This is a genomic window from Burkholderia sp. RF7-non_BP4 (genome assembly GCF_001521935.1).
GTDB lineage: Bacteria > Pseudomonadota > Gammaproteobacteria > Burkholderiales > Burkholderiaceae > Burkholderia > Burkholderia diffusa.
In genome coordinates this window covers 112988-340694 of record NZ_LOTA01000053.1, presented here as the reverse complement: position 1 = coordinate 340694, position 227707 = coordinate 112988, and the positions used below count along the sequence as shown (strand labels likewise).

Sequence of the window (227707 nt, the reverse complement as noted above, 5' to 3'; positions counted from 1 at the left end):
AGCCGTATTGAAGAAGGTTTGCCGTCGTCATTTCGTTCATTTCCCTCGTATAGAAGGATTTTTCATCATGTCTCAAGCTGGAATTCTGGGTGGTCTGTTCGGCCGCAAGAAGGCGGTGGCCGCCGATATCGGCCCCCTCACCGAAGCGTCGATTCGAAGCTGGCTGATCGACCGGCTCGCCAGGCAGTTGAAGGTCGACCGGGCTGCCATCGACCCCGCGAAGCGCTTCGACGAATACGGCCTCGATTCGATCGTCGCGGTGCAGGTGTCGGGCGATCTGGAGAAGGTCGTCGAGCAGCGGCTGTCGCCGGCGCTGCTGTTCGAACACAACAGCATCGACGAACTGGCGCGCCACCTGTCGACCGAGCTCGGCTTGCAGGCTGCATAAGCGGGAGATCGACATGACAAGCAAATACACCTTCCCGAGCGCGCCGCCCGCGCGTTTCGACGAATTCCTGCAGAAGTCGAAAGCGCTCGAGGGCGTGCGGCTCACCGACGCGATTCCAAAGTCGTTGTACGAGCCGCGTGCGTGGCGCGGCGTTCTCGGTTTCGTGGTGAGCTATGCCGCGTACATCGGTGCGCTGGTCGGCATCGCGTACGCACCGCATTGGCTGTTCTACGTTCCGCTGTGGCTGCTCGCAGGTCTGGGCGGCTGGGGGCTGCACTGCATCGCGCACGATTGCGGGCACAACTCGTTCTCCCGCTCTCGATGGTTCAACCTGGCGATCGGTCATTTGTCGCTTCTGCCGCTGCTGTATCCGTTCCATGCGTGGCGCCATACGCACAACCTGCATCACGCGAACACCAACAACCTCGAACTCGACACGGACTGGCGGCCCATTCCCGCGCCGCTTTACGATCGCATGTCGTTCCTGAAGCGTCTCGAGTACGCCGGTACGCGCAAGTGGCTGTTCTGGGCGGGCACGGTCAGCTACTGGAAGGAGTCGGGATTCCGTCCGGGCTTCTATCCGAAGCGCGAGATGCGGCGCGACGTGAAACGCTCGATTGCGTTCGTGCTGATCGCATCGGCGCTTTACTTCCCGACGCTGATCTACTTCACGGGCATCACGGGCCTGTTCCTGTACTTCGTCGTGCCGTGGCTCATGATTCACGCGTGGTTCAGCGCGACGACGCTGATGCACCACACGTCGGACGACATCCCGTTCCTGCCGTCGCAGCACTGGACGCCGAACGCCAGTCGCCTGCTCGTGACGACCGACTACCGGTATCCGAAGTGGCTGCATTTCATGACGCACAACATTTCGGTGCATACGGCGCACCACGTCGCGCCGATCGTGCCGTTCTACAACTTGCCGAAGGCCCAGGCGGCGCTCAAGGAGGCGTTCCCCGGCATGATCCGCGAAAAGGATTTCACGTTCGGCGATCTTTGGCACGTCATTCGTCATTGCCATTTCTACGACACCGAGTCGGGCTACTACCGGAGCCTGTCCCGGGAAGCCGTGCCCGTCGGCGCGCGCACGGCGGCGGAGGGCCGGTGATGGTGTCCGTGAACCATACGGAAGTCTCGCCGATCGCTCGGCGGAAGCCGAATGCGCCATCGTTGCGCGTGCGGCTCCGCCGTCGCGCGTTCGGGATGCTGAATGCCGTCGCGCCGCGCCTCGCCGGAAGGCGGGCGGCCGACGCGTTCGGCTTCACGCGCGGCTACGGGCTCCCTGTCAGCGATCGGGTGCCGCTCGGCGCCACCGAGACGCCGATCGAGGGCAATGCGGATATCGACCACGCCTATTACTGGGAGGGCGGGGCGTCGCGCGTGCTGCTCGTGCACGGCTGGGGCACCGACAGCAGCAGCATGCTGAGCTTCGTGAAGCCGATGCAGAACCTGGGCTTCTCGGTGGCGTCATTCGACGCGCCTGCTCACGGTCGTTCGCCGGGCAAGCATACGACGATGACGCAGTTCACCCGCGCGACCGGCGCGGTGCTCGATGCGATCGAAGGCGCGCACGTGGTGATCGCGCATTCGCTCGGTTCGATCGCGGCGGTTTCCGCGCTGGCGGAACGCTCGCGCCGCGCATCGTTGCGCTGCATCGTGCTGATCGCCCCGACGTGCGGGTTGACCGAGGTGCTGGAGCGCTGGGCGAGCCGCGACATGGCGTTCCAGCGCCCGGTGGTCGAGCGCATTTTTGCGGAGCTGCATCGACGCAACGGCGTACCGGTCAGCCACTGGGACATTCTCGCGCGCGGCGCGTCGCTCGACGTTCCGGTGCTGGTCGTGCACGATCCGGCCGATTCGGTGGTGCCGTACTGCGAGGCGCAGCGGGTAGTGGCCGGCCTGCAGGATGCGACGCTGTGGCCGGCCCCGGGCGCGGGGCATGGGCGAATCCTGTCGGACGCGAGGGTACGCGAGCAGGTGCGCGAGTTTGTGATGCGACAGACGTCGAATTTGGGAGAGTTGGCGAGATGAGCACGACTGCGGTGGAGATGCGCACGTTGATGTGTCTGGTGTGCGGCTGGATCTATTCGGAAGAACGGGGCGCGCCGGACGACGGCATCGCGCCGGGAACGCGCTGGGAAGACATTCCGGCCAAATGGAAATGTCCGGAGTGCGGCGTCGGCAAGGAAGATTTCGAAATGGTGTCGATCTGACGTGATGGAGAGGCGCGCGTCGCCTTTCCTCGTGTCCGACGGCACAATCGCAGTGGTTACGCGTGCCGGGCAGGCGAAGCGGCATCCCTTCCCGGCAGGCGACTCGTGCGGCGGCGGTGCCATCCGTTCCGCCGGAACCCACCTTTGAATGGAGTGTGGAAATGGTTGCACGACAGGTAGTGATCTGCAGTCCCGTCAGAACGCCCATCGGCGCGTTCGGCGGCACGTTGAAGGACGTTGCTGCGACGGCGCTCGGCGCAGTCGCGGTCCGCGAGGCGGTACGTCGCAGCAACGTCGATCCGGCGGAATTGGCGGCGGTCGTGATGGGCAACGTCATTCAGGCAGGAAACAGGATGAACCCCGCGCGTCAAGCAGCCATCGGGGGCGGCGTGCCGGTGGCCGTGCCTGCGCTTACGGTGAATCGCGTGTGTGGCTCGGGTGCCCAGGCCATCGTGAATGCGGCGCAGGAGATCTGGCTTGGATTCGGCTCGGTCGCGGTGGCGGGCGGCATGGAAAACATGGACCGCGCGCCGTATCTGCTGGAAAGCGGGCGATGGGGCCACCGGATGGGGAATGCCGGGATCGTCGACAGCATGCTCGGGGACGGCCTCGTCGACGCGTTTTCCAACCAGCATTCCGGATGGCACACGGAGGACCTCGTTGCAGCGATGGGGATCACGCGCGCGCAGCAGGACCGGTGGGCGGAGCGTTCGCAGCAGCGCTTCGCGCAGGCGCAAGGACGCGGGGCATTCGACCCGGAGCTTGTCGCGGTCGAAATCGAGGGGCGGAAACAGACTGTCAAATTCGAGCGCGACGAGCAGCCGCGGCCTGACACGACGGTCGATTCGCTCTCCAGACTGAAGCCCGCGTTTCGCTCCGACGGCACCATCACTGCGGGCAACGCGCCCGGATTGAACAGCGGTGCGGCGGCAATGATCGTGGCGGATCGGCAGTATGCCGACGCGCGTGGAATCGAGCCGCTCGCAACGCTCGTTTCCTATGGGGTGGGGGCGGTGGAGCCGGGCATGTTCGGACTCGGGCCGGTACCGGCCGTCAAGATGGCGCTCGCCCGCGCCGGGTGGTCGTTGAAGGACGTCGAGCGTTTCGAGATCAATGAGGCGTTTGCCGCCGTGCCGATCGCGGTCATGCGGGAACTCGGCATCGACGAGGAGCTGGTGAATGTCGAAGGCGGCGCGATTGCGCACGGTCATGCGATCGGCGCAACCGGTGCCGTTTTGACGACCCGCCTTGCGCACTCGATGCGCCGCGATGGCGTGAAACGCGGGATGGTGACGTTGTGCATCGGCGGCGGCCAGGGTATCGCCATCGCCCTGGAATCCGTCTAACGGCGTTCTGATGCCGGGGCGGCGGCAACCGCCCCGGCTCGCGTCAATCAAGGAGAAGATATGGACCAGCGTTCAGCACTGGAAGATACGAACCCTCGTGCGGCGACCGGATATACGGCAGCCGAGACTGCGCTTTGGCGCAAGTGGCTGTCCCATTTCGGCGCCGAGCGCGTGCAAGACCTGGACCTCGGCGTGCTGGAGGCGATCGCGGGTTATGTCGGGAAGGGCGTATCGCCTCCGAATGAATAGAGCGCGATTCGGAGCCGCCGAGGAAGCGGCTCGCCTTTCCGGCAACACGTCGACGCTCGGCTAAGCGGTGACGCCGTCGTTCAGGCACACGAGCGCGATCGACCTGACGCCAGCCGGACAATCGGTCCGCCCCGGAACTGGCTTCGGTACCATCCTCTCTCATTCAACGAACCGTCGCCTCGACACAAGCGTCCCCGCCAGCTTCCCGGCGCCCGGTCGCCGGAATCGCGGCCGGCGCGCGCGCCCCCGGCACCCTGAATACGGCGCCCCTGCGGACCAGGTACAGCGTGACGAAGCTGACCATCACCGCGAGCCATTTCGCGGCAATATTGCCGACCAGTCCCGCCGCCAGATGCACGATGCCCGCGGTCAGCAGCGAGCCGAACCCGCAACTCGCCGCGAACAGCAGCGCTTCGCGGACCTGCCGGCGGCCGATCGTGGTCGAGCGGAACACGAAGCGGCGCGAAAGCACGTAATTCACGCCACCCCCGACCAGGTACGCGACCGACGCCGATATCCCGGCATCGATCTGCATGGCCGAGGCCAGCGCGAGGAACAGTGCCCAGTCGACGACGAGCGACACGGCGCTCACGACGAAGTAGCCGGAAAACATCATGTCCGCCCCCACTGAACGGTGCGGGTGGGGACCGCGCGCAACCCCGATGCGCCGGCTTGCGGTTCGGTGCCGCTCTCGTGATACTCCGCGTCCTCGTTGACGGCCCAGACGTCGCGAAGCTTGTGCCCGGCGACGATGTTCTCGACGGTCAGCATGGCGGTCATCATTGCATGGTCCTGATTGTTGTACTTGTGCATGCCGTTGCGACCGACGAGATGCAGGTTCGGATAGTGCTCGGCCAGATCCGAACGGATCTCGTCGACGATGTCGCGGTAATCGTCGTCGTACACGGGGTACGCTTTCGGTTGACGAACGACGCGCGAACCGCGAATCTGGTCGCGCGTCGCCAGGCCGATCTTCTCGAGTTCACCGATCGCGAGTTCGGTCATGTCGGCATCGCTGCTTTCCCACATCGAATCGCCGTCGAAGCAGAAGTATTCGAGTCCCAGGCAGCCACCCGTCGCCGCGTCGGGCACCATCTCGGGCGACCACGATGCGAAATTCTGGATTCGCCCGACCTTGACGGACGGGTCGTGGATGTAGATCCAGTTGTCCGTGAAGGTGGCGGGCCGGTCGAGTATCAGCGCGACCGTGATGAAGTCCCGATACTGCAGTCTCGACGCGGCAGCCGCGGATGACGGACGGGGCGAAATCGCGCGAAGCGTTTCGCGCAGCGGCGCGGTGCACACCACATCGCGAGCGCTGATGCGATTCGTCTGTCCGTCCTGGCCGACGGTTTCGACGAGCCAGCGCCGCGTGAGGCCGTCGTACTGCATTGCGCCGGCCGCCTGTCCCATCATCAGCTGTCCGCCCTGATCCTGGAATTTCCGGGCGGCGGCTTCCCACAACATGCCGGGGCCGCGGCGCGGGTAATGGAAGGATTCGATCAGTGTCTTGACGCTGGACTTGCCCGAGCGGATGCCGAGCGAGCGCTTTACCGCGCTCACGATGGCGGTGGACAGGCTCAGGCCCTTGATGCGCTGCGCGGCCCAGTCGGCCGATATCTCGTCGCACGACATGCCCCAGACCTTTTCGGTGTACGTCTTGAAGAAGATGGAAAACAGTCGTTCTCCGAATTGATTGGCGACCCATTGATGAAAGGACTTCGGGTTTGGACAGGGCTTGACGCGGGCTGCGAGGTACGAAAGCACGCAGCGCGTGCTTTCGATGATGCCGAGATTCAGCAAGGCCTCGATGCCGTCGAGCGGGTATCGATAGAATTTGTTCCGGTAGAAGATGCGCGAGCTGCGCGGTCGCTCGATGAAGTCGTCCGGGAGCAGTTCGTGCCACAGTGCGACAACGTCCGCCGACTTGGAGAAGAAGCGGTGTCCTCCGATGTCGAAGCAGTGGCCGTCGAACTGTTCGGTGCGACTGATGCCGCCGACATACCGAGGATCTTTCTCGATGACTGCGACCGACAGGTCGGTCTGCCTGGTCAGCAGATAGGCGGCGGTGAGGCCGCCGGGTCCGGCGCCGATGATGAGTACGTCGACTGATTGATCCATGTTGTCACCCCGAGTTTCAAGTCGCTGGTCCATTGACTGTCGTATCGGCCGCTCCAGCCGGGCGGCAAACTGCCATGTCGAATCGATGATTCGGATATCCCGTTCAGACGTCGCGCACTTGCGCGTGGCGAGGCGGGGAAGCGCCGCCTCGGGTGGTCGATCGTGCGGGTATCGCGTTCGTCCGGTCGAGTGGTTGAATGCGCACGGACGATGCATCCGGAGTTGCGGCAGTCGTCCTGATGCTGCGGCAGTCGTACAGCCAGACCGTGTTTTCGGGTTCGGGCGACCACGCGTAGCCCGTTGCCAACTCCGGGTAGTGCCGATGCGACACGATGAAATCCAGCACGGGGTCTGCACAGATGTGCCGGATGCCCGCTCGGTCGAGCGGTACGTATTCGTACCTGGACACGAACACGGTCGACTTTCTGTCGGTGTCGTGCCCGTCGCGCGGTCGTGCGGCGCGCGGGTCTTGCTTGATCAGTTCGACCCGTCGCACCGCCTCGAAGGTAGTCCGGCGATGGAAGATCAGACCCGCGGCCTGCGTCGACGAGTAGTAGCTCGACGTCTTCATCATCAGCCACGGATAGACGACTTCGTCCGCCGGTCCGTCCCAATAGACGATGGCGCCGCGCGCGACCGTACCTTCGAACGGCGTGAAGTCGACGCGATCGGCGCCGGCTTCCAGGATCCTGGCTGCTTCCGACCGCTGGTCGATATTGACGAGTCCGTATGCGGCGAATGCGGCCAATATCACCGGCAAGCCGATGGCCGCGATTCGTTTGCGCGACAGATTGAGCACGGCGAGCACCGCGGCCAGCGTGATGACCAGGTGTGTGTGAATCAGCGTTTCGAGCCACGGAATGTCGAACATCACGCTGCCGGTCGGATACGCGACGCGACCGACCTGATACGCGCACTGGTATATGACCCAGATCGTCGCGGCAGCGAGGGTCGTCCCGATCCACATCCGGCGAAGCGCAGGAGTGAGGTCGGCAAGCCGCGCGCCGGGAGCGGCGGGCGCCCGGCGACGGGCTGCCGCGTGGAGCGTCGCGGCAACCGCCAGTGCGATGAATCCGCCGCCGACGTCGAGCAGGAGCCAGCAGATCGCGAGCAGCCAGATCAGGGTCGGCCGTGTGTGGCGTTCGCGTCGCACGAGCAAAATGGCCGCGGGCCATTGCATCAACGTCAGCAGCCACAGCGTGCGCCACGGCTGCATCTGTATCCAGATCGCGTCCTGTCCGGCCAGGTCCGCGATCGTGGTCAGCGCGATGCCGGCAATGCCGATCAGCGTGAGATTCGACCACAGCGCACGGTGATCCTGCGCCTGATTCGCGCATAGTGCCGCGGGAAGTGCGATAGCCCAGCACACCTTGTTCCATTCAGTGAGCGACCACAACGTCGGGAACAGGAATGGCACGTTGTATCGCGCGATCGACCGCCATTCCGGATCGAACGGATAGAGGTGGAACACCTTGAGCGGCGGCATCTCGACGACGGCGAAAGTCATGAGCGCGAGCGGCAATAGCCGCCACCACTTCACGCGTGGCGTCCGGCCGAGGACGACGAAGACGAGCGACGCGCCGCCGATCAGCGGGTGAATGGCGGTTGCGACGATCGTCAGCACGATGGCAATGCGATGACGGCCTTCGAGCATCGACGCAATCGCCCACAGGCCGAGTGCTTCGGCGGGAAGCCGGGCGGTGAGAAATCCTTCGTCATACGAAAAGACCAGGCCGGCGCCGTAATCGGACGGCATGCAGGCGACCAGGAACATCGCAAGCCAGTGCCACGGGGCGGGCAGCAGTTTCTTCGCCAGGCGCCACATGCCGCTCCACCAGAGCGCCTGGATCGCGATCAGGCACGCGAGATTGCTGGCGCGGAGCCCGAATGCCGAGATCAGCGTCGCGAAGATCCGACCGTAAATCGTCCAGTTGTCCTGAGAACCGAATTCAAAGAACAGATCGTGCGAGAAATGCTCGGGATGCGCGTTATACAGCGCCTGCGCGGTGTACAGGATCGCGTCGTGCCGAATGCCTGTATAAGGATGCGTTATCAGGAACAGAACGGCCAACGAAAGCGCAAGTGCGATGACCGAACAAGGGCTTTTCTCAGTCCGATTCATGATCGAGTGGAAGACTTTTATCGACGACATTTCGTGAGCCGGCGCTTCGTATGCGACGAAACGGACCATGAGGTCCCGGCTTCGCGGGCGGCGGCGCGGCGTACCCTGACGGCCCGAGAGCCTTCAGGCGAGATGCAGAGGGCCGCTCAGGGCGCGCGTTTCGCCATGCCGCCCATCGTCGGCGGTACGCAGACGCGCATGCCGGTGAAGAGAGAGGCGGTATGGGGCGGTCGTGCGTGTGCAGGCGTCCGCGGGTTCCGAGCGGGCGCGGATGCTTGCGGGAATGCCCGGCTTGCGCAGCGGATCGGCCGCGGTGCGATCGTTGCCGCGTCGCTGTTCATCCCCGGCGACGCCGCGATCGAGATCGTGGTGCTTGTTTTCATTGTGTCCCCCGATGCGTCCTGCACCGAAAAAGCGTCTTACCGGTGTGCCGGACGCGGACTTTTCGAAATATTTGATTGAGCGCCGGGACGGCTGTCCGGCGCCTTCGGCGTGAACGCACGGAGCGTGCCACGCCCGCCGGCGCGTGCGTTCGGACCGATGAGGCGACGTCGATGCAGGCCGGGATACCGGTCGTCGCGGGAAATGTGTCGGTCTTGAAACGGTCGGGAACCGTCGGATCGGGTCGATCGTCCATCGCGACGCGACTGATCACCGGCCGCGAAGACCGGATGATCGGTTTCAGCCGTGAAGCAGCGGCAGGCGAGCGGATGGCGGGATCGTTGCTGCGCAAGGGGCGCATGCGTGCCGGACAGCTCGTCACGCTGCGCCGGCGACGCCCATGGCGGGAATCGGCGGTCTAGTCGAACCGTGTGCGCATCGGGTGCGACCCGGGCATCCGGAACGCACATCAGGTTGCAGATCTGAAACGTCGCGGCAACTCGCCGGGCGCCATCAGGGTTGCGGTCGGCGTCACGTGCCCGACGCGTCCGCCGGAACGGATCGAGAACAGTTCAGGTATCCCCCGCGCGTTCGATGCGGCCGCATGCATTCGCCCGGGACAGTCGGCATCTGCCTCTCCCAATTGATGACCAAACCGCAAGACCTAGTGCATAGATATCGTTTGCCGCGGCGTTAATGACTATCGACAATCGTGGCTCGAATTCCCGCCGTTGCGCCAGAAGCGCCTTGGCGGGCGGCCCTGTCGGCTATCCCGGCCGTCGCCGCCACCCAGCTCACGACGACATGTACGCGTTCACGCCCTCATTCCAGAATCCCGCCGGTTCGCCGATCCGCGAGCTGTTCAAGTACCTCTCCGAACCGGGGATGATTTCGTTCGCCGGCGGCTACCCGGCCAGCGACCTGTTCGACGTCGACGGCCTGAACACGGCTGCCGAACGCGCGTACGCGCAGCCGGTCCGCTGCCTGCAATACGGCCCGACCGACGGCCTGGCCGAACTGAAGCAGCAACTGATCGCGTTGATGGCGCGCCGCAACGTGACGTGCACGCCGGCCGAACTGCTCGTCACGACCGGCTCGCAACAGGGCCTCGATCTACTGCTGCGCGTGATGGTCGCCCCGGGCGACGTCGTGCTGACCGAACAACCGGCGTATCCGGCGACGCTGTCGGCGATGCGTCTGCAACAGGCGCGCATCGTGACGATTCCCGTCGACGGCGATGGCCTCGACGTCGACCGCCTCGCCTCGCAACTTGCATCCGGCGCGATCGTGCAGCCGAAGCTGCTCTATACGGTGCCGACCTTCGCGAATCCGACCGGTGCGACGCTCGCGCGCGAACGCCGCCTGAAGCTGCTGCGTCTCGCGGTGCAATACCGTTTCTTGATCGTCGAGGACGATCCCTACGGCGATCTGCGTTTCGCGGGCGAACCGGTGCCGTCGATGCTCGCGCTCGCGAACGAAGTCGAAGGCGCACGCGACTGGATCGTGCACTTCGCGAGCCTGTCGAAAATCGTCGCGCCGGGGCTGCGCGTGGGATGGACGATCGCGCCGGCCGAAATCGCGCGGCGCTGCGTGATCGCGAAGCAGACGGTCGACCTGTGCAGCGCGCCGTGGACGCAAGCCACCGCCGCCGAGTATCTCGCCGACGGCGCGCTCGAGCGTCATCTGCCGCGCATCACGGCGGCCTACCAGCGCAAGTGCGATGCGATGTGCGACGCGCTGCGCGATGGCTTCGGCGATGCGATCGCGTTCCATCGTCCCGAAGGCGGGATGTTCGTGTGGGCGCGGATCGGCGCGGTGTCGTCGGACGTGCTGCTGCAACAGGCGATCGCGAACAAGGTCGTCTTCGTGCCGGGCAAGGCGTTCTTTGCCGACAACGTCGACGCCGCTTCGCTGCGGCTGTCGTTCGCCGCGCCCGACGTCGACGCGATCCGGGAAGGCGTGGCGCGCCTCGTGCGCGCGTATGGTGCGGCGCTGGCCGCGTGAGGAGGAGAGACACATGAGCATCGTCGTCAACGACACCGCATGGATGGACGAAGCGCCGCGCATGGCCGCTATCCGTCCCGTCGAACACAAGTCGTCGCAGATCAGCGCGGGGCCGCAATACGTCGCCGACGTGCTCGGCCGCTTCGGCGCGGATTCGACCGACACGCGCGACGCCGCACCGGTCGTCCTCGGCTACAACTGAACCGCACGGCGGGGGCCCGCAACGGGATCCCGCCGCCGAAACGGTTAAGCTGGCGCGATCGAACCACGCAGGATCGCCGGGGCATCATGTCCGACATCGAATCGCTCACGCAAACGTACGACCGCCTCTGGTCGTGCCTGGAATCCGGCGTCGGCGCACAGCGCTCGCCGTTCACCATGGTGCAGGCCGCGACGCTCGGCCTCGACGGCGCGCCCAAGGTGCGCACGATCGTGCTGCGGCAGGCGAGCCGCGCCGATCGTCGGCTGTCGTTCCACACCGATGCGCGCTCGGAGAAGGTCGTGGAGCTGCGCCGCGATCCGCGTATCGCGATCGTCGCGAGCGATCTCGATTCGCTCGTGCAGATTCGCGCGGAAGGCGTTGCGACGATTTGCGACGACGAAGCGCAACGTCGCGCGGTCTGGCAATCGAACCGTCCGCATACGCTGCTGCTGTATCGCGCACCGCTGCGCCCCGGCACGCCGATCGAATCGCCGAAAGACGCGCATGTCACCGCAAGCCCGGGCACGGCGACCACCGACGACGGTTACCGGAACTTCTGCCTGCTCCACGTCGCGGTGACGCGCATCGACTGGCTCGACCTCGCCCGCGACGGCCATCGTCGCGCGGTGTTCGACATGAACGACGACGGCTACGAGGGGCGCTGGATCGCACCCTGACGGCGTCGGTCGCGCCCCCGCTACAAACGCGTACAAACCAGACACATCCGGGATACGTCAGACCTTTCAAATAGGCAACGCCGCGCAACCGGCGCACGCCCGGATGAAAGCGAAAGCGCGCTCCGCCGCGCGGCATGTTCACTTTCCATTTCACGAAAGGAGATGCCGAACGATGTCTTCCACACAGTTTTCCCCGATGCGTCGCCACCTGCTGGCCACTTCCGTGGCCGCCGGCGTATCCGCGATGCTGCCCACCGCGCTGCATGCGGCCACCGGCGGCGACGGCATACGTCCGTTCACCGCCCATATCCCCGATGAAGCGCTGGCCGATCTGCGCCGCCGCATTGCCGCGACGCGCTGGCCGGGCCGCGAGACCGTCGCCGACGAATCGCAGGGCGTGCGGCTCGCGCGCATGCAGGCGCTGCTGCGCTATTGGGGCACCGACTACGACTGGCGCAAGGGCGAGGCGCGCCTGAACGGTTTCCCGATGTTCATCACCGAAATCGACGGGCTCGACATTCACTTCATCCACGTGCGCTCGCGGCACGCGAACGCGATGCCGATGATCATGACGCACGGCTGGCCGGGTTCGATCTTCGAGCTGCTGAAGGCGATCGGCCCGCTGACGGATCCGACCGCACACGGTGCGAGTGCCGACGATGCGTTCCACGTCGTCGTGCCGTCGCTGCCGGGTTTCGGTTTTTCGGGCCGTCCGACGAAGACGGGCTGGGGCTCCGACCACATCGCGCGCGCATGGGGCGAGCTGATGGCGCGCCTCGGCTATACGCGCTTCGTGTCGCAGGGCGGCGACTGCGGCTCGGTGATCTCGCACCGGATGGCGATGCAGCGCGTGCAGGGCCTGGCCGGGATTCACGTGAACATGCCGGCGACGGTGCCGCCCGACATCGCGACGCTGCTCCAGACCGACGCGCCGGCACCGGCGTCGCTGTCGCCGAAGGAGAAGGCCGCGTACGAGAAGCTCGCGACGTTCTATCGCGACAACTGCGGCTACTCGGCGATGATGGTCACGCGCCCGCAGACGGTCGGCTATGCGCTCGCCGATTCGCCGTCGGGTCAGGCCGCGTGGATGTACGACAAGATCTCGCAGTGGACCTACAGCGGCGGCGTGCCCGAACGCTCGATCCCGCGCGACGAGATTCTCGACGATATTTCGTTGTACTGGCTGACCGACACGGCGACGTCCGCCGCGCAGATCTACTGGGAGGATCACTCGAACAACTTCAACGCGGTGGACATCTCGCTGCCGGCGGCGATCACGGTGTTCCCCGGCGAGATCTACCAGGCGCCGCGCAGCTGGGCCGAGCGCAGCTATCACAACCTGATCTACTTCAACGAAGTCGACAAGGGCGGGCATTTCGCGGCATGGGAGGAGCCGGAACTGTTTGCTCGCGAAGTGCGTGCCGGGTTCCGGCCGTTGCGTCGCGCGTAAGCGGGACTTGACGGAAGAACGCGGGCCGGTCGCGATGCCGGCCCGCGTGACGCGTTGCGCACGGCCGACCGCGAACGCCCGTTTACGCCGCCAATTTTGAATCGCTGTATGTCGTGCCCGAACCTGGATACGTTGGGATACAAAGCATCCGGATGGTTCGGATATAAAACCGGTGAAGCGATTCACACGGGCGGCGCGATGTCAGGCGCCGCCGCCGTGAACAGCGATTCCAGAGCGCCCGCACGTGCCGCGGGCCACTTCGTTAGTGATCGACAATGGAGAACGCGTCATGCCTGATACCGTGAACACCCGCCGCCGCCTGATTCTGGGCACGACACTCGCAAGCCTGAGCCTCGCCGACCTCGGGTTCGGTTCGCTGGCACGCGCGCAGTCGGCGCCCGATGCGTCGACGCCGAAGCGCACGGCCGGCGCGGCCTCGCTCGGCAAGATCCACCAGATCGACGCCGGTGTGCTGAACGTCGGGTATGCGGATATCGGACCGAAGAACGGCCCCGTCGTGTTCCTGCTGCATGGCTGGCCGTACGACATCTACAGCTACGCGGAAGTCGCGCCGCTGCTCACGGCGGCCGGCTATCGCGTGATCGTGCCGTACCTGCGCGGCTACGGATCGACGACGTTCCGCTCGGCCGACACCGTGCGGAACGGCCAGCAGGCGGTGACGGCCGTCGACATCGTCGCGCTGATGGATGCGCTGAAGATCGATCGCGCGGTGTTCGGCGGCTACGACTGGGGCGCGCGCACGGCCGACATCATCGCGGCACTGTGGCCGCAGCGCGTGAAGGCGCTGGTCTCGGTGAGCGGCTACCTGATCGGCAGCCAGGAGGCGAACCGCAAGCCGCTGCCGCCGCAGGCGGAATTCCAGTGGTGGTATCAGTTCTACTTCACGACCGAGCGCGGCGCGCTCGGCTACGCGGCGAATCGCGACGCGTTCAACAAGCTGATCTGGCGGCTCGCGTCGCCGAAGTGGCAGTTCTCCGACGAGACCTACGCGCGCAGCGCCGCATCGTTCCAGAACCCCGACCACGTGGCCGTCGTGATCCACAACTATCGCTGGCGCCTCGGGCTCGCGCAGGGCGAAGCCCAATACGACGACATCGAGCGGCGGCTCGCCGCCGGCCCGGCCATCACCGTGCCGACGATCACGATGGAGGGCGACGCGAACGGCGCGCCGCATCCGGAGCCTGCCGCGTATGCGAAGAAGTTCACGGGCAAGTATCAGCACCGGACCATCACGGGCGGCATCGGCCACAACCTGCCGCAGGAAGCGCCGCAGGCATTCGCCGATGCGATCCTGCAAGTGGAGCACCTGTGATGCGGGCCGGCACGATCGTATCGCGCCGCGGCGCGCGCCGTGCGCTGGTCGCGGGCGCGCTGCTGGCGGGCGCGTGGTTGGCGAGCGGTCCGGCCGCGTTCGCGGAGCAGCCGAAGCCGGCGGCGTCGCCGATCTACGGCGTGACGATCCCGCCCGGCTACCGGAAGTGGGAAATGGTCGCGCCGGCCGAGGAGGCTGCGCCGCTCGACGAACTGCGCGTGGTCCTCGGCAATCCCGTCGCGATCCGCGCGCTCGAACAGTCGACGCTGCCGTTTCCGGACGGCACGATCCTCGTGAAGCTCGCGTACAAACGCAAGCAGTCCGACGAATTCGCGCCGGCGACGGTGCCCGGCCAGGCGACGACCGTGCAGGTGATGGTCAAGGATTCGCGCCGTTATGCGTCGACGGGCGGCTGGGGTTTCGGGCGCTTCATCAACGGCGTGCCCGCCGATATCGGTCAGCACCAGACCTGCTTCGCGTGTCATCAGGCGCGCGTGAAGAATCACGATTTCGTGTTCACGCGGCTTGCGCCCTGATGTGAGCTGACGGGACCGGTTTGACGGAAAGGCGTGCCGCGCGAGGCACGCCTTTTTTCACGTTGGGATGCGGGCGCAGGCGCGCGGTGTGCGGGTTACCGGATTTGTATCGCACTGTATCGGGAACTGCTGCGGAAACATCGGATTGCAGAACGCCCCTGTTTCGGAAACATGCCGGATACGTGAGCGGGTTCTACTGTCGACATGCAGCAAACGTTCGGTGCGAGACGGTCGCAACGGACGCCGAGTGATCGATACCCCCAACTTCCGCCAAGGAGAAATCTCATGAAAGCCGCTCGAATCCTCGCAGTCGCCGTGCTCGCTTCGATCCCCGCATTGTCGTTCGCCGATACCGGCCACGGCCTCACGCGTGCCGACGTGCGCGCCGACCTCATCCGGCTCGAGAAGGCCGGCTACAACCCGGCCGGCAGTGACGCGCGTTACCCGGACGATATCGCCGCCGCGCAGAACGCCGTGGCCGCCGCGCAGCGGGTCGCGCGCTCCGACCAGAACGGCCCGTCGAAGTCGCAGGACGACAACGTGGCTGCCGCGTCCGCGCCTGCCGCCGCGCGCTACGCCGCGGCCGACCAGCGCGCCGCGCGCAACGCGCGGACGGACGCCGACGACCTGTACGCACATTCGTGATGCATTGCCGCGCCTGCCGCACGCGGGCGCGGCCGCATCGGCAACACTTCAGATGAACGACACGACGGAAAGGAGCATGAAGATGATCGGTTTGACGAAACGGGTTCTGGTGTCCGCGGCGGTGCTCGGCGGGCTGTTCGGTGCGGTCGCGGCGCAGGCCGCGCCGAAGGAAGACCTGAAAGGCACGAACGTCGTGCTGGTGCACGGCGCATTCGCCGACGGGTCGAGCTGGAACCGCGTGATTCCGCTGCTCGAAGCGCGCGGCCTGCACGTGGTGTCGGTGCAGAACCCGCTGAGCTCGCTCGCCGACGACGCGGCCGCGACGAAGCGCGCGATCGACGAACAGAAGGGCCCCGTCGTGCTGGTCGGCCATTCGTGGGCGGGTGTCGTGATCAGCGACGCCGGCAACGACGACAAGGTGAAGTCGCTCGTCTACGTCGCTGCATTCGCGCCGGACAACGGCCAGTCGATCGCCGACGCCACGCAGGGGTTGCCGGCACCGTCGTGGGCCGGCGAGCTGCGCAAGGACGGCGGCGGCTTCGCGACGCTGTCGGACAAGGCGATCGCGCAGGATTTCGCGCCGGATCTGCCGCCCGCGCAGCAGCGCGTCGTCGCGGCGACGCAAGGGCCGTGGTACGGTGGCTGCATTTCGGAGAAGGTCGCGCAGGCCGCGTGGCATGCGAAGCCGTCGTCGTTCGTCGTCGCGACGCAGGACCGCATGATCGATCCGAAGTTGCAGGAGGCGATGGCGAAGCGGATCGGCGCGACGGTCACGCGCGTGAACGGCAGCCACGTCGCGATGCTGAGCCAGCCGAAGGCCGTGGCCGACGCGATCATCGCGGCCGCGGAACGTGCGAAGCAGGATGCGCAGTGAGTGAATGCGGCGCCGCGTGGCGGATGACGTGGCGCCGTCGGTGATTGTGATGTCCTTTCACGAGGAGAAGTCATGACGCAGCAACTCTGGCAACTGTCGGCGACTGAAATTGCGAAGCGTGTGCGGCAGCGTGAAGTCTCCGCGCGGGAAGTGGCGGATGCCACACTGGCGCGCCTCGAAGCGGTGAACCCGGCGATCAATGCGGTGGTCGAGCATCGTCCCGACGAGGTGCGGCGGCAGGCCGACGACGTCGATCGCGCGATCGCCCGCGGCGACGATCCGGGCCCGCTCGCCGGCGTGCCCGTGACGGTGAAGATCAACGTCGACGTCGCGACGTTCGCGACGACCAACGGCACGCGGTTGCAGGAAAACCTGATCGCGAGCGCCGACAGCCCGTCGGTGTCGAACCTGAGAAAGGCCGGCGCCGTGCTGCTCGGCCGCACCAATTCGCCGACGTTCGCGCTGCGCTGGTTCACGTCGAACCTCGTGCACGGCCATACGTACAATCCGCGCAACCGTTCGCTGACGCCGGGTGGTTCGAGCGGCGGCGCGGCGGCTGCCGTGGCCGCCGGGATCGGCCCGATCGCGCTCGGCACCGACATCGGCGGCTCGGTGCGCTATCCGGCCTATGCGTGCGGCGTGCATGGCATCCGGCCGTCGCTCGGGCGCGTGCCGGCATTCAATGCGTCAGGGCCGGAGCGTGCGATCGGCGCGCAACTGATGTCGACGACGGGGCCGATCGCACGCACGATCGACGATCTCGCGTTGGCGCTGCGTGCATTCGCCGCGCCGGACCCGCGCGACCCGTGGTACGTGCCGGTGCCGATCGACGGCCGCGCGGTGCCGAAGCGCGCGGCGCTATGCGTGCGTCCGCGCGGTCTGGAGGTCGTGCCCGAGGTCGAGGCCGCGCTGCGCGATGCCGCGCGACGGCTCGTCGACGCGGGCTGGACCGTCGACGAAATCGACGATACGCCGCCGATGCGCGAGGCCGCGCTGTTGCAGGAGCAGCTCTGGCTCGGCGACGGATTCGATGCGCTGGCGAACGCGGTGGCGAGCGACGGCGACCCGGGCGCGGCCGCGGTGATCGCCGCCGTGCGCGGCAAGGTGCGCGATCTGCCGGCCGACGTGATCAGCCGCGCGCTCGTGCGGCGTACGACGCTGACGCGGCAATGGCGGCTCTTTCTCGACGAATATGCGGTGTTGTTGTTGCCGGTGTCGTCCGAGCTGCCGTTTCCCGACGATCTCGATCGGCAAGGGCCGGAAGGGTTCGAGCGCGTCTGGGAAGCGCAGCTCACGCTGCGGGCGCTGCCGGCGATGGGGCTGCCGGGGCTCGCGGTGACGACCGGGATCGTCAACGACGTGCCGGTGGGCGTGCAAGTGGTCGCCACGCATCATCGCGAGGATCTGTGTCTGCTCGCGGGGCGCGACATCGAGGCGCGCGGCGCGCCGATCGTGCCGGTCGATCCGGTACGTTGATGCGGCGACGGGTGGCGTGCATCGACGATGCGCCACGCCCGTCGGCTGTCGTTCATCGATCCATCGTTCCATCGAAGCGCGCCATTCGACCCGGCGCGCGATTCCATTTCGGATTCCGTCACAACGACAACGCGCGGCGCGCGTCGCATGCTGCATCGTTCCCGACCTCGCAGTCGCCGATCCTTTCAAGAACCTTCGATGCACGACATCGAACGGCCATCGCTCCACATCCTCCGCACGAAGCCGCACGAACCCTCGCCGATAGCGCGCGTCTGCTATTGCATTTCACGCGCCGCTGATTAGGAAATGAATTTTTATTGGTTCTGCTTCCCCGACCGCGCTCGCATAGTGGGGCTGACGGCTATAGACAGCAGGCAAGCTGCACCGGCCGCATTCCCGGCGTTTTTGATCATACGAATCTGCGAGAACAAGGAAGCGTGATGACGTTTGCATTGGAAGAACGAACCGCCGCCCAGCAGGCGCTCGAAGACGCCCGCGCGGCGGCCGCATCGGCGGGCACGCCGTACGCCGGTGGCGTGGCGCCGGAAGTCGCGTGGGCGCTGTTTTCCGTCGGCGACGCGTTGCTGGTCGACGTGCGCACCGCGGAAGAACGGAAATTCGTCGGCCACGTGCCGGAGTCGCTGCACGTGCCGTGGGCGACCGGCACGAGCCTGACGCGCAACCCGCGCTTCGTGCGCGAACTCGAGGCGAAGACCGGCAAGGATGCGGTGGTGCTGTTGCTCTGCCGCAGCGGCAACCGGTCCGCGCAGGCGGCCGAAGCGGCGGCCAAGGGCGGCTTCACGCAGGTATTCAACGTGCTCGAGGGGTTCGAGGGCGACCTCGACGAACAGCAGCATCGCGGCGGCCGCAACGGCTGGCGCCATCGCGGCCTGCCGTGGGCGCAGGACTGAGTCACGGCCGATACGGGGAGAAGTCAGCATGGCCGCATTCGATATCGACGGCATCGTCCAGTCGCTCCAGACCGTGCGCCGCGCGTGGCGCGAGAAGCAGCGGCGCTCGCTCGAACCGGGCGGGCGCGACCTGCCGGCGCGCGAGGCGCTTGCGCAGATCATCGGCGCGCTGAAGGGCGTGCTGTTCCCGATGCGGCTCGGGCCGCCCGACCTGCGGCAGGAGAGCGAAAACCTCCATGTGGCCCACGCGCTCGACGCGGCGCTGAATGCGCTGCTCGCGCAGGTGACGCTCGAGCTGCGCTACGCGGCGCGGCAACGCAACGCCGACGCGCAGATCGACGAGGCGGCCGCCACCGCCGTTCAGGCCTTCGCGGCACGGCTGCCCGACATCCGTCGGCTGCTCGACAGCGACGTGCTGGCCGCATTTCATGGCGATCCGGCGGCGGGCAGTGTCGACGAAGTGCTGCTGTGCTACCCCGGCATCCTCGCGATGATCCACCACCGGCTCGCGCACGAGCTGTACCGGCTCGGGCTGCCGCTGCTCGCGCGCATCATCGCCGAGCAGGCGCATGCGGAAACCGGCATCGACATTCATCCGGGCGCCCGGATCGGCGCCGGCTTCTTCATCGACCACGGCACGGGCGTCGTGATCGGCGAGACCGCGATCATCGGCGAGCGCGTGCGCGTGTATCAGGCCGTCACGCTCGGCGCGAAGCGCTTCCCGCGCGATGCGGCCGGCCATCTGGAGAAAGGGCTCGCGCGTCATCCGATCGTCGAGGACGACGTCGTGATCTATGCGGGCGCAACGATCCTCGGCCGCGTGACGATCGGCCGCGGCGCGGTGATCGGCGGCAACGTGTGGCTCACGCAGGACGTGCCGGCGGGCGCGAACATCACGCAGGCCGTGCTGCGCAGCGAGGCGAATGCCGCGCCGCACGCGCGAATCGAGCCGGCCGAGCCGGTATCCGACGCGCAGGTGACGACATGAGCGACCTGATCCAGCACTTCGGGGCCAACGTGCGCAAGCTGCGCGAAGCGCGTACGTGGTCGCAGGAGCAGCTCGCCGAACACGCGGGGCTGAACCGTTCGTACGTCGGCGAGATCGAGCGCGGCGAGGCCATTGCATCGATCGTCACCGCCGACAAGATCGCGCGCGCGTTCGAGGTGTCGATCTCGACGCTGCTGCCCGGCGTGTACGTCACCTGACGCATCCCGCCTCCCTTCCCGTTCGGTTGTGCCGTGTGACGGCTATAGCATGTTGAGCCGGCAGGTGCGTGCTTCCGATAATCACCAAGCGTCATAAGCAATCCCGTTTTTCATCTTAAGAACCCGGAGCCACACATGTCGACCGTTGCAAGCGGCACGGCCGCGCTGAGCGATCACGCCGCCCGCCAACTAGCGAACGCTACCAAGACCGTCCCGCAGCTTTCCACGATTACGCCGCGCTGGCTGACCCATCTGCTGCAGTGGGTGCCGGTCGAGGCCGGCATCTATCGCCTGAACCAGGTGAAGAACCCGGAAGCCGTGCGCGCCGCGTGCACGCAGCTCGAGGACGAAAGCGTGCTGCCGCAGACTTTCGTGCCGTACGAGGAACAGCCGCGCGAGTATTTCCTGAACGCGGTGAGCACGGTGCTCGACGTGCATACGCGGATCTCCGATCTCTACAGCAGTCCTCATGACCAGATCAAGGAACAGCTGCGCCTGACGATCGAGACGATCAAGGAGCTGCAGGAAAGCCAGCTGATCAACAACCCGGACTACGGGCTGCTCGCGAACGTGACCGACGAACAGCGGATTTTCCCGCTGACGGGCGCGCCGACGCCGGACGACCTCGACGAACTGCTGACCAAGGTATGGAAGGAACCGGCGTTCTTCCTCACGCACCCGCTCGCGATCGCCGCGTTCGGCCGCGAATGCACGCGGCGAGGCGTGCCGCCGCCGACGGTCAGCCTGTTCGGCTCGCAGTTCCTCACGTGGCGCGGCATTCCGCTGATCCCGTCGGACAAGGTGCCCGTCGCGGACGGCAAGACCAAGATCCTGCTGCTGCGCGTCGGCGACAAGCGCCAGGGTGTCGTCGGCCTCTATCAGCCGGGCGTCGCAGGCGAGCAGGGGCCGGGCCTGTCGGTGCGCTTCATGGGGATCAACAACCAGGCGATCGCGTCGTACCTGATCTCGCTGTACTGCTCGCTCGCGGTCCATTCGCCGGATGCGCTGGCTGTCCTCGATGACGTCGAAATCGCCAAGTACCATGACTATCCCGACACCTACCGTTAATCCCGGCTCGGCCGGCAGCGACGCGCTCGCGTTGCCGCACGCGCCGCTGCCGGCCGGCCTGCCCGACCCGGCGGCGCTCGCGCGGCTCGCGTCCGAGTTCTTCGCGACGCCGCCCGGGCAGGCCACCGCGCCCGGGCTGTCGGCGGGCAGCGGGGCGGTCGGCGGTGTGCCGTCGGCGTTGCCGGCGGCCGCGCCGATCCTCGCGTCGGCGAGCAATCCCGCGCCGGGCGGCTCGCCGCTCGCGGGGCCGGGCGGCACGGGCACCGGCGTGCCGGGCTTCGCGCTGCCGCAAGGCAAGGCGCCCGGCGCGAACCTCGCGCCGTCCGCGCCGACGCACGTGCTGTCGCTCGGCAATCGCGTGCCCGCGCTCGCGCCGCATGCGGCCGCGCAGAACGGGCTGCCCGACAACGCGGTGTCGATCGCGCCCGCGTTCGAACCGCGCGTCGGCGGCGCGGCGCTCGGCGTGCCGCAGGCGAATGCGGCGGTATCGGAGGGCGCGGTGAAGGCTGCGCCGGCCGCGTCGCCGTATTACTTCACCGACGGCTCGCTGCAGGGCTGGCAGGCGACGCCGCAGGACATCGTCGTGCCGTCGAACGGCCTCGCCTCGCCGGAAGCGTTCGGCCTGCCGGGCGACGATGCGCTGCGTGACCTGCTCGCCGTGCAGCGCGACGTGCCGGTGTCGCGTGCATCGGGCGCGGACGTGCCGCGTTACTTCATCGACGATGCGCATGCCGCCGAGCCGCAGGGCAACCTGCATCGCGGCGCGCACCCGCCGTTCGACGTGAACGCGATCCGCCGCGATTTCCCGATCCTGCAGGAACGCGTGAACGGCAAGCAGCTGGTCTGGTTCGACAATGCCGCGACGACGCACAAGCCGCAGGCCGTGATCGATCGTCTTGCCTATTTCTATGCGCACGAAAACTCGAACATCCACCGCGCCGCGCATGCACTGGCGGGCCGCGCGACGGATGCATACGAGCATGCGCGGGACACCGTGCGGCGCTTCATCGGCGCCGCTTCGCCGGACGAGATCGTGTTCGTGCGCGGCACCACCGAGGCGATCAACCTGATCGCGAAGACATGGGGCGTGCAGAACGTCGGCGAAGGCGACGAGATCGTCGTGTCGCATCTCGAGCATCACGCGAACATCGTGCCGTGGCAGCAGCTCGCGGCGCTCAAGGGCGCGAAGCTGCGCGTGATTCCGGTCGACGATTCGGGGCAGGTGCTGCTCGACGAATACCGGAAGCTGCTCAACGACCGCACGAAGATCGTGTCCGTCACGCAGGTGTCGAATGCGCTCGGCACGGTCGTGCCGGTGAAGGAGATCGTCGAGCTCGCGCATCGCGCGGGCGCGAAGGCGCTCGTCGACGGTGCGCAGTCGATCTCGCACATGCGCGTCGACGTGCAGGCGCTGGATGCGGATTTCTTCGTGTTCTCCGGACACAAGATCTACGGTCCGACCGGCATCGGCGTCGTGTACGGCAAGCGCGCGATCCTCGACGACATGCCGCCGTGGCAGGGCGGCGGCAACATGATCGCGGACGTGACGTTCGAGCGCACGGTATTCCAGCCGCCGCCGAACCGGTTCGAAGCCGGCACCGGCAACATCGCGGACGCGGTGGGGCTGGGGGCCGCGCTCGACTACGTGAGCCGCGTGGGCATCGAGAACATCGCGCGCTACGAGCACGACCTGCTCGCGTATGCGACGAGCGTGCTCGCGCCGGTGCCGGGCGTGCGGCTCGTGGGCACCGCGCGCGACAAGGCGAGCGTGCTGTCGTTCGTGCTGAAGGGCTATGAGACCGAGGAGGTCGGGCAGGCGCTGAACGAAGAGGGCATTGCGGTGCGCTCCGGCCATCATTGCGCGCAGCCGATCCTGCGACGCTTCGGGCTCGAGGCGACGGTACGGCCGTCGCTCGCGTTCTACAACACGTGCGATGAAGTCGACGCGCTCGTGAGCGTCGTGAGAAGGCTGGCGGCGCGGCGCTGAGACACGCGGCATGCGAAAAGGCCGCTTGCGACTCCCGGCAACGGGGTGTCGCAAGCGGCTTTTTTGTGGCGATGCCGGCGCGTGACGGCGCTCAGCGCCCGGCCAGCATCCGCCCGCCGAGCCCCATCAGCAGCAGCCCGGCCGTCGTGTCGAGCACGGCCTTGCGCCGGATCAGCAGCCGGCGCACCGACGGGTGCGACGCGAGCAGCGCCATGGTGCAGTACCACGCGCCCGAAATTCCGATCGACAACACGACGACCGCGAGATCGAGCCACGCAGGCGCATGGGCCGGCACCATCAACGCGAAGATACTGCCGTAGAACGCGACGGATTTCGGGTTCGTCATGCTGACCACGTAGCCCTTCTTCGCGGCATGCCAGTCGGAGGACGCGGCCGGCGCGGAAACCGCGGGCGGCTTGCGCGCGGTCAGCACCATTTTCAGGCCGAGCCAGATCAGGTACGTGGCGCCGGCGAGCCGCAGCGCGGTGTGCACCCAGGCGACGTGGGTCACGAGCAGGCTGAGGCCGGCGATCGCGATCGCCGCCCAGGTGCCCGATGCGGCGGCGAGGCCGAGCCCGGTCATCACGCCGGCGCGGCGTTGCGCGACCGCGGTCGACGTGACGATCACGAAGTTCGGGCCCGGGCTGGCCACGCTCAGGAACAGGACGCCGGCGAGCGGCAAAAGGGTGGCGAGGGTGGTCGACATGGCTTGGGCGGCAAAGCGACGGAAGGGGCGTTCATCTTACCGCGGGCGCGACTTACCGGTCGCCGCACGGCTGCTTCCGCGATTGTTGAGCGTATTGGAAAGGTCCAATCCGGAAGCAGCAATAGGTGCCGCGAATATGACCGATTATTCTCCCGAGCGCTATACCGGCAAGCCGACACGAATGCTGTCGGACTGCTTACAAAATCAATCGCTCAGGGAGGCCTTTCATGAAACGCATCGTCGTATCCGGTGGTGTCGGCGCGGTATTCGTCTTGACAGCGGCGTCGTCCGCATTTGCGCAGAGTTCCGTCACGTTGTATGGCCTCGTCGATACGGCGATCCGTTATCAGACGAACGCCGGCCCCGACGGCAAGGACCTGATCGGAATGACGGTCGGCCCCGAAACGCACAGCCGTTGGGGCTTGCGCGGCAGCGAGGACCTCGGCGGCGGCCTGTCGGCGATCTTTCGTCTCGAGAACGGCTTCGAGCTCGGCGACGGCAAGCTGCACGTCGCGAACACGCTGTTCAGCCGGCAGGCATACGTCGGCCTGTCGAGCGACCGGTACGGCTCGCTGACCTTCGGCAACCAGTACGCCCCGCTGTACGACACGATGGGCGACGTGTTCGATCCGATGACCGTCGGCGACTACTGGCAGGACAGCTGGGCGTACAACGGCATCGGCAATTACCTGACCGTGCCGAACTCGGTGAAGTACAAGTTCTCGTACAACGGCTTCAGCATCGATGCGATCTACGGGCTCGGCAATCATGCCGGCGCGATGGGCCTCGACAGCACGTACGGTGTCGAGCTGACCTATGCGCAAGGACCCGCGTCGATCAACGCCGGCTACCAGCAGACCTCGGTGTCGTCCGTGAACGGCAGTGCGGTCAACGGCGCGAAGGTGAACTTCCTGCACGTGAGCGGCGCATATCAGGTCACGCCGACCGTGCGCCTGCTGGCCGGCTGGCTGCACGGTCAGGACAAGACGGGCACGACGGACTTCAACATGCAGCAGGCCGGTGCGCCCACGCTCGCCGGCGGCAGCCCGAATCGTATCGACGATACGTTCTACGTCGGTGCGAACTGGCAGGCCACCGCGCCGCTGCTGATCACGGTGGCCGGCTATTACGGCCACGCGCGCAACGCGGAGCGGCTCGACGGCACGCTCGGCTCCGGGATCAATTACTCGGCGACCATGCTGGCCGAATATGCGCTGTCGAAGCACACGGAGGTATACGGCACGGTCGATTTCGCACGCGGCAACGGCGCGTTCGGGGCCGACTACCCGGGCGCCACCAACCGGCTCACCGGCAAGGTCGACCAGATCGGCAGGACCAACAACGTCGGGGCCGCGATCGGCCTGCGCCAGATGTTCTGACGACGGCGCGCGGGGCGGACGCGTACGAAAAAACGCGTGGCGACCGGTGCCGCCACGCGTCGTGGATCGAAGCGCGCGGTCGCCCGGCTTGGGCGTGCGCGCTTGCCGGCGTCAGAAATCGAACCCCGGACCGCCTGCGCCCGGACCACCCGGCACCGCAGTCGGCGCCGCATCCTTCGGCGCTTCGAACACGGTCGCATCGGTCGTCAGCAACAGCCCCGCGACCGACGCCGCGTTCTGCAGCGCGGTGCGCGTGACCTTGGTCGGATCGAGCACGCCCGATTCGACGAGGTCGCCGTATTCACCGGTCTGCGCGTTGTAGCCGAAGTTGCCCGAGCCCTCCGCGACTTTCGCGACGACCACGCTCGCTTCCTCGCCCGCGTTCGTGACGATCTGGCGCAGCGGTTCCTCGAGCGCGCGCAGCACGATCTTGATGCCCGCGTCCTGGTCGGCGTTCGCGCCCTTGAGTGCGCGGATCGCCTGCCGCACGCGAATCAGCGCGACGCCGCCGCCCGGCACGATGCCTTCCTCGACAGCCGCGCGCGTCGCGTGCAGCGCATCGTCGACACGATCCTTCTTCTCCTTCACCTCGATCTCGGTCGCGCCGCCGACCTTGATCACCGCGACGCCGCCCGCGAGCTTGGCCACGCGTTCCTGCAGCTTTTCACGGTCGTAGTCGGAGGTCGCTTCCTCGATCTGCACGCGGATCTGCCTCACGCGCGCCTCGATGTTCTTCGCATCGCCCGCGCCGTCGATCACGGTCGTGTTTTCCTTGCCGACCTCGATGCGCTTCGCCTGGCCGAGCTCGGCGAGCGTCGCCTTCTCGAGCGTGAGGCCCGTCTCCTCGGCGACGACCTGGCCGCCGGTCAGGATCGCGATGTCTTCCAGCAGCGCCTTGCGACGATCTCCGAAGCCCGGCGCCTTGACCGCGACCGTCTTCAGGATGCCGCGGATGTTGTTCACGACCAGCGTCGCGAGCGCTTCGCCTTCGACGTCTTCCGCGATGATCAGCAGCGGCCGGCCCGACTTCGCGACCTGTTCGAGCACCGGCAGCAGGTCGCGGATGTTCGAGATCTTCTTGTCGTGCAGCAGGATGTACGGGTTCTCGATTTCGGCGATCTGCTTGTCGGCGTTGTTGATGAAATACGGCGACAGGTAGCCGCGATCGAACTGCAATCCTTCGACGACGTCGAGCTCGTCGGCGAGCGACTTGCCGTCCTCCACGGTGATCACGCCTTCCTTGCCGACACGGTCGATCGCCTCGGCGATGCGCTGGCCGATCGATTCCTCGCCGTTCGCGGAGATCGTCGCGACCTGCGCGATTTCCTTGCTGGTGGTGGTCGGCTTGCTGATCTTCTTCAGCTCGTCGACGGCCGATGCCACCGCCTTGTCGATCCCACGCTTCAGGTCGAGCGGATTGAGCCCGGCCGCGACGTATTTCTGGCCTTCGCGCACGATCGCCTGCGCGAGCACGGTGGCCGTCGTCGTGCCGTCGCCGGCCGCGTCGCTGGTGCGCGACGCGACTTCCTTCACGAGCTGCGCGCCGACGTTCTGCAGCTTGTCCGCGAGTTCGATTTCCTTTGCGACCGACACGCCGTCCTTCGTGACGACGGGTGCGCCGAAGCTGCGTTCGAGCACGACGTTGCGGCCTTTCGGCCCGAGCGTGACCTTCACCGCATTGGCGAGGATGTTGACGCCTTCGGTCAGCTTCGCACGGGCGACGTCGCTGAAAATGATTTCCTTCGCTGCCATGATTGCACTCCGTTATTGACTGACGACCGCGACGATGTCTTCCTCGCGCAGTACGAGGAATTCGTTGCCGTCCACCTTGACGGCCTGGCCTGCGTACTTGCCGAACAGCACGCGTTCGCCGACCTGCAGGTCGGGCACGATGCGCTGGCCGTCCGCGTCCTTGCGGCCGGGGCCGACGGCGATCACTTCGCCCTGGTCGGGCTTTTCCGCGGCGCTGTCGGGGATCACGATGCCCGAGGCGGTGGTGGTTTCCTGGTCGAGTCGCTTCACGATGACCCGGTCGTGCAAGGGGCGTAGGCTCATCTGTCCGTCCTGTTCTGTTACGTCGAAATTGGCTGGCACTCTTTGATGGAGAGTGCTGACGAGTATAAAAACGCGGGACGGCGCGATCCAATAACGGATTCCGAAATGTATTTGCGTGGATGCGCTATGGGAGCGTCGACGACGCGGAGGAGTGCGGTACGCGGATGCGGGTACCGGCGCGGAAGAGTGCGATGTAGAGACGGCAGCGAGGAGACGGCGGCGTGCGCCGCCTTCATCCGTTACGACGCGACGCGAATCACGACCTTGCCGAAATGCTGGCCCGACTGCAGGTATGCATACGCTTGCGGCGCCTCGTCGAAACCGAACACGCGATCGACCACCGGCTTGATCCGTTTCGCATCGACGAGCCGCACGACGTCGTCGAGCATCGCGCGGCTGCCGACCATGAGGCCATGCAGTTTCCGAATGCCGCCGATCAGCGACAGCAGCCCGAGTTCGGGGCCGCCGAAGCTGCTGAGGCCGCCGATGACCGATACGATGCCGCCCAGCTTCGTCGCGGCGACCGAGCGCGCGAGCGTATCGCGTCCGCCGACTTCGATGACGAGGTCCGCGCCCGCACCGTCGGTGAGCCGCAGCACTTCATGCTGCCATTCGGGCGTCGTGCGGTAGTTGATCGTTGCGTCCGCACCGAGTGCGCGGGCGCGTTCGAGCTTGGCATCGCTCGACGAGGTCACGATCGTGCGCAGTCCGGCCGCATGCGCAAGCTGCAGCGCGATGATCGATACACCGCCCGTGCCGAGCAGCACGACCGTCGCGCCCGGTCTCAGCCCGCCGTCGACGAACAGCGCATTCCACGCGGTGATGCCCGCGCACGACAGCGTTGCCGCTTCGTCGTAGTCGAGATGCGCAGGAATCCCGACGAGCGCGGTTTCGTCGGAGACGAAGCGTTCGGCGAGCACGCCGTCGAAATGCGAGCCGGGCGACCCCGAGACTTTCTGCGGCGTGGGCGGCCCGTCGATCCAGTGCGGGAAATACGTGTTGATCACGCGATCGCCCGGCTTGAACCGCGTGACGTCGCGGCCGGTTTCGACGACTTCGCCGGCGCCGTCGGCGACAGGAATCAGCGCGTCCTTGCCGATGCCGAGATAGTCGCCGCGCGCGAACATCAGGTCGCGGTAGTTCAGTCCTGCCGAGTGGATTTTCACGACGACGTCGGTCGGCCCGACCGGGCGAAGCGTCGCATCGATGCGCCGGAGCCCGGCAATGCCGTCCCCCGGTTTGATTTGCCATGCGTGCATGTCGGCTCCTTTTTCGAGATGGACCGGACTATCATAGTGTTGCGCAACGGGACACATTGGCGAGAATTCGGCCAACGATTGTCGCCGGCACGGACGCAAACCTGTCATTCCATCGGAGCGGAACTGCATGGACGAGCGATTGAGAGGCATCGTCGAATTCGTCGACGTCGTGGAGTCGGGCAGCTTCGCGGCGGCGGCGCTGCGCCTCGGCATGACGCGCTCGGCCGTGGCGAAGATCGTCGCGCGGCTCGAACAGCGGCTCGGCGCGCGGCTCTTGCAGCGCACGACGCGCCAGCTCGGCCTGACCGACGAAGGGCTCGTCTATTACGAGCAGTGCCGGCGGTTGCTGGCCGAACTCGGCGAGACGGAGGCCGCGCTCGACGCGGGCCGGCGCGAGCCGACCGGGCGCGTGCGGATCAGCGTGCCCGTGCTGTTCGGCCGGCAATGCGTGGCGCCCGTCGTGCGGCGCCTCGTCGAGCGTCATCCGCGGCTTGAAATCGACGTGTCGTTCAGCGATCGCCTGGCCGACCTGGTCAACGACGGCTTCGACATCGCGGTGCGCATCGGCGAGCTTGCGGATACGAGCACGCTCGTCGGGCGGCGGCTTGGCGTACAGAGGATGGGCATTTGCGCATCGCCGGCGTATCTCGAACGTCATGGCCGGCCGACGGGATCCGACGAGCTCGCGTCGCACGTCGGCATCGCGTATTCGCGCGGCGGGCAGCCGACGCCGTGGCGGATCATCGGCGCGGACGGCGCGGTGCACGACCATCGCCCGGCCGGCCGCCTGCGATTCGACGACCTGCAGGCGATCGCCGACGCGGCGGCAGCCGGCGCGGGCCTCGCGTGGCTGCCGTGCTGGCTGATGGCGCCGTACGTGCGCGATGGCCGCCTCACGCTCGTGATGGACAGCGACAGCGTGTCGGGCGCCGAAGTGTTCGCGGTGCGCCCGGCGTCGCGCAACGTGCCGATGAAGGTGCGCGTCGTCGTCGATGCGCTCGTTGACGAGATTCCGCGCATGCTGGCGTCGGACGACGCGGACGACGCGGACGACGCGGACGGCGAGCGCGTGCCGCCGCGCAGCGTTCACGTTACGTAGCCACGCCGCACGACATGGCCGCCGCCATCGCGTTCCTGCTGTTCGACGATGCGGCGGTCGTCATGGGGCAGGTGCTCGCGGTGGACGGCGGCGGCAGCCTCGGCGGACGCGGCTGATGCAACGCAAGCATTGCGACGCGAGCCGTAAAACAAGGACCGGCGTGCATATTCCCCCTTCCCGTTAGCATGTGACGAATCCGACTTTGGGCGCCGCGCGGGCGCCGCTAAGATCGCCGATCCGTAATCGAGCGTTCGACAAAATGAAAAAGTCCGCGTCGCCGTTGCATGCCTTCCGTTTCCGTGTCGTCTGCGCCGCGATTGCCGGCGCGTTGTCGCTCGCGTCGTGCGGGGGCGTCGACAGCGATGCGCCGTCGCAGTCCGCCGCGACACCACCGCAGGCCGCGAAACGCCCGAACATCCTGTACATCATGGCCGACGATCTCGGCTATTCCGACATTCACGCATTCGGCGGCGAGATCAGTACACCGAACCTCGACGCGCTCGTCGCGTCGGGCCGCATCCTGTCGAACCACCACACGGGCACCGTATGCGCGATCACGCGCGCGATGCTGATTTCCGGAACCGATCACCACCTCGTCGGCGAAGGCACGATGGGCGTGCCGACCGACGAGCGGCGCGGGTTGCCGGGCTACGAGGGCTACCTGAACGATCGCGCGCTATCGTTCGCACAACTGCTGAAGGACGCCGGCTATCACACTTATATCGCGGGCAAGTGGCACATCGGTTCGGGGGTCGTCGGCAGTGCGACGGGCAGCGGACAGACACCGGACCAGTGGGGCTTCGAGCGCAGCTACGTGCTGCTCGCCGGCGCGGCGACGAACCACTTCGCGCACGAACCGGCCGGCTCGTCGAACTACACGGAGGACGGCAGCTACGTGCAGCCGGGCCAGCCCGGACAACCGGGCGGCGCGGGCGGCAATCCGGCCGTGTTCTATTCGACCGACTTCTATACGCAGAAGCTGATCTCGTACATCGATTCGAACAAGCGGGACGGCAAGCCGTTCTTCGCGTACGCGGCCTACACGTCGCCGCACTGGCCGCTGCAGGTGCCGGACCCGTGGCTGCACAAATATGCGGGCGTATACGACGCCGGCTACGACGCGATCCGCAACGCGCGGATCGCGCGACAGAAGGCGCTCGGCCTGATCCCGACCGACTTCAAGCCATTTGACGGCCTTCCGGAAACGACGTCGGCATCGCCGGCCACGGCGAACAACGGCACCGCGAAGGCGAAGTACATCAGCGCCGTGCATTCGGCCGCCGACGGCTACAGCGACTACGGCACCGGCAAGGTCGACAAGCTGTGGTCGAGCCTGAGCCCGGCCGAGCGCCGTGCGCAGGCGCGCTACATGGAGATCTATGCGGGGATGGTCGAGAACCTCGACTACAACATCGGCCTCTTGATCCAGCACTTGAAGGATATCGGCGAATACGACAACACGTTCATCATGTTCCAGTCGGACAACGGCGCGGAAGGCTGGCCGATCGACTCCGGCGCGGACCCGACGGCGACCGACACCGCGAACGGGCAGGACCCGGTCTATTCGACGCTCGGCACCGACAACGGCAAGCAGAACGCGCAACGGCTGCAATACGGGCTGCGCTGGGCCGAAGTGAGCGCGACGCCGTTCCGGCTCACGAAGGGCTATTCGGCCGAAGGCGGCGTGTCGACGCCGACGATCGTGCGGCTGCCGGGGCAGACGCGGCAGTTGCCGACGCTGCGTGCGTTCACGCACGTGACCGACAACACGGCGACGTTCCTCGCGGTCGCGGGCGTCACGCCGCCGTCGCAGCCGGCGCCGCCGCTCGTGAACACGTTGACGGGCGTCGATCAGAACAAGGGCAAGGTCGTCTACAACAACCGCTACGTCTATCCGGTGACGGGGCAGTCGCTGCTGCCGGTGCTCACCGGCTCGGCGACGGGCGAAGTGCATACGACGCCGTTCGGCGACGAAGCGTACGGCCGAGCGTACCTGCGCAGCGCCGACGGCCGCTGGAAGGCGTTGTGGACCGAGCCGCCGCTCGGGCCGCTCGATGGTCACTGGCAGCTGTACGACCTCGCGGCGGACCGCGGCGAGACGACTGACGTGTCCGCGCAAAACCCGTCGGTGATCGGCACGCTCGTCGACCAATGGAAGACCTACATGAGCAACGTCGGCGGGGTGGAACCGCTGCGTCCGCGCGGCTACTACTGAGGACGGCACGATGCAGTTCCGCTTCCGGACACTCGCCGCGGCGCTCGCGGCCACGCTGTTCGCGGCTGCGTTCGCCGTCGGCTATGCGAGCCCGTCGGCGTTACCCGGCGGCGCCTTCGACGACGCGAATCGCGGCCGCACGCTCGCGCCGCTCGGCTCGGAACGGCAGTGCGAGCGCTACTCGGGGTTGCCGGCGAAGTGGCGCGACGACCCGAAGGCCGGGATGGTGCACCTGAGCGGCGGCGCGTTCGTGTTCGGCAGCACGCGCGGCTATGCGGACGAGCGTCCGGCCGGTGACGGCAAGACCCGTGTCGGCGGATTCTGGATCGACCAGACCGACGTGACGATCGCGCAGTTCGCCGCGTTCGTGCAGGCGACCGGTTACGTGACCGAGGCCGAGCAGCAAGGCGGCGCGGCGGTGTTTCATGTGCCGACGCGCGACGAGTTGAACGCGCGTGATCTTGCGTGGTGGACGTGGGTGAAGGGCGCATCGTGGCGGCAGCCGCGCGGCCCCGGCAGCAGCGTCGACGGGCTCGGCAACCTGCCCGTCACGCTCGTCACGCAGCGCGACGCGCTCGCGTATGCGCGCTGGCTCGGGCGCGACCTGCCGACCGAAGCCGAATGGGAATACGCGGGCAAGGCCGGTCGCGACGACGCATCGCTCGACGCGGCGCCGCGCGACGCGCAGGGCAAGCCGACCGCGAACTACTGGCAGGGCGCGTTCCCGGTGCTCGATACGGCCGAGGACGGCCACGCGGGGCTGGCGCCGGTCGGCTGCTACGCGGCGAACGGCTTCCGCCTGTACGACATGATCGGCAACGCATGGGAATGGACCAAGGACGCATACACGGGCCCGCATCAGTCGCACACGAACGGCGACACGGCGGCTGTCGCACCGCCGACGCGCCGGCACGACACGCCGATGGTGATCAAGGGTGGCTCGTTCCTGTGCTCGCGCGATTACTGCGTGCGCTATCGCGCGTCGTCGCGCGAACAGCAGGAAGCGGATCTCGGTGCATCGCATATCGGGTTCCGCACGATTCTGAGGGATGCGTCATGAAGCGGGTGATGTATCGCGTTGCCGCGTCGCTGATCGTTGTATGCGGTGTCGCCCATTCGGGCTGGATTGTTGCGGCCGAAACCGTCACGTCGACGATCCGCGTCGGCGTGACGCGCGGCGTGCACGCGGACATCCTCGACGAGGTGAAACGCGTCGCGGCCAGGCGCGGGCTGGGTGTCGACGTCGTCGAATTCGACGACGCGTCGCGCATCGATTCCGCGCTCGCGGACGGCAAGATCGATGCGGCGAGCTTCGAGGACGCGCAGCGCCTTGCCTCGACGCGCACGGCGAAAGGCTATGCACTGACCGCTGTCGCGCCGACCGTCACGTTGCCGATGGCGCTCTATTCGCGCAAGCTAAGGAGTCTGAATGATTTGCAACGCGGTGCGACGGTCGCGATCCCGGCCGATCCGCGCGGAATGACACGTGCGCTCGTGCTGCTGCAGAACGACACGCTCGTGACGCTGCGCGAAAAGGCCGGCCTGCATGCGACGCTGCGCGACGTGACGGGCAACCGGCTTGCGCTGAAATTCGTGGCCCTGCACCGTGACCGGCTGCATGCGGCGCTCGACTCGGCCGCGTTCGTCGCGATGGACAGCGAGGACGCCGCGCGCGCGGGGCTGCAGCCGGCGCGCGACAGCATCAATCTCGAGGATGCACGCTCGCCGTATGCGAACGTGCTGACCGTGCGCGACGCCGACCGCACGAAGCCGTGGGTCGCTCAACTCGTCGCCGCGTATCACTCGGACGACGTCGCACATTTCATCCTGACGCGCTACCAGGACTCGGTGCGACGGCCGTGGTAGACGACTATCGTCTCGCGTGCAATGCGTGCGGACGCTGCTGCAACGGCGCGCGCCGCGTGCCTTACACTTGCCGCTCTTTCAACCGTCTCCGATGGAGCGCGCATGTACGCCTCGACCTTCATTTTCCGCGCAGGGCAATTCGACGACGAGTTTCACCGGCTCGACCGCCAGATCGCCGACATGGCGCGCGCGACGCCCGGCTACCTCGGCGAGGAGACGTGGGAGAACACCGAGGCGGGGCTGATCCAGAACGTTTACTACTGGGAATCGGAGGCGGCGCTGCAGCAGTTGATTCGGCATCCCGCGCATCTGGAAGCGAAGGCGAAGCAGGCGCGCTGGCTGGACGGCTATCGCGTGGTGATCTCGCAGGTGTTGCGCGAGTATGGCGACGGCAAGCTCGCGCAGCCGCGTGCGGGGCAGCCGGCGTAAGCCGATCGCCGAACGGGCGCTTCAGGCGCCGTGCGTGATCCGCCCGGCATTCCCACACCACCTCAAAGCGCCTCGACCAGCAACCGGTTGCTCTTCTCGCAATACTCGTGACACGCAGCCCGCGCCGCGATCGACGCGCCGTGCACGAACTTCGGCGCATCCGCCCGCCGCGACATCGACACGACGATCGACGGCGGCGACGGCTGCAGCGGTAGCTCGACGACCTCGCCGCTGGCGATCAACGCATCGACGAACAGCACCGGAATCGCCGCCACGCCGAAGCCGTCGCGCACGAGCTGCACGATCACCGAGATCGACGGCGAGCCGGTGATGCGCGTCTCCGACAGCGGCACGCCATGCGCGTGCGCGAGCGTGCGCACGATGTCCTCGAGCGCACGGTGGGGCGCGGTGCCGCGCCCGTAAGTCAGGATCGGCTGGCGCAGCACCTGCCGCGCCAGCCCCGTGCGCGCGGTCGGGAGCAGCCCGGCACGCGCGATCCAGCGCACCGGATAGTTCGCGAGCGCGTCGCAGACGACCGATGCCTCGTCGCTGCCCTCCACGCGAATGATCAGATCAAGCTCGCCGGCCATCAGCCGGCGCTGCAGCACGACGCTGACGTCGACGGTCAGGTCGATCTCCAGTTGCGGATAGTCGGCGGCGAGGCGCCGCAGGTAATGCGGCAGCCAGCTGTGCACGACCGTCTCGATCACGCCGAGCCGCAGCTTGCCGCGCAGCGCGCTTTCGCCGGCTGCGGCGGCCTGCAGTTCGTGCGTCGCCTCGACGACGGCCTTCGCATAGCCGAGCAGATATTCGCCGTTCGGCGTGAGCCGGAACTCGCGGCTGTCGCGATCGACGAGCACGGTCTGCAATTCATCCTCGAGCGCCTTCAGGCGCTGCGAGATCGCGGCCGGCGTCGCGTGCAGCGCGGCGGCCGTCGTGCGGAAGTTGCGCAGCTTCGCGAGCGTGACGAAGGTTTCGAGGAAACGCGTGTTCATGGCGGTCGGCAAGTCGTTGGGCGCGCAGCTTGCCCCGCTGAAAAAATGAACGGGACCGGGGAAAACCCCGAGATCCGTTAAGGAATTCTATACACACGGCGCAAAAAAACTCGTTGGCGACAAAATTTTTTCTTTTCTATTCTTCGCCGTATCCGCTGACGCAACCGTCATCCAACGACAGACCGATCCGCCAACGACCATCATGACACCTTCCGAATTCCGCCAGTCCGTACGCAACGGCGCGTTCCGCAGCCCGACGGCCGGCCAGTGCGGCCCGTTCGCGCAAGCGAACCTCGCGATCCTGCCGAACGCGTACGCGCACGATTTCCTGCGCTTCTGCCAGGCGAATCCGAAGGCGTGCCCGCTGCTGGGCGTCGGCGAACCGGGCGCGTTCCGGCTCGACGTGCTCGGCGAGGATCTCGACATCCGCACCGACGTGCCGAGCTACAACGTATACCGCGACGGCCGCCTGACCGAGCGGGTCGAATCGCTCGAGGCGCTGTGGCGCGACGATTTCGTCGTATTCGCGATCGGCTGCTCGTTCTCGTTCGAGGACATGCTGGCGCGTGAAGGGATCGGGCTGCGCCACATCGAGGAGGGTCGCAACGTGCCGATGTATCGCACGTCGATTCCGAATCGCCGCGCGGGGATCTTCGGCGGGCAACTGGTCGTGTCGATGCGGCCGCTGCGCGGCGCCGACGCGATCCGCGCGGTGCAGATCACGAGCCGGTTTCCGGGCGTGCATGGCGCGCCGGTCCATATCGGCCATCCGCGTGAACTCGGCATCGCCGATCTCGGCGCCCCCGATTTCGGCGACGCCGTGACGGTGCGCGACGACGAGCTGCCGGTGTTCTGGGCGTGCGGCGTGACGCCGCAAACCGCGCTGATGGAAGCGAAGCTGCCGCTCGCGATCGCGCATACGCCCGGCTACATGCTGATGACCGACATCACGAACGCGTCGCTGGCCGTGTTCTGACCCGGTCGGAGCGGCGGCCCGCGCGGTCGCTGATCCGGCCCCGACGCGGCGGCGCGCCGCCGCCGCAGACGATCCGCCCGCCCGGAGGGCGGCGCGCAGCCGCGGCCCGACGATCGCGAGCACGACGCACTACGCACCACACACCACACGCACGGTTTCGACCGCACATTTCGACAGGAGCTTCACCATGGAAAGCAAGACCCTCGCGGCGCCCGCCGCCGACCCCGCGGGCCCCGCGCGCAACGGCCTGTTCGGATGGTATGCGGACGCGCAACCGCGCGAGCGCCGCGCGTTCTGGAGCTGCAAGGTCGGCTACATGCTCGACGGGATGGACACGCAGATGCTGTCGTTCGTGATCCCGACGCTCGTCGCGACCTGGGGCATCTCGCTCGCGGACGCCGGCTTCATCGGCACGATGACGCTGCTCGCGTCGGCGCTCGGCGGCTGGATCGCCGGGATCCTGTCCGACCGGATCGGCCGCGTGCGCACGCTGCAACTGACCGTGCTGTGGTTCGCGGTGTTCACCGCGCTGTGCGGGCTCGCGCAGAACTACCACCAGCTGCTCGCGGCGCGCGCGCTGATGGGCTTCGGCTTCGGCGGCGAATGGACGGCCGGCGCGGTGCTGATCGGCGAAGTGATCCGCGCGCGCGATCGCGGCAAGGCCGTCGGCCTCGTGCAGTCGGGCTGGGCGATCGGCTGGGGGCTGTCGGCGCTGCTGTATGCGCTGCTGTTCTCGGTGCTGCCGGCCGAGCAGGCATGGCGCGCGCTGTTCCTCGTCGGCCTCGCGCCCGCGCTGCTGGTGGTCGTGATCCGCCGCTACGTGAAGGAGCCCGACGTCTACGAGAAGGAGAAGGCCTCGCAGGCGAAGGTGGCCGACGCGCCGCGTCTCACCGAAATCTTCGCGCCGAAGCTGCTGTCGACGACGCTGCGCGCGGCGCTGCTGACGACCGGCGCGCAAGGCGGCTACTACGCGATCACGACCTGGCTGCCGACGTTCCTGAAGACCGAGCGGCACCTGACCGTAATGGGCACCGGCGGCTATCTCGCGATGATCATCTTCGGCTCGTGGGTTGGCTACCTGACGAGCGCATACCTGACCGACCGCCTCGGCCGCAAGCCGAACTTCATCCTGTTCGCGCTCGGCTCGATGGTGATCGCATTTTCGTACACGTCGCTGAACCTGACCAACGCGTCGATGCTGTGGCTCGGTTTCCCGCTCGGTTTCTTCGCGTCGGGCATCTTCTCCGGGATGGGCGCGTTCCTCACCGAACTGTTCCCGACCCGCGTGCGCGGCTCGGGGCAAGGCTTCTGCTACAACGTCGGCCGCGCGATCGGCGCACTGTTTCCGTTCCTGATCGGCGCGCTGTCGAAGCAGTACGGGCTCGGCATGAGCATCGGCATCTTCGCGGTCGCCGCGTACGGCGTGGTGATCGTCGCCGCGCTGACGCTGCCCGAAACGCGCGGCCGCGAACTCGACGCCGCCTGAGCGTGCATCCGCCCGCCGCCTTTTTACCGCTCCCCTTTCATCGAAGCCCTCACGCGGCGCGCGACGCGCGCCGTGCGGCGGCGCTCGTCCTTCGCTTCAACGACGCATCGAGTTCATCGCCATGACTGACCGACAACCTTCCCCCGTTTCCTCCGACGCCGCGCGCTGGCAATTCTGGATCGACCGCGGCGGCACCTTCACCGACATCGTCGCGCGCCGGCCCGACGGCTCGCTCGTCACGCACAAGCTGCTGTCTGAGAATCCCGAGCAGTATCGCGATGCGGCCGTGGCCGGCATCCGCCATCTGCTCGGCCTCGCCGACGGCGAGCCGATCACGCCCGAACGCGTCGACATGGTGAAGATGGGCACGACGGTCGCGACCAACGCGTTGCTCGAACGCAAGGGCGAACGCACCGCGCTCGCGACGACGCGCGGCTTTCGCGACGTGCTGCGCATCGCGTACCAGAACCGCCCGCGCCTGTTCGATCTCGACATCGTGTTGCCCGATGCGCTGTACGAGACCGTCGTCGAAATCGACGAGCGGGTCGGTGCGCACGGCGACATCGTCGTGCCGCTCGACGTGCAACGCGCGGAAGCAGCGTTGCGCCGCGTATTCGACTCGGGTGTGCAGGCGCTGGCCATCGTGCTGATCCACGGCTATCGCTACACCGCGCACGAACGCGCGCTGGCGGACCTCGCGCGCCGGATCGGCTTCACGCAGGTGTCGGTGTCGCACGAGGTGTCGCCGCTGATGAAGATGGTGTCGCGCGGCGACACGACCGTGGTCGACGCGTACCTGTCGCCGATCCTGCGCCGCTACGTCGAGCAGGTCGCGCACGAGATGCCCGGCGTGAACCTGCAGTTCATGCAGAGCAGCGGCGGCCTGACGCGCGCCGATGCGTTCCAGGGCAAGGACGCGATCCTGTCCGGCCCGGCCGGCGGCATCGTCGGAATGGTGCGCGCCGCGCGCGCGGCCGGCTTCGAGCGCGTGATCGGCTTCGACATGGGCGGCACCTCGACCGACGTATCGCACTACAACGGCGAATTCGAGCGCGTGTTCGAGACGCAGGTGGCCGGCGTGCGGATGCGCGCGCCGATGATGAGCATCCACACGGTCGCGGCCGGCGGCGGCTCGGTGCTCGGCTTCGACGGCGCGCGGCTGCGCGTCGGGCCCGAATCGGCCGGCGCGAACCCGGGGCCGGCCGCATATCGGCGCGGCGGCCCGCTGACGGTGACCGACTGCAACGTGATGCTCGGCAAGATCCAGCCCGATCACTTCCCGCGCGTATTCGGCCCGCACGCGGACGAACCGCTCGACCGCGACGGCGTGGCCGCGAAGTTCGCGGCGCTCGCCGACGAGATCCAGGCGGCGACCGGGCGGCGCGACACGCCCGAGGCGCTGGCCGAAGGGTTCCTGGAAATCGCGATCGGCAGCATGGCGAACGCGATCAAGAAGATCTCGGTGCAGCGCGGCCACGACGTGTCGCGCTACGTGCTGACGACGTTCGGCGGCGCGGGCGGCCAGCACGCGTGCGGCGTGGCCGACGCGCTCGGGATGACGCAGGTGTTCGCGCATCCGCTCGCGGGCGTGCTGTCCGCCTACGGGATGGGGCTTGCCGACCAGACCGCGATGCGCGAGCGCGCGGTGGAGGCCGTGTTGTCCGACGAATCGTTGCCGGCGCTGAATGCCGCGCTCGACCGGCTGACCGACGAGGCGGTCGGCGCGCTGCTCGAACAGGGCGTGCCGCCGGCGCGCATCGCGACCGAGCGCCGCGTGCACCTGCGCTACCAGGGCACGGATTCCGCGCTCGACGTGCCGGCCGGCAGCGTCGCGGCGATGCAGCAGGCGTTCGAAACCGCGTACCGGCAACGCTACGCGTTCCTGATGCCCGGCACGCCGCTGGTCGCCGAACTCGCATCGGTCGAGGCGATCGGCCGCTCCGATGCACCGGTCGAAATCGCACCGCTCGAGCCGCGCGACGAGGGCGCGGCGCCGCACGCGCACAGCGCCGTGCGTTTCTATTCGGGTGGCGAATGGCACGACGCGGCGCTGTACGTGCGCGACACGCTGCTCGCCGGCGACGCGATCGACGGCCCCGCGATCGTCGCGGAGAAGAACGGCACGACCGTCGTCGAACCCGGCTGGCGCGCGCGGATGACCGCGCAGGGCAACCTCGTGCTGACGCGCACCACGCCGCTGCCGACGCGCCGCTCGCTCGGCACCGACGCCGACCCGGTACGGCTCGAGATCTTCAACAACCTGTTCATGTCGATCGCCGAGCAGATGGGGCTGCGGCTGCAGAACACCGCGTATTCGGTCAACATCAAGGAGCGGCTCGACTTCTCGTGCGCGATCTTCGACGGCGACGGCAACCTGATCGCGAACGCGCCGCACATGCCCGTGCACCTGGGCTCGATGGGCGAGAGCATCCGCACGGTGATCGAGCGCAACCGCGGCCGCATGCGCGACGGCGACGTGTTCATGCTGAACGATCCGTATCACGGCGGCACGCACCTGCCGGACGTGACCGTCATCACGCCGGTGTTCGCGGACGGCTCGGACGCGCCGCTGTTCTACGTCGGCTCGCGCGGCCACCACGCGGACATCGGCGGCACCACGCCGGGCTCGATGCCGCCCGATTCGACGCACATCGACGAGGAAGGCGTGCTGATCGACAACTGGCAGCTCGTGTCGGCGGGCGTGCTGCGCGATGCCGACACGCGCGCGCTGCTCGCATCGGGCCGCTATCCGGCGCGCAACGTCGAGCAGAACATGGCCGACCTGCGCGCGCAGATCGCGGCGAACCAGAAGGGCGTCGACGAACTGCGGCGCATGGTCGAGCAGTTCGGCCGCGACGTCGTGCTCGCGTTCATGCGACACGTGCAGGACAACGCGGAAGAGGCGGTGCGGCGCGTGATCGGTGCGCTGCAGGACGGCGCGTACCGCTATCCGCTCGACAACGGCGCGCAGATTCGCGTCGCGATCCGCGTCGACCGCGCGGCGCGCCGTGCGGAGATCGACTTCACCGGCACGTCCGCGCAGCTCGACAACAACTTCAACGCGCCGAAGGCCGTCTGCATGGCCGCGGTGCTGTACGTGTTCCGTACGCTGGTCGGCGACGACATCCCGTTGAACGCCGGCTGCCTGAAGCCGCTGACGGTGATCGTGCCGGCGCGCTCGATGCTGAACCCGGAGTATCCGGCGGCGGTCGTGTCGGGCAACGTCGAGACGTCGTCGGCGATCACCAACGCGCTGTACGGCGCGCTCGGCTGCGTCGCATCGAGCCAGGGAACGATGAACAACTTCACGTTCGGCAACGATCGCTACCAGTACTACGAGACCATCGCCGGCGGCAGCGGCGCGGGCGACGGTTTCGCGGGCGTCGGCGCGGTGCAGACGCACATGACGAACTCGCGGCTGACCGATCCGGAGGTGCTCGAATGGCGCTACCCGGTGCGGCTCGACTCGCATCGGCTGCGCGCGGGTTCAGGCGGCGGCGGGCGCTGGCGCGGCGGCGACGGCGCGGTGCGGCGGATCCGCTTCCTCGAGCCGATGACCGCGTCGATCCTGTCGAACAATCGGATCCATGCGCCGTTCGGCGCGGCGGGCGGCGAGGCCGGCGCGCTCGGCCGCAACACGATCGAGCGGGCGGACGGCACGGTCGAGACGCTCGAGCACGTCGGCCGCGCGCAGATGGCGCCGGGCGACGTGTTCGTCGTCGAAACGCCGGGCGGCGGCGGTTACGGCGCGGCGGGCTGAGCGGCTCGACGCTACGCAATGCAACGCGCGGAAGCCGGACGGCTTTCGCGCGTCGCGGCCGGATCATCGCACCGGTTCCATCAGATGCCGCCGCAATGCCTGCGCGACGCAGCGATATATTCGCGTGCATTAATTAGCCCGATATTGCGGCGAGTATGGGAATAAAGTCGTGCATTCCGGCGTGAATGGAAATGGAAATTCCCCATTCCGTGTGTTGCCCAATACGATCCGACCCCGCGATAAATCCGACGGGGGCAGATCGCTGCCGGGTGCCGTCGATTCCCGCAAACGCCCGCCTGGCAAGGCACACCGCCGAATCCGCGGGCCCCGCTCAGGGCCGCTGCGCGCGCCCACGTGCGCGCCGCCAATCACGAAAAATCCTCCGTGCCAATCGAGTTGCGATTCCTTGACACTCCGTTCTAAATGTGAGTGCCAATCCGCTTCGTCATTTGATAAGATGGCTTCCATCATTCGCTTGGAAACCTGCGCGCGACATGCGCGAACGCCGGTTCGCATTGGTTGGAAACAAGTACGGAACGAGGGCCGCTGGCACAGTCATCGCGACTGCCCCGCCGGGTACGCGCGCAGCGCGCCCGGGGATCGGCGGCGGCCCGCTCGGCTCCGTCTACACTGTGCGTTTTTTCTGGATCGGGGCGTGTCCATGGATGACGAAAACGATAGCGCCGTGCTCGAAGCGCATCTCGGTACGCGTAGCCCATGCTGGCGTCTCGGCAGCGACAGCAATGCACTCGAACTGGCCGCCGTTCGCGGCCTGACCAATGTCGCGGTGGCACTGACCAGCGAGCAGGCCGCGCGGATCCGCGCGCTCACCGGCGTCACGTCGCACCTCGTGCTCGAACTCTCGCTGTTCGGCGATCCGGTCAGCCTCCATCTGGTCGGCAGGAAGGTCGATACCGCCAATTGGGCCGGCACGGCCTCCGCCTATTCCGATGCCGCCTCCGTCGCGAGCGACCTCGCGCACGGGCTCGCATTCGCCGAGCAGGTCGTGTCCGAAGTGAATTCGCTCGTCGTGATCCTCGACCGCAACGGCATGGTGCAGCGCTTCAACCGTCTGTGCGAGGAAGTGACGGGCAAGCGCGAGGTCGACGTGATCGGCCGCAGCGCGTTCGAGCTGTTCATGAGCCCCGAGCAGGGCGCGCAGTCGCGCACCAACATCACCGGCTTTTTCGCGAGCAACCGTTCGTTCGCGGTCGAGCGCTACATCAACACGGTCAACGGCCCGCGCCTGTTCCAGTTCCGCAACAAGTTCGTGCAGAGCGGCAGCGGCGTCGACGAGCAGTTCCTGATCTGCTCGGGCATCGACGTCACCGAGGAGCGCAACGCGCAGCAGCGGCTCACCGAGCTCGCGAATACCGACGTGCTGACCGGCTTGCCGAACCGTCATGCCATCAGCGAGCGCATCCGTGTCGCGCTGGCCGCGGACCGCACCGACGTGCGCGGCCAGGTCGGCATCCTGTTCCTCGATCTCGACAACTTCAAGCGCGTCAACGACCACTACGGGCACATCACCGGCGACCGCCTGTTGCAGGACGTGTCCGCGGTCATCGGCGGCTGCCTGCCGTCCGGCGCGACGCTCGCGCGGCTCGGCGGCGACGAATTCCTGGTGCTGTTCGAGCACGGCACGCGGCCGCTGCTCGAGGCGACCGCGCAGATCATCCTCGAGCGGCTGCGTACGCCGATCCACCTCGGGCTGGTGGAGGTCTACACGAGCTGCTCGATCGGCATCGCGATGTATCCGCAGCATGGCGATTCGCTCGAAACGCTGATCCGCAGCGCCGACACCGCGATGTACGTCGCGAAGGAAGAGGGCAAGCATACGTACCGCGTGTTCTCGCTGGAGATGAACCAGAAGGTCGCGAAGTACATGTGGCTCGACACGAACCTGCGCAAGGCGCTCGAGGACGAGCAGTTCGTGCTGCATTACCAGCCGGTCATCGACATCGCGACCGGCGACGTGCACAGCGTCGAGGCGCTGATCCGCTGGCAGTCGCCGGATCGCGGAATCGTCGCGCCGATCGAGTTCATCCGTTTCGCGGAGGAGTCGGGGCTGATCGCGCCGCTCGGCCGCTGGGTGATGCGCACCGCGGCCGCACAGGCCGCCGCGTGGAAGGCGAAGGGGCTCGGCGTGCGGATCGCGGTGAACGTGTCGGCGCGGCAGTTGCAGGACATGAACATCGTCGACCAGTTCGCGACGATTCTCGACGGCGCGGGGCTGAAGCCGAGCCTCGTCGACATCGAGCTCACCGAAAGCAGCTTCATCGAGGACGAGGAATCGGCGCACGAGCTGATGAAGCAGTTCCGCCAGCTCGGCGCGGAGATTCACCTCGACGATTTCGGCACCGGCTATTCGTCGCTGTCGCAACTGTCGCGGCTGCCGCTCGATTCGATCAAGCTCGATCGCACCTTCATCACGGGCATCGACCGCAACCCGCGCTCGCAGGCGCTGGTGCGCTCGGTCGTGTCGCTCGCGAAGGCGCTGAGTTTCTCGGTGGTCGCCGAAGGCGTCGAGACGCACGCGGAAGCCGAATTCCTGAAGCAGATCAACGTCGATCACGCGCAAGGGTTCTACTTCGCACGGCCGATGCCCGCCCAGGCGTTCGAGGCCTGGCTCGCGGAAACGAGAAAGCTCAGGCTGATCGCCTGAGCCCCACCGCATGACGGGCGCCGCCGGTTTCGCGGCGGCGCTTCGCTCACATCACACCGTGCGCAGCTTCGACACGCGCCGGTTCTGCAGCATCACCAGACGTTCCATGTACGCGAGATCCTTCGGCTCGATCGTGAACGCCGCGTGAACCCATTGTTCGGTGATGTCCATCAGCTCGGAGCGCGTGAGATGGAACACGCGTTCGCGTGCGCGCAGCATCGCGCGGATGCCGTTCAGCTTCGGCTTCATCACGTCGATGAAGGTGCGCGTCGCGAGATACGCGTCGCCCGCGTCGAACGTCTGGTCGACCAGACCGCGATCCTCGTACCACTCGGCCGCATGCGGCTCGCCGGACGAGATCAGCGATTCCGCGAGCCCTCGGTCCGCCTTGCGCGCGACCAGCGAATAGCCGCCCATGCCCGGGAACAGGTTGAACGCGATCTCGGGAAAGCCGAGTTTCACGCCCTTCTGCGCGAGCATGTAGTGGTGCGCGAGGGCGGCCTCGAAGCCGCCGCCCAGCGCGCTGCCCTCGACCATCGCGATCGAGATCGCCCCGGTGCCGAAGCCGGTGTAGATCTCGAACACGCCGTCGATGCACGAGCGCGCGTAGGCCATCAGCTGGTCGCGGCGGCCGCTGCGGATCGCGTCGACGAAGAAGCTCAGGTCGCCGCCGACGTTGAACAGCTCGGGGACGAGCGAGCCCGTCACCCAGAAGTCGAACGGCAGGCCCGAGTCGCGTGCGACACGCGCGAGATGGATGATGTCGGTGACGAGTTGCTGGTTGAAGCACGGCCGCGGCTCCGATCGCAGCATCATCCACATGACGTTGCGGCCTTCTTCGTAGAACGCGGTCAGTTGCGTGAGTTCGCCTGCTTCGTAAAACGGACGGCACGCCGGATGGGATTGGAGTTGCATGGTATGTCCTCGTGAGATGTGGTTTTCAAGAACCGCCGCGGCCGGCGTCGTGGAAACCTGCCCCCGGACGGCGCCGGCCGCGAGGCACCGCCATTGTTGCGCGCGCATAGAAGCCGAATTGCGCGGAACAACGCATGAACGGGACGCGAGCGGGCAGCGCGTTCGGTGCGGATCGGGCTGACCATGCGAACGATGCGAATGACGCGATCGAGGTGATCGCTCGGCGGGAGGACGGCGATGAGGAAGGCGGGGAAGGGGCCCGCGTCCGGGTGTGCGGAGGCGGTGAGGGCGGTCGGCGCGCGTACGCGGCCCGTGGGGCGGTGCGACATGCCGGTCGCTTACGCGTTGAAAGCGGCGCGGTGCCGTCGGTCGCGTCTCATGGAATGTGCGGACTGGTGCGGCGGCCGGGCGTCGGCTAGCTTTAGAGGATGACGCCGCTGCGCCGGGGCTTCCGGGAGGGGACCATGACCGCATTCCAGAAGATGTGGCAGCTAATGATCGGAAAGCCGCTGGACCCGCTCGATCCGCGCACGCGCCATGCGATCGCCGTGACGCCGTTGCTGGCCTGGGTCGGGCTCGGCGCCGACGGGTTGTCGTCGTCGTGCTACGGCCCGGAAGAGGCGTTCCTCGCGCTCGCGCACCACACGCCGCTCGCGCTGTTTCTTGCGCTCGCGACCGCGGCGACCGTGTTCATCATCGCGCTCGGCTACAACCAGGTGATCGAGCTGTTCCCGACCGGCGGCGGCGGCTATCGCGTCGCGACGTCGCTGCTCGGGTCGAAGCCGGGGCTCGTCTCGGGTGCCGCGCTGCTGGTCGACTACGTGCTGACCGTCGCGACGTCGCTCGCGAGCGGCGTCGACGCGTTCTTCAGCCTGCTGCCGGTCAGTGCGCAGGTGTTCAAGCTCACGACCGAGATCGTGCTGATCCTGCTGATGACGGGGCTCAATTTCCGCGGGATGCGCGAATCGATCATGGTGCTGCTGCCGATCTTCATCGGCTTCGTTGTCCTGCATTTCGGGCTGATCGTGTATGGCGTCGCCGTGCATGGCAGCAACCTTGCGACGATCGTGCCCGATGCGGTGCACGAGGCGCACGGGATGTCGCAGTCGCTCGGCGTGTTCGTGATGCTCGCGTTGCTGATGCGCGCGTTCTCGCTCGGCGGCGGCACCTATACGGGCCTCGAGGCCGTGTCGAACAACGTGAACATGCTCGCCGATCCGCGCGTGCCGAACGGCAAGGTGACGATGTGGTACATGTCGACGTCGCTCGCGTTCACGGCTGGCGGCATCATCCTGCTGTACATGTTGTGGCACGCGCGGCCCGTCGAAGGCGAGACGCTCAACGCGGTCGTGTTCGGCCGCGTGATCGACCATCTCGGGCTCGGCTCGGCGCTCGCGCGGCATGCGCTGCTCGCGGCCGTGCTCGCGTTCGAGGCCGGGCTGCTGATGGTCGGCGCGCAGACGGGCTTTCTCGACGGCCCGGCCGTGCTGTCGAACATGGCGTCGGATTCCTGGGTGCCGCGCCATTTCCGCGACCTGTCGACGCGCCTCGTGCGGCAGAACGGCATCATCGTGGTCGGCCTGTCGAGTCTGCTGATCCTGCTGTGGACGCACGGCAGCGTCGACGTGCTCGTCGTGCTGTACAGCATCAACGTGTTCCTCACGTTCAGCATGTCGCTGCTCGGGCTATGCACGTATTGGTGGCGCCATCGCAGCGACCGCGGCTGGTTCAAGCATTTCTTCCTGTCCGCGCTCGGGTTGACCGTGACGGCGACCGTGCTCGTCATTACGCTGGTCGAGAAGTTCACGGCCGGCGGCTGGCTCACGGTGCTCGTGACGAGCGCGGTGATCGCGCTGTGCTTCATGATCAACCGCCACTACGCGTACACGCGCGCGCAGCTCGCGAAGGAGGACGCGCTGTTCTCGGGGGCGCCGCCGGAAGTCGACGAAGCTACCGCGCCCGGCAAGCCCGATCCATCGCAACCGACGGCCGTGCTGCTGGTCGGCAAGCATCGCGGCGCGAGCATGCACGCGCTGCTGTGGGTCAACCGGCTGTTTCCCGGGCATTTCCGCAACGTGATCTTCCTCGCGGTCGGTGAGGTCGATGCGAAGGCGTACGACGGGCACGAACATCTCGAACGGCTGCGTCACTCGATCACCGAAGCGCTCGAATACTACGTCGCGCACTGTCGCCGCAACGGCATCGCCGCCGACTATCGGATCGCGTTCGGCACGAATCCCGTCGTGGAATTCATGAACCTCGCGTCGTCGACGCTCGATGACTATCCGAACGCCGTGTGCTTCGCGAGCAAGCTGATCTTCCGACGCGTGAATTTCCTGACCGCGTGGTTGCACAACCAGACGCCGGTCGAGTTGCAGGCGCGCCTGCATGTCGAGGGCAAGCAGATGGTGCTGCTGCCGATGAACGTCGGGTAGCGGCGGAGCGGAAAGCGCGTGCGCGACTGCCGGCGGCAGCCGTCAGGGTTGATGATGCCGATGCGGTCGGTTGGGCCGCCGCAGCGGCGGATGATGGAATTTGGCCCTCAGCCGGTCGCGCCCCGGACGCTTGATGAAGAACAGCACGGCGAGCGCGACGAACGCCAGCAGCACGACGACTTCCACGATCCCGGTTTCCATGGTGCCTCCTCGTCGCGAGCGGGCGATCCATCGCCGTCGTTCGGCGATCGGGCGGGTGCCGGCGGCCGCACGCGATGACGCTTCCATGTCTCATTGTAGGTCGGCGCGCACCGGCTTGACGCGTGCGGATGCGACGCCCACACTGGCTCGACACGAGCGTGGCGCGGTCGCGCGTATGCGCTGCGCGACCGTGCTGTCCGTGAACCGCGACGAGGTGCGATGTGGTGCGCTTTTCTGCCGGCCTGGCCGGCTGGATGCTGGCATGTGCCGCCGCGTTCGGCGCATCGAACGCCGTCGGCGCGACGCCGGGCGCGGGGCCAACCGTGGACGGAGCGAACGACGTGGCCGACGAAGCGCCCGTCACGCTCGTCAGCGATGTCCACGAATTCGTGATCCAGCACGACGGTTCGCTCGACGAGCACGACGATTCGACATTGCGCGCGAACAACGGGAACGGCATCGACGAGATCGCGCAGCGCTACGTGTGGTTCGACAAGAATCTGGAGAAGGTCGACCTGCTCGCGGCCGAGACGATCGATCGCGACGGCGTCGCGCATCCGGTCGGCCCCGACGGCATCCGCGACGTCCAGGAGCCGCGCTCGGCCGGTGCGCCGACGTTTCAGGACGGGTTGCTGCGCACCGTCGTGTTTCCGGGCGTCGAGGCCGGCTCGGGCACGCGCATCGCGTTCCGCAAGTCGCGCACGAGGCCGGTCAACGCGGGTTACTTCGGCTACTACGTCGAGCCGTCGCGCGAGCCGGTGGAGCACCAGCGGCTGATCTTCGACGTGCCGGCCGACATGACGCTGCACGCGGACGCGCGCGGCTACGTCGCGCTGCCGCCGGTGACCGCGAACGGCCGCACGCGCTACGAATTCGACTACCGGCACGGCCCGTACGAGCGCATCGAGAGCGGCGCGGTCGGTTACCCGACCTACGGCGACCGGCTCGTGGTGTCCACGCTGCCCGACTACGCGGCGTTCGCCGCGCGCTACCGCAACGCGGCCGTCGATCCGGGCGCGAACGACCCGGCCGTCGTGCAGCTCGCACGCGCGCTCACCGCCGACGCCGCCGATCCGCGCGACAAGGCGCGCATCCTGTACGACTGGGTGCAGGCGAACGTGCGCTACGTCGCGCTCTTTCTCGGCGAGACGGCCGCCGCGCCGCATCGCGTGACCGACATCCTGCGCAACCGCTACGGCGACTGCAAGGACCACGTCGCGCTGTTCGGCGCGTTGCTCGCGGCGGTCGGCATCCGCAGCGAACCGGTGCTGATCAATCTCGGCTCCGTGTACACGCTGCCGTCGGTGCCCGGTTACGGCGGCGGCGCGATCAATCACGCGATCACGTGGCTGCCCGATCTCGGCCTCTACGCCGACACCACGACGGCCGGCATTGCGTTCGGCTACCTGCCGCCGATCGTGATGGATCGGCCGGCTTTGCTCGTCGACACCGGCGTGCTGTCGCGCACGCCCGCCATGCAGCCGAAGCGTCGCACCGCGCGCGTGGCGATCGATGCCGCCCAACCGGGCGCTGCCGGGTTTCACGCGCTCGTCGAGGACGACGGCTGGACCGCCGAGCTCGAACGCACGCTGTTTCGCCGCGCGGCGCCCGACCGCATCCGGCAGCTCGCGAACGAACGCCTGCGGCAAAGCGGGCTGCGCGGTCACGCGCGGATCACGACGAGCGATCGCCGCGCGACCGGCGGCCCGTTCGACGTGACGTATGCCGGCACGCTCGATCACGTCGTGTGGCCCGACGGCACGACCGCCGTGCCCGTGCTGTCGAGCCTTACGGGCGGCATCGCGACACAGGTCGAAGGCTGGCTGGCCGAACCCGTGCGCACGCAGCCGTGGACGTGCATCGGCGGCAGTTTCGAGGAGACCGGCCAGATCACGCTGCCGGCCGACGTCGCGGTGACCGACCTGCCCGCCGATGCGGCCGTGCACGACCGCTTCGTCGACTTCGCGTCGCATTACGTATTCGATGCGGCCACGCGGGTCGTGCAGGTCACGCGGCGGATGAAGGCCGAATTCGGCCGCCAGGTCTGCACGCCCGACGAGTTCACGGCGCTGCGTGCGTCGCTCGAACGCATCGAACGCGACACGCAGGCGCAGATCGTCGTGCGGGCGAAAGGGCATTGAGCGGGGAGGGGGATTGAGCGCGTCGCCGCCATCTGCCGACGCACGGGAGGAACATCATGACGGAACGGGAACACGAGATCGCCGACCTGGCGAAGGAATTGCTGGGCCGGATCGTGCAGGGCGCGATGACGAACGGCGCGCCGGTGGATGCGCAACAGTGCGCGGCACTGGCCGTGGAGTGCGCGACGGCGCTGGTGGACAAGCTCGACGCGCACAGCGGTTGAGCTCGAGCGTCACGGGCGACGGCGGATCGAGCGATGCCGGCGTGACTCGGCAGGCGTTCGCCTGGCCCCGCGCTGCACGCGAAGCGTTACACGTCACACGTTGGCGTGCGTGTCGCCTTCGGCACGCACCGCGCCCGGCGGCCTGCCGACCACGCGCTTGAACGCGCGGCTGAACGCCGCGAGCGACCCGTAGCCGAGCCGGTATGCCACCGCTTCGATCGTCTCGCCCTCGCGTGCGATCCACTGCGCGGCGAGCCGCATCCGCAGCTCGGTCAGGTAACGCACCGGCGTCATCCCGGTGGCCGCGAGAAAGCGTTCGGCGAATACCGAGCGCGACACGCCCGCTTCGGCGGCGAGTTCCGCGACGCTCCAGTTGCGCCCCGGATCGCGATGCAGCGCGACGATCGCACGGCCGAGCTTCGGCTCGCGCAGCGCCTGCACCCAGCCCGTCGCGTCGCCGCATCCGCATTCGACCCAGCCGCGCACGATGAACGCGGCGACCACGTCCGCGAGCCGCGCGAGGATGCCCGCGAAGCCCGCGCGCTCGGAGCACGATTCGCGTTCCATCGCGTCGAGCATCGGACGGATTTCCGGGTAGCGCGCGAGCAGCGTGCCGACGTGCATGAATTCCGGCATCGTCCCGACGAGCGGCTGCATGCCGCCGAGATCGAGCTCCATGCACGCGCTGAAGATCAGCGCGTCGCCGGCGGCCGGCTCCGTCGCGGCGCACGACGTCGCGCCCACCGACGCGACCGTGTCGCAGATCTTCGCGACCTCGAACCCGCCGATCTCGCGGCACGGCGCATCCGGATCGGACACCAGCGCGTGCGTGCGGCCGTGCGGCAGCAGGATCGCGTCGCCCGCTTCGAGGCGCATCGTCGTGCCGTCCGCGTCGCGCAGCAGCACGGGCCCGCGCCCGACGAAATGGAACTGCGCGCGGCCCGGCGCATGGCCGAAACTCAGCCCGAACGGCCGCGGCACCTGGATGCGGCGATACTGCACGCCGCTCAGGCGCATCCCCAGCAGCAGCTCGCTGACGAGGTCGTGCACGTCGGGGACGGGAGGAAGCAGGGGCTCGGACATCGCGAAATTCGGACGATCGATCAACAAGAACGGATTGTATGTCATAGACCGTCCTGCCGCCGTTCCTTAGGATACGTCGTCATCAGTATTTTCCCTATACGACCCGGAACGACGCATGAATCCAGGAATCTCCTCTGCCGCCACCACGGCGGCCCCCCGCGAGCCGGCCTGGGGCGCCGTCTTCGCGATGACGCTGGGCGTGTTCGGTCTCGTCACCGCCGAATTCCTGCCCGCGAGCCTGCTCACGCCGATGGCCGACAGCCTCGGCGTGACCGAAGGCGTGGCCGGCCAGGCCGTCACGGCCACCGCGACGGTCGCGCTCGTCACGAGTCTGCTGATCTCGGCGCTGACGCGCACGATCGACCGCCGGCGCGTGCTGCTCGCGTTTTCGGTGCTGCTCGTCGCGTCCAATCTCGCGGTTGCGTTCGCGCCCAACCTGACGACGCTGCTGATCGGCCGCGTCGTGCTCGGCGTCGCGCTCGGCGGTTTCTGGACGATGGCGACCGCCACCGCGATGCGGCTCGTGCCGACGGCGATGGTGCCGCGCGCGCTGTCGATCATCTTCAGCGGCGTGGCGGTCGCGACGATCGCGTCCGCGCCGATGGGCAGTTATTTCGGGCACCTGATCGGCTGGCGCAACGTGTTCCTGGTCGCGGCCGGGCTCGGCGGTCTCGCGTTCGCGTCGCAGGTGATGACGCTGCCGTCGATGCCGCCGAGCGGCACGACGCGGCTGCGCACGCTCGTCGACGTGCTGCGCCGGCCGACCGTCGGCCTCGGGATGTTCGCGACGACCCTCGTGTTCACCGGGCATTTCGCGTTCTTCACGTATCTGCGGCCGTTCCTCGAACAGGTCGCGGGCGTCGGCGTGAACGGGCTGTCGGCGATCCTGCTCGGCTACGGGATCGCGAACTTCGTCGGCACGTCGCTCGCGGGCCGCGTGCTCGAGCATCGACTGCGGCCGATGCTGATCGGGATGCCCGCGCTGATGGTCGTGCTCGGCGTCGCGCTCGTCGCGCTCGGCCGCGCACCGATGATCGACGCGGTGCTCGTCGCGTTGTGGGGGATGGCGTTCGGCGGCGTGCCGGTCGCATGGTCGACATGGGTCACGCGCACCGTGCCCGACGAGGCCGAAAGCGCGGGCGGGCTGATCGTCGCGGCGATCCAGCTCGCGATCGCGACGGGCGCGGCGGCAGGCGGCGTCGTGTTCGACGCGAACGGTGCGGGCGGCGTGTTCCTGGGCGCGGCCGCGGTGTTGGCCGTGGCGGTCGCGACGATCGTGACCGGCGTGCCGAAGCGGGTGGGCGTGGCGCCGGCGCTGGCCGAGTGAGGTGCATGCGGGCCGATCGACGCGAGCGTGGATCGGCCTGCTGTTCGGGCCGTCGAGAAACCGGCGTGTCCGGATGAAGCGACCGGCGCGGGCACGCTGCTTGTTGCGGCGCGCCCGCTGTTTGCTTCATGCGATGTTCAGCGGTCGATCAGCCGCCTTGCCTGACCACCGCCGCAAGCGCCTTCATCGCCTGCAGGTAAGGGTACGGCCCGTGGCTGATGCGCGCGACGCCGTATGACGCGAGTTCGGCCAGCGTCGGCGTTTGCGCGACGCGCATGATGTTCACGGGCAGCGGCGACGCGGCCGTCAGCGCGCGAATCAGCGCCGGCGACTGCAGCCCCGGCACGAACAGGCCGTCGGCGCCGGCCTCCGCGTACGCACGCGCGCGCGTCAGCACATCGTCGAGCAAACGCTCGTCGTGCGTGTCGGCCGCGGCCTTGAAGAACACGTCGGTGCGCGCGTTGATGAAGTAGCCGATCTCCGCGCGGTCGGCCGCCTGCCGCGCCGCCGCGAGACGCGCCGCCGCAGCGTCGACGGTGCGCAGCTCGCCCGTCGCCGGAAAACTGTCCTCGAGATTGCAGCCGATCGCGCCGGCCTCGATGCTGCGCGCGATCGTGTCCGCGACATCCTCCAGCCGCTCGCCATACCCGCTTTCGAGATCGACGGTGACGGGCAGGTCGGTCGCCTGCGCGATCCGCGCGAGCACTTCCATCACGAGCGCTTTCGGCATCTGCTCGCCGTCGACGAAACCGTTGGCCGCCGCGACCGACCAGCTGCCGGTCGCCAGCGCGACGCCGCCCGCGTCGGCCACCGTGCGCGCGCTGCCGGCGTCCCACACGTTGAACAACGCGAGCGGCTGGCCCGCGCGATGAAGCGAACGGAAATACGCGGCTTTCTCCTTGTTATTGCGGCTCATGCTCGTTCCTCCGGTTGAAATTTCGATCGGTGTTCTTATCGAACGATACGGCGACCGTGTCGAGCGCCGCGAGGAAATCGCGTGCATCGAACAGTTCGCCGAGGCTGCGCACGCCGCCCGACGTCAACGCGTTGCCGCTCAGCAAGCGGACCGTCGCCTCGACGATGATCGGTGCGCTGACCGCATAGATGTCGCGTCCGGACGCGGTCGCGCGATGCGTGCTGCCGTTCTGCACGACGACCACGTCCATCGCGAATTGCTGCGCGGAGCGGCCGAGCGTGTCGACCGGCCGCGGCGGCGGCGTGCCGGCATCGCGCACGTCGCGCAGCGCGCGCGTCGCGAGCCAGGACTCGATCGTATCGATGCGCAGATGACGCGCGAGTGTCATCACTTCCGAAAACGGCAGCAGCGTGACGTCGACGTCGCCGAGCGGCGACGGGAACGGCCACCTGCGTTCACGTGGCGTCGACGGCACCGCGGTCGGCTTGCCGTCCTTCCGGATCAGCCGGATCGCATGATTGCGCTCGCCGGTCACGCGCGTGCCGCGCGTCGGATGCCAGCTGTCGAGGCCGGTCGCGACGTCGACGCGCTCGATCGGCTCGCGCGGCTCGACGATCGCCGTGACGAGCAGGTCGGCCAGGCCGCCGTAGAACGCGGCGGCCGGCACGAGCGTCACGCCGGCGGCGCGTGCGCGGGCGTCGCGCTGGTCGGTCAGCGCCTGGACCGACGGCTGTTCTGCCGTCAGGTCGAGATACGGGATGCCTGCCCGCAACGCCGCATCGGCGAGCGGCAGCGCGGTATCGAGGTACGGGCCCGCGCAGTTGATCACCGCGTGCGCGCCGCGCAACGCGGCGTCGAGCGCGGCCGGATCATCGATCGGGGCGACGCGCCACGGCGGCGCGTCGGGGCCGCCTTGCGCGAGGCGCGCGGCATCGCGCCCGATGCGGATCGCGCCGAGGCCGCGCCGTTCCAGCTCGGCCACGACGAACCGCCCCGTGTGACCCGTGGCGCCATACACCGCAACCGTCATTCGATCGTCCATGATCAGCTCCGATACAGATCGGTCTGTTTTATAGTACAGACCTGTAGCGCCGTCAACTTCCGGGTGCTATCATCGGACGCACTTTCGCGGGACAGGCGGCCTCGGCGGCCGGGCTTGGATGAAAAAGGGAACGGACACGAACGGGAGCGCGCCCGATACGCGCGAACGCATTCTGCAAACGGCGAGCGCGCTGTTCTACCAGGAAGGGACGCGGGCGGTCGGCGTGGACCTGATCGTCGCGCGGGCGGGCGTCGCGAAGACGAGCCTGTATCGGCACTTCGCGACGAAGGACGACCTGATCGAGGCGTTCCTGCTGCGCGAGGATGCGGATTTCTGGGCGCACTGGGACGCGGTGGCCGCGCAGTACCGGCGCACGCCGCGCGAGGAACTGGATGCGCAGCTGCAGTGGATCGGCGAGCGCATCGAGCGCCCCGGTTATCGCGGCTGTCCGCAGATCAACATCGCCGCCGAGTACGCGGACGGCAATCATCCGGCCCGCAAGGTCGCCGTCGCGCACAAGCAGGAATTGCGGCGCCGGCTGACGGAGCTGGCCAGCGCGATGCGGATCGACGAACCGGAAACCTACGCGCTGCGGCTCGCGACCGTCATCGACGGCGCGCTCAGCAGCGGGCAGGCGCTGCACGCGCACGGGCCCGTGCGTTTCCTGCAGGAGTTCGCGCAACTGCTGATGCCGAAGAAGGGGCGGAAGTGACGCGCATGGCGCGCCGCGTCAGCCGCGCGTAGCCGGATCCTCCGACAGCGCGCGCAACTGCCCGCGCAACACATCGACTTCGCCTGCCGCGAACGGCCGTTCGATGTCGGCGTGCGTTTGCTGCCACAGCGGGAACGCTTCGGCCAGCAACCGATGGCCGGCCGGCGTGAGTTGGAGCAGGCGGCTGCGCTTGTCGTCCGGATCCTGCGTGATCGTGAGCAGCCCGCGCCGCTCGAGCGGCTTGAGCGCGGCGGTCAGCGTGGTGCGGTCCATCGCGAGCAATGACGCGACCGATTTCATCGCGGCCGGCTGCGGCCGGTTCAGCGACATCAACAGCGAAAACTGGCCGTTGGTGAGATCCAGCGGACGCAGCACATCGTCGAAGATGCGCGCGAGATTGCGCGCCGCGCGCTGCATGTGCAGGCACAGACAGCAATCGCGCACCATCAGCGTCGTTTCGAAAGGGAGCTCTTCTTTGCGTGCCATGTTGCAATTGTGTTGATATCAACCTATTGTGTCAAGGACGAGGAGCGGCAGCCCGTCGTTCCCGCCATCGGACGGAGGAAGCATGGGTGCGCAACAGCAGTTGTATCTCGCGGTATTCCTCGGCAGCAAGGAGAGCCCGGCCATGAAGGCGTGGATGGCGCTGCCCGAGGACGAGCGGCGTGCGCGGGAGCGCGAGGGGATCGCCGCATGGCACGCGTGGGTCGACCGGCATCGCGACGCGATCGTCGAGCTCGGCGGGCCGCTCGGCAAGACCAAGACCATCGGCAAGGGCGGCGTGACGGACACCGCCAATGCGATGAGCGGCTTCACGGTCGTGCGCGCCGAATCGCACGACGCGGCCGCCGCGCTGTTCGAAGGCCATCCGCATTTCACGCTGTTCCCGGGCGACGCGATCGACGTGATGCCCGTGCTCGCGGTGCCGGGCATGTGAGCGGCGCTGCGTGCGCGGTCGTCGCGGCCGATGGGCCGTCGCCCGTGCGCGGCGATTTTTCCCCGACATTATCGAAGGAGACATTGCGATGAAGCTTTACGGATTCGCCGGCACGCGCTCGCAACGCGCGCTCTGGGGGCTCAAGGAACTGGACGCGGATTTCGAGTTCGTGTCGGTCAACCTGCTCGAGGGCGAGCACAAACGGCCCGAATTCCTGCGCCTCAATCCGGCCGGCAAGGTGCCCGTGCTCGTGGACGGCGACCTCGTGATTCCCGAGTCGGCCGCGATCGTGCTGTATCTCGCGGACAAGGATCCAGAGAAGGCGCTGCTGCCCGTCGATCTGGCGCTGCGCGCGCAGGCGTATCGGTGGGTGATGTTCGCGGTGACGGAGCTCGAACAGCCGCTGTGGCGGATTACGCGCCATTCGTTCATCTATCCGCCGGAAAAGCGCTCGCCGGCCGATATCGAGCTGGCTCGCGAGGATTTCGCGACGATGGCCGCGATCCTCGAAAAGCATCTCGAAGGGCGCGAATTCATCGTCGGCGACTCGTTGACGGTGGCCGATTGCGTGACGGTCTACCTGATCGACTGGGCGAGCGAATGCCACCTGATCGAACCGTTCCCGCAATTGCGCGCGTATCTCGAGCGGCTGTATGCGCGGCCCAAGGCACCGCAACGGATCGCGGACGCGCGCAAGGCGGCGTGAAGCAGTGGTCGGACCTGCCGACGGGGGTGATCAAATTCGGCCGCGATCTAGCGGGCTTGCGGTTATGACGCTTCGACGGGGCCGCCGAGCGCACGACACAGCGCTGACAAGTCGCGAACGGTCAGATGCGGGGACGGAGCACGATGCGCGGCGTGCTCCGCTTCCGGCCCTTCGTGACGCACCACCCAGGCCGCTTGAAGCCCCGCATTCAACGCGCCGACGACATCGAGGTGAAAGTCGTCGCCGACGTGGAGCAGCTCCGCCGCGGGCACGCCGAGCTTCGCGGCGGCCGCATGGAAGATTTCCGGCTCGGGTTTCGCGAATCCGAACGCGCGCGCGCTGAGCGTTTCGCGGAAGAACTCGCCGCCGCCGGTCAGTTGAAGGTCCGCATTGCCGTTCGTCACCGCGATCAGCGGAAATCGCGCGCTCAACCACGCGAGCGCCGGCAACGCATCGTCGAAGAACTCGACCCGGTTTCGCGCGGAATAGAACACGTCGTATGCGCGGTCGGTCAGCGTGACGTCTTCGTTCGCGCGTTCGAGCGCAAGCCGGATCGAGCCGATGCGCAACGCACGGAAGTCGCTGACGAGGTCCGGCCGCGAGCGTTCGTATTCGTTGCGCAACTGGCCCAGTGCCTGCGACGTGGGCACGACGCTCGCGGTATCGGGCGCGTGCGCGATCAGCCACGCATGCAGCGACGCCTCGGCCCGTTCGACGGCGGGGCCGAACGGCCACAGCGTGTCGTCGAGATCGAACGAGATGGCGGAAATTCTGGATAGACGCATGACGATGGAAGATACCACGCCGGTGCCGTTCAACACGGCCACGGGATCGAACGTCCCGCGCCGTTTTCGACGGCCTGCCGGTACAGGAAACACGCAACGGTCAGGTCCTGCAGCGCGAGTCCCGTCATGTCGAACACGGCGATCTCGCCCGGCGATCGATCAACGAACACGGTGCCGGCAAGCATGTCGCCGATTTCAGCGCACTGCTCGGGCGTGTCTCTTGAATCTGTCGGCCACGCTGAAGGAGGCCGAAGCGGTGCTGCTTGCGCGTTTCGGCGAGGTCACGCCCGGCATGCTGTCGCGCGATTTCGAGGCGAAGGCGGCGCGCCCCCGCAAGCCGCGCTGACGCGCCGCAACATCGCAACCATCACCCGATAACCGGCAGTCCGATGCAATCCGGCGCCGCGCGAAACCCGCGCTCCGCCGTGTTCTGTCCCCCAACTTCTGCCCGGTTCGCCCGCCACAGGGCAAAATACGGGTTTTCCGCACCCGAGAGGGCGCGCCCGAATCACGCGCCGGGCGGCGGCAGTGCGCCATCGCACGCCGCCGCCCGGCGCCCAGGCAAGATGCTCGCCGTGTCGCGAGTCCACAGGAGTCCAGACCCCATGCCCGAATCCAACCTGTCCTTCTTCGGCCGGCTGTCGCTGGCCGTCGGCACGTTCTTTTCCGTGATCGGCAACCGCGAGTTCGCGGCCGGCGTGCTGCGCGTGCGCGACGGCGCGCCGGCACCGGTCGCCCCGGCGCCGGTTGCGCCGGCCCCCGCCGCGGCTCCGGCGCCCGCGAAGGCCCCGGCCCCCGAGCTGCGCGAAGCGAGCCCGCAAGCCGCGCTGCAACTGCTCGGCCTGCTGCAGCGCGATGCGCGCTTCATCGATTTCGTCGAGGAAGACATCGCCGGCTATGCGGACGCCGACATCGGCGCCGCCGCACGTCTCGTGCACGACGGCTGCCGCGCCGCGCTGCGCGAGCATTTCACGATCGTGCCGGTGCGCGACGAAGCCGAAGGCAGCCGCGTGACGCTGCCGGCCGGCTTCGACGCGACGGCCGTGCGCGTGACGGGCAACGTCGTCGGCTCGGCGCCGTTCACGGGTACGGTCAGCCATCGCGGCTGGCGCGTGGCCGATGTGCGCCTGCCGAAGCTGACGGGCAGCCACGACGCATCGGTGGTCGCACCGGCGGAGGTGGAACTGTGAGCGATCCGCGCTATTCGATCGGTATCGACCTCGGGACGACCCATTGCGCGCTGTCGTACGTCGACAGCGCCGCGAGCGACGGCGAAAAGATCACGCAGCAGGTGCTGCCGATCGCGCAGCTGACCGCGCCGGGCGCGCTGGAGTCGCGCGACCTGCTGCCGTCGTTCCTCTATCTTCCGCATGAAAGCGAGCTGACGCAGGGCGACCTGACGCTGCCGTGGACGGCCTCGCGCGGCTTCGCGGTCGGCGAAATGGCGCGCACCCGCGGCGCGGGCACGCCGATCCGGCTCGTGTCGAGCGCGAAGAGCTGGCTGTGCCACCCGGGCGTCGATCGCCGCGCGGCGATCCTGCCGAGCGATGCGCCGCCCGAAGTGTCGCGCGTGTCGCCGCTGGAAAGCTCGATCCGCTACCTGACCCACCTGCGCGAAGCGTGGGACCACGCGCATCCCGACGCGCCGTTCGCCGACCAGGACGTAACGGTCACGATCCCCGCGTCGTTCGACCCGGCCGCGCGCGAACTGACGGCGGAAGCCGCGCGTGCCGCCGGCTATTCGCGGATGACGCTGCTCGAGGAGCCGCAGGCGGCGCTCTACAGCTGGATCCAGAAAAGCGAAGGCGGCTGGCGCAAGCAGGTGCGGGTCGGCGACCTGATCCTGTGCGTGGACGTCGGCGGCGGCACCACCGACCTGTCGCTGATCGCGGTGGTCGAGCGCGAAGGCAACCTGGAACTGCATCGCGTGGCGGTCGGCGAGCACATCCTGCTCGGCGGCGACAACATGGACCTCGCGCTCGCGCACGTGGTCGCGCGCAAGCTCGCGCAGCAGGGCACGCAGGCCGATCCGTGGCAACTGCGCGCGCTGACCTACGCGTGCCGCGCCGCGAAGGAAACCCTGCTGTCCGACCCGACGACCGACGCGGTGCCGCTCGTCGTGCCGAGCCGCGGCTCGAAGCTGATCGGCGGCTCGATCCGCACGGAGCTGACGCGCGCGGAACTCACGCAGACGATCCTCGAAGGCTTCTTCCCGCAAGTCGATGCGGCGGCGCGTCCGGTGAGCCGCGCGCGCGTCGGCCTGACGCAACTCGGCCTGCCGTATGCGCAGGACGCGGGCATCACGCGCCATCTCGCGGCGTTCCTCGGCCGTCAGGTCGCGGCGCTCGACGCGCTCGACGGCGTGCAGCGCACGCTGCCGCAAGGCGCGACCTTCCTGCATCCGACCGCGGTGCTGTTCAACGGCGGCGTGTTCAAGTCGACGCTGCTCACGCAGCGCGTGCTCGACACGCTCAACGGCTGGCTGGCCGCCGAAGGCGCGCCGTCCGCGCGCCTGCTCGAAGGCGCGGATCTCGATCTGGCGGTCGCGCGCGGCGCGGCTTATTACGGTTACGTGAAGCGCGGCCGCGGTGTGCGTATTCGCGGCGGCACGGCGCGTGCGTACTACGTCGCGATCGAATCGGCGATGCCTGCCGTGCCGGGGCTGGAGCCGCCGGTGCAGGCGCTGTGCGTCGCGCCGTTCGGGATGGAGGAAGGCTCGGATGCGGCGCTGCCGCCGCAGGAGTTCGGCCTCGTCGTCGGCGAACCGGTGCAGTTCCGTTTCTTCGGATCGTCGGTGCGCCGCCAGGACCAGGTCGGCACGTTGCTCGACTACTGGTCGCCCGAAGAGCTGCAGGAGCTCGAGGAAATCCAGGCGACGCTGCCTGCCGAAGGGCGCACGGTCGGCGAGGTCGTGCCGGTGAAGCTGCACGCGCGCGTGACCGAAGCAGGCACGCTCGAACTCGAGGCGATCCCGAGCGGCACGAACGAGCGCTGGAAGGTCGAGTTCGACGTGCGCGGCGCCGCCTGAGCGCGATGAAGCGCTATACGGTCGGCATCGACCTCGGCACGAGCAACACGGTCGTCGCATACGTCGAGGCCGGCTCCGACGCGATCCGCGTGTTCGACGTCGAGCAACTGGTCGGCCCCGGCGCTGTGGCCGCGCAGCCGCTGCTGCCGTCGGTGCGCTATCACCCGGCGGCGGGCGAACTCCCGCCGGACGCGCTGCGCTTGCCCTGGGCGTCCGATGCGACGGCCGGCGCAGCCGCGGCCGGTGCGCCGCCGGCCGTGATCGGCCGCTATGCGCGCACGCTCGGCGCGCAGGTGCCGGGGCGGCTCGTCACCAGCGCGAAAAGCTGGCTGTCGCACGCATCGGTCGACCGGCTCGCGGCGATCCTGCCGTGGGGCGCGGCCGAAGGCGTCGACAAGGTGTCGCCGGTCGACGCGAGCGCGAGCTATCTCGCGCACGTGCGTGCCGCGTGGGATGCACGCTTTCCCGACGCGCCGCTCGCGAAGCAGGACGTCATCCTGACGGTCCCGGCATCGTTCGACGACGGCGCGCGCGCGTTGACGGTCGAGGCCGCCAAACGCGCGAAACTGCCGGCGTTGCGGTTGCTGGAAGAGCCGCAGGCCGCGTTCTACGACTGGTTGTACGGCCAGCGCGAGACGTTGCGCGACACGTTTGCCGCCGCGCGCCGCGTGCTGATCTGCGACGTCGGCGGCGGCACGACCGATCTCACGCTCGTCGACGTTGCGCCGGGCGACGACGGCGAACCGGCCTTCACGCGCGTCGGCGTCGGCAATCACCTGATGCTCGGCGGCGACAACATGGACCTCGCGCTCGCGCGCCTGGTCGAGACGCGGCTGACCGAGCCCGGCACGCGGCTGTCCGCCGCGAGCCTGTCGCAGCTCGTCGAACGCTGCCGCGCGGCGAAGGAGCGGCTGCTCGGCGACGATGCGCCGGCGTCCGTCACCGTGACGCTGCTCGGCGCGGGCAGCAAGCTCGTCGGCGGCGCGCGTTCGGCCGAGCTGACGCGGCAGGAAGTCGAGCAGATCGTCGTCGACGGCTTCTTTCCGCAGGTCGACGCCGGCGAGCTGCCGCGCCGCGCGCGGGCCGCGATCGTCGAATTCGGCTTGCCGTATGCGAGCGACCCGGCCGTCACGCGCCACGTCGCCGCGTTCCTGAATCGTCATGCGGAAGGCCCGCTGCCCGACACGCTGCTGCTCAACGGCGGCGTGTTTCGCGCGGGCGCGCTCGCCGGCCGCCTCGCGCAGACGCTCGGCGCATGGCGCGGCGCGCCGCTCGACGTGCTGCACAACGCGCATCCGGACGTGGCGGTCGCGCGCGGCGCGGTGGCCTACGGCCTTGCGCGGGCGGGGCATGCGCCGCGCATCGGCGGCGGCTCCGCGCGCAGCTATTTCCTCGTGCTCGACGATGGTGACGGCGACGCGGCCCCGCGTGGCGTCTGCCTGCTGCCGCGCGGGTCGGAAGAGGGCCGCGAGATTCGGCTCGAGGAGCGCACGTTCGCGCTCCAGCTCGGGCAGCCGGTGCGTTTCCATCTCGTGTCGACGGTGGCCGAGACGGCATACCGGCCCGGCGACCTCGTCGAACTGGCCGGCGGCGATTTCGTGCGGTTGCCGCCGATCGCGACGGTCGTCGACCGGCAAGCCGGCAGCGACGCACGCGAAACGCCGGTGAAACTCACGGCATCGCTGACCGAAGTCGGCACGCTCGAAATGCACTGCATCGCGACCGACGACGCGTCGCGGCGTTGGCGGCTCGAATTCCAGTTGCGCGGCGACGCGCCCGCGCAGGGCGACGACACCGCGCTCGCGCGCCATCCGCGTCTCGATCATGCGATCGAGCTGATCGACCGCTCGTTCGGCAGCAAGGCCGCGAACGTCACGCCGAAGGACACGCGACGGTTGCGTGCGCAACTTGAACAGGTGCTCGGCCCGCGCGACGAGTGGGACGTCGCGCTCGCGCGCGAACTGTTCGACGCGTTGCTCGCGCGGGCGCGTCGCCGCCGGCGCTCGGCCGATCACGAACGCGCGTGGCTGAACCTCGCCGGCTATTGCCTGCGCCCCGGTTTCGGCCATCCGCTCGATGCGTGGCGCATCGAACAGCTGTGGCCGCTGTTCGACGACGGGATCCAGTACGTGAACGACGCGCAGGTGTGGTCCGAGTGGTGGACGCTGTGGCGGCGCGTGGCCGGCGGCCTCGACGACGACGCGCAGACGCAGGTGCGCGACGCCATCGCGTTCCTCGAACCGTCCGACGACAAGCGCCGCAAGCTGCCGTTCGACCCGGCCAAGGTCGGCCCGGCCGACATGACGCGCTTGTCCGCGTCGCTCGAACGATTGCCGGTCGAGCGCAAGGTGGAACTGGCCGAGCGTTTGATCGTGCAATTGCAGAAGCCGGCCGAGCGCACGCTGTGCGCGTGGGCGCTCGGGCGGATCGGTGCGCGGCGGCCGTTCTACGGCAGCGCGCACAGTGTCGTGCCGGCCGACGTCGCGAATCGCTGGCTCGACGCGCTGTTCGCGCTGGACTGGAAGCAGGTCGAACCCGCGGCATTCGCGGTCGCGCAAATCGCGCGGATGACGGGCGACCGCGAACGCGATTTGCCGGACGAGACACGTGAGGCCGTGATCCGGCGTCTGTCGGCCGCGAATGCGTCGGCCGCGTGGATCGACATGGTGCGCGAGGCGATCGCGTTCGACGAAGCCGACACGGCGCGCGTGTTCGGCGAAACGCTGCCGGCCGGGTTGAAGCTGCTGGCGGGGTGAGCGGCGCAGCGGGCTCCGGTATCGTTCGGATACCGGAGCATTCTGCTGCGTTGTCGATGTGGGCCGACGCCCGCCGATTCGATACGCTTTGAACAAGAAACGGCTGCCGTTGCATCGCATCGGCAGCCGTTCGTGCTTCGTGAGTTTGCCGGTCAGGTTTGCGGCGTCGTCTCGCGTGGCGACGCGGCCGATTCCACGGCGATCACATCCGGCGCGGTTACCCGCCGCGCGAGGTGTATGCCCGCGAGCATGCAGCGCACCGAGCCGCCGGCCAGTTCGATCGTCGGCACGTCGAGCGGCAGCAGCTGCGCGGAGCGCTCGATCGTCGCGCGCTGGTCGCGCGTGAGGCAGTCGAACGCGCGCCGCGACAGCGCGAGCACGCGCCCGTCCTTGCCCGACAATTCCAGCGTATTGCCCGCGAAATTCGCGATCTGCGCGTGATCGAGCGCGATCACCGTGCGGCCCGTTTCGGTCAGGCGTTGCGCGATTTCGTCGCGGCGCCGGCGGTCGGCGATCAGGTCGAGGCCGACCATCGCGAACTCCGTTGCGACGCTCATCATCACGTTCGTGTGATAGATCGGGTTCCCGTTCGCGTCGGCCGTGTCGAAGCAGATCGGCTCGAAGTTGAAGTGCGTGCAGAAGCGTTCGAGCGCGACCGGATCGGCGCGGCGCGAACGCGCGGTGTACGCGATCCGCGCGACGTGGTCGAGCACCATCGCGCCGGTGCCTTCGAGGAACACGTCGTCGTATTCGAGCCCCGAGTAGTCGATCACGTCCTGCACGCGGTATTCCGCCTTCAGCATCTCGACGATGTCCGCGCGTCGCTCGCGGCGGCGGTTCGGGCTATACATCGGAAACAGCGCGACATGCCCGCCCGGATGCGTCGAGAACCAGTTGTTCGGGAACACGGAGTCGGGCGTGTCGCGCTCGCCGTGGTCGTCGAACACGTGCACGCGCACGCCTGCGTCGGCGAGCGTCCGCGCCGCGGCCGTGACTTCGTCGCGCGCGGCGGCCGACACCGACGGCGCGTCGTTCGCCCCGGCGGCGGCCGTGCGCTGGAAGGCGTTGTCGGCCGCGGTCTGCGGGTTCGGCAGGAAGCGGTGCGGCCGGATCATCACGACGGCGGCCGGCGCCTGGATCGATACGAGATTCATGAACGGTGAGGGCGAGAAGCGGGAAGCAGGGCGGCGCGCACGCCGCCCGGGATGACGATCAGCGCGCGAATGCGGCGACGGCTTCGGTCACGAAGGCCGCGTGACCCTGCGCGATCGCGGCCGGATCGTCGATCAGCGCGAACAGGTTCTTCGGATCGACGGCCGGCGGAATCAGCGCGATCTCGACGCCCGCGTTGTGCTGCTGCGCGAGCGCGTACAGGTAGCGCAGCGCCGAGTAGTCCTCGAGCGCGAAGCCGACCGAGTCGAACACCGTGATTTCGCCCGCGTGTTCGCGGCCGGCCGTCTCGCCCTGCAGCACGCGCCACAGCTCGGTCACCGGAAAGTCGGCCGGCATCTGCTGGATTTCGCCCTCGATGCGCGACTGTGGCTCGAATTCGACGAACACGCGGCCCGCTTGCAGCACGCCCGCTTCGAGCTCGGTCTTGCCCGGGCAATCGCCGCCGACCGCGTTCAGGTGCATGCCGGGCTCGATCATGTCGGCGGTGACGATCGTCGCGTACGCCTTGTCGGCGGTGACGGTCGTCACGATGTCGGCGCCGCGCACGGCGTCGGCGGTCGACGCGGCGCGCACGACGCGCAAGTCGGGGTAGGCGGCGAGGTTCTTCACGAGCTTGTCGGTCGCGAGCGGGTCGACGTCGAACACGCGGATTTCCTCGATGCCGAGCAGCGTATGGAACGCGATCGCCTGGAATTCGCTCTGCGCGCCGTTGCCGATCAGCGCCATCGTGCGCGAGTCCGGGCGGGCGAGCGCCTGCGCGGCGAGCACCGACGTCGCGGCAGTGCGCAGCGCGGTGGTCAGCGTGAGTTCGGCGAGCAGCAGCGGATAGCCGGTGTCGACTTCGGCCAGCGCGCCGAACGCCATCACCGTGTGCATGCCGCGCGCGGCGTTGACGGGGTGGCCGTTCACGTACTTGAACGCGAACAGCGATGCGTTCGCGACGGGCATCAGCTCGATCACGCCGTCGCGCGAGTGGCACGCGACGCGCGGCGACTTGTCGAAATCGGCCCAGTGCAGGTAATCGGCGCGCAGCGTGTCGACGAGTTCGCGCAGGAACGGCGTGACGCCCGTCCTGGCGATCAGTCGGGCGGTGGCGGGAACGTCGAGGAAGCGGGTCATCGGTCTGTCTCCAATTTTTGCCGGTACGGGTGTCCAGGCGTCCTGGTCGAGCGGGGCAGGCGCGTCGGCCCGGGCCCCGGCTCCATCAAAAGCGGTGTCGCGGCGTGTGCGGCCAGGCGATGGAGTCATTATTTCCGTGAGTCGAGCCAACAAAAAGACGGCAAAAGTGGCAGATTTATCGATAGACTTGGCAGATTGCTGGCCATATCCGGCGGTTTGTGCAATCCACGCTGGTCGAAATGCGCGCCGTCCGGCACGCTGGCGGCCGTCTCACGTTCAACAGGAAGGTCCGTTCATGATCACGCTCGACGACGTCGACCGGCAGCTCATCGCGCTGCTGCGCGACAACGCGCGGATGCCCGTGGTTGCCCTCGCGAAGGCGTTGCGCGTCGCGCGCGCGACCGTGCAGAACCGGCTGACGCGGCTGGAGAAGAACGGCGTGATCGTCGGCTACACGGTGCGGCTCAAGCCGGCGGCCGAGCGGCACCGGATCCGCGCGCTGATGTCGATCGCGGTGCAGGGCAATCGCGGCGCGGAAGTGGTGAAGGTGCTGCGCGGGCATCCGAACGTCGCGTCGATTCACAGCACCAACGGGCGCTGGGATCTGGTCGCCGAACTGCACGCGGATTCGCTCGAGCATTTCGATCGCGTGCTCGGCGCGATCCGGTTGATCGACGGGATCGCGAATACGGAGACGAGCATTTTGTTGTCGACGCACAAGGCGTGACGCACGGCGGCGCGTCAGCCCGTGTGCTTGCCTGCGCCAGCGTATCAGCTGCCGGTTGCCGGCTCCGGAAACACCGGCTCGCCCAGCGTCAGCATCAACCGGTTCGCCCACGCGAAGATCGCGATCGCGTGCGACAGGTCGAGAATTTCCTCGTGCGTAAGCCCTTCCGCCTCGAGCGCGGCGATGTCGTTTTCATCCAGCGTGTCGGGCCGTTCTGTCAGCGCGATCGCGTAGCGGACGATCGCGCGTTCGCGCGCGGTCGTGCCGGCTGTCGACGGATCGTCGAACACCTGGTCGATCGCATCGGTGCGCTTCGCAAGTTGCGTGAAGCGCTGCGCATGCACCGATGCGCAATATACGCAGCCGTTCACGCGTGACACGGCAGTGCTCGCCAGCTCGCGTTCCGCGCGCGACAGTCCGCCGGGGCCGTACATGATCGCGTTGAATACGCCCGAACGCTGCCGCAGGATCTCGGGCAGGTGCACGAGCAGCAGGTAATAGTCGGATGTCTTCGCTTGAGGATGGCTCGTTTCGAGCACCGCGAGCTGCTCTGCCGTTGCGCTCTCGAGCGGCACCGTGTCGAGCCATGCACGCCAGCCGAGCGTGTCGGACGTGAAACCGTGAGTCGCCGTAGTCATGCTGCCTCCCGGGCGGCGCGCGCCTGCAACGCTCGCGCGGCCGCCGCGACACGCAGCTGATACGCGACGAACGCGACGAGCTGCGAGAGCGCGACGATCGCGGGCGTCGTGAACCCGGCCGACTTCAGCGCATCGAGATCGGACGGACGCGCGTCGACGGGCGAGAGCGTCAGGCGTCGCGCATGCGCGAGGAGCGCGCCGAGGCGTCGAGGCAGCGCGTCGAACGCATCGGCATCCGAACGGGCGATGTCGTCCGGCGTGCCGCCCGCGTCGATCAGCCGTGCGCGGTAGGTCGCGGCCAGCGCGTGCGCATTCGATCGCTGCGCGACATACCGTGCCGCATGCAATCGTTCGATCAACGAAAGATCGGGCAGCGCGGCGTCGAGCAGCGCGGCTTCGGCGAGCCGCGTATGGAGCAGAACCTTGTCGCGTGCGCGACGCAGCATGGCCACTGCGTCGCTTTCGCGCAGGCCGGCGATGGCGTCGATCGTATCCGGCGCGGCGGCCGGCGGGAGGGGGGCGGTCATCGTGGTGGTTTCCAGTCGTCGTGAGTGTCGTGGATCGCGGCGGCGTTCATGCGTCGGCGTCGCGCCATTCGTCGCCTTGCAGCTCCGCGGTCGCGAACGTGACGAGCGCGTCATAGTGGCGGTCGCGATCGGCGTCGAACAGCCGGCTCGCGATGCCGCGTGCGAGCCGCTCGGCGCCCGCGCTGATCGCGGGGATGTCGCCGGACAGCTTGCCGTGGCTCAGGCTTGCCGCATGGTTGAAGCAGTGGATGTGCGTGACGGCCGGGCAGGCACCGCGCTCGCGTTCCTGGAACGCGAACGCGGGACCGAGATCGGGCGACTCGGCGAGCTCGTCGAGCCACGTGCCCGGTTCCGGTTGATAGCGATCCTTCCAGCGCCGCACATGCGGCCCGAACGACGCGAATTCGGTGCGCGTCGTCCAGTCGGAATGAAAGCCCGTCGCGAAGATCAGGAAGTCGACCGTGGTGCGGACGCGCGGCGTGACGACGTCGAGGCCGTCCGCGTGTTCGACCAGCGCGTCGATCGGGCTGCCTGCGTGGAAATGCGCGCCGGCGTGCCGCGACACGCGCAGCACGCTGTCGCGCGGCGGGGGCGTTTGCGATGTCAGCGCGTAGTGCATGAAGCGCCACTTCGTTGCATCGTCGAGATCGGCATAGCCGTGCACGAGGCCGGGGCTGCCGATACCCGTCAGCTTGTTGATGCGCGGAATGTCCGCGCGACGGAAGAACAGGTCGACGCGCGCGGCGCCCGCTTCGAGCGCGGTGCCTGCATTGTCGAACGCCGACGCGCCCGCGCCGACCACGCCGACGCGCTTGCCGGCGAGCGAATTGAAATCGATCGGCTCGGACGAATGGGCCCAGCGCGTGCGCGGCGCGCGTTGCGCGACGGGCGGCACGTACGGGCCGCCGAGCCCGTCGCGGCCGGTCGCCAGCACGACGTGCCGTGCGAGCACGGTCTGCGCCTGGCCGTTCGCGCGCAGGTCGAGCGCGAGCAGGCCGTCGTCGCGCGGACGCAGCGCCATGAGCGCGGTGTCGTTGCGCACCGGCAGGTCGAGCACGCGGCGATACCAGCGCAGGTATTCCATCCATTGCGTGCGCGGAATCTTGTAGAGCGCGTCCCACGCGTCGCGGCCGTATTGCGCTTCGAACCACGCGCGGAACGTCAGCGCGGGCAGGCCGAGCGCGGGGCCGGTGAGCTGTTTCGGCGAGCGCAGCGTCTCCATCCGCGCGAACGTGACCCACGGGCCTTCGTAGCCGGCCGGCGCGCGGTCGATCACGCATTGGTTGTCGATGCCGAGCAGGCGCAGTTCGGCGGAGGCCGCGAGCCCCGCCATCCCGCCGCCGACGATCGCGACGTCGAGCACGCGCGTGCCGTCGACGTCACGTGGCGGCACCCAGGATGGTGCCGGCAGATCGAGCCAGCGCAGGTCCTGGGCGAGGCGGGCTTCGAGTCTGTCGAGTGCCTCGTGCGTGTCGGGCGTCGCCGTCATGCGGCCTCCGGGCGGGTACGGCGTGCGCGTGGGGCGCGTGCCGTGCGTGTCGCGCGAGGCGGGCGATCGGTGCGCAACCGGTCGCCTCGCAACAACGCGTCATGTACGGATGCGTCGTGAAAGATCACGTCGTCGAGCAGCGTGCGCGTCGTGCGGTGCAGCGCGTCGAGCAGCGCATCGACGGCGGCCGTGCGCGGCTTGCCGGTCGGCGTCGCGACACCGAACGCGAACGGGATGTCCACATCGAGCGGACGTGCGACGACGCCGTCCACCGGCAGCGCCACGCCGATCGCCGGGTCGACGATGCCGATTCCGACGCCCGCGCGCGCGGCCATCACCGCATTCAGCGACGCATTGGTTTCGATGAACACGCGCGCATCGACGCGTGCGGCCGCGAATGCCGCATCGATCCGCTGGCGCAGTCGGTGCCGGTTCGCGACCGTCACGATGCGGCGGCGTGCGAGATCGCGCAGCGCGATGCGCGGCTTGTCCGCGAGCGGATCGCCGGCCGGCAACACGGCGACGCAGGGCGTCTGTGCGATCCAGTGCACGTCGAGCCCCGCATGCGCCATCGGCAGCGTGACGACGCCGATATCGGCCGTGCCGGCGAGCACTTCGTGCACGACGTGCTCGGCCGACTCGCTGCGCAGCTGGTAGTGCGGCGCGTGCGCGTCGTCGGGCAACGCGGCGAGCGCGGCCGGCACGAGGGTGGCCGCGAGCGAGGGCGTCGCCGCGAGGCGAACGGGTTCGGCCGTGTCGTCGCCGAGCGCGCGCGCACGCGCTTCGATTGCACGCAGGCCGACAAGCGAGCGTTCGACTTCCTCGTACAGCAGGAACGCGCGGCCAGTCGGCGTGACGCGGGGGCCGTGGCGGTCGAACAGCGTATAGCCGAGATCGGCTTCGAGTTCCTGGATCTGCCGCGTGACGGCCGGCTGCGAACGGCCGAGCAGTTCACCCGCGCCGGTCACGCTGCCGGTCGACATGACCGCGGAAAAGGCTTCGAGTTGATGCAACTCCATGACGCGTTCCGATGATGCGATTTGCGCATTGTAGGAGTGCCATCATGCGAGATTCATATAATGATTTTTCGTATCGACAGCGCGAAAAATGCGAAGCGCGCACCCGTGTCGACGACAGGCCATGCGGGCCTGCGGATCGACCGGAAGCGGCGCCGCGCGGCAAACATCAATCGAATCAATGCGCTGCGGTGCACGCCGATGCGTCGCGCGACACGCGATATGCGGGAGACCACGGCAAGTGCATGTTGCTTCGCGCCGCACGCGATATCGATATGCGCAAAACTTCGTTTGAGCGCCCTGAACCGGATGGTTACATGCCCTCACTCTTTTCGACTGACCGATGGTGGGGGACGCATGAACGTTTCGGGGAACGACGCACGCGGCGCATGGCGGCGCGTGCTGGGCACGGTGGCGGCACTGGCTGCTGCATGGGGCTTGTCGACGGGCGGCGCGCTCGCGGCGGGCGTATCGGGCGAGCCCGTGGTGATCGGCGTGAGTGGGCCGCTCACCGGGCAGGACGCGCAATACGGCGAGCAGTGGAAGCGCGGCTTCGACCTCGCGCTCGACGAGATCAACGGCAGCGGCGGCATCCACGGCCGGCCGCTCGCGGTCGACTTCCAGGACAGCCGCAGCGACCCGCGTCAGGCGGTGGCGATCGCGCAGAAATTCGTCGCGGATCCGCGCATCGTGATCGAGCTCGGCGACTTCTCCAGCGCGACGTCGATGGCCGCGTCGCCGATCTACCAGCGCGGACAACTGATTCAATTCGGCTTCACGAACTCGCATCCGGATTTCACCAAGGGCGGCGACTATCTGTGGAGCACCGCACTGAGCCAGGCCGAGGAGCAGCCGCTGCTCGCGCGCTACGCGGTGAAGGAACTCGGCTTCAAGCGGGTCGCGGTGCTGTACCTGAACACCGACTGGGGCCGCACCAGCAAGGACATCTTCGCGAAGGCGGTGACGGGGCTCGGCGCACAGGTCGTCGCGGCCGAAGGCTACCAGCCGACGGAAAAGGATTTCCGCTCGACGCTCGTACGGATCGGCGCGTCGAAGCCCGATTCGATCGTGCTGATCTCCTACTACGCGGACGGTGCGCAGATCGTGCGGCAGGCCCGCACGTCGGGCGTCACGCTGCCGATCGCAGCGGTTGGCTCCGTGTATTCGCCGAAGTTCCTGGAACTCGGTGGCACGGCCGTCGACGGCGTCTATACGGAATCGAACTTCTTCCCGGCCGAGCCGCGCCCGGAGGTGCAGGCGTTCGTGCAGCGCTATCGCGCGAAATTTCATGCCGATCCCGATTCGTTCGTTGCGCGCGCATACGATGCGCTGATCCTGTCGGCCGAGGTGCTGCGCCGCTACGGCGCGACGCGGCAGGCCGCGCACGACGGTTTCGCGAAAGTGAGCGACGTGCCGAGCGTGATCTTCGGCAAGGTGCGCTTCGATTCGCAGACGCGCCGTGTCGCGGGCGCACGCACCGTGTATCTCGTCGTGAAGCAGGGGCAGTGGGCGCTGTGGGACGGCGCGAAGCCGCAGCTCGCGGCGCGTTGAGCCCGCCCCCGAACCGCATGCTAATGACGGACGCATCGTGATGGCTTCCTGGCTCGACTACACGCTCAACGGCCTCATCGTCGGCAACATCTACGCGCTGCTCGCGGTCGGGCTCGCGCTGATCTTCGGCGTGTCGCATCTGATCAACTTCGCGCACGGCTCGGTCTATATGGTCGGCGCCTTCATCGGCTGGCTGTGCCTGACGCGCTTCGGATTGCCGCTGCCGGTCGCGCTCGCGGCGGTGGTCCTGGGCTGCGGCGCGCTCGGCATCGGGATCGAGCGGATCGGGTTGCGGCCGTTGCGCCACGTGGCGCGCATCGTGCCGCTGCTCGCGACGATCGGCATCAGCTTCATTCTCGACCAGCTCGCGCAACTCGCGTTCGGCGCGGACCCGCGCGCGGTGCCGACGCCGCTGCCCGACTGGCACCTGAGAATCGCCGGCGCGACGCTCGGCTCGCTCGACCTGCTGATCGCCGGCATCGGCATCGCGGCGGCTGCGCTGCTATACGGCTTCCTGCGCTTCACGCGCCTCGGCTGGGCCGTGCGCGCGACCGCGCAGGATCGTGACGCCGCGCTGCAGATGGGCGTCGATGTCGACCGCGTGAACCAGACGGTATTCGCGATCGCATGTGCGCTCGGCGGCGTCAGCGGCCTGCTGGTCGGCATGTACTACAACAGCATCGATCCGGCGATGGGCTTCCAGGCGACGCTGAAGGGCGTGGTCGCGCTGCTGATCGGCGGGCTCGGCAACGTGCCGGGCGCGATCGCGGGCAGCCTGCTGCTCGGTCTCGTCGAAAGTTACGGCGTTGCGCTGTTCGGCACGAGCTATCGCGACCTGTTCGCGTTCGGGCTGCTGATCCTGTTTCTCGTATGGCGGCCGAACGGCTTGTTCAGCAGGAATCGCGCGCTGCCGCCAGAACCGATGACCGGCACCTTCCTCGCGGCCGCGCAGGCCGCGCGTGTGCCGCGTCCGGTCGTCGTCGTGCTGATTGCGCTGGCGGCCGTGCTGCCGTGGCTCGGCGCGTCGCCGTACGTGCTGCAGACGTTGACCAACGCCTGGCTGTATGGCTTGCTCGCGCTGAGCCTCACGCTCGTCGCGGGCACGGTCGGGCAGATCTCGCTCGGGCATGCGGCGCTGCTCGTGATCGGCGCGTATGCGTCGGCACTGCTGTCGTCGGATCTCGGCTGGTCGCCGGCTGTGACGATACCGTGCGCGGGCGCGATCACCGCCGTGCTCGGTACGCTGCTCGTCTACCCGGCATTCCGGCTGCGCGGGCACTATGTGTCCATCGCGACGCTCGGCATCGGCGAAGTGGTGAGCCTCGTGATCCTGAACTGGGACGGCCTCACGCGCGGCCCGCTCGGCGTCACCGGCATCGCGCCGCTGCCATGGGCGGGCACCGCGCGCGCCGCATACTGGTTCACCCTCGCGGTGCTGGTCGTGTTCGCGCTCGTGCAGGTGCGGCTGCTTCGCTCGCATCTCGGCCGCACGTTGCGCGCGGTGCGCGAGGACGACGTCGCCGCACGCGCGCACGGCGTCGCGCCGAATCGCTACAAGGCGATCGCGTTCGCGGTTGGCGGCGTCGCGGCCGGCGTGAGCGGTGGCATCGCCGCGCACCTGTACAGCTATATCAATCACCAGACCTTCGATTCGCAGGTGTCGATTCTCGCGCTGACGATGGTGATCCTCGGCGGGCTCGGCAACGTGCTCGGCGGTGTCGTCGGCGCGATCGCGCTGATCGGGCTGCCGGAACTGTTCCGCTGGGCGGCGGACTACCGGATGCTGATCTATGGCCTCGTGCTGCTGCTGCTCGTCCGATTTCGGCCGCAAGGCCTGCTCGGCACGGTATGAGGAACAATGCGATGACCACCAACCGACCCTTGCTCGACGTGCAGGGCCTGACGCGCCGCTTCGACGGCGTGACCGCGCTCGACGCCGCGAGCCTGACGCTCGCCGACGGCGAGTTGCTGAGCGTGATCGGCCCGAACGGCGCGGGCAAGTCGACGCTGTTCAACCTGATCGCGGGCGCCGACCGGCCCGATGCCGGCCATGTGACGTTCGACGGCCGAGACATCACGGGCACGGCGCCGGAACGGCTCGCCGCGCTCGGAATCGCACGCACGTTCCAGCACGGCCGCGTGTTCGGCAACCTGAGCGTGCTCGACAACGTGCTGATCGGCGCGCACGGGCGGTTGCGCGCGACGCGGCCCGGCTGGCCGGGACTCGGCGCGGCGGCCGAGGTGTGGCGCGCGCTAGTGCGGCCCGCGTCGGTGCGGCGCGAGGAAGCGGCGCTGCGCGACGAGGCGCGTGACATCATCGCCGGGTTCGGCGAGCGCCTCACGCCGCGCATCGATCATCCGGCGCACAGCCTGTCGTATGCGAACCGGCGACGCGTGGAGATCGCCCGCGCGCTCGCGCTGCATCCGCGCTTGCTGCTGCTCGACGAGCCGACCGCGGGGATGAACGAGACCGAGACCGCCGAGATGCTGCAACTGATCCAGTCGCTGAAGGCGCGCGGCCTGACGATCCTGCTGATCGAGCACAAGCTCGAACTCGTAATGCGCGTGTCCGACCGCGTGATCGTGCTCGACAACGGCGCGAAGATCGCCGAAGGCGCGCCGCGCGACGTACGCCGCGATTCACGCGTGATCGAAGCCTATCTCGGACGTCGCCATGCGGGTGGCGCGGCCGCCGGGCGCACCGTGCAGGCGGCTGCATGAGCGCACCTTCTTCCGGACTCGACACGACCATGACCGATGCGCTGCTGAAACTGGAACACCTCGACACCTTTTACGGGCCTGTGCAGGTGCATTTCGACGTGAATGTCGAAGTCGGCCGCGGGCAGATCGTCAGCCTGCTCGGCGGCAACGCCAGCGGCAAGTCGACGACGATGAAGCTGATTCTCGGGCTGATGCGGCCGCGTCGCGGCGTCGTGCACTTCGATGGCGACGACGTGACCGCGCTCGCGACACCGCAGCGCGTGCGGCGCGGGATCGCGGCCGTGCCCGAGGCGCGGCGGTTGTTCGGCGACATGAGCGTGCGCGAGAACCTGCTGATGGGAGCCTATACGCGCGGCGATCGCACGGCGGTGGCCGACGACTACGAGCGCGTGCTCGAATTGTTTCCGCGCATGCGCGAGCGGCTCGTGCAACGTGCGGGCACGCTGTCCGGCGGCGAGCAGCAGATGCTCGCGATGGCGCGCGCGTTGATGGCGCGGCCGAAACTGATCTGCATGGACGAGCCGACGATGGGATTGTCGCCGCTCTACGTCGACAAGGTGCTCGAGCTGATCGACGTGATCAACCGGCAGGGCGTGACGGTGTTCATGGTCGAGCAGAACGCGAGCCTTGCGCTGGAGATCGCGCACTACGGCTACGTGCTGCAGACGGGGCGCGTCGTGCTTCAAGGCCCCGCGAAAACGCTGCTCGATGACGAGCGCGTACGCGATGCGTATCTGGGCGGGGAGGCGGCGTAGACGTTTGTCCGCCGTCGGTCACGTTCGACCGGGTCAGGTTTCGCCGGCGTGCGCCGTCACCGCCCGCGGAAACGTCAGCACCACCGCGAACCCGCCCGCATCGGGAAACGCGAACCCGACACGCCCGCCGTGCGCCTTCATCACTTCCTGCACGATCGCGAGCCCGAGCCCCGACCCGGTTCGACGCTCGCTGCCGTCCGGCGCGATCCGGACGAACGGCTGCAACGCCGCGTCCCAATGCTCGCGCGGAATCCCCCGCCCGTTGTCGGTGACGGTCAGCGTCACCGCTCGATCCGCATTGCCCTCGCTGGCGACCGACACGACGATGTCGTCCGCATGCCCATGCAGCAGCGCATTGTGCAGCACGTTCGACAGCGCTTCCTGCAGACTGATCGCATCGCCGTCGATCCACGCATGCGGCGTGTCGCTCGCGAACGCGACGGCCACGTCGCGCGCGTCCGCGAGCGGAATCGTGCGGCCGAGCACGTCCTTCGCGAGCGCGACGAGGTCGACGGGTTGCAGCGGCACGACCTCGGTGCGATGAATCACCATCGCATGATTGAGCAACTGCCCCGTCAGGCGGCCGACGTCCGAGCAGGTCGCGCGCAGCGCATCGAGCCGCGCCGCATGGCGCGCGGGATCGACTTCCCCGTCGAGCAATTCGATCTGTGCGTCGAGGCGCGCGAGCGGCGTGCGCATCTGGTGCGCGGCATCGGCGATGAAGCGCTGCATCGCGTTGATCCGCTCGGCGAGGCGGTGCATCAGTCCGTTGATCGACCCGATGATCGCGTCGATCTCGCTCGGCGTATCGACGGCCACCGGCCGCAGATCGGCCGGATCGCGCGCGGCGATGATCGTGCCGATCTGCGCGAGCGGGCGCAGCCCGCGCCGGATCGCGAGGCCGCTCGCGCCGATCGCGAGCACGCTCATCAGCAGGATCAGCGTCCACACCTTGATGCTCATGTCGTTCGTCAACTGCTGCCGCGCGTTGGTTGTCTGCGCAACGGTGACGAGCGCCCAGCCCGGCGTGCTTTCCTCGGGCATGTAGCGCGCGATGGTCGCGGTGCGGATCCGGTGCCCCTGGTAGACGGCGTTCGCGAACGCCGGGCCCTGCTTCGCGGCGGCGAGCGTCGCGGGGCTCGCGAGGTCGTTGTAGCCGGCCACGACGACCCCGCGCGAATCGACGACCTTGTAGTAGACGAGGTCGTAGCGCGACAGCGTCGACAGCGCGGCGACGGGCGGGTTCAGCGCGAGCACGCCGCCCTGCACGTACAGGTTCTCCGCGACCTGGATCGACGCGCCGGCGAGCAACTGGTCGTACGCGCGTTCGGCCGCGACGCCCGCGTAGTAGCGTGCGATCGCGGCAAGCGCGAGCGCGCCGGTCGCGACGACGAGCGCGATGAACAGCAGCGTGCGCCCGAACAGCGTCTTCGGGAACCAGTCAATGCGCGGCAATCTGATACCCCATCCCGCGCGCGGTGCGAATCTCGACCGAGCTGCCCTGCAGCTTCCTGCGCACGCGTGTCACGTATTGCTCGACCGCGTTCGCGGTCGGCTCGTTGCCGAAGCTGAACAGCTGATTCAGCAGTTCGTCCTTGGAGAAGATCCGCTGCGGGCGGCTCGCGAGAATCTCGAGCAGCGCGAACTCCTGGCGCGACAGCGACAGCGGCTGGCCGTCGAGTTCGGCAAGCCGGCTGCTGCGGTCGATCACGAGGCCGCCGAGCGTCAGCACGTCGTTCGCATGGCCGCTGTTGCGGCGCAGCAGCGCCTGCACGCGCGCATCGAGCTCGCGGTAGTCGAACGGCTTCACGAGATAGTCGTCGGCGCCGAGGCCGAGGCCGCTCACGCGGTCGTCGATCGCGGAGCGCGCGGTAACGAGCAGCACCGGCGTCGTGCTGCCCGACGCGCGCAGGTTGCGCAGCACCGCGAATCCGTCGAGGCCGGGCAGGTTCGCATCGAGCACGACGAGGTCGAAGCGCTCGACGCGCAGCAAGCCGTTCGCGGTCGAGCCGTCGGTTTCGAGATCGACGGCATGGCCGAGCCGCGTGAGGCGGCTGCGGATCGCCGCGCCGATTTCGGCATCGTCCTCCACGACGAGAATGCGCATGGTGCCGTTTGCAGGTAGATGAGTTAGGGGTTTTCCCGAGGCCGGGATGTCAGCATTTTCTCAGACTCGCTCGATAACCTGTGTTCAGCCGGAACGAGCGATGACGGCATTAATACCAGAGGAGACGGCAACATGCAGCATGTCACGGGCACGACGAAGGCGCGGCCGAATGCACGGCGAAGCCTGACGCGGGCTGCCGCGTCGTCGCTTGCCGCTCACCGTCCGCAGGCATGCGCATGATCGCGTCGCCACGCCGCCGCGCGTTGCTCGCCGCCGGCCTCGGCATGCTTGCCGCACCGTCGCTGGTGCGCGCGAAGCCGCGCACGGTGCGGATCTCGAAAGGCTATGGCGTGCTGTACCTGCCGCTGCTCGTGATGGAAAAGCAGCGCCTGTTCGAGCGTCACGCGGCGCGGCACGGCCTGCGCGAGGTCGCGGTCGACTGGGTGCTGCTCGACGGCGGCAATTCCGTCAACGACGCGATGATGGCCGGCACGCTCGATTTCGCGGGCGCCGGCGCGCCGGGCTTCATCGAGCTATGGGCGCGGGCGCGCGGAATTCCGAACGTCGAGGTGATCGGCATCAGCGGCTTGTCCACGACGTCGCTGTCGCTCAATGCGAATCGGCCGGGCCTCGCGTCGCTGCGCGACTTCACGCCGTCGGACCGGATCGCCGTACCGGGCATCCGCACGTCGCTGTCGGCGGTCGTGCTGCAGATGGTCGCGAGCCGGCAGCTCGGCGCGAAGCATTTCGCGCAGCTCGATTCGATCACCGTGAACCTGCCGCATCCGCAGGCGATGCAGGCGCTGATCCGCCGAGAGAACGGCGTCACCGCGCACTTCACGTCACCGCCGTTCTCGACGCTCGAGCTGCGCCAGCCGGGCATTCATCGCGTCGTGAATTCGGTCGACGTGCTCGGCCCGCTGACGCTCGACGTCGTGTTCGCGCCGAAGCGGCTCGTCGACACGGAGCCCGCGCTGGCCTCGGCATTTCTCGGTGCACTCGACGAAGCGAACCGCCTGATCGCGCAGGACCCGCGCGCGGCGGCCGCGCTGTATGCGGCCTCGTCGGGCGTCGGCGTGTCGCACGACGACGTGATGCAGATGCTCGCCGCGCCGGACACGCGTTTCTCGGTGCGGCCGAACCAGCTGATGGACTACGTCGAATTCCTGTATCTCGCCGGCACGATCAAGGCGAAGCCGCGCGCGTGGCACGAGATGTTCGCGCCGATGCTCGACGACTACCGGACCGGCTGACCGTCGCCGTCCGCCGCCGAACCCCGATTTCATCGAACACCGCTGCGCCCGCACGTGCATCGCGCGCGGCGCCGATTCAACCGACAAGCAACCGATTCACGGAGGAGCCCGCAGTGAATACCACCGAAACCCTGGACCCCGCGTCCGCCGAAGAGCAGCGCGTCATGTCGAAGATGGCGCGGCGCCTGATGCCCATTCTCGTCGTGATGTTCCTGATCGCGTTCATCGACCGGCAGAACGTCGGCTTCGCGAAACTGCAGATGGTGCACAGCCTCGGGATGACGGAGGCCGCGTTCGGTCTCGCGTCGTCGCTGTTCTTCATCGGCTACCTGCTGTTCGAGGTGCCGAGCACGCTCGCGCTGCATCGCTACGGCGCACGCGTGTGGCTCGCGCGGATCATGCTGACGTGGGGCCTCATCACCGTGCTGATGGGCTTCACGACGTCGATGCCCGCGTTCTGTTCGCTGCGCTTCCTGCTCGGGATCGCGGAGGCAGGCTTCTATCCGGGCGTGATCTATTACCTGACGCTGTGGTTTCCGCAAAGCTACCGCGCGAAGGTGCTCGGCATCTTCACGCTCGGCAGCGCGCTCGCGAACATGCTCGGCTCGCTGGTCGGCGGCGTGCTGCTGAGCCTGAACGGCGTGTGGGGCCTCGCGGGCTGGCAGTGGGTGTTCGTGGCGACGGGCATCCCGGCCGTGATCGTCGCGATCGTCGTGTTCCGCGTGCTGCCGGCGTCGTTCCGCGATGCGCCGTTCCTCGACGAACGCGAGAAGCAGATCGTCGCGGCCGCGCTGGAGCGCGAGAAGCCGGCGAAGGCCGAGCATGCGCAGCCGTGGAAGGCGCTGCTCGATCCGCGCGTGATGCTGTTCGCGGCGACCTACATGCTGATGTCGACGTCGTTGTACGGCGTTACGTACTGGCTGCCGACGCTCGTGAAATCGTTCGGCGTGTCGAGCAGTACGAACGGTTTGCTGAGCATGCTGCCGTGGGCGCTCGCGGTCGTGCTGCTGCTGTGGCTGCCGTCGAAGCTGCGCCGCGCGAAGAGCATCCTGCGCACGATCGCGATCGTCGCGGCGCTCGGTGCGCTCGGCTTCCTGCTGAGCCTCGTGCTGCCGTCGACGCCGCTGCGCTTCGTCGCGCTCGTGCTCGGCGGCGCGTGCATTCCGCTGCTGTATCCGTGCTTCTGGTCGATGCCGCCGCGCTACTTCACCGGCGCGCGTGCGGCGGCGAGCGTCGCGGCGATCAATTCGATCGGCAACCTCGGCGGTTTCTTCAGCCAGAACCTGATGCCGTTCGCGGGCAAGGTGACGGGCACTGCGTTCGGTCCGATGATCGTGCCGATCGTATGCCTCGCGCTGCTCGGGATCGGCGCGCTGGTCGCGTGGACGCGTTCGGAGCGGGGGATGGTGGCGGTGCGGGCGTGAGCGGCGCGGGAAGCATCGGGGCCGCGGTTCCGCGCGGTCCCGGCTTCCGTTCCGATCCCCGAAGCGGTATTCCGCCGTTGCTGCTTCGCCCTTATCCCTCCGTCGGCGACGCCCCCCGTTCCTCATGCGCGATCGCCACATGCGCAGCCGCGACCGGAATGTCGACCTCCACCGTCGTCCCTTCACCGAGCGTCGTATCGATCCGCAGCGTGCCGCCGACGAGATACGCACGCTCGCGCAAACCGACCAGCCCGAACGATCCCGACTTGCGCGGCGCGCCGGGATCGAATCCCGCACCGTCGTCGCGAATCGTCAGCGCGATCGTCTCGTCACGATAAACGAGCGCCACGGTCGCGCTCGACGCGGCCGCGTGCCGCGCGACGTTCGCGAGCGCTTCCTGCGCGATGCGGAACACGGCCGTCGCATACGGTTCGTCGAGCTGCAATTCGCCCGGCTCGACGTGCAGCGCGCACGCCATGCCGTGACGGTGCCGGAAATCCTCCACGAGCCATTGCATCGCGGCCGCGAACCCGAGGTCGTCGAGCATCAGCGGGCGCAGGTCCGACGCGATGCGCCGCGTGGCCGTCACCGCGCCGCGCGCGAGCGCATGCATTGCCGCGATCTTGCGCGCCAGCGGCGCATCGTCCTGCGGCACGTGATCGAGCAGCCATTCGAGATCGTTCTTCAGCGTCGCGAGCGTTTGCGCGAGTTCGTCGTGCAGTTCGCGCGCGATGCGGCGCTGTTCGGCCTCGCGTGCGCTCGCGCTGATCGCCGCGATCTCGCGCAGCTCTTCGCGCGATGCCTGCAGCGCGCGCTCCGCACGCACGCGCTCCTCGACTTCGCGCCGCAGGTCGCGGTTCGACGCGCTCAACTGCGCGGTGCGCGCCGCGACGCGCTGCTCGAGCCGTTCGTTCGCCTCGTTGAGCTGCGCGCTCTTCTGCACGACGAGCAGGTGCTGGTAGCGCGCGCCGGCCAGCGCGCGCACCGTCTGCGCATGCAGCCGGCCGTTCTCGAACAGCAGCGCGAACAGCACGACGCCCGACGCGACGAGGCCGTAGGTCCGCCCCGCGTAGAAGCCCAGGTCGAAGCGTCCGTGATTCAGCATCGACGACAGCGCGATGTCGAACAGCCAGGCGACGAGCACGATCATCACCCACAGGTCCAGCACGGAATGACGGCGCCGCTGCCGCCACATCAGCACGAGCGCGGCAAGGTTCAGCGCCCAGACGACCGCGATCGCGTTCGTCATCGTCGAGGCCATCCGGTTGCCGTGCATGATGCGCGGCAGCAGGTCGTGGCCCGCGGTCGCGAGCAGCGCGAGCGCGGCGGTCGCGCCGGCCGTCAGGACGATGCAGAGCAGGAGCGGAATCGTGGCGCGCCGCTGCTCGAGCGATGGCGGATGCGCGCGCGGCGCCGCGCGCAGCAGCGCGTAAGCGACGACCGCCAGCGGAAAGCCGCCGTGCCAGAACAGATAAAGCCATGCGGTGGTCTGTTCGCCCGCGCCGAGCAGGCCCGTCGGCGTGAACAGCCCCGGAAAGGTCAGCATGTGCGTGCCGGCCATGAAGCCCGTGAACAGGTAGCCGACGGCGAGCGCGAGCAGCGATTTCTCGCGCAGGATCGCGTACTGGCCGAGCAGCAGGCCGGCCGTCACCATGTCGTTGACGACGATCGCCGACTGGTACACGGGGATGAAGCCCCACACGCGGGCAAGCGGCATGCCCGCGAACGGCGCGAGGGCGACGAAGATCAGGGCCGACACGACGACCGTCGCGATCGCGAGCCGCCGCTCGCGCCGCTCGGGCGGCAGCGACGACATGAACAGGCGCGACGGCTCCGACGCGTCGTCGTCGTCATCGGCCGCGGCCGGGCGGAAGCGGAATGCGGGCATCATGCGTCGTCGACGCCGAGGTCGAGATCGTGGCGCATCGCGTAGCGCACCAGCGCGGCTTCGTGCGGCAGCTCCATCTTCTCGAGGATGCGCGTCTTGTAGGTGCTGACCGTTTTCGCGCTCAGCGTGAGGTCCGCCGCGATCCGCGTGACCGTCTGGCCCGCGACGATGCGGCGCATCACGTCGAGTTCGCGCTCGGACAACCGCTCGTGCGGCAGCATTTCGGACGGCGCGCGCATCGTGCGCGCGAGGCTTTCGGCCGCCGACGCGCTCACGTACACGCCGCCGGCCGCGACCTTGGTGACGGCCTGGACGAGCTCGGCGGTCGCGCTGTCCTTCGTCAGGTAGCCGGTCGCGCCGGCCTTGAACGTGCGCGCCGCGTACTGCGTTTCCGCGTGCATCGTCAGCACCAGCATGCGCAGCGATGGCGCCTGTGTCTTGACCAGCCGGATCAACTCGATACCGGTCGGCGCGGGCATCGACAGGTCGAGCAGCAGCACGTCGGCGGCGCGACGCTCGGCCAGCGCGAGCGTGGCCGCGCCGTCGCTCGCCTCGCCGACGATCTCGAAACCGCCGGCCGTTTCCAGGATGTGACGCAGTCCGTCTCGCATGACTGCGTGATCGTCAGCCAGAATTACCCTGATCATCTAGCGGTCCTCTTCGGGATGACGCCGCGGGCTGCTCTGCCGGTTGTCGCCGCGGCGGTTCTTCTGACCAATATATGCCGCCGAAACGGGAAATGGTGCACCTCCGGAACATTTTTGAGACATCTGGGTATCGAATGTGTCTTGAAGCGAAATAATCGTCGTGAAATGGGACGGGCGGTAGGGGCAGGCGGGGAGGGTATTCCCGAGGAATCGTCGCGATCCGGCGGACGGCGTGTCTCGCGGACCACCCTGATTCAGAGATAAACTGGTGCCTGATTGCACCGTCCAGACCCGAGGAGCCGCCGCGATGATCGATCTTGCCGACATCCTGCCGTCCGCGTTGCCCGACGCCGTCGCGTGGGCCGACGCGCAGGCGGCCCACGGGCTCGCGCGGGGCGTGCCGCTGACGCCCGCGCAGGCCGACGACGCGCGTGTCGTGGGCGTCGCGCAACCGGAGCGGATCCGCGTCGTGGTCGCCGACCGGCTGCCGTTCCCCGACACGCCGGCGCTGGGCGCCATCGCGCGCGACACCGGTCTGCTGGCGCCGGGGACGATCGGCCTCACGCTCGGCCATGCGGTGTTCGTGCTGCGCGGCCACGACACGCGACGCCTGCTCACGCACGAATTCCGCCATGTGCATCAGTACGAGGAAGCCGGGTCGATCGGCGCGTTTCTCGCGCGCTATCTGCACGAGATCGCGACCGTCGGCTACCACGACGCGCCGCTCGAGGCCGACGCGCGGCAGCACGAATTCGACTGACGCCGCCGGCCGACGCGAACGCGCACACACTCCGATGAACCTTCCTCACGCCATCGCCGGCCCGGTGCGGACCCGTCGCGCCGCCACGCCGCGCCGCCCGCGATGAGCGGCACGATCCACACGTGGCTCGGTGCGATCGGCGCACACCCGGCGCTGGTGCTGGCGATCGTGTTCGCCACCGCCTGTGCCGAGGCGATCGCGTTGATCGGCACGGTCGTGCCGGCCGGCGCCGTGATGTTCGCGGCCGGCACGCTGATCGGCGCGGGTGCGCTCGACGGCTGGACGGCCATCGGCGTCGCGGCCGCCGGCGCGATCGTCGGCGACGGGATCAGCTACGAACTCGGACGCCACTACCGCGGCGCGATCCGAAATGGATGGGTCCGGCTGGGCTACGCGGATGCCTACGCGCGCGGCGAGCAGTTCGTGCTGCGCCACGGCATGAAGAGCATCGTGCTCGCGCGCTTCCTCGCGCCGGTGCGCGCGGTCGTGCCGGTGGTGGTGGGGTGCGCGACGCTGCCGCGCCGGTCGTTCTATCCGGTCAACGTCGTGTCGGCGCTGATCTGGGCGCCGGTGCACGTCGCGCCGGGCATCCTGTTCGGCGCGTCGGCGGTGCTGGCCGCCGCGATCAGCGTGCGGGTCGCCGCGATTCTGCTGGTGATCGCCGCGCTCGTCGCGCTCGTGTGGATCGGCGTGCGCGTCGCGCTGCGGCGCGGCTGGCCGCTGCTGCACCGCGCGCTCGTCGCGGTCATGTACGCGTGCATCCGCCGCTGGCCGCGGTTCGGCGCGCGGGTGCACGACACGTTCGTGCACGTGCGCCGCCTGCCGGGCGCGGTGCCCGTGTTCGCGCTGCTGTTCGTCGGCTGCGTGTGGCTGTTTGCCGGCATCGTGCAGGACGTCGTCGCGAACGATCCGCTGATGCACGCCGACATCGCGCTGTACGCGTTCCTGCAGAACCTGCGCACGCCGCCCGTGGACGCCGCGATGCGCGCGCTCGCGGTGCTGCACGGACACGATACCGGGCTGATCGTCGCGGCCGCGTTTCTCGTCTGGCTGATGATCCATCGCTGCTGGGTGACGTCCGCATGGTGGCTCGCGACGGTCGGCATCGCGGTCGTGCTCGTGCCGGCGTTCGGCGCCGGCTCGCCCGGCACGATGCCCGCGAGCCTGCCGCCCGGCGCGCTGCACGTGCCGCTGCCCGACGCCGATGCGGCGTTCGCGATGCTCGCGAGCAGCGGCATCGGCTGGGTGCTGACGCGCGACCGGCCCGCGCTGTGGCGCATCCCGGTCGTGACGGCGGTCGTGCTGTGGATCGTGCTCGGTGGCTTCGCGCGGCTGTACGTCGGCGATACGTGGCTGTCGGGTCTGCTCGGCGGCTGGAGCCTCGGGCTCGCGTGGTTCGCGATGCTGGCGGGCGCCTATGCGTACTGGCGCGTGCGCGAGCATGTGCAGCCGCGGGGCGCGCTGGTCGCGGTGCTCGTCGTGCTCGCGACGACCGGCGTTTGGACCGTGCCCGCGCAATGGCAGCTCGATCGCGCGGCGCGTCCGCACGTGGGCGACGTCGTCGCGATGACCGTCGATCAGTGGATGCACGGCGGGTGGCAGCGCGTGCCGACGCGGCGCACCGAGATCGGCGGCGATCGCGAGGAATATCTGCCGCTGCAATGGTGCGCGACGTCGGACACGCTCGATCGCCATCTTTCGCTGGCCGGCTGGCAGCGCGCGACGCCGTGGTCGCCCGCCACGGCACTGCGCTGGCTGCTGCCGCAGGCGCCGGCCGATGCGCTGCCCGTGCTGCCGCGCTACACGCATGGCGAAAGTACGCGCCGGGTGTTCGTGCGTGTCGATCCGGCCCGTCCGGACAGCCGCCTCGTACTGCGGATGTGGCGTTATCCGTACGTGCTGCAGGATGCGCTCGGCACGCGGCCGCTGTGGTACGGCGCGCTGTATCGCGAGACGCTGCATCGGCCCGCGCGACTGATGACGATCGTGCGCACGACGACCGTCGACGATACGGCGACGATCACGCAGGCGCTGCAGGTCGAGCCGACGGTCGAGCGGCCGCCGGCGGGGACGAGCACGGCGCCGGCCGAGGTGCTGCTCGTGTGGATGGTGCAGCCTTGAAATGCGTGCGGCGCGTCAGGCGTGCGCCGGTTGCGCGGGGACGACGGACAGGCGCAGGCCGACGGTCTTGAGTACCGCGAGCAGGGTTTTCAGCGTCGGGTTGCCGTTGGGCGACAGCGTGCGATACAGCGATTCGCGGCTGATGCCGGCTTCGGCCGCGACCGCGCCGAGCCCGCCGTAGGCTTCCGCGACGGTGCGCAGCGCGAGCAGTGCGGCAGCGCGATTGTCGGGATCGTCGAGCGATTCCATCGCGACGCGCAGATAGGCCACCGCGAGCTCGCGATCGGCGCCGAGTTCGGCGACTTCCGCGTCGTGGTGCGATACCGAGCCTTTGAGCTTGTTCATGCTTGCCTCCGTTTCCAGTTCAACCAGTGTTCCTTCGCATGCCTGATGTCGTCGGGTTGGCTGTGCTTGTCGCCGCCGCACAACAGCAGCACCAGCGCGCTGCCGTACCGGCCGAAGTACACGCGATAGCCGGCACCGACGTGGATGCGCAGTTCGATCACACCTTCGCCGACGGGCTCGCAATCGCCGAAATTTCCGGTCTGTATGCGGCGCAGGCGCTCGCGAATCCGCGCCTGGACGACCTTGTCGCGCACGGCGTTCAGCCATTCGGTGAAAGGCTCGCGACCGTCGTCGCGCTGATAGCGAAGCAGTTCGAACTTGGAGAGCATTGTAACTTATAAGCTACATGAGGGGTATGAATATCGAGGTGATTGCGCTGTTTGTCCGATGAGGCGGATGAAGTGAAACGCGCGCGGGTCGATTGCCGAATCGAGACGAAGCATGACGCGAAGGCGGTGCGCAGGATTGCCTGCGGTGCCTTCGTGCCCGGGGTTTCAGGCGGTGAGACCGGCTTCCCGAACGAGGATCATTCTTTCATTCGGGGCGTGCGATGGCGATTCGGCCGAACGGCCGATTTCACCGGCGCGTACGGAAAACGCGCCGTGCGGGGAGAAGCCGAGCGGCTCGGCTTCAGCGACCTGCCGAGTTTCTCGCAGGCGTTCGAGCGATGGTATGGTGTGCCGTCGGGCACTTGTCGCAGCGGCCTGCTGCGCGACGGCGGCCCGCACTGACGCCGTGTCGCGCCACGCGCGCCGATCCGCACGCGCGCACTCCAAAATCCCTTCACGAGAGAATCCGCATGATCACGCTTCGCCCGATGACCGAAGACGATTTCCCCCGCTTCTGGCCCACGTACCATGCGATCGTCGCCGCGCAGGAGACCTATGCATTCGATCCGGCGGCGACGCAGGAGGCCGCTCGCGCGCTGTGGCTCGCCGCGCCGCTTTGCACGTGGGTCGCCGAGGAGGATGGCGTGCTGCTCGGCTCGTACTACCTGAAGGCGAACGCGGCCGGGCCCGGCAATCACGTGTGCAACTGCGGGTATATGGTCAGCGAGGCCGCGCGCGGCAAGGGCGTCGCGCGCCTGATGTGCGAGCACTCGCAGCAGGTGGCGCGCGAACGCGGCTTTCTCGCGATGCAGTTCAATTCGGTGGTCGCGACGAACGAGGTGGCGGTCGCGCTGTGGCAGAAGCTCGGCTTCGAGATCGTCGGCCGCTTGCCGCGCGCGTATCGCCACGCGCGGCTCGGCTTCGTCGACTGCCTGGTGATGTTCAAGTGGCTCGGCGACACCGCCGCCGCCGAAGCCTGATTCTCGACGGTCAGACGGCGAACGCGCCGTCGAACACGATCCGCTCGTCGAACGCGAGCGTGCCGCGCGCGAAGATCAGGTCGAGGTGGTGGCTGCCGTTCGCGCCGCCGCCGAGGCCGAGATGCAGCCCCGGATGGCGCTCCTCGAACCCGGCGTTGCGGCCGTACAGCGCGCGGATGCCCAGGTTCGTGCCGATGCCGAATTCCTCGATGCGCCGGTGATTGTCATGCCGGTCGAGGTACGACGCGAAGTCGCGCCGGAAGCCCGCGTCGTCGCTGTCGAAATCGACGATCAGGCTGTCTTCGACGTGCAGCGTCGCGAGCCGTTCCGTCACGCGGTACTTGATCGCGAACGGCACGGTGCCGAGGAACGTGCCGCTGAATACGATCGAGCCGTGCAGGTCGGTGACGTGCGTCGCGATCTCGCCGGGCACGACGTCGAGATTGCCCATCCCGTCCACGCTCGTCCATTTCTGGTCCGGTGAAAGCGAGCCGGTCAGCGTGTTGCCGGCTTCGTCGATGAAGTGGATCCGCGATGCGCGCGCGGCCGCTTCGATCAGCCGGCCGTTGCGCGCGGCGATGTCGTCGAGCGATTCGGCGAACGCCTCGTCGAGATGCGGGCCGTAATCCTTGAACAGTACCGACTTGCTCCAGTGCTCGACGATCGCGGGACGGATCGCGGCCAGGAACGGCGGGCCGCTCGGCGACGGTGTCGGCAGGCATGACGAGTCGTACAGCAGTACGAACAGATCCGCGTGCGCGAGCGCGCTGGCGATGTCGGCGGGCGGGGTGGTTTCGAGGCAGAGGGTCGTCGCGTCGAGCGAGTCGGGCAGGGCGGAAAACGCGCGCAGCGCGATATCGCGATTGCGGGTGTCGTAGCCGACCAGCAGTTTGCCCGTTTCGCCACGTGCGAGCTTGTCGCGCAGCGCCGGGTGACAGCCGAGCGCGCGGTGCAGGTTCAGCATGCGTGTCTCCGGAAGCGGCGGAAGGGCCGTGGCCCTTCCGCGAGAACGGGCTGGCCGCTCAGACCGGCCAGAGCGCGGTGCCGAACGGCACCACGGCATCCTCGACCATCATGTCGACGGCCTCGGGGTGCGTGTCTTCCTGCATCCAGTCAAGCAATTCGATCTGCCGGGTTTCCTGCATGTCAATTCTCCTGTGATGAACATGAGCGATTCAACATGAAAGCGCGGTAAATGGATGACCGCCACTCGTCCGGAATTTTTTGAATACCGGACGAGTGGCGTCGATATTAGTCTGACGATTTCGCGAATGCAATGCGTTGCGATGTTTTTAGCTGTGGCGTGCTAAACAAGCGGGTTTTATGCATATCTTGCGATCAAGACGAATGAATCGGATCGTGAAGGCCATCCATTATTTTTTTAATATCGCGTCCGTTAATGGCGAATTGACTTTTGTGCTTTATTTAAATTTGAAGCGCAATCGCGTCGATCGTTTCGATTTTCGCCATTCACGAACGATGCGCGCACGGCCAACGTCCATGCGAGCTGTCCGCCAGCCGCCGACGAGCCGGCTCCGGCGGTTGCACCGATTTTCTGGCACCATCTGACGACTTCGCGCGCGGGCCGCCGCCGCGCGCGCACCGCCATCCCGGCGGCACGATTCGAACCACGATGGAGACACCGCGATGCGCGCAGCGCCGCAACCGGAGCACGCCGGCCGAGCACGGCCGGATGCAGGCGCCACCGAACCCGACAGGATGGCCGCATGGCGGCTCGCGATCTGCCTGTCGCTCGGCAGCGCGATCGCGCTCGGCCTCGCGCGCTTCTCGTATGCACTGCTGCTTCCGCCGATGAAATCCGATCTCGGCTGGAGCTTCGCGCAGGCCGGCGCGTTGAACACGGCGAACGCGGCCGGCTACCTGGTCGGCGCGCTCATCTTCCCGTTGCTGTCGCGGCGTTGGCGCGCCGGCACGCTGCTGGCGGCCGGCTGCGCGCAGACCGCGGTGCTGATGGCCGCATGCGGGTTCACGTCCGGCATGAACGCGCTGCTCGTCGAGCGGCTCGCGACGGGCGTCGGCAGCGCGCTGATCTTCATCAGCGGCGGCGTGCTGGCGGCGCGGCTCGCGTCCGCGTCGCCGCGCGATGCGGGGCTGCTGCTCGGGCTCTATTACGGCGGCACGGGATGGGGCATCGTCGCGTCGTCGTTGCTCGTGCCCGCGACGCTCGTGCATCGCGCGCATGGCTGGCAACCGGCGTGGTTCGCGCTCGCGGTCGCGTGCGTGCTGTTCTCGGCTGTCGCCGTGGCGGCGGCGCGTCGCATCGAGCAGGCGCACGCGGCACCGGCCGTGCGGCGCGACGGCGCCGCGCCGGCGGCCACCGCGAGCCCCGCGCGCTTCGCGCTCGCGCTCGCGGGCTACGGACTGTTCGGCGTCGGCTACATCGGCTACATGACGTTCATCGTCGCGCTGCTGCGCGGCGCGGGGATGAGCGGCGCGGTCGTGTCCGCGTTCTACGTGATACTCGGCGTCGCGACCGTCGTGTCGGCGCGGTTGTGGTCGGGACTGCTCGACCGGATGCGCGGCGGCCAGGCGCTGGCCGCGCTCAATGCGTTGCTCGGCGTCGCGACGCTGATGCCGGCGCTGTTCGTGCATCCGGCGGCCGCGTTCGCGTCGGGCGTGCTGTTCGGCGCGACGTTCCTGTCGGCGGTCGCGTCGACGACCGCGTTCGTGCGTCACAACCTGCCGCCGGAAGGCTGGGCGAAGGGCATCAGCGCGTTCACGACGATCTTCGCGTTCGGGCAGATCGCCGGGCCTGTCGCGATCGGCTGGGTATCCGACAGCGCCGGGCTCGCGCGCGGGCTCGTGTATTCGGCGCTGACGCTGTTCGCGGGCGCGGCGCTCGCGGCCGGGCAGCGCGCGTTGCGGGGGGCTACGTAACGCGCACCGCCGCCCCGGTCACATCCGCAGAAAATGGGGAGTGTCGTCACTCCCGCACATGATGGTCGAGGCGCGCGCGGCCGCCCCGTTACCGCTCGATCTGCCGGTTCCAGCGCGTGTCCCACTGCGCGCGGCGCGCGTTGATCGCCGTCCAGTCGACCACCGTCACCTTGCGCACCAGGTCGTCGACGCTGCCGAGGCTTTGCTGCATCGCGGCGGGCATCTTCGCGAGACGGTTGGTCGGGATCTGCTTGCCGGCCTCGGCCGCCTTCGTCTGCGCGGGCGCGGACAGCAGGAACTGCGCGAGCTTCTGGGCCAGTTGCGGATCCGGGTTGTTCGCGACCACGCACAGGTCGACGAGCAGCAGCACCGGGCCTTCCTTCGGGTTCGCATACGCGACCGGAATGCCCTTGTCCTGCAGGTCGCCGACGCCGGTCGGCGTCAGCGGGAACAGGCCGGCTTCGCCGGTCTGCACCATCTCGGAGATCTTCGCCGAGTTCGGGATGTACTCGACGACGTTCGGCCCGACCGTGCTCGCCCACTTGCTGAAGCCGGGCTCGACGTTCTGTTCGCTGCCGCCGAGCAGCCGGTTGATCGCGAGAAATCCATGCAGCCCGAACGTGCTGCTCGACGCGGACTGAAACACGACCTTGCCCTTGTATTTCGGATCGGCGAAATCCATCCACGACGTCGGCGGTGCCCAGCCTTTTTCCGCGAACAGTTTCTTGTTGTACGCGATGCCGGTCATCCCGAGCTGCACGCCCGCGCCGACGTCGTCCTTCATCCGCGCGAACGGATACAGCTCCTTCAGCACCGGCGAATCGTCGAGCTTCTGGCATACGCCGAGGCTGACCGCGCGCGCCATCACGCCGTCGTCGAGAAAGGCGACGTGGATCTGCGGCTTGTTGCGGTTCGCGAGCAGCTTCGCGAGCACGTCCGACGACGTGCCGGGCACGACGACGACCTTCACGTTGTTCGCCTTCTCGAAGTCGGGCAGCACCTGGCTCGTATAGGCCTTTTCCATCGGGCCGCCGTTCATGCCGACGTAGATCGTCTTCGTTTGCGCGAACGCGGGCGCGCCGGCGCCGGCGATGCAGAGGGCGGCAGCCGCCGCGATCGTTCCGAGCAGTTTCATCGTTGGGTCTCCTCTTGACGGAAAGGGGCGGTCGGCGCGGCTTGGCGGAAGAAGCGGCCGATCGAGAATGCATCGAGTGGCGTGGCGGTTTCGCCCGTCGTGACGAGATCGGCGAGCACCTCGCCGACGCCCGGCGCGAGCAGGAAACCGCCGCCGGAAAAACCGAACGCATGCAGCAGGTTCGGCGTGGTGCGGCTCGCGCCGATGATCGGGTTGTGGTCGGGCGTGCAGCCTTCGACGCCGCTCCACGTGCGGATCAGCAGCGCGTCGCGCAATGCGGGCAGCAGCGCGCACGCATCGCGCATCACCGCGCGTGTCGTATCGACCGACGGCTGGCCGAATTCGCCGTCGCCGCGACCGCGCCCGCCGCCGATCACGCAGTTGCCGCGCGCGACCTGCCGCGCGTACACGCCGCCGCCGTACACGCCGAGGTTGTGCGTGATGAACGGCGGCAGCGGTTCGGTCACCCACATGTTCGGGTAGATCGGCTCCATCGGCACGGCTTCGCCGAAGCGTTCGGCGATCGTGTTCGCCCATGCGCCGGCCGAGTTGATCAGCCACGTTGCGGCGCATGCGCGGTCGCCGGCATGAAGGTGAAAGCGCGTGCCGTCGTGCCGGACCTCGTCGACCGGCGTGTGCTCGAATACGTCGGCGCCTGCCGCGCGGGCTGCGCGCGCGAACGCGGGCGACACGACGCGCGGGTTCGCATGCCCGTCGGTCGCGCACAGCGAGCCGCCGACCGCCGCGTGGCCGAGCCACGGATAGCGGCGACGGAACGCGTCGCCGCGCATCACCTGCAGCGGCAGGCCGTGCTCGCCGGCGAGCGCCGCGTAGGCGTCGAGTGCATCGAGATCGGCGTCGCTGCGCGCGAGCCGCAAGTGGCCCGACACGACGAATTCGCCGTCGATGCCGATCAGCTCGGGCAGGCGGTCCCAGATGCGCCGCGCGCGCAGCGCGAGCGGCAGCTGTTCGGCCGGGCGGCCCTGGCAGCGCACGCCGCCGTAGTTCACGCCGCTCGCCTGTGCGCCGCAGTCGCGGCGTTCGAACAGCGCGACGCGCAAGCCGCGCCGCGTCAGCGCCAGCGCGGCCGATGCCCCGACGAGCCCGCCGCCGACGATCGCGACGTCGTAGTGGCGAAGGTCACTCATCGCGCGCCTCGTCGGGAATCGCCGCGACTTCGTCGCCCGCGAGCGCGGCGGAAATCGGAAACGGCTTAACGGGTGGTTGCGCGCGCAACCTTCCGACATCCGCGAGCGGGCGGCCGGTTTCGGCGGCGAGCACGAGCGCGGTCGCGTCGCCGCACATGCGGCCCTGGCAGCGGCCCATCCCGGCGCGTGTCAGCGCCTTCAACCGGTTCATCTCGGTCGCTTCGCCGCCGCGAATGCAGCGTCGCAGCGTACCCGCGTCGATTTCCTCGCAGCGGCATACGATCGTGTCGTCCGGGCACCGCGCGGCAAGTGCGGCGGGCGGCGCGAATGCGGCTTCGAGGCCCGCGCGGAACGCGCCGAGCCGGGCGAGCCTGCGTTCCAGCATCGCCGCATCGGGTTTGCCGGAACGCGCACGCGACGGCGTTTCGATGCCCGCATCGTCGAGTAGCGCCAGCGCCGCGCGTCGCCCGGACGCCTCGGCCGCGTCCGCGCCTGCGATGCCGGCACCGTCGCCCGCGACGTAGATACCGCGCACCGACGTGCGGCCGGCCGCGTCGCGTTCGGGCAGCCATGCGCGGTTGAGCGGATCGAAACGGAACCGGCAGCCGGCGAGATCCGCGAGCTGCGTCTCCGAACGCAGCCCGAAGCCGAGGCCGAGCGCATCGCAGTCGAGCCGCCGCGGCGGCGCGTCGCCGCCGGCCGCGCGCCATGCGATTCCCGTCACGTGTTGCTCGCCGAGCACGCGCTCGAGCGTGACGCCCGTTTCGATCGCGACGCCGTGCGCGCGCAGCCAGCCGATGTAGTACAGCCCCTTCGCGAAGGTCGACGGCATGCGCAGCAGGGCCGGTGTCGCGGCGGCCTGCTGGCGCAGCGGGCTCGTGTCGAGCACCGCCGCGACCTGCGCGCCGGCTTTCGCGTATTGATAGGCGACGAGATACAGCAAGGGTCCCGTGCCCGCGAACACGATGCGGCTGCCGATCGCGCAGCCCTGCGCCTTCAGCGCGACCTGCGCGCCGCCGAGCGTGTAGACGCCGGCGAGCGTCCACCCCGGCACCGGCAGCATGCGATCGGTCGCACCGCTCGCGACGATCAGGTGCGAAAACGGCACGGTCGTCTCGCGGCCGTCCTGCAGCGTGTCGACGCGGCCCGCGCCGCACGCCCACGCGAGCGTGTTCGGCCGGTAATCGACGTGCGGTAGCAGCGCGGCCATGGTCCGATGCACGGCATCGGCCTTCGCGGCCTCGAAGCCGTACAGCACGCGCTTGCCGCGCGCGAACGCGCCGTCGGCCGGCGGCTGACGATAGATCTGCCCGCCCCAGCGCGCGTTCTCGTCGATCACGACGGGGCGCAGCCCCGCGTCGACCAGCGCCTCGGCCGCGCGTACGCCGGCCGGCCCCGCGCCGACGATCACCGGTCGCAACGCGTCGTTCATGATGCCTCTCCGGCTGCGGCGGGCTGCGCGCCGGTGAGAATCCGCATGCCGTCGACGATCGGCGTCGAGCATGCGCGCACGCGTGCGCCGGCCTCGGTGCGCACCCAGCAGTCCTGGCACGCGCCGATCAGGCAGAAGCCCGCGCGCGGCTTGCCGCTGAATTCGCTCACGCGCACGCGGCGCTGCGCGACGAGGATCGCGGTGAGCACGGTGTCGCCGGCGAGCGCGTGCGCGGGGCGACCGTCGAGCGTGAACGCGACGGCGGCGCGCTCGCGTTCGGCGACGCGCACGAACTGCGCGCCGTCGTCCGCGACGCCGGTGGAACGGGAAACGGAAGTCGTCATCAGTGTTGGCCGATCAGGATGCGGTTCAGGCCGTATACGCGATCGAGCAGCAGCATCGCGCCGGCGGTGATGAAGATGACGAGCGCCGATACCGACGCCATCATCGGATCGATCGATTCGGTCGCGTACATGTACATGCGTACCGGCAGCGTGACCGTCTGCGGCGACGTGACGAAGATCGACATCGTCAGTTCGTCGAAGCTGTTGATGAACGCGAGCAGCCAGCCGCCGGTGATGCCGGGCACGATCATCGGCAGCGTGATGCGGCGGAACGTCGTCCACGGATCGGCGCCGAGCGAGCATGCGGCCTGTTCGATGCTGCGGTCGAGGCCGGCGACGGACGCGAGCACGAGCCGCATCACGAACGGCGTGATGACGATCACGTGCGCGAGCACCAGCCAAGCGAACGAGCCGGTCGCGCCGATCAGCGCGAAGAACCGCAGCAGCGCGATGCCGAGCACGAGGCCGGGGATCACGAGCGGCGACAGCAGCAGGCCATTCAGGAACGCGCGGCCGGGAAACGACGCGCGGCCGATCGCGAGCCCGGCGGGCAACGCGATCGCGAGCGACAGCGTCGCCGACGCGAATGCGAGCTTCACGCTGTTGGCGAATGCGGTGACGAAGTCCGGATAGTCGAGGATCGCGCGGAACCAGCGCAGCGACAGGCCATGCGTCGGCAGCGTCAGCGTTTCGTCGGGCGTGAACGCGACGAGCACGACGATCACGAGCGGTGCGAGCACGAACAGGATCACGAGCGTGTGGAACGCCAGGGCGAAGGGGCCGTTCTTTCTCATCGGGAAGCGCCTCCGAGGCTGCGCGCATAGCGGCGTTCGAGCACGCGGTAGTAGGTGAGCATCACGACGAGGTTCGCGACCAGCAGCAGCACCGCGATCGTCGCGCCGAGCGGCCAGTTCAGCGAGCCGAGGAATTCGTCGTAGACGGCGGTCGCCGCGACCTTCAACCGGCGTCCGCCGAGCAGGCCCGGAATCGCGAACGCGCTCGCCGACAGCCCGAACACCATCAGGCTGCCGGACAGCACGCCCGGCATCAGCTGCGGCACGACGATGCGGCGCAGCGTCGTGAACGGCGACGCGCCGAGCGACAGCGCCGCGTGCTCGGTCTGCGGATCGAGCCGCTGCAGTGCGGTCCACACGGGGATCACCATGAACGGCAGCATCACGTGCACCAGCGCGATCACGATCGCGAACGTCGTGTATTCGAGCTTGTACGGCCCGAGACCGACGAGCCCGAGCGCCTGGTTCACGAGCCCGCTCGTGTTGAGCAGCATGCTCCAGCCGAACGCGCGCACGACGACCGACACGAGCAGCGGCGCAAGGATGACGAGCAGGAACAGCGAGCGCCACGGGTCGCGCATTTTCGACAGCACGTACGCTTCCGGCGTGCCGATCGCGACGCAGATCGCGGTGGTCAGCGCGGCGATGCCGAACGTGCGCGCGAAGATCGTGTGGAAGTACGGCGAGCCGAGCACTTCCGCGTAGTTGCCGAACTGGAACGCGGCGATCGGGCCCGTGGCCGGATCGTAGCGGTAGAACGTGAGCGCGAAGGTCATCGCGAGCGGCACGAGCACGAGCGCGGCGAAGAGCAGGAACGCGGGCGTGCACATCAGCCACAGCGGCGCATGGGCGCGCCACGACGCGCGCAACGTGCGGCCGCCGGCGGCGCGTGGCGACATGGCATCGGCGGCGGATGCGGGCACGGCCGATTGCGCGCGCGCGGCCGGCGCGCCGTCGGTCGGGAGCGGTCGGGCAGGCTGTCCCATTCAGGCCTCCCGCCGCATCACGCGCACCGCGTCGCTGTGCCAGTCGACGCCGACCGGCGCACCTTCCGCGAGCGGCTCCGCCCCTTCGTTCTGACAGCAGACGAGCACTTCGCCGAGCGCGCTGTCGACGCGGTACAGCCACTGGCTGCCGAGGAAGAAGCGGCTCGTGACGGTCGCGGCGAAGCGGCCCGCGCCCGGCGCGCACAGGCGCAGTTTTTCAGGACGGATGCACACGGATACGGCGTCGCCGATGCGCACGTCGCGCTCGCGCGCCGGCAGGTGCGCGGTGCGGCCCGTCTCCGCGAGATCGTGGCCGAGGTCGATGCGGATCGCGTCGCCGTCGTGCGCGACGATGGTGCCGGGCAGCAGGTTCGCCTTGCCGATGAACTGCGACACGAAGTGGTTCTCCGGGCGTTCGTACGCGCGGTACGGCGTGTCGGTCTGCGTGATGCGGCCGGCCTCCATCACGACCACGCGATCGCTGATCGACAGCGCTTCCGATTGATCGTGCGTGACCATGATCGTCGTCGTGCCGATCTTGCGCTGGATCGCGCGCAGTTCGAACTGCATCTCCTCGCGCAGCTTCGCGTCGAGGTTCGACATCGGCTCGTCGAGCAGCAGCACCGGCGGTTCGATCACGACCGCACGCGCGATCGCGACACGCTGGCGCTGGCCGCCGGACAGCTCGCGCGGAAAGCGGTGCGCGAGCGCATCGAGACGCACGAGCGCGAGCGCCGCGCGGATGCGCTCGGCGCGCTCCGCCTTGTCGACGCCGCGCATGTCGAGGCCGAAGCCGACGTTCTCCGCGACGCTCATGTGCGGAAACAGCGCATAGCTCTGGAACACGATGCCGAGCCCGCGGCGGTTCGGCTTCATGTGCGTGATGTCCTGACCGTCGAGCGCGATGCGGCCGCGCGTGACGTCGACGAAGCCGGCGATCATCTGCAGCGTCGTGGTCTTGCCGCAGCCCGACGGCCCGAGCAGCGACACGAATTCGCCTTGTTCGACCGACAGGTTGACGTCGGCGACGGCCGTGAGCTCGCCGAACGATTTCGTCAGATCCGTAAGCGTGAGAAACGACATGGGGAACTCCGGGTTCGCACACCGGATGGCCGGTGCGTCATTGACGCGGACTCTAGCCAGCCATATTTGGGAGCGTCAATTTCGAATTCTGCTCAGCGGGATGAATTTCTGAAAAATTCCATTGATCGGAATGGTTTGGGGCATCCCCGGAAAATCGTTCCGTTGAGTGAAGGCGGGTGGGGCGATGAAAGGCGCGCGTCAATCCCGTGCACACCCGGATGCCCGACGCATTTCGGCGGCACGACAATGGCGGCTGGCGTATTCCGTTCACTGAAATCATCGAGGAGAACTCGCATGCAGGAACCTCATTCGCGCGGAACGTCGCGTGCTGCAAGCGTGCCGGCCCCGGACGAGGACGCCGCCGCCGATGCGGCCGATGCCGCCGGCGCGCCGGGCACCGGCATGCTGCAGCGCGCGTTCGCGATCCTGCGCGCGCTGGCCGGCATGCAGCAGGACGGCGTGCGCGTCACGCATCTCGCGAAGGCCGTCGGCCTGACGCAGGGCACCGCGCACCGGATCCTGCAATCGCTGATCGCCGAAGGGATGGTCGAGCAGGACGAGCAGTCGAAGCTGTACCGGTTGAGCGTCGACTTCTTCGCGCTCGCGGCGCTGGCCGGCAACCCGAGCAGCATGCGTACGCTGTGCCGGCCCGCGCTGCTGCGCCTGTGCGCGAGTCTCGGCGAGACGATCTTCCTGCTCGTGAAGAGCGGCTTCGACGCGGTGTGTCTCGATCTGTGCGAAGGGCCATTCCCGATCCGCTCGTTTACCGGCGACATCGGCGGGCGCATCGCGCTCGGCGTCGGGCAGGGCAGCCTCGCGATCCTCGCGTTCCTGCCGGAAGCCGAGCGCGAAGAGGTGATCCGCTTCAACGTGCCGCGCATTCGCGGCTACGGCGTGCTCGACGAGGTGTATCTGCGCACCGAGATCGAACGCGTGCGCCAACTCGGCTACGCGGGGCGCAACAGCGGCGTGCTCGACGGGATGGCCGGCGTCGCGGTGCCGATCCTCGACCGCACCGGTTATCCGGTCGGTGCACTGAGCGTCGGCACGCTGGCGTCGCGTCTCGGCGACGACCGGATGCCGATGGTCGTCGAACTGCTCAGGCGCCAGGCCGATGCGATCGGCCCGCGCACGAACCCGTTCGACGCCGCACTGCGGCGGCCGATGCACGGGCTATCCGGGAAAACCGCATAGCCGCATCGCGCGTCGCCGTTTCGTCAGCTTGCTTACGCGCGCCATTCACGTCTGAGCAAAGTGCGTCGCGTCACGCGGGCCTCGAGGCTTTCCGTTTGCTTGCGGATGGCCGCTTTCCCCGCCCGTCCCCGCTTCACTCGTCTCCATTCGATTTTCAACTGCCGGCCAGTTGAACATTTCATTTCTTGATGCGATTGCGGCTGGATACCATCCAGCCACTGTCTATACAAGCCGACCGGCGCGTATGGCCAGCATCGAGAAAACACAACACAACATCGACAAGACGGTTTGGAGAGGAGATGACGGAGATGGTGCGAACGATGGGCAGGAACACGGGCGTCGCGTGCATGAGCGCGGCCATTGCGATGATGTTCGCCGGCGCCGCGCACGCGCAGTCGACGGTGACGCTGTACGGGATCGTCGACGCGGGCGTGACCTATACGAACAACGCGAAGGGCCATGCGCTGTGGCAGTTCACGGGCGGCAACGAATCGGGCCCGCGCTGGGGCTTGATCGGCACCGAGGATCTCGGCGGTGGCCTGAAGGCGAACTTCCGGCTCGAGAACGGCTTCAACGTCGCGAACGGCGCGCTCGGGCAGGGCGGCCGGATGTTCGGCCGCTCGGCATGGGTCGGCCTGAGCGGCGCGAGCTGGGGTGCGGTGACGCTCGGCCGCCAGTACAACTCGACGCAGGACATCCTCGGCTCGCTGCAGATGAGCAGTTTCCTCGCGCAGTACTCGACACATCCGTTCGACAACGACGACATCAACAACACGTTCCGCACCAACAACGCGGTCAAGTACGTGTCGCCGACGATCGCGGGCCTGCAGGCGAACCTCGTGTACGGCTTCTCGAACTCGACCGGCTTCTCGAACGACAACACGTGGAGCGCGGGCGTCACGTATGCGAACGGGCCGCTCAACGCGGGCGCCGCGTATGCGCGCGTGAACCATCCGGCGGTCAGCACGAGCGGTGCAGTTGCTTCGGATAACTACTATTCGTCGTCGGCATCCGTGTTCGGTGCGAGCCTCGGGAACGCGGTGCGCCAGCAGATCTGGGGCGCGGGCGGCAGCTATGCGATCGGGCAGGCGACGCTCGGGCTGCTGTACACGGGCTCGAACTTCGGCCAGGCAACGGGCGGCGCGCTGCGTTTCAGCAATTACGAAGGCAGCGTGCGCTACCTGATCACGCCCGCGTTGATGGCCGCGGCCGGCTACACGTATACGAAGGTCGCGCGCGGCGGCGACGGCGGTCACTACCAACAGGTGTCGGCCGGCGTTCAGTACCTGCTGTCGAAGCGCACCGACGTGTACGTGAATGGCTTCTACCAGAAGGCGTCGTCGGGTGTCGGACACGCGTGGATCGACGGCACCGACGGCCCGTCGTCGACGACGTCGCAGGTGGCGGCGGTGGTCGGTATTCGCCAGAAGTTCTGACGCCCTGACGCGTTCGCGCGTCTTCCGGAGGAGACATCAATGAAAATCAAATTGTTGCTGGCGGCGTTGCCGTTCGTCGGAATGTACACCGGCGGCGCGATCGCCGAGGTACGGCCGCTGCTGTTCGGCCTGCCGTTCCTGCTCGTATGGAACCTGATCTGGATGGCCGCGACCGCCGCGATCCTCGCGATCCTGTTCCACCTCGACGAGCGCGACTCGGCCCGCGACGGCCGCACGGGAGACGCGCGATGAACGCACCGATCCTCATCATCGCGGCGTTCGCCGTGTTCGCGCTCGCGATCGGCGTGATGGCACGGCGCGGCCGCAAGCTCACGCTCGAACAGTGGGCGGTCGGCGGGCGCGGCTTCGGCTCGCTGCTCACGTTCCTGCTGATGGCGGGCGAGGCGTTCTCGACGTTCTCGTTTCTCGGCGCGAGCGGCTGGACCTACAGCAAGGGCGTGCCCGCGTTCTACATCCTGTCGTACGGCTGCCTCGCGTTCGTGATCGGCTACTGGATGCTGCCCGCGGTGTGGCGCTACGCGAAGGAACGCGGGCTCGTGTCGTTCGCCGATTACTTCGCGGCGAAGTACGACAGCCGCGCGATCGGCGTGCTGGTGTCGGTGGTGGCCGTGTTCGCGATGGTGTCGCTGCTGATGATCCAGCTGCGCGGCCTCGGCGTGATCGTGTCGGAGATGTCGTACGGACTGATTCCGCAATCGGCCGCGATCTGGATCGCCGCGTCGCTGATGGCGGTCTACATGGTCGTGTCGGGCATTCACGGCTCCGCGAGCATCGCGATCTTCAAGGACGTGCTGATCCTCGCGATCGCGATCTTCCTCGGCCTGTACCTGCCGATGCACTATTACGGCGGCCTCGGCGAGATGTTCGCGAAGATCGACGCCGCGCATCCCGAACTGCTGCGCATGCCCGAGCACGGCTTCAACCTGAGCTGGTACAACTCGACGATCCTGCTCACGTCGCTCGGCTATTACCTGTATCCGCATGGCTTCACCGCGATCTACGTCGCGAAGGACGAACGCGCGCTGCGCCGCAACGTGATCCTGATGCCGCTGTACCAGGTGCTGATCGCGTTCCTGTTCCTCGTCGGCTTCGCGGCCGTGATGACCGTGCACGGGCTCGAAGGCGCGCAGACCGACCTCGCGCTGCTGCGCCTCGTGAAGCAGACGTTCCCCGCGTGGTTCGTCGGCATCGTCGGCGGCACGGGCCTGCTGACCGCGCTGGTGCCGGGCTCGCTGATCATGCTGAACGCATCGACGACGATCGCGCGCAACATCTATCGCGAAGGCTTCGCGCCGAATGCGACCGATCGCGAGGTGACGCGCGTCGCGCGGAACGCATTGCCGATCTTCACGCTGATCGTCGTCTACTTCGTGTTGCGCGGCGGCGCCACCTTCGTCACGCTCGCGATCTTCTCGTCGAGCCTGCTCACGCAGCTCGTGCCGATGCTTGCGTCGAGCTTCCTGAAGCGGCCGTTCGGCACGCGGGAAGGCGCGTTCGCGGGCATCGTCGCCGGCGCGATCGTGATCGCGATGACGAACTACTACGGCGTGACGCTCGCGTCGCTGTTCCCCGGCGCATCGAGCACGCTGACGTCGATCAACCCCGGGCTGGTCGCGCTCGCCGCGAACGCCGTCGTGTTCATCGCGATCAGCGCGGCGCAGCGCAAGCTGAAGGCGCGCGTGACGGCGCCGGTCCGCTCCGCGTGACGTCACGACCGACATGCCGCCGTCGAGCCGCCGGGCAGCCGCCCGGCGGTTGTTCCGCTCGGCGGCCCTTTGACTATTTCGCGTTCCAACAGGACACCAGGCGATGAAGACCGAGGACAAGGCCGACGACCGGCGCGAAGCAATCGATACGCTGATCGCGAACGGCTGCGTGATCACGATGGACCCGCAGCGGCGCGTGATCGAGAACGGCGCGGTTGCCGTGAAGGGCGATCGCATCGTCGCCGTTGGCGACACCGTCGAGTTGCACGCGCGATTCCGTGCCGCGCGCACGATCGACGCGCGCCGCAAGGCCGTGCTGCCGGGCCTGATCGATTCGCATGCGCACGCCGGCCACGCGATGCTGCGCACGATCGGCGGTGCGGACGGCGATGCGTGGTCGGCCGCGGCCGAGACGATCTACACGCGCGCGTCGGACGAGACGTTCTGGGAAACCGAATCGCACCTCGCGGCGCTCGAGCGGCTGAAGGCCGGCGTGACGACGGGCGTGTCGCTGCTCGGCGGCGGCAACTCGATCATGCGCGTCGACGATCCCGTCTACGCGCGGCGCCACTGCGATGCGGTCGTGCGTACCGGCACGCGCTCGATCGTGGCCGTCGGTCCGTCGCGCCCGCCCGCGCCGCGCGCATACACGCGCCATACGCCGGACGGCAGCGAGACGCGCGACGTCGATTTCGACACGATGTACGACGTGTGCGAGCGCATCGTCGACGCATGCCACGGCGATGCGGACGGCCGGATCCGGATCGCGCTGACGCTGCCGGTGTACGGTCCCGAGCACGACCCGGAACTCGCGCGGTACGAGCGCGACTTCCGCGACCAGGCGGCGCGCTACGGCGCATTGGCGCGCGAACGCGGCCTGACGTTCACGCAGGACGGGCATCGCGCCGGCACGCTCGCGTTCGCGCATCGCGAACTCGGGCTGCTCGGCCCGACGTCGTTCATGTCGCACAGCATCGACCTGACCGACGACGACATCGCCGCGTGCGTGGAAACCGGCACCGCGATCGTCCACAACCCGAGCGCGATCATGTCGATCGTCGGCCGCTGCCCGGTGCCCGAGCTGATCGATGCGGGCGTGACCGTCGCGATCGCGTCGGACGGCGCGGCGCCCGATCGCGGCTACGACATGTTCCGTCACATGTGGCAGTGCATGCACTACCATCGCCGCCACTTCCGCGACCCGGATGTGCTGCCGCACGGCAAGGTGCTGGAGATGGTGACGATCGACGCGGCGAAGGCGCTGTCGCTCGATCGCGAGATCGGCTCGCTCGAAGCCGGCAAGCTCGCCGATGTCATCCTCGTCGACCTGTTCCGCCCGCACATGATGCCGATGAACATGCCCGTATATCGCGTGACGTGTTTCGCGAATGCGGCCGACGTGTGCATGACGATGGTCGGCGGCCGCGTGCTGATGGAGGATCGTCGAGTGTTGTCGGTCGACGAGCACGAGATTCTCGAGCGCGTGACGACGGTGGCGGAGACGATGATCGCGCGCAGCGGGTTGCGGCACCTGCTCGACGAGCCGACGACGCTCTGGGGGCGCAGTCGCTACTGAACGACGCAGCTGCCGCAGCGGTTTGCGCGGTGCAAGGACGGCGAGGCGGGGCCGGCTCGGGCCGGGTTTTTTTCTGGTTTCGTCGCCGACGGACATGCTAGGATTTCCGTCAAACAACTCCGGAGACTGCTATGCCGTTCATCTGCGAAAACGTTGAATGCCGCGCCGTGCTGGCTCGTGGTCAGGTCAAGCCCGAGCACGAGGATGCGGGGTGGTGTTTCTACTGCCCGGACTGCAAGGCCAGGAACGAGTTGACGAGTGCCGGCGTGCCGGGCGGTCCGGTCGAGTTGAATCAGCCGGAGCGAGCCAGCCCCCCGCACAAGGTCGTCGCGACGGCGCGCGCTTTGGAGGACGGCGGGTTCGCCGCGCAGTTGCGCGTGCAGCGGGCGCTCGCCGTGAAAGGAACCTACGCGGCCGAAGAGCGCTGGGAGCAGCTCGGCGTATTCCCCGACGCGCAGGAGGCCGTCGCGCACGCGAGGTCCTTCGCGATGGACCTGCTGGCACGGGCGGCCTAGGCGCGAGCGCCCCGCGACACGATCCACATTTTTGCCGGCAACGACACCGGGCCGCGGCTCGGGTGTCGTACCGTGCCGGGCGGCCCGACGCCGGTCGGGCCGGTCACATCACGCCACCGCCGCCTCTCGAAGACGGAATTGCGCGACGGCATCGCTCAGCCGCGTGCTCTGATCCTCGAGCGACAGCGCAGCGGCGGCCGCCTCTTCCACCAGCGCCGCATTGCGCTGCATCGTCTGCTCCATCTGGATGACCGCGGCATTCACCTGCTCGATGCCGGCCGACTGCTCGTCGAATGCGATGCTCGTCTCGCCCATGATCGCGTTCACGCGCCCGACCGCGGCGACGAGTTCGGTCATCGCCGAGCCGGCGAGCGCGACGAGGCCGCTGCCGTCTTCGACGCGCTGCGCCGAATGGCCGATGAGTTCGCGAATCTCCTTCGCCGCCGACGCGCAGCGCTGCGCGAGCCCGCGCACCTCGGTCGCCACCACGGCGAAGCCACGCCCCTGTTCGCCCGCGCGCGCCGCTTCGACCGCGGCATTCAACGCGAGGATGTTCGTCTGGAATGCGATGCTTTCGATCACGCCGACGATGCCGGAGATCCGCGTGGAGCTGTGCGAGATCGCCGACATCGTTTCGATGACGCGCTGCATCGCGTCGCCGCCTTTGGACGCGATCCCGGCCGCGCCTTCCGCGTAAGTGCGCGCATCGCGCGCGTTGTCCGCGTTCTGGCGCACGGTCGCCGTCAGCTGCTCCACGCTCGCCGCCGCCTGCTGCAGCGACACGGCCTGCTGCTCCGTGCGCGCGGACAGGTCGACGTTGCCGCTCGCGATCGTGCGGACGTCGCCGACGATCGTCTCCGTGCTCGAGCGCACCTGGTTCACGGTTTCGACGAGGCCGTCCTGCATCCGCTTCAACGCATTCAGCAGATACGCCATTTCGTTTTCGCCGGGAATGACGACCGTGCCGGTCAGGTCGCCTTTCGAAATCCTGTCGAAATGCGCGACGGCGAGATGGATCGGCGCGATGATCGCCTTCGCGAGCACGCGCTGCGCCAGGAAGCCGACGATCAACGCGAACAGCGCGACCGCCACCATGGCCCACACGATCCGGTGGAAGCGCTCGCCGGCCGCGTCGTAGCGCGCCTTCTGGCGGGCGACCTGGAACGATTCGAGCGCGTCGATCGCTTCCTGGTAGGCGGTGAAGAGCGCCGGCGGCGCGGTGCGGTGCGTGTCGAGGAAGTCGAATGCGTTGTCGTGATCGAGTTGCGACATCGCCTTCAGGAACACCTGGTCGAGCAGCGCACGACGGCGATTGCGCAGCGTGTCGAACAGCGTTTGCTCGTCGGCGTCGCGCGCGTGCAGGCGCGTGTACGCGTCCAGTTCGTCGTCGCTCTGCTTGAGGAGCGTGTGGAGTTGCGCGATTTCCGCCTTCGCGGGCTGGCCGGCGCTGATGATCTGCGCGACGTCGCTCACGCGCTCGCGCAGCACGAGCATGCGCTCCGAGCTGGTTTTCAGGTGCAGCAGCGACGCGGTGTCGTCGCGGTACATCGCTTCGAGCGAGCCGTTGCCCGCGTAGAGGGCGGCGATGCACGCGCCGACGACCAGCACGAGCAGCGCCGTATAGCCGGCGATGGTCGCGACGAGTCCGCCGCGGATGGTGAGTTTTCGCATGACGTTCCCTTGCCGGCGGCCCGACGGGCGGCCAACGGCGGATGTGGATTCCGGATCACGAACGACCACGGGGCGCCGCGTCGAAATGCGGGGCGCCGGGGTTGCGAACGGGTTAACGGCAGGCGCGGCGCGGCGGTTTTATCCGCACGCGACGCGAATCTGAACGAATGCGACAGAAGGGCGGTGGTGGAAGGCGGATACGTTGCCGAGGTGAACGGCGTGCCGACGGCCGAGGCGCGCTTCGCATGCACGGGGTGCGATGCGCCCGGATCGCCGACGGTCCCGGCTGTCGATTATTCGCCGTCCGCCAGCCGAGACCGGATCTCGTCAACCGACGGATCGCGCTGATGCGTGGCGATCTGCCAGGTGTTTCCCCACGGGTCCCTGACCATCGCGCGCCGGTCGCCGTACGGCATGTCGGCCGGCATTTCGAGCGAAGTCGCGTTTGCGGCCATCGCCCGGCGATAGGTCGAGTCGGTGTTCTCGACGTAGACGTAGAGAAACGCCGGCGTCGGATCGCGCAGGCCGTCCCCGCCGCTCACCATCACGACGGAATCGCCGATCCTGATTTCGGCTGGCAGTCCTGAACGGAATTCGCCCCGCGCGTGAAAAACTGCCTTGATGAACGCGATCAGGTGCTCGGGATCGGGAACGACGATGCGAGGCGTGACGGTATGCCACCCGTCGGGCTGGAATCGGGCCATGTCGAGCAATCTCGGGAGGGATTCACCGCGCATTGTCCTCCGGGCGCGGTGTGTGCGCAAAGGGGCGGCGGCACCGATTTCGATCGGTGCCGCCGCCTCCGCGCCATCGTCAGGCGCCCGTCCGGAACCCGAGCGTCGTTGCCTTCGCGCGCAATTCGGCGAAACGATCGACCGCCGGACTGGATGACGGACTGGCCGCCATTTGCGACGGATCGATGCCGGACACCGAGCCGGACGGCGCAGGTGCGGTTTCCCCGGGACACGTTCCGCCGAACGGCCCTTGCGCGACCGTGAACGCCGGTGCATCCGTGCGCGGCGCGTCGGTGAAATCGAGCGCGTAAGCGAGATTGAACGTCGCCGGGTCGCTGCCGCGTACGCCGAGCGGCTTCAATCCGAAACGCCACTGCAGCAGCGCATGAATCGAGCTCGGGTCGAACGGATAGCGCGTCACCGTGCCCGCGCGAACGCGCGGACCGAGCAGCGCAAGCGGCACGCGAAAGCCGAGCTTGCCGTCGTTGCCGATTGCGTGCTCGCTGTTGCTGATCGGCCGGATCGGCGGCACCACGTGCTCGAGAAAACCGCCCCACTCGTCGTACACCACGATCATCAGCGTGCGGCTCCAGCTGGGGCTCGTACGCAACGCGTCATAAACCTGGTTGAGAAACGCCTGCCCGTCGCGAATATCCGCATGCGGATGATCGTCCGCGGAAGCGCCTTGCTGCTCGCCCGTGAAAGCCGGGTCGACCATGCAGAACGGCGGCAGCGTTCCCGCCGCCGCATTCGACAGGAAATCCGAAAACGTATGCGAGATGCCGATATAGCGCGTGCCGTACAGCGCGGTGAACGGCACGTCGTGATAGTAGTAGCTGCAACCGACGTTGGCGTCGCTCAGGTTGTCCCAGATCGTGCGCAGCGACGAGTTGTCGGGGGTGTCGGTGAGGCGGTCGGTGGCGCCGCTGTGCAGGTAGAGGCGATTCGGAAACGTGTTGGTCAGGATGCCGGTGAAGTAGAAGTCGCCGATCGTGTAGCTGCTCGCCACGGCGCTGAAGAACGGCAGGTCGGCCGACGTGTAAAAGCCGATCGGCAGCAGGTCGCCGCGCGTCAGGCTCGTTCCCGGCGTCAGGAGCCAGCCGTTCATCGCGCCCGAAGCCAGTTGCGTGCGCGCGCCCTCGTAGCTGTGATTCGGGTCGTGGTATGCGCATGCCTGATAGCCGTAAGCGGGATTGGCCGACAGCGGGAACGGCGAGTCGATCCCGCCGAACGCGTCCTTGAATTGCTGATTGGCGGGCATGCCCTCGGCGCCGGGCACCCAGCTCAGGTAGTGGTCGAATGAACGATTTTCCATCGTGACCAGCACGATGTGATCGATGCCGGAACTCGCGGGATCGGGCAACGCCGGCCGCGGAAGGTTGTAGCGATCGCGTCCGTTCGGCGACGGCGTGTCGCCGATCGAAGGCGCGGGCGCGTTGCCGTCCGAACTGGGTCCATTGCCGTCTCCGCCGCAACCCTGCAGCGCAACGCTGCCGGCCATCGCTGCAACACCGGCGAGAAAGCGCCGGCGATTGTAGCGCCGATATGCATTCGTCTCGTCCATGACGACGTCTCCTTCGTGATGGGATGCGGCGTTGACCGGCCGGTCACGCATCGCCGCCGCGAAGCGACGCGCACTCGCCGTTGGAGATCGCGAGCGGGCGCAAGGCGCAAGCTTCATGCCCGTTGCGGAGGGCTCGGCGTGTCGTGCACGCTGTCGGGTCGCCCGCTTCGTGCGAACGCGGCCGCCACGCGCTGCGCACGGCCGTCGCGCGTTCGCCGTCGACCGAGATGTTCATCGCGGCGCATCGTTCGGTCACCTGTCGATCCCGCGGCTGTCGTCAGACGATTGCGCGGCGCAATTGCACAGGCCGTTGGTCAAAAGGAACTCGGCGAACCGGATGCCGAAAGCAGGAAAGGGGCATCGCGCCCGCGCGCGACGCCCCTTCGCATCGGCCGGCGGCCGTAGCCGCTCGCATCCGTCAGTTGTAGATATCGAACGAGAAATACTTCTTCGCGATCCGCTGATACGTGCCGTCCTGAATCAGGCTCGCGAGCGCCTGATTGATCTGCGTGCGCAGCGCGTCGTCATCCTTGCGCACGCCGATCGCGGAGCCGACGCCGAGCGTCTTCGGATCGTGCAGCGGCGGCCCCGCGAATTCGAAGTTCGCGCCCTTCGCGGTCTTCAGGAAGCCGAGATCGGCCTGCACCGACGATTGCAGCGACGCGTCGAGGCGCCCCGCAATCAAATCCTGATAGACGAGATCCTGCGTCTGGTACGTGCGCACGATCACGCCCTTCGGTTCCCAGTACGTGCGTGCATAGGTTTCCTGCGTCGACCCCTGCTCGACGCCGACGCTCTTGCCCGCGAGCGACCCGGCCGTCGGTTGCAGATTCGAGCCGCGTCGTGCGACGAGGCGCGGCGGCACATTGTTGATCTTGTCGGTGAACGCGATCTGTGCGAGGCGCTTCTCGGTCACGCTCATCGACGACGGCACGCCGTCGAACTTGCGCGCCTTCAGCGCGGGGATCATCCCGTCGAAGGCGTTCTCGACCCACACGCAGCGCACCTTCATGCGTTCGCAGATCGCATTGCCGAGATCGATGTCGAAGCCGACGAGCTTGCCGTCCGGCGCGAGCGATTCGAACGGCGCGTAGCTGGGATCGACGCCGAGGCGCAGGACGGCCGGGTCTTTCGCGGCGGCGGCGCCTGCCGTCAGCGCAAGCGCGACGGCGATGACGAGTTTTTTCATGATTGTCTCCAAGATCGATTGATGTCGTGTGCGGTGAAGCGAATGCGGCCGGTGGGCGTGACGGCCCGCGCCCGGCCATGCGCGGGCGGCTGGACGAGCGCCGGAAGATGCCGGCGTTCGTCCGGATCAGGGAATCCGGTGGTTCGGTGTCAGCGCGCGGCGCCGGCGATGCGCGCCATGTTGCGGCGGTAGCCGGCGGGCGAGAACGCGGCATTCAACGCGGCCATCGACGCGATCACGCCGACATGCAGCCACCACGCGATCGCGAAGCTGCCGCCCGCGTCGCGCAGCCAGCCGATCAGCCAGGGGCTCGCGGCGACGATGAGGAAGCCGATGCCCTGCACGAACGCGGCGAGCGCGCCCGCGAGCCGCGCATCGGGCACGTGGTCGAGCGTGACGATCAGACTCATCGAGAAGAAGCCGACGAAGCCGATCGTCTGCAACGCGAGCGTGAGCCACAGCACGGGGCGGCGATCATGCGAGCGTTTCGCGAGCAGCGGCATCGCGAGCGCGCCGGCGGCCTGGAACAGCGCCATCCACGCGAGCAGGTTGCCGCTCGCTTGCGCGCTCAGGCCGACGCTGCGATAGAACGCGGGCAGCCACGCGACGAGGCTCGCGTAGCCGCTGTTGCTGAGGCCGAAGAACAGCGCGAGTTGCCATGCGCGCGGAATCCGGACGAACGCGGCGACGGGCGCCGAAACCGTCGCGGCATGCACCGCGTCGCGCGGCGCCTTCGCGCGCCACAGCGCGAGCGTGACGAGCGCGGGCACGGCCCAGACGGCGAGCGACAGATGCCAGCCGCCGTGCGCGGCGAGCCACGGGCTCGCGACCGCGCCGAATGCACCGCCGCCGACCAGCGCGGCCGAATAGAGGCCCATCGCGAGCGGCAGCCGGTCGACGAACCAGCGCTTGGCGAGGCCCGGCGCGAGCGACTGGACCACCGCGACGCCCGCGCCCGCGACGATCGCCGTGACGACCAGCCCGATGCTGCTGCCGGTCCACAGCCGCGCGGCGCAGCCCGCGGCGATCAGCGCCAGCGCGGTGGCGAGCGCGCGCTGCTCGCCGACGCGTCGTGCGAGCCCGACGCCGACGCCGGCGACGACGCCCATCAGCACGAACGGCAGCGTGGTCAGCAGCGCGGCCGCGCGGAAGCCGAGGCCCGTGTCGGCACGCACGATGTCGAGCACGGGGCCGAACGCGGTCAGGAACGGACGCAGGTTGAGGCCGGCGAGCACCAGCAACGCGAGTGCGCCGCAGGATACGGAAGCCGCGTGCGGGCGGGAGACGGCTTGCGCGGTGCCGGGGTCGGTCATCGAAATGCTCCAGGGGGCCGGTGGCCCTGTGATGCGATGCCGAAAGGGTAAAGGCGCGCTTGCCCAGGTGAAAATTAAATATTCGACTGGGTGTCAGTGCGGATTGCGATGGCGCGGCGCCGGGCGCAACTTCGACGCGCTACGCGGCCGGCACGTGCGGTTCGCCGGCCCGTTCGCGGGCCTTTTCACGCGCGGCGACGAGCGTCCGGATGCGCGCACGATCGGCCGGCGTCGCCGGCGTGAAGATCACGAGGCTCAGGTCCGGGCGGCCGGTCACCGAGAACGCCGAGTATTCGAGCGCGATCCGGCCGGCCTGCGGATGACGAATCTCCTTCGTTCCTTCGTCGTGCGAATGGATGTCGTGGTCGCGCCACATCGCGTCGAACTCGGCGCTCGTCGCGCGCATCTCGTCGACGAACGTCTGCACGGCCTGCGTCGCCCCGCCGCGCGCGACGTCGGCGCGAAACGCGCCCACCGCGAACCGCGCGACGCGTTCCCAGTTCTGCTGCGCGTAGCGCACCCCGGCATCGACGAAGATCAGCCGCAGGATATTGCGCGCGGGCGGCGGCAGCGTTGCATAGTCGGTCAGCGTCGCGGCGGCCGCGTCGTTCCACGCGACGACGTCCCACGTCGCCGTGCGCACGATCGCGGGGCTGGCGTCGAGCGAATCGAGCACGTGCTGCAGGCGCGGCGTGACGTCGCTGCTCGCGTGATAGCGCACCTCGGGCGGATGGCCGAGGCCGATCAGGAACAGATGCTCGCGTTCGGCGTCGTTGAGCAGCAGCGCGCGCGCGAGCCGGTCGAGCACGTCGGCCGACGGCGCGCCGCCGCGGCCCTGTTCGAGCCACGTGTACCACGCGGCGCTCACGTGCGCGCGCTGCGCGACTTCCTCGCGCCGCAGTCCCGGCGTGCGGCGGCGCGCGACGGGCAGCCCGAGCGCGACCGGATCGAGTTTCTCGCGGCGGTCCCGAAGGTACGCGCCGAGCAGGTTGTCGGATGCGTCAGCCATAGCCTGTTAGTTCGTTTACCGGTAAACCGTCACGTCTTCACCGCGCGCGACGGTCGACAGATAGTAAGCCTCTCATTCATTCGGAGGTGTCGAAATGCGTGTCTTTGTAACGGGAGCGTCGGGTTTCGTCGGCTCCGCGGTCGTTGCGGAACTCGTGGGCGCCGGGCATGCGGTGCTCGGTCTCGCGCGTTCCGACGCGGCCGCCGAGGCGGTCGCGGCAGCGGGTGCCGAGGTCCATCGCGGGTCGCTGGAGGATCTCGACAGCCTGACGCGCGGCGCCGAAGCCGTCGACGCGGTGATCCACACGGGGTTCAATCACGACTTCTCGCGCTTCGCGGAAAACTGCGAGCTCGACCGCCGCGCGATCGAGACGATCGGTGCGGCGCTCGCGGGGTCGGCGCGGCCGCTGATCGTCACGTCGGGCCTCGCGCTCGTCGCGCCCGGCCGCGCGGCGACGGAGGACGATCCGCACGTGCCGGTGTCGGCGACTTATCCGCGCGCGTCGGAAGCGACGGCGGCCGCGCTGGCCGCGCGCGGCGTGTGCGCGTCGGTCGTGCGCCTGCCGCCGTCCGTGCACGGCGACGGCGATCACGCCTTCGTGCCGCGCCTGATCGCGCTCGCGAGGGAGAAGGGCGCGTCGGCGTATCTCGGCGACGGCGGCAACCGCTGGCCGGCCGTGCACCGGCTCGATGCGGCGCGCGTGTACCGGCTCGCGGTCGAACGCGGCGCGTCCGGCGCACGCTATCACGCGGTCGACGATACGGGCGTGCCGTTTCGCGCGATCGCGGACGTGATCGGTCGCCGGCTGAACGTGCCGGTCGTGTCGAAATCGGCCGCGCAAGCGGGCGAGCATTTCGGCTGGTTCGCGATGTTCGCGGGAATGGATGCGCCCGCAACGAGCGAGCGCACGCGCGCGCTGCTCGACTGGGCGCCGGTGCAGCCGGGACTGCTGGCCGACATCGACCGGCCGCGGTACTTCGAGACCTGATGCGCGAATGCGCGGGGCGTGCCGTCGTTGTCGGCCGGCACGCCCGTCGCGCGTCATTCGACCGGATGCAGGTCCTGCAGCAGCGTCGGCACGAGCTCCGACACGGTCGGGTGGATGTGCATCGCGCGGCTGATCGTCGTGTACGGCGCGCCGGCGGCCATCACGTCGAGCAACCCGTGCACGACCTCGTCGCCCGTCACGCCGAGGATCGACGCGCCGAGGATCGCATGGTTGTCCGCGTCGACGATCACCTTCATGAAACCCTGGCTCTCGCCTTTTTCGACCGCGCGACCGACCCGCGTCATCGGCCGCGTGCCGACCAGCAGCCGGCGGCCGGTCTGCCTCGCTTCCGCGAGCGTCATGCCGACGCGGCCGAGCGGCGGATCGATGTACATCGCGTACGCGGCGATGCGGTCGGTCACCTTGCGCGGATCGTCGTCGAGCAGGTTGGCCGCGACGATCTCGTAGTCGTTGTACGCGGTGTGCGTGAATGCGCCGCGCCCGTTGCAGTCGCCGAGCGCCCAGATGCCGGGCACGTTGGTGCGCAGCTGGTCGTCGACGGTGATGTAGCCGCGCGCGTCGACCGCGACGCCGGCCTGCTCGAGTCCCAGATCGTCGGTGTTCGGCACGCGGCCGACCGCGAGCAGCAGGTGCGAGCCCGCGACCTCGCGGCGGCCGCCGGTGCAGTCGAGACCGACCACGACGCCGTCGCCGTCGCGTCGCGCGGTCAGGCAGTTCGCATCGAGCTGCACGTCGATGCCTTCGTTCGCGAGAATCTCGTGCACGGCCTGCGAGACGTCCTCGTCCTCGCGCCGGATCAGACGCGATCCTTTCTCGACGATCGTCACCTGCGAGCCGAAGCGTCGGTACATCTGACCGAATTCGAGCCCCACGTAGCTGCCGCCGACGATCACGAGATGCTCGGGCAGGAAGTCGACGTCCATCATCGTCGAGTTGGTCAGGTACGGGACCGAGTCGAGGCCCGGCATCGGCGGAATTTGCGCGCGCCCGCCGACGTTGATGAAGATGCGGTCGGCTTCGAGCACGTCGTCCCCGACGCGCACCGCATTCGCCCGCTCGAATCGGGCATGACCCTGAAACACGGTCGTGTTCTCGAGCCCGCGCACCCATTGTTCGACGCCGTGGTTCGAGCGCCCGGAAATCCGGTCCTTGCGCGCCTTCACGGCCTTCATGTCGACGCTGACGGGGCCGACCGACACGCCGTATTCGGCCGCGCGACGTGCAAGCTGCGCCGCGTACGCGCTCGCGATCAGCGTCTTGGTCGGAATGCAGCCGGTGTTCACGCAGGTGCCGCCGAAGCGGCCGCGCTCGACGATCGCCACTTTCATGCCGGCGCCCGCGAGCCGCGCGGCGAGCGGCGGACCGGCCTGGCCCGTGCCGATGACGATCGCGTCGAAGTGTTGCGTCATGACGTCCTCCTGCGCTGGTTCAACGTGGGAAGGGTAGCGCGCAAGACGCATGCCGCGTCGGCGCGCGTCCGAACGGCGACGAGCGCCTATGGTAGACCGGTTGGCGGGGGGAGGCGAGTTGCGCCGATGCAAGCGGCGGAACATGGTCCGCCGACGGTTTTTCAGTCCTTGCGCCGCCATTGGCCGAACGTCACCGGCCGGTGCGCATCGGCGCGCGTGACGGTGACTTCGTCGGGCTTGTCGTCGAGCGGAAACGACTCGGTGTAGATCTCGCTGGCGAACAGCCAGCCGTGCGTGCGCGGGTCGTAGCGGAACGTCACGTAGTCGCTCCAGTGCTGGCCGCACGCGACGAAGTTCTGCACGGTGAAATAGCGGCCTTTCACCGAGAGGCCGCTGTCGGCGGCGTCTTCGGGATCGAACGGATCGCACTGGGCGCCTTCGTTCGCGCGCAGGACCACGTGGTCGTTGCGCGCGGCGAGCCGGTACGCGCGATCGGGCCGCTCCTCGAAGATCAGCAGCGGGCGGGGCGACGGCTGCCCGCGCGAATCGGCCGCGCGATGCACGACGACGAGAAAGCTGCGCCGTCCGTCGCCGAGGTCCGGCCCCGCTTGCGCGACGAGCGGCTGGTAGCCGGACGGCAGTTGCGTCGCGATGGATTGCGGCAGGCCGTCGGCCCATGCGCCGGACGACAGCGCGGCGAGCAGCGCGAGGAGGGCGCGACGCGCGGTCGTGCCCATCACAGATCCCGCCCGAGAAACGCGGTGCCGGGCACCGGATTGAACGCCACGGGCGGCGCGGGCGTGAAGCCGAGCGAATCATACAGTTGCCTTGCGGCGACGAATTCGGGCAGCACGTCGAGACACATCCGCGCATAACCGGCCGCCTTCGCGTCGCGCAGCAGCCGTTCGACGAGCTGGCGGCCGACGTTCAGCCCGCGCGCTTCGGGGCGCACGTATACGCGCTTCATCTCGCACGTCGTCGCGTCGATTTCGCGAAACGCCGCGCAGCCGACCGCGCGCTCGCCGCGCCACGCGAGCAGCAATTGCCCGCGCGGCGCCGCGTATTTTCCCGGCAGCGCGGCGAGCTCGGGCTCATAGTCCTGGAACGCGAGGCTGACCGTGGGGCTCGCGATGTACTCGCGGAAAATCGCTTCGACGACGGCGGCATCGTCGGGATAGCGGGCGGCGCGGATCTCGATCATGGGGGCGTGGCGCGATGGCGGAAACGGCACCCAGCATAGCAGCGCGCGGGTGCTTCCGGCGGCCCGCGAAGCGTGCCAGAATCGTCGACTTCACCGTCGGGATTCGACACGCCGGCGCCGGCGCTTCGGCGTCGCTGATCAAGGAGACTTCGATGACTGCATCGGCTGCCGTACTCGCCATTCTGGCCGCGCTGTGGCTTGGCGCGATGATTCCGGGCCCGAGTTTCGTGCTGGTCGCCCGCAATTCGATCGGGCTGTCGCGCCGCGACGGGCTCGCGACCGCGCTCGGCATGGGCGTTGGCGGGATCGCGTTCGGCGGCGTCGCGCTGGCCGGGCTCTACACGCTGCTGCAGGCGGTCGAATGGCTGTACGTGGGCCTCAAGCTCGCGGGCGGCGCATACCTGATCTACATGGCGTCGAAGATCTGGCGCGGCGCCGACCGGCCGATCGCGATGGACGATTCGCAGGCCGTCGTCGCCGGCAGCGCGCGCAAGTCGTTCTGGACCGGCCTCACGACCCAGCTCAGCAACCCGAAGACGGCGATCTGGTACGGCAGCATCTTCGCTGCGCTGTTGCCGCAGCATCCGCCGCTCTGGTGCTACCTGGCGCTGCCGCCGCTCGTGTTCGGCGTCGAATTCGGCTGGTACACGCTCGTCGCGCTGTGCTTCTCGACCCGCCGGCCGCGCGAACTCTACCTGCGCGCGAAGAAGTGGGTCGACCGCGTCGCGGCCGGCGCGATCACGCTGCTCGGCCTGCGGCTGATCCTGAACGCGCCGAAGGCGGGGATCTGACGGCAGGCAGTCTCGCCGTTGCATTCCCGACCGGCATGCCGCCACGGCCGGTCATTCCGGCACATGGCGTGACCGGTGGAGCCACGGCCCCGAGTCACCGCCCCCTTGCCCGCGCACGCGCGCGTCACGCCGCCGGAAACCGTTCGAGCAGGGCCGCGAACCGCGCGTCATCCGGAAACGCCGTCACTTCATACCGCACCGGCCGGTGCGCGGTGGCCGTCATCAGGTCGCCGCAGGCGTCCCGCAGCGCGGCCATCGGCACGTGGGCCGACTGCCGCGTCGCTTCCCGATAGAGCACGACGATGTCCGTCTCGGGCAGCAGCGTCGGCACGCCGTCGCTCCACACGCCGACGCTGAACAGCTCGCCGTTCTGCCGCCGGTACACGGTGTACGACGCCACGAAGACGTCGATGCCGTCCCGCTTGTGGAGGTCGTCCAGTAGCGTCCGCTGATCCTGGTAGTCGCCCGCGAGCTCGTCCACGCGCAACGCGTGCAGCTTCGCTTCCAGCCCTGCCGGGACGAAATTCCGCCACGCGGCGCCGTCCCAGCGCAGCATCAGCGGCGGCAGCGGACGCGGCTGCGCGCGCGCCTGTTCCGCGAGTTCGACCATCGTCGCGAGCCCGGCCGCGTTGCGGTCGCCGGTGAGCAGCAGCACGGCCCGGTTCGGCGCCATCACCACCGGCGCGCCGGAGATCGGCTGGCGGTGCAGCAGGTCGGTCAGCAATAGCCGCGCCGCGTCGTAGTAGTCGCCGAACTGCGACAGGAACACGCCGTCGCGCAACGCGGCCCACGGCGTCGACGACGCACCGCGCAGGTTGTCGATCGCGATGTCGCATGCATCGTCGAAGCTGACGCCCCATTCGGCGAGCCGCGCGCTCGTCAGCCGCGCGACGCTGAATTCGCCGTCGTACGCGATGCCGATCTCGAGGTTCTCGCACAGCGTCCGGAACGCGACTTCCGACGCGGCCGGCTGCCCGGCGAGCTGCAGCGCGACCGTGCCGCGCTCGGTCGCGCTGCGGATCACGGGGCGCAGCCGCGCGCGGACGTCCGCGAAGTTCGCCGGAATCTCGTGCTGCATCATCGCGCTCGCCTGGCGCTGCAGCGTCGCTTCGCGCTCGGCCGGCTTCGCGTCCGCGTAGTCGCGGAACAGGTTGTGCAGGTTGATGATGTTCGACGGGACATCCGCTTGCACGAGACGGCCCTTGTCGTCCTCGTGAAGCCACTCGCGCGTGTCGCCGGTCGCGCGCAGCGCGGCGATCAGGCGGGCGGCGAAATCCTGCCGGGTTGGCGGTTTGCTGAAGCGCTCGCGCAGGCGCGCGACGAAGTCGGAAAGCATCGTGAGCGGTCGGGCAGGCCCGTCTGTTATCAGTCGTTGTCATGGGCGGCGGCGCCCGTCTCCCGGGGCGCCGCCTGCGTCCCGCGGATATCGGCCGGATATCCATGTGCGTCCGGCGGCCCGCGCGCCGGCTGCAAATCGACGCGGGCCCGCATCGGGCGCGAATCGCGCGGCGGGTGTCGCGATGGTACCGCACGTCAGTGACGGAAACGCATGCGCGCGAACATTATGGTCCGGCGTGAATCGGCACCCGCCGGGGCGGCTTCGGAGACCGTCCGGATGCGTGGCCGGCGCCGCGCCGGCGCACCGGGAATCCCCGGCGATCGGCCCGCGAGCCTTGTGCTGCGGGCGTTCGGGCCGGTTGCGCGGCATGCCGGGGCGGGCCGCTTCCCCGATTCTGGCGGTCGACCTCCCGACGACGTGTAAACTGCTGCCTTTTTTGACGGTTTGCAGCATGGTGCAAGCAACCTCGCGCCCGGCACTGAGCGGCCCGACGCTCGTCCGGCTGCTCGCGCGCCTGACCGATGCCGACGTCGCGGAATCCCGGCAGACGCTGTCGGACCGCCTGAGCCAGTGGCTCGGCTGGACCGACGCGATCACGCTGTCGTCCGCGCTGAATGCGAGCCCGCCCGGCGTCGCGGCCGGCGTGCGTGGTTACGACGCGGAGCGTGACTGCGCGCGCGTGCGTCACGACCTCGCGCAGGCGATCACGGCCGCCCACCGCCCGCGCACGCGGCGGCGCCCCGGCGAGTTGCCGCCGCCGCCCGCCGACACGGCCGACTTCGCCGATTTCCGCCAGAGCTGTCTGTCGCTCCAGCAGGAAATGGAGACCGCGATCGGCCAGTTGCGCGGCCGCCTGCGGGTCGCGGTCGCCGCGCGCTCGTCCGGGATGGCGCGGCTCGCGACGCTCGACGCGATCATGGAGCGCGTGCTCGGCGCGCGCGAGCGCAGCCTGCTGTCCGCCGTGCCCGCGCTGCTCGGCACGCGCTTCGAGCGGCTGCGCGACGCGGAACGGCAGGCGCTCGCCGACGCGCAAGCGGCGGCCGACGCCGATGCCGACGGCGACGCACCGTCCGTCGCGGCGATCGTGCCCGGCACGTGGCTCGACACGTTCCGCAACGAGATGCAAAGCATCCTGCTCGCCGAACTCGAAGTCCGGTTTCAAACGGTAGACGGGCTGCTCGCGGCCCTTCGTACCTGCTAATCCCTACGCTATGTCCAGAATTCGTCTTGATCTCGTTGTCTTCATCGCCGGTCTGCTCGCAGTGTGCTGGATCGGCGTCGGCTATATCGCGTCGAACCCGCTCGCGACGGCCGTCACGCTGCTGATCGGCGCGTGCTACGTCGCCGGTGCGTGGGAACTGCGGCGCTACCGGCAGGCCACCGCCGCGCTGTCGCGCGCGGTGGCCGGCCTGACCGAACCGCCGGCGAAGCTCGACACGTGGCTCGATACGCTGCCGCCGGGCCTGCGCGGGGCCGTGCGGGCGCGTGTCGAAGGCGCGCGCGTCGCGCTGCCGGGGCCGTCGCTCACGCCGTATCTGGTCGGCCTGCTCGTGCTGCTCGGCATGCTCGGCACGCTGCTCGGGATGGTCGTGACGCTGAAGGGCACGGGCGCCGCGCTCGAAAGCGCGACCGACCTCGACGCGATCCGCGCGTCGCTGATCGCGCCGGTGAAGGGTCTCGGTTTCGCGTTCGGCACGTCGATCGCGGGTGTCGCGACGTCCGCGATGCTCGGCCTTCTGTCCGCGCTCGTGCGCCGCGAACGGCTCGACGCGGGCCAGCAGCTCGACGCGAAGATCGCGACGACGCTGCGCGTGCATTCGTCCGCGCACCAGCGCGACGAATCGTTCCGGCTGCTGCAGCGCCAGGCCGACGTGATGCCGGCGCTGGTCGACCGGCTCCAGACGATGATGACGACGCTCGAGGCGCGCAGCGTCGCGCTGCACGATCGCCAGATCGAAAGCCAGCAGGCGTTCTTCGATCGGACCGAGCGCGCGTATGCGGGCCTGGCATCGAACGTCGGCGACGCGCTGAAGGAAAGCGCCGCCGAGAGCGCGCGCGTGGCCGGTGCCGCGTTGCAGCCGGTCGTCGCGGCGACGATGGCGGGGCTCGCGCAGGAGATGGCCGCGCTGCGCGACACCGTGACGGGCGCCGTGCAGCGTCAGCTCGACGGGCTGACCGACGGTTTCGAGAAGACCACCGGGAACGTGACGGCCGTCTGGAATCGCGCGCTCGACGAGCAGCGCCGCGCGGGCGATGCCGTCGCGCAGCAGCTGCAAACGACGCTCGGCCAGTTCACCGACACCTTCGCGCAGCGTTCGACGGACCTGCTCGACGGCGTCGCGACGCGCCTCGAATCGACCGAAAGCCGGCTGTCCGATGCGTGGCGCGATGCGCTCGCGCGCCAGGAGCAGGTCGGCGAGACGCTGGCCGGCCAGCATGCGCAGGCGCTCGGCGAAGCCGCCGCGACGTTCGAGCGGCATTCGGGCGCGGCGCTTGCCGCGATGCGCGAGTCGCATGCGGCGCTGCAAACGCAATTGGCCGCGCGCGACGAGGAACGCCTGACGGCGTGGAATGCGTCGCTGACCGCGATGGCCGCGAAGCTCGGCGACGAATGGCAGCGCGCGGGCGCGCATAGCGCGGGCCGTCAGCAGGAAATCTGCGATGCGCTGGCGCAGACGACGCGCGATCTGACCGCGCAAGCGTCCACGTTCGAACAACGCTCGAACGATCTGCTGTCGACGATTCGCGAATCGCACACGGGCCTGCAAGCGCAACTGGCCGCGCGTGACGAAGAACGTCTGGCGGCGTGGAACGATTCGCTGGCCGCGATGGCTGCGAAGCTCGGCGACGAATGGCAGCGCGCGGGTGTGCACAGCGCGGGCCGTCAGCAGGAAATCTGCGATGCGCTGGCGCAGACGACGCGCGATTTGACCGCGCAAGCGTCCACGTTTGAACAACGCTCGACCGATCTGCTTGCGACGATTCGCGAATCGCACACGGGCCTGCAAACGCAACTGGCCGCGCGTGACGAAGAACGTCTGGCGGCGTGGAATGCGTCGCTGACCGCGATGGCCGCGAAGCTCGGCGACGAATGGCAGCGAGCGGGCGTGCACAGCGCGGGCCGTCAGCAGGAAATCTGCGACGCGCTCGCGCAAACGACACGCGATCTGACCGCACAAGCGTCCACGTTCGAACAACGCTCGACCGATCTGCTTGCGACGATTCGCGAATCGCACACGGGCCTGCAAACGCAACTGGCCGCGCGTGACGAAGAACGTCTGGCGGCATGGAACGATTCGCTGGCCGCGATGGCCGCGAAGCTCGGCGACGAATGGCAGCGCGCGGGCGTGCACAGCGCGGGCCGTCAGCAGGAAATCTGCGACGCACTCGCGCAAACGACGCGCGATCTCACGGCACAGGCGTCCACGTTCGAACAACGTTCGAACGACCTGCTTGCGACGATTCGCGAATCGCACGCGAGCCTGCAAACGCAACTGGCCGCACGCGACGAAGCACGCCTGTCCGCATGGAACGACTCGCTCGCTGCCATGGCCGCCGCGCTGCGCGACGAATGGGCGCGGACGAGCGCACAGGCCGCGACGCGCCAGCAGGACATCTGCGACACGCTGACCCGCACCGCGAACGACATCACGGCCCAGGCGCAGGTGCACGCGAGCGACACGATCAACGAAATCTCGCGCCTCGTGCAAGCCGCATCCGAAGCGCCGAAGGCCGCGGCCGACGTCGTCGCCGAACTGCGCCAGCGTCTGTCCGACAGCATGGTGCGCGACACCGCGATGCTCGAGGAGCGCAGCCGCCTCCTCGCGACGCTCGAGACGCTGCTCGGCGCGGTCAACCACGCGTCGACCGAGCAGCGCACCGCGATCGACGCGCTCGTCAGCACGTCGGCCGACCTGCTCGACCGCGTCGGCGCGCGCTTCAACGACACCGTCGATGCCGAAACGCGCAAGCTCGATTCGGTGGCCGCGCAGGTCACGGCGGGGGCGGTCGAGGTCGCGAGCCTCGGCGATGCATTCGGTGCGGCCGTGCAGGTGTTCGGCGAATCGAACGACAAGCTGCTGAACCACCTGCAGCGTATCGAGGCGGCGCTCGAGAAATCGCTCGCGCGCAGCGACGAGCAGCTCGAGTACTACGTCGCGCAGGCGCGCGAGGTGATCGATCTGAGCATGATGTCGCAGAAGCAGATCGTCGAGGACCTGCAGCAGATCGCCGGTCGGCGGGCATCGGTCGGAGCGTAACGCATGCACGACGAAATCGACGACGGCGCGCCTTCCGCGCCGGTGTGGCCCGCGTTCGCCGACCTGATGTCGGTGCTGCTCGGTGCATTCGTGCTGATCCTCGTCGGCGTGATCGGCATGCAGCTGCAGCTCACGTCGAAGCTCGAGGAAGCCGTGCGCGCGCGCCAGCAGGAAGCGCAGCAGCGCAAGTCGCTCGAAGAAGCGCTCGCCGGGCCGCTCGCGGCCGGCCGCGTGACGCTCGTAAACGGACGCATCGGCATCAGCGGCAACGTGCTGTTCGCGCTGAACTCCGACCAGCTGCAGCCCGAGGGCCGCGATCTGCTGAAGACGCTCGCCGCGCCGCTGGCCGCGTACCTGAAGACGCGCGACGAGATCCTGATGATCAGCGGCTTCGCCGACGACCAGCAGGTGCGCGCCGGCAACCGCCAGTTCGCGGACAACTGGGAACTGTCGGCCAAGCGCGCGCTGACGGTCACGCGTGCGCTGATCGACGCCGGCGTGCCGGCGCCGTCGGTGTTCGCGGCCGCGTTCGGCTCCGAGCAGCCGGTCAGCTCGAATGCGGACGATGAAGGCCGCGCGAAGAACCGCCGCGTGGAGATCGCGCCGGTGCCGCGCAAGACCGCATCGAGCGGAGGGAAGGCGAAGTGACGGACGACGCGACGCACCTGCGCGCGACGCTCGACGCGTGGCGCGAGCAGGGCGCCGACCGGCTGGATCCGGTGCGCTTCCATCGGCTCGACGCGCTCGAAAAGCGCGCGGCCGCGCTCGACGGCGACGCGCGCGCGTTGCTCGATGCGCGGCTCGCGACGCTGCTGGAAGGGTTTGCGGAGATCGTCTCGCGAGCCGGTGAGACGGCAGCCGCGAGCGAGACGGCGCAAGCCGCCGCCCGGGCGCCCGCGCGCGGCCTGCTCGGCGGGCTCGTCGAGCAGCTCGCGCGCGATGCACAGGCCGATCGAAGCGGGATCGATCCCGAACTGATCGACTACTTCCGCACGACGTGGTCGAAGGTCCGCACCGAACAGCAGTATCGCCAGTCGCTCGACCAGGTGCCGCGCAACGCGGGGCCGCTCAATTCGAACAGTCTCGTGCATCGGTCGCTCGCGACGATGCGCGAATTGTCGCCGGAATACCTGCAGCAATTCATGTCGTACATCGATGCGCTGGCGTGGCTCGAGGATCTCGCCGGCGGCGGCGCTCAGCCCGAGAAGGAAGCGCCGCGCGCGAAGGTCGCGAAGCCGACGAAACCCGCGAGGAAGACCACGCGCGCCAAGGCGCGATAACGCACGACCTCGGCCGGCCGCCGCGCGGGTTGTCGTCTAGCGACCCGGCGCCTGTGCGTCGATCGCCGCGCGCAGCGCGTGCAGCGCGTCGGTCAGCGCCGACGCGAACGTCGGATGCGCGGCGATGCCCGCCGCGTCGAGCCGGCTGCCGAGGATCGGCAACGTGATCGACGCGCGCTCGACGATGCACGCGGACATCACCGACAGCGTTTCGCGCAGCGCCGCGTCCGCATGCGTCGCGCGCGGCGACGCGTTCAATACCGCGACCGGCTTGTACACCACGGCCTCGCATCCCACGACCCAGTCCAGCGCATTCTTCATCACGCCCGTCACGCCGTGCGCGTATTCCGGGCTGGCGATCAGCACGCCGTCCGCCGCGTTCAGCCGCTCGATCAGGTCGCGCACCGCGGCCGGCGACGGATATTCGGTATCGGGATTGAACAGCGGAAACTCGCCGAGACGATCGAAACGCGTGATGCGCATCCCGCGCGGCGCGACGCGTGCGGCGGCGTCCAGCAGCGCCGCGTTGTACGACTGCGCGCGAAGGCTGCCGCACAGCGCGACGATGTCGATGCGGCGTTCGGAATCGGTTCGGAGTTCGGTAGCCATCGGGGAGCGTCGGGAAGGGTGGCTTGCGCGGCGACGCCGCGCGAATCCGACGGATTATCGCATCGGTGCGTGAGCGACGTGGCGCGCGTTCGCGACGCGGTGCAGGCGATGCCAGTCGCGTCCTTCCCGCGGAAAATTCGCGTCCTGACGTCCCACGGCGCGCGTATCGATCATCCCGGTTACGCGCGCCAGGTCGCCGAGTGTCCATCCGTTGCCGAGCAACAGCCGGCGCGTATGCAGCGCACCGTACACGTCGTCCGCGACGGCCTCGCCGAGATAGCGCAGCGCGCGGCCTTCGACGTCGACGAAGCCGTGCCGGTAGTCGTGCGCGAGCGCGGTCCAGAGCTGCGCCGCGCCGATCGACTGACGTGCGCCGCTGATCAGGCACAGGCCCGCGTCGAGGCCCCATCGATACAGCGTCGTCGCGAGCCCCTTGCGTTGCGCGGACCCGCGCAGCCGCGTGTGCGGCGCGCGCAGGTAGCGGTCCGCGCGGCGCGGCAGTTCGGGAAGCCGGTTGAAGATCGTGTAGCCGGCGAGCTGCCGGGCCGACGGATCCTCGACGTAAAGGAAGTATTCGCCGTCGGCCTCGCGGTGGCGGACGATCAGGCCCGAGTCGCCGAGCGCGACGGCCGGCAGGCCGTGCAGGCGATGGCCCGGCTGGTGCAGACGCGCGTAGAGCGTGTCGAGTTCATCGTCGATGTCGTGCTGGGAATGCTGTACGTCGATACGCATGGCAAAAGGCGCCCGTCCCGGGCGCATCGAGAAAGGGGTTCATCGCAAACGGGGAAAGGAAATGGCAGCGGCCCCCGGGCTCGGCGAGCGAGCCGGGGCCGCGAATCAGCTGGGGATGTGCTGGAAACCGGCGGCGATCGCGGCGAGGCCCGCGATGCAGAGTGCGAACAGGATCAGGACTTTGTGGATCACGCCTCTCTCCTCATGAACGCGCGGCGCCGAAGGCGGCGCCGCGGAGACGGTGATGGCGGGCACGGCCCGCGCGGCCGTCGTGCGGGACGACGGTCGGAGGTCCGGGCGGCAGGCGCGCGGACGGTCAGCACCATACGCGACGAGCACGGGGCGGGCAATCGGACTGCGGGAGAAAAGCGACGAAACGCGGCGAATCGGGGTGTTTCGCGACAATTGGTCGCAAGGGGCGCGCGTGTCGATGCCGTTTGCCGGCGGTTGTCTCGAAATCACATACTGCCCGGCTGCCCGTCGCCGCCTCACACCGCCTGCCGCACCCCGAACGCCTGCCTGATTCGCGCGAACAACCCATGCTGCGCGATCCACTCGGCATACGCGCGATAGTCAGGATCACGCATCAAATGACGTTCCTCCGTCTTCGCCCGCGTGTAGTAAATCAGATTGACCGCGACGAGCCCCGCGCAGTGCATGAGCCCGACCTGCCAGCCGAGCGGTTCGACGAACGGCACCGACACCATCCAGTACGACAGATTCTTCGTGATGTACGCCGGATGCTTCGTGAAACGATACGGGCCCGACGTGATGATCCCGCGGTTCGTGAGGTTCGAGAAACGCAGCCCGAACGAGATCGTCGACAGCGCGTAGGTCATCAGCAGCAGGATGATCGCCGCACCCCAGATCACGCGCAGCGTCGGCGCGGACAGCAGCCAGTTGTCCCAGAACAGCGAGCCTTCGTAGCGGATGTAGTTGTTCGAGATCAGCGACCAGAACGGCTGGTAGCACATCAGCGCGGCGACCCAGCCGAGCGTGGTCGGCTCGACGGTGCGCACGTGGCTGTCGAGGATGCGGAACGTGCACAGATAGCCGACGGTGCCGAACATCAGGTCCATCGTGAACGACAGGTCGTACAGGAATACGAACGTCGCGAGCGTCATCGGCGCGTGCAGCGCGTTCGCAAGCGACGCACTCAGGTGATCGGCATCCTTCGACAGGTAGACGGTCATCAGCGGCAGGAAGAACGCCTTCACGCCCCAGCCGGCGAGCATCTCGCGCACGGGCTGCCAGCTCGCGGGCTTCTCGCGGCGAAACAGGTAGCGGCCCCACAGCAGGTACGCGTCGTCGGTTTCGCGCTGGTGGCGATCCATCCACGCGAAGTAGAACGGCGCGGCGACGATCACGTACGGCGCGAGCGAGCGCAGCAGCGACCAGAACGGCAGGTAGAACGCGCCGTGATATTCGGGCAGCAGCCAGTAGATCATGCCGATGCCGGCGTAGATCGACGTCAGCGCGCCGAGCCGCGTCGCGACGCGAGCGAGCCCGAGCGGGCGCACGGCCTGCCGCGACAGTCCCGCGCTCGGGCGCAGGTAGACGCGCGAGATGAAGATTTCGTGCAGCGCGATCGTGCCGATGATCGCGAGGCTGGCGATGACCGCGCGCGTGGCCGCGTCGAGGTTCGGCTGGTCGCGCGTGATCCACAGCGCGAAGAGGCCGGCCGCGATGCCGAGCAGGCCCGCGCGGAATGGCGTGGCGGAACGGGGCGGGCGGTCCTGGACCGCGGCGATGCCGTCGAGCGTGGAGTTCATGATCGGATCCTCGTCGGGATGAGGGCCGGCGCCCCCGCCTGGCGGGTGGCGCCGGCCATCGGCCGGGCTTTGGATTGGTATGTGCCCGGCCACTGGCCTGTGGTTCTGATAGGTGAAGCGTTACTTCTTCGGGACGGCGCCGAGCAGACCGCCGAGCAGGTTCGTCACCGGTGCCAGCAGGTTGGTCGCGCCAGCCGTGGTGGTGCCGTTCGAACTGCCGGTGAGGCCGGCTGTGACGGTGCCGCTGCCGGACGGCGTCGTCACCGTGCCGGCCGCGCCGCCCGGGCTGGCCGTGCCGAGCGCACCGAGCGCGCCGGCCGGCGAGGTCAGCGAGCCCGTCAGCGTGCCGACCGGGCCGCTCGTCAGCGCACCGCCGAGGTTGCCGGTCAAGTTGCCGCCCGGTGTCGTGACCGTGCCGGTGAGGCTTGCGCCAAGCGGCGTCAGCGAGTTGACGAGGCCGGTGACCGGTGCAAGCAGGCCGCCGATGCCCGAGCCGCTGGTACCGCTCGTGCCGCTGGTGCCGCCCGTACCGCTCGAACCGAGACCGCCGAGCGCGCCCGTCACCGTGCCGAGGAGGCCCGTGATCGGCGCGAGCGGGCCGCCGCTGGTGCCGCTCGTCCCGCTGGTGCCGCTGGTGCCTCCGGAGCCACTCGAGCTGCTGCCGCCGCCGAGCCCGCCCGTCAGCGTACCGAGCAGGCCGGTGATCGGCGCGAGCGGGTTGGTGCCGCTGCTGGAGCTGCCGCCGGACAGCAGGCCGCCGGCCGACGACACCGTGTTGCCGAGCTGGGACACGCTGCTGCCTGCGCTCGTGCCGACCGGGTTGCCGGTCGCGTTGCCGACCTGCGTACCGGCGAGGCCGAGGCCGCTGCCGAGCGTGTTCAGCAGACCGCTGAGCGGGGCGCCGAGCAGGGTCGCGCCGCCGAGCATCTGGGTGGCGCCAGGCGTCGTGACGCCGCCGGTCAGCGTGTTCGTGATCGGGTTGATCACGCTGCCGAGCTGCGTCTCGAGTTGCTGGACCGGCGCGCTGTTCAGCGCGGTGTTCAGCGCCGATGCGGTCGAGTTGACCGCGGTGCCGACCGTGTTGACCAGACTGCCGACCAGGGTCGTCGCCGGCGCGAGCGGCGACAGCGGACCGGTGCCGAGGCTCGTCACCGCGTTGCCGAGGTTGTTGACCGCGCTGCCGGCGCCGGTCAGCAGGCCGGTGGTCGACGTGAGCGTCGGGCCGAGCGGGTTCGGCGACACGCCGATCGAGCCGAGGCCGGCCGCGACGCCGTTGCCGAGCGACTGCACGCCGTTGCCGAGGCTGGTGACCGCGTTGCCGATGCTGGTGGCCGTCGTCGGGTTCGTGCCCGGAACTTGCACGCCGCCGATCTGCGAACCGCCGTTCGCGACCGTCGTGCCGAGTGCCGTGACGAGCGTGCCGGTTTGCTGGACGACGTTGCCGAGCGGGGTGACGTTGGTGCCGGAGGTGCCCGAGGTGCCGGAAGTGCCCGACGTACCGGAAGTGCCCGAGGTGCCGGAGGTGCCCGAGGTACCGGAAGTGCCCGAGGTGCCGGAAGTGCCCGACGTGCCGGAAGTGCCCGACGTGCCGGAAGTGCCCGACGTGCCGGAAGTGCCCGATGTACCGGAAGTGCCCGAGGTACCGGAGGTGCCCGAGGTGCCGGAGGTACCCGACGTGCCGGAGGTGCCCGAGGTGCCGGAAGTGCCCGACGTGCCGGAGGTGCCCGAGGTGCCGGAGGTACCCGACGTGCCGGAGGTGCCCGAGGTGCCGGAAGTGCCCGAGGTGCCGGAGGTGCCCGAGGTGCCGGAAGTGCCCGACGTACCGGAGGTGCCCGAGGTGCCGGAGGTACCCGAGGTACCGGAAGTGCCCGAGGTACCGGAAGTACCCGAGGTACCGGAAGTACCCGACGTGCCGGAAGTGCCCGACGTGCCAGAGGTACCCGACGTACCGGAGGTGCCCGAAGTGCCCGAAGTGCCGGAGGAGCCCGAAGTGCCGGAAGTACCCGACGTACCGGAGGAGCCCGAAGTGCCGGAGGTCCCCGACGTCCCCGAAGTCCCCGACGAGCTCGGTTTGATCGACGGCGTGACCGGTCCGTCGACCGAGCCGCAGCCGTACAGTGAGAGCATCGACAGGACGGCCAGCGATACCGCCGACTTCTTTAAGTAATGGTGCATGGAGGCCTCGACATTGGAAGTTGTGTCCGGGCCATTACTGCAAATTCCGCGCCATGACACCTTTCGCGAAACGCGCCAGCGCTTTGTTGCGGGAATCGGGAATATCGACGCGAATTAAACGGAGGAATGGCGCTTTCGCGAGACGGAGACGCCGGCCGTGCCGGCGCCCTCGCCGTGATGTTCCCGTAAGGAACCGTAACGCCGGGCCGGATGTTACGTAGCGTTCGACCCGACGTTCCGCGTGTGACGTGGCCGGCCACGACCCGAGGACACGGTCTTTGACGAAACGTCCGCGTGCCGCGAACATGAAGCGCACCCACCCGGCCGCGGGCAACGCCGAAGCGGCCACGACTTCAGACAGGACACGATATGAGCGAACAGGACAGGGAACAGGGCAAGGCGCGCCGCACCGAGGTGATGGGCGAGGCGTTCGTCGAGCGTGCGATGCGCGACCTCGACGGTTTTTCGCGTCCGTTGCAGAACTGGCTGAACGAGCACGCGTGGGGCAGCACTTGGCAGCGCGGCGGGATCGACCTGAAGACGCGCAGCCTCTGTACCTGCGCGATGCTGGCCGCGCTCGGCCGCGGCACGGAACTGAAGGGCCACGTGCGGGGCGCCCTCAACAACGGCGCGAGCCTCGTCGAGATCCGCGAGGTGCTGCTGCACAGCGCGCTGTACGCGGGCGCGCCGGCGGCGGTCGAGGCGTTCCGCAGCGCGCGCGAGGTAATGACGGAACTCGGGCTGTCGCTGCCCGACGACGAGGCCTGACCGGCACGCGGTGCGTCGCGGCCGGCAGGCCCGCGGCGGATCAATGCGCGACGTGCGCGCTCTGCGTTGGCGTCTCGACCGGCGCGGCGGCGACTTCGAGCAGCCAGTCCGCCGTTGCGTCCGGAATCGTGACCGGCAGCATGTGCCCGCCTTCGACGACTTTCAGCCGCACGCGCGCCGACTTCTGCGCGAGCGCCTCGCCGTGCGTACGCCAGTTCAGGATCGGATCGGCGCGACCGTACAGCACGTCGACCGGCAACGCGAGGTCCGCGTAGCGGCGCTCCATCGCGGGGAGGTCGACGGGCGCCGACAGCAGGTCCGTCGCCGTTGCGTAGAACACGTGCGGCCGCATCCCGAGCAGCCCGCCGCCCTTCACCGGGAAGTCGCGCGGCACGGCTTCCGGCGCGAACACCTGGCTCACGGCCTTGCGGCCGGTCAGGATCGTCAGCGGGATCGCGAAGGTCCACGACACGAAGCGGCGCACCAGTGGCGACGGCAGCATCAGCGGCTTGAACGGCGCCGGCGGCTCGGTCTGCTCGTGCGACAGCGGCGCGATCAGCGCAAGCCGGCTCACGCGCTCCGGATGGTTGAGGCCGACCGCGAGCGCGATCGCGCCGCCGAGCGAGTGGCCGACGAGCACGGGCCGATCGAGCTTCAGCGCATCGATGAACGCGGCGATCGTGCGGGCCTGCGCGAACACGTTCGCCTGCGAACCGGCGCCGCGCAGCGAGCGGCCGGCGCCGGGCCGGTCGACGAGGATCACGCGATGATGCTGCGCGAGCCGCGTGAGCGGCAGGTACGCGAAGTTTCGCCACTGCCCGGCGAGCCCGTGCACGAACACGAGCGGCGGGCCGCTGCCGTATTCGACGTAATGGATGTGGTCGCCGCCGATGTCGACGAAGCGGCCTTCGGGCGGAAACGCGCGCGTCACGCGGCGCGCGACGTAGCCGGAAAACAGCGCAAGCGCGGCGAGCACCGCGACGACGCCGAGCAGCACGTTCTGGATCAGGTGGAGCGTATGGCTCATGTCGGCCTCAACGGGTTTCGAGTATGGGGTCGGCAACCGGCGCGGCGGCCGGGCCGGCTTTCGCGCGGCGTTCGAACTGCATCGCCGAATCGGCGAGCCCGCTGAACTTCAGCGACGCGAGATCGAGCACGTAGTTCTGATGGAATTTCCAGGGCTTGCGGTGCCCCTGCTTCGGCAGGATGCCGGCCGCGCGCTGGATGTAGCCCGAGCTCAGGTTCACCGCCGGCACGTCGCCGAGATCACCCGCGCCGAGCCGCGGCACGCAGGTGTCGTAGCCGTTCGCGCGCATGTGGTTGAGCAGCCGGCACACGTAGCGCGCGATCAGCTCGGCCTTCAGCGTCCACGACGCGTTCGTGTAACCGAACGACGATGCGAGGTTCGGCACGTCGCTGTACATCATTCCCTTGTAAGACACGGTCTGCGGCAGATCGACCGCGCGGCCGTCGACCGTGACGCGCGCGCCGCCGAGCATCTTCACCTTCAGTCCCGTCGCGGTGACGATCACGTCCGCGTCGAGCTGCTGGCCGCTCTTCAGCTTCAGGCCGGTCGGCGTGAAGCGCTCGATCTCGTCGGTGACGATCGAGGCGCGGCCCGCGCGGATCGACTTGAACAGGTCGCCGTTCGGCACGAGACACACGCGCTGGTCCCACGGCATGTAGCGCGGCGTCAGATGCTTCGCGACGTCGAAGTCGGGGCCGAGCTGCTTGCCGGCCGCGCGGATGATGAACCGTTTCGTCTGCTCGGGCTTGCGGCGCGACACGTTGTACAGGTACATCGTCAGCAGTACGTTCTTCATGCGCACGATCCGGTGCGCGAGGCTCGACGGCAGCACGCGGCGCAACGCATTCGCGATCTTGTCGCGTGCGGGAAGCGACAAGATGTAGGTCGGCGAGCGCTGCAGCATCGTCACGTGTTTCGCGTCGGCCGCCATCGACGGCACCAGCGTGACCGCCGTCGCGCCGCTGCCGATCACGACGACGCGCCGGTTCGCGTACGACAGGTCCTTCGGCCATTGCTGCGGATGAACGATTCGGCCTTCGAACGATTCCATGCCGGCCCAGTCGGGCAGGTAGCCGCCGTCGTAGTCGTAATAGCCGCTGCACATGTAGAGGAAGCGGCACGTGTAGACCAGCGTGTCGACCGCGCCGTCCCGCGTGCGCTCGATGTGCACCGTCCAGCGCGCACGGTTCGAATCCCAGTCTGCCGCGACCACTTTCTGGCCGTAGCGGATCGTCTGGTCGATGCCGTACGCGCGCGCGGTGTCGCGGATGTAGTCGAGGATCGTCTGGCCGTCCGAGATCGCCTTGTCGCTGTGCCACGGGCGGAAGCTGTAGCCGAGCGTGAACATGTCGGAATCCGAACGGACGCCGGGATAGCGGAACAGGTCCCAGGTGCCGCCGATCGCGTCGCGCGCCTCGACGATCGCCACGCTCGCATACGGGCAGCGCCGCTTCAGGTGATAGGCGGCGCCGATGCCGGACAGGCCGGCGCCGACGATCAGCACGTCGAGGTCGCGGTTGTCGCCGCGGGCGGACGGCACGTCGCGCCGGTCGGTCGTCGTCGAGGTCATGCGGGATCCTTGGTCGGGGTGGTCGGGAGCGCGGCCGGCGCATGGATGCGCTCGAGATTGCGCGCACGGGCGCGGCGCACGTGGCGCAGCACCAGCCGCTGGTAGCCGGCGCCGAGCAGGCGCGCGAGCTTGTCGAGGCGGCGGGCATCGGCGCCGACCAGCACGCGGCGCGCGTTGCGCTCGACGCCGGCGAGGATCTGCCGCGCGGCATCGTCGGCCGTCGTCGCGTTGATCAGGCGGTTCGCCTGACGGCGGTGGGTCGCTTCGTCCTGGCCCGTGAGCGCGTGGATGCTGGTGTCGACGCGGCTCGCGTCGACGATGTTGGTCGCGACGCCGCCCGGATGCACGCAGGTCGCGCTGACGGGCGCGCCGTCGAGTTCGAGCTCCATCCGCAGCGCCTCGGTGAAGCCGCGCACGGCGAATTTGGTCGCGTTGTACGCGCTCTGCGTCGGCATCGCGACGAGCCCGAACAGGCTCGACGTGTTGATCACGTGCCCGTCGCCCGACGCGCGCAGATGCGGCAGGAACGCCTGCGTGCCGTGTACGACACCCCAGAAATTGATGCCCACGATCCATTCGAGATCGGCGATGCGCGCGGTCTCGGCGCTCGCGGCCAGCGACACGCCCGCGTTGTTGAAGACCAGGTTGACCTTGCCGTGTTCGGCGCGCACGTAATCGGCCCACGCGAACACCGCATCGCGGTCGGCGACGTCGAGCCGCCGCGTGCTCGTGCGCACGCCGTGCTTCGCGCACGCGGCCGCCGTGCCGGCGAGCCCGACTTCGTCGACGTCGGCGAGCGCGACCTCGCAGCCGCGCCGCGCGAGCTCGACCGCGAGGCTGCGGCCCATGCCCGAGCCGGCGCCCGTGATCGCGGCGACCTTGCCGGAAAAACCCTTCATTCGTCGTTCCTCCCGTTCCGCTTGCGCTGCGTCGGCGGCGCGCCTATTGTGGTGTTATTCGTCACCACTTTAGTTTTCGGGTGTCCTGATGTCAAATAGCGAAATGGAGAAAGCACTCGAAACGGAAAAACGGGGCCGGGCGTACGGCGGCGTGGCGCCCGAGGTGCGGGCCGCCGAGCGGCGCGATGCGCTGATCCGCGCGGCGACGCGCGTGTTCGGCACGGTCGGCTTCCGCAAGGCGACCGTGCGGTCGATCTGCCAGGAAGCAAAGCTCAACGATCGCTATTTCTATGCGGCGTTCGACAGTACCGAGGATCTGCTGCGTTGCACCTACCTGCATCACGCGCAGCAGCTGCACGACGCGGTCGCGCGGGCGGTGGCGGAGCGCGGCGGCGATCTGCGCGAGCGCATCGACGCGGGGCTCGCCGCGTTCTTCGGATTCCTGCGCGATCCGTGCGCGGCGCGCGTGCTGCTGCTCGAGGTGATGGGCGTAAGCGCGGATACCGACATGACGTACCAGCGGATACTGATCGACTTCGGCAAGCTGATCATGGCGATCGGCACGGCGCGCGAGGCCGTGACGCCTGCCGAGCGCACCGAGCAGCGGCTCGTCGGGCTCGCGCTGGTCGGCGCGATGACGAACGTCGGCGCGGCGTGGCTGCTTACCGGGTATCGCGACCCGGAGGTGCAGATGGTCGCGAGTTGCAGGAAGGTGCTGCTGGGGACGTTGCGCGAAGCGGGCTAGGATGCGGCGACGATCGGACCTGCGCGATTCGCATCCGGTTGCGTCGCGGAGCCATCCGACGCTTCAACCCCTCGAGCGTTTCGTTCGCGCCGGCGTCGCTGATCGCGCTTCTCCGATCCTCGCCTTCATCGCATCGATGAACGCACGCACCTTCGGCGAAGGCAGCCGCGTCGACGGATACACCGCGTGAATCCCGGCCCGCGCCGAGCGCCATGCGGGTAGCAGCCGGACGAGCCGGCCGGCCGCGACGTCCTCCGCGATCGAGAAATCCGTCAGGAGCCCGAAGCCGCCGCCCGCGAGCGCGATCGCACGACAGGCCGTCGCCGTGTTCGACACGACGGGCGCGACGCAGCGCACCGACGCATGGCCGCCGCTCGCGTCGAGAAGTTCGAGCGTATGCGGGCGCGACAGCGTCGACAGCATCACGAATGGCAGCGCGGCGAGCGCATCCGGGGCGCGCGGCAGCCCGTGCCGCGCGACGAACGCCGGGCTCGCGACCAGCCATTTCTCGTACTCGCCGAGTTGCACCGCGCGATAGTTCGAATCCGCGAGGCGGCCGATGCGGATCGCGACGTCGAGATTGTCCGCGACGAGATCGACGACGCGATCGTTCGCGATCAGCTCGACGTCGAGCCCCGGATGCGCGTCGCGCAGCGCGACGACGGCCGGTGCGACGACGAGCGCGCCGTAGTCGATCGGCACGCTCACGCGCAGCGTGCCGCGCAGCGGCCCCGCGTCCGACGACACCGCGTCGAGCGCGCTTTCGGTCGCGCGCACGATGTCGCGGCACGCGTCGTAGAACGCGCGCCCCGCATCGGTCACGCTCAGCCGCCGCGTGGTGCGCACCAGCAGGTTCGCGCCGACCTCGGATTCGAGCCGCTGCATGTGCGTGCTGACGACAGTCTTCGCGAGGCCGAGCCGCTCGGCCGCGGCCGTCAGCGAGCCGGCATCGACCACCGCGACGAAGATCGCCAGCCGGTTCAGGTTCACGTCGCGAAGATCGGCCATCGTCGATTGTCCTATGAAAGAGGATAATGTTTCAGCGATTATCCGTCTTCTGGACGCGAACGGCGAGCGCTACGCTGGGGCCGTTCGTCGCCGATTCCCGGCGGCGCGAGATCCAGGAGACTCTCCATGCCAGCCGCCAGCAAGCCCGCCCGTCCGGTTCGTGTCTATTCGTTCCCGCTGTCCGGGCATGCGCATCGCGTGCGGCTGTTCCTGTCGCTGCTGGGGCTGCCGTTCGACACCGTCGACGTCGATCTCGCGGCCGGCGCGCAGCGCGAACCCGCATTCCTCGCGCTCAATCCGCTCGGCCAGGTGCCGGTGATCGACGACGACGGCACCGTGCTCGCCGATTCGAACGCGATCCTCGTGTATCTCGCGAAGCGCTACGGCGACGCGCACTGGCTGCCCGACGATGCCGCCGGCGCGGCGACCGTGCAGCGCTGGCTGTCGTACGCGGCCGGGCCGATCGCATCGGGGCCGGCGGCCGCGCGGCTTGTTACCGTGTTCAGCGCGCCGCTCGATCACGACGCGGCCAAGCGCACGGCCGCGAAGGTGCTGGCCGTGATCGACCGGGAACTCGCCGGCAAGCCGTTCGCCGCGGGTGCGCAGCCGACGATCGCCGACGTCGCCGCCTACACGTACATCGCGCACGCGCCGGAAGGCGGCGTGTCGCTCGAACCGTATCCGCACGTGCGCGCGTGGCTCGCGCGCGTCGAGGCGCTGCCGGGCTTCGTCGCGATGCCGCCGACCCGCGCCGGCCTGCTTGCCGCCTGACGCGAAGCCGCGCCTTGACCGGGAGAACGCGATGACCACGCCGACCGCCGCCGTACCGGGCTGGGAACTCGACGTCGCGCCGTTTCACGCGGGCGAGCTTGCCGTGCAGCAGCGCGCGGGCGTGACGGAGGCCGCGGGCACGGCCGGCCGGCGCGGGATTCGCCGCTTCATGCCGGACCAGCACCGGACGTTCTTTGCGCAGTTGCCGTTCTTCGTGCTCGGCGGCGTCGATGCGCACGGCCAGCCGTGGGCGACGCTGCGGGTCGGGACGCCCGGCTTCGTGACGGCGCCGGACGCGCGCACGCTGCGCATCGACGGCGATGCGCTGCCCGGCGATCCGCTGGCCGGCGCGTGGCAGCGGGGTGCGCCGCTCGGCGGGCTCGGGATCGAGTTCGATACGCGCAGGCGCAATCGCGTGAACGGCGTCGTGCGCGCGACCGACGGCGGCGCGTTGACGATCGCGGTCGAGCAGAGCTTCGGCAACTGTGCGAAGTACATCCAGGGCCGCAAACCCACCTTCGTCGCGCGTGAAGCCGGGGCGTCCATTGCGTCCGACGTGTCGGACCGGCTGAGCGACGCGGATCGCGCGCTGCTCGCGCAGGCCGATACGTTCTTCGTCGCGAGTGCGAACACGTCGGCCGACGCGGGCGCCGCGCGCGGCGCGGACGTGTCGCATCGCGGCGGCATGCCGGGCTTCGTGCGCGTCGACGACGCACACACGCTGACGACGCCGGATTTCAGCGGCAACCGCTTCTTCAACACGCTCGGCAACCTGCAGCACGATCCGCGCGCGGGGCTGCTGTTCGTCGATTTCGACAGCGGCGATCTGCTGTATGTCGCCGCGCGGGCGGAGATCGTGTGGGACGGGCCGCTCGTCGCGTCGTTCGATGGCGCGCAGCGGGTCGTGCGGTTTCATGTGCGGGAAGTGCGGCGCATGCGCGCGGTGTTGCCGTTCAGGTGGTCGGCGGTCGAACGCGCGCCGCAGTTCGCGGCGATGGCGGCGGGCGCGGTTGCGGCGGGCGGGCCGGTGCCGTCCGCACTCGCATCGGCAACGGCACGCACGTCCGCGCCTTCATCAGCAATCGCATCGGCTCCCGCATGGCGCCCGCTGCGCATCGCGAAGATCGTCGACGAAGCGCGCGCGATCCGCTCGTTTCATTTCGAAGCAGCCGATGGCGACGCGTTGCCGACGTACGAAGCCGGGCAGCACCTGACGCTGCGCGTCGCGCTGCCGGGCAGCGACGCGCCGACGATCCGCAGCTACACGTTGTCCGATGCGCCGGGCGCACCGCGTTACCGGATCACCGTGAAGCGCGAAGGACGCGTGTCGGCGTGGCTGCACGATCATGCTCGGGCAGGCATGACGCTCGACGCGCAGATGCCGCGCGGCCGCTTCACGTTCGACGTCGCGAGCCCGCGCCCGGCCGTGCTGGTGTCGGCCGGCATCGGCATCACGCCGATGATCGCGATGCTGCGCCGCGCGTTGGCCGACGACAAGGCGTCGAGTCGCATCGTGTTCGTGCACGGCGCGCGCGACACGGCCGACCGGCCGTTTGCGGCGGAACTGACGCGCATCGCCGACGCGGACCCGCGCGTATCGCTGCACTGGTTCGACAGCCGGCCGCAGCGCGACGGCGCGGCGCGACCGGGCCGCATCGACATCGCGCAACTGAAGCGCATCCTGCCGTTCGACGACTACGATTTCTACGTGTGCGGGCCGTCCGCGTTCATGCGCGACTTGTACGACGGGTTGCGCGCGCTGAACGTGCCGGATGAGCGTATCCGTTTCGAGGCGTTCGGGCCGTCGAGCGTCGTGCGCAGTGCGACGCGCGCGGCAGCTGCGCTCCCAGTGGCGAGCGTGCCCGTCGTATTCCGGCGCACGGGCCGCGAAGCTGCATGGACACCCGCCGACGGCACATTGCTCGAATTTGCCGAAGGCCAGGGCGTGGCGGTGCCGTCCGAGTGCCGTTCCGGGTCGTGCGGCACGTGCGCGACGCGCATGCTGTCCGGTGCGGTCGATTACGTGCAGTCGCACGATGCGCCGGTCGAACCCGGCTGCGTGCTGCTGTGCGTCGCGCAGCCTATCGAAGGGGCCGTGACGCCGCTCGTGCTCGAGCGCTGAACGCCCCATGCGACATGCCGCCGCAGATGGCCTGCTGCGCGAAAAGCGCGCGCAACTGCTGCTTTTTTCGGATGCCGGTCGGGTCGACGATAGCGTCAACCGATTCGATGAAAGGAGCACAACCATGAAACTGCTCGGCATGATCAAGCTGGTCCTGTGGAGTTTCTTCGGCGTACGCAACAGCAAGGCGCACGCCGCCGATCTCGCGAACGTCAACTACACGTTGCTGCCTTTCGTGGCGATCGTGCTCGCGGTGCTGGTCGGCGCGGTGATCTATGGCGTGGTGCACCTGGTCGTCGATCCGACCGCGACGATGCAGGGGTTCTGACCGACCGCCGAATCGCGAGCGGGCGAACGTTCCCGCTCCGGTTTCCGGCCGCGTGACCGTGCCGGCCATCGAGGTGCCCGCGCACGACGCCAGTCACGCGCACCTCGGCGCCGTCGCCGTGCCGCATGAATCGCGCGGTGTCCGTTCCCGCCTTCCTCGCCCCCGATTTGCCCGATTCCAGGGCGGTCGGCCCCGCCCGGGGTAAAATGCGCGCCGCGCCGCGATGTCGCGCGCGACGGGCATGCCGCCGTTCCAGCGAACGGCGCGCGCAAGTACGTCGCGCCCGTAACGGGGCGTTCGAAGCGTCCCCCCGCATGACAAGCCGCGCGCGATGCAGCCGGCCGCCCGACACGCTCCCGGCGAACCGGTCGGCGGCTGCGTCGGTGCCCGGCGCGTCTCCGTCATCCGATGTCCCATCCAGCGCTTTCCCGATCGATCGGCACGCATGCTGCCCGATCGTCCGATTCGTCTGATGAATGTCGTGTCGACGTTCGTGCCCGGCGTCCGCTGGGCCGCCGCGGGTTCTTGCGCGAGGTCGCGCTTCGCGGCTGCATAACGCGTTTCGAGTGTTTCGACAGGGTCGAGTGGCGAGTTTTCCATCCAGAACAATGACGGTGAATAGAACAACAGCGGCGCCCGCACGGCGGCGGCGCGCGAAGGTCGGGCTTGGCGTCGGTCTCGGCATCACGCTTTTCGCGGCGCAGGCCGCCGCGGCACAGGGCGACGCGCCGGCATCCGATGCCGATGCGCCCCGGGCCGCGACACTGCCGACGATCACGGTCAGCGGCGAGCGCGGCGGCTCGTTTCGCGTGCGCGAGGCGTCGGTCGCGGGGCTCGACGATGCGCCGCTGCGCGACACGCCGGCCTCCGTCAACGTCGTCACGCGGGCGCTGATCGACGACCAGCAGGCCAAGCGCCTGAGCGACGTGGTGCGCAACGATGCGTCGGTCGTCAACGACTATGCGCCGGTCGGCTATTTCGAAGGCTTCGCGATCCGCGGCTTTCCGGTCGATCTCGCGAGCGCGATCCGGATCGACGGGCTGACGGTGTCCGGTGAGCAGAACGTGCCGCTCGAGAACAAGGAGCGTGTCGAGATCCTGAAGGGACTGGCCGGCATCGACAGCGGCGTGGTCGCGCCGGGCGGCGTGATCAACTTCGTGACGAAGCGCTCGGCGAACGTCGCGAGCGTGATGACCGGCGTCGACAGCCGCGGCTCGACGTCGGCGGCCGTCGATCTCGGCCGCCGCTTCGGCCCCGACAATCAGTTCGGCTTCCGGATCAATGCCGCGAAGGAGAACATGCATTCGTACATCGACGGCACCAACGGGCGACGCACGTTCGGCTCGATCGCCGCCGACTGGGACATCAGCACGCGCGCGAGCCTGCAGTTCAACGCGGAATTCCAGCAGTGGATCCAGCGCTCCGCGCCCGGCTACCAGCTGCTCGGCGGCACCGTCGTGCCGTCCGTCAACACGACGTCGAAGGCGCTCGGCACGCAGCCGTGGGCGAAGCCGGTGACGACCGATGCGCTGAACCTGAACGCGCGCTTCGACTACCAGTTCAACGACGACTGGAAGGCCTACATCGCCGCCGGCCGCAGCCGCACGATGATCGACGACAACAGCGCGTTCGCGTACGGCTGTTCGTATGCGCCGAGCTGCGCGGCCGGCACGACGTCGCCGTTCTTCTTCGGCGCGAACGGCGACTACGACGTGTACGACTTCCGCAGCCCGGGCGAATACCGCCGCAACGACGACCTGCGCGCGGTCACGACCGGCAAGTTCGCGACAGGCCCGCTGCGGCACGAGCTGACGCTCGGCGTGAGCGTGCAGCGCCGCGTCGTGCACATGGCGAACGCCGTGTACGACTACGTGGGCAGCGAGAACATCTACGGGCCCGACGTCGCGTTCGCGCCGTCGCCGAACACGGCCGGGCCGTCGTATCCGCAGCTCGACGCGTGGCAGTACGGCGTGTTCGGGCTCGACCGCATCAGCATCGGCGAGCACTGGCAGGTGCTCGCGGGCGGCAGGGAAGTGCTGTTGCGCCAGCGCAGCTGGAACAGCCTCGACGGCGACGCGACGCACACCGACCGCTCGGTGTTCCTGCCGCAGGTCGCGCTCGTCTACAAGCCGGTGAACGTGCTGTCGCTGTATGCGTCGTACAGCAAGGCGCTGTCGCTCGGCGACCAGGCGCCGGTGCGCGCGACCAACGCGTATGCGTTCCTGCCGCCGGTCGAATCGCATCAGTTCGAACTCGGCGCGAAATACGACTGGCTCGACCGGCTGAGCCTCACGGCCGCCGTGTTCTCGATCAGCAAGCCGTTCCAGTTCGCCGATCCCGATGCGTCGGGCACGAGCTATACGTTCGTGCAGCGCGGCACGCAGCGCCACCAGGGGATCGAACTCGGCGCGGCCGGGCGCGTGACCGAGCGGCTCGGACTGACGGCCAGCGTCGCGGCGATTCGCGCGCGCGCGTACGATTCGGGTTCGCCGGCGTACGAGGGGCATCAGATCATCAACGTGCCGGCGCTGCGCGCATCGCTGTATGCGGACTACGCGGTGCCGGGCGTCGCCGGTCTGAACGTGCTCGGCGGCGTCGAGTACAGCGCCGCGCGCAATGCGAACGAGGAAGGCACCGCGCGCGTGCCGTCGTGGTTCGTGTTCAATCTCGGCGCGCGCTATACGACGAAGATCGCGGGTCATCGCACGGTGCTGCGCGTGTCGGTGGACAACCTGTTCAACAAGTTCTACTGGCGCGACGCGGGCGAGCAGCAGGGCGACGCGTACCTGTTCCCGGGCGCGCCGCGCACCGCGCGCGTATCGTTGACCTATGATTTCTGATCGTCCGGATCCGGCCGCGTGATGCGCGGCCCCGGCAGCCAACCAGGAGAGCACAGACGATGTCCCCACTCGAAATCGCCGGCGTGATCGTCAGCGCGCTCGCGATCTGGCTGACCGCGAAACGACGCATGCTGTGCTGGCCGGTCGGGCTCGCGTCGGTCGCGCTGTACGGCTGGATCTTCTTCGACGCGAAGCTGTATTCCGACATGCTGCTGCAGGGCGCGTTCGCGGTGCTGCAGGTGTACGGCTGGCGCCGCTGGATCGCGCAGCGTACGCTGGAGGCGAGCGGCGGCGCGGCGCCGGCCGGCGACGTCGCGCCCGTCACCGGCGTGCGGCCGCGGCAGATGCTGCCCGACCTGATCGCGGCCGTCGTCGGCAGCGCGCTGCTCGGCGGGATGATGGCGCGCTGGACCGACGCGGCGCTGCCGTTCGTCGATGCGTCGCTGACCGCGTTCAGCCTCGTCGCGCAATACTGGACCGCGCGGCGCTACATCGCGTCGTGGGGGTTGTGGATCGTCGTGAACGTCGTATACGTCGGGATGTTCGTGTTCAAGGAACTGTATCTGACGGCCGGACTCTATGCGCTGTTCATCGCGCTCGCCGTCATCGGCTGGCGCGACTGGAGCCGGACGGCCGACGCGCTGCGCGCGACGGCGAGCCCGGCGGGCTGATTCACGGGCCGATTCAACTACGGAGCTGCGTCGTTCATGACATTTCCTCTCGAGCCGAACGCGCCTGCGTCGCGTGACGCCGCCGACGCGCGGGACGTCGCACCGCCGCAATTCGGCGTCGACGGCGAGCAGGCCGAACGCGACTGGCCGCTGATGACGCACGACGAAGTCGCGCGCGTGCTCGCGCGGATCGATGGCGTCGGCGCGCCGGCGCGGCTCACGTGGCACAGCCCGCGGCCGTTCTCGGCGGCCGTGCTGGTGCACACGACGGACGAGCGCACGCTGTTCGTCAAGCGTCATCACGTGAGCCTGCGTGATGTCGCCGGACTCGAGGAAGAGCATCGCTTCATCGCGCATCTGCGTGCACGCGACGTTCCGGTCGCCGATGTGCTCGCCGGTCGCGACGGCGCGACCGCGTTCGCATCCGGCGACTGGACCTATGAAGTGCACGTGGTCGCGCCGGGTGTCGATGCGTATCGCGGCGTGATGTCGTGGCAGCCGTTCACGGATCCTTCGCATGCATACGCGGCCGGCCGCGCGCTGGCCGAACTGCATCGCGCATCGGCCGGCTACGATGCGCCGGCGCGGCCCGTGCGCACGCTGTTGTCGAGTTTTCGCGTACTGTCGTCCACCGATCTGGCGGGTGCGCTCGAACGCTGGGTCGATGCGCAGCCGCTGCTGGTGCGCGCGCTCGGCACGCGCGACTGGCGCGGCGACGTAGCGGACGCGATCGGCCCGTATCATGCGCGCCTCGTGCAGCTGCTTCCCGCGCTGCCGCCGCTGTGGACGCACGGCGACTGGCATGCGTCGAACCTGCTGTGGACCGATGCCGGCCCCGGCGCACAGGTGCGCACCGTGCTCGACTTCGGCCTGTCCGATCGCACCTGCGCGGTGATGGACGTCGCGCTGGCGATCGAGCGCAATACGATCGACTGGATGGCGCCGGCCGATGCGCGCCGCATCGAATACGCGCACATCGATGCGCTGCTCGACGGCTATGAATCGCTCGAACCGTTGAGCGACGATGCGTATGCGGCGCTGGTCGCGATGCTGCCGATCGTGCATACGGAGTTCGCGCTGTCGGAAGTCGCGTATTTCGGGTGCATCATCGAGGCCCCGGCGATCGTCGACGTCGCATACGACGGCTACCTGCTCGGGCACGCACGCTGGTTCGGCGAACGCGACGGACGACAACTGCTCGACTGGCTGGTGCAACGCCGGCGCGCGAAGCGGGGCGGCGTGTAAAGCTGCGCGCCGGCCGTCGTCGAGCCGGCAATGTTGTTTTCCTTCCGTGCGGCGATCGCACCGCACATTCACTGAAATCATCCGATCCACGAAGCGGACCCTGCTTCCGCAGGACGCCGCACGTCCGCACGCCGTCGCATCCAACATGACGGAAATGTCATCTTCGGCTCATGTTCGCACTGCACCCGATCCGTAGCATCGGTGCGAACCGTTATCGCAGAACCGAACATGCTCAAGCTCACCCTCGCCGTGGCCGTCGTCTTCGCGACGGCCGCGACGGCCCATGCGCAATCGCTGCAGGTCGCGGCCCCGGCCTTGGCCTCGACGGCTTCCGCTGTTGCACCGCCGTCCGACGCCGCTTCTTCCCCATCGCTGACGTTGTCCGACGCGCTCGCGGCAGCGGCCCGCAACAACCCGGCGTTGCGCGGCGCGCGCGCGGACGTCGACGCATCGGCCGGCGCGCTGATGCAGGCCGGCGCGCGTCCCAATCCGGAAGTGTCGTTCCTGCAGGAAGGCTTCAGCCGTGCGGAGCGCACGTCGACCGCGCTGATCAACCAGACCATCGAACTCGGTGGCAAGCGCCGCGCACGGCTCGATGTCGCGTCGTACGGCCGCGAGGCCGCGAATGCGTCGCTCGACGAGCAGGGCGCCGCCGTGCGCGCCGATGTGATCGCGGCGTTCTACGGATTGCTTGCCGCGCAGCGGCAACTTCAGGTCACCGAAGAGTCGGCCGCGATCGCCGCGCGCTCGGCGGACCTCGCGGGCCGCCGCGCGCAGGCCGGCAAGGTGTCGCCGGTCGAGGCGACCAAGGCGCAGGTGGCGGCGGCCGGCGTCCAGATCGAGGTGGCGACCACGCGCGGCCGTGTCGACGTCGCGCGCGAGAAGCTGAATGCGGTGATGGGTGAAGCGCGCAGCGACCGGCGCGTCGCGCTCGGCGATCTGGAAGTGGTGCCGGCGGTCGAGCCGCTGTCCGCGCTGACCGCGCAGCTCGACGATGCGCCGCTCGCCCGCGTCGCGCGTGCGCAGATGCTGCGCTCGAACGCGGCCGTGTCGCTCGAACGCGCGCGGCGCATTCCCGACGTGACGGTCAGCGCGGGCATGAAGCGGGTGACGACCGGCGGCGTGCCCGACAACCAAGCGGTGGTCGGCGTGTCGATTCCGATTCCGCTGTTCGACACGAACCGCGGCGCGCTACTCGAAGCGACGCACAAGGCCGAGCGCGCGAATGCCGATCTCGACCGCGAGCGCACGCGGCTGCGGCTCGAACTCACGCAGGCGTACGCGAATTTCGACGCGGCCGCGCAGGAAGCGCGGCGGCTGAAGACCGACATCCTGCCCGGCGCGCGGCTCGCGCTCGATGCGATGTCGCGCGGCTACGAGCTCGGCAAGTTCAGCTTCCTCGACGTGCTCGACGCGCAGCGCACGCTGTTCCAGGGGCAATCGCAATACGTGCGCGCACTCGCCGACGCACATGCGGCCCGCGCCGATATCGGCCGGCTCGTCGGCACGCCGCTCGCGGCCGTTGCGCAATAGCCGCGCTTCTTACCTGAAGGATCATCATGTCACGCAGCAGAATCTTCATCATTGCGGCGGCCGTGCTCGGCGGCGTCGGGATCGTGCTCGGCGCGCTCGCCGTCACGCGAGGCGGCGCGTCAGTGCCCGCGGGTACCGAAGCCGCGCAGGCGGCCGACGGCGTCGGCACCGGCTCGCACGGCGGCGTCGTGCTCACGCGCGGCAAGTTGTCCGTCGAGATCGTGATGACGGAAAAGCCCGGCGACGCGCGGCTCGTCGTCTATCCGTTCGTCGACGGCAAGCCTGCGACCACGGGCGTTGCCGTGTCCGGCACGCTGGTGCGGTACGACCGCTCGCACGAACCGATGCGCTTCGACGCGGCGGGCCAGAAGTTCGTGTCGGCGCAATCGATCGCGAAGCCGCACGTGTTCGACGCGACGATCGACGTCAAGGCGGGCAACGAGGCCGCGTCGTTTCCGTTCGCCCGTGCGGACGGCGCGATCGCGCTGACCGACGCACAACTGCAGACGTCGAAGATCGCGCTCGCGAAGGCCGGCCCCGCGCAGATCGCCACGCCGTTCCAGCTGCCGGGCGAGATCAAATTCAACGAGGATCGCACCGCGCACGTCGTGCCGCGCGTGGCCGGCATCGTCGAACAGGTGTCGGTGTCGCTCGGGCAGAACATCGCGAAGGGGCAGGTGCTGGCCGTGATCGCGAGCACCGATCTCGCGGACCGTCGCAGCGAACTGCTGACCGCCGAACGCCGGTTGTCGGGCGCGCGCGCGACCTATGAACGCGAACGCACGCTGTGGCAGGAGCGCATCTCGGCGGAACAGGACTACCAGCAGGCGCAGGTTCAGTTGCGCGAGGCCGAGATCGCCGTGCAGAACGCGCGGCAGAAACTGGCCGCGCTGAACGCGCCGGCCGGCGCGGGCGCGCTGAACCGCTACGAGTTGCGCGCGCCGTTCGCGGGCACGATCGTCGAGAAGCATGCGACGCCCGGCGAAGCGATCGCCGCAGACGCGAGCATGTTCGTGATCTCCGACCTGTCGACGGTGTGGGCCGAGATGGCCGTGCCCGCGCAGCGGCTGAACGACGTGCGCGTCGGCCGCGACGCGACGGTCAGCGCGACCGCGTTCGAATCGCGCTCGAGCGGCCCGATCGCTTACGTCGGCTCGCTGCTCGGCGAACAGACGCGCACCGCGCCCGCGCGCGTCGTGCTGCCGAATCCGGACGGCGTGTGGCGGCCGGGGATGTTCGTGAACGTGTCGGTCGACGCGGGCAAGCAGGCCGTGCCGCTCGCCGTCGCGAGCGACGCGCTGCAGGACGTCGACGGCGTGCCGTCGGTATTCGTGCGCTCGCCGAAGGGCTTCGTCGCACAGGCCGTCGAGACGGGGCGGCGCGACGACCGTGCGACCGAAGTGCTGAAGGGGCTCAAGCCGGGCCAGGACTATGTGGCCGCGAACAGCTTCGTGCTGAAGGCCGAGCTCGGCAAGGGGAGCGCGGAACATGAATGAGCGTCACGCATCGAAGGCCCACGCAGTGGACGTTCCCCGCTTCGAGGAATCCCGCCATGTTTGAGCGCCTGATCCGCTTTGCGATCGCGCACCGCTGGCTCGTGATGCTGGCGATCGCGGCCGTGGCCGCGCTGGGCGTGTTCAGCTACCAGAAGCTGCCGATCGACGCGGTGCCCGACATCACGAACGTGCAGGTCCAGATCAACACGGCCGCGCCCGGTTACTCGCCGCTGGAGGCGGAGCAGCGCATCACGTATCCGGTCGAGACCGTGATGGCCGGCCTGCCGGGCCTCGAGCAGACGCGTTCGATTTCGCGCTACGGTCTGTCGCAGGTCACCGTGATCTTCAAGGACGGCACCGACATCTACTTTGCGCGGCAGCTCGTCAACGAACGTATCCAGGAAGCGAAGGACAAGTTGCCGGCGGGCATCGCGCCCGCGATGGGGCCGACGTCGACCGGCCTCGGCGAGATCTACCTGTGGACCGTCGAGGCCGACGCGGCCGCGCGCAAGCCCGACGGCACGCGCTACACGGCGGCCGACCTGCGCGAGCTGCAGGACTGGGTCGTCCGGCCGCAACTGCGAAACGTGCGCGGCGTGACCGAGGTGAATTCGATCGGCGGCTACGTGAAGGAATACCGCGTCGCGCCGAACCCGGCGAAGCTGATGTCGTACGGGCTGACGCTCGCCGACGTCGTGCGCGCGCTCGAACGCAACAACGACAACGTCGGCGCGGGCTACATCGAGAAGCGCGGCGAGCAGTACCTGGTGCGTGTGCCGGGCCAGGCGCGCACCGTCGACGACATCGCGAACATCGTGCTGACCAACGTCGGCGGCGTCCCGGTGCGGATGAAGGAGGTCGGCCAGGTCGACATCGGCCGCGAGCTGCGCACCGGCGCGGCGACGTCGAACGGCGAGGAGGTCGTGCTCGGCACGGTGTTCATGCTGATGGGCGAGAACAGCCGCTCGGTCGCGAAAGCCGTCGCCGCGAAGATGGCGGACGTGAACCGCACGCTGCCGGCCGGTGTGAAGGCGATTCCCGTCTACGACCGCACCGTGCTCGTCGAGAAGGCCGTCGCGACGGTGAAGAAAAACCTGCTCGAGGGCGCGATCCTCGTGATCGCGGTGCTGTTCCTGTTTCTCGGTAACATCCGCGCGGCGCTGATCACCGCGCTCGTGATCCCGCTGTCGATGTTGATGACGTTCACTGGGATGGTCAACGCGAAGGTCAGCGCGAACCTGATGAGCCTCGGCGCGCTCGACTTCGGGATCATCGTCGACGGCGCGGTCGTGATCGTCGAGAACTGCGTGCGACGGCTCGCGCATGCGCAGGCCGTCGCCGGCCGGCCGCTGACGCGCGACGAGCGCTTCGCGGAAGTATTCGGCGCATCGCAGGAGGCGCGCCGCGCGCTGATCTTCGGGCAACTGATCATCATGGTCGTGTACCTGCCGATCTTCGCGCTCACGGGCGTCGAAGGGAAGATGTTCCATCCGATGGCCGTCACCGTGGTGATGGCGCTCGCGGCGGCGATGGTTTTGACCGTCACGTTCATTCCGGCAGCGGTGGCGCTGTTCATCGGCGAGCGCGTCGAGGAAAAGGAAAACCGGCTGATGGGCTGGGCGCGGCGTGCATACGAACCCGTGCTCGCCGCGTTCATGACGCGCCCCGCGCGCGTGATGCTCGGCGCCAGCGCGATCGTGCTGGCCACGCTCGGGCTCGCGACGCGGCTCGGCAGCGAGTTCATCCCGAGCCTGAACGAAGGCGATCTCGCGGTCGCCGCGCTGCGCATTCCCGGCACGAGCCTGTCGCAATCGGTCGAGATGCAGAAGTCGATCGAGAAGACGCTGAAGGCGCGCTTTCCGGAAATCGAGCGCGTGTTCGCGCGCACCGGCACGGCCGAGATCGCGGCCGATCCGATGCCGCCGAACCTGTCGGACGGCTACATCATGCTGAAGCCGACCGACAAGTGGCCCGACCCGAACAAGCCGCGCGACCAGCTCGTGCGCGAGATCGAAGAGGCGCTCGCGGAACTGCCGGGCAACGCGTACGAGTTCTCGCAGCCGATCCAGTTGCGCTTCAACGAACTGATCTCGGGCGTGCGCAGCGACGTCGCGGTGAAGATCTTCGGCGACGACATGACCGTGCTGAACCAGACCGGCGAGCAGATCGCGGCCGCGTTGCAGAAGGTGCCGGGCGCATCCGAAGTGAAGGTCGAGCAGACCACCGGCCTGCCCGTGCTGACCGTCAACCTCGACCGCGACAAGCTCGCGCGCTACGGCGTGACGGTCGCCGACCTGCAGGATACGGTGGCCGCGGCCGTCGGCGGGCAGAAGGCGGGGACGCTGTTCCAGGGCGATCGCCGCTTCGACATCGTCGTGCGGCTGCCGGACGAGCTGCGCTCCGACATCGAGGCGATCAAGCGTCTGCCGATCGCGCTGCCGGCGCCGGCAGCGGGTGCCAGCGCGCCGCTCGCGCAGGCGCCGTACGTGCCGCTCGCGGAACTCGCGACGATCGAGGTCGCGCCGGGCCCGAACCAGATCAGCCGCGAGGACGGCAAGCGGCGCGTCGTCGTCAGCGCGAACGTGCGCGGCCGCGACGTCGGCTCGTTCGTCGCCGATGCGCGCGAGCAATTGCAACAGGACGTGCGCGTGCCGGCCGGCTACTGGGTGTCGTGGGGCGGCCAGTTCGAGCAGTTGCAGAGCGCGAGCGAGCGGCTGAAGCTCGTCGTGCCGCTCGCGCTGTTCATGGTGTTCGTGCTGCTGTTCGTGATGTTCAACAACGTGAAGGACGGGCTGCTGGTCTTCACCGGCATTCCGTTCGCGCTGAGCGGCGGCGTGGTGTCGTTGTGGCTGCGCGGGATTCCGCTGTCGATCACTGCGGCGGTCGGCTTCATCGCGCTGTCCGGCGTCGCGGTGCTCAACGGTCTCGTGATGATCTCGTTCATCCGCAACCTGCGCGACGACGGGATGCCGCTCGACGCGGCCGTGCGCGAAGGCGCGCTCACGCGGCTGCGGCCCGTGCTGATGACCGCGCTCGTCGCGTCGCTGGGCTTCCTGCCGATGGCATTCGCGACCGGCACCGGCGCCGAGGTGCAGCGCCCGCTCGCGACGGTCGTGATCGGCGGTATCCTGTCGTCCACGGCGCTGACGCTGCTGGTGCTGCCGGTGCTGTACCGCGTGAGCCACGCGGTGTCGTGGCGCGCGGTATTGCGCGGCGGGTTCGGCGCGGGCGTGCTGCGCCGGCTGGGTTTCTTCAAGGGTAATGCGTGATGCGAATTCTGATTGTCGAGGATGAACCGAAAACCGGCGCCTATCTGCGCAAGGGCCTGACCGAAGCCGGCTATGTCGTCGACTGGGTGGAGGACGGCATCACGGGCCAGCATCAGGCCGAGACCGAGGAGTACGATCTGCTCGTGCTCGACGTGATGCTGCCGGGGCAGGACGGCTGGACGTTGCTGCAGAACCTGCGTCGCAGCAAGTCGACGCCCGTGCTGTTCCTCACCGCGCGCGACGACGTCGGCGACCGCGTGAAGGGGCTCGAACTCGGCGCCGACGATTATCTGGCCAAACCGTTCGACTTCGTCGAACTCACCGCGCGCATCAAGTCGATTTTGCGGCGCGGCCAGCCGCGCGATTCGAACACGCTGCGCGTGGCCGATCTCGAACTCGACCTGACGCGCCGCAAGGCCACGCGGCAGCGCGACACGATCCTGCTGACCGCGAAGGAATTCGCGCTGCTGTGGCTGCTGATGCGTCGCGAAGGCGAGATCCTGCCGCGCGCGACGATCGCGTCGCAGGTGTGGGACATGAACTTCAACAGCGATACGAACGTCGTGGATTCCGCGATCCGGCGACTGCGCTCGAAGATCGACGACGCCTACGAACCGAAGCTGATCCACACCGTGCGCGGGATGGGCTACGTGCTCGAAGTGCGCGACGGCGCGGCCAAATGATCGCGCGCCTGCTGCCGCGCACGCTGCGCGGACGCCTGACCGCGCTGATCATCCTGTCGACGTCGGTGATCCTCGCCTCGAGCGGCGTCGCGCTGTACGAGGCGTTGAGCAATCGCATCGAGACGACGGCGGCCGAGCAGATGGCCGGTATTTCGACCGCGCTGGGCACGCACCTGGCGGAAGCGCGTTCGACGGCCGACGTCGCGCGCAACCCCGATATCTGGATCGACCAGTTGCATGGGCATCCGAACATGGACCTGGCGATCTACGATGCGGCCGGCACGCGCATCGTCGGCACGCCGGGATTCCGGACCTACGCGCCGCTGCTGTCGACGGCCGCGGGCCGTATTCCGGTATTCGTCGCGCCGCCCGGCGTGCGGCATCAGTATCTGGTGATGACCGTGCCGCTCGCCGGCGCGGGCGCGCCCGTCGTGCGCGTCGCGGTGCAGTACGACCGCAGCGCCGACGTGCTGCTGCTGCGCACGCACGCTTATACGATCGTCGTGATCGAGGTGTTCGGCGTCGTGCTGGCGGCCGCGATCGCATACGGCATCGCGGCGCTCGGGCTGAGCCCGCTGCGGCGCTTCGCGGCGCGGGCCGAGCAGATGTCGACGAGCCGGCTGGCCCATCCGCTGCCGGAGCTCGAAACGTCAGGCGAACTGAAGGAACTGGAGCATGCGTTCAACGGGATGCTCGCGCGCCTGAACGAATCGTTTACGCGGTTGAGCCAGTTCTCGTCGAATCTCGCGCACGACATGCGCACGCCGCTCACGAACCTGCAGGCGGCCGCGCAGGTCGTGCTGTCGCAGCCGCGCGGCGCGGACGAATATCGCAGCGTGATCGAGTCGAGCATCGACGAGTATCAGCGGCTGTCGAGGATGATCGAGGACATGCTGTTCCTCGCGCGCTCGGAGCAGGCCGGCACGTCGATCGACGTGCGGCGGCTCGATGCGGCCGAGGAGGCTTCGCGAGTCGCCGGCTACTACGAGCCGCTCGCGGAGGACGCGGGTGTGTCGGTGAAGGTCGACGGCTACGCATGGGTCGATGCGGATCTCACGCTGTATCAGCGCGCGTTGAGCAACCTGCTGTCCAATGCGCTGGCGTATGCGCCGCGCGGCAGTGTCGTGACGATCGATTGTTCGGAACAGGCCGGCGCGACGACGATCGCCGTATCGGATACGGGGCCGGGCATCGATGCGCAGCACGTCGCGCGGATTTTCGAGCGCTTCTATCGCGTCGATCCGTCGCGGCACAATTCGGCGTCGGGGACGGGCCTCGGCCTCGCGATCGTCCGGTCGATCATGGACAACCATGGCGGCGAATGCGGGGTCGACAGCGTTCCCGGCCGGCGCACGACATTCTGGCTGCGCTTTCCGCAGCGGCCGCCGGGTGCGCCGAAGACGATGCCGGCGACCCATGCTTGAGATCGCACGCCGGCACGGCCGCGCGTTCGCCGCGATACGGCGGCGCGCGGCACGCTGCCCGCGATCGCGCGGCAGCGCCCGCGCCTGACCGGCATCAGCGGGTCGCGAGGCTGTCGTGATTGTCGGCCTGCGGCGCCTTCTCGCCGGCATGCACCGAAATCCCGTGAAGCTCCTTGTTGCGCGCGACGATCTCGCCGGTCGGCGGGTACTGCGTCTTGCTCGTCGGCACCACGCCGTCATGCTGCGCCTGCTTCAGTTCGTTGATGACTTCCGCGCGGGTCTTGCCCTGCATTTGTGTTTGCGTTTGTGCGAATGCGGCTTGCGTGGCGATGCCGAGCGACAGCGTCGCGGTGACGAACAGGGCAGCGAGTTTTACCGTTTTCATGGAGCTCTCCTTGATGAGGCCGCCGGGTGGCGATCCATGGAACCAGTATGCGAAAGCAGCCGAGCGTGACCGTGATCGGCAGATGAAAAATCCGTCAGATTGCGCGGCTGCGTGTCCAACGTGTGGGCCCTGGCCGACATGACGTAATCGTCATATTCGGGTCATGCGTGCGATGAACGGAAAGCGGAGCATGTCGCTTGCCGACGGCCGATGGTGTCGTCGGCATGCGCGCCGTTCGCCGCACCGGCATGGAAGGCGGCCGGCTTCGTTTCGACTTTCATTCCGGACCAAACAGTGGATCGTCCCGCCATTCGCCTGTCGTTGCTTGCGTTGCTGATTGCCCCGTTGGTCGCCGGTTGCGCTTCGTCCCGTCACGATGCAGGAACGGTCAGATCGTCCGCGCCGAAGGCCGTGCGCAATGCGGTGCCCGCCGGCCTGACGCCCGGCGAGCAGATCGACTATGCGGGACATCGCTGTGGCAATCCGAACTTCCACGTGAAGACGCATCCGTGCCTGTTCCCGAAGCGCAACGTCACGCCTTGATCTGTCGTACTGACGAAAAAAAGCCCGGCACTCACGGTGTCCGGGCCGAACGCGTGATCGTGCCGTGCGACAGCGATCCGCTTGCGTGGATTGCAACGGGCATCGCCCGTCACGCATTCGATGGTAGCGACACGATGCATCGCGAACCTGATCGGAAGATGAAATTTTCGTCATGCGCGTGCCCGCGCGTTGCCGCTGCCCCGATCAGAATCGATGGCGCAGCCCGAGATTGACGATTCCTTGCGTGCGCGTGCCGCCGTAGCCGTAGGAGCCGATCGACGCCTGCGCCGTCTGCGTGCCGCCGTCGAGCGTGCGTTGCTCGCCATTCGCGCGTTGCCACGCGCCGACCGCATAGAGATCGGTGCGTTTCGACAGCACGTAGTCCGCGCCGGCTGACACCTGATGGTAGGTCGCGCGCGTATCGCCGCGGGCTTTCGTGTAGCTGTAGCCGACGCCGACGAGCAGGCTCGCGCTCGCCTGATAGTTGAAGAAGCCGCGCACGGTATCGTATTTCTGCGTGTTGCGAAACGCGGACATCGCATCGGCCTTGTACTGCGCGTTGCTGTAGTCGATGCCGACCGCGAAGGGCGCGAAGCTGTAGCGCAACGCGCCGCGTGCAATGCCGATCGACTTCGCGGAGATGTAGCCGCCGTTGACCAGCGATCCGTCGAACGTGCCGTCGGAGGTGCCGTTCCAGCCGGTTCGGATGCCGTCGGCAAGCGGCGACTTGTTGGCCGCGTAGTAGTAGCCGCCCGCGACGTCGATCGGGCCGTTGCCGTACGAAAGCCCGGCCGACCAGGTTTGTCCCGCGCCCGTCTTGCCGGCCACGCCGCCGAGCGCAACCATGCCGACGAACTGGAACCCGGCGATCACGGGGGACGTGTACTTTACCGCGTTGTCGGTTCGCGACGACGTGTCGTAGTTGTCGACGTCGCCGGGCGTCGCATACACGCTGCCGAAGTAGAAATCGCCGGTAATCGGCCATGCGACATCGGCAAGCGCGTCGTATTGGCGGCCGATCGTCAGCGTGCCCCAGCGCGAGCTGTCGAGACCGACGAACGCCTGCCGACCGAACATCCGGTTGCCTTGCCCAAGCGCGCCGGTATTCGGATTGAAGCCGTTCTCCAGCGTGAAGATCGCCTTCAGCCCGCCGCCGAGGTCTTCCGCGCCTTTCACGCCGAAGCGGTTCCCGAGCAGGTTGCCGTTGCCCAGGCCGACGAGATTCTTGCCGTCTGCATTGGCGTTCCATACATACGTCAGCGACGTATCGAACAGGCCGTAGAGGCTGACTTCCGACGCGTGAACCGCGTGGGCGGTCGTGAGCAGCGCACCGGACAGCATGACGAGCCGAGATGGAGTGTTCATGTTGGGTCCCTGAGGTTCGAGTTGATCGTTTCGTGCGTCCGTCGATGGTGCCGCCGCGCATTCCGCGTGCGGGCGACGAATATGGCGAACGTGCAGGCGATTCTGGGAACCGTTCGAATCGCGACGGTGAGGGACAAATGAGAAAAATGTCATCCGCGCGTCATGTGAGTCGAAGCATCTCGTCGATTTGCTTCGCACTGCGATTCAGGGCGTGGCATGCGATGACGAAATCGTCATCCCGTGTTCATGATCGCGCACCGCCGCCGGATCAATCTTGGAACTCACGTTACCCATTCCGGACCAGGAGCGAAGCTCATGAACATTCGACGACCCCTGATTTCGATCGCCGTTGCCGCGCTGTCGATCGCCGCTTTCTCGCAGTCGGCCACCGCGCAGTCCAGGACCCGGCAGGAAGTGCGCCAGGAACTGCTGCGCGCCCGTCACGACGGCGTGATTCCGAGTCCGAAGCACGACTATCCGCCGAGCCCGGCCACCATCGCCCGCAATCAGGAAATCCATCGCGCGACGGTGCATCGCGGCGAATCCGCGCCGGTCGTCGATGCGCATGACAACGGCTTGGCAGTGCGTTGATATTTTTTCGAGGAGGAACGGACGATGCGCAACATGATGAAAGCGATCGTACTGGCTGCGTGCCTGACGGCGACGGCCGCGACGGCGGCCGGCTGGCCGGAGCGCGCGCTGTCGCATGCGCCGGAACACGACGCCGGCCGCCGCGCGGGCGAACGGATGCGCTGCGAGTTCGCGGCCGTGCCGGCGGGGGAGTGGAGCGCGACGTTCACGCGCGGGCAATGCGAAGTCGGGAACGGGCGGCTCACGTTCCTGCCCGCCGAGGCGGGCGCCGCGCCGGCGCCGCTCGCCGAGCAGCGGATCGTGCTTCGCGAGGTGCGTACCGCGTCGCATCAGTCGCGCAAATTGAAGGAGCAACTGCAACTGACCACGCGCGACGAAGTGATCGCGCTGAACGTGCTGACCGACGACGGCAGCCGCAAGTCGCGCGAGCATGCGATCGACCTGTGGGCCGCATTGCGCAACGAGGGCGTGACGCCCGTTAACGGCACACGCATCGTCGAGACGTATCCGACCGCCGCGACGACGTGGTGATGCTCGTGCTTCAGCCGGCCTTCACCGAACCTTCGATCGGGAAGAACACGATGAACCCGGTGAAATGCCGGATGACGCACGACGATTTCGTGCCGGGCGTCGCTCCGGCATCAACCGGGGATTGAACACCTTGAGCGGGCGTGTGCACGCCTGCGCCAGGTCACACTTGCGCGAGCGCCTGGTCGAGATCGGCGAGGAGGTCGTCGATGTGCTCGATGCCGATCGACAGCCGCACCGTTTCCTCCTTCACGCCGGCCTTCGCGAGTTCGGCCGGCGACAGTTGGCGGTGCGTCGTCGAGGCCGGATGCGTCGCGAGCGATTTGGTGTCGCCGATGTTGACGAGCCGCGTGAACAGCTTCAGCGCGTCCTGGAACTTCGCGCCGCCGTCGCGGCCGCCCTTCACGCCGAACGTCAGGATGCCGGGCGCGCGGCCCGACAGGTAGCGCGCGACGAGCGGATGATCCGGGTGATCGGGCAGCCCCGCGTAGTTCACCCACTCGACATGTTCGTGGCGCGCGAGATGCTGCGCGATTTTCAGCGCGTTGTCGCTGATGCGCTCGACGCGCAGCGCGAGCGTCTCGATACCCTGCAGGATCTGGAACGCGTTGAACGGCGAGATCGCCGCGCCCATGTTGCGCAGCGGCACGACCCGCGCGCGCCCGATATAGGCGGCCGGCCCGAATGCTTCGGTGTACACGACGCCGTGATAGCTGACGTCGGGTTCGTTGAGTCGCTTGAAGCGGTCCGCGTGCTGCGCCCACGGGAACTTGCCCGAATCGACGATCGCGCCGCCGAGGCTCGTGCCGTGGCCGCCGAGATACTTCGTCAGCGAGTGCACGACGATGTCCGCGCCGTGTTCGAACGGGCGCAGCAGATACGGCGACGGCACCGTGTTGTCGACGATCAGCGGGATCCCGTGGCGATGCGCGACTTCCGCGAGCGCGGCGATGTCGGTCACGTTGCCGAGCGGGTTGCCGACCGATTCCGCGAAGATTGCCTTCGTGCGTGCGTCGATCAGCGGCTCGAACGATGCCGGGTCGCGCGGATCGGCGAAGCGCGTCGTGATGCCGTATTGCGGCAGCGTATGCGCGAACAGATTGTAGGTGCCGCCGTACAGCGAACTGGCGGACACGATGTTGTCGCCGGCTTCGGCGATCGTCTGGATCGCGTACGTGACGGCCGCCTGGCCCGACGCCAGCGCGAGCGCGCCGATGCCGCCCTCGAGCGCGGCGATCCGCTGCTCGAGCACGTCCGTCGTCGGGTTCATGATTCGCGTGTAGATGTTGCCCTGGACCTTCAGGTCGAACAGGTCCGCGCCGTGCTGCGTGTCGTCGAATGCGTACGCAACGGTCTGGTAGATCGGCACCGCGACCGCGCGCGTGGTCGGGTCGGGACGATAGCCGCCGTGCACGGCGATGGTTTCGAGTCGCCAGTTCGAAGTGGCCTGATCGGTCATGGGTGCTCCGTCTGTTGTTGTCGTGGTCGAGCGATTATAGGAGCAGGTGCGCTGCCGCCTTTAGAACGAATGGTTGGTTGCTTATGCGGCCGCCGCGCTCGCGACGAGCGACGCGGCCGGGCTGCCCGCGATCAACGTCGCGCCGAACCAGGGCAAGCTGCTGCAACTGCTGGCGACGATTCGCGGCGCACGGCGCACCCTCGAAGTCGGCACACTCGGCGGCTGGGACGGGTTTTCGATCTCGATCGTCGGCGCGTGACGCGCGCCGCGCTATCCTTTCACGCACACCACCTGACGCAGCGTGTGCACCACTTCGACGAGGCTGCGCTGCGCCGCCATCACAGCGTCGATGTCCTTGTAGGCCATCGGGATCTCGTCGATGACACCCGCGTCCTTCCGGCATTCGACGCCGCGCGTCGCGCTCACCTGGTCGTCGACCGTGAAGCGGCGCTTCGCCTCGGTTCGGCTCATCGAGCGTCCGGCGCCGTGGCTGCACGAACAGAAACTCTCCGGATTGCCGAGGCCGCGCACGATGAAGCTCTTCGCGCCCATCGAGCCCGGAATGATCCCGAGCTGCCCCTTCTGCGCGGACACCGCGCCCTTGCGGGTCACGAGCACGTCCTCGCCGAAGTGGCGTTCGCGCTGCACGTAGTTGTGGTGGCAGTTCACCGCATGCTCGTCGACCGCGAACGGTTTCGCGATCACGCCGCGCGCCGCGCCGATCACCGCGTCCATCATCGCCTGCCGGTTGCGGCGCGCGTAGTCCTGCGCCCAGCCGACCGCCTCGACGTAATCGTCGAAGTGGCGGCTGCCCTCGGTGAAATACGCCAGATTGCGATCCGGCAGGTTCGCGATGTGCTGCCGCATGTCGGCCTGCGCGAGCTCGATGAACAGGCTGCCGATCGCGTTGCCGACGCCGCGCGAGCCGCTGTGCAGCATGAACCACACGCGTCCGGCCTCGTCGATGCACACCTCGATGAAATGGTTGCCCGTGCCGAGCGTACCCAGATGCGCACGGTGGTTCGTCTTCACCAGCTTCGGATACTTGTCGACGATGCGCTGAAAGCCCGGCAGCAGCGACTTCCACGACTCGGTCACGGCGGGCGGCGTGCGATCGCCCCATGCTCCGGGATCGCGGCGCCCCGGCACGCGGCCGTGCGGCACCGCGCGTTCGATCGCGCTGCGCAGCCCGCCGAGCGAGTCCGGCAGGTCCGCTGCCGTGAGCGTCGTGCGCGCCGCCATCATCCCGCAGCCGATATCGACGCCGACCGCGGCCGGAATGATCGCGCCTTTCGTCGGAATCACGCTGCCGATCGTCGAGCCCTTGCCGAGGTGGACGTCCGGCATCACCGCGACGTGCCTGAAGATGAACGGCATCTGCGCGGTGTTGCGCAACTGCGCGCGCGCATCGTCCTCGACCGCGACGCCTTGCGTCCACATCTTCACCGGCTTGCCGTTCGACAATTCCATCACCTGGAATTCGTCGCTACCCATTTGCTTCACCCTTCATTCCACTATTCGCGTCCGGCGCGGCATTCAACTGCTCACGCGTGGCAGATCGCGATGATCTCCGCGCTGGCCGCGTCGTCGAACGGCGCGCCGTGCCAGTCGCCGCACCATTCCGCCGACGTGAAGCCGGCGGCCGCCACGCGCGCCCGCAGGTCGGGCTGCGCGATGAAGCGCAGCCGGCTCGCGTTCTTCATCCGCGTATTGTCGCGCTGAAAGTGGTAGACCGTGTCGAACGACACGATCGGGCCCTCGACCGCGGTTACCGCATGGTGCAGCTCGACGCGGCCGAACTCGGGCGAATCGATGCGGGACGCGGACGCCTGCGGCGTCCAGCCACGCCACGGCTCGACACGCGGGTTGCGGGTGTCGAACAGGAAGCGGCCGCCGTCGGCCAGCACGCGCCGCACGCCGTGCAGCGTCGCGTCGATGTCCGCGTCGGTCAGCAGACACTGGAACGCGTGTCCGGTCATCACGACGGCATCGAACGGCGCGCCGGGCGGCAGGCCGCCGAGATCGCACGCAAGCCAGCCGACCGCGCCGGCGCCAGGCTGGCGTCGCGCATGGTCGATCATCGCGGGCGCGGGATCGATCGCGACGACGTCGTGCCCGGCCGCCGCGAGCCGGCGCGCGAACGTGCCGGTGCCGCAGCCGAGATCGAGAATCCGTTGCCGCGTGGCGCCGATGCGCGATGCGTAGAACGCGAAGTCGCGATCGCCTGCGTTGAACCGGTCGTAGACCGCGACGAGGCGCGGGTCGGTATAGAGGATTTCGCCGGCGGTTGCCGCGTCGGACGTCATGCGAAACGCGCGTCAGCGTTGCTGGACCGCGACGCGCAGCCCGAGCGCGATGAAGATCGAACCGATGATCTTCCCCTGCCAGCGCGTGAGCCACGCAAGCCGCTTCACGAGGCGGCCGAGCGGGCGGATCGAGCACGCGATCAGCGTCGTGTAGAGCGAGCTGAGCACGACGAAGATCAGCCCGAGCACCGCGAACTGCACGAACGTCGAGCCGCGTTCCGGATGCACGAATTGCGGCATGAACGCGAGGAAGAACAGCGCGGTCTTCGGGTTCAGCACTTCGGCGGGAATCGCTTGCAGGTACGCCTTCAGCGGCGTGACGGGCGACACTTTCGGCAGCGACGGATCGGACGGCCTGTCGAGCAGCGCGCGCACGCCGAGGTAGATCAGGTACGCGGCGCCGACCAGCTTCACGACGTTGAACGCGAGCGCCGACGTCATCAGCAGCGCCGACAGCCCGACCGCCGCGAACAGCGTGTGCACGAAGTCGCCGCTCGCGACGCCGAGCCCGGTCAGGATGCCGGTCTTGCGGCCGCCCTGCACGGTGCGGCTCAGCACGAGCAGCACGGCGGGGCCGGGAATCAGGAACAGACCCAGGACGACGGCGGTGAAGGTGGTCAGCGTGGTCAGGTCGAACATGGCGGCTCCGGCAAGGTTGGCGCAGCGGCGGGGGATGACGCGGCGGCGCGAATGTTCCGATCGTTCACTGCTCGATTCGCCAGAATATCAGCGTTTCGGGCATCGATGCTTGCTCCGGTCGCCGGCCTTCACTCGCCCAGCTTCGCCGCCAGAAAATCCACGGACGCCCGTATCCGGCGCCGACGCGGCCGCGGGATCGCGATGATCAATTCGATCAGTAACTTGCGCGGTTTCATCGGGTCGTTCGCGATCGACTGGCTCATGCACGTGACGGGTGGGTATGCGGCAAGGCCTTACGTGGTGGCGGGCACGCTCTGTTGCTGAGTCGCAAGGGTGGGCGCGAGCACGTCGTGTCGGGAGGTGACAGCATCGTTGAAGGCAGGACTTGCCGGACGCAGCGGTCGAAGGTTCCGCTATGCGCCCGATGCGCGGACGTTTTGCACGATCTCCAACGCACATGCATCGGCCGATGCCTTCGACGTATCGATCACGCAATCGCTGAACGCACGTGCCGCATAGCCTTCCCGATACATCTCGGCGATACGTTGCCGCTCCCAGTCCGTCAGCGCCCGCGTGCCGCGATCCGACGACGCGATCGCCTCCGGTGGCGCGAGCGTCACGACGAACAGCCGCGCATCGCGTGCATCGCAGGCCGCGCGCAGGCGTTCGAATTCCGCCTCGCCGATCGGGTAAGCGGTCACCAGGTGGCGTTCATTGGCCTGCGCGACCTGCGTGACGAGACGCGTCAGCGCGATCGCCCACTGCACGTCGAACGGGGCGTCCCCGGGCGCGTCGTGATCGTCGCCGTCGATGAAGCGTGCATCGGGCAGCAGGCGTGCGAGTGCGCGACCGATCGTCGTCTTGCCGCTGTTGATCGGGCCGTTCAGGTGAATGACGATGAGGGAAGTCATGAGCCGAGTCTGAATTCGAACGACTCTCAGCTTGCCATGAACGCAGCAGCGTTGCAGCGCCGTTCGCGGGCGACGCGAACGTGATGCGATAGCGGGAAATGCAGGAAGGGGAGAGGCGGAAGGGAAACGGCAGGCCGCGCATGCGACGACGCATACGCGGCTTGCCCCGCCGGGGCGTGTATCGGCTACGTGCCCGGCGTCGAACGAGGCGGCTTACTCGCCGCTGTCGCTCTTGATCTGCGGCAGCGCCGAAGCTTCACCCGGCGTCAGCAGGCCGACTTGCGAATACACGCGCAGCTTGTCGCGCGTATCGGTGATGTCGAGGTTGCGCATCGTCAGCTGGCCGATCCGGTCGCGCGGCGAGAACGTCGATGCCACCTTCTCCATCGACAGGCGTTCCGGCTGATACGTGAGGTTCGGCGACTTCGTGCTCAGGATCGAGTAGTCGTTGCCGCGGCGCAGTTCGATCTTCACTTCGCCGGTGATCGCGCGCGCGACCCAGCGTTGTGCCGTTTCGCGCAGCATGATCGCCTGCGGGTCGAACCAGCGGCCCTGATACAGCAGGCGGCCGAGACGGCGGCCGTTCTCGCGGTACTGCTCGATCGTGTCTTCGTTGTGGATGCCGGTGACGAGACGCTCGTACGCGATGTACAGCAGCGCGAGGCCCGGGGCTTCATAGATGCCGCGGCTCTTCGCCTCGATGATGCGGTTCTCGATCTGGTCGCTCATGCCGAGGCCGTGGCGGCCGCCGATGCGGTTCGCCTCGAGCAGCAGCTCGACCTGGTCCTTGAACTCGACGCCGTTCAGCGCGACCGGCTGGCCCGCTTCGAAGCGCACCGTCACTTCTTCGGCGGCGATCTTCACGTCGTCGCGCCAGAACGCGACGCCCATGATCGGGTTCACGATCTTGATGCCGCTTTCGAGGCTTTCCAGATCCTTCGCCTCGTGCGTCGCGCCGAGCAGGTTCGAGTCGGTCGAATACGCCTTCTCGGCCGACATCTTGTATGCGAAGCCGGCCTGGTTCATGAATTCGGACATTTCGGCACGGCCGCCGAGTTCGTCGATGAACGTCTGGTCGAGCCACGGCTTGTAGATCTTCAGATCCGGGTTCACGAGCAGGCCGTAGCGGTAGAAGCGCTCGATGTCGTTGCCCTTGTACGTGCTGCCGTCGCCCCAGATGTTGACGCCGTCTTCCTTCATCGCGGCGACGAGCATCGTGCCCGTCACGGCGCGGCCGATCGGCGTCGTGTTGAAATACGTGACGCCGGCCGTCGTGATGTGGAACGCGCCGCTTTGCAGCGCGGCGATGCCTTCGGCGACGAGCTGCGCGCGGCAGTCGATCAGGCGGGCGCCGGCTGCGCCGTATTCGATCGCGCGTTTCGGGATCGCGTCGTAATCGTCTTCGTCGGGCTGGCCGAGGTTCGCCGTATATGCGTACGGGACGGCGCCCTTCAGTTTCATCCAGTGCAGCGCGGCGCTGGTGTCCAGGCCGCCGGAGAAGGCGATACCGACCTTCTGGCCGGTCGGGAGGCTTTCGAGAATCGTGCTCATAGGAATTACCGTGGATTGAAGCCGGTGGGATCGTATTTCGCGGAATATGCGAGTATCGGCTGTCCGGGAAGTTGGGGCAAGACCTGATTTTCGCGCCAATACGTCGTCGGGCCTGTCGCGGCGGGCCCGGCGGGCGGTTAACCGGCCGGAGAATCCGGCGGGAACCGGCCGCGGGCGGCTGTCGAAACCGGCGGAAACGCGGCGGCGCGCAGGCCCGGTTTCCGGGGCCGGATCGGCCGACGGGCACGGTCGCCGTCGACGGGATGCCGGTCCGTCTTCATGAAAGATATTTGAAAGTATTGCCGGCGTTTCCCGCCATCCGCCGGTCTTCAGATATTCCACGCCTGTGCGGTATCGAGCAGTTTCTCGCGCAACTGATCCACTTCGCCGGCCAGCTTGGCCGTGATCGACACGTAGCCCGACAACTGCGGCGGAGGCAGGTCGTGCGGCGGCTCGGCCGGCCGGCGGCGGGCCGCGAGCCGGCTCGGCGTGCCGAACTTGAGCGCGCGGCTCGCGCCGACGAGCGTATCGCGGATGCGCCGGTTCACGGCCTTCATGTCGTTGCGCATGTATTCGCGGGCAGCCAGGTCGTCGCGGGCCGGCACCATGCTCGACAGGATCTCCAGGTAGCCGATGCACAGGCGCAGGCTGCGCTGGATCGCCTCGAGGTGCGTGACCGAGATCTCGCATTCCTTCGACACCGACGGCATCAGCGAACGCAGCTGCACCAGCAGCGCGCTCAGCGCGGCCATTTCCTTCAGGTGCGCGTCGTTGCTCACGTGGCGGTCGCCCGCGAGGCGCGTATGCACGGCCGCGCACGCGCGCAGCGCGTCGGCGAGCTTGTAGCGCCACGAGTAGGTCGCGTAGAGCGGCAGCGCGAACGAGAACGCCAGCGCGATCGCGATGCCGGCCAGCACGTTCACCGCGCGCCACAGGCCGTCGACGATCTCGTTGTCGCCGTGCCCGGCGACGATCACCATCGTGATCGCCGACAGCAGCGCGATGTAGCCGGCCTTGCCGATCGCGTGATAGGCGCAGACCCCGCACGCGATCGCCATCAGCAGGTAGATCGCGAGCGGCGCGTGCAGGACGGAGTAGAGCAGGATCAGCCCGAGCCCCGCGAGCGCGCCGATCGACGTGCCGAGCGCGCGCTCGGCTGCCTTCTTGCGGATGTTGCCGTGGTGCTGCAGCCCGCCGACGACGATCAGCACGGTGATCGTCGACCATTCGCCGTGCGGCACGCGCAGCCCGGTGGACAACGCGATCGACACGAGGATCGCTAGCGCGACGCGCGCCGCATGGATCAGCTTCGCGTGCCGGTAGCGGCGGTAAGGGTCCAGCAAGGGACGGAGGGCGTGGCGCAGGAGCGGCGGCAGTCGGGCAGGGAGCTGGGCGGTCATGACGGTGCGGGGGTGGCCGGCGGGGGGGCCGGAATACGCGCGGGCGGCCAGCGCGGGCCGGCGCCGCGCCGCACGCGCAGCTGACGTAACGCTAGCCGAACGCGCGCGGGCTGTCCACGGCGGCGCGGTGCGGGTGCCCGGGCGGCGGCCGCGTCACGCGTCGGCCGTGCTTGCCTCGGCGTGCGACACGCGATTGCGTCCGCCGGACTTCGCGCGGTACAGCGCCTCGTCGGCCTGCCGCAGCAGCGTCGCGGCGTTGACGCGCCCGCCGGTGGCGGTCGCGGCGCCGATGCTCGCCGTCACGTGCCCGTACGGGCTGCGGCCGTGCGCGATGTCGAGCCCGGCGATCGCGCGGCGGATCCCTTCGGCGACGGTCGCCGCGCCCCGCGCATCGGTGTCGGGCAGCGTGACGACGAATTCCTCGCCGCCGTAGCGCGCGACGTGGTCGCTGTCGCGGCGCAGGCAGCGCGACGCCGATTGCGCGACGCGGCGCAGCACGTCGTCGCCGGCGAGGTGGCCGTAATAGTCGTTGAACGCCTTGAAATGATCGACGTCGACGAACAGCACCGACAGCGGGCGGCCGCTGCGCGACGCGCGCTGCGCTTCCTTCGCGAGCACCGTGTCGAACGTGCCGCGGTTGTCGAGCCCGGTCAGTGAATCGGTGTGCGCGAGCCGGTACAGCTTCGACTCGGCGATCTGCCGGCGCCTGAGTTCGCGCGACAGCGCGAGCGAGCCCCACGCGATGAACACGGTAAACAGGCCCATCAGCACGGCGGTCCAGATCGTGCGATGGCGCCACGACGCGTAGATGTCGATCTCGGCGGGCGCGACGTCGACGATCAGCGGCAGATTCGCGAGATGCTTGTAAACATAGATGCGCCGCACGCCGTCGATCGCGCCGACGCCGGTCAGCGCGCCTTCGCTGCTGCGTTGCGCCTCGATGAAGAGCGGGGAGTCGTGAAGGTCGAGGCCGACCACGCGCGCATCGAACGGCAGGCGGGATACGAGCACGCCGTTGTCCTCGACGATCGCCGCGCTGCCGTGCTTGCCGACCGCGAGACCGTCGAGCAGCGCGCGGAAGTAGTCGATGCTGAGCGTGCCGACGACGATCCCGCCGAAGCGGCCGTCGGCCAGAGTGATCCGTCGGCTGAGCGCAATTGTCAGCGCACCGCCGCGCAGCCGGGACGCATAGGGCCGGCTGATGTAGAGGCCCTGCGCGAGCCGGTCGCGATGCACGGCGAAATATTCGCGGTCGGCGAAATTGCCTTGCCGCGGCGGCGATGCGGCCGAATCGATCACGATATTGCCGTGCGGATCCATCACGAAAATGGCACCGAGATACGCGCCGCTCGCGGCGCGGTCGAACAGCAGCCGGTGACGCTGGTGCGGCGGCAATGCCATCAGTTCCGGATCGGCGAGGCCGTCGACGACGTTTTGCAGCGACAGATCATACAGTTCGATATTGCGGGAAATATCGCGCTCGATCAGCAGCATCAGGTTGCGCGCATTTTCGACCGCATGGTCGTATGCGTCGTGGCGTGCCTCGATTAAAAGCGATGTCGAGAGCCCCCAGCTGAACAGCAGCAGCACGATGCCCGCGACGAGCACGCCGCGGGGCGACAGAATGCGTGCCACGGCCGACGCGGTATGACCGCGCAGCTTGGCGAGCGGCGTGTGTGGCTTCATCCTCGGGGGCGGGGGGCGGAAATTTGCGTCGTCGACGATTCCGCGCACTGATTAATTCGCATTAATCGGGATTATCTCGCGAATTCCCGAATTTCGTCGCGCGATGCAAAACATGCATGCATCGTTCACGATTTGGAACGATTACACATCATTACCGTGAACCTGCGTGCCAAACTGATTTGAATCAATTACGGGTGGCCGATATTTTGTCTGATTATTGACGATGAATGCCGTTCGATTTGTCGGTTTAATACAGGATCCGACGATTGCGCCGGCGCGATTACACATTGCACGGTGCGCCATCGCGGATGGCCACCGAATGGCGCGACCGGTGCCGCGCAACCCGCGGCTGTGCCGTCGTCTCGTCGCCGCGCCGCATCCAACTTGTTGATTCTGCTGCGTCTGCATGCGGCGGCGGGGCGGCCGGCGCTCAGCTGTCCGCGCGGCGAATCAGGTAGAATCCGCGCTTCGCCGCAGGCGCCCGGCGCGCAACGCGTATCGGGGCCGCATCGAATGCATCGCCGCAGGCGGCGCGCCGCGCCCCGATCCCGCATGCGCCGGCTCCGGATGCCGGCCCGCTCAACGTTCGTCTCGTTTATGTCCGCACTTCCGAATTCCGACCAACCCGGTTCGTCCGCGAACCCACCCAAGCTTCATCGCGCGCTGAAGGCGCGCCATCTGACGATGATCGCCATCGGCGGCTCGATCGGCACGGGCCTGTTCGTCGCGTCCGGCGCGTCGATCTCGCAGGCCGGCCCCGGCGGCGCGATGGTCGCGTACATGCTGATCGGCCTCATGGTCTACTTCCTGATGACGAGCCTCGGCGAAATGGCCGCGTTCATGCCGGTGTCGGGCTCGTTCGCGACCTACGGCGCGAAATACGTCGACGAAGGCTTCGGCTTCGCGCTCGGCTGGAACTACTGGTACAACTGGGCCGTGACGATCGCGGTCGAACTCGTCGCCGCGCAGCTCGTGATGCACTACTGGTTCCCGGACGTGCCGGGCGTCTGGTGGAGCGCCGCATTCCTCGGCGTGATGTTCCTGCTCAACGCGCTGACCGTGCGCGGCTTCGGCGAAGCCGAATACTGGTTCGCGCTGATCAAGGTCGTCACCGTGGTCGCGTTCATCGGAGTCGGCCTGCTGATGATCTTCGGCATTCTGAAAGGCGCGCCGGGCAACGGCTGGGGCAACCTGACGATCGGCGACGCGCCGTTCGCGGGCGGCCTGCCGGCGCTGATGGGCGTCGCGATGATCGCGGGCTTCTCGTTCCAGGGCACCGAGCTGATCGGCGTCGCGGCCGGCGAATCGGAGAACCCGCGCACGACGATCCCGCGCGCGGTGCGTCAGGTGTTCTGGCGCATCCTGCTGTTCTACGTGCTGGCGATCTTCGTGATCGGCGTGCTGATTCCCTATACCGATCCGAACCTGCTGAAGAGCGACGTGACCGACATCGGCGTGAGCCCGTTTACGCTCGTATTCCGCCACGCGGGCCTCGCGTTCGCGGCGGGCGTGATGAACGCGGTGATCCTGACGGCCGTGCTGTCGGCCGGCAACTCGGGCATGTACGCGTCGACGCGGATGCTCTACAACCTCGCGACGGAAGGCCGTGCGCCGAAGCTGTTCGCGAAGCTGTCGCCGGGCGGCGTGCCGCGCAATGCGCTGTACGCGACGACCGCCGTCGGCGCGCTGTGCTTCTTCACGTCGCTGTACGGCGACAAGACGGTGTACCTGTGGCTGCTGAACACGTCGGGGATGACGGGTTTCATCGCGTGGCTCGGCATCGCGATCAGCCACTACCGGTTCCGCAAGGGCTACGTGACGCAAGGCTACGCGCTCGACCAGCTGCCGTACCAGTCGAAGTGGTTTCCGTTCGGCCCGCTGTTTGCATTCGTCCTGTGTCTCGTGATCGCGCTCGGCCAGGACTATCAGGCGTTCCTCGCGAACCGGATCGACTGGGCGGGCGTGGCCGCGACCTACGTCGGCATTCCGCTGTTCCTCGTCGTGTGGCTCGGCTACCGGTTCCTGAACAAGAGCCGCTTCGTGCGCTATGAGGACATGGAGATCGCACCGTGGGTCGCCGCGAACCGCGGCGCGCAGCTGCAGCGCGTGGAGAACCGCGAAACCGTGGGCTGATGCCGGCGCGGCATGCGGCCGCGCGATGGCGCAACGAAACGGGAAGCCGCGCGCTTCCCGTTTTTTTTGTCCGCTTTTCCCTGCACGGGGTCAAAGCCGGTTATATTGCCCGACCCTACCGGGCCACGGCCCGGCCGGCGCGACGAGCGCGGCGCGGATCGGGCATCCGGCGCGCGCCTGTCGCGGCGGCCGGCGGCGCCCGGCGTTTTCATCGCTCCGCCGCGGCCGGCACGGCCTGCGGAGCGCGCAACCCAGAGGAATCCATGAGCGCATCACCCGCCGAGCGGAAGGCCGGACCCGTTTCCATCGTGCGAATCGAAGCCGCGATCAACGCGTGGCGCGAAGTGTATCCGCCGGCGCCGGACGGCGAAGACGGCTACGCGCTCGACGCCGGCAGCAACTGCCTGGCCGAGCTGTACGGCGCGATGATCTGCTATCGGCTGCCGGACGTGCCGCTCGACTCGCTGAGCGACGCGCAGCGCGATGCGTTGTACGCGACCGAGGCGTGACGCGCGGTCGAGAGGCCGCCGCGACGCGGCGTCGATGAAGCAACGGGAAGCCTGACGGCTTCCCGTTTTGCTTTGCGCGGTGCCGGACGCCGGGGCGGCACTGCGCTGCTCGCGCCGGTATCGGCGCGGGCTGAGGTATCGTCATGGCATCGGGATCAGGCGATCACGGGACGACCGGCGCGGCACGCATGCGCGCGGGGCCGAATGAACGTCCGTTGCCGGTCCGGGAGGGAGCGAACATGGAGTTGAGACACCTCCGCTACTTCGTCGCGGTTGCCGAGGAGCGGAATTTCACGCGCGCGGCCGAGCGCCTGCACATCGCGCAGCCGCCGCTCAGCCGGCAGATCCAGCAGCTCGAGGAGGCGCTCGGCGTGCCGCTGTTCGAGCGCAACGCGCGGCCGCTGAAGCTGACCGACGCGGGGCGGTTCTTCTATTCGCACGCGGTGCAGCTGCTCGCGCAGACCACCGAACTCGAATCGATGACGAAGCGCGTCGGCAAGATCGAGCGCAGCATGTCGGTCGGGTTCGTCGGCTCGACGCTGTACGGGATGTTGCCGAAGATCATCCGGCGCTTTCGCAGCGAATATCCGGCCGTCGAGCTGAGCCTGCACGAGATGTCGACGATGGACCAGATCAAGGCGCTGAAGGAAGGGCGCATCGACGTCGGGTTCGGGCGCATCCGTCACGAGGATCCGAGCGTGCGGCGCGTCGTGCTGCGCGAGGAGCGGATGATCGTCGCGCTGCCGGTCGGTCACGTGCTCGACGGCGCGAAGCCCGTCCTGTCGCTGCACGATCTCGTGAACGACACGCTGATCATCTTCCCGAAGGCGCCGCGGCCGAGCTACGCGGACCAGGTGCTCGCCGCCTTTCACGATCGCGCGTTGCAGCCGCGCAAGATCTACGAGACGCGCGAACTGCAGATCGCGCTCGGACTCGTCGCGATGGGCGAGGGCGTGTCGGTCGTGCCGCACAGCGTGTACGGCCTGAAGCGCGACGACATCAGCTACAAGCCGCTCGACGATCCGAACCTCGTGTCGCCGATCATCATGAGCATGCGGATGCTCGACGAATCGGAGGACATCCGCGCGATGCAGGCGCTGATCTACCGGCTGTACGACGAGTCGCAGATGGAGTATCTGCCGCCGCAGCCCGAATGAGCGTGCGGGCGGTGGGGCTTGCTTGACGCCGCGCGCGTCGCCGGGCCACCATCGTCGGCATTCGATGCAGCCCGCCCGCGTGCGGCCGCCTTCATGCAGACCACGACACACATGACTGACATCGTGACCGAGGAGACCTGGGTCGAGACGCCGCAAGGGCGTCTCTTCGCGAAGCGCTGGCGCTGTGAGCCCGCGCAGGCACCGGGAGCACCTGAGCCGGCCGCGCCTGAGCCGGCCGCGCCGATCGTGCTGCTGCACGATTCGCTCGGCTGCGTCGAGCTTTGGCGCGACTTCCCCGCGCAACTCGCGCGCGCCACGCGGCGCGACGTGATCGCATATGACCGGCTGGGCTTCGGCCGGTCCGATCGTCATCCGGGGCAACTCGGCATGACGTTCGTGCGCGACGAGGCCGACCACGGATTCCATGCGCTGCTCGAGCGGTTCGGCATCGACGCGTTCGTGGCGTTCGGGCACAGCGTCGGCGGCGGGATGGCCGTCGGATGCGCGGCCGCGTATCCCGCGCGTTGCCGCGCACTGGTGACGGTCTCCGCGCAGGCATTCGTCGAGGATCGCACGCGCGACGGCATTCGCGAGGCGGCGCAGCAGTTCGACGCGCCCGGCCAGCTCGACCGGCTCGCGCGTTATCACGGCGACAAGGCCGAATGGGTGCTGCGTGCGTGGGTCGACACGTGGCTGTCGCCGGCGTTTCGCGACTGGTGTCTCGACGACGACCTGCCGCGCGTGCGTTGCGCGACGCTCGCGATTCACGGCGAGCAGGACGAATACGGGTCCGACGTGCATCCGAAACGGATCGCCGCGCGCGTCGCGGGGCCGTCGTCGTTCCTGCTGCTCGATCGATGCGGACACATGCCGCATCGCGAGCGGACCGACGACGTTCTCGCGGCCGTGGCGACGATCCTGCGCGACGCGCTCGCCTGAACGCCAGCGCGCCGGCGTGCGATGCGACCGGCGGGCCGGGCCCGCCGGGGCTCAGAACGACAGCTGGATTGCGAGGTCGATCGCGAGAATCGCGATCGAGCAGCCGATGCCGAGAACCACGTTCGGCAGCCGATGTTCGAAGTCGCGATTGTCGCGGCGCATCGCGGCACCGAGCAGGAAGATCGCCTCGACGACGATCTGCAGCCCGACGAACAGCAGCATCAGCAGATATTCGTAACCCATCTGCTTGTACGCGGCGAATTGCATCCCGTGATCGCGGATCCATTGGCCGACGCGCAGCAGTTCGTAGACGAACAGCAAGGCGGGAAACAGGTAGCTGATGAAATACGTCGGCGCGGTGGCGTGCCGTAGTTCGAGATGGAAGTGCTGATGCGTGGTAGCCATCAAGAAGCCCTCCTTGCAACGCATGATTGCGGTCGCGACGGCGGCGCGACGACGTGCGGACTAAGGGATTGCCCGAGGCATCGTGCGCGGTCGTACGGCACCAGCATACTGCTGCGCGGGAAATTTGGCATCCCGTCCGTGCGATCGTTGTAAAAACCCCTCCGCATCATGCGATGCCTTCAACGGCCGTCGCGCGCGATGCGCGTTCGACGCGGACGCACGTTCCTGACCGGGCGTCGCCTGCGCGGCCACTCACGCTTTCGCGTGCGCGCCTTCGACGAACAGCTTCGCGATCGACCGGAATTCCCGCTTCAGCGACAAACCAGGTACCGTCAGCCAGCGCAGCATCGCCGCGAGATAGAGGTGATGAAACCACGTGGCGAGCTGGTCGGCCGCCAGCGCCGGGTTCAGTTCGCCCGCCTGCTGTCCGGCCGCGATCAGTTGCTGCCACACGAGCGCGATGTCGCCGCCGCCGTCCTTCCCGCTGTCCGCTTCCACCACGCCGATGCTCAGGAACCGATGTCGCAGGTATGCGAGCAGATACACCGGATGCTGCTCGCACCATGCGGCCGACGCGTCGAGCACGCAGGCGATCCGCGACGCGAAGGTCCGCCGTCGCGCGACGTCACGCTGCAGGTGCGCGAGGTCGCGCGCGAGTTCGCCTTCGAGCCAGTGCGCGAGCACGGCCTCCTTCGTCGGAAAGTGGTTGTACAGCGTACGTTTCGCGACATCGGCCTGCGCGGCGATCTGTTCCATCGTCACGGCATCGTAGCCGTGCGCATCGAACAGGCGTGCGCCGGTGTCGGCGAGATGCGCGAGCATCTGGATGCGCTTGCGTGCGCGGCGGCCCGGATCGTCGGTCGTCGTCGGCATGGTTCGGTATCGACTGAAAGTGCACGAATTGCATTAGTATACGACGTGCATTTTTATGAATCCACTCGCCTGCATCGTGCAGGAGGAACCGCGCATGAAGCTCGTCATCGCCACCTACGGCACCGAAGGCGACACGCGCCCGCTCGCGGCGCTCGGCCGCGCGCTGCTGGATGCCGGCCATGAGGTGCGGTTGCTGGCCGACGCCGCGACGCTCGGTTCGGCCGCCGCGCTCGGCGTGCCTTGCGCGCCGCTGTCCGGCGACATCCGCGCGGCGATCGCGCCGGATGGCGCGTTGTCCGACGCGGTGCGCGGGCGCGGCGGTTTCAACGACACGTCGAAGGCGCTCGCCGCGATCGCGAATGCGAATACGGCGGCATGGATGCGCGAAGTCGCGGCCGCGTCGGCCGGTTGCGATGCGATCCTGGTGTCGGGGCTGGCGTCGTTCGTCGGGCTGTCGATCGCCGAGTATCGCGGCGTGCCGGCGATCGGCACGGGGATGATCCCGATCACGCCGACCGCGGCGTTCGCGTCGCCGTTTCTGCCGCCCGGCAAGGTGCCGCGCTGGCTGCATCGCGCGAGTCACCGGTTCGTGAACGCGCTGCTGTGGCATGCGTTCAGGAAGGCGACCAATGCGGCGCGCGCCAGCGTGTGCGGACTGCCGCCGCGCGGGCGCGTATGGACCGATCATCCGATGCTGTACGGCGTGTCGCCCGCGCTGCTGGCCGATCCGGCCGACTGGCCGTCGCATGTGCTGGCATGCGGTCAGTGGCGCGTCGACGCGCCGGCGTGGACGCCGCCGCCCGCGCTGTCGAGCTTCCTCGATGCGGGCGATCGGCCCGTGTATATCGGCTTCGGCAGCATGGCCGGGTTCGACCGGGCCGCGATGGTCGATGCGCTGCTGCAGGCGCTCGACGGCCGGCGCGCGCTGTTCCATCCGGGCTGGAGCGGCATCGATGCGTCGATGCTGCCGGCGCACGTGTGCGTGATCGGCGAGACGCCGCACGACTGGTTGTTTCCGCATGTATCGATGGCGATCCATCACGGCGGATCGGGTACCACGCATTCGGCCGCGCGGGCGGGGATTCCGTCGGTCGTCGTGCCGTTCGCGGGCGATCAGTTCTTCTGGGCGAGCCGGCTGCAACGCCTCGGTGTGGCCGATGGACCGGTGGCGGGGCGGCGTGTGGACGCCGCGGTGCTCGCACGCGCGATCGCGTTCGCGGCACGCGCCGACACGCAAGCGCGTGCCGCCGAACTCGGTGCGCGGATCGCGCGGGAAGACGGGGTGCGGCTGGCGGTCGGCGCGATCGAGCGCTGGGGGCGCGCCGGCGTGCGCTGAACGCGTCCGCCCCGCGTCAGAAATGTCCGGTGAACCGGTAGCGGCTGCCCGGATGCCACAGATTGGCCACCGACGCGACCATCCCTTGCGACCACGTGCGCCGATGCAGCAGCAGGCACGGCTCGCGTTCGTCCGTCGTCAGGTGGCGGCGCGTTGCCGCATCGGGCATCGCGGCCTCGATCCGGTATTCGACCCGCTGCAGCGGCGCGACGCGCGTCAGGTACTGGTTCGGCGTCGTCGTCGTGAAGTCCTGCAACGCATATTCGGGCGCGCAGGCCGGGTTGACCCAGCGCTCCTCGAGCTGCACGGGCGTGTCGTTTTCGAAGTGCAGCACGCGCGAATGGAAGATCGGGCTGCCGGTGTCGAGCTGCAGCTCGTCGGCGAGTTTCGCGTCGGCAACGGCCGCGCCGACCTCCAGCACCTGCGCACGATACGCATGGCCGCGCGCGGCGACTTCATCCGAGATGCTGCGGATCGCGACCAGCGTCGATTCGTATTTCGGCGACGCGACGTACGTGCCCGAGCCGCGCGTGCGCGTGAGCACCTGTTCGGCCGTCAGCTCGCGCAGCGCGCGGTTGACCGTCATCCGCGCGACGTTGAATTCGCGCGCGAGCTCGTTCTCCGACGGCACCTGGTCGCCTTCCGCCCACTCGCCCGCATGAATGCGCGCGAGGATGAAGTCCTTGATTTCCTGATAGATCGGTGTGGTCATTGCATTGCTGTTCAAGAGACGGCGGCCGCGTGCCGTCGCAGGCCGGCCTTCGTGCGGTGTCCGGGCGGAGTGTACCGGGTTCGACGCGGTGCGGGCCCGACTGTGGGCCCGGGATTCGGGTAATTCCGGCCTGCATCCGGCGCGCCGGTCGAGGGGGCCGCGAGGGCCATACGGACCTCGGTCGCCGCGTCGGCGAGCGCGACGGACGAAAAAGTATAGACAAATGTGGGCGCGCCGACGACGCACGGAATCCGCACAGAAAGCTGGATTTCATCTGCATGTAATCTGTAGCGAATTGAAATATAAGGGAAATTCGCTCATGGAAACAATCAACCGACAATTAGAGATAAACACGGATTGCTGGCAGTGACCTGAAAAAGGCAAAGTTGTATGTACAACTTCGAGAGTCACCGGACAGGCGGCTCCCGGGTTGGAAGGGTTCGCGGCGGCGACGCCGACGGGACCCGTGCCCAGTTCGCCTAAGACAGGAACGCCATGAAGAAACTCGCGCTCAGTATTGCCCTTGCCTGCCTCGCGGTCGGCGCCCACGCCAAGGATTGGTCGACGATCCGGTTCGGCGTCGACGCCAGCTATCCGCCGTTCGAATCGAAGGACGCAAGCGGCAAGGTCGTCGGCTTCGACGTCGATCTCGGCAACGAGATCTGCGCACGGCTGAAGGCGAAATGCGTGTGGATCGAGAACGACTTCGACGGGATGATCCCGGCGCTGAAGGCGAAGAAGTTCGACGGCGTGCTGTCGTCGATGTCGATGACGCCGGCGCGCGCCGAGCAGATCGCGTTCTCCGACAAGCTGTTCAACACGCCGACGCGCCTGGTCGCGAAGAAGGGTGCGAACCTGCAGCCGACGGCCGAATCGCTGAAGGGCAAGTCGGTCGGCGTCGAGCAGGGCACGATTCAGGAGACCTACGCGAAGGCCTACTGGGCGCCGAAGGGCGTGCAGGTCGTGCCTTACCAGAACCAGGACGGCGTGTACCAGGACCTGATGTCCGGCCGCCTCGACGCCGCGCTGCAGGACGCGGTGCAGGCCGACCTCGGCTTCCTGAAGACGCCGCGCGGCGCGAACTTCGAATTCGCCGGCAAGGACATCGACGATCCGAAGACGCTCGGCAACGGCGCCGGCATCGGGATGCGCAAGGACGACGCCGACCTGAAGGCGAAAATCGACCACGCGATCGCCGACATGATCAAGGACGGCACGTACAAGAAGCTCGAGAAGAAGTACTTCGCATTCGACGTCTACGGCGGCTGATCGTCCATGCGGCGCGCGTCGGCTGTGGCGCGCGCCGCGTCGGTTGCCGCGTGCAACCCGCTTCGCATGATGCGTCCGGCTTGATGAGCAAGTCGCATCAGGTAGTGCGCAGATATCGTTTGATGCGCAGTTAATGGCTATTGACAATCCAGCCACTTCGTTCTGGATCCCTTATATGATCTTCCAAGGATTTGGCCCGCTGTTGTGGGCCGGCACGGTCGAGACCGTGAAGCTCGCGGTGCTGTCGCTCGCCGCGTCGCTCATACTGGGCCTCGCGGGCGCGGGCGCGAAACTGTCGACCAACCGCGCGCTCAAGTCGGTCGGCACGTTCTACACGACGCTGATCCGCGCGGTGCCCGATCTCGTGCTGATGCTGCTGCTGTTCTACGGGATCCAGATCCTGCTGAACGACGCGACCGACCTGCTCGGCTGGGATCAGATCGACATCGACCCGTTCGTGGCCGGCGTCGTGACACTCGGCTTCATCTACGGCGCGTACTTCACCGAAACGTTCCGCGGCGCGTTTCTCGCGGTGCCGCGCGGCCAGCTCGAAGCGGGCTTCGCATACGGGATGAGCGGCTGGCGCGTGTTCCACCGGATCCTGTTCCCGCAAATGATGCGCTTCGCGCTGCCGGGCATCGGCAACAACTGGCAGGTGCTCGTGAAGGCCACGGCGCTGGTATCGATCATCGGCCTCGCCGATGTCGTGAAGGCGTCGCAGGACGCCGGCAAGAGCACGCTCGATTTCTTCTTCTTCACGCTCGCGGCGGGCGCGATCTACCTCGCGATCACGACGGTGTCGAACGTCGTGCTGCACCACCTCGAGAAGCGTTATTCCGCGGGCGTCCGGAGGCTTGCACTGTGATCGAACTCGTCAGCCAGTACTGGCAAAGCTATCTCTACACCGACGGCTACCGCTTCAGCGGCCTCGCGATCACGCTGTGGCTGCTGGTCGTGTCGATCGCGCTCGGCTTCGCGCTGGCCGTGCCGCTCGCGATCGCGCGCGCGTCGTCGAACCGCTGGATCTCCGGCCCCGTGTGGCTCTATACGTACGTGTTCCGCGGCACGCCGCTCTACGTGCAGCTGCTGATGTGCTACACCGGCATCTACAGCCTGCAGGTCGTGCACAACCACGTGCTGCTCGACACGTTCTTCCGCAACGCGATGAACTGCACGCTGCTCGCGTTCGTGCTGAACGAATGCGCGTATGCGACCGAGATCTTCGCGGGCGCGATCAAGGCGACGTCGGCCGGCGAGATCGAGGCCGGGATGGCCTACGGGATGTCGCGCTTCAAGCTCTATACGCGCGTCATCCTGCCGTCCGCGCTGCGCCGCTCGCTGCCGAGCTACAGCAACGAAGTGATCCTGATGCTGCACGCGACGACGCTCGCGTTCACCGCGACCGTACCCGACATCCTGAAGGTCACGCGCGACGTCAACTCCGCCACGTACATGTCGTTCCAGGCCTACGGCATCGCGGCCGTGCTGTACGCCATCGTCGTGTTCGCGCTCATCTGGGCGTTCCGCAAGCTCGAGACGCGCTGGCTCGCGTACCTGTCGCCGCGCGGCCATTAACGCATTCGCAAGATTCGCAAGGAAGGACCAAGCATGTACAAGCTCACCGTTGACAACCTGCACAAGAAATTCGGCGACAACGAGGTGTTGAAGGGCGTGTCGATGAAGGCGAAGGCCGGCGACGTGATCAGCATCATCGGCTCGAGCGGCTCCGGCAAGAGCACGTTCCTGCGCTGCATCAACTTCCTCGAGCAGCCGTGCTCGGGGCAGATCACGATCGGCAGCGAGCCGATCGAGACCACGCGCGACCGCAACGGGTCGCTGCGCGTGGCCGACCAGAAGCAGCTGCAGCGCATGCGCACGAAGCTGTCGATGGTGTTCCAGCACTTCAACCTGTGGGCGCACATGACGGTGCTCGAGAACGTGATCGAGGCGCCGATGGCCGTGCTCGGGATCGGCAAGGAAGAGGCCGTCGCGCGGGCGCGCAAGTATCTGGAGAAGGTTGGCCTCGCGCCGCGCGTCGAAGGCATGTATCCGTCGCACCTGTCGGGCGGCCAGCAGCAGCGCGTCGCGATCGCGCGTGCGCTCGCGATGGAACCGGAGGTGATGCTGTTCGACGAACCGACGTCGGCGCTCGACCCGGAACTCGTCGGCGAAGTGCTGAAGGTGATGCAGAAGCTCGCCGAGGAAGGCCGCACGATGGTCGTCGTCACGCACGAGATGGGCTTCGCGCGCAACGTGTCGAACCACGTGATCTTCCTGCACCAGGGGAAGATCGAGGAAGAGGGCGATCCGCGGGAGATTCTCGTCAATCCGAAGAGCGAGCGGCTCGGGCAGTTCCTGTCGGGGCGGCTCAAGTAAGCGGACGCTGCCGCGGCCTGGAACGCTAAATGCTTGTCCCGGATGACTCTTTCGATCGAGGAGCGCCGCGATGAGCACGCCGACCCCTACCGCGTTTTCCCACGTGAGGCCGCAGGACACCGCGTATCAAGGCGAAGGCCTGCGCGACTTCTTCCTGTATCGCGATCTCGGCATCGCGGCCGCGACGAACGGCAAGGTCGTCGCGCAACTCGTCAGGGCGAATCATGCACCGACGGCGGGCACCGGCTGGCACCGTCACGAGGCCGAGTTCCACATCGTGATCATGCTGAAAGGCTGGGCGCGCTTCATGTATGGCGAGCGCGAGACGCTGGTGAACGCCGGCGACTGCGTGCACCAGGCACCGGGAATCGTGCATTACCTGTTCGACTATTCGCCCGACATGGAGTATCTGGAGATCGTCGGGCCGGCCGATTTCAAGTCGATCGACGTCGAAGGGCCGTGCGAAGTGCCTGCGCCGACGCCGTGGGGCGACGCAGGCGCGTAGCCGCCGTCGTTTCGCATGCGAGGCATCCACGTGCCTGGGAAAGACCGCCTTCGGGCGGTTTTTTTATTGGCCTTCAGTCATTCGACATCCGAAGCGTTCGTCATGTAAGGAATTGGAAATGACAGACAGGCGTTTGTCAGCCTCGCGTGACGTTTCGTTACACGCCGTCAAAGATCGTCAATTCGATGCGGGTGCGGTGCACGGCACATCGGGGACCGGCGTTAAGGGGATAACAGCCGGATCACCGGCTGGCTTACCCAGGAGAATGTCATGACCCGCATCGCGAAGATCCTGACCGTGACGGCCGTCGCTTGCGCCGCTCTCGTCCCGGCGCTGGCCGAAGCCCATTCGCACCGCGTGTGCCATTTCGATCACCACCATCACCGCGTGTGCCGCTGGGTCCGTTGACCCGTGGCGCGGTATTCCCGGCATCGCGTCGGGACGTTTTTCCCATTCAGGCAAATCAGGAGAGGACTATGAAAAAGACGATGTTGATCGCCGCGCTCGTCGCGGGCATGGGCATGTCGATCGGTGCGTTCGCACAGGTTCCGGCCAGCGCGCCGGCCGGCACGACCGGGCTGTGCAAGGATGGCTCGTTCTACTCGGGCGCGTCGAAGAAGGGCGCATGTGCCGGTCACAAGGGCGTGAAGACGTGGTACGGCGCATCGTCGGCAGCCGCGGCCAGCGCACCGGCCGCAGCCCCCGCGACCGCGGCTTCCGCTTCCGCCGCATCGGCCGCGGCACCGGCGAAGAGCGCGCCCGCGACGACCGCGGCAGCGGCGCCCGGCGGCGGCGCGGGCAAGGTGTGGGCCAACGACAGCACGAAGGTCTACCACTGCTCGACCGACAAGTACTACGGCAAGACGAAGCACGGCAGCTACATGTCGGAAGCCGATGCGAAGGCGAAGGGCTACCACGCGTCGCACGGCAAGGTCTGTTCGTAATATCGACGGCATGCGCGAGCGTTGCCGCTCGCGCACTGACCGGCATCGCGCCCCGCCATCCGTGCGGGGCGCTTCGTTTTCAACGCCGACGTGCCGCGCCGATCGCTGCCGTACCGCGCGGGTTCAGTGCACGCGATCGGATTGCGGCGAGGTCGCCGCCGCATCGCGATCGGCCGCGCGTGCATCGAGCAATGACCGCAGCGTCACGTAGTGCGCGCCGCTCGCGCCGCCGTCCGTATCGGCGGTGCGATCGTACGGCTCGTTGTCATGGATCGTCGCCCGGACGATCGGATAGATCTGCGTTTCCCAACGGCTGCCGTTGAACACGCCATAGTGGCCCACGCCCGTCTGCACGTGGTGCGTTTTCAGGTACGGCGGCAATCCCGAACACAGCTCCTGCGCGGCCACGGTCTGGCCCACGGCGCAGATGTCGTCCTTCTCGCCCTCGATCGTCAGCAGCGCGGTGCGGTGGATCGCGGCCGGTTCCACCAACCGGTCGCCGACCAGCAGCTCGCCGCGCGCGAGCGCATATTGCTGGAATACTTTCTCGACCGTTTCCAGATAGAACTCCGCGGTGAGATCGGCCGTCGCGAAGTATTCGTCGTAGAAGTGGCGCAGCGTGTCGGCTTTCGCGGGGTCGCCTTTCGCACGCTCGTAGTACAGGTCGGCAAACGAAGCGGCATGGCGGTCGGGATTCATCGACATGAACGCGCCGACCTGCACGAAGCCCGGATACACGCAGCGCTGCGCGCCGACGAAGCCGGTCGGCACGACGCTGATCAGGTTGCGCGCGAACCATTCGATCGGCCGGCTCGTGGCGAGCGCGTTGACTTTCGTCGGATTCACGCGGCAGTCGATCGGCCCCGCCATCAGCGTCAGGCTCGCGGGCTGGGTCGGATCGCCGGCGGCGGCCATCAGCGCGACCGCCGACAACGCGGCGACGGTCGGCTGGCAGATCGCGAGCACGTGCGCGTCCGGGCCGATCTGGTGAATGAAATCGATCACGTGCGAGACGTATTCGTCGAAGCCGAATCGCCCGGCCGAAAGCGGGATGTCGCGCGGGTTGTGCCAGTCGGTGATGTACACGTCGTGATCGGCCAGCATCGTGGCGACCGTACCACGCAGCAGCGTCGCGAAATGCCCGGACATCGGCGCGACGATCAGCACGCGCGGCTGGCGCGCAATCGGCCGCGCCTTGCGGAAATGCAGCAGCGTGCCGAACGGCGTGGCCGCCGCGGCTTCCTCGACGATCGGCACCGATTCGCCGTCGACGACGACCGACGCGATGCCGAACGGCGGGCGCCGGTGCGAGAACGCGCAGCATTCGAGCAGTTCGCACAGCGCGTCGACCATGCGGCCCGTCGGCGTCGACGTGGCGGCCGGCCACTGCGACATCGTCGCGCGCGTGACGGCCGCCCATGCGCGCGCCGGGCGCAGGCATTCCGCAGACCATTGGTAGTACGGATAGGCAAGCAGGTTCATGTCCGTCGCTCGTTGCGTCACGTTGCATGGAGCGAGGCAAGCCGTGTGCCAGCATGCGGCTGGCACGCGCGTTGCACGCGGTTCTCGAACGCGGCGACGGACACGGCGATACATGCGGTCCCCGTGCAGCCGGGCGACCGAACGCCGCGCGCTGCTGCTGCGGTTCGGGGTAACGGCCGTGCCTTTGCACCAGGCGGCGGTGCGCCACTTCGGCGAACGCGCCGCACTGGCGTGGTGCGGTTCGCGTGGCGCGGCGTGCGCTTTCGGTGCAGGGGCACGAACGGCAATCAGCGGGAGAGCGACATGGAAGCTACCGGGCGGACGACGTTGACCATCAGCAGCCGCAACTACTCGTCGTGGTCGATGCGCGGCTGGCTGCTCGCGAGACTGAGCGGACTCGCGTTCGAGACCGTCAGCGTGCCGATCGACGCGGCATCGCGCGCGGAGTTGCTGCTGCTGTCGCCGTCGATCCTCGTGCCGTGCCTGACGCACGACGGCAGCACGGTGTGGGACACGCTCGCGATCGCCGAATACCTGAACGAGATCCGGCCGCAGGCCAGGCTGTTGCCCGACGACCGGCATGCGCGCGCGCATTGCCGGTCGATCTGCGGCGAGATGCATTCCGGTTTCAGCGCGCTGCGCTCCGCGCTGCCGATGAACCTGCGCGCGCACTTCTCCGGTTTCCGGATCTGGTCGCGTGCGCAGCACGACATCGAGCGCATCGTGACGATCTGGCGCGATTGTCTGGACGCGTACGGCGGCCCCTGGCTGTTCGGCGAGCGGATCGGCGTCGCCGATGCGATGTACGCGCCGGTCGTCACGCGATTCCTGACCTACGACGTGAAACTCGAACCCGATATCGCCGAGTACTGCATGCGCATCCTCGCGCATCCGTTCGTCGCGGAGTGGATCGATGCCGCGAAAGCGGAGCACGAAGACATCGACGAACTGGACATGGAGTTCTGACGCGCGACGCACCTTCGTGCGTTGAATCGGACGCCGGCACGTCCATCGAAACGAACCGCCGCCGCAACTGCGCAACTCGCAAACGTTTTACGTTGATTTTCGCTGGAAACGAGGACGAATTCCCTAAAGGATGCCGGCGCCGATGACGTTAAACGGGCACGGGGACGACTGTCGATCGCATGCATGCGACATGCGACGCGCAGTCCGCAACAACCAGCGCAGCAGGGGAACCAACTTGAACCGTCAGCAATCTTGGACGCGTACGGCCGCGCCCGGCGAGATCATCTACTCGGAGGGCTTCGCCGGCGAGCCCGTCATCTTTCTGATCGCCGACGGCAAGGTCGAGCTGTCGACGCGCTGCGAAGACAAGCGTGTCGTCGTCGCGACGCTCGGGCGCGGCGAGTTCTTCGGCGAATCCGCGTTGCTCGCTGCCGAGCCGCGCGCGCATACGGCGAAGGCGCTGTCGTTCTGTCAGCTCACGGTCGTGCCGGCCACGCTGCTCGACGAAGAAATCGAGCACGTGTCCGCGCTGCTCCGTCATGTCGTGCGCACGATGATCCGACGCGTGAAGCGCAAGGACGACCAGCTCGCGACCTATACGCACGCGGATTTCATGCCGGGCGTGCTGTCGTATGCGCATGTGCTGTCGCTGATGGCGGGCGCCGACACGCGCGGATCGGACGACGCGTGGTCGCGGCGGCCGATGCAGGCGCAGGCGGCCGAGGCATCGGTGCCGCTCGCCGACGTGATTCGCCGCTGTCGCGCGATCGCCGGCCATTCGCGCCCGCACGTGCTTGCGATGCTGCGCCGCATGGAGAAGCTCAATCTCGTCACGATCGAAGCCGCGCAGGCGGACCATGCCGGCGGCTCGGCCGATTACACGGCGTCATCGGATGCGCGCCAGGTCGTCACGTTCGACGCCGCGCGCGTGGTCGATCGCGCGCAGCAGGTCGCCGATCACGATCTCGACCTGTCGATCAACAGCGAGCTGGAACTGATCGAGCTGGCCGATCTCGAAGCGCTGATCGGCGTCGACCGGAAGCTGCTGCTCAACAAGCTGTCGCACGGCGAGATCGCCGACGAGGTGTTCGCGTTCCGCAAGTCGAAGGTGCTCGGTTACGTCGAGCAGAAGGGCGTCGCGTATTTCTCGCGGCGCAGCCCGCGCGCCGGCGGCGACGTGCGCGCGCTCGAGGATATCGTGTGGGTCGACCAGCGCACGCTGTTCGACGTGATCAGTGCGTTCGATACGTACGATCTCGCGAAGCTGATCGCGAGCCTCGACGATCGCGCGGTGGCCGACAAGCTGTTCTCCGTGATGACGGAAGCGCGGCGCAACGAGGTGTCGTGGGTGATGCGCCGCGAGCTGAAGCTCGACCCGATCGAGATCGAGGAGATCGAACGGCGCGTGCTCGATGCCGTGCGCGCGGCCAAGGCGCCGGCGGCAGGCGCGGCACCCATGCCGCTGGCTTCATCCGACGCGTGACGCGCAACCCGACGGAGACACCCATGGACTTGTTGACCCTGGCCGGCGTGCTGCTCGGCGGCGCGGCCATCGTGTTCGGCTTCGCACTGGAAGGCGGACATTTTTCGACGCTGTTCCAGTTCGAGGCGCTCGTGATCGTGCTCGGCGGTACGCTCGGCGCGGTGATGATCCAGAACACGTGGGCGCGGTTCTTCGATGCGGTGAAACAGTTGCGGCTCGCGTTCGTGCGTGCGCAGGAAGTCGACCGCAAGCACCTGACCGACCTGCTGGAGTGGGGCGATCGCGCGAAGCTCGACGGGTTGCTCGCCTTCGAATCGATGGACGTGAGCGGTATCCATCCGTTCGCGCGGCGCGGGCTCGAACTGCTCGCGAACGGCGTGTCGACCGCCGTGCTCGAGGACGCGCTGCACCGCGAGCTCGACGCATACGAGCGCAGCCGGCTCGCGGCCGCGCGCGTGTGGCAGCAGGCCGGCGGCTATGCGCCGACGTTCGGCATTCTCGGCTCGGTGCTCGGGCTGGTCCAGGTGACGAGCCACATTCTCGAACCGGCGCAGCTCGGACCGGGCATCGCGGTCGCGTTCATCGCGACGCTCTACGGCCTCGCGTTCGCGAACCTCGTGTTTCTGCCGCTCTACGGCAAGCTGCGCGCGCAGATCGACAGCGAGTTGCGATTCCGCAAGCTGTATCTCGACGGCCTGCTCGCGATTTCGCGCAAGGAATCGCCGCATACGATCGAGACGCGGCTGACCGGCGACGTGCGCGGCCGCGCGGCGGAGTCCCTCGCATGATGCACCGGGAGCTTCGACATGACCGCTCGAACTGACGGCGCGCGGGCGGGCTCGCTCGCCGCCGATCGCGACGACGAAGGCGAAGGCACGCAATCCGGACGCTGGCTGATTTCCTACGCGGATCTGATCACGACGCTGATGGTGCTGTTTCTCGCGCTGTACGTGCTGCAGCTCGCGAAATACAACGCGCTCGACGCGCGCTATCAGACGCTCGCGCGGCACGACAGCGGGACCGCCAGCGCGCCCGGCGCGGCGATGCCCGAGCGTGCCCCCGCCTGGCTGGCATCGCTCGACGCGCTGAAGTCGAGCGGCCGCATCTCGCTCGTGCGCGCGCGGCATGGCATCGAGATCGGCATCGACGCGAAGGTTCTGTTCAACGTCGGCGACGCACGCTTGCTGCCCGATGCGACGCCGGTGCTCGGCCGGATCGCGCAGGCGCTGAGCGAACATGCGACCGGCGACATTCTCGTCGAAGGGCATACCGACAGCGTGCCGATCGCGAATGCGAAATACGAATCGAACTGGGAGCTGTCGTCCGCGCGGGCGGGCAGCGTCGTGCGCTATCTGGCCGATCGCGGCGTCGCCCCGCACCGGCTCGCCGCGATCGGGCGGGCCGATACGCAGCCGCTCGTCGCGGGCGACGATGCGGCCGCCAGGGCGCGCAACCGGCGCGTGACCATCTTCGTCGCGTATTGAGCGTGCGAACCTCGCCAGGCGCGCGACGGCTATCCGTCAACGACATATCCGATCTCGCATGACGAACATGTGAACCCGGCGATGCGATTCCGCGCGCGCCTGCCGATAACCCAAGCTGGCTCAGACCGAGCGGTTATCGAGGGTTCCCCATGCATTTCTGGCGCAAGCTGTCCATTCAGAACAAGCTGATTCTCAGCATGACGAGCTGCCTGCTCGTGTTCGTCGCGATCTCGAGCGGGTTGAGTGTCCGTCTGATCGGCAACGCCGTGCGCGAGCGCGTCGTCCGCGAAGGGCTGCCGACGGCCGTGAGCGGCATCCGCGCCGACGTGCAGCGGCAGCTGGCCGGGCCGATCGCCGCATCGCGCGTCCTTGCGCGCGATGCGTTCCTGCTGCAATGGGAAGCCGACGGCGAGCCCGACGCCGGCACGCGCAACTGGATCCAGCTGGCGAGGAACGTGAAGGACGAGCAGAAGGCGGCGTCCGTGCAGTGGGTGTCGGTGAAGAGCGGCAACTACTACAACGAGGCCGGCCTGCAGCGGAAGGTCACCGACAACGATCGGTGGCTCGCGACCTTCCTCGCATCGGGCAAGACCTACGACGTGAACATGGACCGCGAGGTCACGGCCGGCGGCTACATGATGTTCATCAACAGCCGCGTGGAACTCGACGGCGCGCCGGTCGGCGCGACCGGCATGAGCCTGTCCGTCGACGCGCTCGCGAAGGGGATCGCCGCGTACCGGATCGGCGATACCGGGTTCGCGTACCTCGTGCGGCCCGACGGCGCGATCATGATGCATCGCGATACGTCGCTGATCGACGGCAAGCACTTCCTGAAGGACGAACCGGGGCTGCCCGGCGATGCATCGTCGACGCTGCTGGCCGGCCAGCCGTATGCGTACCTGAGCTACGACGGCGACGGCGGTGCGCGCTTCATCGCGACGTCGTTCATTCCGGAGCTGAATGCGTACGTGGTCGTCGAAGTGCCGCAGGCCGAACTGCTCGGCCCGGTGACGCGTGCGATTCGCAGCGCGGCACTGGTCGCCGCGGTCGCGGGCCTCGGCGTCGCGCTGGTCGTGATCTGGCTGGTCGGGCGCGCGATCGCCGCGCCGATCCGCCGCGCGGCGACGCTGCTGTCGGAGATCGCGAGCGGCCAGGGCGACCTGACGCGCCGGATGACGGTCGAGAGCGAGGACGAGATCGGCCAGCTGTCGGACGCGTTCAACCGCTTCGTGTCGTCGTTGTCGACGCTCGTTCACCGGATTCGCGCGGCGTCCGCGTCGATCGCGACCGGCTCCGCGCAGATCGCGTCGGGCAATGCGGACCTCAGCGAGCGGACCGAAGGGCAGTCGAGCAACCTCGAGCGGACGGCTTCGTCGATGGAGGAAATCACGGCGGTCGTGCGCAACAACACCGAAACCGCGACGACGGCCGCGAAGCTGATCACGGGCGCATCCGATACGGCGATGCGCGGCGGGCACGTCGTGGGCGAAGTCGTGACGACGATGGAGCAGATCAGCGATGCGTCGCAGCGCATCTCCGAGATCATCGTGATGATCGACAGCATCTCGTTCCAGACGAACATCCTCGCGCTGAACGCGGCGGTCGAGGCCGCACGCGCCGGCGAGCAGGGCCGCGGGTTCGCGGTCGTCGCGTCGGAAGTGCGCAATCTCGCGCAGCGCAGCGCGCAGGCGGCGAAGGAAATCAAGGCATTGATCGAACACAGCGCGGGGACGGTGGACGCCGGGTCGCGGCTCGTCAGCGAGGCAGGGAAGGTGATGAGCGACGTCGTATCGCAGGTGCAGGGCGTCAGCGCGATGATGAGCGAGATCGCCGAAGCGAGCCTGGAACAGAGCGCCGGCATCGATCAGATCGGCGACGCGGTGCAGTCGCTCGATCAGATGACGCAGCAGAATGCGGCGCTGGTGGAGGAAAGCGCGGCGGCGGCGGAAAGCCTGAAGCAGCAGGCGGCGGAACTGACGCAGCTGGTATCGGCATTCAAGGTGGATGAATGAAGCGCGCGCGACGTTAGAATGATGCGCTTCTGAGGGGCGTCGGCCGCGGGATCGCGGCGGACGTTTTCGCGGTCGGCGCGGGATTCGTCAACGTCATAAAAATGAAGCGCATTTCAAGACTGAAGGTCGGGGTAGGGGCGGTGGTGGTCGCGGCGGTGCTCGGCGCGGTTGGGGCGAAGGTGATCGCATCGCCGGCAGATTCGTATCTTGCGTATCGGAAGAAGGCCGCGGCGGCCGTGGCCGCGGCGCGAACGGAAGATCGACCGCGTGTCGACCAGCAGTACACGGCCGACGTGAATGCGCGGCTCGCGAGGCTCATCGGCACGGTCCGGGCGAAAGGGTTTGCCGCGAAGGCGGCGGGAACGGTGCAGAGCGTCGGCCCCGTCGACGGGATGCCGCCGGGGCCGGACGGGCTGGCCTTCAAGTCGGCCGACGGCAAGACGAATCTCGTCGTGACGACGGTTCCGCTGCTGAAGGCGTGGGCGAGCACGGCGGATGCGGGCATCAAGCCGACGGACGACGTGGCCGCGATTCTCAACAATGAAACACTTTACACGGACGTATTCGGCGACGACGCCGCGGCGTTTCGCTTCGCCGAGTTGCCCGTCAAGCGGCAGCCGGCCGACGGCGTGGTGAAGGCGTGGCTGCTGGGCGAAAGCCAGGACGGCGTGCCCGAGGGGCCGAACACGCTGGCCGTGTCGGTCCGGCAGGGCGAACGCGTTTATATCCAGTGGAAGAGCGTGACGCTGCGCCCGATCCTGGCGTGCGGCGCGGGGCGCGTGCCCGAGGACGCGCGACAGGCGTGTTTCGCCGCGCAGGTGGTGTCGCAGCGGATCTACCCGCGGCTGATCGCGCAGGCGCAATCGATGGCCGATGCCGTGGTCCGGTAGCGGACGGTAGGCGTCGGCGTGTCGCCCGCCGACCGGATTCAAGGCGACCGCAACGCCTGCAGCCCCAGCGTGAGCGCGTTGAACGGCATCTCCGCGGCGCCCAGCGAAAAGCTCGTCGCACTCGCGGTCGCCCCAGGCGAATGCATCAGCGCGTGAACGATCCGCTCGCTCGCATGGCCGTCGCCATACGGATTGCTCGCGCGCGCCATTTCCTCGTACGCGCTTTCGCTGTCGAACAGCCGCGACGCCTCCCAGACGATTCGTTCCCGGTCCGTGCCGACGAGCCGCGCGGTGCCGGCCTGGATCGCCTCGGGCCGCTCGGTCGTCTCGCGCGTGACGAGCACCGGCTTGCCGAGCGCGGGCCCTTCCTCCTGGATGCCGCCCGAATCGGTGATGATGAAATGCGAGCGCGACATCAGGAATACGAACGAAAGATATTCCTGGGGATCGATCAGGTAAATGTTCGGCACGCTGCCGAGCAGCGCGCGCGCCGGCTCGCGCACGTTCGGATTCAGGTGCAGCGGATAGACGAACTGCGCATCGCGATAGCGGTTCGCGAGCGTGCAGAGCGCCTCGCAGAAATGCCGGAACGGCTCGCCGAAGCTTTCACGGCGATGGCCGGTGATCAGCACGACGCGGCGGGACGGATCGAGAAAGGGAAAGTGCGCGGCGATCTTGTCGTTGAGCACGGTATCGTGGTCGAGCATGCGTTTGACGTCGTGCAGCGCATCGATCACGGTGTTGCCCGTCATCACGACCGCGCCAACCGGCACGCCTTCGCTGAACAGGTTGTCGCGCGCCTGGCCCGTCGGCGCGAAATGCCATGACGACACCGCATCGGTCACGCGGCGATTCAGCTCCTCCGGCCACGGCGACCAGATATCGCCGCTGCGCAGGCCCGCCTCCACGTGCCCGACCGGCAGATAGCGGTAGAACGCGGCGAGACTGACGGCCAGCGTCGTCGTCGTGTCGCCGTGCACCAGGACGACGTCGGGGCGGAAGTCGTCGAAGACGATCCCAATCGCCTGGAGAATGCCGGTCGTCACGTCGGTCAGCGTCTGGCTCTGGCGCATCAGATTGAGATCGTAGTCTGGCTTGATGTCGAACAACGTGAGGACCTGATCCAGCATCTCCCGATGCTGGGCGGTCACGCATACGCGGGCGTCGATATCCTTGCGCGACTTCAGTGCGCGGACGAGCGGCGCCATCTTGATGGCTTCCGGCCGAGTCCCGAATACAAGCAAGATCTTCTTCATCGTTATCCTCGTTGAGCATCTTCGCGCCGGAAGACCCGGCACCTGGCGCCAAACCTGGTTGCAGGCGACTCGTCCCGTTCCGCATGCGGCGACGCCGGCCGGCGTCGGCCGCACGACATTCAGCGGCGCGGCGGGGCGAGCGCACCGTTCTTGTCCGCGCGGTCTCCGCCGCGCAATCGTCGGACTACGGACGTCCCCTTGCATCTCGTCAATCACGTCATTAGCGTTCCTCATCGTGTCGATCGCCACGTCCTTCCGTCACACGATTCGCGTCGCTACGCGCCGGCGCACCGGGAAGGCGATCCCGCTTTCCATACAGCAATATTCAAACCAGCGGCCCCTGCGTCCGGGTCCGATTCGCACGGCATGCGCGTTTCGTTACGGAACGTTTCACAACTGCTACGGACGCCGGATCGGAGGAAGGGTGCGATGCAGATAAACGGACGCCCATTCGCGCGAGCAGTGCGGTCGCGTCATGCGAAGCACGGCGGCGCGGATCGAGCGTCGACTACCGCTCGAACGGCATCCATCGTTCGAAGCGCATTGAATCGCTTCGACATGCGAATTTTGTCTGGGCAATGAAAGGCGTGTCGCCGATTGTCCGGATCGGGTCACGGAGAAATGATTTGCCCGTCGTGCCGCATCGCGCGCGCTGCTCGAGCCGACAGGCGCGAAATGTTGCGTATCTGTAACGCGCGGCCGGAATGCGGCGGGTATGCACGCATGACGGCCTTCCGACGCGCGCGGCAGCGTCAGCGCGGACGTTTTCCGGACATGGCCCGTGCGATGGCGATTCGCGACGGATCGGGTCTCGAAGCCGACGCGCGCGAGGCGACATACGTGCGATGAACAGACGATTCACCGCGCAACGCGAACGGATCGCGCTGCCGACCGCACATGCCGTGCCAAAAGCTGATTCGCCGGTGAATCAAAAACACTCGGCCGCGGCCCCGGCCGCGCCCGCCGCCTGATCGTGGGTCCTTGCCGCACGGGGCGCGGCGGTCGATGGCTCGCCGCTTGCTTGTTCTGGGCGGACAGGCGCGTTCCGACGTGTTCCAACGACAGCAGACGGGCAGGGACGCCAAAGCAACGAATCCGGAAAGCGGCAGGACACGTTCGTCCGGCGCGGAAGACGCCCGCGCTTGCGCGACGAACGTGCGGCCGCTTCCCATTGACATCCGCGCGATGCACGGCCCGGGCGCAAGCGCTCGGCTGCCGCCGTCGCCGGCACGGGGGCAGGACATGAAGAACCGTCGGACGGTGTCGCTCTGCGTCGAGGGCATCCTGCTGTTGATCGTGCTGGCCTGCTCGCAGGTCGTGCACGACACCGCGTTGCGGCCGTTCGCCGACGCTGTGCGCCTCGGCATGCCTGCCGCCGGCGCGGCGGAGCGCGGCGCCGCCTATGCCGGTGCCGCGCCGCTCGCGGTGCGCGCGTCGACCGACGCGGACGCGTTGCTCGGCCCGGCGTCGGCCCGTACCGCGCAGGCCACGTTCGATCCCGACGTGCTGTTGATTCCCTGTGTCGCCTACCTGTGGCTGTTCACGCTACTGACCTGCGTCTACGCGGCGCGGCATTACGTGTTCAGTCTCGACCGTCTGTTCAAGCCGCAGCACGCGCCTTATCGGGCGGTGACCCACGGCGAATGGCCGCGGCTCACGGTGTTCGTCGCCGCGCACAACGAAGAAGCCGTCGTCGTCGATTGCCTGATGGCGCTGCTCGCGACGACCTATCCGCACGACCGGCTGATGATCATTCCGGTCAACGATCGTTCGACCGACAACACGCGCGCGCTGATCGACGAGGTGCGCGCGCTGGCGCCCGAGCTCATCAAGCCGTTTCATCGCGAGAGCGGCAAGCCGGGCAAGGCGGCCGCGCTGAAGGACGCGCTGCGCTTCATCCGCGGCGACATCATGGTGGTGTTCGATGCCGACTATCTGCCGCGTCCCGGGCTGTTGAAGGAACTCGTCGCGCCGTTCTTCGATCCGGAAGTCGGCGCGGTGATGGGCCGCGTCGTGCCGCAGAACGCCGACAGCAATCTGCTCGCGCGGCTGCTCGATCTCGAGCGCGCGGGCGGCTATCAGGTCAACCAGCAGGCGCGCAACAACCTGAACCTGGTGCCGCAGTACGGCGGCACGGTCGGCGGCATCCGCAAGGGCGCGCTCGATGCGGTCGGCGGATGGTGCGACGACATGCTCGCCGAGGATACCGACATGACCTATCGCCTGCTGCTGAGCGACTGGCGCACGGTCTACCTGAATCACGCCGAATGCTACGAGGAAGTGCCCGAGCGCTGGGCCGTGCGCGCGCGGCAGCTGACGCGCTGGGCGAAGGGGCACAACCAGACGCTGCTGCGCTATCTCGGTCCGGTGTTGCGCAATCCGCTGATTTCGCGGCGCTGCCGGCTGGACGGCGCGCTGCTGCTCGGCGTGTTCCTGATGCCCGCGCTGCTCGCGATCGCGTGGGGCACCGCGATCACGCTTTATCTGCTCAATGGCGTCAACTCGACGGCGCTCGGCCTGCTCGTGTCGCTGTTCGCGCTGTTCGCGTTCAGCACCTTCGGCAATTTCGGCGTGTTCTTCGAGATCGTCGTCGCCGCGCGGCTCGACGGTCGCGCGACGCGCCTGCGGCTCGTGCCGGTCAACGTGGTCGGCTTTTGCGTGACGATCGCGGCCGTGGTGTCCGCGCTATGGGGGCTCGTGCTCGACGCCGCGTTGCGCCGCGAACTGAAATGGGACAAGACCGAGCGTTTTCGCCGGCAACTGAAACCGGGGCGGTGAACGATGACGACCTTCAATGTGATGGTGCCGGTGGCGGGCGTGCTGAGCCTGCCGTTCCTGCCGCTGCTGCACGAGCTGATCCGGCGCAGCGACGTGGCGGCATTGCCGATCGGCGACGGGCCGTTCGTCGACCAGGCGCTGCTCGCCGCGCGCTGGCGCGATGCGCTGCGCGCGCACGCGGGTGGTGCGCGGCCGGCCGATGCGTCCGCGATGCCGCCGTGGCACGCGCTCGGCCTCCTGGTGCGGCATGACGACGAGATCCGCGTCGTGCACGACGAGCATTGCGAGGACGTGCTGTACGCGGATCGCGCGATCACGCTCGATGGCGGCGCGCGGGCCACGTATGCGTTCGCCGAGCAGCGCATCGACGTTCGTGCCGGCGCGACGATCGGCATGCTCGCGCACGCGCCGCAGATCGACGTCGACAGCGCGGTGCTGCGCGGCGTCGTGGTGGGCGGGACGGTATACCTGCATGGCGCCGGCGGCTTCGCGTGCCTGTACGGCGAACCGATCGTGTTCGGCAAGGCGCCGACGGCGCCGACCGACGATACGGCCGTCGCACCGCGCCGTGCGATCTCGCTGACCCGCCACTTCTCGACGCTGCCGCATCGCTACGTGCACGGCCGCTACCTGCTGCCCTGCGACGTGCGTCTGCCCGCGCATACGGTCGTGCAGGGGAACCTCGTCGTGGACGGCACGCTGGTGCTCGGCGACGGCTGCGTGCTGCGCGGCGGCGTCAAGGCGCATCGCGTCGAGCTCGAGCGCCACGCGTTGCTGCACGGCTCGGTGTTCGCGCGGGACGACGTGCTGCTCGCCAGCGGCAGTTGCATCGACGGCGTCGTGTCGGCCGGCGGCCTGCTGCGCCTGACCGGCGCGCGCATCGGCGTGGCCGGTCATCCTGTCAGCGCCTGTGCGCGCGACGTTTCGGTCGTTGGCCATGCATGCGTGCACGGCGACCTCGTCGCATGCCGCAGCGGCTGGTTTCACGCATCCCGTTAAGGAGCGCCTCCATGTCCGATCGTTCCCGCCGTCGCGGCTCGCGCGCACCGGTCGCCGCTCTGGCGGTGCTGTGCGGCGTTGCCGTCGGCCCGCTCCCGGTGCTCGCGGCGCAGCCGGATGACGCCGGTGCGCCGGCACCCGCGCAGTCGCCCGCCGCCGCCGCGCCAGTCATCGTGCCGCGCACGCTCGACGCGCCCACGTTCGTGCGCGTGTCCGCCGACGGCCTGCCGGACGGCACGCCGCTCGCCGAATTCTCGCCTGACGATACGAACCGGCCGCCGTTGCCCGACGCCGTGATCGCGCACGTGCAGGCGCCGAGCGAGCGCCATGCCGAGATGTCGCTCGGCGTGTCCAGCGCACACCTGACGCACGGGTATGGCGACTGGTACGGCGTGCACGTGCGCGGCGTCTATCAGGACGGCGGCCGCACGATACTCGGCGAGCTGGCGCAACTGCATCGCTTCGGCGAGAGCACGCAGCTCGGCGCACTGACGTACGTGCAGGACCTGGGACCGGACTGGTTCGGCGGGATCGGCTTTTCCGGCACGACGTCCGGGACGATCCTGCCGAGCGCGCGCGTCGACCTCTCGATCAACCGCAAGCTGTTGTCCAACCGGTCGCTGATCGTGTCGCTGGGCGCCGGCTATGCATGGAACCGCAGCGGCCACCGGGATCAGCTGTATCACGCCGGCGTGATCTGGTATGCGCTGCCGAAGTGGATCTTCGAGGCGGGGACGAATTACACGGTCGATTCGCCGGGGTCGGTGAAGGCGCCGCAATACTACGGCGCCGTCACCTACGGCGAGGTCGGGAAGAGCGTGATCGTACTGCGTGGCGGGTTCGGCCGCGAGGCGTATCAGGTCACCGGATCCGGTTCGCAGATCGCCGATTTCCGCAGTCACGAAGTGATCGCGAAATGGCGCTACTGGTTCACGCGCAAGTGGGGTACGCAACTCGAATTCGACTACTACCATAACCCTTACTATTCACGGATCGGCGGCGAGCTGAGCGTGTTCTATCGCTGGTAACGGGAACGGGCGCCATGCAGACGCATCCCGTCCTTCCTCCCGTCGACCGTTCGCTGCGGATCCATCCGCATCCACAGCGCTGGCTGATGTCGATCGTGCTGCTGACCCCGACGCTCTATGCGTTGCTGTGGCTCGGTCTGCCGCTCGCGTGGCGCTACTGGCGCGCGGTCATGGCGTGGGGGGCGCACGAGATCGATCCGGCACTGCACGTGATCGTGATCGGCTACCCGCCCGATGCGCCGCGCGTCCCGCTGCTGTCGATCGACCTCGCCGCGCGAATGCCGAGCGGGACGCAGCTTGCCGTGACCGCGGTGCTTTGCGCGATCGGCTTCGGCGCGTCGTTCTTCCGGCGTGCGAACTGGTTGCCCGTTGCATATCTGTTACGTATCGCGAGCTTCACGCAGCTGCTGATCTGCGCGTATTTCTGGCTCGCACCGGGCGCGTTCCCATATGTGCCGATGCTGCATCTGCGTGACATGTTCGTACTGCACGGCGCGGCGATCGCGTTGATTCCGCTGGTGATGGCGGCGCTTTACTACCCGCTCGATTTCACACCGCTGCAGAAGATCGCCGCATCGCTTCTCGTGGTCGGCTACTTCATTTTCGCGCTGCCGTTCGTGATGCTGCTGCACGCGGTCGTCATCCATCATGGCTCGCTGCTGTTCCTGCCGTTCTGCTATTTCCTGCTCGGCGGCCCGCTGCTGATCGGCCTGCTCGTCACGCTCTATACCTACTGCGCGAGCTGGCCCGGCTCGCTGACGAATCCGTCCGACGATTCGTGCTAAACGCCGCCGTATCAGTGATGAAACGATTCGGCCGCGTTTTTCGCCGCACCGCACGGCACGCGACGCACCGAGCGAGCACGACAGGGCTTCCGGAGCCAATGGCACGTTGTTCGCTTCTCTCCCTGCGTCGCATCGATTCTTTTCCAACGGAGAAGACGGGCCGGCCGCCGATGGCCGACGTCGTTCGATGCTCGACGAACTGGGCAGCCGCACACATCTACCGGGCAAGGTGGGCCGAGCTGGCGGCACGCTCATCGCTGCTGTGGCGCCACCCATTCCTTAAGCGAGGAGCACACCATGTTGGCAAAGTCAGGCAAGTTCTTGCGGATACTGTTCGCGCTATTCGCGCTGGCGTTCGCATTCAGTCCGGGCGGCGTTCGGGCGGCCACCAACCAGCTTCTCCTGTTGGTGCCCGACACGCTGACGCTGCCTGATTCTCGCGTGTCCGCGTGGCTCGATACCGCGCAGGAAGAAGGGTTGCAGATCACCGTCATGACCGACAGCCAGTTCATGGCCGCCGGCTCGTCGCTGTCGCAGTATCCGGGCCTGATCCTGCCGGACCAGGTGCATACGACGGCCGCCGACGCGCTCGTGACGGCGATCCAGAACTACGCGCTGAACGGCGGCAAGGTGATGCTCGTCTACGATTTCGGCGTACTGAATTCGGCAGGCTTCTATGTGAGCCCGAAGTCTCGTTTCAGCAACATGGCCGGCGTCGACTACGTGTTGTATGACCAATACGGCGGCAACATGATCGGCCTCGGCAACGTGACCGGCATGAGCAGTTGGCTGCGCACGCTGCAAGTGCCCCCCGGCAAGTCGATGGCATGGACGACGACGACTTCGGCGACCACGGCCGCCAGCCCCACGACTTCGTTCGCGTCGACGAGCAGCTCCGGCTCGTCGAAGACGTCGGCATCGACGTCCGGCAGCGCGCTGTTCCTGGCCGCCAGCCCGTCGAACCCGGGCGGCCTCGCGAACTACAACCACAATGCGTGGTTCCAGTACACGACGCCCTCCACGGGCAGCGGCGTGCTGAGCCAGACGCTCCCGAAGCTGACCGGCACCGTGACCGGCAAACTGAAGAAGACCACGACGTATAGTGCCGGTTCGCTGCTGAGCACCTCGACCGGCAAGACGGCAAACACGCTTGCGTCCACGCTGACGACCACCACCGACACGCTCGAAGGCATCTCCGGCTACGTATACGGCTTCCTGACCTATCCGAGCTTCGTCACGCAGGGCACGTATTCCGGCACGACGATCCTGACCTCGCCGACGTTCGGGCTGGTGTCCGGCTACAACCCATACGGCAACGGCGGCGTGCTGTTCGTCAACCTGCCGCTCGCCTACCTCGACGGCCAGACCGACGGCATGCTGATTCACGGCTACCTGCATTATTTCGGCACGCAGATGCTGAACCTGCCGTCGCTGTCGCCGCTGCCGAAAGCGCAGGCCGGGCTCGTGTTCAACTGGCACTTCTGCGCGGGCGACCAGATCCAGCCGGCGCTTTACCTGAAGAGCCTCGGCGTGTGGAACAACGGACCGTTCTCCGTCGTGGTCACTGCCGGGCCCGACGAAGCGACCTTCGGTGACGGCGGCGGCATCAATCTCGCCAACAACCCGACGGCGCAGAATCTCCTCAAATACTTCATCAGCAGGGGGCATCGCGTCGGCAGTCACGGCGGCTGGATCCATGATTACTGGGGGGCGAATGCGAGTGAAACGAACGCGAGCACGTTCACGCAGTACCTCGTGATGAACCACCAGGCCGTGCAGGCCGCGACGGGCCTGCCCGACATCGAGTATGCGGCGCCGGAAGGCAACACGCCGACCTGGTCGGTGAACTGGCTCGAAAGCAATGGCTTCAACGGGTACTACTTCACCGGTCACACCGGCTCGGCGCCGACCCGCGCATACCGCAACGGTGCGCTGCTGAACCCGGGCCTGTGGGCTTACCCCGTGATGCCGTTCGGCAAGTACGCGACGTTCGAGGAGTTCCAGCAGTACGCGGTGCCGACGACCGACGTGAACAACTGGTACGCCGCGCTGATGAACTTCGTCGTCGCGAACCACACGAGCCGCCTGATCTACGCGCACCCGCTCGGCGCGTCGTCCTATACGTCGACGCTGTCCTCGATCTTCACTCAAGCCAATTTGCTGAAGCTGACCGGGCAGTTCCGCTGGTACACGATGACCGATATCACGGTCTTCGACCGGGCGCGCCTGAACGTCACGTGGTCGGCCACCGACACGGGTAGCGGCTGGGCATTCTCCGCCAGCCACCCGACCAGCCTGACGAACATGACGTGGCTGTTGCCGAAGGCTGCGTATGCGTTGCCGATCATCACGCAAGGCAGCGGCAGCGTGGGCATCACCGACTCGACGTACTGGCTCGTGACCGCGAATAGCGGCACCAGTCTCCAGTTCACCAGCGCCAAGGTGCACTGAGCCGCAACGTCGATATACCCGCCGGCGCGCGACGCGGCCAACGCCGCGCCCGGCGCGAATTGCGCAGAACTACCGCGCAGGAGCCCCCGATCATGAAACGGCCCGCGCTTTTCCCGGCCGCACGCGCGTGCGTGGCGGCCCTTGTCAGGCCGTGCCATGCGTGGCGCGTTGCCTGTTGCGTCGCCGCGTGCTGCTCCATGCTGCACGCGGGCGCCGCCGAACTTCAGCTGAACGGGCTGTATCAACGCCCGGACGGCGCGATCACCGTGCGCCTGAACGGCGCCGGCATCGATCCTTATTTCGCGGCGAAGGCGCTGCTTGCCGCCGCCGACACCCATATGGATGCCCATCAGGCCGCACTCGCGTGGATCGCGTGGGTGTTGCCGCGCCAGCGGCTGGACGGCGGATTCGACCGCTTCTGCGTGAAGAGCGGACAGGTCGGCCCGTGCGCGGAAGCCGACGCGGACGACGCGATGATGGCGACCTGGATCGAACTGCTCGCGCGCTTTGCGCCTCCCGACGGGATGCCGGCTGCCTGGGAACTCAGCCTGAACCGCGCGGGCGCGCACCTGGACACGCTGCTCGACAAGGCGAGCGGTGTCTATCAGATCTCGTCGTCGCTGCATGTCGCACTGCTGATGGATAACGTCGAGGTGCACAGCGCGTTCCAGGCGCTCGCCGCGTATTACGTGCGCCGCGCCGACTACGCGCGCGCGGGGCCGTGGAGCCAGCGTGCCGACCGGCTGTCGTCGGCGATCGTGAAGGTGTTCTGGCGCGGCACGCAATCCGGCTTTCGCGCGAGCACGCAGAAGATCAGCGACACGAGCTTCTATCCGGCGAAAGTCGCGCAGATCTTCCCGATCCTGTCCGGCATCCAGGTGCCCGACCAGTCGAACGAGACGATCTATGCGCAGTGGATGCAGAAGTACGGCAAGACCTGGATGCAACTGGCCGGCTCTGATTTTCCGTGGGGGCTGATCGCGCTGGTCGCATTCAAGATGAACGACTGGAGCACCGTCGCCTGCTGGTATGCGCGCTCGGGCCCGTACCGTCATGGCTCGCACTGGAACGTACTGGAGGAGGCGCTGTATCTGGCATTCGAAAGCCGGATGGCCGACCCGCTCGCGCCCGCCAAATGCGGGTTCACGACGGCGGAGATAACGGTGACCGGATCGCGCTGACACGACGGCGCACGGTCGATGAACGGAAACAGGGAAGGAGACGTGTCATGTGTGGCATCGTCGGCGCGGTCGCGCAACGGAACATCGTTCCGATTCTGATTGAAGGTTTGCGCCGCCTCGAATATCGCGGCTACGATTCATGCGGCGTGGCGACCGTCGTCGACGGCCAGGCGCGACGAGAGCGCAGTGTGTCGCGGGTCGCCGATCTCGACGCGCACGTGCGCAGCGCCGGGCTGTCCGGCAGCACCGGCATCGCGCATACGCGATGGGCGACGCATGGCGCGCCCGCAACCTGCAATGCGCATCCGATCTTCTCGCGCGACGAAATCGCGCTCGTGCACAACGGCATCATCGAGAATCATGAAACGTTGCGCAGGCAACTGTCTGACGAGCACTACCAGTTCGATGGCCAGACCGACACCGAGGTCGTCGCCCATCTGATTCACAGCAAGTATCGCGGCGATCTGCTCGCCGCCGTGCGCGATGCGACGTCGCAACTGCACGGCGCATACGCGATCGCGGTGTTCAGCAAGCATGAGCCGCAGCGGCTGATCGGCGCACGGGTCGGATCGCCGCTCGTCGTCGGCCTGAAGGACGACGAATGTTTTCTCGCATCCGACGCGCTCGCGCTCGCCGGCATCACCGATCGCTTCATCTTTCTCGAGGAAGGCGACATCGTCGAATTGACGCCGGGCGGCGTGCGAATCCTCGAGCGTGGCGGCACGCCGGTCGATCGCCCGATCCAGACCGTCTCGTCGGCGCAGGCCGCGGTCGAGCTCGGGCCGTATCGGCATTTCATGCAGAAGGAAATTTTCGAGCAACCGCAGGCCGTCGCCGCGACGATTCCCGATGCGGGGCTGTTCGATCCGGCGATATTCGGCCCGGATGCCGCACGCGCGTTCGAACAGATCGACAACGTGCTGATTCTCGCGTGCGGCACGAGTCACTATTCCGGCCTCACCGCGCGCCGCTGGCTCGAGACGATCGCGCGCCTGCCCGCGCAGGTCGAGATCGCGAGCGAATACCGCTACAGCGACGCGCTCGCGCTGCCGAATACGCTGGTGGTCAGCGTGTCGCAATCCGGCGAGACCGCCGACACGCTCGCCGCGCTCAAGTATGCGCAGGCGCTCGGCCACATCGATACGCTGGCGATCTGCAACGTGCCGACGAGCGCGATGATGCGTCAGACCGGCTTGCGGTTCCTGACGCGCGCCGGCCCGGAAATCGGCGTCGCGTCGACCAAGGCGTTCACGACGCAGCTCGTCGCGCTGTTCATACTCGCGGTGACGCTCGGACGGCTGCGCGGCTACGTCGACGATGCGCAGCTCGCGCGTTATACGACCCAGTTGCGACGGCTGCCGAACGCGCTCGAGGACGTGCTCGCGCTCGAACAGCAGATCGAGCGCTGGGCCGCGGAATTCTCGCGGCACGAGAACGCGCTGTTCCTCGGGCGCGGGCTGCATTACCCGATCGCGCTCGAAGGGGCGCTGAAGCTGAAGGAGATTTCGTACATTCACGCGGAAGCGTATCCGGCCGGCGAACTGAAACACGGGCCGCTCGCGCTCGTGACGCACGCGATGCCGGTCGCGACGATTGCGCCGAACGACGCGTTGCTCGAGAAGCTCAAGTCGAACATGCAGGAAGTGCGGGCGCGGGGCGGACAGCTTTACGTGTTCGCCGATGCCGATACGCGGATCGACAACGGCGAAGGCGTGTCGGTGCTGCGCATGCCGGATTACTACGGGCTGCTGTCGCCGATCCTGCACGTCGTGCCGCTTCAGCTGCTCGCGTATCACGCGGCTTGCCTGCGCGGCGCGGATATCGACAAGCCGAGGAACCTCGCGAAATCGGTGACGGTGGAGTGACGGGAGCTGCGAAGGGGGGCTAAAGCTTTTTTAGCTCCCTTTTCTTGCTGACGCTCGCTTTGCCGGCGAAGTAACCGTCCGCGGTCTCATCCAGACGACCTCCTGTAACGAATCGGCGGCTTGCCGCCCGCGGAGAGGATCGCTCTCAAGCTCCGGAGCTCATATCACGATGGACGAACTCGAAAGGTCATCGCGCTGCGGACCGTGAACCGGAAAGTGTTTTTGCAACAGTTCGGTCACTTGCTCGACACCTCGCAGAACACCGGACCGATAATCGCGTTGCCGGAAATGAGCCTCCATGGCCTGGCAAATCGCCTCCCATTCGCGGCTGTCCACTTTGGCGTGTATGCCTCGGTCCGCAACGATTTCGACGTCGCGGTCCGCAAGAAGAAGATAGATGAGAATGCCGTTGTTGTGCTCCGTGTCCCAAACCCTGAGGTCCGAGAACACCTCGATGGCACGATCCCTCGCAGTCGTGCCCTTCAGCAAGGCGCCAATGTGCAGCGCCCCCTCCACAGCAAACCTGACTTGACCCACGTGCGCGCGATGACTAGTACGTACAGCCTCGTCGATAGCGTCAAGCGCCCGCCGTGAAAATACGCTGTTGACCTGCCAGTGGGTCGTGAAAAGATGCCGGAAGAGGCGTTTCAGGTCCATGCTCACCACCGTCCCGATGCGCCACCGCCGCCGAAGCCCCCACCGCCTCCGCGAAAGATGTCGCGATTCGAATCACGACCGAAACGTGCGTCGCTACCGCCAATGAAGCGCCCGCCAGCGGCTCTCATCCCGCCACCCAGCAATGTGAAGAGCAGCGCCATCATTCCCGCCGCGATGGCGACCAAAAGCGCCTGCGATAAAATCCACGCGAGTACCCCAACGACGCCGCCGGTAACGACGGCTCCTGGCAGACGCCCGAACATGGCGCGCAGCAGCCCGCCGGCCATGACCGTCAGGAGGAAAAGAACAGGAAGCAACCGTCCGGCGCCGTCGCTGGCCCGAGGTGGTCGCTGCGGCGGAGGTAACGGCTCGCCGCTGGTGACGCGCATGATGCCGTCGAGGCCGGCGGTGATGCCACCGTAGAAGTCCCCGTTTCGGAATCGCGGGACTATCGCTTCGTTGATGATGCGATTGCTCGTTGCGTCGGTGAGCACACCTTCGAGGCCGTACCCGACCTCGATTCGAAGTGCCCGGTCGTTTTTGGCGACGATCAGGAGCGCGCCGTCGTCGACATTCTTGCGCCCAAGCTTCCATTGCTCGACGACTCGCATCGAATACTGTTCGATGGTTTCGGGCTCCGTGGTCGGGACAATGAGAACCGAAAGCTGCGTTCCTCGTTTCGCCTCAAACTCCCTCAACGTCTTCTCAAGGCTGGCCGTCTGGTCGCTGGTCAGGGTTCCGGTCTCATCGGTCACTCTGGACGTCAGTGGCGGGATGGCGGCGTCCGCGTGCGCGTGTGCTACCCCCAGGACAAAGAAGGCAAAGACGACGACCATCGCCAGTCGGAACGTGTTCAATTGGAGGCCTTGCCTGCAGATGCCGGCGTCGAGCCGAAGTCGACCCGAGGCGGTTTGGAAATCTCGGCCTCGTTGCTCACCGAGAAGTTCGGGCGCTCCAGATAGCCGAATGCCTTCGCAGTCAAATTGTTCGGGAACGAACGTATCGTCGTGTTGTACGTCTGGACGGAGCGAATGTATCGGTTGCGGGCTACGGCAATGCGATTTTCCGTGCCTTCGAGCTGCGCCTGCAGGTCCCGGAAGTTCGCGTCCGACTTCAATTGCGGATAGTTCTCCGATACCACGAGCAGGCGTGACAGAGACGACGTGAGCTGTCCCTGCGCCGCTTCGAACTTTGCGAACGCCTGCGGGTCGGCAATGAGTTCGGGCGTGGCGCGAATCGAGCCGACTTGTGCCCGGGCCTCAGTCACGCGGACGAGCACTTCCTTTTCCTGGTTCGCGTACCCCTTCACTGTGTTGACGAGGTTGGGAACGAGGTCGGCACGCCGTTGATACTGATTTAGAACTTCTGACCAACTGGCCTTTACCTGCTCGTCTTCGCTCTGGATGGCGTTATAACCGCACCCGGAGAGAGCAAGCAGACTCGCCGCCGATGCGGCTATCAGAAGTGCGCGGGCAAGACTGCGCCGCGCAGAGATTGCTGCAGGATTTGTCGACATGGACGCGCCTCTGTCCGATATTCCTCGGCATTCCGCCGCTCGCGTGTGCATTGCTTATCGTAAGTGGCAGCGCGGTCGCAGAGTTGATTCATGTCAATGCTGCATTGTCGAGCGTGCACGCAGCGATACCCCGTCGCGGTCGCTTGTCCGCCCCACGGCTGTGCTACGTATGAAGCGTTCGATTCGTGATTCGTTGAGCCACGTCAAGCCATCGAAGGGGTGTGAGCATAGAGTGGTTTCAGGGCTCGACCGGCTATCCGGAGCCATGCTCGCGTAGAACGCGATGGCATTGCCGAAAAAACGGGCAATCGCAGTTGCGGCGGCGCTCGGCATGGTCATGGCGCTGCAAGCGCCGGTCCGCCGGCGGCCACCGACAATGCAGCTCGCGATCGCCATCATCCCAATACGGCGACCGCAAAAGCGCCGAGCAAGGCAAACTGCGCGGCAGAATCGGGCCGGGAAGTGACACGGTACGAAATGGGAGGCAGCGGTGAATGACAACTCACATGGTGCTCGGCCGTTCTGGAAATCACGGTCGGCCATTGCACTCGTCGCGTTCGCTGCAATAGCACTGTTTCTCCTGCTTTCGGAACACCGAGCCCACTTCCTTGGGGTGTTGCCCTATCTGCTGTTGCTCTCGTGCCCGCTGATGCATCTGTTCATGCACCATGGGCACGGGCACCATGGAACGAAATCGACCGAGGGGCGTCCTGATTCGGGAGAGGGTCATGACCAGCATCGATGACGGTTACGGGTTATGGAGCCTCGCAGCGATCAATTCACTTGTCTTCATCATCTTCGCGTTCAGCTTCTTCAAGCCGGCGACAAAGCGGGACTGGCGAACGTTCGGTGGATTCTCTGCCTTCATCGTCGCGCTATTCGCGGAAATGTACGGGTTTCCGCTCACCATCTATTTGCTGTCGGGTTGGTTGCAGGCGCGCTTTCCGCAAACAAATCTGCTGTCGCACGATACAGGACATCTGTGGTGGACCTTGACCGGCAGGCACGGCGACCCGCATGGCGGACTTCCGCATCTTCTCAGCTTCTTCTTGATATTGGGCGGTTTCTACTTGCTGTCCACGGCGTGGCACGTGCTGTATGAAGCTCAGCGTAGCAAGGAGTTGGCCACCACCGGACCCTACGCGAAAATCCGACATCCTCAGTACGTCGGGTTCGTCGTCATCATGCTGGGTTTCCTGCTCCAATGGCCCACGCTGGTGACCCTGGCTATGTTTCCCATTCTGGTTTTCATGTACGTTCGACTAGCGATACAAGAGGAACGCGATTCGGAGGCGCAGTTCGGCGCGGCGTGGCGTGAATACGCGGCACATACGCCGCGCTTCGTACCCAACGTTTTTGGAAAACGCCCGGCTCAAATACATTGATTTCAGGCGGCTCACCGATAGCTGGCACTGCTGCCGAACTCAATCGCAATCTTCCGGGATGAGGAGGCTGCCATGAAGCCTTTCAAGACTGGCGTGACGCTTTCAGCCACGGTTGTGCTCTTCTATGTCCTGTGCACGCTCGTATGGATGGCACTTCCTGAACCGTTCATGAACTTCATGAACACGCTTTTTCACGGACTCGATTTTCGGCGCCTTCAGACGGGCGAGTCACTGTCGTGGTGGTTCGTCGTCTACCCGTCAGGTGTGTTCGCGGTCTGGTTCTTTGCAGCTGGCGCCTTCTTCGCGTGGTTGCACAATCGCCTGAGTGGACGGAACTGACGCAATTCCGTACGCCCGTACCTCTCTCCCGGACCACACGTTGCCCGTGTCCGTCTCCGGAAATCAGGAGAGTGAGGTAACGGGTTGAACGGAAAAGCACGGAATGATCGTTGCTCCTGTGCTAGCGCTCGACACACCGGCACGTCGTCGGTGGCGCCCTCTGATGCGCAGGGCGACGGGCCTCAATGGAAGCGGAACGGGTGAACATAGGAGCGTCAAATGAGTGGCCGACCCGGCGAAGACAAGCTTCATCATCAACGGATTTCCGGGCAGGTGTCATCGGGCGAACATCACGCTCGTGAGGCGGACAAGCACGCGCCTTCCGCCGCGCACGGACACGACGCGCGTGCGCATCATCATGAGGGCCGGGCCGAGCACGTTCGTTCCATGGATTCGCTTCGCGACCCCGTTTGCGGAATGACGGTGTCCGATAAGTCCCGCTTCCACGGCGAACACAATGGCAAGTGGTATGCGTTCTGCAGCCAGGCTTGCTTGACGAAATTCCAGGCTGCGCCGTCCAAGTACGTTGAGCCCCCGACCACGGAGCAGTCACAAGCCGTGCCCGAGGGCACCATCTACACGTGTCCGATGCACCCGGAAATTCGCCAGGACCATCCTGGACAATGTCCGAAGTGCGGCATGACCCTGGAACCGATTCTGCCCGGCGTTGACGAAGGCGATAACCCGGAACTGGTCGATTTCCAGCGCCGATTCTGGTGGACGTTGCCACTGACCGTCGTAGTCTTCGTCCTTGCGATGTTCGGCCATCGCTTCGGATCGATGGACGTCGACACGGAGAGCTGGGTCGAGTTCATTATCTCTACGCCGGTCGTCCTGTGGGCAGGCCTGCCGTTTTTCGCGCGATGCGTGCGCTCATTCATGAATCGCAGTCCCAACATGTGGACCCTCATTGGGCTTGGGACAGGCGCCGCTTACATCTACAGTGTCATCGCGACCATCTTCCCGGGCGTGTTTCCGGAAACGTACAGCACGCACGGCCGAGTCAGCGTGTATTTCGAGGCGGCGGCAGTCATCATTTCGCTGACGCTTCTCGGGCAGATCCTCGAACTGAAGGCGCGCTCGCAAACGTCCGCCGCCATCAAGGCACTCCTCGGGCTCGCGCCCAAGACTGCGCGACGCATCAACCCGGATGGCGCCGAAGAAGATATTCAGTTATCCAATGTACATGTGGGAGACATGCTTCGCGTGCGGCCGGGCGAGAAAGTTCCCGTGGACGGCGTAGTGACGGACGGCACGAGTTCGCTCGACGAGTCCATGATTACCGGCGAGCCCATTCCCGTCACGAAGCGTGTTGGCGACCACGTCATTGGCGCAACGATGAACGCGACGGGCAGTCTCGTCATCCGCTCGGAAAAGGTCGGATCCCAAACCGTCCTGTCGCAAATCGTGCAGATGGTCGCGCAGGCGCAGCGGTCCCGTGCCCCCATGCAACGTATGGCTGACAAGGTGGCTGGCGTGTTTGTCGTCGGGGTCGTCAGCGTCGCTCTTTTGACGTTCTTCGTGTGGGGCATCGTCGGCCCCGAGCCCAGCTGGGTGTTCGGCCTCATCAATGCGGTGGCGGTGCTCATCATTGCATGTCCCTGCGCGCTGGGCCTCGCGACGCCAATGTCGATCATGGTCGCGAGCGGAAAAGGAGCCACAACGGGGATCCTCTTTCGCGATGCGGCTGCGATTGAGAATTTTCGGAAGGTCGACGTGCTCATCGTCGACAAGACCGGGACGCTGACCGAGGGGCGTCCAGCGTTCGAGCAAGCCGTGGGCACAACCGGATACACGGCCGACGAAGTGCTTCGTCTGGCGGCGAGCCTCGACCAGGGTAGCGAGCATCCGCTTGCTGCAGCCATCGTTGCGGCAGCCCGTGAGAAGAAGTTGACTTTGGAACGTACGGAAAATTTCGAATCCGCGACGGGTATCGGCGTGAGAGGAAGGGTCGCCGGCAGGAGACTTGCGCTTGGCAACACCGCGCTGATGCAGGCTGACGCCATATCCGTCGAATCGCTGGCCAAGGAGGCGAACGGCCTGCGTGCGCAAGGCGCCAGCGTCATGTACCTAGCTGTCGATGGCGGTTTGGCCGGGCTGCTGGCGGTCGCCGACCCGATAAAGGCGACGACGCCGGAAGCGCTTTCGACATTGAGGGAGAACGGTATTCGAGTCGTAATGGCGACCGGTGATGGTGTGGTCACTGCGAAGGCTGTGGCCGAGAAGCTCGGCATCGATGAATTTCATGGCGAGGTGAAGCCTGCCGATAAGCTCAATCTAGTATCGCGGCTTCAGCAAGCCCGGCATGTCGTCGCGATGGCTGGAGACGGGATAAACGACGCCCCCGCGCTTGCCAAGGCCGATGTCGGCGTGGCCATGGGAACAGGCACGGATGTGGCAATGAGTAGCGCTCAGGTGACGCTCGTCAAGGGCGACTTGCGCGGTATCGCGCGTGCTCGAGTGCTGTCCGAGGCAACCGTTGCGAACATGAAGCAGAATCTCGGCTTCGCGTTCATCTACAACGCGCTTGGCGTTCCGTTGGCGGCAGGGGTACTTTATCCATTCACCGGTTTGCTGCTCTCGCCGATGATTGCGGCACTTGCAATGAGTCTAAGCTCCGCTTCGGTCATTTCGAACGCGCTAAGGTTGCGTAACGCCAGAATTTGAGCAGCGATCGGCACGCAAACGTCCGTACGATTTGACGTCGTCGGGCCGGCCAGACGAGTCATTGACGGCCGGGAAGGCTCTGGCGTGACCAGAACCACGGGTGGCGCGTAATCTGGCGGAACGGCTCGCACCGGAGTCAGGGTTCTCTGCACGAAGGCAAAAGAATCCGACCGATTGTTTTCTTCTGTGTCGGGAATCCGGAAAGACGACGGCATCAGTTGTAACGGCGGAGCCCCAATGCTCGACCGGTTCACCCGAGGCGGCCCGAACCGACGCCACCATAACGCCGCATTCATGCGAAGATCGAGCGACATTCCACCCGCATTCCATCGAGACCGTCGTGATCCGATCGAACCCCGAGGGCAACCCGCCAGCCGGCCATCCGCCGTGGATGGCCGTCGCACTGGCCGAGCTGGGCATTCGCCGCTTCCCGCCCGGCAGCATCAATCCGCGCATCGTCGAATACAACAACCACACGAACCTCGTCGGCTACGACGACAAGATTTCGTGGTGCTCGTCGTTCGTCAACTGGTGCATGACGCATGCGGGCATCCGCGGCACGGGGTCGGCGCTCGCGCGTTCGTGGCTCGAATGGGGGCGGCCGCTGGAGCGTCCGGTGTACGGCTGCATCGCGATCCTGACGCGCGACGACCCCGTGAGCTGGAAGGGGCACGTCGGGTTCTACCTGCGTCACGACGACGAACGTGTGCACCTGTTCGGCGGCAATCAGCTGGAGGAAGTGCGCGAGCTTGCGTATCCGGTGAGCGAGGTGATCGGATACCGGTGGCCGGACGCGGGCTGACCGCACCGCACGCCCGGCCTCCCGTGCACGGACGACGTCACCGGCGCCGGCGTCGCATGGCGGCCGCGGTCAATCCTGCGCGGCGGTGGCGGCCACGGCCTGCGCTTCACCCGCCGCATCGTTCCGGCTCCATCCGCCGCCGAGCGACCGATACAACGCGACCGCCGCCAGCGCATGCTCGCGCCTGACCTGATTGAGCGCATCCGAATCCCGCAGATACACCTCCTGCGCCGACAGCACGTCCAGAAAATCCGTCGCGCCGCCCTTGTAGAGCTGGTTCGCCAGCCCGAGCGCCTTGTCCGACGCCGACAGCGCGCTATCGAGGCGCCGCGTCGCTTCATCGCTGCTGACGAGGTTCGCACGCGCGTCCTCGACTTCCCGCAGCGCCTGCAGCATCGTCTGCCGCAACCCGAGTTCCGACTCGCGCATCCGGCTTTCGCTTTGCGTGATGTCGGCGGTGATTCGCCCCGCGTTGAAGATCGGGCTCGTCGCGCTCAGCGCCGCGCTGAACAGGTTGTCGGTCAGCGTCGGCAACCCGAGATACGACGCGGCCAGAATCCCGTCGGTCAGGTTCAGCGAGAACTTCGGATACCGCTCGGCCTTCGCGACGCCGACCTGCGCCGCGCGCCGCTCGACCTGGGCGTACGCGGTGAGCACGTCCGGCCGGCGCAGCAGCGCCTGCGACGGCAGCGTGGCGGGCGACCCGGCAGGCGGCGCCGGAATCGCGCCGGCCTGCGCGAGCACGAGCCGGTCGACCGACTCGGGCGTGCGGCCCGAATACACGGCGATCAGGTTGAGCTGATGCGCGATCTGCGCGCGTGTCGGTGGAATCCGCGCTTCGAGCGCATCGAGCTGGTTCTGCGCGCGCGTGACGTCGAGCTCCGTCGACAACCCGAACGCCTGCCGCTTGCGCGTGAGTTCGAGCGCATGCCGGCGGATCGCCGCGTTGTCCTGCAGGATCTTCAGTTCCTGCTGCGCCCAGCGCAAGTCGACATAGGCCGAGGCCGCATCGGCCGCGAGCGCGAGCCGCATCGCGTCTTCCGCGTGCTTTTGCCCGACCAGCTCGGCCTGCGCGGCCAGCAGGTCGAGCCGTTCGCCGCCGAACACGTCCGGCGACCAGCTCAGCGCGAGTCCCGCGCCGGCCTGCCGCACATAGCCGAGCGGCGGCGGCGTGTTCTGGCGCGCGTCGGACGCACGCGCGGTCGCGTCGAGTTCGGGCAGCAGCACCGCGCGCTTCTGCACGGTCAGCGCCTGCGCCTGCTTCACGCGTTCGGCGGCGGCCTGCAGATCGAGGTTGCCGTCGAGCACGGTCGCGATCAGCCGGTCGAGCACGGGGTCGTTGAACTGCGCCCACCACGCGGCGGCGTCGATGTCCGCGCGCGGCACGTCGATGTCCCACGCGGCGGGCGCGAGGGATTGAACGGAATCGTGCAGCGCGGGATGCTGCGCGGGCTGCACCGCACACCCTGCGGCGAAGGCGCTGACGGCCAGCGCGACGAGTAGCTTTTTCATGATGACGACCTTGGCTTCAGTGCGCGTCCGGCGGCGGCGCGTTCAGGGTGATGGGACGGGAAAACGCAACGGCAAGCAGCGCGACCACGAAGCACAGCGACAGCGCGTAGTACGCATCCGCGTAGGTGAGCGTCAGCGCTTCGCGATAGATCAGGCGGTGCAGGTTCGCGAGGCCCGCCTGCGCGGTGTCGAGCGTGTTGCCGGCCACCGAGGTCCAGTACGCGGCCTGGCGATCGAGCAGCGACGCGACCTGCGGCTCGCCGGCGCTCACGTGCTCGTTCAGGCGCAGGTAGTGGAAGTTGAGCCGGTCGTTGAGCATCGTCGCGCTCACCGCGATGCCGATCGCGCCGCCGAGGTTGCGCATCAGGTTGAACAGGCCGCTCGCCGATTTCAGCCGCGACTGCGGCAGCGAGCCCAGTGCCATCGTCACGATCGGCGGCACGCTGAATTGCTGGCCGATGCCGCGCAGCGCCTGCGGCAGCAGCAGTTCCCGCCAGCCCCAGTCGTGCGTGATCGGCGTATACATGTAGCAGCCGAGGCCGAAGCAGACGAGCCCGAACACGAGCAGCGCGCGCATGCTGAAGTAGCGTGTGGCGAACGCATACGCGCAGAGCGCGAGCAGCTGGAACACACCGACCGACAGCAGCGCGATGCCGATCTGCAGCGAACTGAACGCACGCACCTGCGCGAGGAACAGCGGCGTCAGGAACACGGTCACGAAGATCCCGATGCCCGTCACGAACGACAGCAGGCTGCCGATCCCGAAGTTGCGCACGGCGAGCGCGCGCAGATCGACGATCGGATCTTCCGCGGTCAGCGCGTGCACGATGAACAGGAAGCCGCAGATGCCGGAGATCCACGCGCAGATGACGATCGCATCGTCGCTGAACCAGTTCTTGCGCGGGCCTTCTTCCAGCACGTATTCGAGGCAGCCGAGGAAGCCCGACATCAGCGCGATGCCGCGATAGTCGCCGCGCTTGATGAGGCTGAGATCGGGTGCGTCGATATGCACGTAGCGCGGCACCAGCGCGGCCACCGCGATGCCCGGCAGGAGGTTCAGGTAGAACAGCCAGTGCCACGACCATTGATCGGTGATCCAGCCGCCGATCACCGGCCCGATCGCCGGCGCGAGCGACGCGAGCGCGCCGATCGTCGTCGACGCAATCAACCGCTGCTTGCCCGGAAACAGCACGAACGCGGTCGTGAACACGGTCGGGATCATCGCGGCGCCGAGCGCGCCCTGCAGCCCGCGGAACAGGATCATCGAGTTGATGTCCCACGCGAGCCCGCACAGCATGCTCGTGATCGTGAAGCCGACGGCCGACGCGACGAACAGCCAGCGCGTCGACATCACCCTCGACAGCCAGCCCGACATCGGGATCACGATGATTTCGGCGATCAGGTAGGCCGTCTGCACCCAGGACAACTCGTCCTGGCTCGCGGACAGGCCGCCGCCGATGTCGCGCAGCGACGACGCGACGATCTGGATGTCGAGCGTCGCCATGAAGAAGCCGACGCACATCAGCGCGAACGCGAAGACGCGCTGCTTCGTCGGTTGCGACGCGGGGTCGCCGGAAAACGCGGTGGTCATCGCGGGCTCCCGTTCAGTTCGTGCGGTCGGTGTGCACGGTCACGACCGCGGAGAGGCCGGGACGCAGCACATGCTCGATGCCCGGCTGCGGATCGAGATGCACGCGCACCGGCACGCGCTGGACGATCTTCGTGAAGTTGCCGGTCGCGTTCTCGGGCGGCAGCACGCTGAAGGTCGCACCGGTCGCGGGCGCCAGGCTGTCGACGCGGCCGTGCAGGCGCGTGCTCGACGCGTCGAGCGCGACGTCGACGCGATCGCCCGCGCGCATCTTGCGCAGCTGGTCTTCCTTGAAGTTCGCGTCGATCCACAGCCCGGACACGGGCACGACCGTCAGCAGCGGCACGCCGACGTTCGCGAGCATCCCGACGCGGCCCGTGCGGTTGCCGATGTAACCGTCGACCGGCGAGCGGATCGTCGTGTACTCGACGTTGAGCGCCGCGACGCGTTGCGCGGCGAGCGCCGTGTTCACGCGGGCCCGCGCATCGGCGAGCTGCGCGCCGAGCACGTCGAGCTGCCGCTTCGATGCGAGCAGCGCGGCGTCGCTGCGCGCGACGGCCGCGTCCGCCTTCGAATAATCGGCGTCCGCGCGTTCGACGATCTGGTTCGACACCGCATCGGATTTCACGAGCTCGCGGTAGCGCACGCGATCGGACGACGCGCGCGTGAGCTCGGCCGACGACGCAGTCCTGTCCGCCGCATGCTGGCCGATCACCGCGTATTGAAGCTGCTGCTTCGCCTCGAGTTCGGTCACCGCGGCGCGCGCGCTGTCGACTTCGGCGGTCGCCTGCGCGAGCTTCGCATCGTAGTCGCGCGCATCGAGCCGCACGAGCACGTCGCCGGCCTTCACGCGCTGGTTGTCGGTCACGAGTATCTTGTCGACGAAACCGTTCACCTTCGGCGCGAGCACCGTGACGTCGCCGCCGACATACGCATCGTCGGTGCTTTCCTGGAAGCGCAGCACGAACAGCCAGTCGAGCGCCGCGGCCGCGACCGCGACGACGACGGCGGCCACCGCGATCCGCATCCACGGCACGCGGCGTTGCTGCCTTGCCGGCCGGTCGGTTGTGGCTGCCTCGCGGGAGGCAGCGGCTTGGGTCGTGTCCATCGATTCACCTATGTATATGCACTAATTGAAACGACCGACGACGCGTCGCCGATCGGGGAAGGGGTCAGCGTTCCGGGAGGTTGTGCGTGATCCGGAACAATTCGTCTCTGAGGCGGGCAGCTTGCGCCGACCCGAACCGCTGCTCGAACGCCTCCTGCGCGGCGAGCCAGTGCACCTGCGCATCGGCGATCTTCGTTTCGCCGTGCGCGGTCAGCGCGAACGTCTGGCGGCGGCAACGCGGCTCGATCCGGCCCGCGACCAGCGTCGCGCCGATCAGCGGCTTGAGCGCGCGCAGCAGCGCCGTGCGTTCGATCACCAGTACCGCCGACAGCGTCGCCATCGTCAGGCCCGGGCGCTCCCGCAGCAGCGCGAGAATGCTGTACTGCGACGGCGTGACGCCCGCCTGCGACAGGTAGCGCTCGTAGAACTGCGAGATCCGCCGGGCGGCTTGCCGGACCGCGAAGCAATCGTCATCGGTAAGCGTGGACTTGTGCATGTGCACATGTTAGGTGGCGCGGCGGCCTGAAGCGAGCGGCGAGGCAGGATCAGATTGGTGCCGTGGCTGTACCAATCGACGGTGGAACGGCGCGATTTCGCGCCGGATCAGGCGGCGGCCGGAACAATCCCGCCTTCGCGGTCGCAGTACGCGGCCGTGTAGTCGATGAACGCCTTGACCTTCGCCGGCAGCAGCGCGCGATTCGCGTACGCGAGCTTGATTTCGACGAACGCGTCGACGAGGTCGGCGCCGTCGAGCAACTGCACGAGCGCGCCCGACGCGAGCTCGGCTTCGACGAGCGTTTTCGGCACGACGCCGATGCCGAAGTCGTGCATCACCATTTCGCGGTTGAAGACGGGGCTGTTCGACGAGATGTCGAAGCTCAACGGCACGGTCAGCGTGTCGCCGTCGACGCGGAACGACAGCGCGGGCCGGCGCAGCGACGGCGATAGCGGCACGAACGCGTGACCGGCGAGGTCGGCCGGCGTTTCGGGACGCGGATGCGTGCGCAGATACGCGGGCGTCGCGACGATCACCACCGGAATGCGTTCGACCAGCCGCACGATGGTCGTCTCGCTCGTCAGCATGTACGGCACGACGATGCCGATGTCGTAGCCTTCGCCGACGAGATCGACCGGGCGCTCGGTCAGCGTGACGTCGAGGCGCACCTTCGGATGCGCGGCCTTGAAGCCGGCGATCAGCGGCACGAGCCGGTTCAGCGCGGCCGTCGTGTGCGCGACGAGGCGCAGCAGCCCCTCGGGCTCGCGCGTGTGCGACTGCGCCTGCGCTTCCAGCGAGTCGAGTTCGTCGAGCACGGCCGCGCAGCGTTCGTAGATGCGCTCGGCGGTTTCGGTCAGCGAGACCTGGCGCGTGGTCCGGTGCAGCAGGCGGCTGCCGAAGCGCGCCTCCAGATCCGCGACCGCCCGCGACACGACCGGCCGCGCGAGGCCGTGCATGTCGGCGGCGCGCGTGAAGCTGCGCATTTCCACCACCGACCGGAAAATCCGCAGCTTGTCGATGTAGTCCATGTCCGTCTCCTCGAGGCGATGGCGGGGCGCCTGATGCACGCGGCCGGCCCGGCCATGTTACGGCGGAGTGTACATTGACTTTATGCATATGCACATATAAATTGCCGGTCATGAACGATATCCAGATGGCCCACGCGTGCAATTGCCTCGCGCTGCGTCAGGCGGCGCGCTTCGTCACGCAACTTTACGAGCGGCATCTGGCCCCGGTCGGGGTCACGCCCGCGCAGTTCTCGATCATGGTGAACCTGTCGCACCGGCCCGGCCTGGTGATGAGCGAACTCGCCGACACGCTGGTGATGGATCGCACGACGCTGTTGCGCGCGCTGAAGCCGCTGCAGCGCGACGGCTTCGTCGCCGCGGCCGCGTCCGATCATGACGCGCGCGCGCATGCGCTCAGCCTGACGAAGCTCGGCGAGCGCACCTACGCGCAGGCGAAAGTCGCGTGGCAGGCCGCGCAGGACGAGTTCGAGACGCAGTTCGGCCGCGGCCGCGCCAAGGCGCTGCGCGACGAGCTGTTCAGCCTGACGGCGCAGCGATAGACGCAACGCGCGCGGTAGTATTACAAAAGCGATCCGGATCCACCGGACGAGACACGAGGAGCACCCCCATGCTGCAGTTGAGCGAGCGCGACGACGCGATGTTGCGCGGCGCATTCGGCGACGGCGTCGCACGCGCGATGCGGATCGTCGCGCGCACGGCCGAGGTCATGTCGGCGCCGCGCCTGATCGACATCACGTCCGCGCATATCGACGGCTGTCTTTACCACGGCCAGACCAGCCTCGACTTCGTCGAATATTTCGTCGACACCGGCGCGCAGGTCGCGGTGCCGACCACGCTGAACGTCGGGTCGCTCGACCTGATCCATCCCGAGCTGTATCGCGGCGACCGCACGATCCAGCGCGACGCGCAACGCCTGATGGACGCGCATCTCCAGCTCGGCTGCGAGTCGAGCTTCACGTGCGCGCCGTATCAGCTGAAGAATCGTCCGCGCCTGGGCGAGCAGATCGCGTGGGCCGAATCCAATGCGATCGTGTTCGCCAACTCGGTGCTCGGCGCGCGCACCAGCCGCTACGGCGACTTTCTCGATCTGGCCGCTGCGATCACCGGACGCGCGCCGTATGCGGGGCTGCACGTGGAATCGAACCGCGCGGCGCGAATCGTGTTCAACGCGCCGGACTTCGGCCACCGGCCGTCGCGCGACATCTATTTCGCGGCGCTCGGCTTGCTGATCGGCCGGATCGCCGGCGCGACCGTGCCGGCGATCGTCGGGCTGCCGGCGGACACCACCGAGGACGAACTCAAGGCGCTCGGCGCGGCCGCCGCATCGAGCGGCGCGGTCGCGCTGTTCCATGCGGTGGGCGTTACGCCCGAGGCGCCGACGCTCGACGCCGCGCTGCACGGGCAGGCGGCGCAGCGAACGGTCGATGTCGCGATGGCCGATCTCGACGAGATCCGTCGCACGCTGAATCACGGCGCGGCCGGCGATGCGCTCGTCGCGGTCGCGCTCGGCACGCCGCACTTCTCGCTGGCCGAATTCCGCACGCTCGACGCGCTGCTCGACCAATTCGACGGCAAGCCGAAGTGCGATTTCTACGTGAACACGAGCCGCTTCATCCTGTGGGAACTGGGCGAGCTCGGGCTTGCCGGCAAGTTCGACGCGCGCGGCATCCAGATCGTCGTCGACACCTGCACGTACATCACGCCGGTGATGAAACAGCTGTCGGGCCTGGTGATGACGAACTCGGGGAAATGGGCGTCGTATGCGCCCGCGAACATCGGCGTCACGGTCGCGTACGGCAGCATGCGCGAGTGCGTGCGTTCCGCGTTCGAAGGAAAGGTGCGATTCGATGACTGAAGCAAGCATTCGGAAACTGACGGGCGACACGCTCGTGCCGGGCAGCGCATGCGCGACGACGATCGTGCTCGACAAGCCGCTCAGCTTCTGGGGCGGCTACGACTCGGGCGCGGGGCGGATCGTCGATCGCGGACATCCGCAGGCGGGCGCGAGCCTGGCCGGCCGGATCATGGTGATGCCGCACGCGAAGGGCTCGAGTTCGAGCAGCAGCGTGCTCGCGGAAACGGTGCGCAACGGCACGGGGCCGGTCGGGATCGTGCTGAAGGAGCGCGACCTGATCATCTCGATCGGCGCGATCGTCGCCGCCGAGCTGTATGCGATCGCGGTGCCGGTGGTGTGCGTGACCGATGCGGTGTACGAGGCGATCGTCGCCGCGACGGGCGACGTGCGAATCGACGCAGGCGAGGGCGACGGCGGCGCGCGGATCGACGTCGGCGGCTGACGCGTCACGCGCTCGCCGGCTCGGAGGGAGCGGGTGTGTCGCGCACTTGCACGAAGCGGCCGATCGTCGTTCGACCGAACGATGAAATATCAACGGGGCGCGTGGCGCCGCCCGCGTTCTCCGGTCATTCGTGCGTGGCTCCGGCGGCCGCTTCCCGATAGGCGCTCGGCGTCTGCCCGGCCCAGCGCCGGAATGCGCGCGTGAAGTTCGCCGGGTCGGTGAACTGCAGCCGCTCGGCGATCGTCTTCAGGTCGAGATCCGACGCCGACAGCAATAGCTTCGCGTCGCGAAAGCGCGCTTCGTCGAGCAGTTGCCGATAGCTCGACCCCGCTTCCTCGAGCCGGCGCCGTAACGTGCGCGTCGACACGAGCAGCGCGTCGGCGAGCGCCTCCGGACTGGAATAGTTGCCGGCGGTTCGCGCCAGTTCCGCGCGCACGCGCTCGACCAGATCGCCTTCCTCCTGACGCACCTGCGCATACTCGCGCTCGACCTGCACGAGCGCTTGCCGGTGCGCGACTTCGTCGGCGAGCGGCAGCGGCCAGTCCAGCACGTCGTGCGCGATCCACAGCGCGTTCGCCGCGCAGCCGAATTCGACCGGCGGCAACTGGTCGCGATAGCGTGCGAAGTAATCGGGCTCCGGCCATGCGAAGCGCAGCGCGATCGGCGGCGACGCGCGCCCGGACCACTGCGAGATGTTCTGCGCGAGCCCCGTCAGCACGAACTCGAACATCACGTGATGCTGCAGCACGGGGCTCGCCTGCACGCCGTGCAGTTCGAGCGTCGCGCCGTCGTCGTCCTCCGCGTAGGTCAGCCGATATTGGCGGTTGCGCATCCGGAAGTAGCGCTGCGTGACGACCAGTGCTTCGCGGATGTCCCGCGCGGTCAGCGTCGCATAACCGAGGAAGCCGTGCACGGTCGGCTTCAGCAGCAGCCCGAACGCGAGCCCGATGCCCGGATCGCCGCCGATCTCGATCGCGTTGAGCACGAGCCGGCCCCATTGCGACGGCGCGACGCGCGCGTCCGGTTCGGCCAACACGGCATCGCGCAGCCCGGTGCCCGCGCGCACGGCGGCCGGATCGACGCCGCGCGCGGCCAGCGCCTGCAGCAGCAGGCGCGTGTAGGCAACCGGAATCGTCGGCCGGCGTAGCCCGAGGTGGTCCTTGCGTGACGGGGAGGTCATGTCGATTTGGCCGGAAATGACAAGCATTATGGCTGTTTGCCCCCTCACGTTCAAGGCGGCGCGCAGCCTACGATGGCACGTATCGCTTATCGGCAGACTCACCATGACGACTTCCTTTCCCCACCTGCTCGCGCCGCTCGACCTCGGCTTCACCACGCTGAAGAATCGCGTGCTGATGGGCTCGATGCACACGGGCCTCGAGGACAGCCGCAAGACGCTGCCGCGGCTCGCCGACTATTTCGCCGAACGCGCGCGCGGCGGCGTCGGCCTGATCGTGACCGGCGGCTTCGCGCCGAACGTGGCCGGCTGGACCAAGCCGTTCGGCGGCACGTTGATGACGTCGGCCGGCGCGCGGCGCCATCGCGTGATCACCGACGCCGTGCATGCGGACGACGGCAAGATCGCGCTGCAGATCCTGCATACCGGCCGCTACGGCTACCACCCGTTCGCGGTCGCGCCGTCGAAGATCAAGTCGCCGATCTCGCCGTTCGCGCCGCACGAACTCAGCGCGCGCGGCGTCGAGCGGCAGATCCGCGCGTTCGTCCGCTGCGCGCAGCTTGCGCGCGAGGCCGGCTACGACGGCGTCGAGATCATGGGCTCCGAGGGCTACCTGATCAACCAGTTCATCTCGATGCATACGAACAAGCGCGGCGACCAGTGGGGCGGTTCGTACGAGAACCGGATCCGGCTGCCGATCGAGATCGTCGCGCGCACGCGCGAGGCGGTCGGGCGCGACTTCATCCTGATCTACCGGCTGTCGATGCTCGACCTGATTCCGGACGGCAGCGACTGGAGCGAGACCGTGCAGCTCGCGAAGGCCGTCGAGCGCGCGGGCGCGACCATCATCAATACGGGGATCGGCTGGCACGAGGCGCGCGTGCCGACGATCGCGACGTCGGTGCCGCGCGGCGCGTTCGCGTGGGTGACGAAGAAGATGAAGGGCGAGGTCGGCATCCCGCTCGTGACGACCAACCGGATCAACCGGCCCGAGGTGGCCGAGCAGATTCTCGCGGACGGCTGCGCGGACATGGTGTCGATGGCGCGCCCGCTGCTCGCGGATGCCGAGTTCGTCGTCAAGGCCGCGCAGGGTCGGGCAGACGAGATCAACACCTGCATCGGTTGCAACCAGGCGTGTCTCGACCACGCGTTCAAGAACCGGATCGCGTCATGCCTGCTGAATCCGCGCGCATGCCACGAGACCGAGCTGATTTATACACGCGTGCAGCAGCCGAAGCGCATCGCGGTGGTCGGCGCGGGGCCGGCCGGACTCGCGTGCTCGACCGTGCTCGCGCAGCGCGGCCACCACGTCGATCTGTTCGACGCGGCGCCGGAGATCGGCGGCCAGTTCAACATGGCGAAGCGGATTCCGGGCAAGGAGGAGTTCGACGAAGCGTTGCGTTATTTCGGCCGTCAGGTCGAGCTGACCGGCGTGAACCTGCACCTGAACCGCCGCGTCGATGCGAGCGAACTGATCGCGGGCGGCTACGACGAAATCGTGCTCGCGACCGGCGTGGCGCCGCGCGACCCGAAGATTCCCGGCCAGGACGGGCCGAACGTGCTCAGCTACATCGACGTGCTCGCCGGCGGGCAGCCGGTCGGCCGGCGGGTCGCGGTGGTCGGCGCCGGCGGCATCGGCTTCGACGTCGCCGAATATCTGGTGCAGGGCGGCGAGTCGCCGACGCTCGATCTGGAAGAGTGGAAAGCGGAGTGGGGCGTGACCGATCCGGCCGCGACGCGCGGCGGCGTGACGCGTGCGCAGGTCGGGGCACCGGCTCGCGAAGTGACGCTGTTGCAGCGCAAGGCCGCGCCGCTCGGCAAGGGGCTCGGCAAGACGACCGGCTGGATTCACCGCGCGACGCTGAAGATGAAGCAGGTGAAGATGATCGGCGGCGTGAACTACGAACGGATCGACGCGCGCGGGCTGCACGTGTCGTACGGCGAGCAGCGGACCGATCATGAATTGATCGAAGCCGACACGATCGTGCTGTGCACGGGGCAGGAGCCGCAGCGCGCGCTGCTCGCGCCGTTGCAGGCGGCCGGACGCTCGGTGCATCTGATCGGCGGCGCGGAACTGGCGGCCGAGCTCGATGCGAAGCGTGCGATCGATCAAGGATCGCGACTCGCGGCGCGGCTGTAACGGGCGTCGTTCCGGGTTGGGAAACGGCGGCGTGCGTCGCGCGACGCGCTGGCGACTTCCCGCGTCGCCATGCAACGTGGCGACGCGATTCCGTCAGAACGCCACTCGCGACCGGCCGGCCTGCGTCAGGCCGCTTCGGCGCGCTCTTCCTCTTCCGCTTCCAGCATCGCCTTGACGATCAGGTAGACGGCCGGCAGGTCGTCGTCGTCGCGACGCCAGTCGACCGGTTCCTCGACATCCGCCGCCACCAGCCGGCTGCCGCGCAGGCGGATGAACGCGTCGACGACCGTCGGATCGTTGCGGCTCAGGAAACCGGTATTCGAGAACGCGAGTTCCTCGACGTTCAGCAGCGCCTGCCAGCTCATCGTGCGGACGGCGGCCGGATGGGTGCGGCGCCGCAGGCCGAGCGCGCGTTGGGCGGGGCCGCCGACGACACGCTGCAGGTCGACGACCGCCCGCTGCGCGGCGCGTTCGAAGTGGGCGGGGTTGAAGCCGGGTTGCTCGGGATCGAATGCGGATGACTGGAACATGGTCGCCTCACAAAAGTCCGTCCGTCACGGGTGACGGAATTCGGGTCAAATGGTGCAAAAGCACTGTAAATATATACAGTGTCCGAGGCGGTTTCAAGTCCTGAATGCATGTCGGTTTGCCGGCACCGGGTCGAGCGCGGTGGCGACGGTGGCCGGCGCGCGCGCCGCGCGGCTTTCGCGAACGACTTACACCGACGCCGCGATCGTCTCGCGCAACCACCGATGCGCGGGATCGCGGTGCACGCGCTCGTGCCACAACATCGACATTTCATAGCCGGGAACGTGAACGGGCGCTTCCACCACGCGCAGCGCGGGCACGTCGCGCACCAGACGCTCGGGCAGCATCGCGACGAGATCCGTGCTGGCGACGGCCGACATCACGAACAGGAAATGCGGAACGGACAGCACGACACGCCGCGCGGCGCCCGCTTTCGCGAGCGTTTCATCGGTCACGCCGAAGAAGCCGCCGCCGTCGGGCGACACGATCACGTGTTCCAGCGCGCCGAACTGCGCGAGCGTCGGGCGCCGCTTCAGCTTCGGATGCCCGGCGCGGCCGACGAGCACGTAGCGCTCGACGAACAGCGGCAGGCGCCGCATCCCTTCCGGTGAACCTTCCGTCGTGTGGAAGGCCAGGTCGATGCCGTTTCGCTCCGCGTCCTGCTCGATGCGCGGCGGCACGAGCTCGACGACGGCGACGCGCGTCGCGGGGGCGGCCGACCGCAGCGTGTTCAGCGCGGGCAGGACGATCGTCGATTCGCCGTAGTCGGTCGCGGCCACGCGCCACGTGTTCGTCGCGGTTGCCGGATCGAACGGCGTGGCCGTCAGCACCGCGCGTTCGACCGCGTCGAGCGCGTCCCGCAGCGGCTCGCGCAGCGTTTCCGCGCGTGCGGTCGGCCGCATGCCGCGCGGTCCGGGCAGCAACAGCGGATCGCCGAAGAAATCGCGCAGTTTCTGCAACTGCACGCTGACCGACGGCTGCGACATGTTCAGTTTTTCGGCCGCACGCGTGACGTTGTGCTCGGCGAGCAGCACGTCGAGCGTGACCAGCAGGTTCAGATCCAGTCGTCTGAGATTGTTCATGGCTATACCTGGAATTTCAGGAATTCATTTCAAATATACCTTCGGCGACGGCATCCTGCAGTCATTCAATCAACGGAGTGACGAACATGAATGTGCTGATCGTTTATGCCCATCCGGAACCGCGTTCGCTGAACGGCGCGCTGCGCGACTTTGCCGTCGAGCGGCTCGAAGCGGCGGGGCATAGCGTGCAGGTGACGGACCTGTATGCGATGAACTGGAAGGCCGCGTTCGACGCGAACGACGTGACCGATCGCACGCCCGACGCGCGTTTCGATCCGTCGCTCGATTCGAAGCACGCGTTCGCGACGGGCACGCAAAGTGAAGACATCGCGCGCGAACAGGAAAAATTGAAGTGGGCCGACGCGGTGATCCTGCAGTTCCCGCTGTGGTGGTTTTCGATGCCGGCGATCATGAAGGGCTGGGTCGAGCGCGTGTATGCGTATGGTTTTGCATACGGCGTCGGCGAACATTCCGACCTGCACTGGGGCGACCGTTACGGCGAAGGTTCGCTTGCGGGCAAGCGCGCGATGATCGTCGTCACGACGGGCGGCTGGGAGTCGCATTACAGCGCACGCGGCATCAACGGGCCGATCGACGACGTGCTGTTTCCGATCCAGCACGGGATTCTCTATTACCCCGGCTTCGACGTGCTGCCGCCGTTCGTGATCTACCAGACGCACCGGATGGATGACGCGCGTTTCGACGAAACGCGTGCTGCGCTCGGCAAACGTCTCGACGAACTGTGGACCGCGCAGCCGATTCCGTTCCGGCGGCAGAACGCGGGCGACTACGATATTCCGGCGCTGACGCTGAAGGCGGAGATCGCGCCGGGGACGGTGGGGTTCGCGGCGCATCTGGCGCAGGAGCGGTGATCGTCGCCGCATCGTCGTGATGCGGGGCGATACCTGGACGTGACGGCTGCAAAGCGACACGGGCGACCGGCGAGAAAATCGCCGGCCGCCCGTGTCGTACTCTTCGCGGCCGTTCAGTCGCGCCGCGCGTCGCGTTCGCTCACCGATCATCCTCCCGCACCGAAGACGGATGCCGGCACAGCGCCCGCACTTCCATCTCCATATACGGAAACAACGGCAGCTGACTCAACACGTCATGCAGTTGCTGCACGCTTTCGACGTCGAAAATGCTGACGTTCGCATACTGCCCCGCGATCCGCCACAGATGCCGCCAGGTCCCTTCGTTCATCAGCCGCTGGCACATCGCCTTCTCTTCGGCCTTCAGCGTGGCCGCCTTGACCGGATCCATGTCCGCCGGCAGACGGACGGTCATTTCCACATGAAACAGCATCCTGCGCTCCTTGCGTTGTCGATTCGTCGAACGGGACCGCTCAGGCCTGTGCACGCGCCCGCTCGACTTCGCTCGCCGGCACGTCCTGCTTGTCCTTGAGCAGCGAGAAATCGAAGTCGATCAGCGCGAATTGCCCGTCGACGCCATACGGCTTGCCTTCCGCGCCCTCGGCCTGCTTGATCTTCGGGATCAGCCCCTCGCGGGTCGCGAATGCGAAGTCGTCCCAGATGTGCGGATCGCCTTCGATGTTGATCTGCGTCGTCAGCTTACGATATCCGTCCGCGGAAACGAAGAAGTGGATGTGCGCCGGACGATGGCCGTGACGGCCGAGCTGGTCGAGCAGTTGCTCGGTCTTGCTGCCCGGCGGCACGCTGTAGCCGACCGGCAGCACGCTGCGGAAGCTGTAGCGGCCCTCGGCGTCGGTGCGGATCGAGCGGCGCAGGTTGAACGCCGGCTGCGACTGGTCGAAGTACGAATAGTTGCCCAGATGGTTCGCGTGCCACACTTCGACGAGCGCATTCGCGATCGGCGCGCCGTCCTGACCGAGCACCTGACCGCGCATGATCAGCGTCTGGCCCGGATCGGTGCCGTCGTCGAGACGCGCATGGCCGACCGATTCCGGCGCGCCCGCGACGTACAGCGGCCCTTCGATCGTGCGCGGCGTGCCGCCGTGGAAGCCGGCCTTTTCCTCGGCCTCGTCCATCCGCACGTCGAGGAAGCGCTCGAGGCCGAGGCCCGCGGCGATCAGCCCGAATTCACGGCCGGCTTCGTTCAGGTAGTTGAGCGCGGTCCAGAACTCGCTCGGCTGCACGTCGAAGTCCTCGATCGTGTAGCAGATGTCCTTCACGATCCGGTTGACGATCGCGCGCACGCGCGGGTTGCCGGGCTTTTCCGCGGCGTCGTCGAAGGTTTTCAGCAGGGCGTCGATGGCTTGCTTGTTCATCTGTGTCTCCGGTTTCGGTTGTCGTGTCATGCGGGATCAGCGGGCGTTGCGTCGCATCCGTTCGATGCGGGCCCAGTCGAAGGCGATGCCGAGGCCGGGCGTCGCCGGCAGGTGCAGCTTGAAATCCTGGTAACGCAGCGGCTCGACGAGGATTTCCTCCGTGAGCAGCAGCGGGCCGAACAGCTCGGTGCCCCATTTCAGCGAGCCGAACGTGCTGAACAGTTGCGCGGACGCCATCGTGCCGGCCGCGCCTTCGAGCATCGTGCCGCCGTACAGGTCGATGCCGGCCGCCGACGCGATCGATGCGACGCTCGCCGCACCGAGCAGGCCGCCCGATTGCGCGATCTTCACCGCGAACACGTCGGCCGCGCGGTCCTGCGCGAGTGCGAACGCATCGACGGGGCCGTGCAGCGCCTCGTCGGCCATGATCGGAATCTGCGCGAGCTGCGTGAGGCGTTTGAGCCCCGCGCGATTGGTCGCGGCGATCGGCTGCTCGACGAGGCTCACGCCGGCCTCCGCGAGGCGTGCGCCGGCCCGGATCGCGTCGGTTTCGGTCCATGCCTGGTTCACGTCGACGCGGACGTCGCCGCGCTCGCCGAGCGCGCGCTTGATCGCGATCACGTGCGCGACGTCGTCGTCGACCGCGTTCGATCCGATCTTCAGCTTGAATGCGCGATGGCGGCGCGCGTCGAGCATCGCCTCGGCTTCCGCGATATCGCGCTGCGTGTCGCCGCTCGCGAGCGTCCACGCGACATCGACCGCATCGGTGGTGCGGCCGCCGAACAGCTCGGACAGCGGCACGCCGAGGCGGCGCGCCTGCGCGTCGAACAGCGCGGTCTCGATCGCGCACTTCGCGAACCGGTTGCCCTGGAACAGCTTGCGCGCACGCGCCATCGCGGCGCCCGGGCGCGTCGCGTCCATGCCTTGCAGGAGCGGCGCGAAGTAGGTGTCGATGTTGACCTTGATGCTCTCGGGGCTTTCCTCGCCATACGCGAGACCGCCGATCGTGGTCGCCTCGCCGACGCCTTCGATACCGTCCGTGCATCGAACACGGACCAGCACGAGGGTCTGGCAATTCATCGTGGCGACCGAGAGCTTGTGGGGCCTGATCGTCGGCACGTCGACGAGCAGCGTCTCGATGCGTTCGACGGTGGCGGTAGTTGCTATCATGCGATTCCTCCTGTTGGTGCACATGGTAGGAATTCCCGCCCGGCGGCGTCCAACACTCTTTCCGACTACTTCCATACCTTCGAGGCATGAAATGGAATTGCGCCAGCTTCGGTACTTCATCGCCGTCGCGGAGGAAATGAACATCACGCGGGCCGCGGAGCGGCTGCACATGACGCAGCCGCCGCTGAGCCGCCAGCTCCAGGCGATCGAGGACGAGGTCGGGCTGCCGCTGTTCGAGCGCGGCGCGCGGCCGCTGAAACTGACCGACGCGGGCCGCGTGTTCTATGCGCAGGCGACGCGCGTCGTCGAACAGGCCGACGAGCTCGGCCCCCTGACGCGGCGGCTCGCGCAGTTGTCGGAGCGGATCGTGATCGGCTTCGTGCCGTCGACGCTCTACGGCGCGCTGCCGGACGTGATCCGCGCGTTTCGCGAGGCGCATCCGGGCGTCGAGCTGTCGCTGATCGAAATGTTCACGCTCGAGCAGCTCGGCGCGCTGAAGGGCGGGCGGATCGACGTCGGGTTCGGCCGCCTGCGTTTCGACGACGACCAGCTCGTGCGCGAGGCGCTGATCGAGGAAAAGCTCATCGCGGCGCTGCCGGTCGGGCATCCGCTCGCCGATCCGGACCGGCCGCTGACGCTCGCGGACATCGCGAACGAAACGCTGATCGTCTATCCGAGCACGCCGCGACCGAGCTTCGCGGACCAGCAACTGTCCGCGCTGCGCGACGGCGCGCTCGTGCCGGCGGCCGTGCACGAGGTGCGCGAACTGCAGACGGCGCTCGGGCTCGTCGCTGCGCAGGTGGGCGTGTCGCTGGTGCCGGAAAGCGTGGAAGGCGTGCGCGTGAAGGGCGTCGTCTATCGGCGGCTGCCGGAACCCACGGCGACCTCGCCGATCATCATGAGCCGCCGGCTGCACGGCGAAAGCGCCGCGACGACCGCGTTCTGCGCGATCGCGCGGGAGATGATCGCGCCGGCGGCGTAGCGGCGGTCATTTCCGTATTGACCGCAACTAACGGTCAAATTCGGCGGGCCAGGCCGAATACGGAGCCGGTATCGCGATGCAGATGTCATATGCCGCTGATGCAGGCGGGCAGCAAGCCGGCAAGCTGCGCCGGCCGGCAATCGGCCAAGGCGGGGAGCCCGCGCCCGTCTACCGCCTACCGCTTCCCGTCGAGCGTCTCCGAAGGCGATTCGCCGAACTTCTCCCGGTACGCGATCGCGAATCGCCCGAGATGCGTGAACCCGCAATCGAGCGCGATATCGGCGATCCGTCGCTCGGACACCGACCCGCGCAGCAACTCCCGCGCATGCTCGAGCCGCGTCGCGCGCAGGTATTGCATCGGGCTCATCCCGCGGAACTGCAGGAAGGCGTCGCGCAGCGTCCGCTCCGGTACGTTGGCGGCCTGGACGATATCGGCGAGCTGCAGCGGTTGCGCGTAGTGCGCGTTCACGAACTCCTGCGCGCGCCGCACGAAGCCCGGCGCGGGATCCTGGCGCGCGCTCGGCGCCGACGGCGGGTGGCCTTCGATCAGCAAATCGATCAGCAGATGCTCGAGCTGCGACGCGACGCGCGGGTTCGCGTTCGCCCGTTCGAGCAGCGCCGGCGAGCGGGCGACGAGCATCAACTGCTGGCGCCACGCGGTGAGTGCGGCATCGCTGATGTGCAGCACGGGGTCGAGCATCGCGCGCGGGTCGCCGGTCAGCGAGCCGACGGTCGCGGCATCGATGCGCAGCACGAACTGCTCGCAATCGGCGGACAGCACCGCGTCGAAGCGCTCGCCGGGCGCGCACAGCACGCCGGTCTGCCCGTCGACGCCGAGCCGGCGCCCCATCGCGTGGACCTCCGCCTGCCCGGACAGGCAGAACATCAGCAGGTAATAGCCGTCGACGGCGTCGACCTGCACGCGCATCGCGTCGCCGAACGCGATGGTGCCGATCCCGAGCCCGCCGAGCCGCACGAAATCCATATGCGACGCGCCTTGCACGCGGCCGCTCGGCAGCAGCGCATGCGGCTGCATCACGCGCGAGATCCGCTCGCGCGTCTCGTCGAGATCGCGGGATTCGAACAGCCGGTGCGCACGCAGCGCAAGCGGCTCGAACGACGTTGGGGACATGGGCATCGGCCTTGGTATGAACGACGGGCGCTTCGATCCGACGAATGGGTCACGATCGTGCGCGGGTCGCGTGTGTCGCCATGCTAGCGCAGAAATCCGCCGAAAGTGGATATTGCGCCGCCGCAATCGCACTTTCCGGATAGACGCCGAATATTAGCTTTTCAAAAATCGGCTCCATGCAATCAACGAAACGGAACCAGAAGGAGTCCGACATGGAGCAGACAGAATCGCCCGTCGTATTCGCCGCGCGCGACGACGCGTCCGATGTGCGCTTTCCGCACGACGACGGCTCGCGCGTGCCGTACAAGGTGTTCAGCTCGCGCGCGGTCTACGATCGCGAGCAGGAACGCATCTTCCGCGGGCCGACCTGGAACTTCGTCGCGCTGGAAGCGGAAATCCCGAACGCCGGCGACTTCAAGAGCACGTTCGTCGGCGACACGCCGGTCGTCGTCACGCGCACCGAGGACGGCACGCTGTCCGCATGGGTGAACCGCTGCGCGCACCGCGGCGCGCAGGTGTGCCGCAAGTCGCGCGGCAACGCGAGCTCGCACACGTGCGTGTACCACCAGTGGAGCTTCGACAACCAGGGCAACCTGCTCGGCGTGCCGTTCCGGCGCGGCCAGAAGGGGATGACCGGGATGCCGGCCGACTTCGACCCGAAGCAGCACGGGCTGCGCAAGCTGCGTGTCGACAGCTATCGCGGGCTCGTGTTCGCGACCTTCAGCGATGACGTGGCGCCGCTGCCCGACTATCTCGGCGAGCAGATGCGTCCGTGGATCGACCGCATCTTCCACAAGCCGATCGAGTATCTCGGCTGCACGCGCCAGTATTCGAAGTCGAACTGGAAGCTGTACATGGAGAACGTGAAGGATCCGTATCACGCGAGCATGCTGCACCTGTTCCATACGACCTTCAACATCTTCCGCGTCGGGATGAAGGCGCGCTCGATTCCGGATGCGAACCACGGGCTGCACAGCATCATCACCGTGACGAAGACGGGCGACGACACGTCGGCCGCGTACAAGCAGCAGAACATCCGCTCGTTCGACGAGGGCTTCCATCTGGAAGACGAATCGATCCTCGATCTCGTGTCGGAATACGACGAGGACTGCACGAACCATATCCAGCCGATCTTTCCGCAACTCGTGATCCAGCAGATCCACAACACGCTGGTCGCGCGCCAGATCCTGCCGAAGGGGCCGGACAACTTCGAGCTGATCTTCCACTTCTTCGGCTACGCGGACGACACGCCCGAACTGCGCGCGCTGCGCATCAAGCAGGCGAACCTGGTCGGGCCGGCCGGCTACATCTCGATGGAGGACACCGAGGCGACCGAACTGGTGCAGCGCGGCACGGTGCGAGATGCGGATGCGACGTCGGTGATCGAGATGTCGCGCGGCAACCCGGACCAGCAGGACACGGTGATCACCGAAAGCCTGATCCGCAAGTTCTGGGTCGGGTACCAGAAGCTGATGGGCTATTGAAGCGGGAGCGCGGAACGATGGAAAACCTGACGGAAGACATGAAGACGTGGTTCGAGATTTACATGCTCCAGAACCGCTACATCGGCCACCTCGACAACGACCGGCTCGAACACTGGCCGGAAATGTTCACCGAGGACTGCACGTACGAGATCGTGCCGAAGGAGAACGCGGATCTCGGGCTGCCGGTCGGGATCGTCCACTGCACGAACCAGCGGATGCTGCGCGACCGCGTGGTGTCGCTGCGGCACGCGAACATCTTTGAAGAGCACACGTACCGGCACATGACGTCGGGCCTCACGATCGTCGCGGAGCGCGACGGCGAGATCGACACCGAGAGCAACTACGTGGTCGTGCAGACGCGCAGCAACGGCGAATCGAACGTGTACCAGGCCGGCAAGTACTACGACACGGTCGTGCGCACGCCCGACGGGCTGCGCTACAAGACCAAGCGCGTGATCTACGACACGTCGCGCGTGCAGACGCTGCTCGCCACCCCGATCTGACTGCGAAGGAAACGACATGACCGAAGCAACGCTCGCCGAATGGCATCCGCTGGGCGCATTCGACGAATTCTCCGAAGACGAACCGGCCGCGCGCGTCGCCGGCCAGAAGCCGATCGCGGTGTTCCGGATCGGCGACGAACTGTTCGCGATGCACGACCTCTGTTCGCATGGTCACGCGCGGCTGTCCGAAGGCTATGTGGAAGACGGCTGCGTCGAATGCCCGCTGCACCAGGGGCTGATCGACATTCGCACCGGTGCGCCGAAATGCGCGCCGATCACCGAGCCGGTACGGACGTATCCGATCCGGATCGTCGACGGTCAGGTGGAAGTCAATGTCGGCTGACCCGTTCGTGATCGTCGGCGCCGGCCACGCGGCGCGGCGCACGGCCGAGGCGCTGCGCGCGCGCGACGCCGACGCGCGCATCGTGATGATCGGCGCGGAGCGCGAGCTGCCGTACGATCGGCCCGCGCTGTCGAAGGACGCGCTGCTGGGCGACGGCGGCGAGCAGCGCGCGTTCATCCGCGATGCGGCCTGGTACGACGCGCAGCGCATCGAGCTGCGGCTCGGCACGCGCGTCGACGCGATCGAGCGCGATGCGCAGCGCGTGCGGCTCGACGACGGCGCGACGTTGCCGTACGCCCGGCTCGTGCTCGCGACGGGTTCGCGCGTGCGTGCATTCGGCGGGCCGGTCGACGACGGCGTCGTCCCGCATTACGTGCGCACCGTTGCCGACGCGCGTGCGTTGCGCGCGCAGCTCGCGCCGGGGCGTCGCGTGGCGGTGCTCGGCGGCGGCTTCATCGGCCTCGAAGTGGCGGCCGCGGCACGCCAGCTCGGTTGCGGCGTGACGGTGATCGACCCGGCTCAACGCCTGCTGCAGCGTGCGTTGCCGGAAGTCGTCGGCGCGTATGCGCGGCAACTGCATGACGCACGCGGCGTGATCTTCCAGATGGCCACGCTGCCGCGCGCGATTCGTCGCGCACCGGGCGGCGGCGCGATCGTCGAGACCGATCGCGGCGACGTGCCGGCCGATGTCGTCGTGATCGGCATCGGCGTCGTGCCCAACGTCGAACTTGCGCAGGCGGCCGGCCTCGCGGTCGACAACGGCATCCGTGTCGATGCGGGATGCCGGACGGCCGATCGCGCGATCTTCGCGGCGGGCGAGGTGACGATGCACTTCAATCCGCTGCTCGGGCGTCACGTGCGGATCGAGTCGTGGCAGGTCGCGGAGAATCAGCCGGCGGTCGCGGCCGCGAACCTGCTGGGTGCGGACGAAATCTATGCCGAGCTGCCGTGGCTGTGGTCCGATCAGTACGATTGCAACCTGCAGATGCTCGGGCTGTTCGGCGGCGAGCGAACGACCGTCGTGCGTGGCGATCCCGCGAGCGGGCCGTTCACGGTGTTCGGGCTCGACGACGACGGGAAGATCGCCGCGGTGGCCGCGGCGAATCTGGGGCGCGACATCGGTGCATCGCGGCGCCTGATCGCGGCAGGCGCCGTGCCCGATCCGGCGAAGCTCGCCGATCCGGCGGTGAACCTGAAGACGTTTCTCTGAGGCAGTGCGCGAACGCGGCCGGCGCGGCCGTGTTCGCGTCGGGTCGCTGAAACGTCGAGGGACACCTGTTCCGGGCAACCTTTCCGGCTCGCGCCACGCGCGCGGGTTTGTCGCGGGCCGGCGATCGGTGCATATTAGCGGCATTGCCGTTTCACCGGTCGCCCATGACGCCAGACAAAGCCCTCGAACTGAAACGCAGCAAGCGCCGCGCGCTATGGCTGCTGCTGGCCGCGGTCGCGGTATTCGTCACGACGATCCTGCTGCCGCGCGGCCCGTGGGTCGACGGTTTCAAGGCGGTGGCCGAGGCCGCGATGGTCGGTGCGCTCGCCGACTGGTTCGCGGTCGTCGCGCTGTTCCGCCGCGTGCCGATCCCGTTCGTGTCGCGCCACACCGAAATCATCCCGAAGAACAAGGACAAGATCGCCGACAACCTCGCGGTGTTCGTGCGCGAGAAATTCCTCGGCCCCGACGCACTCGTCGCGCAGATTCGCCAGCACGATCCCGCACGGAAACTCGGCGCATGGCTCGGCGAGCCCGCGAACACCGACGCGCTCGGCGGCTACGTGACGAAGCTGATGAGCTTCGCGCTCGACATGACCGACGATGCGCGGATCCAGTCGTTCGTCCACGACGCGTTCCGCGCGGTGATCGACCGGATCGACCTGTCGCAATCGGTGGGCGCGATCCTCGACACGCTGACGAAGGACGGCCGTCACCAGGCGTTGCTCGACGACGCGATCGGGCAGGTGGTCGACGTGCTCGACAAGGAAGAGAACCGCGAGGTGATCGCGGGCTTCATCGTCGAATGGCTGAAGACGCAATACCCGAAGGTCGAGAAGATCATGCCGACGCAGTGGTTCGGCGAGAACGGCGCGCGCATGCTGGCGAGCGCGGTGAGCCGCGTGCTCGAGGGCGTGGCGGCGGATCCGGAGCACGAATTGCGGCAGCGCTTCGACCGCACGGTCGTGCGGCTCACCGAGCGGCTGAAGCATGACCCGGTATTCATCGCGAAGGGCGACGAGATCAAGCGCTACATCCGCGACGGCGACGCGTTCAACGACTATGTACGCGATCTGTGGGACCAGTTGCGCGCATGGCTGAAGGCCGATCTCGCGCGGCCCGATTCGACGCTGCACCGGCAGGCCGCGACGCTCGGCGGCTGGCTCGGCGCGCGGCTCGCGGAGAGCCCGGCGCTGCGCGCGTCGCTGAACGAGCACGTCGAGAAGGCCGTGCACGAGATGGCGCCGGATTTCGCGGATTTCCTGATGCGTCACATCCGCGATACGGTGCGCAACTGGGATGCGCGCGAGATGTCGCGGCAAATCGAGTTGAACATCGGCAAGGATCTGCAGTACATCCGCATCAACGGCACGCTGGTCGGCGGGCTGATCGGGCTCGGGCTGTATCTGGTCTCGCTGGTGCCGCGCTGGGCGGCCGAGTGGTTGCATTGATGCGGGTGCGGCCGTCGCGCACGTGGCGCGCCGCCGTATGCCGCTGAATCAAGCGTGTGCCTTCGCGCCGTGCAGTTGCAGGCCGAGGGCCTTGATCACT

211 protein-coding genes and 5 pseudogenes (2 of these 216 cut by a window edge) are annotated in these 227707 nt (G+C 67.9%); 128 read left to right on the top strand and 88 right to left on the bottom strand.

Annotation, left to right across the window (positions count from 1 at the left end; all coding sequences use genetic code 11):
* The 7 genes from WS49_RS19840 to WS49_RS19810 form a co-directional block, all read left to right on the top strand.
* On the top strand, positions 1–11 hold the final stretch of the coding sequence (locus WS49_RS19840; RefSeq protein WP_059532232.1) for an acyl-CoA desaturase. 973 nt of this gene lie to the left of the window's left edge; 11 of the gene's 984 nt are visible here — the last part of the coding sequence; the start codon falls outside the window, past its left edge; it ends in the stop codon at positions 9–11.
* 56 nt (positions 12–67) lie between these two features.
* Complete coding sequence (locus tag WS49_RS19835; protein ID WP_059532229.1) at positions 68–388, top strand: acyl carrier protein; 321 nt, start codon at positions 68–70, stop codon at positions 386–388.
* A 13-nt stretch (positions 389–401) separates the two neighbouring features.
* Positions 402–1499 (top strand): fatty acid desaturase, encoded by a 1098-nt coding sequence (locus WS49_RS19830; RefSeq protein ID WP_059532226.1) that lies wholly within the window; start codon positions 402–404, stop codon positions 1497–1499.
* A 95-nt stretch (positions 1500–1594) separates the two neighbouring features.
* A complete protein-coding gene (locus WS49_RS19825; protein ID WP_257127725.1) occupies positions 1595–2422 on the top strand; it encodes an alpha/beta hydrolase in 828 nt (275 codons plus the stop codon).
* Complete coding sequence (locus WS49_RS19820; protein ID WP_059532220.1) at positions 2419–2604, top strand: rubredoxin; 186 nt, start codon at positions 2419–2421, stop codon at positions 2602–2604. The genes WS49_RS19825 and WS49_RS19820 overlap by 4 nt, the downstream gene beginning before the upstream one ends.
* Before the next feature lie 161 nt (positions 2605–2765).
* Complete coding sequence (locus WS49_RS19815) at positions 2766–3950, top strand: thiolase family protein (protein WP_059532216.1); 1185 nt, start codon at positions 2766–2768, stop codon at positions 3948–3950.
* 60 nt (positions 3951–4010) lie between these two features.
* On the top strand, positions 4011–4199 hold the full coding sequence (locus WS49_RS19810) for a hypothetical protein (RefSeq protein WP_059532213.1): 189 nt from the start codon (positions 4011–4013) through the stop codon (positions 4197–4199).
* Between the two features lie 163 nt (positions 4200–4362).
* Here the strand turns inward: WS49_RS19810 and WS49_RS19805 are convergent, their stop codons facing one another.
* The 3 genes from WS49_RS19805 to WS49_RS19795 are packed head-to-tail and all read right to left on the bottom strand — an operon-like array spanning position 4363 to position 8391.
* Positions 4363–4812, bottom strand: coding sequence for a GtrA family protein (locus tag WS49_RS19805; RefSeq protein WP_257130209.1), 450 nt, complete (start codon positions 4810–4812; stop codon positions 4363–4365).
* A complete protein-coding gene (locus tag WS49_RS19800) occupies positions 4812–6536 on the bottom strand; it encodes an NAD(P)/FAD-dependent oxidoreductase (RefSeq protein WP_257127726.1) in 1725 nt (574 codons plus the stop codon). The genes WS49_RS19805 and WS49_RS19800 overlap by 1 nt, the downstream gene beginning before the upstream one ends.
* Positions 6424–8391, bottom strand: a complete 1968-nt coding sequence (locus WS49_RS19795) for a hypothetical protein (protein WP_257127727.1) — start codon at positions 8389–8391, stop codon at positions 6424–6426. The genes WS49_RS19800 and WS49_RS19795 overlap by 113 nt, the downstream gene beginning before the upstream one ends.
* On the opposite strand from WS49_RS19795, the gene WS49_RS19790 reads away from it, so the two are divergent.
* The 16 genes from WS49_RS19790 (at position 8365) to WS49_RS19715 (ending at position 23192) form a co-directional block, all read left to right on the top strand.
* Positions 8365–8904, top strand: coding sequence for a hypothetical protein (locus WS49_RS19790; protein WP_179949273.1), 540 nt, complete (start codon positions 8365–8367; stop codon positions 8902–8904). The two genes, WS49_RS19795 and WS49_RS19790, sit on opposite strands and share 27 nt — an antisense overlap.
* 92 nt (positions 8905–8996) lie before the next feature.
* Positions 8997–9245 (top strand): hypothetical protein, encoded by a 249-nt coding sequence (locus WS49_RS19785; RefSeq protein WP_059532201.1) that lies wholly within the window; start codon positions 8997–8999, stop codon positions 9243–9245.
* A gap of 382 nt (positions 9246–9627) precedes the next feature.
* Positions 9628–10827 carry an aminotransferase-like domain-containing protein gene (locus WS49_RS19780; RefSeq protein ID WP_059532198.1) on the top strand — a complete coding sequence of 400 codons (1200 nt, stop codon included), beginning with the start codon at positions 9628–9630 and terminating at the stop codon, positions 10825–10827.
* Between the two features lie 13 nt (positions 10828–10840).
* Complete coding sequence (locus WS49_RS19775; RefSeq protein ID WP_059532195.1) at positions 10841–11029, top strand: hypothetical protein; 189 nt, start codon at positions 10841–10843, stop codon at positions 11027–11029.
* A gap of 86 nt (positions 11030–11115) precedes the next feature.
* Positions 11116–11706, top strand: coding sequence for a pyridoxamine 5'-phosphate oxidase family protein (locus WS49_RS19770; RefSeq protein ID WP_059532192.1), 591 nt, complete (start codon positions 11116–11118; stop codon positions 11704–11706).
* 172 nt (positions 11707–11878) lie between these two features.
* Entirely contained in the window at positions 11879–13156 is a 1278-nt protein-coding gene (locus WS49_RS19765) for an epoxide hydrolase family protein (RefSeq protein ID WP_059532189.1), read from the top strand.
* Between the two features lie 289 nt (positions 13157–13445).
* Positions 13446–14489 carry an alpha/beta fold hydrolase gene (locus WS49_RS19760; RefSeq protein ID WP_059532186.1) on the top strand — a complete coding sequence of 348 codons (1044 nt, stop codon included), beginning with the start codon at positions 13446–13448 and terminating at the stop codon, positions 14487–14489.
* A complete protein-coding gene (locus WS49_RS19755) occupies positions 14489–15025 on the top strand; it encodes a cytochrome P460 family protein (RefSeq protein WP_059532183.1) in 537 nt (178 codons plus the stop codon). Before WS49_RS19760 ends, WS49_RS19755 begins: the two co-directional genes overlap by 1 nt.
* A gap of 285 nt (positions 15026–15310) precedes the next feature.
* The gene (locus WS49_RS19750; RefSeq protein ID WP_059532180.1) at positions 15311–15670 is read left to right on the top strand and encodes a DUF4148 domain-containing protein; all 360 of its coding nucleotides are present in this window, start codon (positions 15311–15313) and stop codon (positions 15668–15670) included.
* A gap of 82 nt (positions 15671–15752) precedes the next feature.
* Positions 15753–16544: an alpha/beta fold hydrolase gene (locus WS49_RS19745; protein ID WP_059532428.1), complete on the top strand. Its 792-nt coding sequence runs from the start codon at positions 15753–15755 to the stop codon at positions 16542–16544.
* A gap of 72 nt (positions 16545–16616) precedes the next feature.
* The gene (locus WS49_RS19740) at positions 16617–18020 is read left to right on the top strand and encodes an amidase family protein (RefSeq protein ID WP_059532177.1); all 1404 of its coding nucleotides are present in this window, start codon (positions 16617–16619) and stop codon (positions 18018–18020) included.
* Positions 18021–18460: 440 nt separating this feature from the next.
* Positions 18461–18931 carry a rhodanese-like domain-containing protein gene (locus WS49_RS19735; RefSeq protein ID WP_059532174.1) on the top strand — a complete coding sequence of 157 codons (471 nt, stop codon included), beginning with the start codon at positions 18461–18463 and terminating at the stop codon, positions 18929–18931.
* 28 nt (positions 18932–18959) lie between these two features.
* The gene (epsC, locus tag WS49_RS19730) at positions 18960–19919 is read left to right on the top strand and encodes a serine O-acetyltransferase EpsC (RefSeq protein WP_059449205.1); all 960 of its coding nucleotides are present in this window, start codon (positions 18960–18962) and stop codon (positions 19917–19919) included.
* Positions 19916–20137, top strand: coding sequence for a helix-turn-helix domain-containing protein (locus WS49_RS19725; RefSeq protein ID WP_006761984.1), 222 nt, complete (start codon positions 19916–19918; stop codon positions 20135–20137). The genes epsC and WS49_RS19725 overlap by 4 nt, the downstream gene beginning before the upstream one ends.
* A gap of 135 nt (positions 20138–20272) precedes the next feature.
* Positions 20273–21205, top strand: coding sequence for a family 2A encapsulin nanocompartment shell protein (locus tag WS49_RS19720; protein WP_034205507.1), 933 nt, complete (start codon positions 20273–20275; stop codon positions 21203–21205).
* Positions 21180–23192, top strand: coding sequence for a family 2A encapsulin nanocompartment cargo protein cysteine desulfurase (locus WS49_RS19715; protein ID WP_059532172.1), 2013 nt, complete (start codon positions 21180–21182; stop codon positions 23190–23192). Before WS49_RS19720 ends, WS49_RS19715 begins: the two co-directional genes overlap by 26 nt.
* Positions 23193–23283: 91 nt before the next feature.
* On the opposite strand, the gene WS49_RS19710 is transcribed toward WS49_RS19715, so the two are convergent.
* On the bottom strand, positions 23284–23898 hold the full coding sequence (locus tag WS49_RS19710; protein ID WP_059532170.1) for a LysE family translocator: 615 nt from the start codon (positions 23896–23898) through the stop codon (positions 23284–23286).
* Between the two features lie 227 nt (positions 23899–24125).
* Here WS49_RS19710 and WS49_RS19705 point away from each other — a divergent pair, with 227 nt between their 5' ends.
* Complete coding sequence (locus WS49_RS19705) at positions 24126–25277, top strand: porin (RefSeq protein ID WP_059532168.1); 1152 nt, start codon at positions 24126–24128, stop codon at positions 25275–25277.
* A gap of 111 nt (positions 25278–25388) precedes the next feature.
* Here the strand turns inward: WS49_RS19705 and groL are convergent, their stop codons facing one another.
* The 3 genes from groL to WS49_RS19690 all read right to left on the bottom strand — a co-directional run bounded on the left by groL (position 25389) and on the right by WS49_RS19690 (position 28591).
* The gene (gene groL, locus WS49_RS19700; RefSeq protein ID WP_059532166.1) at positions 25389–27029 is read right to left on the bottom strand and encodes a chaperonin GroEL; all 1641 of its coding nucleotides are present in this window, start codon (positions 27027–27029) and stop codon (positions 25389–25391) included.
* Positions 27030–27041: 12 nt separating this feature from the next.
* The gene (locus WS49_RS19695) at positions 27042–27332 is read right to left on the bottom strand and encodes a co-chaperone GroES (protein ID WP_059532162.1); all 291 of its coding nucleotides are present in this window, start codon (positions 27330–27332) and stop codon (positions 27042–27044) included.
* Positions 27333–27571: 239 nt separating this feature from the next.
* A complete protein-coding gene (locus tag WS49_RS19690; RefSeq protein WP_059532159.1) occupies positions 27572–28591 on the bottom strand; it encodes a zinc-dependent alcohol dehydrogenase family protein in 1020 nt (339 codons plus the stop codon).
* Between the two features lie 127 nt (positions 28592–28718).
* Here WS49_RS19690 and WS49_RS19685 point away from each other — a divergent pair, with 127 nt between their 5' ends.
* The 6 genes and pseudogenes from WS49_RS19685 (at position 28719) to WS49_RS19665 (ending at position 34200) form a co-directional block, all read left to right on the top strand.
* Complete coding sequence (locus WS49_RS19685; protein WP_059532156.1) at positions 28719–29690, top strand: LysR family transcriptional regulator; 972 nt, start codon at positions 28719–28721, stop codon at positions 29688–29690.
* Positions 29691–29692: 2 nt separating this feature from the next.
* A pseudogene (locus WS49_RS33875) lies at positions 29693–29806 on the top strand (SDR family oxidoreductase); the annotation flags it as partial.
* A 143-nt stretch (positions 29807–29949) separates the two neighbouring features.
* Positions 29950–31905, top strand: coding sequence for an arylsulfatase (locus WS49_RS19680; RefSeq protein ID WP_059532153.1), 1956 nt, complete (start codon positions 29950–29952; stop codon positions 31903–31905).
* A gap of 10 nt (positions 31906–31915) precedes the next feature.
* Positions 31916–32965: a formylglycine-generating enzyme family protein gene (locus tag WS49_RS19675; RefSeq protein ID WP_059532150.1), complete on the top strand. Its 1050-nt coding sequence runs from the start codon at positions 31916–31918 to the stop codon at positions 32963–32965.
* Complete coding sequence (locus tag WS49_RS19670) at positions 32962–33771, top strand: MetQ/NlpA family lipoprotein (protein ID WP_059532147.1); 810 nt, start codon at positions 32962–32964, stop codon at positions 33769–33771. Before WS49_RS19675 ends, WS49_RS19670 begins: the two co-directional genes overlap by 4 nt.
* A gap of 102 nt (positions 33772–33873) precedes the next feature.
* A complete protein-coding gene (locus tag WS49_RS19665; RefSeq protein WP_059532144.1) occupies positions 33874–34200 on the top strand; it encodes an antibiotic biosynthesis monooxygenase family protein in 327 nt (108 codons plus the stop codon).
* 62 nt (positions 34201–34262) lie between these two features.
* On the opposite strand, the gene WS49_RS19660 is transcribed toward WS49_RS19665, so the two are convergent.
* On the bottom strand, positions 34263–35195 hold the full coding sequence (locus WS49_RS19660) for a LysR family transcriptional regulator (protein WP_044847290.1): 933 nt from the start codon (positions 35193–35195) through the stop codon (positions 34263–34265).
* Positions 35196–35397: 202 nt separating this feature from the next.
* Between WS49_RS19660 and WS49_RS19655 the strand changes: the two genes are divergently transcribed.
* The 4 genes from WS49_RS19655 to pdeR all read left to right on the top strand — a co-directional run bounded on the left by WS49_RS19655 (position 35398) and on the right by pdeR (position 44082).
* Entirely contained in the window at positions 35398–36171 is a 774-nt protein-coding gene (locus WS49_RS19655; RefSeq protein WP_059466092.1) for a putative hydro-lyase, read from the top strand.
* A 187-nt stretch (positions 36172–36358) separates the two neighbouring features.
* Positions 36359–37657: an MFS transporter gene (locus WS49_RS19650; RefSeq protein WP_059532142.1), complete on the top strand. Its 1299-nt coding sequence runs from the start codon at positions 36359–36361 to the stop codon at positions 37655–37657.
* Between the two features lie 121 nt (positions 37658–37778).
* The gene (locus tag WS49_RS19645; protein ID WP_059532139.1) at positions 37779–41417 is read left to right on the top strand and encodes a hydantoinase B/oxoprolinase family protein; all 3639 of its coding nucleotides are present in this window, start codon (positions 37779–37781) and stop codon (positions 41415–41417) included.
* A 661-nt stretch (positions 41418–42078) separates the two neighbouring features.
* Positions 42079–44082 carry a cyclic di-GMP phosphodiesterase gene (gene pdeR / locus WS49_RS19640; protein ID WP_059532136.1) on the top strand — a complete coding sequence of 668 codons (2004 nt, stop codon included), beginning with the start codon at positions 42079–42081 and terminating at the stop codon, positions 44080–44082.
* 51 nt (positions 44083–44133) lie between these two features.
* Here pdeR and WS49_RS19635 read toward each other — a convergent pair whose 3' ends face one another.
* Positions 44134–44997, bottom strand: coding sequence for a crotonase/enoyl-CoA hydratase family protein (locus tag WS49_RS19635; protein WP_059532133.1), 864 nt, complete (start codon positions 44995–44997; stop codon positions 44134–44136).
* A 464-nt stretch (positions 44998–45461) separates the two neighbouring features.
* On the opposite strand from WS49_RS19635, the gene WS49_RS19630 reads away from it, so the two are divergent.
* Positions 45462–47432: an APC family permease gene (locus tag WS49_RS19630; RefSeq protein ID WP_059532130.1), complete on the top strand. Its 1971-nt coding sequence runs from the start codon at positions 45462–45464 to the stop codon at positions 47430–47432.
* A 42-nt stretch (positions 47433–47474) separates the two neighbouring features.
* Here the strand turns inward: WS49_RS19630 and WS49_RS35700 are convergent, their stop codons facing one another.
* The gene (locus WS49_RS35700) at positions 47475–47633 is read right to left on the bottom strand and encodes a hypothetical protein (RefSeq protein WP_179949142.1); all 159 of its coding nucleotides are present in this window, start codon (positions 47631–47633) and stop codon (positions 47475–47477) included.
* Between the two features lie 221 nt (positions 47634–47854).
* Between WS49_RS35700 and WS49_RS19625 the strand changes: the two genes are divergently transcribed.
* On the top strand, positions 47855–49774 hold the full coding sequence (locus WS49_RS19625; RefSeq protein ID WP_059532127.1) for a DUF3857 domain-containing transglutaminase family protein: 1920 nt from the start codon (positions 47855–47857) through the stop codon (positions 49772–49774).
* A 56-nt stretch (positions 49775–49830) separates the two neighbouring features.
* The gene (locus WS49_RS35695) at positions 49831–49998 is read left to right on the top strand and encodes a hypothetical protein (protein WP_179949141.1); all 168 of its coding nucleotides are present in this window, start codon (positions 49831–49833) and stop codon (positions 49996–49998) included.
* A 93-nt stretch (positions 49999–50091) separates the two neighbouring features.
* On the opposite strand, the gene WS49_RS19620 is transcribed toward WS49_RS35695, so the two are convergent.
* Positions 50092–51126 carry an AraC family transcriptional regulator gene (locus WS49_RS19620; protein WP_059532124.1) on the bottom strand — a complete coding sequence of 345 codons (1035 nt, stop codon included), beginning with the start codon at positions 51124–51126 and terminating at the stop codon, positions 50092–50094.
* A 70-nt stretch (positions 51127–51196) separates the two neighbouring features.
* Here WS49_RS19620 and WS49_RS19615 point away from each other — a divergent pair, with 70 nt between their 5' ends.
* Entirely contained in the window at positions 51197–52408 is a 1212-nt protein-coding gene (locus tag WS49_RS19615) for an MFS transporter (protein WP_059532121.1), read from the top strand.
* Between the two features lie 148 nt (positions 52409–52556).
* Here the strand turns inward: WS49_RS19615 and WS49_RS19610 are convergent, their stop codons facing one another.
* Positions 52557–53324, bottom strand: a complete 768-nt coding sequence (locus WS49_RS19610; protein ID WP_059532118.1) for an isocitrate lyase/PEP mutase family protein — start codon at positions 53322–53324, stop codon at positions 52557–52559.
* Positions 53311–54366, bottom strand: a complete 1056-nt coding sequence (locus WS49_RS19605; protein WP_059532115.1) for a saccharopine dehydrogenase family protein — start codon at positions 54364–54366, stop codon at positions 53311–53313. Before WS49_RS19605 ends, WS49_RS19610 begins: the two co-directional genes overlap by 14 nt.
* Before the next feature lie 118 nt (positions 54367–54484).
* On the opposite strand from WS49_RS19605, the gene WS49_RS19600 reads away from it, so the two are divergent.
* The gene (locus WS49_RS19600) at positions 54485–55078 is read left to right on the top strand and encodes a TetR/AcrR family transcriptional regulator (RefSeq protein ID WP_059532112.1); all 594 of its coding nucleotides are present in this window, start codon (positions 54485–54487) and stop codon (positions 55076–55078) included.
* Positions 55079–55096: 18 nt separating this feature from the next.
* On the opposite strand, the gene WS49_RS19595 is transcribed toward WS49_RS19600, so the two are convergent.
* Positions 55097–55564: a MarR family winged helix-turn-helix transcriptional regulator gene (locus tag WS49_RS19595; protein ID WP_059532109.1), complete on the bottom strand. Its 468-nt coding sequence runs from the start codon at positions 55562–55564 to the stop codon at positions 55097–55099.
* Between the two features lie 82 nt (positions 55565–55646).
* On the opposite strand from WS49_RS19595, the gene WS49_RS19590 reads away from it, so the two are divergent.
* Positions 55647–56015, top strand: a complete 369-nt coding sequence (locus WS49_RS19590) for a hypothetical protein (protein ID WP_059532104.1) — start codon at positions 55647–55649, stop codon at positions 56013–56015.
* A gap of 88 nt (positions 56016–56103) precedes the next feature.
* Positions 56104–56721, top strand: coding sequence for a glutathione S-transferase family protein (locus WS49_RS19585; protein ID WP_059532101.1), 618 nt, complete (start codon positions 56104–56106; stop codon positions 56719–56721).
* 62 nt (positions 56722–56783) lie between these two features.
* On the opposite strand, the gene WS49_RS19580 is transcribed toward WS49_RS19585, so the two are convergent.
* Together WS49_RS19580 and WS49_RS33870 are read right to left on the bottom strand one after the other, a co-directional pair.
* Entirely contained in the window at positions 56784–57506 is a 723-nt protein-coding gene (locus tag WS49_RS19580; protein WP_059532425.1) for an HAD family hydrolase, read from the bottom strand.
* A gap of 29 nt (positions 57507–57535) precedes the next feature.
* Positions 57536–57703, bottom strand: a pseudogene (locus WS49_RS33870) (ornithine cyclodeaminase family protein); the annotation flags it as partial.
* A 26-nt stretch (positions 57704–57729) separates the two neighbouring features.
* On the opposite strand from WS49_RS33870, the pseudogene WS49_RS35150 reads away from it, so the two are divergent.
* From WS49_RS35150 to WS49_RS19565, 4 genes and pseudogenes are all read left to right on the top strand, one after another.
* Positions 57730–57852: pseudogene (locus WS49_RS35150) on the top strand (transcriptional regulator); the annotation flags it as partial.
* A gap of 259 nt (positions 57853–58111) precedes the next feature.
* Entirely contained in the window at positions 58112–58696 is a 585-nt protein-coding gene (locus WS49_RS19575; RefSeq protein ID WP_059532098.1) for a DUF2760 domain-containing protein, read from the top strand.
* Positions 58693–60534 carry an Hsp70 family protein gene (locus WS49_RS19570; protein WP_059532095.1) on the top strand — a complete coding sequence of 614 codons (1842 nt, stop codon included), beginning with the start codon at positions 58693–58695 and terminating at the stop codon, positions 60532–60534. Before WS49_RS19575 ends, WS49_RS19570 begins: the two co-directional genes overlap by 4 nt.
* Before the next feature lie 5 nt (positions 60535–60539).
* Positions 60540–63290, top strand: coding sequence for an Hsp70 family protein (locus tag WS49_RS19565; protein WP_059532092.1), 2751 nt, complete (start codon positions 60540–60542; stop codon positions 63288–63290).
* A 152-nt stretch (positions 63291–63442) separates the two neighbouring features.
* Here WS49_RS19565 and ctlX read toward each other — a convergent pair whose 3' ends face one another.
* Together ctlX and WS49_RS19555 are read right to left on the bottom strand one after the other, a co-directional pair.
* Positions 63443–64444, bottom strand: a complete 1002-nt coding sequence (gene ctlX, locus WS49_RS19560) for a citrulline utilization hydrolase CtlX (RefSeq protein ID WP_059532089.1) — start codon at positions 64442–64444, stop codon at positions 63443–63445.
* A gap of 58 nt (positions 64445–64502) precedes the next feature.
* Positions 64503–65582, bottom strand: coding sequence for an ornithine cyclodeaminase (locus WS49_RS19555; RefSeq protein WP_059532086.1), 1080 nt, complete (start codon positions 65580–65582; stop codon positions 64503–64505).
* Positions 65583–65877: 295 nt separating this feature from the next.
* Here WS49_RS19555 and WS49_RS19550 point away from each other — a divergent pair, with 295 nt between their 5' ends.
* Positions 65878–66309 (top strand): Lrp/AsnC family transcriptional regulator, encoded by a 432-nt coding sequence (locus WS49_RS19550; RefSeq protein ID WP_044845386.1) that lies wholly within the window; start codon positions 65878–65880, stop codon positions 66307–66309.
* 44 nt (positions 66310–66353) lie between these two features.
* Here the strand turns inward: WS49_RS19550 and WS49_RS19545 are convergent, their stop codons facing one another.
* The 4 genes from WS49_RS19545 to WS49_RS19530 are packed head-to-tail and all read right to left on the bottom strand — an operon-like array spanning position 66354 to position 69982.
* Positions 66354–66947 carry a peroxidase-related enzyme gene (locus WS49_RS19545; protein WP_059532083.1) on the bottom strand — a complete coding sequence of 198 codons (594 nt, stop codon included), beginning with the start codon at positions 66945–66947 and terminating at the stop codon, positions 66354–66356.
* On the bottom strand, positions 66944–67474 hold the full coding sequence (locus tag WS49_RS19540; protein WP_059532080.1) for a hypothetical protein: 531 nt from the start codon (positions 67472–67474) through the stop codon (positions 66944–66946). Before WS49_RS19540 ends, WS49_RS19545 begins: the two co-directional genes overlap by 4 nt.
* Positions 67475–67520: 46 nt before the next feature.
* Positions 67521–68963 (bottom strand): NAD(P)-binding domain-containing protein, encoded by a 1443-nt coding sequence (locus WS49_RS19535; RefSeq protein ID WP_059532077.1) that lies wholly within the window; start codon positions 68961–68963, stop codon positions 67521–67523.
* On the bottom strand, positions 68960–69982 hold the full coding sequence (locus tag WS49_RS19530; RefSeq protein ID WP_059449148.1) for a LysR family transcriptional regulator: 1023 nt from the start codon (positions 69980–69982) through the stop codon (positions 68960–68962). The genes WS49_RS19535 and WS49_RS19530 overlap by 4 nt, the downstream gene beginning before the upstream one ends.
* 354 nt (positions 69983–70336) lie before the next feature.
* Here WS49_RS19530 and WS49_RS19525 point away from each other — a divergent pair, with 354 nt between their 5' ends.
* The 4 genes from WS49_RS19525 to WS49_RS19510 are packed head-to-tail and all read left to right on the top strand — an operon-like array spanning position 70337 to position 75006.
* Complete coding sequence (locus WS49_RS19525) at positions 70337–71530, top strand: ABC transporter substrate-binding protein (RefSeq protein WP_059532073.1); 1194 nt, start codon at positions 70337–70339, stop codon at positions 71528–71530.
* Between the two features lie 40 nt (positions 71531–71570).
* Positions 71571–73382, top strand: coding sequence for an ABC transporter permease (locus WS49_RS19520; RefSeq protein ID WP_059532070.1), 1812 nt, complete (start codon positions 71571–71573; stop codon positions 73380–73382).
* A gap of 11 nt (positions 73383–73393) precedes the next feature.
* Complete coding sequence (locus WS49_RS19515; protein WP_059532422.1) at positions 73394–74251, top strand: ABC transporter ATP-binding protein; 858 nt, start codon at positions 73394–73396, stop codon at positions 74249–74251.
* Positions 74248–75006 (top strand): ABC transporter ATP-binding protein, encoded by a 759-nt coding sequence (locus tag WS49_RS19510; RefSeq protein ID WP_059532067.1) that lies wholly within the window; start codon positions 74248–74250, stop codon positions 75004–75006. The genes WS49_RS19515 and WS49_RS19510 overlap by 4 nt, the downstream gene beginning before the upstream one ends.
* A gap of 33 nt (positions 75007–75039) precedes the next feature.
* On the opposite strand, the gene WS49_RS19505 is transcribed toward WS49_RS19510, so the two are convergent.
* Positions 75040–76461, bottom strand: a complete 1422-nt coding sequence (locus tag WS49_RS19505) for a sensor histidine kinase (protein WP_059532064.1) — start codon at positions 76459–76461, stop codon at positions 75040–75042.
* Entirely contained in the window at positions 76448–77113 is a 666-nt protein-coding gene (locus WS49_RS19500) for a response regulator transcription factor (protein WP_059532061.1), read from the bottom strand. The genes WS49_RS19505 and WS49_RS19500 overlap by 14 nt, the downstream gene beginning before the upstream one ends.
* A 236-nt stretch (positions 77114–77349) precedes the next feature.
* Between WS49_RS19500 and WS49_RS19495 the strand changes: the two genes are divergently transcribed.
* Both WS49_RS19495 and WS49_RS19490 read left to right on the top strand, forming a co-directional pair.
* Positions 77350–78366, top strand: coding sequence for an ABC transporter substrate-binding protein (locus WS49_RS19495; RefSeq protein ID WP_059532419.1), 1017 nt, complete (start codon positions 77350–77352; stop codon positions 78364–78366).
* Between the two features lie 113 nt (positions 78367–78479).
* A complete protein-coding gene (locus tag WS49_RS19490) occupies positions 78480–79790 on the top strand; it encodes an MFS transporter (protein ID WP_059532058.1) in 1311 nt (436 codons plus the stop codon).
* Between the two features lie 91 nt (positions 79791–79881).
* Here WS49_RS19490 and WS49_RS19485 read toward each other — a convergent pair whose 3' ends face one another.
* Complete coding sequence (locus WS49_RS19485) at positions 79882–81681, bottom strand: sensor histidine kinase (RefSeq protein WP_059532055.1); 1800 nt, start codon at positions 81679–81681, stop codon at positions 79882–79884.
* Complete coding sequence (locus WS49_RS19480) at positions 81678–82325, bottom strand: response regulator (RefSeq protein WP_059532052.1); 648 nt, start codon at positions 82323–82325, stop codon at positions 81678–81680. Before WS49_RS19480 ends, WS49_RS19485 begins: the two co-directional genes overlap by 4 nt.
* 307 nt (positions 82326–82632) lie before the next feature.
* Between WS49_RS19480 and WS49_RS19475 the strand changes: the two genes are divergently transcribed.
* Positions 82633–83085: a hypothetical protein gene (locus tag WS49_RS19475; RefSeq protein WP_059532049.1), complete on the top strand. Its 453-nt coding sequence runs from the start codon at positions 82633–82635 to the stop codon at positions 83083–83085.
* 102 nt (positions 83086–83187) lie between these two features.
* A complete protein-coding gene (locus WS49_RS19470) occupies positions 83188–85206 on the top strand; it encodes an LssY C-terminal domain-containing protein (RefSeq protein ID WP_059532045.1) in 2019 nt (672 codons plus the stop codon).
* 15 nt (positions 85207–85221) lie between these two features.
* Here WS49_RS19470 and WS49_RS19465 read toward each other — a convergent pair whose 3' ends face one another.
* Together WS49_RS19465 and WS49_RS19460 are read right to left on the bottom strand one after the other, a co-directional pair.
* The gene (locus WS49_RS19465) at positions 85222–85551 is read right to left on the bottom strand and encodes an addiction module antidote protein (protein ID WP_059532042.1); all 330 of its coding nucleotides are present in this window, start codon (positions 85549–85551) and stop codon (positions 85222–85224) included.
* The gene (locus WS49_RS19460) at positions 85548–85880 is read right to left on the bottom strand and encodes a type II toxin-antitoxin system RelE/ParE family toxin (protein WP_059532039.1); all 333 of its coding nucleotides are present in this window, start codon (positions 85878–85880) and stop codon (positions 85548–85550) included. The genes WS49_RS19465 and WS49_RS19460 overlap by 4 nt, the downstream gene beginning before the upstream one ends.
* Positions 85881–86165: 285 nt before the next feature.
* Between WS49_RS19460 and WS49_RS35145 the strand changes: the two are divergent.
* Both WS49_RS35145 and WS49_RS19450 read left to right on the top strand, forming a co-directional pair.
* A pseudogene (locus tag WS49_RS35145) lies at positions 86166–86282 on the top strand (AraC family transcriptional regulator); the annotation flags it as partial.
* A 68-nt stretch (positions 86283–86350) separates the two neighbouring features.
* The gene (locus tag WS49_RS19450) at positions 86351–86860 is read left to right on the top strand and encodes a GNAT family N-acetyltransferase (RefSeq protein WP_059532032.1); all 510 of its coding nucleotides are present in this window, start codon (positions 86351–86353) and stop codon (positions 86858–86860) included.
* Positions 86861–86870: 10 nt separating this feature from the next.
* Here WS49_RS19450 and WS49_RS19445 read toward each other — a convergent pair whose 3' ends face one another.
* Both WS49_RS19445 and WS49_RS36135 read right to left on the bottom strand, forming a co-directional pair.
* Positions 86871–87824 (bottom strand): hypothetical protein, encoded by a 954-nt coding sequence (locus WS49_RS19445; protein ID WP_059532029.1) that lies wholly within the window; start codon positions 87822–87824, stop codon positions 86871–86873.
* A gap of 58 nt (positions 87825–87882) precedes the next feature.
* Positions 87883–88005, bottom strand: a complete 123-nt coding sequence (locus WS49_RS36135; protein ID WP_006752127.1) for a hypothetical protein — start codon at positions 88003–88005, stop codon at positions 87883–87885.
* Positions 88006–88507: 502 nt separating this feature from the next.
* Here WS49_RS36135 and WS49_RS19435 point away from each other — a divergent pair.
* Positions 88508–89758: a YbfB/YjiJ family MFS transporter gene (locus WS49_RS19435; protein ID WP_059532026.1), complete on the top strand. Its 1251-nt coding sequence runs from the start codon at positions 88508–88510 to the stop codon at positions 89756–89758.
* A gap of 88 nt (positions 89759–89846) precedes the next feature.
* On the opposite strand, the gene WS49_RS19430 is transcribed toward WS49_RS19435, so the two are convergent.
* The 7 genes from WS49_RS19430 to WS49_RS19400 are packed head-to-tail and all read right to left on the bottom strand — an operon-like array spanning position 89847 to position 96680.
* Positions 89847–90893 (bottom strand): ABC transporter substrate-binding protein, encoded by a 1047-nt coding sequence (locus tag WS49_RS19430; RefSeq protein ID WP_059532023.1) that lies wholly within the window; start codon positions 90891–90893, stop codon positions 89847–89849.
* Entirely contained in the window at positions 90890–92041 is a 1152-nt protein-coding gene (locus tag WS49_RS19425) for an NAD(P)/FAD-dependent oxidoreductase (RefSeq protein WP_059532020.1), read from the bottom strand. The genes WS49_RS19430 and WS49_RS19425 overlap by 4 nt, the downstream gene beginning before the upstream one ends.
* Complete coding sequence (locus WS49_RS19420) at positions 92034–93473, bottom strand: FAD/NAD(P)-dependent oxidoreductase (protein WP_059532018.1); 1440 nt, start codon at positions 93471–93473, stop codon at positions 92034–92036. The genes WS49_RS19425 and WS49_RS19420 overlap by 8 nt, the downstream gene beginning before the upstream one ends.
* Positions 93470–93817, bottom strand: a complete 348-nt coding sequence (locus WS49_RS19415) for a (2Fe-2S)-binding protein (protein ID WP_059532015.1) — start codon at positions 93815–93817, stop codon at positions 93470–93472. The genes WS49_RS19420 and WS49_RS19415 overlap by 4 nt, the downstream gene beginning before the upstream one ends.
* Positions 93817–94611 carry an ABC transporter permease gene (locus WS49_RS19410; RefSeq protein WP_059532012.1) on the bottom strand — a complete coding sequence of 265 codons (795 nt, stop codon included), beginning with the start codon at positions 94609–94611 and terminating at the stop codon, positions 93817–93819. The genes WS49_RS19415 and WS49_RS19410 overlap by 1 nt, the downstream gene beginning before the upstream one ends.
* Positions 94608–95597: an ABC transporter permease gene (locus WS49_RS19405; protein ID WP_059532009.1), complete on the bottom strand. Its 990-nt coding sequence runs from the start codon at positions 95595–95597 to the stop codon at positions 94608–94610. The genes WS49_RS19410 and WS49_RS19405 overlap by 4 nt, the downstream gene beginning before the upstream one ends.
* Entirely contained in the window at positions 95598–96680 is a 1083-nt protein-coding gene (locus WS49_RS19400) for an ABC transporter ATP-binding protein (protein WP_059532006.1), read from the bottom strand.
* 294 nt (positions 96681–96974) lie between these two features.
* Here WS49_RS19400 and WS49_RS19395 point away from each other — a divergent pair, with 294 nt between their 5' ends.
* From WS49_RS19395 to WS49_RS19370, 6 genes are all read left to right on the top strand, one after another.
* On the top strand, positions 96975–97874 hold the full coding sequence (locus WS49_RS19395) for an IclR family transcriptional regulator (RefSeq protein WP_059532003.1): 900 nt from the start codon (positions 96975–96977) through the stop codon (positions 97872–97874).
* Positions 97875–98182: 308 nt separating this feature from the next.
* The gene (locus WS49_RS19390) at positions 98183–99310 is read left to right on the top strand and encodes a porin (RefSeq protein WP_082725547.1); all 1128 of its coding nucleotides are present in this window, start codon (positions 98183–98185) and stop codon (positions 99308–99310) included.
* Positions 99311–99349: 39 nt separating this feature from the next.
* Positions 99350–99562, top strand: a complete 213-nt coding sequence (locus tag WS49_RS19385; protein ID WP_059532000.1) for a DUF3311 domain-containing protein — start codon at positions 99350–99352, stop codon at positions 99560–99562.
* The gene (locus WS49_RS19380; protein WP_059531997.1) at positions 99559–101037 is read left to right on the top strand and encodes a sodium:solute symporter family protein; all 1479 of its coding nucleotides are present in this window, start codon (positions 99559–99561) and stop codon (positions 101035–101037) included. The genes WS49_RS19385 and WS49_RS19380 overlap by 4 nt, the downstream gene beginning before the upstream one ends.
* Before the next feature lie 103 nt (positions 101038–101140).
* Positions 101141–102613, top strand: a complete 1473-nt coding sequence (locus tag WS49_RS19375; protein WP_059531994.1) for an amidohydrolase family protein — start codon at positions 101141–101143, stop codon at positions 102611–102613.
* A 131-nt stretch (positions 102614–102744) separates the two neighbouring features.
* Positions 102745–103128, top strand: a complete 384-nt coding sequence (locus tag WS49_RS19370) for a hypothetical protein (RefSeq protein ID WP_059531991.1) — start codon at positions 102745–102747, stop codon at positions 103126–103128.
* A gap of 108 nt (positions 103129–103236) precedes the next feature.
* Here WS49_RS19370 and WS49_RS19365 read toward each other — a convergent pair whose 3' ends face one another.
* From WS49_RS19365 to WS49_RS19335, 6 genes are all read right to left on the bottom strand, one after another.
* The gene (locus WS49_RS19365) at positions 103237–104799 is read right to left on the bottom strand and encodes a methyl-accepting chemotaxis protein (RefSeq protein WP_059531988.1); all 1563 of its coding nucleotides are present in this window, start codon (positions 104797–104799) and stop codon (positions 103237–103239) included.
* 293 nt (positions 104800–105092) lie between these two features.
* Positions 105093–105503 carry a VOC family protein gene (locus tag WS49_RS19360; protein WP_059531985.1) on the bottom strand — a complete coding sequence of 137 codons (411 nt, stop codon included), beginning with the start codon at positions 105501–105503 and terminating at the stop codon, positions 105093–105095.
* Positions 105504–105612: 109 nt separating this feature from the next.
* Positions 105613–107097: an alkaline phosphatase family protein gene (locus WS49_RS19355; protein WP_059531982.1), complete on the bottom strand. Its 1485-nt coding sequence runs from the start codon at positions 107095–107097 to the stop codon at positions 105613–105615.
* 418 nt (positions 107098–107515) lie between these two features.
* Positions 107516–108286, bottom strand: coding sequence for an ABC transporter substrate-binding protein (locus tag WS49_RS19345; protein ID WP_059531976.1), 771 nt, complete (start codon positions 108284–108286; stop codon positions 107516–107518).
* A gap of 149 nt (positions 108287–108435) precedes the next feature.
* Positions 108436–109599, bottom strand: coding sequence for an MFS transporter (locus tag WS49_RS19340; RefSeq protein WP_059531973.1), 1164 nt, complete (start codon positions 109597–109599; stop codon positions 108436–108438).
* Positions 109600–109738: 139 nt separating this feature from the next.
* Positions 109739–110608: a helix-turn-helix transcriptional regulator gene (locus WS49_RS19335; protein WP_059531970.1), complete on the bottom strand. Its 870-nt coding sequence runs from the start codon at positions 110606–110608 to the stop codon at positions 109739–109741.
* 94 nt (positions 110609–110702) lie between these two features.
* Here WS49_RS19335 and WS49_RS19330 point away from each other — a divergent pair, with 94 nt between their 5' ends.
* A complete protein-coding gene (locus WS49_RS19330; RefSeq protein ID WP_059531967.1) occupies positions 110703–111596 on the top strand; it encodes an SDR family oxidoreductase in 894 nt (297 codons plus the stop codon).
* A 53-nt stretch (positions 111597–111649) separates the two neighbouring features.
* On the opposite strand, the gene WS49_RS19325 is transcribed toward WS49_RS19330, so the two are convergent.
* The 3 genes from WS49_RS19325 to WS49_RS19315 form a co-directional block, all read right to left on the bottom strand.
* A complete protein-coding gene (locus WS49_RS19325; protein WP_059531964.1) occupies positions 111650–113026 on the bottom strand; it encodes an FAD-containing oxidoreductase in 1377 nt (458 codons plus the stop codon).
* A 161-nt stretch (positions 113027–113187) separates the two neighbouring features.
* Positions 113188–113763, bottom strand: coding sequence for a hypothetical protein (locus WS49_RS19320; RefSeq protein ID WP_059531959.1), 576 nt, complete (start codon positions 113761–113763; stop codon positions 113188–113190).
* On the bottom strand, positions 113763–114227 hold the full coding sequence (locus WS49_RS19315) for a GNAT family N-acetyltransferase (RefSeq protein WP_059531956.1): 465 nt from the start codon (positions 114225–114227) through the stop codon (positions 113763–113765). Before WS49_RS19315 ends, WS49_RS19320 begins: the two co-directional genes overlap by 1 nt.
* A 152-nt stretch (positions 114228–114379) precedes the next feature.
* Between WS49_RS19315 and WS49_RS19310 the strand changes: the two genes are divergently transcribed.
* Positions 114380–115018, top strand: a complete 639-nt coding sequence (locus tag WS49_RS19310) for a LysE family translocator (RefSeq protein ID WP_059532414.1) — start codon at positions 114380–114382, stop codon at positions 115016–115018.
* Positions 115019–115142: 124 nt separating this feature from the next.
* On the opposite strand, the gene WS49_RS19305 is transcribed toward WS49_RS19310, so the two are convergent.
* Positions 115143–116354, bottom strand: a complete 1212-nt coding sequence (locus WS49_RS19305) for a hypothetical protein (protein WP_059531953.1) — start codon at positions 116352–116354, stop codon at positions 115143–115145.
* 454 nt (positions 116355–116808) lie between these two features.
* On the opposite strand from WS49_RS19305, the gene WS49_RS19300 reads away from it, so the two are divergent.
* Genes WS49_RS19300 through WS49_RS19285 form a run of 4 tightly spaced genes read left to right on the top strand, consistent with a single transcriptional unit; the run spans position 116809 to position 121896 of the window.
* Positions 116809–117558: a DUF3348 domain-containing protein gene (locus WS49_RS19300; RefSeq protein ID WP_059531950.1), complete on the top strand. Its 750-nt coding sequence runs from the start codon at positions 116809–116811 to the stop codon at positions 117556–117558.
* A gap of 10 nt (positions 117559–117568) precedes the next feature.
* On the top strand, positions 117569–120616 hold the full coding sequence (locus WS49_RS19295) for a DUF802 domain-containing protein (RefSeq protein WP_059531948.1): 3048 nt from the start codon (positions 117569–117571) through the stop codon (positions 120614–120616).
* Positions 120617–120619: 3 nt separating this feature from the next.
* Positions 120620–121264 carry an OmpA family protein gene (locus WS49_RS19290; RefSeq protein WP_059531940.1) on the top strand — a complete coding sequence of 215 codons (645 nt, stop codon included), beginning with the start codon at positions 120620–120622 and terminating at the stop codon, positions 121262–121264.
* Positions 121261–121896, top strand: coding sequence for a DUF2894 domain-containing protein (locus WS49_RS19285; RefSeq protein ID WP_059531937.1), 636 nt, complete (start codon positions 121261–121263; stop codon positions 121894–121896). The genes WS49_RS19290 and WS49_RS19285 overlap by 4 nt, the downstream gene beginning before the upstream one ends.
* A 36-nt stretch (positions 121897–121932) precedes the next feature.
* On the opposite strand, the gene WS49_RS19280 is transcribed toward WS49_RS19285, so the two are convergent.
* The 5 genes from WS49_RS19280 to WS49_RS33850 form a co-directional block, all read right to left on the bottom strand.
* The gene (locus WS49_RS19280; RefSeq protein ID WP_059531935.1) at positions 121933–122505 is read right to left on the bottom strand and encodes an NADPH-dependent FMN reductase; all 573 of its coding nucleotides are present in this window, start codon (positions 122503–122505) and stop codon (positions 121933–121935) included.
* 54 nt (positions 122506–122559) lie between these two features.
* A complete protein-coding gene (locus WS49_RS19275; RefSeq protein WP_179949274.1) occupies positions 122560–123237 on the bottom strand; it encodes a histone acetyltransferase in 678 nt (225 codons plus the stop codon).
* 105 nt (positions 123238–123342) lie between these two features.
* The gene (locus WS49_RS35140) at positions 123343–123492 is read right to left on the bottom strand and encodes a hypothetical protein (RefSeq protein WP_156441416.1); all 150 of its coding nucleotides are present in this window, start codon (positions 123490–123492) and stop codon (positions 123343–123345) included.
* A gap of 233 nt (positions 123493–123725) precedes the next feature.
* Positions 123726–125009 carry an isoprenylcysteine carboxylmethyltransferase family protein gene (locus WS49_RS19265; protein ID WP_059531926.1) on the bottom strand — a complete coding sequence of 428 codons (1284 nt, stop codon included), beginning with the start codon at positions 125007–125009 and terminating at the stop codon, positions 123726–123728.
* Positions 125010–125129: 120 nt separating this feature from the next.
* Entirely contained in the window at positions 125130–127184 is a 2055-nt protein-coding gene (locus WS49_RS33850; protein ID WP_082725545.1) for a collagen-like triple helix repeat-containing protein, read from the bottom strand.
* A gap of 369 nt (positions 127185–127553) precedes the next feature.
* On the opposite strand from WS49_RS33850, the gene WS49_RS19250 reads away from it, so the two are divergent.
* Complete coding sequence (locus WS49_RS19250; RefSeq protein ID WP_059531917.1) at positions 127554–127952, top strand: carboxymuconolactone decarboxylase family protein; 399 nt, start codon at positions 127554–127556, stop codon at positions 127950–127952.
* Between the two features lie 40 nt (positions 127953–127992).
* On the opposite strand, the gene WS49_RS19245 is transcribed toward WS49_RS19250, so the two are convergent.
* From WS49_RS19245 to WS49_RS19235, 3 genes are read right to left on the bottom strand one after another with little or no spacing between them, the layout of a single operon-like run.
* Positions 127993–128979, bottom strand: coding sequence for an alpha/beta fold hydrolase (locus WS49_RS19245; protein WP_059531914.1), 987 nt, complete (start codon positions 128977–128979; stop codon positions 127993–127995).
* A 7-nt stretch (positions 128980–128986) separates the two neighbouring features.
* Positions 128987–130549 carry a flavin-containing monooxygenase gene (locus WS49_RS19240; RefSeq protein ID WP_059531911.1) on the bottom strand — a complete coding sequence of 521 codons (1563 nt, stop codon included), beginning with the start codon at positions 130547–130549 and terminating at the stop codon, positions 128987–128989.
* Positions 130546–131448, bottom strand: a complete 903-nt coding sequence (locus WS49_RS19235; RefSeq protein WP_059531908.1) for an SDR family NAD(P)-dependent oxidoreductase — start codon at positions 131446–131448, stop codon at positions 130546–130548. The genes WS49_RS19240 and WS49_RS19235 overlap by 4 nt, the downstream gene beginning before the upstream one ends.
* Positions 131449–131536: 88 nt before the next feature.
* Between WS49_RS19235 and WS49_RS19230 the strand changes: the two genes are divergently transcribed.
* Positions 131537–132193 (top strand): TetR/AcrR family transcriptional regulator, encoded by a 657-nt coding sequence (locus tag WS49_RS19230; protein ID WP_059531905.1) that lies wholly within the window; start codon positions 131537–131539, stop codon positions 132191–132193.
* 63 nt (positions 132194–132256) lie between these two features.
* On the opposite strand, the gene WS49_RS19225 is transcribed toward WS49_RS19230, so the two are convergent.
* Entirely contained in the window at positions 132257–133201 is a 945-nt protein-coding gene (locus WS49_RS19225) for a LysR family transcriptional regulator (protein ID WP_059531902.1), read from the bottom strand.
* 126 nt (positions 133202–133327) lie between these two features.
* Between WS49_RS19225 and WS49_RS19220 the strand changes: the two genes are divergently transcribed.
* The 11 genes from WS49_RS19220 (at position 133328) to WS49_RS19170 (ending at position 149583) form a co-directional block, all read left to right on the top strand.
* On the top strand, positions 133328–133972 hold the full coding sequence (locus WS49_RS19220) for a glutathione S-transferase family protein (RefSeq protein WP_059531899.1): 645 nt from the start codon (positions 133328–133330) through the stop codon (positions 133970–133972).
* Between the two features lie 31 nt (positions 133973–134003).
* On the top strand, positions 134004–136094 hold the full coding sequence (locus WS49_RS19215; protein WP_059532411.1) for a pyridoxamine 5'-phosphate oxidase family protein: 2091 nt from the start codon (positions 134004–134006) through the stop codon (positions 136092–136094).
* A 124-nt stretch (positions 136095–136218) separates the two neighbouring features.
* Positions 136219–136422 carry a DUF2970 domain-containing protein gene (locus WS49_RS19210; RefSeq protein WP_059531896.1) on the top strand — a complete coding sequence of 68 codons (204 nt, stop codon included), beginning with the start codon at positions 136219–136221 and terminating at the stop codon, positions 136420–136422.
* Positions 136423–137030: 608 nt separating this feature from the next.
* Complete coding sequence (locus tag WS49_RS19205; RefSeq protein WP_059531893.1) at positions 137031–139262, top strand: TonB-dependent siderophore receptor; 2232 nt, start codon at positions 137031–137033, stop codon at positions 139260–139262.
* Positions 139263–139321: 59 nt separating this feature from the next.
* On the top strand, positions 139322–139933 hold the full coding sequence (pnuC, locus tag WS49_RS19200; protein ID WP_059531890.1) for a nicotinamide riboside transporter PnuC: 612 nt from the start codon (positions 139322–139324) through the stop codon (positions 139931–139933).
* Positions 139934–139969: 36 nt separating this feature from the next.
* The gene (locus WS49_RS19195) at positions 139970–141178 is read left to right on the top strand and encodes a phosphotransferase enzyme family protein (protein ID WP_059531887.1); all 1209 of its coding nucleotides are present in this window, start codon (positions 139970–139972) and stop codon (positions 141176–141178) included.
* Between the two features lie 228 nt (positions 141179–141406).
* Positions 141407–142711 (top strand): TolC family protein, encoded by a 1305-nt coding sequence (locus WS49_RS19190; protein ID WP_059531884.1) that lies wholly within the window; start codon positions 141407–141409, stop codon positions 142709–142711.
* 26 nt (positions 142712–142737) lie between these two features.
* Positions 142738–144207 carry an efflux RND transporter periplasmic adaptor subunit gene (locus WS49_RS19185; RefSeq protein ID WP_059531881.1) on the top strand — a complete coding sequence of 490 codons (1470 nt, stop codon included), beginning with the start codon at positions 142738–142740 and terminating at the stop codon, positions 144205–144207.
* Between the two features lie 56 nt (positions 144208–144263).
* Positions 144264–147476, top strand: coding sequence for an efflux RND transporter permease subunit (locus tag WS49_RS19180; RefSeq protein ID WP_059531878.1), 3213 nt, complete (start codon positions 144264–144266; stop codon positions 147474–147476).
* Positions 147476–148159 carry a heavy metal response regulator transcription factor IrlR gene (irlR, locus tag WS49_RS19175; RefSeq protein ID WP_059466657.1) on the top strand — a complete coding sequence of 228 codons (684 nt, stop codon included), beginning with the start codon at positions 147476–147478 and terminating at the stop codon, positions 148157–148159. The genes WS49_RS19180 and irlR overlap by 1 nt, the downstream gene beginning before the upstream one ends.
* Positions 148156–149583 (top strand): heavy metal sensor histidine kinase, encoded by a 1428-nt coding sequence (locus WS49_RS19170; RefSeq protein WP_059531875.1) that lies wholly within the window; start codon positions 148156–148158, stop codon positions 149581–149583. Before irlR ends, WS49_RS19170 begins: the two co-directional genes overlap by 4 nt.
* A 94-nt stretch (positions 149584–149677) precedes the next feature.
* On the opposite strand, the gene WS49_RS19165 is transcribed toward WS49_RS19170, so the two are convergent.
* Positions 149678–149968 carry a DUF4148 domain-containing protein gene (locus tag WS49_RS19165; protein WP_059531872.1) on the bottom strand — a complete coding sequence of 97 codons (291 nt, stop codon included), beginning with the start codon at positions 149966–149968 and terminating at the stop codon, positions 149678–149680.
* A gap of 294 nt (positions 149969–150262) precedes the next feature.
* On the opposite strand from WS49_RS19165, the gene WS49_RS19160 reads away from it, so the two are divergent.
* Positions 150263–150511 carry a hypothetical protein gene (locus tag WS49_RS19160; RefSeq protein ID WP_257127731.1) on the top strand — a complete coding sequence of 83 codons (249 nt, stop codon included), beginning with the start codon at positions 150263–150265 and terminating at the stop codon, positions 150509–150511.
* A gap of 204 nt (positions 150512–150715) precedes the next feature.
* Here the strand turns inward: WS49_RS19160 and WS49_RS19155 are convergent, their stop codons facing one another.
* A complete protein-coding gene (locus tag WS49_RS19155; RefSeq protein WP_059531866.1) occupies positions 150716–151876 on the bottom strand; it encodes a porin in 1161 nt (386 codons plus the stop codon).
* 246 nt (positions 151877–152122) lie between these two features.
* Here WS49_RS19155 and WS49_RS19150 point away from each other — a divergent pair, with 246 nt between their 5' ends.
* From WS49_RS19150 to WS49_RS36130, 3 genes are read left to right on the top strand one after another with little or no spacing between them, the layout of a single operon-like run.
* On the top strand, positions 152123–152467 hold the full coding sequence (locus WS49_RS19150; RefSeq protein WP_257127740.1) for a DUF4148 domain-containing protein: 345 nt from the start codon (positions 152123–152125) through the stop codon (positions 152465–152467).
* Between the two features lie 33 nt (positions 152468–152500).
* Positions 152501–152998: a hypothetical protein gene (locus WS49_RS19145; RefSeq protein ID WP_257127732.1), complete on the top strand. Its 498-nt coding sequence runs from the start codon at positions 152501–152503 to the stop codon at positions 152996–152998.
* Positions 152998–153123 carry a hypothetical protein gene (locus tag WS49_RS36130; RefSeq protein ID WP_257127733.1) on the top strand — a complete coding sequence of 42 codons (126 nt, stop codon included), beginning with the start codon at positions 152998–153000 and terminating at the stop codon, positions 153121–153123. Before WS49_RS19145 ends, WS49_RS36130 begins: the two co-directional genes overlap by 1 nt.
* A gap of 35 nt (positions 153124–153158) precedes the next feature.
* Here the strand turns inward: WS49_RS36130 and WS49_RS19140 are convergent, their stop codons facing one another.
* Positions 153159–154454 carry an O-acetylhomoserine aminocarboxypropyltransferase/cysteine synthase family protein gene (locus WS49_RS19140; RefSeq protein ID WP_059531860.1) on the bottom strand — a complete coding sequence of 432 codons (1296 nt, stop codon included), beginning with the start codon at positions 154452–154454 and terminating at the stop codon, positions 153159–153161.
* Between the two features lie 91 nt (positions 154455–154545).
* Between WS49_RS19140 and WS49_RS19135 the strand changes: the two are divergent.
* Positions 154546–154680 (top strand): annotated as a pseudogene (locus tag WS49_RS19135) (methyltransferase); the annotation flags it as partial.
* A gap of 44 nt (positions 154681–154724) precedes the next feature.
* Here the strand turns inward: WS49_RS19135 and WS49_RS19130 are convergent.
* The 8 genes from WS49_RS19130 to WS49_RS19100 form a co-directional block, all read right to left on the bottom strand.
* Complete coding sequence (locus tag WS49_RS19130; RefSeq protein ID WP_059531853.1) at positions 154725–155948, bottom strand: RtcB family protein; 1224 nt, start codon at positions 155946–155948, stop codon at positions 154725–154727.
* A 50-nt stretch (positions 155949–155998) separates the two neighbouring features.
* The gene (locus WS49_RS19125) at positions 155999–156760 is read right to left on the bottom strand and encodes a class I SAM-dependent methyltransferase (RefSeq protein ID WP_059531850.1); all 762 of its coding nucleotides are present in this window, start codon (positions 156758–156760) and stop codon (positions 155999–156001) included.
* Positions 156761–156772: 12 nt separating this feature from the next.
* On the bottom strand, positions 156773–157399 hold the full coding sequence (locus WS49_RS19120; protein WP_059531846.1) for a LysE family translocator: 627 nt from the start codon (positions 157397–157399) through the stop codon (positions 156773–156775).
* Positions 157400–157527: 128 nt separating this feature from the next.
* The gene (locus tag WS49_RS36520) at positions 157528–157662 is read right to left on the bottom strand and encodes a hypothetical protein (protein WP_257127734.1); all 135 of its coding nucleotides are present in this window, start codon (positions 157660–157662) and stop codon (positions 157528–157530) included.
* 150 nt (positions 157663–157812) lie between these two features.
* Positions 157813–158310 (bottom strand): hypothetical protein, encoded by a 498-nt coding sequence (locus WS49_RS19115; protein ID WP_059531843.1) that lies wholly within the window; start codon positions 158308–158310, stop codon positions 157813–157815.
* Positions 158311–158523: 213 nt separating this feature from the next.
* Positions 158524–159861 carry an argininosuccinate synthase gene (gene argG, locus WS49_RS19110; protein ID WP_059531840.1) on the bottom strand — a complete coding sequence of 446 codons (1338 nt, stop codon included), beginning with the start codon at positions 159859–159861 and terminating at the stop codon, positions 158524–158526.
* Positions 159862–160190: 329 nt separating this feature from the next.
* Positions 160191–161261: an FUSC family protein gene (locus WS49_RS19105; protein WP_059531836.1), complete on the bottom strand. Its 1071-nt coding sequence runs from the start codon at positions 161259–161261 to the stop codon at positions 160191–160193.
* A gap of 153 nt (positions 161262–161414) precedes the next feature.
* Complete coding sequence (locus WS49_RS19100) at positions 161415–162947, bottom strand: GGDEF domain-containing protein (protein WP_059531833.1); 1533 nt, start codon at positions 162945–162947, stop codon at positions 161415–161417.
* A 597-nt stretch (positions 162948–163544) separates the two neighbouring features.
* Here WS49_RS19100 and WS49_RS19095 point away from each other — a divergent pair.
* The 4 genes from WS49_RS19095 to WS49_RS19080 all read left to right on the top strand — a co-directional run bounded on the left by WS49_RS19095 (position 163545) and on the right by WS49_RS19080 (position 167685).
* Positions 163545–165080 (top strand): amino acid permease, encoded by a 1536-nt coding sequence (locus WS49_RS19095; protein WP_059531830.1) that lies wholly within the window; start codon positions 163545–163547, stop codon positions 165078–165080.
* A gap of 263 nt (positions 165081–165343) precedes the next feature.
* On the top strand, positions 165344–165589 hold the full coding sequence (locus WS49_RS19090) for a DUF3717 domain-containing protein (protein WP_006761486.1): 246 nt from the start codon (positions 165344–165346) through the stop codon (positions 165587–165589).
* Between the two features lie 239 nt (positions 165590–165828).
* The gene (locus tag WS49_RS19085; RefSeq protein WP_059448822.1) at positions 165829–166746 is read left to right on the top strand and encodes a LysR family transcriptional regulator; all 918 of its coding nucleotides are present in this window, start codon (positions 165829–165831) and stop codon (positions 166744–166746) included.
* Between the two features lie 111 nt (positions 166747–166857).
* Positions 166858–167685, top strand: a complete 828-nt coding sequence (locus WS49_RS19080) for an alpha/beta fold hydrolase (RefSeq protein ID WP_059532409.1) — start codon at positions 166858–166860, stop codon at positions 167683–167685.
* A 51-nt stretch (positions 167686–167736) separates the two neighbouring features.
* Here WS49_RS19080 and WS49_RS19075 read toward each other — a convergent pair whose 3' ends face one another.
* Both WS49_RS19075 and WS49_RS19070 read right to left on the bottom strand, forming a co-directional pair.
* Positions 167737–168090 carry a hypothetical protein gene (locus WS49_RS19075; RefSeq protein WP_059531827.1) on the bottom strand — a complete coding sequence of 118 codons (354 nt, stop codon included), beginning with the start codon at positions 168088–168090 and terminating at the stop codon, positions 167737–167739.
* Positions 168091–168342: 252 nt separating this feature from the next.
* Positions 168343–168963: a TetR/AcrR family transcriptional regulator gene (locus WS49_RS19070; RefSeq protein WP_059531824.1), complete on the bottom strand. Its 621-nt coding sequence runs from the start codon at positions 168961–168963 to the stop codon at positions 168343–168345.
* A gap of 94 nt (positions 168964–169057) precedes the next feature.
* Between WS49_RS19070 and WS49_RS19065 the strand changes: the two genes are divergently transcribed.
* Complete coding sequence (locus tag WS49_RS19065) at positions 169058–170299, top strand: glycosyltransferase (RefSeq protein ID WP_059532406.1); 1242 nt, start codon at positions 169058–169060, stop codon at positions 170297–170299.
* A 16-nt stretch (positions 170300–170315) separates the two neighbouring features.
* Here WS49_RS19065 and hutC read toward each other — a convergent pair whose 3' ends face one another.
* The gene (gene hutC / locus WS49_RS19060) at positions 170316–171011 is read right to left on the bottom strand and encodes a histidine utilization repressor (RefSeq protein WP_059466626.1); all 696 of its coding nucleotides are present in this window, start codon (positions 171009–171011) and stop codon (positions 170316–170318) included.
* A 495-nt stretch (positions 171012–171506) separates the two neighbouring features.
* On the opposite strand from hutC, the gene WS49_RS19055 reads away from it, so the two are divergent.
* From WS49_RS19055 to WS49_RS19030, 7 genes are all read left to right on the top strand, one after another.
* Complete coding sequence (locus tag WS49_RS19055; protein WP_059531821.1) at positions 171507–172280, top strand: ABC transporter substrate-binding protein; 774 nt, start codon at positions 171507–171509, stop codon at positions 172278–172280.
* Positions 172281–172455: 175 nt separating this feature from the next.
* A complete protein-coding gene (locus WS49_RS19050; protein ID WP_059531818.1) occupies positions 172456–173145 on the top strand; it encodes an ABC transporter permease in 690 nt (229 codons plus the stop codon).
* Positions 173142–173855 (top strand): ABC transporter permease, encoded by a 714-nt coding sequence (locus WS49_RS19045; protein ID WP_059531814.1) that lies wholly within the window; start codon positions 173142–173144, stop codon positions 173853–173855. Before WS49_RS19050 ends, WS49_RS19045 begins: the two co-directional genes overlap by 4 nt.
* Before the next feature lie 33 nt (positions 173856–173888).
* Positions 173889–174656, top strand: coding sequence for an ABC transporter ATP-binding protein (locus tag WS49_RS19040; RefSeq protein ID WP_059511632.1), 768 nt, complete (start codon positions 173889–173891; stop codon positions 174654–174656).
* A gap of 70 nt (positions 174657–174726) precedes the next feature.
* Positions 174727–175161: a cupin domain-containing protein gene (locus tag WS49_RS19035; RefSeq protein ID WP_059531811.1), complete on the top strand. Its 435-nt coding sequence runs from the start codon at positions 174727–174729 to the stop codon at positions 175159–175161.
* Positions 175162–175431: 270 nt separating this feature from the next.
* A complete protein-coding gene (locus WS49_RS35690) occupies positions 175432–175569 on the top strand; it encodes an HHHH-motif protein (protein WP_167359252.1) in 138 nt (45 codons plus the stop codon).
* 68 nt (positions 175570–175637) lie between these two features.
* On the top strand, positions 175638–176105 hold the full coding sequence (locus WS49_RS19030) for a DUF3761 domain-containing protein (RefSeq protein ID WP_059531808.1): 468 nt from the start codon (positions 175638–175640) through the stop codon (positions 176103–176105).
* A gap of 123 nt (positions 176106–176228) precedes the next feature.
* On the opposite strand, the gene WS49_RS19025 is transcribed toward WS49_RS19030, so the two are convergent.
* Positions 176229–177587: a polyhydroxyalkanoate depolymerase gene (locus tag WS49_RS19025; RefSeq protein WP_059531805.1), complete on the bottom strand. Its 1359-nt coding sequence runs from the start codon at positions 177585–177587 to the stop codon at positions 176229–176231.
* A 303-nt stretch (positions 177588–177890) separates the two neighbouring features.
* Here WS49_RS19025 and WS49_RS19020 point away from each other — a divergent pair, with 303 nt between their 5' ends.
* The 6 genes from WS49_RS19020 to WS49_RS18995 all read left to right on the top strand — a co-directional run bounded on the left by WS49_RS19020 (position 177891) and on the right by WS49_RS18995 (position 184422).
* Positions 177891–178553 (top strand): glutathione S-transferase family protein, encoded by a 663-nt coding sequence (locus WS49_RS19020; RefSeq protein ID WP_059532403.1) that lies wholly within the window; start codon positions 177891–177893, stop codon positions 178551–178553.
* 190 nt (positions 178554–178743) lie between these two features.
* The gene (locus tag WS49_RS19015) at positions 178744–180036 is read left to right on the top strand and encodes a Crp/Fnr family transcriptional regulator (RefSeq protein WP_257130208.1); all 1293 of its coding nucleotides are present in this window, start codon (positions 178744–178746) and stop codon (positions 180034–180036) included.
* Between the two features lie 23 nt (positions 180037–180059).
* A complete protein-coding gene (locus WS49_RS19010) occupies positions 180060–180824 on the top strand; it encodes a flagellar motor protein (protein ID WP_059531800.1) in 765 nt (254 codons plus the stop codon).
* 18 nt (positions 180825–180842) lie between these two features.
* Positions 180843–181520 (top strand): OmpA/MotB family protein, encoded by a 678-nt coding sequence (locus WS49_RS19005; protein WP_059531797.1) that lies wholly within the window; start codon positions 180843–180845, stop codon positions 181518–181520.
* Positions 181521–181669: 149 nt separating this feature from the next.
* Positions 181670–183532, top strand: coding sequence for a methyl-accepting chemotaxis protein (locus WS49_RS19000; protein ID WP_059531792.1), 1863 nt, complete (start codon positions 181670–181672; stop codon positions 183530–183532).
* A gap of 101 nt (positions 183533–183633) precedes the next feature.
* Positions 183634–184422, top strand: a complete 789-nt coding sequence (locus WS49_RS18995; RefSeq protein WP_059531789.1) for a hypothetical protein — start codon at positions 183634–183636, stop codon at positions 184420–184422.
* 38 nt (positions 184423–184460) lie between these two features.
* On the opposite strand, the gene wecB is transcribed toward WS49_RS18995, so the two are convergent.
* Positions 184461–185678 carry a non-hydrolyzing UDP-N-acetylglucosamine 2-epimerase gene (gene wecB, locus WS49_RS18990; protein ID WP_059531786.1) on the bottom strand — a complete coding sequence of 406 codons (1218 nt, stop codon included), beginning with the start codon at positions 185676–185678 and terminating at the stop codon, positions 184461–184463.
* A gap of 1242 nt (positions 185679–186920) precedes the next feature.
* On the opposite strand from wecB, the gene WS49_RS18985 reads away from it, so the two are divergent.
* The 7 genes from WS49_RS18985 (at position 186921) to glmS (ending at position 196765) form a co-directional block, all read left to right on the top strand.
* A complete protein-coding gene (locus WS49_RS18985; protein WP_059532400.1) occupies positions 186921–188456 on the top strand; it encodes a glycosyltransferase family 2 protein in 1536 nt (511 codons plus the stop codon).
* A 3-nt stretch (positions 188457–188459) separates the two neighbouring features.
* Entirely contained in the window at positions 188460–189455 is a 996-nt protein-coding gene (locus tag WS49_RS18980) for a polymer-forming cytoskeletal protein (protein ID WP_059531783.1), read from the top strand.
* A gap of 11 nt (positions 189456–189466) precedes the next feature.
* Entirely contained in the window at positions 189467–190483 is a 1017-nt protein-coding gene (locus WS49_RS18975; protein WP_059531781.1) for a YaiO family outer membrane beta-barrel protein, read from the top strand.
* A gap of 14 nt (positions 190484–190497) precedes the next feature.
* Positions 190498–191268 (top strand): hypothetical protein, encoded by a 771-nt coding sequence (locus WS49_RS18970; protein WP_059531778.1) that lies wholly within the window; start codon positions 190498–190500, stop codon positions 191266–191268.
* 297 nt (positions 191269–191565) lie between these two features.
* A complete protein-coding gene (locus WS49_RS18965; RefSeq protein ID WP_059531775.1) occupies positions 191566–193719 on the top strand; it encodes a polysaccharide deacetylase family protein in 2154 nt (717 codons plus the stop codon).
* A gap of 92 nt (positions 193720–193811) precedes the next feature.
* Complete coding sequence (locus WS49_RS18960) at positions 193812–194900, top strand: hypothetical protein (protein WP_059531771.1); 1089 nt, start codon at positions 193812–193814, stop codon at positions 194898–194900.
* Between the two features lie 47 nt (positions 194901–194947).
* A complete protein-coding gene (gene glmS / locus WS49_RS18955; RefSeq protein ID WP_059531768.1) occupies positions 194948–196765 on the top strand; it encodes a glutamine--fructose-6-phosphate transaminase (isomerizing) in 1818 nt (605 codons plus the stop codon).
* A 159-nt stretch (positions 196766–196924) separates the two neighbouring features.
* Here glmS and WS49_RS18950 read toward each other — a convergent pair whose 3' ends face one another.
* Genes WS49_RS18950 through WS49_RS18940 form a run of 3 tightly spaced genes read right to left on the bottom strand, consistent with a single transcriptional unit; the run spans position 196925 to position 198938 of the window.
* Positions 196925–197422, bottom strand: a complete 498-nt coding sequence (locus WS49_RS18950; protein WP_059531765.1) for a TPM domain-containing protein — start codon at positions 197420–197422, stop codon at positions 196925–196927.
* A 2-nt stretch (positions 197423–197424) separates the two neighbouring features.
* Positions 197425–198258, bottom strand: coding sequence for a TPM domain-containing protein (locus WS49_RS18945; protein WP_059531763.1), 834 nt, complete (start codon positions 198256–198258; stop codon positions 197425–197427).
* Positions 198259–198275: 17 nt separating this feature from the next.
* Positions 198276–198938, bottom strand: coding sequence for a LemA family protein (locus tag WS49_RS18940; RefSeq protein ID WP_059531760.1), 663 nt, complete (start codon positions 198936–198938; stop codon positions 198276–198278).
* 490 nt (positions 198939–199428) lie between these two features.
* Between WS49_RS18940 and WS49_RS33840 the strand changes: the two genes are divergently transcribed.
* The 5 genes from WS49_RS33840 (at position 199429) to WS49_RS18920 (ending at position 204131) form a co-directional block, all read left to right on the top strand.
* Entirely contained in the window at positions 199429–199683 is a 255-nt protein-coding gene (locus tag WS49_RS33840; RefSeq protein WP_082721894.1) for a DUF2933 domain-containing protein, read from the top strand.
* A complete protein-coding gene (locus WS49_RS18935; RefSeq protein ID WP_059531758.1) occupies positions 199667–200323 on the top strand; it encodes a methyltransferase family protein in 657 nt (218 codons plus the stop codon). Before WS49_RS33840 ends, WS49_RS18935 begins: the two co-directional genes overlap by 17 nt.
* A gap of 72 nt (positions 200324–200395) precedes the next feature.
* Entirely contained in the window at positions 200396–200662 is a 267-nt protein-coding gene (locus tag WS49_RS18930) for a DUF5676 family membrane protein (RefSeq protein WP_059531755.1), read from the top strand.
* Positions 200663–200881: 219 nt separating this feature from the next.
* Positions 200882–203329: a heavy metal translocating P-type ATPase gene (locus WS49_RS18925; RefSeq protein ID WP_059531752.1), complete on the top strand. Its 2448-nt coding sequence runs from the start codon at positions 200882–200884 to the stop codon at positions 203327–203329.
* A gap of 391 nt (positions 203330–203720) precedes the next feature.
* Complete coding sequence (locus WS49_RS18920) at positions 203721–204131, top strand: TIGR02594 family protein (protein ID WP_059532397.1); 411 nt, start codon at positions 203721–203723, stop codon at positions 204129–204131.
* 69 nt (positions 204132–204200) lie between these two features.
* Here the strand turns inward: WS49_RS18920 and WS49_RS18915 are convergent, their stop codons facing one another.
* From WS49_RS18915 to WS49_RS18895, 5 genes are all read right to left on the bottom strand, one after another.
* Complete coding sequence (locus WS49_RS18915; RefSeq protein ID WP_059531749.1) at positions 204201–205643, bottom strand: efflux transporter outer membrane subunit; 1443 nt, start codon at positions 205641–205643, stop codon at positions 204201–204203.
* 16 nt (positions 205644–205659) lie between these two features.
* The gene (locus WS49_RS18910) at positions 205660–207234 is read right to left on the bottom strand and encodes a DHA2 family efflux MFS transporter permease subunit (RefSeq protein WP_059531747.1); all 1575 of its coding nucleotides are present in this window, start codon (positions 207232–207234) and stop codon (positions 205660–205662) included.
* 13 nt (positions 207235–207247) lie between these two features.
* Entirely contained in the window at positions 207248–208339 is a 1092-nt protein-coding gene (locus WS49_RS18905; RefSeq protein ID WP_059531744.1) for an HlyD family secretion protein, read from the bottom strand.
* Positions 208340–208403: 64 nt separating this feature from the next.
* Positions 208404–208835, bottom strand: coding sequence for a MarR family winged helix-turn-helix transcriptional regulator (locus tag WS49_RS18900; protein ID WP_059531741.1), 432 nt, complete (start codon positions 208833–208835; stop codon positions 208404–208406).
* A 107-nt stretch (positions 208836–208942) separates the two neighbouring features.
* On the bottom strand, positions 208943–209863 hold the full coding sequence (locus tag WS49_RS18895; protein ID WP_059531738.1) for a LysR family transcriptional regulator: 921 nt from the start codon (positions 209861–209863) through the stop codon (positions 208943–208945).
* 110 nt (positions 209864–209973) lie between these two features.
* Between WS49_RS18895 and WS49_RS18890 the strand changes: the two genes are divergently transcribed.
* The 3 genes from WS49_RS18890 to WS49_RS18880 all read left to right on the top strand — a co-directional run bounded on the left by WS49_RS18890 (position 209974) and on the right by WS49_RS18880 (position 212160).
* Positions 209974–210402: a MarR family winged helix-turn-helix transcriptional regulator gene (locus tag WS49_RS18890; RefSeq protein ID WP_059531735.1), complete on the top strand. Its 429-nt coding sequence runs from the start codon at positions 209974–209976 to the stop codon at positions 210400–210402.
* A gap of 68 nt (positions 210403–210470) precedes the next feature.
* Entirely contained in the window at positions 210471–211718 is a 1248-nt protein-coding gene (locus WS49_RS18885) for an aconitase X (protein WP_059531732.1), read from the top strand.
* On the top strand, positions 211711–212160 hold the full coding sequence (locus tag WS49_RS18880) for an aconitase X swivel domain-containing protein (protein WP_059531729.1): 450 nt from the start codon (positions 211711–211713) through the stop codon (positions 212158–212160). Before WS49_RS18885 ends, WS49_RS18880 begins: the two co-directional genes overlap by 8 nt.
* A gap of 124 nt (positions 212161–212284) precedes the next feature.
* Here the strand turns inward: WS49_RS18880 and WS49_RS18875 are convergent, their stop codons facing one another.
* Positions 212285–213367 carry an AraC family transcriptional regulator gene (locus WS49_RS18875; protein WP_059531726.1) on the bottom strand — a complete coding sequence of 361 codons (1083 nt, stop codon included), beginning with the start codon at positions 213365–213367 and terminating at the stop codon, positions 212285–212287.
* Between the two features lie 76 nt (positions 213368–213443).
* Here WS49_RS18875 and WS49_RS18870 point away from each other — a divergent pair, with 76 nt between their 5' ends.
* A complete protein-coding gene (locus WS49_RS18870; protein WP_059531723.1) occupies positions 213444–215477 on the top strand; it encodes an NADPH-dependent 2,4-dienoyl-CoA reductase in 2034 nt (677 codons plus the stop codon).
* 125 nt (positions 215478–215602) lie between these two features.
* Here the strand turns inward: WS49_RS18870 and WS49_RS18865 are convergent, their stop codons facing one another.
* Together WS49_RS18865 and WS49_RS18860 are read right to left on the bottom strand one after the other, a co-directional pair.
* Positions 215603–216007 carry a DUF2471 family protein gene (locus tag WS49_RS18865; RefSeq protein ID WP_059531720.1) on the bottom strand — a complete coding sequence of 135 codons (405 nt, stop codon included), beginning with the start codon at positions 216005–216007 and terminating at the stop codon, positions 215603–215605.
* Positions 216008–216193: 186 nt separating this feature from the next.
* A complete protein-coding gene (locus tag WS49_RS18860) occupies positions 216194–217087 on the bottom strand; it encodes a LysR family transcriptional regulator (protein WP_059531717.1) in 894 nt (297 codons plus the stop codon).
* Between the two features lie 86 nt (positions 217088–217173).
* Between WS49_RS18860 and WS49_RS18855 the strand changes: the two genes are divergently transcribed.
* On the top strand, positions 217174–217959 hold the full coding sequence (locus WS49_RS18855) for an NAD(P)H-dependent oxidoreductase (protein ID WP_059531714.1): 786 nt from the start codon (positions 217174–217176) through the stop codon (positions 217957–217959).
* 139 nt (positions 217960–218098) lie between these two features.
* Here the strand turns inward: WS49_RS18855 and catC are convergent, their stop codons facing one another.
* From catC to WS49_RS18840, 3 genes are read right to left on the bottom strand one after another with little or no spacing between them, the layout of a single operon-like run.
* Positions 218099–218389, bottom strand: coding sequence for a muconolactone Delta-isomerase (gene catC, locus WS49_RS18850; RefSeq protein WP_050017398.1), 291 nt, complete (start codon positions 218387–218389; stop codon positions 218099–218101).
* A 40-nt stretch (positions 218390–218429) separates the two neighbouring features.
* Positions 218430–219332: a catechol 1,2-dioxygenase gene (gene catA / locus WS49_RS18845; protein WP_059531711.1), complete on the bottom strand. Its 903-nt coding sequence runs from the start codon at positions 219330–219332 to the stop codon at positions 218430–218432.
* Between the two features lie 36 nt (positions 219333–219368).
* Positions 219369–220502, bottom strand: coding sequence for a muconate/chloromuconate family cycloisomerase (locus WS49_RS18840; protein ID WP_059531708.1), 1134 nt, complete (start codon positions 220500–220502; stop codon positions 219369–219371).
* Between the two features lie 91 nt (positions 220503–220593).
* Between WS49_RS18840 and WS49_RS18835 the strand changes: the two genes are divergently transcribed.
* On the top strand, positions 220594–221484 hold the full coding sequence (locus tag WS49_RS18835; RefSeq protein WP_059531705.1) for a LysR family transcriptional regulator: 891 nt from the start codon (positions 220594–220596) through the stop codon (positions 221482–221484).
* A gap of 175 nt (positions 221485–221659) precedes the next feature.
* Here WS49_RS18835 and andR read toward each other — a convergent pair whose 3' ends face one another.
* A complete protein-coding gene (gene andR, locus WS49_RS18830) occupies positions 221660–222616 on the bottom strand; it encodes an anthranilate 1,2-dioxygenase regulatory protein AndR (RefSeq protein WP_059531702.1) in 957 nt (318 codons plus the stop codon).
* A gap of 212 nt (positions 222617–222828) precedes the next feature.
* Between andR and andAc the strand changes: the two genes are divergently transcribed.
* The 5 genes from andAc (at position 222829) to WS49_RS18805 (ending at position 227607) form a co-directional block, all read left to right on the top strand.
* The gene (gene andAc, locus WS49_RS18825) at positions 222829–224100 is read left to right on the top strand and encodes an anthranilate 1,2-dioxygenase large subunit AndAc (protein ID WP_059448779.1); all 1272 of its coding nucleotides are present in this window, start codon (positions 222829–222831) and stop codon (positions 224098–224100) included.
* A gap of 17 nt (positions 224101–224117) precedes the next feature.
* Positions 224118–224603 (top strand): anthranilate 1,2-dioxygenase small subunit AndAd, encoded by a 486-nt coding sequence (gene andAd, locus WS49_RS18820; RefSeq protein WP_059531699.1) that lies wholly within the window; start codon positions 224118–224120, stop codon positions 224601–224603.
* A gap of 16 nt (positions 224604–224619) precedes the next feature.
* The gene (andAb, locus tag WS49_RS18815; protein ID WP_039344765.1) at positions 224620–224946 is read left to right on the top strand and encodes an anthranilate 1,2-dioxygenase ferredoxin subunit AndAb; all 327 of its coding nucleotides are present in this window, start codon (positions 224620–224622) and stop codon (positions 224944–224946) included.
* Positions 224936–226156, top strand: a complete 1221-nt coding sequence (gene andAa / locus WS49_RS18810; protein ID WP_059531695.1) for an anthranilate 1,2-dioxygenase system ferredoxin--NAD(+) reductase — start codon at positions 224936–224938, stop codon at positions 226154–226156. The genes andAb and andAa overlap by 11 nt, the downstream gene beginning before the upstream one ends.
* A gap of 164 nt (positions 226157–226320) precedes the next feature.
* Positions 226321–227607: a DUF445 domain-containing protein gene (locus WS49_RS18805; protein ID WP_059531692.1), complete on the top strand. Its 1287-nt coding sequence runs from the start codon at positions 226321–226323 to the stop codon at positions 227605–227607.
* Positions 227608–227655: 48 nt separating this feature from the next.
* On the opposite strand, the gene WS49_RS18800 is transcribed toward WS49_RS18805, so the two are convergent.
* Positions 227656–227707: the final stretch of an addiction module antidote protein gene (locus WS49_RS18800; RefSeq protein ID WP_006750245.1), read on the bottom strand. It continues 248 nt past the right edge of the window; 52 of the gene's 300 nt are visible here — the last part of the coding sequence; its start codon lies beyond the right edge, outside the window — the gene reads right to left on this strand; it ends in the stop codon at positions 227656–227658.

Coding starts and splice junctions, on each gene's coding strand:
- WS49_RS19835 (WP_059532229.1), top strand. CDS start 68: ATGTCTCAAGCTGGAATTCTGGGTGGTCTGTTCGGCCGCAAGAAGGCG.
- WS49_RS19830 (WP_059532226.1), top strand. CDS start 402: ATGACAAGCAAATACACCTTCCCGAGCGCGCCGCCCGCGCGTTTCGAC.
- WS49_RS19825 (WP_257127725.1), top strand. CDS start 1,595: ATGCTGAATGCCGTCGCGCCGCGCCTCGCCGGAAGGCGGGCGGCCGAC.
- WS49_RS19820 (WP_059532220.1), top strand. CDS start 2,419: ATGAGCACGACTGCGGTGGAGATGCGCACGTTGATGTGTCTGGTGTGC.
- WS49_RS19815 (WP_059532216.1), top strand. CDS start 2,766: ATGGTTGCACGACAGGTAGTGATCTGCAGTCCCGTCAGAACGCCCATC.
- WS49_RS19810 (WP_059532213.1), top strand. CDS start 4,011: ATGGACCAGCGTTCAGCACTGGAAGATACGAACCCTCGTGCGGCGACC.
- WS49_RS19805 (WP_257130209.1), bottom strand. CDS start 4,812: ATGTTTTCCGGCTACTTCGTCGTGAGCGCCGTGTCGCTCGTCGTCGAC.
- WS49_RS19800 (WP_257127726.1), bottom strand. CDS start 6,536: ATGCATCGTCCGTGCGCATTCAACCACTCGACCGGACGAACGCGATAC.
- WS49_RS19790 (WP_179949273.1), top strand. CDS start 8,365: ATGCGTTATCAGGAACAGAACGGCCAACGAAAGCGCAAGTGCGATGAC.
- WS49_RS19785 (WP_059532201.1), top strand. CDS start 8,997: ATGCAGGCCGGGATACCGGTCGTCGCGGGAAATGTGTCGGTCTTGAAA.
- WS49_RS19780 (WP_059532198.1), top strand. CDS start 9,628: ATGTACGCGTTCACGCCCTCATTCCAGAATCCCGCCGGTTCGCCGATC.
- WS49_RS19775 (WP_059532195.1), top strand. CDS start 10,841: ATGAGCATCGTCGTCAACGACACCGCATGGATGGACGAAGCGCCGCGC.
- WS49_RS19770 (WP_059532192.1), top strand. CDS start 11,116: ATGTCCGACATCGAATCGCTCACGCAAACGTACGACCGCCTCTGGTCG.
- WS49_RS19765 (WP_059532189.1), top strand. CDS start 11,879: ATGTCTTCCACACAGTTTTCCCCGATGCGTCGCCACCTGCTGGCCACT.
- WS49_RS19760 (WP_059532186.1), top strand. CDS start 13,446: ATGCCTGATACCGTGAACACCCGCCGCCGCCTGATTCTGGGCACGACA.
- WS49_RS19755 (WP_059532183.1), top strand. CDS start 14,489: ATGCGGGCCGGCACGATCGTATCGCGCCGCGGCGCGCGCCGTGCGCTG.
- WS49_RS19750 (WP_059532180.1), top strand. CDS start 15,311: ATGAAAGCCGCTCGAATCCTCGCAGTCGCCGTGCTCGCTTCGATCCCC.
- WS49_RS19745 (WP_059532428.1), top strand. CDS start 15,753: ATGATCGGTTTGACGAAACGGGTTCTGGTGTCCGCGGCGGTGCTCGGC.
- WS49_RS19740 (WP_059532177.1), top strand. CDS start 16,617: ATGACGCAGCAACTCTGGCAACTGTCGGCGACTGAAATTGCGAAGCGT.
- WS49_RS19735 (WP_059532174.1), top strand. CDS start 18,461: ATGACGTTTGCATTGGAAGAACGAACCGCCGCCCAGCAGGCGCTCGAA.
- epsC (WP_059449205.1), top strand. CDS start 18,960: ATGGCCGCATTCGATATCGACGGCATCGTCCAGTCGCTCCAGACCGTG.
- WS49_RS19725 (WP_006761984.1), top strand. CDS start 19,916: ATGAGCGACCTGATCCAGCACTTCGGGGCCAACGTGCGCAAGCTGCGC.
- WS49_RS19720 (WP_034205507.1), top strand. CDS start 20,273: ATGTCGACCGTTGCAAGCGGCACGGCCGCGCTGAGCGATCACGCCGCC.
- WS49_RS19715 (WP_059532172.1), top strand. CDS start 21,180: ATGACTATCCCGACACCTACCGTTAATCCCGGCTCGGCCGGCAGCGAC.
- WS49_RS19710 (WP_059532170.1), bottom strand. CDS start 23,898: ATGTCGACCACCCTCGCCACCCTTTTGCCGCTCGCCGGCGTCCTGTTC.
- WS49_RS19705 (WP_059532168.1), top strand. CDS start 24,126: ATGAAACGCATCGTCGTATCCGGTGGTGTCGGCGCGGTATTCGTCTTG.
- groL (WP_059532166.1), bottom strand. CDS start 27,029: ATGGCAGCGAAGGAAATCATTTTCAGCGACGTCGCCCGTGCGAAGCTG.
- WS49_RS19695 (WP_059532162.1), bottom strand. CDS start 27,332: ATGAGCCTACGCCCCTTGCACGACCGGGTCATCGTGAAGCGACTCGAC.
- WS49_RS19690 (WP_059532159.1), bottom strand. CDS start 28,591: ATGCACGCATGGCAAATCAAACCGGGGGACGGCATTGCCGGGCTCCGG.
- WS49_RS19685 (WP_059532156.1), top strand. CDS start 28,719: ATGGACGAGCGATTGAGAGGCATCGTCGAATTCGTCGACGTCGTGGAG.
- WS49_RS19680 (WP_059532153.1), top strand. CDS start 29,950: ATGAAAAAGTCCGCGTCGCCGTTGCATGCCTTCCGTTTCCGTGTCGTC.
- WS49_RS19675 (WP_059532150.1), top strand. CDS start 31,916: ATGCAGTTCCGCTTCCGGACACTCGCCGCGGCGCTCGCGGCCACGCTG.
- WS49_RS19670 (WP_059532147.1), top strand. CDS start 32,962: ATGAAGCGGGTGATGTATCGCGTTGCCGCGTCGCTGATCGTTGTATGC.
- WS49_RS19665 (WP_059532144.1), top strand. CDS start 33,874: ATGTACGCCTCGACCTTCATTTTCCGCGCAGGGCAATTCGACGACGAG.
- WS49_RS19660 (WP_044847290.1), bottom strand. CDS start 35,195: ATGAACACGCGTTTCCTCGAAACCTTCGTCACGCTCGCGAAGCTGCGC.
- WS49_RS19655 (WP_059466092.1), top strand. CDS start 35,398: ATGACACCTTCCGAATTCCGCCAGTCCGTACGCAACGGCGCGTTCCGC.
- WS49_RS19650 (WP_059532142.1), top strand. CDS start 36,359: ATGGAAAGCAAGACCCTCGCGGCGCCCGCCGCCGACCCCGCGGGCCCC.
- WS49_RS19645 (WP_059532139.1), top strand. CDS start 37,779: ATGACTGACCGACAACCTTCCCCCGTTTCCTCCGACGCCGCGCGCTGG.
- pdeR (WP_059532136.1), top strand. CDS start 42,079: ATGGATGACGAAAACGATAGCGCCGTGCTCGAAGCGCATCTCGGTACG.
- WS49_RS19635 (WP_059532133.1), bottom strand. CDS start 44,997: ATGCAACTCCAATCCCATCCGGCGTGCCGTCCGTTTTACGAAGCAGGC.
- WS49_RS19630 (WP_059532130.1), top strand. CDS start 45,462: ATGACCGCATTCCAGAAGATGTGGCAGCTAATGATCGGAAAGCCGCTG.
- WS49_RS35700 (WP_179949142.1), bottom strand. CDS start 47,633: ATGGAAACCGGGATCGTGGAAGTCGTCGTGCTGCTGGCGTTCGTCGCG.
- WS49_RS35695 (WP_179949141.1), top strand. CDS start 49,831: ATGACGGAACGGGAACACGAGATCGCCGACCTGGCGAAGGAATTGCTG.
- WS49_RS19620 (WP_059532124.1), bottom strand. CDS start 51,126: ATGACATACAATCCGTTCTTGTTGATCGATCGTCCGAATTTCGCGATG.
- WS49_RS19615 (WP_059532121.1), top strand. CDS start 51,197: ATGAATCCAGGAATCTCCTCTGCCGCCACCACGGCGGCCCCCCGCGAG.
- WS49_RS19610 (WP_059532118.1), bottom strand. CDS start 53,324: ATGAGCCGCAATAACAAGGAGAAAGCCGCGTATTTCCGTTCGCTTCAT.
- WS49_RS19605 (WP_059532115.1), bottom strand. CDS start 54,366: ATGGACGATCGAATGACGGTTGCGGTGTATGGCGCCACGGGTCACACG.
- WS49_RS19600 (WP_059532112.1), top strand. CDS start 54,485: ATGAAAAAGGGAACGGACACGAACGGGAGCGCGCCCGATACGCGCGAA.
- WS49_RS19595 (WP_059532109.1), bottom strand. CDS start 55,564: ATGGCACGCAAAGAAGAGCTCCCTTTCGAAACGACGCTGATGGTGCGC.
- WS49_RS19590 (WP_059532104.1), top strand. CDS start 55,647: ATGGGTGCGCAACAGCAGTTGTATCTCGCGGTATTCCTCGGCAGCAAG.
- WS49_RS19585 (WP_059532101.1), top strand. CDS start 56,104: ATGAAGCTTTACGGATTCGCCGGCACGCGCTCGCAACGCGCGCTCTGG.
- WS49_RS19580 (WP_059532425.1), bottom strand. CDS start 57,506: ATGCGTCTATCCAGAATTTCCGCCATCTCGTTCGATCTCGACGACACG.
- WS49_RS19575 (WP_059532098.1), top strand. CDS start 58,112: ATGCCCGAATCCAACCTGTCCTTCTTCGGCCGGCTGTCGCTGGCCGTC.
- WS49_RS19565 (WP_059532092.1), top strand. CDS start 60,540: ATGAAGCGCTATACGGTCGGCATCGACCTCGGCACGAGCAACACGGTC.
- ctlX (WP_059532089.1), bottom strand. CDS start 64,444: ATGAATCTCGTATCGATCCAGGCGCCGGCCGCCGTCGTGATGATCCGG.
- WS49_RS19555 (WP_059532086.1), bottom strand. CDS start 65,582: ATGACCCGCTTCCTCGACGTTCCCGCCACCGCCCGACTGATCGCCAGG.
- WS49_RS19550 (WP_044845386.1), top strand. CDS start 65,878: ATGATCACGCTCGACGACGTCGACCGGCAGCTCATCGCGCTGCTGCGC.
- WS49_RS19545 (WP_059532083.1), bottom strand. CDS start 66,947: ATGACTACGGCGACTCACGGTTTCACGTCCGACACGCTCGGCTGGCGT.
- WS49_RS19540 (WP_059532080.1), bottom strand. CDS start 67,474: ATGACCGCCCCCCTCCCGCCGGCCGCCGCGCCGGATACGATCGACGCC.
- WS49_RS19535 (WP_059532077.1), bottom strand. CDS start 68,963: ATGACGGCGACGCCCGACACGCACGAGGCACTCGACAGACTCGAAGCC.
- WS49_RS19530 (WP_059449148.1), bottom strand. CDS start 69,982: ATGGAGTTGCATCAACTCGAAGCCTTTTCCGCGGTCATGTCGACCGGC.
- WS49_RS19525 (WP_059532073.1), top strand. CDS start 70,337: ATGAACGTTTCGGGGAACGACGCACGCGGCGCATGGCGGCGCGTGCTG.
- WS49_RS19520 (WP_059532070.1), top strand. CDS start 71,571: ATGGCTTCCTGGCTCGACTACACGCTCAACGGCCTCATCGTCGGCAAC.
- WS49_RS19515 (WP_059532422.1), top strand. CDS start 73,394: ATGACCACCAACCGACCCTTGCTCGACGTGCAGGGCCTGACGCGCCGC.
- WS49_RS19510 (WP_059532067.1), top strand. CDS start 74,248: ATGAGCGCACCTTCTTCCGGACTCGACACGACCATGACCGATGCGCTG.
- WS49_RS19500 (WP_059532061.1), bottom strand. CDS start 77,113: ATGCGCATTCTCGTCGTGGAGGACGATGCCGAAATCGGCGCGGCGATC.
- WS49_RS19495 (WP_059532419.1), top strand. CDS start 77,350: ATGATCGCGTCGCCACGCCGCCGCGCGTTGCTCGCCGCCGGCCTCGGC.
- WS49_RS19485 (WP_059532055.1), bottom strand. CDS start 81,681: ATGATGCCCGCATTCCGCTTCCGCCCGGCCGCGGCCGATGACGACGAC.
- WS49_RS19480 (WP_059532052.1), bottom strand. CDS start 82,325: ATGATCAGGGTAATTCTGGCTGACGATCACGCAGTCATGCGAGACGGA.
- WS49_RS19475 (WP_059532049.1), top strand. CDS start 82,633: ATGATCGATCTTGCCGACATCCTGCCGTCCGCGTTGCCCGACGCCGTC.
- WS49_RS19470 (WP_059532045.1), top strand. CDS start 83,188: ATGAGCGGCACGATCCACACGTGGCTCGGTGCGATCGGCGCACACCCG.
- WS49_RS19465 (WP_059532042.1), bottom strand. CDS start 85,551: ATGAACAAGCTCAAAGGCTCGGTATCGCACCACGACGCGGAAGTCGCC.
- WS49_RS19460 (WP_059532039.1), bottom strand. CDS start 85,880: ATGCTCTCCAAGTTCGAACTGCTTCGCTATCAGCGCGACGACGGTCGC.
- WS49_RS19450 (WP_059532032.1), top strand. CDS start 86,351: ATGATCACGCTTCGCCCGATGACCGAAGACGATTTCCCCCGCTTCTGG.
- WS49_RS19445 (WP_059532029.1), bottom strand. CDS start 87,824: ATGCTGAACCTGCACCGCGCGCTCGGCTGTCACCCGGCGCTGCGCGAC.
- WS49_RS36135 (WP_006752127.1), bottom strand. CDS start 88,005: ATGCAGGAAACCCGGCAGATCGAATTGCTTGACTGGATGCAGGAAGAC.
- WS49_RS19435 (WP_059532026.1), top strand. CDS start 88,508: ATGCGCGCAGCGCCGCAACCGGAGCACGCCGGCCGAGCACGGCCGGAT.
- WS49_RS19430 (WP_059532023.1), bottom strand. CDS start 90,893: ATGAAACTGCTCGGAACGATCGCGGCGGCTGCCGCCCTCTGCATCGCC.
- WS49_RS19425 (WP_059532020.1), bottom strand. CDS start 92,041: ATGAGTGACCTTCGCCACTACGACGTCGCGATCGTCGGCGGCGGGCTC.
- WS49_RS19420 (WP_059532018.1), bottom strand. CDS start 93,473: ATGAACGACGCGTTGCGACCGGTGATCGTCGGCGCGGGGCCGGCCGGC.
- WS49_RS19415 (WP_059532015.1), bottom strand. CDS start 93,817: ATGACGACTTCCGTTTCCCGTTCCACCGGCGTCGCGGACGACGGCGCG.
- WS49_RS19410 (WP_059532012.1), bottom strand. CDS start 94,611: ATGAGAAAGAACGGCCCCTTCGCCCTGGCGTTCCACACGCTCGTGATC.
- WS49_RS19405 (WP_059532009.1), bottom strand. CDS start 95,597: ATGGGACAGCCTGCCCGACCGCTCCCGACCGACGGCGCGCCGGCCGCG.
- WS49_RS19400 (WP_059532006.1), bottom strand. CDS start 96,680: ATGTCGTTTCTCACGCTTACGGATCTGACGAAATCGTTCGGCGAGCTC.
- WS49_RS19395 (WP_059532003.1), top strand. CDS start 96,975: ATGCAGGAACCTCATTCGCGCGGAACGTCGCGTGCTGCAAGCGTGCCG.
- WS49_RS19390 (WP_082725547.1), top strand. CDS start 98,183: ATGGTGCGAACGATGGGCAGGAACACGGGCGTCGCGTGCATGAGCGCG.
- WS49_RS19385 (WP_059532000.1), top strand. CDS start 99,350: ATGAAAATCAAATTGTTGCTGGCGGCGTTGCCGTTCGTCGGAATGTAC.
- WS49_RS19380 (WP_059531997.1), top strand. CDS start 99,559: ATGAACGCACCGATCCTCATCATCGCGGCGTTCGCCGTGTTCGCGCTC.
- WS49_RS19375 (WP_059531994.1), top strand. CDS start 101,141: ATGAAGACCGAGGACAAGGCCGACGACCGGCGCGAAGCAATCGATACG.
- WS49_RS19370 (WP_059531991.1), top strand. CDS start 102,745: ATGCCGTTCATCTGCGAAAACGTTGAATGCCGCGCCGTGCTGGCTCGT.
- WS49_RS19365 (WP_059531988.1), bottom strand. CDS start 104,799: ATGCGAAAACTCACCATCCGCGGCGGACTCGTCGCGACCATCGCCGGC.
- WS49_RS19360 (WP_059531985.1), bottom strand. CDS start 105,503: ATGGCCCGATTCCAGCCCGACGGGTGGCATACCGTCACGCCTCGCATC.
- WS49_RS19355 (WP_059531982.1), bottom strand. CDS start 107,097: ATGGACGAGACGAATGCATATCGGCGCTACAATCGCCGGCGCTTTCTC.
- WS49_RS19345 (WP_059531976.1), bottom strand. CDS start 108,286: ATGAAAAAACTCGTCATCGCCGTCGCGCTTGCGCTGACGGCAGGCGCC.
- WS49_RS19340 (WP_059531973.1), bottom strand. CDS start 109,599: ATGACCGACCCCGGCACCGCGCAAGCCGTCTCCCGCCCGCACGCGGCT.
- WS49_RS19335 (WP_059531970.1), bottom strand. CDS start 110,608: ATGGCTGACGCATCCGACAACCTGCTCGGCGCGTACCTTCGGGACCGC.
- WS49_RS19330 (WP_059531967.1), top strand. CDS start 110,703: ATGCGTGTCTTTGTAACGGGAGCGTCGGGTTTCGTCGGCTCCGCGGTC.
- WS49_RS19325 (WP_059531964.1), bottom strand. CDS start 113,026: ATGACGCAACACTTCGACGCGATCGTCATCGGCACGGGCCAGGCCGGT.
- WS49_RS19320 (WP_059531959.1), bottom strand. CDS start 113,763: ATGGGCACGACCGCGCGTCGCGCCCTCCTCGCGCTGCTCGCCGCGCTG.
- WS49_RS19315 (WP_059531956.1), bottom strand. CDS start 114,227: ATGATCGAGATCCGCGCCGCCCGCTATCCCGACGATGCCGCCGTCGTC.
- WS49_RS19310 (WP_059532414.1), top strand. CDS start 114,380: ATGACTGCATCGGCTGCCGTACTCGCCATTCTGGCCGCGCTGTGGCTT.
- WS49_RS19305 (WP_059531953.1), bottom strand. CDS start 116,354: ATGCTTTCCGACTTCGTCGCGCGCCTGCGCGAGCGCTTCAGCAAACCG.
- WS49_RS19300 (WP_059531950.1), top strand. CDS start 116,809: ATGGTGCAAGCAACCTCGCGCCCGGCACTGAGCGGCCCGACGCTCGTC.
- WS49_RS19295 (WP_059531948.1), top strand. CDS start 117,569: ATGTCCAGAATTCGTCTTGATCTCGTTGTCTTCATCGCCGGTCTGCTC.
- WS49_RS19290 (WP_059531940.1), top strand. CDS start 120,620: ATGCACGACGAAATCGACGACGGCGCGCCTTCCGCGCCGGTGTGGCCC.
- WS49_RS19280 (WP_059531935.1), bottom strand. CDS start 122,505: ATGGCTACCGAACTCCGAACCGATTCCGAACGCCGCATCGACATCGTC.
- WS49_RS19275 (WP_179949274.1), bottom strand. CDS start 123,237: ATGCGTATCGACGTACAGCATTCCCAGCACGACATCGACGATGAACTC.
- WS49_RS19265 (WP_059531926.1), bottom strand. CDS start 125,009: ATGAACTCCACGCTCGACGGCATCGCCGCGGTCCAGGACCGCCCGCCC.
- WS49_RS33850 (WP_082725545.1), bottom strand. CDS start 127,184: ATGCACCATTACTTAAAGAAGTCGGCGGTATCGCTGGCCGTCCTGTCG.
- WS49_RS19250 (WP_059531917.1), top strand. CDS start 127,554: ATGAGCGAACAGGACAGGGAACAGGGCAAGGCGCGCCGCACCGAGGTG.
- WS49_RS19245 (WP_059531914.1), bottom strand. CDS start 128,979: ATGAGCCATACGCTCCACCTGATCCAGAACGTGCTGCTCGGCGTCGTC.
- WS49_RS19240 (WP_059531911.1), bottom strand. CDS start 130,549: ATGACCTCGACGACGACCGACCGGCGCGACGTGCCGTCCGCCCGCGGC.
- WS49_RS19235 (WP_059531908.1), bottom strand. CDS start 131,448: ATGAAGGGTTTTTCCGGCAAGGTCGCCGCGATCACGGGCGCCGGCTCG.
- WS49_RS19230 (WP_059531905.1), top strand. CDS start 131,537: ATGTCAAATAGCGAAATGGAGAAAGCACTCGAAACGGAAAAACGGGGC.
- WS49_RS19225 (WP_059531902.1), bottom strand. CDS start 133,201: ATGGCCGATCTTCGCGACGTGAACCTGAACCGGCTGGCGATCTTCGTC.
- WS49_RS19220 (WP_059531899.1), top strand. CDS start 133,328: ATGCCAGCCGCCAGCAAGCCCGCCCGTCCGGTTCGTGTCTATTCGTTC.
- WS49_RS19215 (WP_059532411.1), top strand. CDS start 134,004: ATGACCACGCCGACCGCCGCCGTACCGGGCTGGGAACTCGACGTCGCG.
- WS49_RS19210 (WP_059531896.1), top strand. CDS start 136,219: ATGAAACTGCTCGGCATGATCAAGCTGGTCCTGTGGAGTTTCTTCGGC.
- WS49_RS19205 (WP_059531893.1), top strand. CDS start 137,031: ATGACGGTGAATAGAACAACAGCGGCGCCCGCACGGCGGCGGCGCGCG.
- pnuC (WP_059531890.1), top strand. CDS start 139,322: ATGTCCCCACTCGAAATCGCCGGCGTGATCGTCAGCGCGCTCGCGATC.
- WS49_RS19195 (WP_059531887.1), top strand. CDS start 139,970: ATGACATTTCCTCTCGAGCCGAACGCGCCTGCGTCGCGTGACGCCGCC.
- WS49_RS19190 (WP_059531884.1), top strand. CDS start 141,407: ATGCTCAAGCTCACCCTCGCCGTGGCCGTCGTCTTCGCGACGGCCGCG.
- WS49_RS19185 (WP_059531881.1), top strand. CDS start 142,738: ATGTCACGCAGCAGAATCTTCATCATTGCGGCGGCCGTGCTCGGCGGC.
- WS49_RS19180 (WP_059531878.1), top strand. CDS start 144,264: ATGTTTGAGCGCCTGATCCGCTTTGCGATCGCGCACCGCTGGCTCGTG.
- irlR (WP_059466657.1), top strand. CDS start 147,476: ATGCGAATTCTGATTGTCGAGGATGAACCGAAAACCGGCGCCTATCTG.
- WS49_RS19170 (WP_059531875.1), top strand. CDS start 148,156: ATGATCGCGCGCCTGCTGCCGCGCACGCTGCGCGGACGCCTGACCGCG.
- WS49_RS19165 (WP_059531872.1), bottom strand. CDS start 149,968: ATGAAAACGGTAAAACTCGCTGCCCTGTTCGTCACCGCGACGCTGTCG.
- WS49_RS19155 (WP_059531866.1), bottom strand. CDS start 151,876: ATGAACACTCCATCTCGGCTCGTCATGCTGTCCGGTGCGCTGCTCACG.
- WS49_RS19150 (WP_257127740.1), top strand. CDS start 152,123: ATGATCGCGCACCGCCGCCGGATCAATCTTGGAACTCACGTTACCCAT.
- WS49_RS19145 (WP_257127732.1), top strand. CDS start 152,501: ATGATGAAAGCGATCGTACTGGCTGCGTGCCTGACGGCGACGGCCGCG.
- WS49_RS36130 (WP_257127733.1), top strand. CDS start 152,998: ATGCTCGTGCTTCAGCCGGCCTTCACCGAACCTTCGATCGGGAAGAAC.
- WS49_RS19140 (WP_059531860.1), bottom strand. CDS start 154,454: ATGACCGATCAGGCCACTTCGAACTGGCGACTCGAAACCATCGCCGTG.
- WS49_RS19130 (WP_059531853.1), bottom strand. CDS start 155,948: ATGGGTAGCGACGAATTCCAGGTGATGGAATTGTCGAACGGCAAGCCG.
- WS49_RS19125 (WP_059531850.1), bottom strand. CDS start 156,760: ATGACGTCCGACGCGGCAACCGCCGGCGAAATCCTCTATACCGACCCG.
- WS49_RS19120 (WP_059531846.1), bottom strand. CDS start 157,399: ATGTTCGACCTGACCACGCTGACCACCTTCACCGCCGTCGTCCTGGGT.
- WS49_RS36520 (WP_257127734.1), bottom strand. CDS start 157,662: ATGAGCCAGTCGATCGCGAACGACCCGATGAAACCGCGCAAGTTACTG.
- WS49_RS19115 (WP_059531843.1), bottom strand. CDS start 158,310: ATGACTTCCCTCATCGTCATTCACCTGAACGGCCCGATCAACAGCGGC.
- argG (WP_059531840.1), bottom strand. CDS start 159,861: ATGAGCACGATTCTCGAAAGCCTCCCGACCGGCCAGAAGGTCGGTATC.
- WS49_RS19105 (WP_059531836.1), bottom strand. CDS start 161,261: ATGACCGCCCAGCTCCCTGCCCGACTGCCGCCGCTCCTGCGCCACGCC.
- WS49_RS19100 (WP_059531833.1), bottom strand. CDS start 162,947: ATGAAGCCACACACGCCGCTCGCCAAGCTGCGCGGTCATACCGCGTCG.
- WS49_RS19095 (WP_059531830.1), top strand. CDS start 163,545: ATGTCCGCACTTCCGAATTCCGACCAACCCGGTTCGTCCGCGAACCCA.
- WS49_RS19090 (WP_006761486.1), top strand. CDS start 165,344: ATGAGCGCATCACCCGCCGAGCGGAAGGCCGGACCCGTTTCCATCGTG.
- WS49_RS19085 (WP_059448822.1), top strand. CDS start 165,829: ATGGAGTTGAGACACCTCCGCTACTTCGTCGCGGTTGCCGAGGAGCGG.
- WS49_RS19080 (WP_059532409.1), top strand. CDS start 166,858: ATGACTGACATCGTGACCGAGGAGACCTGGGTCGAGACGCCGCAAGGG.
- WS49_RS19075 (WP_059531827.1), bottom strand. CDS start 168,090: ATGGCTACCACGCATCAGCACTTCCATCTCGAACTACGGCACGCCACC.
- WS49_RS19070 (WP_059531824.1), bottom strand. CDS start 168,963: ATGCCGACGACGACCGACGATCCGGGCCGCCGCGCACGCAAGCGCATC.
- WS49_RS19065 (WP_059532406.1), top strand. CDS start 169,058: ATGAAGCTCGTCATCGCCACCTACGGCACCGAAGGCGACACGCGCCCG.
- hutC (WP_059466626.1), bottom strand. CDS start 171,011: ATGACCACACCGATCTATCAGGAAATCAAGGACTTCATCCTCGCGCGC.
- WS49_RS19055 (WP_059531821.1), top strand. CDS start 171,507: ATGAAGAAACTCGCGCTCAGTATTGCCCTTGCCTGCCTCGCGGTCGGC.
- WS49_RS19050 (WP_059531818.1), top strand. CDS start 172,456: ATGATCTTCCAAGGATTTGGCCCGCTGTTGTGGGCCGGCACGGTCGAG.
- WS49_RS19040 (WP_059511632.1), top strand. CDS start 173,889: ATGTACAAGCTCACCGTTGACAACCTGCACAAGAAATTCGGCGACAAC.
- WS49_RS19035 (WP_059531811.1), top strand. CDS start 174,727: ATGAGCACGCCGACCCCTACCGCGTTTTCCCACGTGAGGCCGCAGGAC.
- WS49_RS35690 (WP_167359252.1), top strand. CDS start 175,432: ATGACCCGCATCGCGAAGATCCTGACCGTGACGGCCGTCGCTTGCGCC.
- WS49_RS19030 (WP_059531808.1), top strand. CDS start 175,638: ATGAAAAAGACGATGTTGATCGCCGCGCTCGTCGCGGGCATGGGCATG.
- WS49_RS19025 (WP_059531805.1), bottom strand. CDS start 177,587: ATGAACCTGCTTGCCTATCCGTACTACCAATGGTCTGCGGAATGCCTG.
- WS49_RS19020 (WP_059532403.1), top strand. CDS start 177,891: ATGGAAGCTACCGGGCGGACGACGTTGACCATCAGCAGCCGCAACTAC.
- WS49_RS19015 (WP_257130208.1), top strand. CDS start 178,744: ATGCGACGCGCAGTCCGCAACAACCAGCGCAGCAGGGGAACCAACTTG.
- WS49_RS19010 (WP_059531800.1), top strand. CDS start 180,060: ATGGACTTGTTGACCCTGGCCGGCGTGCTGCTCGGCGGCGCGGCCATC.
- WS49_RS19005 (WP_059531797.1), top strand. CDS start 180,843: ATGACCGCTCGAACTGACGGCGCGCGGGCGGGCTCGCTCGCCGCCGAT.
- WS49_RS19000 (WP_059531792.1), top strand. CDS start 181,670: ATGCATTTCTGGCGCAAGCTGTCCATTCAGAACAAGCTGATTCTCAGC.
- WS49_RS18995 (WP_059531789.1), top strand. CDS start 183,634: ATGAAGCGCATTTCAAGACTGAAGGTCGGGGTAGGGGCGGTGGTGGTC.
- wecB (WP_059531786.1), bottom strand. CDS start 185,678: ATGAAGAAGATCTTGCTTGTATTCGGGACTCGGCCGGAAGCCATCAAG.
- WS49_RS18985 (WP_059532400.1), top strand. CDS start 186,921: ATGAAGAACCGTCGGACGGTGTCGCTCTGCGTCGAGGGCATCCTGCTG.
- WS49_RS18980 (WP_059531783.1), top strand. CDS start 188,460: ATGACGACCTTCAATGTGATGGTGCCGGTGGCGGGCGTGCTGAGCCTG.
- WS49_RS18975 (WP_059531781.1), top strand. CDS start 189,467: ATGTCCGATCGTTCCCGCCGTCGCGGCTCGCGCGCACCGGTCGCCGCT.
- WS49_RS18970 (WP_059531778.1), top strand. CDS start 190,498: ATGCAGACGCATCCCGTCCTTCCTCCCGTCGACCGTTCGCTGCGGATC.
- WS49_RS18965 (WP_059531775.1), top strand. CDS start 191,566: ATGTTGGCAAAGTCAGGCAAGTTCTTGCGGATACTGTTCGCGCTATTC.
- WS49_RS18960 (WP_059531771.1), top strand. CDS start 193,812: ATGAAACGGCCCGCGCTTTTCCCGGCCGCACGCGCGTGCGTGGCGGCC.
- glmS (WP_059531768.1), top strand. CDS start 194,948: ATGTGTGGCATCGTCGGCGCGGTCGCGCAACGGAACATCGTTCCGATT.
- WS49_RS18950 (WP_059531765.1), bottom strand. CDS start 197,422: ATGGACCTGAAACGCCTCTTCCGGCATCTTTTCACGACCCACTGGCAG.
- WS49_RS18945 (WP_059531763.1), bottom strand. CDS start 198,258: ATGGTCGTCGTCTTTGCCTTCTTTGTCCTGGGGGTAGCACACGCGCAC.
- WS49_RS18940 (WP_059531760.1), bottom strand. CDS start 198,938: ATGTCGACAAATCCTGCAGCAATCTCTGCGCGGCGCAGTCTTGCCCGC.
- WS49_RS18935 (WP_059531758.1), top strand. CDS start 199,667: ATGACCAGCATCGATGACGGTTACGGGTTATGGAGCCTCGCAGCGATC.
- WS49_RS18930 (WP_059531755.1), top strand. CDS start 200,396: ATGAAGCCTTTCAAGACTGGCGTGACGCTTTCAGCCACGGTTGTGCTC.
- WS49_RS18925 (WP_059531752.1), top strand. CDS start 200,882: ATGAGTGGCCGACCCGGCGAAGACAAGCTTCATCATCAACGGATTTCC.
- WS49_RS18920 (WP_059532397.1), top strand. CDS start 203,721: ATGGCCGTCGCACTGGCCGAGCTGGGCATTCGCCGCTTCCCGCCCGGC.
- WS49_RS18915 (WP_059531749.1), bottom strand. CDS start 205,643: ATGAAAAAGCTACTCGTCGCGCTGGCCGTCAGCGCCTTCGCCGCAGGG.
- WS49_RS18910 (WP_059531747.1), bottom strand. CDS start 207,234: ATGACCACCGCGTTTTCCGGCGACCCCGCGTCGCAACCGACGAAGCAG.
- WS49_RS18905 (WP_059531744.1), bottom strand. CDS start 208,339: ATGGACACGACCCAAGCCGCTGCCTCCCGCGAGGCAGCCACAACCGAC.
- WS49_RS18900 (WP_059531741.1), bottom strand. CDS start 208,835: ATGCACAAGTCCACGCTTACCGATGACGATTGCTTCGCGGTCCGGCAA.
- WS49_RS18895 (WP_059531738.1), bottom strand. CDS start 209,863: ATGGACTACATCGACAAGCTGCGGATTTTCCGGTCGGTGGTGGAAATG.
- WS49_RS18890 (WP_059531735.1), top strand. CDS start 209,974: ATGAACGATATCCAGATGGCCCACGCGTGCAATTGCCTCGCGCTGCGT.
- WS49_RS18885 (WP_059531732.1), top strand. CDS start 210,471: ATGCTGCAGTTGAGCGAGCGCGACGACGCGATGTTGCGCGGCGCATTC.
- WS49_RS18880 (WP_059531729.1), top strand. CDS start 211,711: ATGACTGAAGCAAGCATTCGGAAACTGACGGGCGACACGCTCGTGCCG.
- WS49_RS18875 (WP_059531726.1), bottom strand. CDS start 213,367: ATGCTTGTCATTTCCGGCCAAATCGACATGACCTCCCCGTCACGCAAG.
- WS49_RS18870 (WP_059531723.1), top strand. CDS start 213,444: ATGACGACTTCCTTTCCCCACCTGCTCGCGCCGCTCGACCTCGGCTTC.
- WS49_RS18865 (WP_059531720.1), bottom strand. CDS start 216,007: ATGTTCCAGTCATCCGCATTCGATCCCGAGCAACCCGGCTTCAACCCC.
- WS49_RS18860 (WP_059531717.1), bottom strand. CDS start 217,087: ATGAACAATCTCAGACGACTGGATCTGAACCTGCTGGTCACGCTCGAC.
- WS49_RS18855 (WP_059531714.1), top strand. CDS start 217,174: ATGAATGTGCTGATCGTTTATGCCCATCCGGAACCGCGTTCGCTGAAC.
- catC (WP_050017398.1), bottom strand. CDS start 218,389: ATGCTGTTTCATGTGGAAATGACCGTCCGTCTGCCGGCGGACATGGAT.
- catA (WP_059531711.1), bottom strand. CDS start 219,332: ATGAACAAGCAAGCCATCGACGCCCTGCTGAAAACCTTCGACGACGCC.
- WS49_RS18840 (WP_059531708.1), bottom strand. CDS start 220,502: ATGATAGCAACTACCGCCACCGTCGAACGCATCGAGACGCTGCTCGTC.
- WS49_RS18835 (WP_059531705.1), top strand. CDS start 220,594: ATGGAATTGCGCCAGCTTCGGTACTTCATCGCCGTCGCGGAGGAAATG.
- andR (WP_059531702.1), bottom strand. CDS start 222,616: ATGTCCCCAACGTCGTTCGAGCCGCTTGCGCTGCGTGCGCACCGGCTG.
- andAc (WP_059448779.1), top strand. CDS start 222,829: ATGGAGCAGACAGAATCGCCCGTCGTATTCGCCGCGCGCGACGACGCG.
- andAd (WP_059531699.1), top strand. CDS start 224,118: ATGGAAAACCTGACGGAAGACATGAAGACGTGGTTCGAGATTTACATG.
- andAb (WP_039344765.1), top strand. CDS start 224,620: ATGACCGAAGCAACGCTCGCCGAATGGCATCCGCTGGGCGCATTCGAC.
- andAa (WP_059531695.1), top strand. CDS start 224,936: ATGTCGGCTGACCCGTTCGTGATCGTCGGCGCCGGCCACGCGGCGCGG.
- WS49_RS18805 (WP_059531692.1), top strand. CDS start 226,321: ATGACGCCAGACAAAGCCCTCGAACTGAAACGCAGCAAGCGCCGCGCG.